206 protein-coding genes, 4 tRNA genes, 1 other RNA gene, 12 pseudogenes and 2 riboswitches (1 of these 225 cut by a window edge) are annotated in these 230,686 nt (G+C 52.2%); of the genes and pseudogenes, 109 read left to right on the top strand and 114 right to left on the bottom strand.

Annotated features, from left to right (window positions below; translation table 11 throughout):
* The first annotated feature begins 80 nt into the window (after positions 1 to 80).
* From ABNV41_RS02860 to hisI, 5 genes are all read left to right on the top strand, one after another.
* Positions 81 to 986, top strand: a complete 906-nt coding sequence (locus ABNV41_RS02860; protein ID WP_197687401.1) for a glycosyltransferase family 9 protein — start codon at positions 81 to 83, stop codon at positions 984 to 986.
* A complete protein-coding gene (locus ABNV41_RS02855) occupies positions 983 to 2,044 on the top strand; it encodes a glycosyltransferase (protein WP_087651939.1) in 1,062 nt (353 codons plus the stop codon). The genes ABNV41_RS02860 and ABNV41_RS02855 overlap by 4 nt, the downstream gene beginning before the upstream one ends.
* Complete coding sequence (gene asnB, locus ABNV41_RS02850) at positions 2,045 to 3,805, top strand: asparagine synthase (glutamine-hydrolyzing) (RefSeq protein WP_087651938.1); 1,761 nt, start codon at positions 2,045 to 2,047, stop codon at positions 3,803 to 3,805. It begins immediately after the preceding gene.
* An 84-nt stretch (positions 3,806 to 3,889) separates the two neighbouring features.
* Positions 3,890 to 4,765: a folate-binding protein gene (locus ABNV41_RS02845; protein WP_349934971.1), complete on the top strand. Its 876-nt coding sequence runs from the start codon at positions 3,890 to 3,892 to the stop codon at positions 4,763 to 4,765.
* Entirely contained in the window at positions 4,762 to 5,181 is a 420-nt protein-coding gene (gene hisI / locus ABNV41_RS02840) for a phosphoribosyl-AMP cyclohydrolase (protein WP_003623988.1), read from the top strand. The genes ABNV41_RS02845 and hisI overlap by 4 nt, the downstream gene beginning before the upstream one ends.
* A gap of 6 nt (positions 5,182 to 5,187) precedes the next feature.
* Here the strand turns inward: hisI and lpxB are convergent, their stop codons facing one another.
* Positions 5,188 to 6,375, bottom strand: a complete 1,188-nt coding sequence (gene lpxB / locus ABNV41_RS02835) for a lipid-A-disaccharide synthase (RefSeq protein WP_349934970.1) — start codon at positions 6,373 to 6,375, stop codon at positions 5,188 to 5,190.
* Between the two features lie 184 nt (positions 6,376 to 6,559).
* On the opposite strand from lpxB, the gene ABNV41_RS02830 reads away from it, so the two are divergent.
* Positions 6,560 to 8,017 carry a SulP family inorganic anion transporter gene (locus tag ABNV41_RS02830; RefSeq protein WP_349934969.1) on the top strand — a complete coding sequence of 486 codons (1,458 nt, stop codon included), beginning with the start codon at positions 6,560 to 6,562 and terminating at the stop codon, positions 8,015 to 8,017.
* 65 nt (positions 8,018 to 8,082) lie between these two features.
* Here ABNV41_RS02830 and ABNV41_RS02825 read toward each other — a convergent pair whose 3' ends face one another.
* Complete coding sequence (locus ABNV41_RS02825; protein WP_087651934.1) at positions 8,083 to 8,703, bottom strand: sulfite oxidase heme-binding subunit YedZ; 621 nt, start codon at positions 8,701 to 8,703, stop codon at positions 8,083 to 8,085.
* Positions 8,704 to 8,927: 224 nt separating this feature from the next.
* Here ABNV41_RS02825 and ABNV41_RS02820 point away from each other — a divergent pair, with 224 nt between their 5' ends.
* Positions 8,928 to 9,803 carry an NAD(P)-dependent oxidoreductase gene (locus ABNV41_RS02820; protein ID WP_050820139.1) on the top strand — a complete coding sequence of 292 codons (876 nt, stop codon included), beginning with the start codon at positions 8,928 to 8,930 and terminating at the stop codon, positions 9,801 to 9,803.
* On the opposite strand, the gene ABNV41_RS02815 is transcribed toward ABNV41_RS02820, so the two are convergent.
* Positions 9,752 to 10,543, bottom strand: a complete 792-nt coding sequence (locus tag ABNV41_RS02815) for a squalene/phytoene synthase family protein (protein WP_197687332.1) — start codon at positions 10,541 to 10,543, stop codon at positions 9,752 to 9,754. The genes ABNV41_RS02820 and ABNV41_RS02815 overlap by 52 nt on opposite strands.
* Positions 10,544 to 10,801: 258 nt before the next feature.
* Between ABNV41_RS02815 and ABNV41_RS02810 the strand changes: the two genes are divergently transcribed.
* From ABNV41_RS02810 to ABNV41_RS02795, 4 genes are all read left to right on the top strand, one after another.
* Positions 10,802 to 11,410 carry a superoxide dismutase gene (locus tag ABNV41_RS02810; RefSeq protein ID WP_003629595.1) on the top strand — a complete coding sequence of 203 codons (609 nt, stop codon included), beginning with the start codon at positions 10,802 to 10,804 and terminating at the stop codon, positions 11,408 to 11,410.
* A 255-nt stretch (positions 11,411 to 11,665) separates the two neighbouring features.
* Complete coding sequence (clpB, locus tag ABNV41_RS02805) at positions 11,666 to 14,281, top strand: ATP-dependent chaperone ClpB (RefSeq protein WP_050820141.1); 2,616 nt, start codon at positions 11,666 to 11,668, stop codon at positions 14,279 to 14,281.
* A gap of 89 nt (positions 14,282 to 14,370) precedes the next feature.
* Entirely contained in the window at positions 14,371 to 14,469 is a 99-nt protein-coding gene (locus tag ABNV41_RS02800; protein ID WP_349934968.1) for an NUDIX hydrolase N-terminal domain-containing protein, read from the top strand.
* A gap of 63 nt (positions 14,470 to 14,532) precedes the next feature.
* Positions 14,533 to 15,558, top strand: coding sequence for an IS481 family transposase (locus tag ABNV41_RS02795; RefSeq protein ID WP_349935086.1), 1,026 nt, complete (start codon positions 14,533 to 14,535; stop codon positions 15,556 to 15,558).
* Between the two features lie 85 nt (positions 15,559 to 15,643).
* Here ABNV41_RS02795 and ABNV41_RS02790 read toward each other — a convergent pair whose 3' ends face one another.
* Positions 15,644 to 16,894, bottom strand: coding sequence for an IS701-like element IS1452 family transposase (locus tag ABNV41_RS02790; RefSeq protein WP_349934967.1), 1,251 nt, complete (start codon positions 16,892 to 16,894; stop codon positions 15,644 to 15,646).
* 49 nt (positions 16,895 to 16,943) lie between these two features.
* On the opposite strand from ABNV41_RS02790, the gene ABNV41_RS02785 reads away from it, so the two are divergent.
* Positions 16,944 to 17,507, top strand: coding sequence for an NUDIX hydrolase N-terminal domain-containing protein (locus tag ABNV41_RS02785; RefSeq protein WP_349934966.1), 564 nt, complete (start codon positions 16,944 to 16,946; stop codon positions 17,505 to 17,507).
* A 59-nt stretch (positions 17,508 to 17,566) separates the two neighbouring features.
* On the opposite strand, the gene hflX is transcribed toward ABNV41_RS02785, so the two are convergent.
* From hflX to ABNV41_RS14060, 10 genes and pseudogenes are all read right to left on the bottom strand, one after another.
* Positions 17,567 to 18,913, bottom strand: a complete 1,347-nt coding sequence (gene hflX, locus ABNV41_RS02780) for a GTPase HflX (RefSeq protein ID WP_196332563.1) — start codon at positions 18,911 to 18,913, stop codon at positions 17,567 to 17,569.
* Entirely contained in the window at positions 18,867 to 19,151 is a 285-nt protein-coding gene (gene hfq, locus ABNV41_RS02775) for an RNA chaperone Hfq (protein WP_003624011.1), read from the bottom strand. Before hfq ends, hflX begins: the two co-directional genes overlap by 47 nt.
* A gap of 76 nt (positions 19,152 to 19,227) precedes the next feature.
* Positions 19,228 to 20,619: a sigma-54 dependent transcriptional regulator gene (locus ABNV41_RS02770; protein ID WP_349934965.1), complete on the bottom strand. Its 1,392-nt coding sequence runs from the start codon at positions 20,617 to 20,619 to the stop codon at positions 19,228 to 19,230.
* Positions 20,609 to 22,873 carry a PAS domain-containing sensor histidine kinase gene (locus ABNV41_RS02765; protein ID WP_087651931.1) on the bottom strand — a complete coding sequence of 755 codons (2,265 nt, stop codon included), beginning with the start codon at positions 22,871 to 22,873 and terminating at the stop codon, positions 20,609 to 20,611. The genes ABNV41_RS02770 and ABNV41_RS02765 overlap by 11 nt, the downstream gene beginning before the upstream one ends.
* A gap of 9 nt (positions 22,874 to 22,882) precedes the next feature.
* Positions 22,883 to 24,325 carry a nitrogen regulation protein NR(I) gene (gene ntrC / locus ABNV41_RS02760; RefSeq protein ID WP_003624017.1) on the bottom strand — a complete coding sequence of 481 codons (1,443 nt, stop codon included), beginning with the start codon at positions 24,323 to 24,325 and terminating at the stop codon, positions 22,883 to 22,885.
* Between the two features lie 56 nt (positions 24,326 to 24,381).
* The gene (locus tag ABNV41_RS02755; protein ID WP_339077090.1) at positions 24,382 to 25,491 is read right to left on the bottom strand and encodes a nitrogen regulation protein NR(II); all 1,110 of its coding nucleotides are present in this window, start codon (positions 25,489 to 25,491) and stop codon (positions 24,382 to 24,384) included.
* The gene (dusB, locus tag ABNV41_RS02750; RefSeq protein ID WP_349934964.1) at positions 25,488 to 26,558 is read right to left on the bottom strand and encodes a tRNA dihydrouridine synthase DusB; all 1,071 of its coding nucleotides are present in this window, start codon (positions 26,556 to 26,558) and stop codon (positions 25,488 to 25,490) included. Before dusB ends, ABNV41_RS02755 begins: the two co-directional genes overlap by 4 nt.
* 84 nt (positions 26,559 to 26,642) lie before the next feature.
* Positions 26,643 to 27,797 carry a 2-C-methyl-D-erythritol 2,4-cyclodiphosphate synthase gene (gene ispF, locus ABNV41_RS02745; RefSeq protein WP_349934963.1) on the bottom strand — a complete coding sequence of 385 codons (1,155 nt, stop codon included), beginning with the start codon at positions 27,795 to 27,797 and terminating at the stop codon, positions 26,643 to 26,645.
* A 61-nt stretch (positions 27,798 to 27,858) separates the two neighbouring features.
* A complete protein-coding gene (locus ABNV41_RS02740; protein WP_349934962.1) occupies positions 27,859 to 28,833 on the bottom strand; it encodes a glycosyltransferase family 2 protein in 975 nt (324 codons plus the stop codon).
* 321 nt (positions 28,834 to 29,154) lie between these two features.
* Positions 29,155 to 29,284: pseudogene (locus ABNV41_RS14060) on the bottom strand (IS5/IS1182 family transposase); the annotation flags it as partial.
* Positions 29,285 to 29,617: 333 nt separating this feature from the next.
* On the opposite strand from ABNV41_RS14060, the pseudogene ABNV41_RS02735 reads away from it, so the two are divergent.
* The 5 genes and pseudogenes from ABNV41_RS02735 to ABNV41_RS02715 all read left to right on the top strand — a co-directional run.
* A pseudogene (locus ABNV41_RS02735) lies at positions 29,618 to 29,764 on the top strand (transposase); the annotation flags it as partial.
* Positions 29,765 to 29,861: 97 nt separating this feature from the next.
* Positions 29,862 to 30,221, top strand: coding sequence for an IS66-like element accessory protein TnpA (gene tnpA / locus ABNV41_RS02730; protein ID WP_007400224.1), 360 nt, complete (start codon positions 29,862 to 29,864; stop codon positions 30,219 to 30,221).
* On the top strand, positions 30,218 to 30,565 hold the full coding sequence (gene tnpB / locus ABNV41_RS02725; protein WP_010510701.1) for an IS66 family insertion sequence element accessory protein TnpB: 348 nt from the start codon (positions 30,218 to 30,220) through the stop codon (positions 30,563 to 30,565). Before tnpA (ABNV41_RS02730) ends, tnpB (ABNV41_RS02725) begins: the two co-directional genes overlap by 4 nt.
* A 63-nt stretch (positions 30,566 to 30,628) precedes the next feature.
* Positions 30,629 to 32,239 carry an IS66 family transposase gene (tnpC, locus tag ABNV41_RS02720; protein WP_349934886.1) on the top strand — a complete coding sequence of 537 codons (1,611 nt, stop codon included), beginning with the start codon at positions 30,629 to 30,631 and terminating at the stop codon, positions 32,237 to 32,239.
* A gap of 26 nt (positions 32,240 to 32,265) precedes the next feature.
* Positions 32,266 to 32,882, top strand: a pseudogene (locus ABNV41_RS02715) (IS5 family transposase); the annotation flags it as partial.
* On the opposite strand, the gene ABNV41_RS02710 reads toward ABNV41_RS02715, so the two are convergent.
* The 3 genes from ABNV41_RS02710 to ABNV41_RS02700 form a co-directional block, all read right to left on the bottom strand.
* The gene (locus ABNV41_RS02710) at positions 32,875 to 34,302 is read right to left on the bottom strand and encodes a glucosyltransferase domain-containing protein (protein ID WP_349934961.1); all 1,428 of its coding nucleotides are present in this window, start codon (positions 34,300 to 34,302) and stop codon (positions 32,875 to 32,877) included. The pseudogene ABNV41_RS02715 and the gene ABNV41_RS02710 overlap by 8 nt on opposite strands.
* 51 nt (positions 34,303 to 34,353) lie before the next feature.
* The gene (gene glf / locus ABNV41_RS02705) at positions 34,354 to 35,505 is read right to left on the bottom strand and encodes a UDP-galactopyranose mutase (RefSeq protein WP_050820149.1); all 1,152 of its coding nucleotides are present in this window, start codon (positions 35,503 to 35,505) and stop codon (positions 34,354 to 34,356) included.
* 137 nt (positions 35,506 to 35,642) lie between these two features.
* The gene (locus ABNV41_RS02700) at positions 35,643 to 37,418 is read right to left on the bottom strand and encodes a glycosyltransferase family 2 protein (RefSeq protein ID WP_349935085.1); all 1,776 of its coding nucleotides are present in this window, start codon (positions 37,416 to 37,418) and stop codon (positions 35,643 to 35,645) included.
* 680 nt (positions 37,419 to 38,098) lie between these two features.
* On the opposite strand from ABNV41_RS02700, the gene ABNV41_RS02695 reads away from it, so the two are divergent.
* The gene (locus ABNV41_RS02695) at positions 38,099 to 38,590 is read left to right on the top strand and encodes a hypothetical protein (RefSeq protein ID WP_349934960.1); all 492 of its coding nucleotides are present in this window, start codon (positions 38,099 to 38,101) and stop codon (positions 38,588 to 38,590) included.
* Here ABNV41_RS02695 and ABNV41_RS02690 read toward each other — a convergent pair.
* Positions 38,583 to 39,337, bottom strand: a protein-coding gene (locus tag ABNV41_RS02690) for an IS5 family transposase (RefSeq protein WP_087651418.1) whose coding sequence is annotated in 2 segments (ribosomal slippage) — positions 38,583 to 38,998 and positions 38,998 to 39,337 — 756 coding nt in all. Because the reading frame shifts where the segments join, the coding sequence is not laid out codon by codon here. The two genes, ABNV41_RS02695 and ABNV41_RS02690, sit on opposite strands and share 8 nt — an antisense overlap.
* 232 nt (positions 39,338 to 39,569) lie before the next feature.
* Between ABNV41_RS02690 and ABNV41_RS02685 the strand changes: the two genes are divergently transcribed.
* Complete coding sequence (locus ABNV41_RS02685) at positions 39,570 to 41,006, top strand: phosphatase (RefSeq protein ID WP_349934959.1); 1,437 nt, start codon at positions 39,570 to 39,572, stop codon at positions 41,004 to 41,006.
* Positions 41,007 to 41,164: 158 nt separating this feature from the next.
* Here ABNV41_RS02685 and ABNV41_RS02680 read toward each other — a convergent pair.
* From ABNV41_RS02680 to ABNV41_RS02655, 6 genes are all read right to left on the bottom strand, one after another.
* Positions 41,165 to 41,919, bottom strand: a protein-coding gene (locus ABNV41_RS02680) for an IS5 family transposase (protein ID WP_087651418.1) whose coding sequence is annotated in 2 segments (ribosomal slippage) — positions 41,165 to 41,580 and positions 41,580 to 41,919 — 756 coding nt in all. Because the reading frame shifts where the segments join, the coding sequence is not laid out codon by codon here.
* Between the two features lie 998 nt (positions 41,920 to 42,917).
* A tRNA-Arg gene (locus ABNV41_RS02675) sits at positions 42,918 to 42,994 on the bottom strand.
* A gap of 36 nt (positions 42,995 to 43,030) precedes the next feature.
* Entirely contained in the window at positions 43,031 to 43,336 is a 306-nt protein-coding gene (locus tag ABNV41_RS02670; protein WP_035350573.1) for an ETC complex I subunit, read from the bottom strand.
* A 23-nt stretch (positions 43,337 to 43,359) separates the two neighbouring features.
* Positions 43,360 to 43,436, bottom strand: a tRNA-Pro gene (locus ABNV41_RS02665).
* Between the two features lie 58 nt (positions 43,437 to 43,494).
* The gene (gpt, locus tag ABNV41_RS02660) at positions 43,495 to 43,980 is read right to left on the bottom strand and encodes a xanthine phosphoribosyltransferase (RefSeq protein ID WP_003629580.1); all 486 of its coding nucleotides are present in this window, start codon (positions 43,978 to 43,980) and stop codon (positions 43,495 to 43,497) included.
* 58 nt (positions 43,981 to 44,038) lie between these two features.
* Positions 44,039 to 45,424 carry a glycosyltransferase family 1 protein gene (locus ABNV41_RS02655; RefSeq protein ID WP_349934957.1) on the bottom strand — a complete coding sequence of 462 codons (1,386 nt, stop codon included), beginning with the start codon at positions 45,422 to 45,424 and terminating at the stop codon, positions 44,039 to 44,041.
* 84 nt (positions 45,425 to 45,508) lie between these two features.
* Between ABNV41_RS02655 and upp the strand changes: the two genes are divergently transcribed.
* A complete protein-coding gene (upp, locus tag ABNV41_RS02650; RefSeq protein ID WP_080986824.1) occupies positions 45,509 to 46,177 on the top strand; it encodes a uracil phosphoribosyltransferase in 669 nt (222 codons plus the stop codon).
* A gap of 39 nt (positions 46,178 to 46,216) precedes the next feature.
* Positions 46,217 to 46,468 carry a hypothetical protein gene (locus tag ABNV41_RS02645; RefSeq protein WP_349934956.1) on the top strand — a complete coding sequence of 84 codons (252 nt, stop codon included), beginning with the start codon at positions 46,217 to 46,219 and terminating at the stop codon, positions 46,466 to 46,468.
* A 101-nt stretch (positions 46,469 to 46,569) separates the two neighbouring features.
* On the opposite strand, the gene ABNV41_RS02640 is transcribed toward ABNV41_RS02645, so the two are convergent.
* Complete coding sequence (locus tag ABNV41_RS02640) at positions 46,570 to 46,815, bottom strand: hypothetical protein (RefSeq protein ID WP_128105642.1); 246 nt, start codon at positions 46,813 to 46,815, stop codon at positions 46,570 to 46,572.
* 138 nt (positions 46,816 to 46,953) lie between these two features.
* On the bottom strand, positions 46,954 to 48,294 hold the full coding sequence (locus tag ABNV41_RS02635) for a UDP-glucose/GDP-mannose dehydrogenase family protein (protein ID WP_087651918.1): 1,341 nt from the start codon (positions 48,292 to 48,294) through the stop codon (positions 46,954 to 46,956).
* A 282-nt stretch (positions 48,295 to 48,576) separates the two neighbouring features.
* Here ABNV41_RS02635 and ABNV41_RS02630 point away from each other — a divergent pair, with 282 nt between their 5' ends.
* A complete protein-coding gene (locus tag ABNV41_RS02630; protein ID WP_050820156.1) occupies positions 48,577 to 48,915 on the top strand; it encodes a P-II family nitrogen regulator in 339 nt (112 codons plus the stop codon).
* Positions 48,916 to 48,998: 83 nt separating this feature from the next.
* Here the strand turns inward: ABNV41_RS02630 and cysE are convergent, their stop codons facing one another.
* Complete coding sequence (gene cysE / locus ABNV41_RS02625; RefSeq protein WP_087651917.1) at positions 48,999 to 49,868, bottom strand: serine O-acetyltransferase; 870 nt, start codon at positions 49,866 to 49,868, stop codon at positions 48,999 to 49,001.
* Positions 49,869 to 49,870: 2 nt separating this feature from the next.
* Positions 49,871 to 51,121 carry a UbiH/UbiF/VisC/COQ6 family ubiquinone biosynthesis hydroxylase gene (locus ABNV41_RS02620; protein ID WP_349934955.1) on the bottom strand — a complete coding sequence of 417 codons (1,251 nt, stop codon included), beginning with the start codon at positions 51,119 to 51,121 and terminating at the stop codon, positions 49,871 to 49,873.
* Positions 51,122 to 51,488: 367 nt separating this feature from the next.
* On the opposite strand from ABNV41_RS02620, the gene ABNV41_RS02615 reads away from it, so the two are divergent.
* The 4 genes from ABNV41_RS02615 (at position 51,489) to ABNV41_RS02600 (ending at position 54,736) form a co-directional block, all read left to right on the top strand.
* Positions 51,489 to 52,052, top strand: a complete 564-nt coding sequence (locus ABNV41_RS02615) for a DedA family protein (RefSeq protein ID WP_250698116.1) — start codon at positions 51,489 to 51,491, stop codon at positions 52,050 to 52,052.
* A 273-nt stretch (positions 52,053 to 52,325) separates the two neighbouring features.
* On the top strand, positions 52,326 to 52,679 hold the full coding sequence (locus tag ABNV41_RS02610; protein WP_349934954.1) for a hypothetical protein: 354 nt from the start codon (positions 52,326 to 52,328) through the stop codon (positions 52,677 to 52,679).
* Between the two features lie 190 nt (positions 52,680 to 52,869).
* Positions 52,870 to 53,430: a tyrosine phosphatase family protein gene (locus ABNV41_RS02605; RefSeq protein WP_250698114.1), complete on the top strand. Its 561-nt coding sequence runs from the start codon at positions 52,870 to 52,872 to the stop codon at positions 53,428 to 53,430.
* Between the two features lie 310 nt (positions 53,431 to 53,740).
* Complete coding sequence (locus ABNV41_RS02600) at positions 53,741 to 54,736, top strand: IS481 family transposase (protein WP_349935084.1); 996 nt, start codon at positions 53,741 to 53,743, stop codon at positions 54,734 to 54,736.
* A gap of 539 nt (positions 54,737 to 55,275) precedes the next feature.
* Here ABNV41_RS02600 and ABNV41_RS14055 read toward each other — a convergent pair.
* The 4 genes and pseudogenes from ABNV41_RS14055 to ABNV41_RS02580 form a co-directional block, all read right to left on the bottom strand.
* Positions 55,276 to 55,652: pseudogene (locus tag ABNV41_RS14055) on the bottom strand (transposase); the annotation flags it as partial.
* The gene (locus tag ABNV41_RS02590; protein ID WP_349935083.1) at positions 55,649 to 56,674 is read right to left on the bottom strand and encodes an IS481 family transposase; all 1,026 of its coding nucleotides are present in this window, start codon (positions 56,672 to 56,674) and stop codon (positions 55,649 to 55,651) included. The pseudogene ABNV41_RS14055 and the gene ABNV41_RS02590, both read right to left, overlap by 4 nt.
* A 162-nt stretch (positions 56,675 to 56,836) precedes the next feature.
* Positions 56,837 to 57,205, bottom strand: a complete 369-nt coding sequence (locus ABNV41_RS02585) for a transposase (protein ID WP_349935082.1) — start codon at positions 57,203 to 57,205, stop codon at positions 56,837 to 56,839.
* A gap of 1,229 nt (positions 57,206 to 58,434) precedes the next feature.
* Positions 58,435 to 58,638: a hypothetical protein gene (locus tag ABNV41_RS02580; protein WP_157668586.1), complete on the bottom strand. Its 204-nt coding sequence runs from the start codon at positions 58,636 to 58,638 to the stop codon at positions 58,435 to 58,437.
* A gap of 247 nt (positions 58,639 to 58,885) precedes the next feature.
* Between ABNV41_RS02580 and ABNV41_RS02575 the strand changes: the two genes are divergently transcribed.
* Together ABNV41_RS02575 and ABNV41_RS02570 are read left to right on the top strand one after the other, a co-directional pair.
* Entirely contained in the window at positions 58,886 to 59,083 is a 198-nt protein-coding gene (locus ABNV41_RS02575; protein WP_349934953.1) for a hypothetical protein, read from the top strand.
* 900 nt (positions 59,084 to 59,983) lie between these two features.
* Positions 59,984 to 60,691 carry a phosphoribosyltransferase gene (locus ABNV41_RS02570; RefSeq protein WP_349934952.1) on the top strand — a complete coding sequence of 236 codons (708 nt, stop codon included), beginning with the start codon at positions 59,984 to 59,986 and terminating at the stop codon, positions 60,689 to 60,691.
* 232 nt (positions 60,692 to 60,923) lie between these two features.
* Here ABNV41_RS02570 and ABNV41_RS02565 read toward each other — a convergent pair whose 3' ends face one another.
* The 32 genes from ABNV41_RS02565 to ABNV41_RS02410 all read right to left on the bottom strand — a co-directional run bounded on the left by ABNV41_RS02565 (position 60,924) and on the right by ABNV41_RS02410 (position 88,088).
* A complete protein-coding gene (locus ABNV41_RS02565) occupies positions 60,924 to 61,106 on the bottom strand; it encodes a hypothetical protein (RefSeq protein ID WP_230455060.1) in 183 nt (60 codons plus the stop codon).
* Positions 61,107 to 61,209: 103 nt separating this feature from the next.
* Positions 61,210 to 61,902 (bottom strand): hypothetical protein, encoded by a 693-nt coding sequence (locus tag ABNV41_RS02560; RefSeq protein WP_349934951.1) that lies wholly within the window; start codon positions 61,900 to 61,902, stop codon positions 61,210 to 61,212.
* Between the two features lie 64 nt (positions 61,903 to 61,966).
* Positions 61,967 to 62,125 carry a hypothetical protein gene (locus ABNV41_RS02555; RefSeq protein WP_349934950.1) on the bottom strand — a complete coding sequence of 53 codons (159 nt, stop codon included), beginning with the start codon at positions 62,123 to 62,125 and terminating at the stop codon, positions 61,967 to 61,969.
* 41 nt (positions 62,126 to 62,166) lie between these two features.
* Positions 62,167 to 62,625: a lysozyme gene (locus tag ABNV41_RS02550; protein ID WP_349934949.1), complete on the bottom strand. Its 459-nt coding sequence runs from the start codon at positions 62,623 to 62,625 to the stop codon at positions 62,167 to 62,169.
* 585 nt (positions 62,626 to 63,210) lie between these two features.
* Positions 63,211 to 63,423, bottom strand: a complete 213-nt coding sequence (locus ABNV41_RS02545; protein WP_349934948.1) for a hypothetical protein — start codon at positions 63,421 to 63,423, stop codon at positions 63,211 to 63,213.
* Between the two features lie 33 nt (positions 63,424 to 63,456).
* The gene (locus tag ABNV41_RS02540; protein WP_349934947.1) at positions 63,457 to 64,266 is read right to left on the bottom strand and encodes a hypothetical protein; all 810 of its coding nucleotides are present in this window, start codon (positions 64,264 to 64,266) and stop codon (positions 63,457 to 63,459) included.
* On the bottom strand, positions 64,266 to 65,858 hold the full coding sequence (locus tag ABNV41_RS02535) for a hypothetical protein (protein ID WP_349934946.1): 1,593 nt from the start codon (positions 65,856 to 65,858) through the stop codon (positions 64,266 to 64,268). Before ABNV41_RS02535 ends, ABNV41_RS02540 begins: the two co-directional genes overlap by 1 nt.
* Before the next feature lie 15 nt (positions 65,859 to 65,873).
* Positions 65,874 to 71,123: a phage tail protein gene (locus tag ABNV41_RS02530; RefSeq protein ID WP_349934945.1), complete on the bottom strand. Its 5,250-nt coding sequence runs from the start codon at positions 71,121 to 71,123 to the stop codon at positions 65,874 to 65,876.
* 9 nt (positions 71,124 to 71,132) lie between these two features.
* Complete coding sequence (locus ABNV41_RS02525; protein ID WP_349934944.1) at positions 71,133 to 71,849, bottom strand: hypothetical protein; 717 nt, start codon at positions 71,847 to 71,849, stop codon at positions 71,133 to 71,135.
* Positions 71,846 to 72,121 (bottom strand): hypothetical protein, encoded by a 276-nt coding sequence (locus tag ABNV41_RS02520; RefSeq protein WP_349934943.1) that lies wholly within the window; start codon positions 72,119 to 72,121, stop codon positions 71,846 to 71,848. Before ABNV41_RS02520 ends, ABNV41_RS02525 begins: the two co-directional genes overlap by 4 nt.
* 80 nt (positions 72,122 to 72,201) lie before the next feature.
* Complete coding sequence (locus tag ABNV41_RS02515) at positions 72,202 to 72,615, bottom strand: hypothetical protein (RefSeq protein WP_339077063.1); 414 nt, start codon at positions 72,613 to 72,615, stop codon at positions 72,202 to 72,204.
* A 76-nt stretch (positions 72,616 to 72,691) separates the two neighbouring features.
* Positions 72,692 to 73,960, bottom strand: coding sequence for a phage tail tube protein (locus ABNV41_RS02510; protein WP_349934942.1), 1,269 nt, complete (start codon positions 73,958 to 73,960; stop codon positions 72,692 to 72,694).
* A gap of 60 nt (positions 73,961 to 74,020) precedes the next feature.
* The gene (locus ABNV41_RS02505) at positions 74,021 to 74,500 is read right to left on the bottom strand and encodes a hypothetical protein (RefSeq protein WP_349934941.1); all 480 of its coding nucleotides are present in this window, start codon (positions 74,498 to 74,500) and stop codon (positions 74,021 to 74,023) included.
* Positions 74,497 to 74,907 (bottom strand): hypothetical protein, encoded by a 411-nt coding sequence (locus ABNV41_RS02500; RefSeq protein WP_349934940.1) that lies wholly within the window; start codon positions 74,905 to 74,907, stop codon positions 74,497 to 74,499. Before ABNV41_RS02500 ends, ABNV41_RS02505 begins: the two co-directional genes overlap by 4 nt.
* Positions 74,882 to 75,229 carry a hypothetical protein gene (locus tag ABNV41_RS02495; protein ID WP_349934939.1) on the bottom strand — a complete coding sequence of 116 codons (348 nt, stop codon included), beginning with the start codon at positions 75,227 to 75,229 and terminating at the stop codon, positions 74,882 to 74,884. The genes ABNV41_RS02500 and ABNV41_RS02495 overlap by 26 nt, the downstream gene beginning before the upstream one ends.
* The gene (locus tag ABNV41_RS02490) at positions 75,229 to 75,873 is read right to left on the bottom strand and encodes a hypothetical protein (protein WP_349934938.1); all 645 of its coding nucleotides are present in this window, start codon (positions 75,871 to 75,873) and stop codon (positions 75,229 to 75,231) included. Before ABNV41_RS02490 ends, ABNV41_RS02495 begins: the two co-directional genes overlap by 1 nt.
* 2 nt (positions 75,874 to 75,875) lie before the next feature.
* On the bottom strand, positions 75,876 to 77,126 hold the full coding sequence (locus tag ABNV41_RS02485) for a phage major capsid protein (RefSeq protein WP_349934937.1): 1,251 nt from the start codon (positions 77,124 to 77,126) through the stop codon (positions 75,876 to 75,878).
* A gap of 50 nt (positions 77,127 to 77,176) precedes the next feature.
* On the bottom strand, positions 77,177 to 77,920 hold the full coding sequence (locus ABNV41_RS02480; RefSeq protein ID WP_349934936.1) for a head maturation protease, ClpP-related: 744 nt from the start codon (positions 77,918 to 77,920) through the stop codon (positions 77,177 to 77,179).
* Between the two features lie 6 nt (positions 77,921 to 77,926).
* Positions 77,927 to 79,237, bottom strand: coding sequence for a phage portal protein (locus ABNV41_RS02475; RefSeq protein ID WP_349934935.1), 1,311 nt, complete (start codon positions 79,235 to 79,237; stop codon positions 77,927 to 77,929).
* Positions 79,225 to 81,015, bottom strand: coding sequence for a terminase large subunit (locus ABNV41_RS02470; RefSeq protein WP_349934934.1), 1,791 nt, complete (start codon positions 81,013 to 81,015; stop codon positions 79,225 to 79,227). The genes ABNV41_RS02475 and ABNV41_RS02470 overlap by 13 nt, the downstream gene beginning before the upstream one ends.
* On the bottom strand, positions 81,005 to 81,541 hold the full coding sequence (locus tag ABNV41_RS02465; RefSeq protein ID WP_349934933.1) for a terminase: 537 nt from the start codon (positions 81,539 to 81,541) through the stop codon (positions 81,005 to 81,007). The genes ABNV41_RS02470 and ABNV41_RS02465 overlap by 11 nt, the downstream gene beginning before the upstream one ends.
* A gap of 258 nt (positions 81,542 to 81,799) precedes the next feature.
* Positions 81,800 to 82,129 (bottom strand): HNH endonuclease signature motif containing protein, encoded by a 330-nt coding sequence (locus ABNV41_RS02460; protein WP_349934932.1) that lies wholly within the window; start codon positions 82,127 to 82,129, stop codon positions 81,800 to 81,802.
* Positions 82,126 to 82,758, bottom strand: coding sequence for a DUF3164 family protein (locus ABNV41_RS02455; protein WP_124306387.1), 633 nt, complete (start codon positions 82,756 to 82,758; stop codon positions 82,126 to 82,128). The genes ABNV41_RS02460 and ABNV41_RS02455 overlap by 4 nt, the downstream gene beginning before the upstream one ends.
* A gap of 37 nt (positions 82,759 to 82,795) precedes the next feature.
* On the bottom strand, positions 82,796 to 83,671 hold the full coding sequence (locus ABNV41_RS02450; RefSeq protein WP_349934931.1) for a tyrosine-type recombinase/integrase: 876 nt from the start codon (positions 83,669 to 83,671) through the stop codon (positions 82,796 to 82,798).
* A 149-nt stretch (positions 83,672 to 83,820) separates the two neighbouring features.
* Entirely contained in the window at positions 83,821 to 84,231 is a 411-nt protein-coding gene (locus ABNV41_RS02445) for a hypothetical protein (protein ID WP_349934930.1), read from the bottom strand.
* A gap of 99 nt (positions 84,232 to 84,330) precedes the next feature.
* Positions 84,331 to 84,822 carry a hypothetical protein gene (locus tag ABNV41_RS02440; protein ID WP_349934929.1) on the bottom strand — a complete coding sequence of 164 codons (492 nt, stop codon included), beginning with the start codon at positions 84,820 to 84,822 and terminating at the stop codon, positions 84,331 to 84,333.
* Positions 84,789 to 85,046 (bottom strand): hypothetical protein, encoded by a 258-nt coding sequence (locus ABNV41_RS02435; RefSeq protein WP_349934928.1) that lies wholly within the window; start codon positions 85,044 to 85,046, stop codon positions 84,789 to 84,791. Before ABNV41_RS02435 ends, ABNV41_RS02440 begins: the two co-directional genes overlap by 34 nt.
* Positions 85,043 to 86,200 (bottom strand): hypothetical protein, encoded by a 1,158-nt coding sequence (locus tag ABNV41_RS02430; RefSeq protein ID WP_349934927.1) that lies wholly within the window; start codon positions 86,198 to 86,200, stop codon positions 85,043 to 85,045. The genes ABNV41_RS02435 and ABNV41_RS02430 overlap by 4 nt, the downstream gene beginning before the upstream one ends.
* Positions 86,193 to 86,687, bottom strand: coding sequence for a hypothetical protein (locus ABNV41_RS02425; protein ID WP_349934926.1), 495 nt, complete (start codon positions 86,685 to 86,687; stop codon positions 86,193 to 86,195). The genes ABNV41_RS02430 and ABNV41_RS02425 overlap by 8 nt, the downstream gene beginning before the upstream one ends.
* Positions 86,684 to 87,157, bottom strand: coding sequence for a hypothetical protein (locus ABNV41_RS02420; RefSeq protein WP_349934925.1), 474 nt, complete (start codon positions 87,155 to 87,157; stop codon positions 86,684 to 86,686). The genes ABNV41_RS02425 and ABNV41_RS02420 overlap by 4 nt, the downstream gene beginning before the upstream one ends.
* On the bottom strand, positions 87,154 to 87,876 hold the full coding sequence (locus ABNV41_RS02415) for a hypothetical protein (protein ID WP_349934924.1): 723 nt from the start codon (positions 87,874 to 87,876) through the stop codon (positions 87,154 to 87,156). Before ABNV41_RS02415 ends, ABNV41_RS02420 begins: the two co-directional genes overlap by 4 nt.
* On the bottom strand, positions 87,873 to 88,088 hold the full coding sequence (locus tag ABNV41_RS02410) for a carph-isopro domain-containing protein (protein WP_349934923.1): 216 nt from the start codon (positions 88,086 to 88,088) through the stop codon (positions 87,873 to 87,875). Before ABNV41_RS02410 ends, ABNV41_RS02415 begins: the two co-directional genes overlap by 4 nt.
* An 84-nt stretch (positions 88,089 to 88,172) precedes the next feature.
* Here ABNV41_RS02410 and ABNV41_RS02405 point away from each other — a divergent pair, with 84 nt between their 5' ends.
* The 3 genes from ABNV41_RS02405 to ABNV41_RS02395 all read left to right on the top strand — a co-directional run bounded on the left by ABNV41_RS02405 (position 88,173) and on the right by ABNV41_RS02395 (position 90,303).
* Positions 88,173 to 88,922 (top strand): S24 family peptidase, encoded by a 750-nt coding sequence (locus tag ABNV41_RS02405; protein WP_349934922.1) that lies wholly within the window; start codon positions 88,173 to 88,175, stop codon positions 88,920 to 88,922.
* 87 nt (positions 88,923 to 89,009) lie between these two features.
* Entirely contained in the window at positions 89,010 to 89,753 is a 744-nt protein-coding gene (locus tag ABNV41_RS02400) for a 3'-5' exonuclease (protein WP_349934921.1), read from the top strand.
* Between the two features lie 130 nt (positions 89,754 to 89,883).
* A complete protein-coding gene (locus ABNV41_RS02395; RefSeq protein WP_349934920.1) occupies positions 89,884 to 90,303 on the top strand; it encodes a hypothetical protein in 420 nt (139 codons plus the stop codon).
* A 1-nt stretch (position 90,304) separates the two neighbouring features.
* On the opposite strand, the gene ABNV41_RS02390 is transcribed toward ABNV41_RS02395, so the two are convergent.
* Positions 90,305 to 90,559 carry a hypothetical protein gene (locus ABNV41_RS02390; RefSeq protein WP_349934919.1) on the bottom strand — a complete coding sequence of 85 codons (255 nt, stop codon included), beginning with the start codon at positions 90,557 to 90,559 and terminating at the stop codon, positions 90,305 to 90,307.
* Between the two features lie 90 nt (positions 90,560 to 90,649).
* Here ABNV41_RS02390 and ABNV41_RS02385 point away from each other — a divergent pair, with 90 nt between their 5' ends.
* The 8 genes from ABNV41_RS02385 to xerC all read left to right on the top strand — a co-directional run bounded on the left by ABNV41_RS02385 (position 90,650) and on the right by xerC (position 93,675).
* Positions 90,650 to 90,991 (top strand): hypothetical protein, encoded by a 342-nt coding sequence (locus ABNV41_RS02385; protein ID WP_339077036.1) that lies wholly within the window; start codon positions 90,650 to 90,652, stop codon positions 90,989 to 90,991.
* Positions 90,988 to 91,245, top strand: a complete 258-nt coding sequence (locus ABNV41_RS02380) for a hypothetical protein (RefSeq protein WP_349934918.1) — start codon at positions 90,988 to 90,990, stop codon at positions 91,243 to 91,245. The genes ABNV41_RS02385 and ABNV41_RS02380 overlap by 4 nt, the downstream gene beginning before the upstream one ends.
* A complete protein-coding gene (locus tag ABNV41_RS02375; RefSeq protein ID WP_339077035.1) occupies positions 91,242 to 91,472 on the top strand; it encodes a hypothetical protein in 231 nt (76 codons plus the stop codon). Before ABNV41_RS02380 ends, ABNV41_RS02375 begins: the two co-directional genes overlap by 4 nt.
* Complete coding sequence (locus ABNV41_RS02370; protein ID WP_349934917.1) at positions 91,472 to 91,813, top strand: hypothetical protein; 342 nt, start codon at positions 91,472 to 91,474, stop codon at positions 91,811 to 91,813. The genes ABNV41_RS02375 and ABNV41_RS02370 overlap by 1 nt, the downstream gene beginning before the upstream one ends.
* Positions 91,792 to 92,031, top strand: coding sequence for a hypothetical protein (locus ABNV41_RS02365; protein WP_349934916.1), 240 nt, complete (start codon positions 91,792 to 91,794; stop codon positions 92,029 to 92,031). The genes ABNV41_RS02370 and ABNV41_RS02365 overlap by 22 nt, the downstream gene beginning before the upstream one ends.
* A gap of 74 nt (positions 92,032 to 92,105) precedes the next feature.
* A complete protein-coding gene (locus ABNV41_RS02360) occupies positions 92,106 to 92,414 on the top strand; it encodes a helix-turn-helix transcriptional regulator (RefSeq protein WP_349934915.1) in 309 nt (102 codons plus the stop codon).
* 8 nt (positions 92,415 to 92,422) lie between these two features.
* Positions 92,423 to 92,650: a hypothetical protein gene (locus ABNV41_RS02355; RefSeq protein WP_349934914.1), complete on the top strand. Its 228-nt coding sequence runs from the start codon at positions 92,423 to 92,425 to the stop codon at positions 92,648 to 92,650.
* Positions 92,647 to 93,675 (top strand): tyrosine-type recombinase/integrase, encoded by a 1,029-nt coding sequence (gene xerC, locus ABNV41_RS02350; protein ID WP_349934913.1) that lies wholly within the window; start codon positions 92,647 to 92,649, stop codon positions 93,673 to 93,675. The genes ABNV41_RS02355 and xerC overlap by 4 nt, the downstream gene beginning before the upstream one ends.
* 72 nt (positions 93,676 to 93,747) lie before the next feature.
* Here the strand turns inward: xerC and ABNV41_RS02345 are convergent.
* Positions 93,748 to 93,837, bottom strand: a tRNA-Ser gene (locus ABNV41_RS02345).
* A gap of 159 nt (positions 93,838 to 93,996) precedes the next feature.
* Here ABNV41_RS02345 and efp point away from each other — a divergent pair.
* From efp to ABNV41_RS02330, 3 genes are all read left to right on the top strand, one after another.
* The gene (efp, locus tag ABNV41_RS02340) at positions 93,997 to 94,563 is read left to right on the top strand and encodes an elongation factor P (RefSeq protein WP_003625750.1); all 567 of its coding nucleotides are present in this window, start codon (positions 93,997 to 93,999) and stop codon (positions 94,561 to 94,563) included.
* A 45-nt stretch (positions 94,564 to 94,608) separates the two neighbouring features.
* Positions 94,609 to 95,439 (top strand): inositol monophosphatase family protein, encoded by an 831-nt coding sequence (locus tag ABNV41_RS02335; protein ID WP_349935081.1) that lies wholly within the window; start codon positions 94,609 to 94,611, stop codon positions 95,437 to 95,439.
* Between the two features lie 111 nt (positions 95,440 to 95,550).
* The gene (locus tag ABNV41_RS02330; protein WP_349934912.1) at positions 95,551 to 98,529 is read left to right on the top strand and encodes an ATP-dependent DNA helicase; all 2,979 of its coding nucleotides are present in this window, start codon (positions 95,551 to 95,553) and stop codon (positions 98,527 to 98,529) included.
* An 18-nt stretch (positions 98,530 to 98,547) separates the two neighbouring features.
* On the opposite strand, the gene ABNV41_RS02325 is transcribed toward ABNV41_RS02330, so the two are convergent.
* Together ABNV41_RS02325 and ABNV41_RS02320 are read right to left on the bottom strand one after the other, a co-directional pair.
* Positions 98,548 to 98,751, bottom strand: a complete 204-nt coding sequence (locus ABNV41_RS02325) for a cold-shock protein (RefSeq protein ID WP_003625755.1) — start codon at positions 98,749 to 98,751, stop codon at positions 98,548 to 98,550.
* A 143-nt stretch (positions 98,752 to 98,894) separates the two neighbouring features.
* On the bottom strand, positions 98,895 to 99,563 hold the full coding sequence (locus ABNV41_RS02320) for a dienelactone hydrolase family protein (RefSeq protein WP_349934911.1): 669 nt from the start codon (positions 99,561 to 99,563) through the stop codon (positions 98,895 to 98,897).
* 210 nt (positions 99,564 to 99,773) lie between these two features.
* On the opposite strand from ABNV41_RS02320, the gene groES reads away from it, so the two are divergent.
* The 3 genes from groES to ABNV41_RS02305 all read left to right on the top strand — a co-directional run bounded on the left by groES (position 99,774) and on the right by ABNV41_RS02305 (position 103,343).
* Complete coding sequence (gene groES, locus ABNV41_RS02315; protein ID WP_026019247.1) at positions 99,774 to 100,067, top strand: co-chaperone GroES; 294 nt, start codon at positions 99,774 to 99,776, stop codon at positions 100,065 to 100,067.
* 54 nt (positions 100,068 to 100,121) lie between these two features.
* On the top strand, positions 100,122 to 101,762 hold the full coding sequence (groL, locus tag ABNV41_RS02310) for a chaperonin GroEL (RefSeq protein ID WP_349934910.1): 1,641 nt from the start codon (positions 100,122 to 100,124) through the stop codon (positions 101,760 to 101,762).
* Positions 101,763 to 102,026: 264 nt separating this feature from the next.
* Positions 102,027 to 103,343, top strand: a complete 1,317-nt coding sequence (locus ABNV41_RS02305; RefSeq protein ID WP_349934909.1) for a discoidin domain-containing protein — start codon at positions 102,027 to 102,029, stop codon at positions 103,341 to 103,343.
* A gap of 119 nt (positions 103,344 to 103,462) precedes the next feature.
* On the opposite strand, the gene tnpC (ABNV41_RS02300) is transcribed toward ABNV41_RS02305, so the two are convergent.
* The 4 genes and pseudogenes from tnpC (ABNV41_RS02300) to ABNV41_RS14050 all read right to left on the bottom strand — a co-directional run.
* Positions 103,463 to 105,073, bottom strand: a complete 1,611-nt coding sequence (gene tnpC, locus ABNV41_RS02300) for an IS66 family transposase (protein ID WP_349934886.1) — start codon at positions 105,071 to 105,073, stop codon at positions 103,463 to 103,465.
* 63 nt (positions 105,074 to 105,136) lie between these two features.
* Positions 105,137 to 105,484 (bottom strand): IS66 family insertion sequence element accessory protein TnpB, encoded by a 348-nt coding sequence (gene tnpB, locus ABNV41_RS02295; protein WP_010510701.1) that lies wholly within the window; start codon positions 105,482 to 105,484, stop codon positions 105,137 to 105,139.
* The gene (gene tnpA, locus ABNV41_RS02290; RefSeq protein ID WP_007400224.1) at positions 105,481 to 105,840 is read right to left on the bottom strand and encodes an IS66-like element accessory protein TnpA; all 360 of its coding nucleotides are present in this window, start codon (positions 105,838 to 105,840) and stop codon (positions 105,481 to 105,483) included. Before tnpA (ABNV41_RS02290) ends, tnpB (ABNV41_RS02295) begins: the two co-directional genes overlap by 4 nt.
* A gap of 64 nt (positions 105,841 to 105,904) precedes the next feature.
* Positions 105,905 to 106,285, bottom strand: a pseudogene (locus ABNV41_RS14050) (hypothetical protein); the annotation flags it as partial.
* A gap of 938 nt (positions 106,286 to 107,223) precedes the next feature.
* Between ABNV41_RS14050 and ABNV41_RS02275 the strand changes: the two are divergent.
* A complete protein-coding gene (locus ABNV41_RS02275; protein WP_349934908.1) occupies positions 107,224 to 108,741 on the top strand; it encodes a hypothetical protein in 1,518 nt (505 codons plus the stop codon).
* Positions 108,742 to 109,117: 376 nt separating this feature from the next.
* On the opposite strand, the pseudogene ABNV41_RS14045 reads toward ABNV41_RS02275, so the two are convergent.
* Positions 109,118 to 109,513, bottom strand: a pseudogene (locus ABNV41_RS14045) (hypothetical protein); the annotation flags it as partial.
* A gap of 639 nt (positions 109,514 to 110,152) precedes the next feature.
* Here ABNV41_RS14045 and ABNV41_RS02265 point away from each other — a divergent pair.
* Together ABNV41_RS02265 and ABNV41_RS14040 are read left to right on the top strand one after the other, a co-directional pair.
* A pseudogene (locus ABNV41_RS02265) lies at positions 110,153 to 110,254 on the top strand (IS5/IS1182 family transposase); the annotation flags it as partial.
* Positions 110,251 to 110,354: pseudogene (locus ABNV41_RS14040) on the top strand (IS5/IS1182 family transposase); the annotation flags it as partial. The pseudogenes ABNV41_RS02265 and ABNV41_RS14040, both read left to right, overlap by 4 nt.
* A 105-nt stretch (positions 110,355 to 110,459) precedes the next feature.
* Here the strand turns inward: ABNV41_RS14040 and ABNV41_RS02260 are convergent.
* On the bottom strand, positions 110,460 to 110,912 hold the full coding sequence (locus ABNV41_RS02260) for a hypothetical protein (protein ID WP_349934907.1): 453 nt from the start codon (positions 110,910 to 110,912) through the stop codon (positions 110,460 to 110,462).
* Positions 110,913 to 110,979: 67 nt separating this feature from the next.
* Entirely contained in the window at positions 110,980 to 112,656 is a 1,677-nt protein-coding gene (locus ABNV41_RS02255) for an SGNH/GDSL hydrolase family protein (protein WP_349934906.1), read from the bottom strand.
* Positions 112,657 to 113,397: 741 nt separating this feature from the next.
* Between ABNV41_RS02255 and ABNV41_RS02250 the strand changes: the two genes are divergently transcribed.
* Positions 113,398 to 114,783 (top strand): IS1380-like element IS1380A family transposase, encoded by a 1,386-nt coding sequence (locus ABNV41_RS02250; protein ID WP_349934794.1) that lies wholly within the window; start codon positions 113,398 to 113,400, stop codon positions 114,781 to 114,783.
* A 480-nt stretch (positions 114,784 to 115,263) separates the two neighbouring features.
* Here ABNV41_RS02250 and ABNV41_RS02245 read toward each other — a convergent pair whose 3' ends face one another.
* The 3 genes from ABNV41_RS02245 to ABNV41_RS02235 all read right to left on the bottom strand — a co-directional run bounded on the left by ABNV41_RS02245 (position 115,264) and on the right by ABNV41_RS02235 (position 119,604).
* The gene (locus ABNV41_RS02245) at positions 115,264 to 116,286 is read right to left on the bottom strand and encodes an IS110 family transposase (protein WP_087652277.1); all 1,023 of its coding nucleotides are present in this window, start codon (positions 116,284 to 116,286) and stop codon (positions 115,264 to 115,266) included.
* Positions 116,287 to 116,547: 261 nt separating this feature from the next.
* The gene (locus tag ABNV41_RS02240) at positions 116,548 to 117,933 is read right to left on the bottom strand and encodes an IS1380-like element IS1380A family transposase (RefSeq protein ID WP_012812390.1); all 1,386 of its coding nucleotides are present in this window, start codon (positions 117,931 to 117,933) and stop codon (positions 116,548 to 116,550) included.
* A 486-nt stretch (positions 117,934 to 118,419) separates the two neighbouring features.
* Positions 118,420 to 119,604, bottom strand: a complete 1,185-nt coding sequence (locus ABNV41_RS02235; RefSeq protein ID WP_349934905.1) for a hypothetical protein — start codon at positions 119,602 to 119,604, stop codon at positions 118,420 to 118,422.
* A gap of 1,077 nt (positions 119,605 to 120,681) precedes the next feature.
* On the opposite strand from ABNV41_RS02235, the gene ABNV41_RS02230 reads away from it, so the two are divergent.
* Positions 120,682 to 121,650 carry a hypothetical protein gene (locus tag ABNV41_RS02230; protein WP_349934904.1) on the top strand — a complete coding sequence of 323 codons (969 nt, stop codon included), beginning with the start codon at positions 120,682 to 120,684 and terminating at the stop codon, positions 121,648 to 121,650.
* A gap of 1,420 nt (positions 121,651 to 123,070) precedes the next feature.
* On the opposite strand, the gene ABNV41_RS02220 is transcribed toward ABNV41_RS02230, so the two are convergent.
* The gene (locus ABNV41_RS02220) at positions 123,071 to 124,537 is read right to left on the bottom strand and encodes a discoidin domain-containing protein (RefSeq protein WP_349934903.1); all 1,467 of its coding nucleotides are present in this window, start codon (positions 124,535 to 124,537) and stop codon (positions 123,071 to 123,073) included.
* Between the two features lie 457 nt (positions 124,538 to 124,994).
* On the opposite strand from ABNV41_RS02220, the gene ABNV41_RS02215 reads away from it, so the two are divergent.
* Together ABNV41_RS02215 and ABNV41_RS02210 are read left to right on the top strand one after the other, a co-directional pair.
* A complete protein-coding gene (locus ABNV41_RS02215) occupies positions 124,995 to 126,350 on the top strand; it encodes an ammonium transporter (RefSeq protein WP_408871384.1) in 1,356 nt (451 codons plus the stop codon).
* A 195-nt stretch (positions 126,351 to 126,545) separates the two neighbouring features.
* Positions 126,546 to 127,010: a hypothetical protein gene (locus ABNV41_RS02210; protein WP_050820235.1), complete on the top strand. Its 465-nt coding sequence runs from the start codon at positions 126,546 to 126,548 to the stop codon at positions 127,008 to 127,010.
* A 54-nt stretch (positions 127,011 to 127,064) separates the two neighbouring features.
* On the opposite strand, the gene ABNV41_RS02205 is transcribed toward ABNV41_RS02210, so the two are convergent.
* The 3 genes from ABNV41_RS02205 to ABNV41_RS02195 are packed head-to-tail and all read right to left on the bottom strand — an operon-like array spanning position 127,065 to position 129,938.
* Positions 127,065 to 128,000, bottom strand: a complete 936-nt coding sequence (locus ABNV41_RS02205; RefSeq protein ID WP_349934901.1) for a retropepsin-like aspartic protease — start codon at positions 127,998 to 128,000, stop codon at positions 127,065 to 127,067.
* Complete coding sequence (pip, locus tag ABNV41_RS02200) at positions 127,997 to 128,983, bottom strand: prolyl aminopeptidase (RefSeq protein ID WP_026019237.1); 987 nt, start codon at positions 128,981 to 128,983, stop codon at positions 127,997 to 127,999. The genes ABNV41_RS02205 and pip overlap by 4 nt, the downstream gene beginning before the upstream one ends.
* Positions 128,984 to 128,990: 7 nt before the next feature.
* Positions 128,991 to 129,938, bottom strand: a complete 948-nt coding sequence (locus ABNV41_RS02195) for a tyrosine recombinase XerC (protein WP_087651900.1) — start codon at positions 129,936 to 129,938, stop codon at positions 128,991 to 128,993.
* Between the two features lie 83 nt (positions 129,939 to 130,021).
* On the opposite strand from ABNV41_RS02195, the gene ABNV41_RS02190 reads away from it, so the two are divergent.
* A complete protein-coding gene (locus ABNV41_RS02190) occupies positions 130,022 to 132,292 on the top strand; it encodes a primosomal protein N' (RefSeq protein ID WP_124297139.1) in 2,271 nt (756 codons plus the stop codon).
* A gap of 27 nt (positions 132,293 to 132,319) precedes the next feature.
* On the opposite strand, the gene yajC is transcribed toward ABNV41_RS02190, so the two are convergent.
* Positions 132,320 to 132,685 carry a preprotein translocase subunit YajC gene (gene yajC / locus ABNV41_RS02185; protein ID WP_014457073.1) on the bottom strand — a complete coding sequence of 122 codons (366 nt, stop codon included), beginning with the start codon at positions 132,683 to 132,685 and terminating at the stop codon, positions 132,320 to 132,322.
* 148 nt (positions 132,686 to 132,833) lie between these two features.
* Between yajC and ABNV41_RS02180 the strand changes: the two genes are divergently transcribed.
* Positions 132,834 to 133,703 (top strand): ATP-binding protein, encoded by an 870-nt coding sequence (locus ABNV41_RS02180; RefSeq protein WP_124306896.1) that lies wholly within the window; start codon positions 132,834 to 132,836, stop codon positions 133,701 to 133,703.
* Positions 133,704 to 133,757: 54 nt separating this feature from the next.
* On the opposite strand, the gene ABNV41_RS02175 is transcribed toward ABNV41_RS02180, so the two are convergent.
* The gene (locus ABNV41_RS02175) at positions 133,758 to 133,940 is read right to left on the bottom strand and encodes a zinc ribbon domain-containing protein (protein ID WP_349934900.1); all 183 of its coding nucleotides are present in this window, start codon (positions 133,938 to 133,940) and stop codon (positions 133,758 to 133,760) included.
* A complete protein-coding gene (locus ABNV41_RS02170) occupies positions 133,924 to 134,991 on the bottom strand; it encodes a transposase (protein WP_349934899.1) in 1,068 nt (355 codons plus the stop codon). Before ABNV41_RS02170 ends, ABNV41_RS02175 begins: the two co-directional genes overlap by 17 nt.
* A 22-nt stretch (positions 134,992 to 135,013) precedes the next feature.
* Between ABNV41_RS02170 and tnpA (ABNV41_RS02165) the strand changes: the two genes are divergently transcribed.
* The 3 genes from tnpA (ABNV41_RS02165) to mutT all read left to right on the top strand — a co-directional run bounded on the left by tnpA (ABNV41_RS02165) (position 135,014) and on the right by mutT (position 137,702).
* The gene (gene tnpA, locus ABNV41_RS02165; protein ID WP_339077018.1) at positions 135,014 to 135,409 is read left to right on the top strand and encodes an IS200/IS605 family transposase; all 396 of its coding nucleotides are present in this window, start codon (positions 135,014 to 135,016) and stop codon (positions 135,407 to 135,409) included.
* A 189-nt stretch (positions 135,410 to 135,598) separates the two neighbouring features.
* Positions 135,599 to 136,717 (top strand): aromatic ring-hydroxylating dioxygenase subunit alpha, encoded by a 1,119-nt coding sequence (locus ABNV41_RS02160; protein WP_087651897.1) that lies wholly within the window; start codon positions 135,599 to 135,601, stop codon positions 136,715 to 136,717.
* On the top strand, positions 136,710 to 137,702 hold the full coding sequence (gene mutT / locus ABNV41_RS02155; RefSeq protein ID WP_349934898.1) for an 8-oxo-dGTP diphosphatase MutT: 993 nt from the start codon (positions 136,710 to 136,712) through the stop codon (positions 137,700 to 137,702). The genes ABNV41_RS02160 and mutT overlap by 8 nt, the downstream gene beginning before the upstream one ends.
* 46 nt (positions 137,703 to 137,748) lie before the next feature.
* Here the strand turns inward: mutT and ABNV41_RS02150 are convergent, their stop codons facing one another.
* Positions 137,749 to 139,248, bottom strand: a complete 1,500-nt coding sequence (locus ABNV41_RS02150) for a mannose-1-phosphate guanylyltransferase/mannose-6-phosphate isomerase (RefSeq protein ID WP_339077016.1) — start codon at positions 139,246 to 139,248, stop codon at positions 137,749 to 137,751.
* Between the two features lie 94 nt (positions 139,249 to 139,342).
* A riboswitch (SAM riboswitch) is annotated at positions 139,343 to 139,422 on the top strand.
* A gap of 110 nt (positions 139,423 to 139,532) precedes the next feature.
* Here ABNV41_RS02150 and metZ point away from each other — a divergent pair.
* From metZ to folE, 3 genes are all read left to right on the top strand, one after another.
* A complete protein-coding gene (metZ, locus tag ABNV41_RS02145) occupies positions 139,533 to 140,741 on the top strand; it encodes an O-succinylhomoserine sulfhydrylase (RefSeq protein WP_339077015.1) in 1,209 nt (402 codons plus the stop codon).
* 120 nt (positions 140,742 to 140,861) lie between these two features.
* The gene (apaG, locus tag ABNV41_RS02140) at positions 140,862 to 141,332 is read left to right on the top strand and encodes a Co2+/Mg2+ efflux protein ApaG (protein ID WP_050818258.1); all 471 of its coding nucleotides are present in this window, start codon (positions 140,862 to 140,864) and stop codon (positions 141,330 to 141,332) included.
* 40 nt (positions 141,333 to 141,372) lie between these two features.
* The gene (folE, locus tag ABNV41_RS02135) at positions 141,373 to 141,984 is read left to right on the top strand and encodes a GTP cyclohydrolase I FolE (RefSeq protein ID WP_003624543.1); all 612 of its coding nucleotides are present in this window, start codon (positions 141,373 to 141,375) and stop codon (positions 141,982 to 141,984) included.
* A 53-nt stretch (positions 141,985 to 142,037) separates the two neighbouring features.
* Here the strand turns inward: folE and ABNV41_RS02130 are convergent, their stop codons facing one another.
* A complete protein-coding gene (locus ABNV41_RS02130) occupies positions 142,038 to 142,616 on the bottom strand; it encodes a DJ-1/PfpI family protein (protein WP_339077014.1) in 579 nt (192 codons plus the stop codon).
* Positions 142,609 to 143,247, bottom strand: coding sequence for a molybdenum cofactor biosynthesis protein B (gene moaB, locus ABNV41_RS02125; protein ID WP_196332569.1), 639 nt, complete (start codon positions 143,245 to 143,247; stop codon positions 142,609 to 142,611). Before moaB ends, ABNV41_RS02130 begins: the two co-directional genes overlap by 8 nt.
* A gap of 134 nt (positions 143,248 to 143,381) precedes the next feature.
* On the opposite strand from moaB, the gene ABNV41_RS02120 reads away from it, so the two are divergent.
* A complete protein-coding gene (locus tag ABNV41_RS02120) occupies positions 143,382 to 144,848 on the top strand; it encodes a carbohydrate porin (protein ID WP_339077013.1) in 1,467 nt (488 codons plus the stop codon).
* Here the strand turns inward: ABNV41_RS02120 and ABNV41_RS02115 are convergent.
* Together ABNV41_RS02115 and ABNV41_RS02110 are read right to left on the bottom strand one after the other, a co-directional pair.
* Entirely contained in the window at positions 144,832 to 147,537 is a 2,706-nt protein-coding gene (locus ABNV41_RS02115; protein WP_349934897.1) for a GTP-binding protein, read from the bottom strand. The genes ABNV41_RS02120 and ABNV41_RS02115 overlap by 17 nt on opposite strands.
* Complete coding sequence (locus tag ABNV41_RS02110) at positions 147,534 to 148,682, bottom strand: DNA repair exonuclease (RefSeq protein ID WP_339077011.1); 1,149 nt, start codon at positions 148,680 to 148,682, stop codon at positions 147,534 to 147,536. The genes ABNV41_RS02115 and ABNV41_RS02110 overlap by 4 nt, the downstream gene beginning before the upstream one ends.
* A gap of 318 nt (positions 148,683 to 149,000) precedes the next feature.
* Here ABNV41_RS02110 and ABNV41_RS02105 point away from each other — a divergent pair, with 318 nt between their 5' ends.
* From ABNV41_RS02105 to ABNV41_RS02090, 4 genes are read left to right on the top strand one after another with little or no spacing between them, the layout of a single operon-like run.
* Entirely contained in the window at positions 149,001 to 151,085 is a 2,085-nt protein-coding gene (locus ABNV41_RS02105) for an FUSC family protein (protein ID WP_349934896.1), read from the top strand.
* 1 nt (position 151,086) lies between these two features.
* Positions 151,087 to 151,287, top strand: a complete 201-nt coding sequence (locus ABNV41_RS02100; protein ID WP_003624554.1) for a DUF1656 domain-containing protein — start codon at positions 151,087 to 151,089, stop codon at positions 151,285 to 151,287.
* Positions 151,288 to 151,302: 15 nt separating this feature from the next.
* Positions 151,303 to 152,265 (top strand): HlyD family secretion protein, encoded by a 963-nt coding sequence (locus tag ABNV41_RS02095; protein WP_349934895.1) that lies wholly within the window; start codon positions 151,303 to 151,305, stop codon positions 152,263 to 152,265.
* A 42-nt stretch (positions 152,266 to 152,307) separates the two neighbouring features.
* Positions 152,308 to 153,072 (top strand): hypothetical protein, encoded by a 765-nt coding sequence (locus ABNV41_RS02090; protein ID WP_349934894.1) that lies wholly within the window; start codon positions 152,308 to 152,310, stop codon positions 153,070 to 153,072.
* A gap of 310 nt (positions 153,073 to 153,382) precedes the next feature.
* Here the strand turns inward: ABNV41_RS02090 and ABNV41_RS02085 are convergent, their stop codons facing one another.
* Together ABNV41_RS02085 and ABNV41_RS02080 are read right to left on the bottom strand one after the other, a co-directional pair.
* Positions 153,383 to 154,405, bottom strand: coding sequence for an IS110 family transposase (locus ABNV41_RS02085; RefSeq protein WP_087652277.1), 1,023 nt, complete (start codon positions 154,403 to 154,405; stop codon positions 153,383 to 153,385).
* Positions 154,406 to 154,666: 261 nt separating this feature from the next.
* Complete coding sequence (locus ABNV41_RS02080; RefSeq protein ID WP_349934689.1) at positions 154,667 to 156,052, bottom strand: IS1380-like element IS1380A family transposase; 1,386 nt, start codon at positions 156,050 to 156,052, stop codon at positions 154,667 to 154,669.
* Positions 156,053 to 156,221: 169 nt separating this feature from the next.
* Between ABNV41_RS02080 and ABNV41_RS02075 the strand changes: the two genes are divergently transcribed.
* Positions 156,222 to 156,458, top strand: coding sequence for a DUF3297 family protein (locus tag ABNV41_RS02075; RefSeq protein WP_050818267.1), 237 nt, complete (start codon positions 156,222 to 156,224; stop codon positions 156,456 to 156,458).
* Positions 156,459 to 156,559: 101 nt separating this feature from the next.
* Positions 156,560 to 157,819, top strand: coding sequence for an FAD/NAD(P)-binding oxidoreductase (locus ABNV41_RS02070; protein ID WP_050818268.1), 1,260 nt, complete (start codon positions 156,560 to 156,562; stop codon positions 157,817 to 157,819).
* Positions 157,820 to 157,922: 103 nt separating this feature from the next.
* Here the strand turns inward: ABNV41_RS02070 and ABNV41_RS02065 are convergent, their stop codons facing one another.
* From ABNV41_RS02065 to ribD, 6 genes are all read right to left on the bottom strand, one after another.
* Complete coding sequence (locus ABNV41_RS02065) at positions 157,923 to 160,517, bottom strand: MMPL family transporter (RefSeq protein ID WP_349934893.1); 2,595 nt, start codon at positions 160,515 to 160,517, stop codon at positions 157,923 to 157,925.
* A gap of 114 nt (positions 160,518 to 160,631) precedes the next feature.
* On the bottom strand, positions 160,632 to 161,642 hold the full coding sequence (locus ABNV41_RS02060) for a flippase-like domain-containing protein (protein ID WP_349934892.1): 1,011 nt from the start codon (positions 161,640 to 161,642) through the stop codon (positions 160,632 to 160,634).
* 70 nt (positions 161,643 to 161,712) lie between these two features.
* A complete protein-coding gene (ribH, locus tag ABNV41_RS02055; RefSeq protein ID WP_003630055.1) occupies positions 161,713 to 162,198 on the bottom strand; it encodes a 6,7-dimethyl-8-ribityllumazine synthase in 486 nt (161 codons plus the stop codon).
* Positions 162,199 to 162,234: 36 nt separating this feature from the next.
* On the bottom strand, positions 162,235 to 163,548 hold the full coding sequence (gene ribB, locus ABNV41_RS02050; RefSeq protein ID WP_080986832.1) for a 3,4-dihydroxy-2-butanone-4-phosphate synthase: 1,314 nt from the start codon (positions 163,546 to 163,548) through the stop codon (positions 162,235 to 162,237).
* 14 nt (positions 163,549 to 163,562) lie between these two features.
* Entirely contained in the window at positions 163,563 to 164,165 is a 603-nt protein-coding gene (locus ABNV41_RS02045) for a riboflavin synthase (protein ID WP_050818271.1), read from the bottom strand.
* The gene (gene ribD / locus ABNV41_RS02040) at positions 164,147 to 165,199 is read right to left on the bottom strand and encodes a bifunctional diaminohydroxyphosphoribosylaminopyrimidine deaminase/5-amino-6-(5-phosphoribosylamino)uracil reductase RibD (RefSeq protein ID WP_087651891.1); all 1,053 of its coding nucleotides are present in this window, start codon (positions 165,197 to 165,199) and stop codon (positions 164,147 to 164,149) included. The genes ABNV41_RS02045 and ribD overlap by 19 nt, the downstream gene beginning before the upstream one ends.
* Positions 165,200 to 165,298: 99 nt before the next feature.
* Positions 165,299 to 165,445, bottom strand: a riboswitch (FMN riboswitch).
* Between the two features lie 230 nt (positions 165,446 to 165,675).
* On the opposite strand from ribD, the gene ABNV41_RS02035 reads away from it, so the two are divergent.
* The 6 genes from ABNV41_RS02035 (at position 165,676) to ABNV41_RS02010 (ending at position 171,336) form a co-directional block, all read left to right on the top strand.
* Positions 165,676 to 167,094: a cytochrome b N-terminal domain-containing protein gene (locus ABNV41_RS02035; RefSeq protein ID WP_080986833.1), complete on the top strand. Its 1,419-nt coding sequence runs from the start codon at positions 165,676 to 165,678 to the stop codon at positions 167,092 to 167,094.
* Complete coding sequence (locus tag ABNV41_RS02030; protein ID WP_003624569.1) at positions 167,094 to 167,867, top strand: cytochrome c1; 774 nt, start codon at positions 167,094 to 167,096, stop codon at positions 167,865 to 167,867. The genes ABNV41_RS02035 and ABNV41_RS02030 overlap by 1 nt, the downstream gene beginning before the upstream one ends.
* Before the next feature lie 18 nt (positions 167,868 to 167,885).
* The gene (petA, locus tag ABNV41_RS02025; protein ID WP_003624571.1) at positions 167,886 to 168,524 is read left to right on the top strand and encodes a ubiquinol-cytochrome c reductase iron-sulfur subunit; all 639 of its coding nucleotides are present in this window, start codon (positions 167,886 to 167,888) and stop codon (positions 168,522 to 168,524) included.
* Between the two features lie 184 nt (positions 168,525 to 168,708).
* Positions 168,709 to 169,260, top strand: a complete 552-nt coding sequence (locus ABNV41_RS02020) for a flavodoxin family protein (protein WP_050818272.1) — start codon at positions 168,709 to 168,711, stop codon at positions 169,258 to 169,260.
* A gap of 42 nt (positions 169,261 to 169,302) precedes the next feature.
* Positions 169,303 to 169,890 (top strand): hypothetical protein, encoded by a 588-nt coding sequence (locus tag ABNV41_RS02015; protein WP_197687330.1) that lies wholly within the window; start codon positions 169,303 to 169,305, stop codon positions 169,888 to 169,890.
* A gap of 129 nt (positions 169,891 to 170,019) precedes the next feature.
* On the top strand, positions 170,020 to 171,336 hold the full coding sequence (locus tag ABNV41_RS02010) for an outer membrane beta-barrel protein (protein ID WP_349934891.1): 1,317 nt from the start codon (positions 170,020 to 170,022) through the stop codon (positions 171,334 to 171,336).
* A 47-nt stretch (positions 171,337 to 171,383) separates the two neighbouring features.
* Here the strand turns inward: ABNV41_RS02010 and ABNV41_RS02005 are convergent, their stop codons facing one another.
* Positions 171,384 to 172,742, bottom strand: coding sequence for an NCS2 family permease (locus ABNV41_RS02005; RefSeq protein WP_087651889.1), 1,359 nt, complete (start codon positions 172,740 to 172,742; stop codon positions 171,384 to 171,386).
* A gap of 225 nt (positions 172,743 to 172,967) precedes the next feature.
* On the opposite strand from ABNV41_RS02005, the gene ABNV41_RS02000 reads away from it, so the two are divergent.
* Both ABNV41_RS02000 and ABNV41_RS01995 read left to right on the top strand, forming a co-directional pair.
* Positions 172,968 to 173,210, top strand: a complete 243-nt coding sequence (locus ABNV41_RS02000) for a hypothetical protein (protein WP_050818276.1) — start codon at positions 172,968 to 172,970, stop codon at positions 173,208 to 173,210.
* Positions 173,211 to 173,311: 101 nt separating this feature from the next.
* Positions 173,312 to 174,016: a hypothetical protein gene (locus ABNV41_RS01995; RefSeq protein ID WP_050818277.1), complete on the top strand. Its 705-nt coding sequence runs from the start codon at positions 173,312 to 173,314 to the stop codon at positions 174,014 to 174,016.
* A 51-nt stretch (positions 174,017 to 174,067) separates the two neighbouring features.
* Here ABNV41_RS01995 and ABNV41_RS01990 read toward each other — a convergent pair whose 3' ends face one another.
* From ABNV41_RS01990 to ABNV41_RS01980, 3 genes and pseudogenes are all read right to left on the bottom strand, one after another.
* Positions 174,068 to 175,024 (bottom strand): alpha/beta hydrolase, encoded by a 957-nt coding sequence (locus ABNV41_RS01990; RefSeq protein WP_003624578.1) that lies wholly within the window; start codon positions 175,022 to 175,024, stop codon positions 174,068 to 174,070.
* A gap of 356 nt (positions 175,025 to 175,380) precedes the next feature.
* On the bottom strand, positions 175,381 to 178,122 hold the full coding sequence (locus tag ABNV41_RS01985; RefSeq protein ID WP_349934890.1) for a Hint domain-containing protein: 2,742 nt from the start codon (positions 178,120 to 178,122) through the stop codon (positions 175,381 to 175,383).
* Between the two features lie 123 nt (positions 178,123 to 178,245).
* Positions 178,246 to 178,485, bottom strand: a pseudogene (locus ABNV41_RS01980) (transposase); the annotation flags it as partial.
* Between the two features lie 91 nt (positions 178,486 to 178,576).
* On the opposite strand from ABNV41_RS01980, the gene ABNV41_RS01975 reads away from it, so the two are divergent.
* Both ABNV41_RS01975 and ABNV41_RS01970 read left to right on the top strand, forming a co-directional pair.
* A complete protein-coding gene (locus tag ABNV41_RS01975) occupies positions 178,577 to 179,962 on the top strand; it encodes an IS1380-like element IS1380A family transposase (protein ID WP_050818493.1) in 1,386 nt (461 codons plus the stop codon).
* A 261-nt stretch (positions 179,963 to 180,223) separates the two neighbouring features.
* A complete protein-coding gene (locus ABNV41_RS01970; RefSeq protein WP_087652277.1) occupies positions 180,224 to 181,246 on the top strand; it encodes an IS110 family transposase in 1,023 nt (340 codons plus the stop codon).
* A gap of 281 nt (positions 181,247 to 181,527) precedes the next feature.
* Here the strand turns inward: ABNV41_RS01970 and ABNV41_RS01965 are convergent.
* Positions 181,528 to 182,090: pseudogene (locus tag ABNV41_RS01965) on the bottom strand (IS5 family transposase); the annotation flags it as partial.
* A 21-nt stretch (positions 182,091 to 182,111) separates the two neighbouring features.
* A complete protein-coding gene (locus ABNV41_RS01960; protein ID WP_349934889.1) occupies positions 182,112 to 182,984 on the bottom strand; it encodes a hypothetical protein in 873 nt (290 codons plus the stop codon).
* A 660-nt stretch (positions 182,985 to 183,644) separates the two neighbouring features.
* On the opposite strand from ABNV41_RS01960, the gene pgm reads away from it, so the two are divergent.
* The gene (gene pgm, locus ABNV41_RS01955) at positions 183,645 to 185,303 is read left to right on the top strand and encodes a phosphoglucomutase (alpha-D-glucose-1,6-bisphosphate-dependent) (RefSeq protein ID WP_087651885.1); all 1,659 of its coding nucleotides are present in this window, start codon (positions 183,645 to 183,647) and stop codon (positions 185,301 to 185,303) included.
* Positions 185,304 to 185,662: 359 nt separating this feature from the next.
* Positions 185,663 to 186,877 (top strand): hypothetical protein, encoded by a 1,215-nt coding sequence (locus tag ABNV41_RS01950; protein WP_087651884.1) that lies wholly within the window; start codon positions 185,663 to 185,665, stop codon positions 186,875 to 186,877.
* Here ABNV41_RS01950 and ABNV41_RS01945 read toward each other — a convergent pair.
* Positions 186,872 to 188,359: a glycosyltransferase gene (locus ABNV41_RS01945; protein ID WP_349934888.1), complete on the bottom strand. Its 1,488-nt coding sequence runs from the start codon at positions 188,357 to 188,359 to the stop codon at positions 186,872 to 186,874. The two genes, ABNV41_RS01950 and ABNV41_RS01945, sit on opposite strands and share 6 nt — an antisense overlap.
* A gap of 3 nt (positions 188,360 to 188,362) precedes the next feature.
* The gene (locus tag ABNV41_RS01940) at positions 188,363 to 189,538 is read right to left on the bottom strand and encodes a glycosyltransferase family 2 protein (RefSeq protein ID WP_349934887.1); all 1,176 of its coding nucleotides are present in this window, start codon (positions 189,536 to 189,538) and stop codon (positions 188,363 to 188,365) included.
* A 187-nt stretch (positions 189,539 to 189,725) separates the two neighbouring features.
* Between ABNV41_RS01940 and ABNV41_RS01935 the strand changes: the two are divergent.
* Positions 189,726 to 190,279: pseudogene (locus tag ABNV41_RS01935) on the top strand (IS5 family transposase); the annotation flags it as partial.
* A 22-nt stretch (positions 190,280 to 190,301) separates the two neighbouring features.
* Here ABNV41_RS01935 and tnpC (ABNV41_RS01930) read toward each other — a convergent pair.
* The 3 genes from tnpC (ABNV41_RS01930) to tnpA (ABNV41_RS01920) form a co-directional block, all read right to left on the bottom strand.
* Positions 190,302 to 191,912 (bottom strand): IS66 family transposase, encoded by a 1,611-nt coding sequence (tnpC, locus tag ABNV41_RS01930; protein ID WP_349934886.1) that lies wholly within the window; start codon positions 191,910 to 191,912, stop codon positions 190,302 to 190,304.
* 63 nt (positions 191,913 to 191,975) lie between these two features.
* Complete coding sequence (gene tnpB / locus ABNV41_RS01925; RefSeq protein WP_010510701.1) at positions 191,976 to 192,323, bottom strand: IS66 family insertion sequence element accessory protein TnpB; 348 nt, start codon at positions 192,321 to 192,323, stop codon at positions 191,976 to 191,978.
* A complete protein-coding gene (tnpA, locus tag ABNV41_RS01920; protein WP_007400224.1) occupies positions 192,320 to 192,679 on the bottom strand; it encodes an IS66-like element accessory protein TnpA in 360 nt (119 codons plus the stop codon). Before tnpA (ABNV41_RS01920) ends, tnpB (ABNV41_RS01925) begins: the two co-directional genes overlap by 4 nt.
* Positions 192,680 to 192,780: 101 nt before the next feature.
* Between tnpA (ABNV41_RS01920) and ABNV41_RS01915 the strand changes: the two are divergent.
* Positions 192,781 to 192,990 (top strand): annotated as a pseudogene (locus ABNV41_RS01915) (transposase); the annotation flags it as partial.
* 360 nt (positions 192,991 to 193,350) lie between these two features.
* Here ABNV41_RS01915 and ABNV41_RS01910 read toward each other — a convergent pair.
* On the bottom strand, positions 193,351 to 194,601 hold the full coding sequence (locus tag ABNV41_RS01910; RefSeq protein WP_349934885.1) for an IS701-like element IS1452 family transposase: 1,251 nt from the start codon (positions 194,599 to 194,601) through the stop codon (positions 193,351 to 193,353).
* Positions 194,602 to 194,817: 216 nt separating this feature from the next.
* Here ABNV41_RS01910 and ABNV41_RS01905 point away from each other — a divergent pair, with 216 nt between their 5' ends.
* On the top strand, positions 194,818 to 196,578 hold the full coding sequence (locus tag ABNV41_RS01905; protein ID WP_087651880.1) for a glycosyltransferase family 2 protein: 1,761 nt from the start codon (positions 194,818 to 194,820) through the stop codon (positions 196,576 to 196,578).
* 722 nt (positions 196,579 to 197,300) lie between these two features.
* On the opposite strand, the gene ABNV41_RS01900 is transcribed toward ABNV41_RS01905, so the two are convergent.
* Positions 197,301 to 197,390, bottom strand: a tRNA-Ser gene (locus tag ABNV41_RS01900).
* A 219-nt stretch (positions 197,391 to 197,609) separates the two neighbouring features.
* On the opposite strand from ABNV41_RS01900, the gene rplU reads away from it, so the two are divergent.
* The 4 genes from rplU (at position 197,610) to proB (ending at position 200,550) form a co-directional block, all read left to right on the top strand.
* Positions 197,610 to 197,924, top strand: a complete 315-nt coding sequence (rplU, locus tag ABNV41_RS01895; protein ID WP_003623027.1) for a 50S ribosomal protein L21 — start codon at positions 197,610 to 197,612, stop codon at positions 197,922 to 197,924.
* Between the two features lie 46 nt (positions 197,925 to 197,970).
* Positions 197,971 to 198,240, top strand: a complete 270-nt coding sequence (gene rpmA, locus ABNV41_RS01890) for a 50S ribosomal protein L27 (RefSeq protein WP_050818283.1) — start codon at positions 197,971 to 197,973, stop codon at positions 198,238 to 198,240.
* 108 nt (positions 198,241 to 198,348) lie between these two features.
* Positions 198,349 to 199,368, top strand: a complete 1,020-nt coding sequence (gene obgE, locus ABNV41_RS01885) for a GTPase ObgE (RefSeq protein WP_349934884.1) — start codon at positions 198,349 to 198,351, stop codon at positions 199,366 to 199,368.
* A 54-nt stretch (positions 199,369 to 199,422) separates the two neighbouring features.
* A complete protein-coding gene (gene proB, locus ABNV41_RS01880; RefSeq protein ID WP_050818285.1) occupies positions 199,423 to 200,550 on the top strand; it encodes a glutamate 5-kinase in 1,128 nt (375 codons plus the stop codon).
* A 3-nt stretch (positions 200,551 to 200,553) separates the two neighbouring features.
* Here the strand turns inward: proB and ABNV41_RS01875 are convergent, their stop codons facing one another.
* Together ABNV41_RS01875 and ABNV41_RS01870 are read right to left on the bottom strand one after the other, a co-directional pair.
* Positions 200,554 to 201,207, bottom strand: a complete 654-nt coding sequence (locus ABNV41_RS01875; protein ID WP_050818286.1) for a hypothetical protein — start codon at positions 201,205 to 201,207, stop codon at positions 200,554 to 200,556.
* A 23-nt stretch (positions 201,208 to 201,230) separates the two neighbouring features.
* Complete coding sequence (locus ABNV41_RS01870; protein WP_003623048.1) at positions 201,231 to 201,503, bottom strand: DUF2312 domain-containing protein; 273 nt, start codon at positions 201,501 to 201,503, stop codon at positions 201,231 to 201,233.
* 95 nt (positions 201,504 to 201,598) lie between these two features.
* Here ABNV41_RS01870 and zwf point away from each other — a divergent pair, with 95 nt between their 5' ends.
* Positions 201,599 to 203,233 (top strand): glucose-6-phosphate dehydrogenase, encoded by a 1,635-nt coding sequence (zwf, locus tag ABNV41_RS01865; protein WP_080986695.1) that lies wholly within the window; start codon positions 201,599 to 201,601, stop codon positions 203,231 to 203,233.
* On the top strand, positions 203,230 to 203,676 hold the full coding sequence (locus ABNV41_RS01860) for a hypothetical protein (protein ID WP_050818287.1): 447 nt from the start codon (positions 203,230 to 203,232) through the stop codon (positions 203,674 to 203,676). Before zwf ends, ABNV41_RS01860 begins: the two co-directional genes overlap by 4 nt.
* 15 nt (positions 203,677 to 203,691) lie before the next feature.
* On the opposite strand, the gene ABNV41_RS01855 is transcribed toward ABNV41_RS01860, so the two are convergent.
* A complete protein-coding gene (locus tag ABNV41_RS01855; RefSeq protein ID WP_050818288.1) occupies positions 203,692 to 204,750 on the bottom strand; it encodes an alpha/beta hydrolase in 1,059 nt (352 codons plus the stop codon).
* Between the two features lie 60 nt (positions 204,751 to 204,810).
* On the opposite strand from ABNV41_RS01855, the gene rnpB reads away from it, so the two are divergent.
* The 21 genes from rnpB to ligA all read left to right on the top strand — a co-directional run.
* Positions 204,811 to 205,238, top strand: an RNA gene (rnpB, locus tag ABNV41_RS01850) — RNase P RNA component class A.
* Between the two features lie 288 nt (positions 205,239 to 205,526).
* Complete coding sequence (mraZ, locus tag ABNV41_RS01845) at positions 205,527 to 206,012, top strand: division/cell wall cluster transcriptional repressor MraZ (protein ID WP_035365556.1); 486 nt, start codon at positions 205,527 to 205,529, stop codon at positions 206,010 to 206,012.
* The gene (gene rsmH, locus ABNV41_RS01840; RefSeq protein WP_050818289.1) at positions 206,009 to 207,016 is read left to right on the top strand and encodes a 16S rRNA (cytosine(1402)-N(4))-methyltransferase RsmH; all 1,008 of its coding nucleotides are present in this window, start codon (positions 206,009 to 206,011) and stop codon (positions 207,014 to 207,016) included. Before mraZ ends, rsmH begins: the two co-directional genes overlap by 4 nt.
* A gap of 4 nt (positions 207,017 to 207,020) precedes the next feature.
* Entirely contained in the window at positions 207,021 to 207,974 is a 954-nt protein-coding gene (locus ABNV41_RS01835; protein WP_349934883.1) for a hypothetical protein, read from the top strand.
* Positions 207,975 to 208,006: 32 nt separating this feature from the next.
* Positions 208,007 to 210,025 (top strand): penicillin-binding protein 2, encoded by a 2,019-nt coding sequence (locus tag ABNV41_RS01830; RefSeq protein ID WP_349934882.1) that lies wholly within the window; start codon positions 208,007 to 208,009, stop codon positions 210,023 to 210,025.
* Positions 210,022 to 211,491: a UDP-N-acetylmuramoyl-L-alanyl-D-glutamate--2,6-diaminopimelate ligase gene (locus tag ABNV41_RS01825; RefSeq protein ID WP_050818292.1), complete on the top strand. Its 1,470-nt coding sequence runs from the start codon at positions 210,022 to 210,024 to the stop codon at positions 211,489 to 211,491. Before ABNV41_RS01830 ends, ABNV41_RS01825 begins: the two co-directional genes overlap by 4 nt.
* Complete coding sequence (murF, locus tag ABNV41_RS01820) at positions 211,488 to 212,873, top strand: UDP-N-acetylmuramoyl-tripeptide--D-alanyl-D-alanine ligase (RefSeq protein WP_050818293.1); 1,386 nt, start codon at positions 211,488 to 211,490, stop codon at positions 212,871 to 212,873. The genes ABNV41_RS01825 and murF overlap by 4 nt, the downstream gene beginning before the upstream one ends.
* The gene (gene mraY, locus ABNV41_RS01815) at positions 212,873 to 213,967 is read left to right on the top strand and encodes a phospho-N-acetylmuramoyl-pentapeptide-transferase (RefSeq protein ID WP_050818294.1); all 1,095 of its coding nucleotides are present in this window, start codon (positions 212,873 to 212,875) and stop codon (positions 213,965 to 213,967) included. Before murF ends, mraY begins: the two co-directional genes overlap by 1 nt.
* Positions 213,964 to 215,379 (top strand): UDP-N-acetylmuramoyl-L-alanine--D-glutamate ligase, encoded by a 1,416-nt coding sequence (gene murD / locus ABNV41_RS01810; RefSeq protein ID WP_050818295.1) that lies wholly within the window; start codon positions 213,964 to 213,966, stop codon positions 215,377 to 215,379. The genes mraY and murD overlap by 4 nt, the downstream gene beginning before the upstream one ends.
* Positions 215,380 to 215,386: 7 nt before the next feature.
* The gene (locus ABNV41_RS01805) at positions 215,387 to 216,550 is read left to right on the top strand and encodes an FtsW/RodA/SpoVE family cell cycle protein (protein ID WP_050818296.1); all 1,164 of its coding nucleotides are present in this window, start codon (positions 215,387 to 215,389) and stop codon (positions 216,548 to 216,550) included.
* Complete coding sequence (gene murG / locus ABNV41_RS01800; RefSeq protein ID WP_349934881.1) at positions 216,547 to 217,695, top strand: undecaprenyldiphospho-muramoylpentapeptide beta-N-acetylglucosaminyltransferase; 1,149 nt, start codon at positions 216,547 to 216,549, stop codon at positions 217,693 to 217,695. Before ABNV41_RS01805 ends, murG begins: the two co-directional genes overlap by 4 nt.
* Positions 217,692 to 219,125: a UDP-N-acetylmuramate--L-alanine ligase gene (gene murC / locus ABNV41_RS01795; protein ID WP_003623074.1), complete on the top strand. Its 1,434-nt coding sequence runs from the start codon at positions 217,692 to 217,694 to the stop codon at positions 219,123 to 219,125. The genes murG and murC overlap by 4 nt, the downstream gene beginning before the upstream one ends.
* On the top strand, positions 219,122 to 220,066 hold the full coding sequence (gene murB, locus ABNV41_RS01790) for a UDP-N-acetylmuramate dehydrogenase (protein WP_050818299.1): 945 nt from the start codon (positions 219,122 to 219,124) through the stop codon (positions 220,064 to 220,066). Before murC ends, murB begins: the two co-directional genes overlap by 4 nt.
* Positions 220,063 to 221,001 (top strand): D-alanine--D-alanine ligase, encoded by a 939-nt coding sequence (locus ABNV41_RS01785; protein WP_050818300.1) that lies wholly within the window; start codon positions 220,063 to 220,065, stop codon positions 220,999 to 221,001. Before murB ends, ABNV41_RS01785 begins: the two co-directional genes overlap by 4 nt.
* Positions 220,998 to 221,960, top strand: a complete 963-nt coding sequence (locus tag ABNV41_RS01780; RefSeq protein WP_050818301.1) for a cell division protein FtsQ/DivIB — start codon at positions 220,998 to 221,000, stop codon at positions 221,958 to 221,960. The genes ABNV41_RS01785 and ABNV41_RS01780 overlap by 4 nt, the downstream gene beginning before the upstream one ends.
* Positions 221,953 to 223,389: a cell division protein FtsA gene (ftsA, locus tag ABNV41_RS01775; protein WP_050818302.1), complete on the top strand. Its 1,437-nt coding sequence runs from the start codon at positions 221,953 to 221,955 to the stop codon at positions 223,387 to 223,389. The genes ABNV41_RS01780 and ftsA overlap by 8 nt, the downstream gene beginning before the upstream one ends.
* A gap of 86 nt (positions 223,390 to 223,475) precedes the next feature.
* A complete protein-coding gene (gene ftsZ, locus ABNV41_RS01770) occupies positions 223,476 to 224,990 on the top strand; it encodes a cell division protein FtsZ (protein ID WP_050818303.1) in 1,515 nt (504 codons plus the stop codon).
* 153 nt (positions 224,991 to 225,143) lie between these two features.
* Positions 225,144 to 226,124, top strand: a complete 981-nt coding sequence (gene lpxC, locus ABNV41_RS01765; RefSeq protein WP_050818304.1) for a UDP-3-O-acyl-N-acetylglucosamine deacetylase — start codon at positions 225,144 to 225,146, stop codon at positions 226,122 to 226,124.
* 96 nt (positions 226,125 to 226,220) lie between these two features.
* Positions 226,221 to 227,258 (top strand): outer membrane protein assembly factor BamD, encoded by a 1,038-nt coding sequence (locus ABNV41_RS01760; protein ID WP_349934880.1) that lies wholly within the window; start codon positions 226,221 to 226,223, stop codon positions 227,256 to 227,258.
* Between the two features lie 157 nt (positions 227,259 to 227,415).
* Positions 227,416 to 229,149 (top strand): DNA repair protein RecN, encoded by a 1,734-nt coding sequence (gene recN / locus ABNV41_RS01755; protein WP_050820243.1) that lies wholly within the window; start codon positions 227,416 to 227,418, stop codon positions 229,147 to 229,149.
* Positions 229,142 to 230,686 carry the 5' portion of an NAD-dependent DNA ligase LigA gene (gene ligA / locus ABNV41_RS01750; protein WP_050818306.1) on the top strand. 543 nt of this gene lie beyond the right edge of the window, so only the first 1,545 of its 2,088 coding nucleotides appear in the window; its start codon is at positions 229,142 to 229,144; its stop codon lies off the right edge, out of view. The genes recN and ligA overlap by 8 nt, the downstream gene beginning before the upstream one ends.

The following is a 230,686-nucleotide window of genomic DNA, read 5'->3' as shown; positions in this document are numbered from 1 at the left end:
TTCTTGCACAGGCAGCGCAAATGTCCACACCTGCGCGCACTGGGTTGGAAAAAAAACCGGAAGACAGTATAGGCGCGATAATGCGCATTCTTTTCATCACGGCCACACGTCTGGGCGATGCCGTGCTTTCTACGGGCCTGCTGGCATATCTGCACCAACGCTGGCCAGATGCGCGGTTCACCATAGCATGTGGGCCTGTTGCCGCCGGGCTATTTAGCGCCTTTCCCGGACTCGAGCGCACCATTGTGATGGAAAAGCGCCCCTATGATCTGCACTGGCTTGATCTGTGGAAAGCCTGCGTGCCTTTCAAATGGGATATCACGGTAGATCTGCGCGGCTCAGCCGTTACATTTCTTCTACGTTCGGGCCGCCGGTTTATTATGCGCGGCGGCCGGCGGGCTGGCGCACGTATTATGCATTTGGGAAATGTTCTGAACCTTTCTCCACCTCCGCTCCCAACTGTTTGGGTCAGCCCGGCTGATCGCGCAAAAGCACAGCAGATTATTCCTGACACCTCACCCATTATAGCCTTAGGTCCTACAGCCAACTGGACAGGCAAAATCTGGCCAACAGAACGGTACCTGCCCCTATGGCAACGCCTGTGTACGGCATACCCTCAGATTCGGCCCGCCATATTCTATGGTCCGGGAGAGCAGGAAGCCGCACTCGCCCGCCCTGTTCTGCAAGCTCTGCCCCACGCCATAAATGCAGGAGGCCATTTTTCCCTTACGGAAGTAGCCGCCATGCTGGCCCGCTGCCGCCTGTATATCGGCAATGATTCGGGGCTGATGCATCTGGCCGCCGCCGCAGGCACGCCCACTTTGGGGCTTTTTGGGCCATCTCGTGCATCGGAATACGCGCCTTCTGGCAAAAACGCGCGGTGGATTGCTGCCCCCGGCCCAGAAGGTGAAGCCCCCATAGCTGGGCTGGATGTTGCAGATGTTGCCACAGCAGCGCTCTCCCTTCTCAAGGAAACCGGCATATGATGGATGGCACTACCAACGGGCAGAACACACAGCCTTTGAAAGTTGCGCACATTATGGCCGGAGCCCCCACAGGTGGGGCTGAGCTGTTTTTTGAACGCCTATGTATTGCACAAGCTGCGGCAGGGCTTTCTGTTCTGCCAGTTATCCGCACCAACCCGGAGCGTGCCCAACGTTTACGTGCAGGCAACCTTGCACCCGTTGAGCTGCCTTTTGGCAACATGCTGGATATACGCACCCGCGTGGGCCTTCGTTCTGCTCTTAAAGAGTTCTCTCCCCGCGTTGCCGTTGCATGGATGAACCGTGCCGCACGCTTTGCCCCCCAAGGCAACTGGGTACTGGCTGGGCGGTTGGGGGGGTTTTATGATCTTTCCTATTATCGCCACTGCTCTCATCTCATTGGCAATACGCATGGCTTGGTGCGCTGGATGCGCGAGCAAGGCTGGCCTGCCAAGGCGGTGCATTACCTCCCCAACTTCGCCACAGATCTGGCAGCCACACCACCCGTATGGCCAGAGTTTTTGCCACATGGTGCCCCTTTTCTGCTGGCATTGGGGCGGCTGCATAAGAACAAGGCTTTTGATGTTCTTATCCGTGCCATGAAGCATGTGCCACACATCCCGCTTGTTATTGCCGGAGAAGGGCCAGAACGCGCAGCGCTGGAAGCACTTGTGCGGCAGGAAGGTGTGGCAGAGCGTGTATTCATGCCCGGATGGGCCCACCACCCCGGAGGCTTGCTCCGCGCCTGCTCTGCCATGATCTGCCCTTCTCGGCACGAGCCATTGGGCAATGTGGTGATTGAAGGGTTTTCGGCCTGCAAACCGGTGATTGCAGCCGCTTCTCAAGGGCCAAGTGAACTTATCCGAAATGGTGAAAACGGCCTGCTGGCTCCGGTAGAGGATGCCAATGCTCTGGCCGCGCAAATCTGCACTGCACTGGAAACACCAGACCTGGCAACCCGTATGGCGCAGGCAGGCCGCAGGGATTATGAAACAACCTATGCTGTCACACCCGTTCTGGATGCGTGGCATAAGTTCTTGTCCACGGTGGAGGCCGGGTAAATGTGTGGCATTGGAGGGCTGATTTATACGCCCGGCACGCAGCCATGTTCCGAATCGGTTCTGGAACGTATGGCGCAGGCCTTGGGCCATCGTGGCCCCAATGGTGTGCATATTGCCCGGTTGGGCCGCGCCGATATGGTGCATACACGCCTTGCCATTATTGATCTGGAAAGTGGAGACCAACCCTTAACCAGCGGCGATGGCACGCTTGTTGCCAATGGTGAAATCTATAACGACCCACAAATTCGCCGGCAGATCGGGCCAGAGCATTTCCAGACCGGAAGCGATTGCGAATCTCCCTTGCTTTTATGGGAGCGTAACGGCTGCACCTATACCCGCGGGCTGCGCGGCATGTATGCCATTGGGCTGTATGATAAAGCCCAGCAGGAACTCCTGCTCTCGCGCGATCCGTTTGGGATCAAACCGCTTTATTTTACCGAATTTTCGGGCGGCATTGCCTTTGCATCCGAGCCCGCACCTTTAATCGCCTCCGGCCTTGCCCCCCGCGCCATTGCACCTGCTGTGCGGGATGAACTGCTGCAACTTCAGTTCACCACAGGATGGGAAACAATCTTTCCCGGTATTCAGCGCGTCATGCCGGGGGAAACTCTGCGCATCAACCAAGGGCGTATTCTGGATAGGCAGCGCCAATCCCCCATTCCCGTCCACGCTCCCTTTTTTACTTCTGAAGCTGACGCCCTAAACCACCTTGATGCAGCGCTGATGGACAGCGTGCATGCGCATGAACGTTCTGATGTACCCTTTGGGCTGTTTCTTTCTGGCGGCATAGATAGTGCCTGCTTGTTAACAGCCATGAACCGCCTACCCCGCACCACGCCCTTGCGCACATGGACAGCCGTTTTTGATGCCCCGGGTGCCGCGGATGAAGCCGAAGCCGCCAATGCCTTGGCCCAACATGCCCGCGCCGAGCATGAAACCTTGCGCATTACGGCAGATATGGTGTGGCAACATCTGCCCGCCATTGTGGCCTGTATGGATGATCCGGTTGCAGATTACGCCATTATTCCCACATGGTTTTTGGCCCAGAAAGCAGCACAGGATGTTACCGTCATTCTCTCCGGCGAAGGGGGAGATGAACTGTTTTGTGGCTATGGACGTTATCGCTCGGCCAGCCGCCCGTGGTGGAAAGGCAAGCGGCGCATGTGGCGGCGCGGCATTTTTGATAACATGAATATTCTGCACCAGCACCCTGCCCATTGGCGGGATGGCATAGCCGCCGCAGAAATGGCCGCGGCAGATGCGGCAACCCCTCTCTCCCGCTTGCAAGCTGTAGATATTGCAGAATGGTTGCCGAATGATCTGCTTATCAAGCTGGACCGGTGCCTGATGGCGCATGGGTTAGAAGGCCGCACACCATTGCTAGACCCCGTTGTGGCCCAAACGGCATGGCGCCTGCCCGATTCCATGCGCCTGCGTGATGGCAAGGGAAAATGGCTTTTGCGCAAATGGTTGCAGCAACACAATTCTGCCGCACGCCCCTTTGCCCCCAAGCAAGGCTTTACCGTGCCTATTGGCACATGGATCAGGCAGCAAGGTGCTCATCTTGGTGAGTTGGTGGCGCGGCAGGAATGTATTGCAGAAATTGCCCGGCCAGACCGTGTAAAAGCCCTGTTTCGCGCAGCAGATAACCGCAGAACGGGTGCTGCCGCATGGACACTTCTGTTTTACGCTTTGTGGCATCGGACACATATTTGCAATCTTCCGCCAGAAGGCGATGTGTTTTCTGCCCTCAGCCAGTAAGGTTTTTGAACAGTTTCTGTTCCTGGCCCCAAAAGCCCTCTATCTTCCTGCGGGAAGCCTTTTTTCTTTTATGGGAGAATGTAAATGCCTTCCCCAACACATATGACCCGGCTTGAAAACCGCACGGTTCTCAAGCTTTCTGGCGCTGACCGCGTGCGTTTTCTGCAAGGTCTGGTCACGGCGGATATTGCTGCGCTGGAACCGGGAGACGCCACATGGAGCGCTTGCCTGACACCTCAGGGCCGCTGGCAGGCAGACTTTTTTGTGGTCTCAGACCCCGATGATACCTGCCTGCTGCTAGATTGCGCCGCAGAACAGGCTGAAAACCTAAAGACCACTCTCCAGCGTTTCCGCCTGCGCTCTGATGTGCAGCTAGAACTCACCGCCCTACCCGTGCATGTCGCATGGGGAAACCCACCGCCAGACAGTGTGCTGGAAAACGCCATCAGCTTTCGGGACCCTCGGTTAGAAGACGCCGGATGGCGGCTGATTGATGCCGCACCAGATACGCCCATAACCGCTACAGAGCAGGACTATAACCTGCACCGCCTGATGCTGGGCTTGCCAGATGGTGTGCAGGATTGCGAGGTTGGCCGCACTCTGGCTGCCGAAGCCAATCTGGATCTGCTCGGCGGCGTATCATGGAAAAAAGGCTGCTATATGGGGCAGGAAGTGACCGCCCGTATGCATTACCGCACTCTGGTAAAGCGCCGCCTGATGCCTGTTGCAGCCACATCTCCCCTGCCTGCGCCCGGAACCCCTGTGCTGTACGATGGTGTGGAAGTGGGCACGCTGCGTTCATCCCAAGATCATGTTGGGCTGGCATTACTGAAAACAGATGCCGCCAATAACCAACTGACCTGTGCCGCGCATCCGCTGGTGGTGCGGCTGCCTGCCTGGTTGGAAACAGCCCTTAAACCTCAAACACCTTCTGATTCTCATTCTACGGAAAAATCATGACTTACATTGCCCCACCAGCAGCAGAACTGGATGCTATGCTGGATGTTGTAAAATTTGATGCCTCTGGCCTAGTAGCTGCCATTGCCCAGCAGCACGATACCGGCGAAGTGCTGATGATTGCATGGATGACGCGTGAAGCCCTACGTGAAACGTTGGAAACCGGGCGCGTCTGCTATTACTCCCGCAGCCGCCAGAAGCTTTGGCGCAAGGGCGAAACATCTGGCCAGATCCAGCATCTTATTGAAGCCCGGCTGGATTGCGATGCCGATGCCGTGCTTGTGCTTGTGAACCAGATTGGCGTGGCATGCCACACGGGCCGCCGTAGCTGTTTTTACCGCGCCTTTACACCAGATGGCCTGAAAGAACTGACAAAGCCGGAAATTGACCCCAACCAGCTTTATCACAAACATAACTGAACACGTTTAGCCGAGTATCTTAGCCGTATTTTTACGGTTAAGAACCTCCAGAACAGCTTCTGCTGCGGCATCGGCTGGCAATTGGCCCTGTGGCCCTTCCAGCCCATGCAAAACCGTGGCAAAAGCCCGTTTCTGAGCCTGCGCCACATCTGTATTTTCAAACAGAATCTGCACTTCACGCGCCAGAACATCTGCGCGGCACTGTTCCTGCAAAAGTTCAGGCACAACAGCACGGCCTGCCAACAAATTCACCATAGCCACAAATGGCACTTTAATAAGCCGACGGGCAAAAAAGGCCGTTATGGGGTTAACCCGATATGTCACAGCCATTGGCACTCCAGCCAAAGCCAGTTCCAGCGTAGATGTGCCTGATTTGGTTAATGCTGCCCCAGCAGCAGCAAAGGCATCATGCTTGTCATGAATATCTGTGACAATAACCGGCTTTATGGGCCAATCCTGCGTGGCACGCTCCACAACATTTGCCACAACCGGAGAAACCGGCACCACGGGCACCACGTCTGGCATGGATGTTTTAAGCAAACGCAACATCTGGCCAAAAACTGGCAACAAGCGCGGCGCTTCTGAGCGGCGGCTACCGGGCATGAGCACAAGTATCTTGGCGCTATCTGGCAACCCATGCCGGTTGCGAAACCGAGCTGCATCTCCATCCTTAGCGCCAGATTGCAAAACCGGGTGCCCTACAAAACGGGTTTTTAGGCCGTGCTTGCCAAAAAACTTTTCCTCAAATGGCAAAAGGCACAGCAATTCTTCCCACAGGCCGGGAAATTCCTTCACCCTTTTCTGCCGCCATGCCCAAACCTGCGGCGCCACATAATGCACACGGGCAATGCCCAAACCGCTTATTTTTTTAAGAAGCCGGAGGGCAAAACCAGGGCTATCTATGGTAATCACCAAATCCGGCTTTTGGGTTGCAATATCCTGCGCGGCTTCATCCAACCGGGCAGAAAGCTGGCGCACGCGGGGCAGCACTTCCACTAGCCCCATAACGGCCAGATCCCGCATGGGAAACAGGCTGACCAGCCCTTCCTCCTGCATACGCACGCCCCCCACCCCGGCAAAGCGCATATCGGGCACACGGGCACGCAACGCATGCATAAGGCGTGCACCCAAGACATCGCCACTGGCCTCACCAGCCAGAATCCAGACAAGAGGAGAGGAAGAAGGAGAAACCATGCCTCACGCATAAAACGCTGCCACACAGAGCACAATCATCTTATCCGTGTAGCGTGGTAGGATATCCCCCATAAGGCATGTATATCTTGCAAATAATGCCTCAAAAGTCTTTCCTGCCCCGAAACGCTTTTGGTGCCCGATTAATGCGCCTTTTCACACTCAACCAAGGGACACCCGGTTTCTCGTGACAGTTAAAACCTATATTCATGAATGGACAGACCAGCCCGTCCGCAATGTTCTGGCCGGCATGGTGGGCACTTTTGCACTTATTCCAGAAGTTATCGCTTTTTCTTATGTGGCTGGGGTTGCGCCCTCTGTGGGGTTGTTTGCCTCATTTGTTATCAGCATTGCCATTGCCATTACGGGCGGCAGGCCGGGCATGATTTCCGGAGCTGCCGGATCTGTTGCTCTGGTTGCAGCTGAACTGGTGCATAGCCATGGCCTGCAATATCTGCTTCTGGCGACACTGCTGGCAGGTGCATTCCAGATTATTTTCGGTTTGCTGCGCCTGCAAAGCATGATGCGCTTTGTCTCGCGCGAGGTGGAAACCGGGTTTGTAAACGCGCTGGGTATTCTTATCTTTTCTGCGCAGGTGCCGCAGATGCTGCATGTTACGTGGCATACTTATGCGCTTATCGCGCTGGGGCTGGCTATTGTTTACCTTCTGCCGCGCGTTACCACGGCTGTGCCTTCCCCCTTAATCTGTATTCTTGTGCTTACAGGCATTACTTTTGCAGTGCCCATGCCTGTGCATGTGGTGTCTGATCTGGGAGACCTACCCTCCGGCCTGCCGCATCTAACGTTGCCAGATGTGCCTTTTTCAGCAGAAACTTTTAAAATTGTGCTGCCTTATGCATTTGCCATGGCCATGGTGGGGCTTCTGGAATCCCTCATGACAGCTACTGTGGTGGATGAATTAACAGACACACACAGCAACAAACGCATGGAATGCACCGGGCTTGGTTTTTCCAACATCATGGTGGGGCTGTTTGGCGGCATGGCCGGTTGCGGCATGATTGGGCAAACAGTTGGCAACCTGCGTTATGGCGGGCGTGGTCGGCTTTCCACCTTTACGGCTGGGGCATTTTTGCTGCTGTTGCTGGTTGTGTTGCACCGCTTTGTAGCCCAAGTGCCTGTTGCCGCTTTGGTGGCCATTATGATCATGGTGTCTGTCAGCACATTTTCATGGTCCTCCCTGCGTGATCTGGTAAAGCACCCTCGCCTTTCTTCCACCGTTATGTTGACCACGGTTTTGGTGGTGGTGCTAACGCATGATCTGGCAGCTGGTGTTGCCTGTGGCGTGCTGCTAAATGGGTTGTTCTTTTCTTTCCAGGTTATGAAACTTGTTCAGGTCAGCAGCACATTTTCAGAAAACAGCAACACCCGTACCTATTACGTGCATGGGCAACTGTTCTTTGCCTCTGCCAGTGTTCTTGCCGATGCAGTGGATTTTCAGGATACAGCTTCAAACATCGTGATTGATCTTGAAGACGCACATATCTGGGATATCAGCGCAGCAGACGCGCTGGAAAAAATTGCATCCCGCCTGAAGGCACGCGGAAAAACAGTTTCCATTATTCATGCAGATCAACGTGCAGAAAAACTTCTGGCCTCTCTAGGCCATGATACATTGCTGGCCTAAGCAATTCACAAACCACAATGGCATTAAAAAAGGAGGCATGAGAAAATTCATGCCTCCTTTTTATTTCAGGATTTTTTAAGCCCGGGCTTTGGCACAAACCGCAAACCCAGCACACATGCCGCTACGGCTGCATATACAAAAGGTTCAATGTACCACTGCTTGAATGCAATGGCGTAATGGATACACGCCAAAACCATGGCAACATAAACCAGACGATGCAAACGCGCCCATTTTTTACCCAGCCGTATAATGGATTTGCGCGTGGATGTTGCCGCTAGAACCACCAGAATAGAAAAAGCAATCAACCCGAATGTGAGGAATGGCCGCGTTAAAAAGTCTTTCCATATCCGCTGAATATCAAACCCACGTGCCCACCAGAAATAGAGTGTTACGTGCAAAGCCGCGTAACTGAAAGCCAGTAGACCAAGCGGGCGGCGATACACCATCAAATCAATTTTTAAAAATCGTTTGAGCGGCGAAATCATAAGCGAAACAAGCAGAAACCGAAACGCGTAACGTCCGAATTCATGCAAGCATGTCTTGAATGGGTTTGGCCCCAGATCACCCGAAAAAGCACCTGCCAGATAAGATACGGCTGGCAACATAAACAACACATACAGCAACACCTGCCGCGTAAGGGGAGAAAGGCGAAACCGCCGGTTTCGGTCTGGGGTGGGCGATGGCATGGGGTTTTGTGCTCTCCACTGTTTGAAGCACCTCAGCCATGTACGCTGAGTGCAGGATTACCCTTACAAAATCAGCCTTATTGCGCAAGAATACTATGCAACCGTAACAAACAACGTAACGCCCAGACACGCAAACGCGAACGATGCTTTCCCAACCTGGCCAAGACATATCTTATTATTCAGGTTTATAATTCTTCTAATACAAACAAGAAGGTTCATTCAGCATGACAACTCAGCAGACAATTGGTTTTATTGGGTTTGGTGCCATGGCCAGCCGCATGGCCGCGCACCTTGAAAAAGCCGGGTATGCCACCCTTGCCTATACCCCTTCTGGCAAAGGCGGTGATGGCGTAACCCATTTTCTGCCCACCCCTGCAGAAGTTGCCAGCAAGGCAGATATTGTTCTGGTTTGTGTGCCGGATGATGAGGCCCTTGCAGCAAGCATGTACGGCCCACAGGGTGTTCTGGCTGGCATAAAGGCCGATGGTTTACTGCTGAACACCAGCTCTGTTTCTCCAGAAGCCGCAGATGCCCTGCAAAAGGCCGGGCAGGAAAAAAATATCTGCGTTATAGATTGTCCGGTATCTGGCAGCACACCTGAGGCAGAATCCGCCAATCTGGTTATTCTGGCCGGTGGGGATGATGCCGCTATTGCACGGGCTCAACCTATTTTTGATAAAATTGGTCGTATCACCATTCATGCCGGACCATCTGGCAGCGGGGCACGCCTTAAGCTGGTTATCAATGGCATTATGGGGGCCGGTCTGGCCGCTGTGGCAGAAGGCATAGCTTACGGCCTGGCCGCTGGCTTGGACCGCTCCATGCTGTTTGATGCGCTGGATGAAATGGCTGTGATTTCCCCGCACCACAAGCGCAAAATCAAAATGGCCAAGGCTGGAGATTTCTCTCCCCAGTTTCCTGCCCGCCTGATGCAAAAAGACATGCGCCTACTGATGGATGCCGCAGCACGTCTGGCCGTGCCCGCACCCACTTTAGCTGCGGTAACACAACAGCTTTCTCTTGCCCGCCGCGCGGCAGAAAATGCTGATTATTCGGTTCTGATTGGCGTTATGGAAAAAATTGTCGCCAACGACGCCTGAATACCAGCGCGGCACACAGCAAGCCTGTCCCCTATTCCGCGGGGCAGGCCAGCTTGTTCACTTCCACGCGCCAGATCACGCTTTGCCAATACAGCTGGTAATGCAGCTTTACGGCACTGCGGCTCCAAAACCTCAAAATGACATTCTTGCAGAAACGTCTTTCCAACCTGCCTTAACTGTTCCTGCGTGCCGGGAAACAAAAAACGGCCACTGCCCGCAAGCAATGGCCAATGCCGCAACATGCTGCTCACCCCATAAGCTGCCCCTCCGGCGGCCAATCGTTGCAGTGTAACTGCATCTTGCACGCCTAACAGTTCTCCGATGGCTTGCTGGAAGGCACCGGCACCATCACGCATCATCTGCATCCAGCGCTCTACATCTTGCGTGGGTTCCAGTTCCATTTCCCGGGCAGCAATCATTTTCAGGCAAGTTTCGCGCTGCACTTGGCCAGATTGCACAAGCGCCATAAGCGCTGGCGCCAGAACGTGCTCTGGCTTGCGTTGCTCCTCCAGCACCTCTCGCCACCATTGCAAGCGAATATATCCGGCCATGGGCCCTGCTACAGCAGCAGAACGCGCCGGGGCTAAAGCGCGAATCAGCTCGTTATGGAAAGCCAAAAGAACATAAGCGGCATCACGCACAGATGAAGGCAAAAACCACAGGCACAACGCCCTATCCGGGTCTGCCTGCACAGCTTTTTGCACCTCCATTACAAGAGGCTGATGTTCCTGCTGCGCCATAAACCCCAGTATCTCCCTTACCCCTAACGTCGCTTGATGTGCGGGAAACCTGTGCATGGTTCATGCGTTTGAATGATCCCGCTTTCCTAACGGAAGGCCCTCATTATACGCCCTACTGGCAAGGCAAGTTTTCGTGAGTATGGCTGCGCAAGGCACTTGTCATGCGCCTTTCCCTTGACGCATCTGCCCCGCGCCCATAGCTCTGGAACTCAGGTGTGTTCCCTCACACGCCCCGCCTTTAGAATACGGAGTATTAAAATGGCTTTTGAACTGCCTGCCCTCCCCTTTGCTCCCACCGCACTGGCCCCACGTGGCATGTGCCCGGAAACGCTTGAATACCATCATGGCAAGCATCATCTGGCCTACGTCAACACCCTGAACAAGCTGCTGGAAGACAAGCCCGAATTTCAGGGTAAGTCTTTGGAAGAAATCATTCTGGCAGCTCATGGCAAAGCAGACCTTACGGGCCTGTTCAACAATGCCGGCCAGCATTGGAACCACTCCTTCTTCTGGAACTGCCTCTCCCCCAATGGCGGTGTGATGCCAGAAAAGCTGGCTGCAAAAATTGCCAGCGATTTCGGCAGCATTGACACCTTCAAGGAAGAATTCCGCAAGGCTGCTGTTTCTCAGTTTGGTTCTGGCTGGGCATGGCTGGTTCTGGGTAAGGATGGCAAGCTGGCCATCACCAAAACCCCTAACGGCACCAACCCGCTGGCCGAAGGCCAGGGCAAGGCCCTGCTGACCGTGGACGTGTGGGAACATTCCTACTACCTGGACTTCCGCAACCGTCGTCCGGACTACGTCACCAACTTCCTGGACAAGCTGGCGAATTATGAATTCGCTGAAGCCCAGCTGAACGCGGCATAAGTTTTTCCTTATCGGGAAAACACAGAGGCAGCACCTTAACGGGTGCTGCCTTTTTTATTGGAAACCCTGCCGTTTCAAGGGTGTTCTGCCCGCACCATCTACCACCCATGCACGAAAACGCATCACACCCCCTTGATTGTCTCTCTCAACATTCCAATCTCAATTTGTGAAGAATGAGACCACGCTGACATTGCCTGCATGGGATGCCAGCAGGGCCTTCAGTCGCCTGATGTAAAAGGGACAAGAGGGATTATAATGGATATTGCAAAATTTACAGATCGTTCACGCGGCTTTTTGCAGGCTGCGCAAACAATAGCTTTACGTGATTTTAACCAGCAGCTTACGCCAGAGCATCTGCTCAAGGCCATGCTGGATGATAATGAAGGTGCAGCTTCCTCACTTATTCGCAGTGCTGGTGGCAACCCGGAAGCCGTAAAAGCCGCAACCGAGCAAGCTTTGGCAAAACTGCCAAAAGTTCAGGGCAGCGGCGCAGGCCAACCCGCAGCAACACCGGAACTGGTGCGTATTCTGGATAATGCAGAACAAACCGCCCAGAAAGCCGGAGACAGCTTTGTTGCGCAGGATCGGCTGCTTGTGGCCATTGCTGCATCTGACACGCCAGCAGGCCGCGCGCTAAAAGAAAACGGTGCCTCGGTTGATGCACTTGAAAAAGCTATTACGACCATTCGTAAAGGACGCACAGTGACCAGCGAAAACGCTGAAGCCAATTTTGATGCACTTAAAAAATATGCCCGTGATGTCACGGAAGTTGCCCTTAAAGGCAAGCTAGACCCCGTTATTGGGCGTGATGAAGAAATCCGCCGTGCCATTCAGGTTCTGGCCCGCCGCAGCAAGAACAACCCGGTTCTGATTGGTGAACCCGGTGTAGGTAAAACCGCTATTGTGGAAGGCTTGGCCCAGCGCATTGTGAATGGTGATGTGCCTGAAGCGCTGAAAAACAAAAAGCTGCTTTCCCTAGATATGGGCGCGCTGGTTGCCGGTGCCAAATATCGCGGTGAATTTGAAGAACGCCTGAAAGCTGTTCTGAAAGAAATTGAATCCGCCGAAGGCCAGATCATCCTGTTTATTGATGAAATGCACACACTGGTTGGCGCTGGCCGTACCGATGGTGCAATGGATGCTTCCAACCTCATCAAGCCGGAACTGGCCCGCGGCACACTGCACTGCATTGGCGCCACCACGCTGGATGAATACCGCAAGTATATTGAAAAAGACGCAGCCCTTGCCCGCCGCTTCCAGCCGGTATTTGTGGGTGAGCCTTCTGTGGCAGATACAATCTCTATTCTGCGCGGTATTAAGGAAAAATACGAACTCCATCACGGTGTGCGTATTACCGATGGTGCACTGGTGGCAGCGGCAACGCTTTCCAACCGCTACATCACGGATCGCTTCCTGCCGGATAAAGCGATTGACCTGATTGATGAGGCCGCAAGCCGCCTGCGTATGCAGATTGACAGCAAGCCAGAAGAACTGGACGAGCTGGACCGCCGCATCATTCAGCTGAAGATCGAACGTGAAGCTCTGCGCAAAGAAGACGATACCGCCAGTAAGGATCGTCTGGAAGCCGTAGAAGCTGAACTGGCTGATCTGGAAGAAAAGTCCAACACGCTTAGCGCTGCGTGGCACGCAGAAAAGAACCGCGTGAACACCATTCAGAAACTACAGGAACAGCTTGATCAGGCGCGTTCTGATGTGGAAGTGGCGCAGCGCAAGGGTGATCTGGGGCGTGCATCTGAACTGATGTATGGTGTTATCCCCAACCTGCAGGCTCAGATTGCAGAAGCCCAGAAAACAGAAGAAGAAACCGCCAAAAAGGATGATCTGGTTTCCGAAGCTGTTACAGATCAGGGTGTTGCTTCTGTTGTGTCTCGCTGGACAGGTGTGCCGGTTGACCGGATGCTGGAAGGTGAACGCGCCAAGCTGCTGCGGATGGAAGACGAACTGCGTAAATCCGTGGTTGGTCAGGAACAGGCTCTTAAAGCTGTTTCTAACGCTGTGCGCCGTGCCCGTGCAGGCTTGCAGGACCCCAACCGCCCGATTGGTTCCTTCCTGTTCCTCGGCCCGACGGGTGTTGGTAAAACAGAGCTGACCAAAGCGCTGGCCCGCTTCCTGTTTGATGATGATAAAGCCCTGCTGCGTATTGACATGAGTGAGTTCATGGAAAAGCACGCAGTGGCCCGCCTGATTGGTGCCCCTCCGGGTTATGTGGGGTATGAAGAAGGTGGTGTGCTGACAGAAGCTGTGCGCCGTCGCCCCTATCAGGTCATTCTGTTTGATGAAGTGGAAAAAGCACATGAAGATGTGTTCAACATTCTACTTCAGGTGCTGGATGATGGCCGCCTGACCGATGGTCAGGGCCGCACGGTGGACTTCCGCAACACTCTTATCATTCTCACCAGTAACCTGGGTTCTGAATATCTGGCCAACCTGCCGGATGGTGAATCTCCCGATATGGTGCAGGCGCAGGTGATGAAGGTTGTGCGTGAGCACTTCCGTCCTGAATTCCTGAACCGTCTGGATGAAATCATCCTGTTCTCACGGTTGCAGAAAGCGGACATGACCAAGATTGTGGATATCCAGATTGCACGCCTGCAAAAGCTGCTGGAAGATCGCAAGATCACCCTGCATCTGGATAAGCTGGCCGAAGCTTGGCTGGCGAATGAAGGGTATGACCCCATTTACGGTGCGCGCCCGCTTAAAAGGGTTATTCAGCGCACGCTGCAGAACCCGCTGGCAGAGCAGCTGCTGGAAGGCAATATCCTTGATGGAGAAACAGTGAATATCTCCGCCAATGGTGATGGCCTGCTGATTAATGGTAAAACCGCAGCACAGACAGAAGCCGCCATGTAATTTCTGTCTTGGCAGAGTGTGTTACACAAAACGGGAAGGCCCAGTGCCTTCCCGTTTTTTATGAAACTTAATTATAGAAGGACTATAAAATGTCGGAACCTGTTTGGCTGGTATGGGCCAGAGAAATTCAGGCCATTGCCCAGACAGGGCTTACCTATCTGTCAGGTTGTGAGACGTCATTGGGATGATGTAGCGTGGGCGATACCGCGTTATGCTTCGTTGTTTTCTTCCGTTTGCAGGGAGACCGAATGATGCTTCAGATCCACCCACAGGCACGCACGACACCGGCTGTCCGGGCTGAGATAGCTCGTTCGTCAGAACCGACATCCGTGCTCGCCAGACGCTACGGGATCAGCGATGAAACAGTCCGCAAGTGGCGCAGGCGTGGTTCGGACGCCTGTCAGGACCGCAGCAGCCGTCCCTGGAGGCTGGCCTGGAAAGCCTCGGAGGAGGAGCGCGCCATTGTCTGTCAGCTTCGGCGTTCTACCGGTTTTGGTCTGGATGATCTGACCTTTGTCTTACGGCATTTCCTGCCGCATCTGAACCGGGACAATATCTGGCGGATACTGAAAGACGCCGGATTGAACAGGCTGCCTCCTGTTCCAAAGGCCGGACCAGTTCGGGGACAGGGAAAGTTCCGCGATTACGATCCCGGTTATGTCCATATCGATGTGAAACATCTGCCAAAATTACAGACAGCAGATGGGGACCGGCGGAAACGTTTTCTGTATGTCGCCATCGATCGCTGTTCCCGTTCAGTGCACCTGGCTGTTTATGACGCGGAAAATGCGGATAATTCCGTTGATTTCCTCAATGCCGTCAAATCGGCCTTTCCTTTCCGGATCACCCATATCCTGACCGATCGTGGCTCCTGCTTTACAGCGGACGCCTTCGAAAAAGCCTGTCATGACATGGGAATCGACCGACGCCGGACCAAGGCTTACTCCCCTCAGACCAATGGAATGGTGGAACGCTTCAATGGCCGTGTCGCTACAGAAGTACTGCAGGTCTGTGTCTCAAACCATGAAGATCTGGAAATTCTGCTCAGAGGCTTCTGTTTCGCCTACAATCATCGCCCGCAGCGTGTTCTGGGCGGCATCGCTCCCGCCCAATGCATCATCTCATGGCTTGAAAAACATCCCGCGTCACGTAATCAAGACTATATCAAACCGGCTGGTCGTGACATCATGAAACAGGTCGACGAAATCCTTGATTACGCCAATGACGTCTCACAACCTGACACCTATCACTACAGTTGCATTTTGTGTCGTGAGTGAGCGCGGATAGCACTGGCCTGATGCGTTCGTCGAAAGACGGACCATCTGAGGATGTGAGAGACGGGTAGTCTGCGTTGTGCAAGTTTTACGACGAGGCGCCTGATCTCCTGAATGGACCAGCGGACAAGGACTGTCGTGTTCTGAGTTGTGTTTTTTTCGGTTTCAGTGAGTTTGCCTGGTAACGGACACTGGCCATGACGGCATAGGCCAGCATGACCAGAGAGACATGCCGATGCCAACCATGCCAGGAGCGGGTCTCGTTATGATCAAGACCAAATTCGTTTTTGGCCGTCTCGAACCCTTCTTCGATCCTCCAGCGCGTCCCTTCAACGTTCACCAGTTCCTGCGTGGTTGTCCCTTTCGGGCTCCAGGTCGTAAAATAGGCAAGGTCCCCGTCAGCGATGTTTCGGCGGATCAACAGGCCACGTGTCCATGGTCCGGCTATAGGGCAGTCAAATTCTTCAGCATCCAGATCAGCAAGCGGAAGATACGCCCAGTCATAAAGTCGCTCACCTTTTGTGCCGTGCCCCGCTGACAGACGACGCCAGGCCTGGTCTGGCAGTCCTGCTGCAATATCTTTCGCCTCTCCGGCAATCAGCGGTTCCGTTGCCCATGATCCGAACCAGTGATTGCCCTTGACCCCAAGCACATATCCAATTCCTGCCCGGCGAAGCGTGCGTTCTACGTCGCCCACGCCATACACGCTGTCTGCTGCAACCCAGCGGAACGGCACACCGGCCTCAATACTTCGCTCAATCATCATCGAGGCTAACGCCGGTTTGGTTGCAAACACCACGTCATCGGGAACGTGGGCCCGCTTCAGACGCTCAGGCTTTGATGTCCAGTCTTTCGGGAGATACAGGGCGCGGTCAATAAAGGCATGCCCCCGTTCCGAAACATAAGCGCCAAACACACCAATCTGGCAGTTCGTGATCTTGCCGGCAGATCCCGTATACTGCCGCCCCACACCGCAGGACGCCTGACCCTTCTTCAGAAAACCGGTCTCATCAATGACCAGCACGCCCTCTTCAGTGCCCAGATGCTCAATCACATAATCCCTGACGACGTCACGAAGGGCATCGGCATCCCAGTGCCCGCGTCCCAGAAGCGCCTGCTGCCGCCATGGACCAGGATCTCCTGCGGCTTCCGCTCGCATCCATCCCGTCTTGCGTGGTTCATTGCCAATCAAAACATCAAGAAAAGCACAGACCGAATCTACGACACGTTTTTGCGTGAACAGCGGCGCCATCCGATCCTTGGCGGACCGAAGCGAGCGCGCCCATAATTCCAGCGTCTCTTCAACAGACGTACCGCCACTCATCATATCCTGAATCATGGTTACCCATAGATTCAGAACTCAACACAAAATGCAACTGTAGTGCTATGTGCAAGACCCGTTCGATAAAGAACGCTATGAAATGCTGCGTAATCTGGCTGCGCAGATGATGGCCGAAGGCAGCAATGTTGATGTGCAGAAAATAGAAAACCTGTTTAGCCAGCAATCCGGTTACGCCACACCCAAACTGGAAGTGCGTGTTGGTGTTTTTGATGCGCAGAACCGCCTGCTGATGGTGCGCGAAGTGCTGGACAGCAACCGCTGGACCGTACCCGGCGGCTGGACTGATGTGAACCTGACAGCATCTGAATGTGCGGCCAAAGAAGTGTGGGAAGAAACCGGCTATACAGTGCAGATTACCAAATTGGCCATGGCGCTGGATCGGGCCCGCCAAGGGCATATGCCGCCAGAACCTTTTTCTGTAACCAAGCTCTTTTTTCTGGGTGAAATAACGGGCGGCACGCCAACCACAAGTATTGAAACAAGCGAGGTCGGCTTTTTTGCGCAGGATAATATCCCGCAGGATATTTCAACCGGACGGATTACACCGCACGAAATAACCCGGCTTTTTGCACATCATGCAAATCCGGACCTGCCTACAGATTTTGACTGAATAAGAAATCTGACATCAGGATAAATATTCTCAAAACCCTGATGTCAGAACTTTTCTTTTTAAGCAATCATCGGTTGGATGTGGGAAAACTGGCGCTCAAACCGCGCACGATCTTCTGTTGAAAGACGAACAGTAATATCTGTCTGTTCATCCTTGTCTTCCCGCGCAACCACTTCACCGTGCTGGTAAAGCCAGGCCGAGGCTGCTCCGTCTGCCAACGGTAAACGGTAACGCACCGTTTCCATGCCTTCTGTAATACGCGCATCAATACGCGCCAGAAGCGTTTCCAGCCCATCCCCCGTAATGGCGGAAATGGCAATGGTATCTTCTGTTTGCGGAATGGCTTCTGGGCCGCCCAGCAGATCAACCTTGTTCAGCACTTCAATCATGCGTTCCGGCCAATCCTGCTCCAGCATGTCATCCTTTGCCATGCCTTCCAGCACGCCAAGCACATCTTTTTTCTGGGATGCGCTATCTGGATGCGCCACATCGCGCACATGCAGGATAATGTCTGCCTCTGCCACTTCTTCCAACGTGGCACGGAAGGCCGCAATCAGCTCCGTTGGCAGATCACTGATAAATCCTACCGTGTCAGACAGAATAACTCTGCGGCCAGAGGGCAGATCAATCGCGCGCATGGTTGGATCCAGCGTCGCAAAAAGCTGATCCTGCGCATATACGGTGGCACCGGTCAGTGCATTGAACAGTGTGGATTTACCGGCGTTGGTATAGCCCACCAAAGCCACCACCGGAAAAGGTACGCGTTTACGCGCCTGCCGGTGCAAGCCACGTGTGCGCCGCACCTGCTCCAGATCTTTTTTAAGCCGCACGATACGATCACCGATCATACGCCGGTCAGCTTCAATCTGGGTTTCACCGGGGCCGCCAAGAAAGCCAAAGCCACCGCGCTGGCGTTCAAGATGGGTCCACAACCGCACAAGGCGGGAACGCTGATATTCCAGATGCGCAAGTTCAACCTGCAAGGTGCCTTCCTTTGTGGCGGCACGGGCACCAAAAATATCCAGAATAAGGCCGGTACGATCTATAACCTTACAACCGCATTCTGTTTCCAGATTACGCTGCTGTGCGGGGCTTAGCTTTGCATCCACCACCACCACATCAACCTGATCTGCCTTAACGGCAATACGCAGGGAATCTACCTGCCCCTTGCCTAACAGGGTGGCGGAACGCCTGCTGCGCAGAAGTAATACATCCTTGCGCACAATAACCAGCCCGATTGAGGCTGTAAGCCCCACGGCTTCTTCCAACCGTGCTTCTGCGGCCCGCACATCCTGCCCGTGGGCAGAACGCTCCCACGGCAGAATAACTGCCGCGCGGGTTGCTACTTTCTTTTTCTTTTCAGAGAAACTCGTCGCCAAGAGAAAGGTCCCTGTCTGCCTGCGCATCGGCAGTGTTGGAATCGGAAATATTGACAGGAATGCTGGGCATTACCGTGCTGATGGCATGCTTGTAGATAAGCTGGGTTTGTTCATCACGCCGTAAAAGAACAACCTCATCATCAAACCATGTAATAAATCCCTGTAACTTAACGCCGTTCACCAAAAACACAGTAACAGCCGCGCGTGAGCGCCGGATCTGGTTCAGGAACGCATCCTGCACGTTATATGCACTCTCTTTTTCCACAGTGGAGGCCCTATTCCGTTCTCATTATTATATTTTAGCCGGACTGCCTGCCTAAAGCCTGCAACCTTGAAACATGTCAGCCCGCGCCTCGTTCCTCAGATGTTACACCAAGCTGCTTAAGTTTGCGATGCAAAGCGCTGCGCTCCATACCCACAAACAGCGCCGTGCGGCTGATATTTCCACCAAAACGCAAAAGCTGGGCTTGCAGATACTGGGTTTCAAACAGATCGCGGGCTTCTCGCAAAGGCAAGGCCATAACATCCGTTGAAGCATCAAACTTCAGCAACGCGGGCGCACTTTCACCCACAGTAGAGGGCAGCATATCTGCCCGAATGGATTCCTGGCTGCTACCGGGCTGCATAATCAGCACGCGTTCCATCAGGTTGCGCAGTTCACGCACATTGCCCGGCCAATCATAGGCCTGAAGGGCTGCAACAGCATCGGGCGAGAGTTCACGCGTGGGCAAGCCAGCCATTTCTGCAGCCCGGCGTAAAAACATTGCCGCAAGGCCGGGAATATCATCCCGCCTTTCCCGCAGCGCAGGCATACGCAGCGGCACAACAGCCAGCCTGTAATACAGATCTTCCCGGAAACGCCCGGCCATAATTTCAGCTTGCAGATCACGGTTGGTGGTTGCCAATACGCGCACATCCACTTTAACGCGGGCATCACCACCCAGACGTTCAAATGTCTGATCCTGCAAGGCTCTTACAATCTTGCCCTGCGTTTCCAGCGGCATGTCTGCCACTTCATCCAGCAAAAGCGTGCCACCATGTGCACGCTCCAGCACCCCGGTGCGGCGCCCCACACCTTCCGTGCCACCTTCAAGCCCGAACAGTTCTTCCTCAAACCGTCCCGGTGCAAGAGTGGCGCAGTTAAGCGCTACAAAAGGGCCATCCTCCCGCTTGGAGCGGGCATGAATCATACGGGCGGCCACTTCCTTGCCAGACCCCGGCCCTCCGCTGATCAACACGCGGGAACCTGTGGGCGCCACTTTTTCTATCTGGTTTCTCACAGCGGCAATCTGGGCGCTATTTCCATACAGCTCCGTATCCTGCCCGGCCTTTATGCGCAGCTCTTCGTTCTCACGCGCCAGCCGCGAGGCCTCCAGCGCACGCCGCACAATAACCAGCAGACGGTCTGCCTGAAATGGCTTTTCTATAAAATCGTAAGCACCATGCTGGAGCGCTGCCACGGCTGTTTCAATTGTGCCATGGCCAGAAATCATGACAACCGGAACCGAGGGTTCCTCGGCCTTCATGGCTTGCAGGATAGCCAAGCCATCCATATCCGAACCCTGTAGCCAGACATCCAGAATAACCAGTGATGGCCTACGCGCCCTAAAAGCAGCCAATGCCGTATCAGCACTGGCAGCTACGCGCGTATCATAACCTTCATCACTCAGAATGCCTTCAATCAGCATTCTGATATCGGGTTCATCATCAACAATCAGGATTTCATGCGCCATGGTTGTCTTTCACCGACAAAATCAGAGTAGCCACAGTTCCTCTTTCTCCCGCTTTGTCTTCCAGACGCACTGTTCCACCATGATCTTCCATGATCTTTTTCACAATAGCCAAACCTAAACCAGTACCCTTGGCTTTGTGCGTCACATAAGGTTCCGTCAGACGGTTTCTGTCATCCGATGGAAGCCCAACTCCGTTATCTGCCACTTCTATGGCGATATCTTCTGCCCCTTCTATAATCCGAACCGATACTTCACCCTTGTTCGCAGGTGCCTGATCTGTAGCTTCGCCTTGTCTGGCCGTCATGGCAATGGCATCCGCCGCATTCTGCAAAAGATTAATAAGTGCCTGACTTATCAGTCTTCTATCACATCGTGCTTTGGGGCCTCTGTCTGGAATATCCAGATGATAGGCAATTTCGGGGTGTGCGTTTCTTTGCAGAACCAGCACCTCACGCACAATACGCGAAATATCCTCATCTTTCATGACAGGCTGCGGCATACGTGCAAAGGCCGAAAACTCATCCACCATACGCCCGATATCCCCCACCTGCCGCACGATTGTATCTGCACATTGTGAAAACGTATCGGGATCGGAAGTAATTTCTTTTAGAAAACGCCGCTTTAGCCGTTCTGCAGCAAGCTGGATGGGCGTGAGCGGATTCTTGATTTCATGCGCAATACGCCGCGCCACATCGGCCCATGCGGCTTTACGTTGCGCCTGTTGCAGGGCCGTAATGTCATCAAATGTCATCACATACCCTTCAGTAATCGTACCGCGCAGTTCTGCCCCCAAACGCACCAGCAAGGTGCGCTGGCTGGCCTGCTGGCCGATCTGAATCTCTCGCGTAAGCACGGCATCTGGCGTTGCGCGCGCTTCCTGCAAGAACTCGGCAAACTCTGGCACACGTTGGGCCAGGGGTTCACCAATGGCATCCATCAGATCGGTTTGCAGCAAAACACAGGCGGCGCGGTTAGGCAGTTCGATGTTCTGCTTTACATCCAGCCCGATCACACCGGCTGAAACGCCAGAAAGCACAGCCTCCGTAAACCGCCGACGCTCATTGATCTGGCCATATGCAGCCATCAGTTCCGAACGCTGGCTGGCCAGTTCTTCTGTCATGCGGTTAAAGGCGCGGGAAAGGCTGGCGACTTCATCATCCCTGTCATTTTCAGGCACATGAACACCCAAATCCCCCTCACTCACCCGGCGTGCAGCTACGCTCAGCAAACCCAGCGGGCGGGCAATCTGGTTTGCCAATGCCAGCCCGATCAAGGCTGCGGCCGCAAGCACCAGCAACGCCACCAACGCAAAGATCATGACAAATGTCAGCTGGATCTTGGCGCGGTTGTTGCTCAGCCGCTTGTAATCCGACACCACCTTTTCCGTACGGTGCATGTGCTCCAGAATGGTTGGATCAACCAGCCGGGTAATCACCAGCATAAGCGCTGGCGTTTGGGAAAGTTCCACCACAGCGCGCACTGTGCGTTCATCTGGAGAATCCAGAATGGCCACATCGTTTGAGCGCGCCATAACCGTGGCTGCGGGTGGAGGCAGTTCCTGCAAATATCCGGTGCGGCTCATCAACCCGCCAGCCGCCACAACTTTGTTGGTGATGGGGTCATACACCAAGGCTTCTGTCAGCCCGCGCATGGTGGCCTGACTGTCCAGCATTTGCGCCAAGGCATCGTGATCCTGAAACAGATCCATACCGCTGGCAGCCAGTTCGTTCTGGGCGCTCATGATGTAATTGGCCATCGAGAACGCATCTGTGCGGATATTGGCGTTATGCTCCACCAGATAACCGCGAGAAGCCTGTAAGGCCTCGTTCAGGGCTGTATTAACCCGGTCTGAAAACCAGATCTGAATTCCGTAATGGAAAAATAGCGTTGCAAACGCGCCCACAACCAGTGTGGGGGCCACTGCCACAATACCAAACAGCGTAACCAGCCGCACATGCAGCCGCGCCCCTGCCAACCCTTTCCGATGCTCACGCACCATAGGGCCAATACGGATAGCCAAGGCCACCACAAGCAGGGCCAGCACCATACCGTTTAAAAACAGCAATAAAGGCTCAATCAGGGAATAATGCCCGAAGGACATCCCGCCCGAAAGCACCACAAATGTGGCAAACCCCAAACACAAAGCCAATGCGGCAAGTGTAATGGCAACGGTTTTACGTTCTAGAGAACGCAAAAGCCAATGCAGGCGTGTGCGAGAAAGAAGGTGCCTGAGGGAGAACAGAAACTGCTTCATGCCTGAACGTCAGACTACGCCACGAACGACAGGAATCTCAAGGTCTCGAATTTTTTTACGCAATGTATTTCGGTTTAGCCCCAGCATGGCCGCCGCCTTGATCTGGTTGCCACGTGTTTCGGCCAATGTCATCTGGATAAGCGGCCGTTCAACTTCCGCAATAATCCGGGCGTGCAGATCATGCAGCGGCACACCATCCCGCCCCGCTTCCAGATAACGTGCGATATGGCGGGAAACAGATTCAGACAAAGGCTCCGCTGCCATCACACTATTGGGAATCGGATCATGCGCCAAAGGCTCGGCCAGTTCCGCATCAATCACGTCACCTGTAATGGTTTCCTGAGAATACAGAGCCACAATACGGCGGATGAGATTTTCCAGTTCGCGCACATTGCCCGGCCAGCGCCAGGCCTGAAGCCGTGTAATGGCACTTTCGTCCAGTATTCTGTACGTTCCACCTTCATCCCGGCACTGGGAAAGAAAATGCCGCGCCAGCAGCGGAATATCTTCCAGCCTTTCCCGCAAGGGTGGCAAACGCAAGGGCACCACATTCAGGCGGTAATAGAGATCTTCACGGAAAGTACCGGCCTGAATGGCCTGCCGTAAATCTCTGTGCGTGGCGGCTATAATTCGCACATCTGCACGCAAGGGCGTGGTGCCCCCTACCGTGGTAAACTCACCTTCCTGCAAGACACGCAGCAAACGGGTTTGCGCTTCCTGCGGCATGTCTCCAATTTCATCTAAAAACAGCGTGCCGCCTGTGGCCTGTTCAAATCGCCCGGGCATACGGCCTTGCGTACCTCCGCGCTCATATCCAAACAGTTCACTTTCAATCTGTTTGCGCGGGATAGCCGCCATATTAACGGCCACAAAAGGCCCGCTCCGGCGCCGACCGTATTCATGCAACGCATGGGCGACCAGCTCCTTACCCGTACCGCTTTCCCCCGAAATCATGACCGTGAGGTCAGACGTAGTCAGGCGGGCAATGCTGCGATAGATCCCCTGCATGACAACAGACTGCCCAATTAAAGGCAGACGTTCTTCTGGTGGTTGATCTGCTGCGGGCTTTTCGGCTTCCTGCACTGGTGTTGTGAGCGCCCTTGCCACAACCGCCAGCAGTTCCTTCAAATCAAACGGTTTGGCCAGATATTCAAACGCACCCCGCTGCGTGGCTTTTACGGCTGTTGTCAGGGTTGATTGTGCGCTCATGACAATCACGCGCAGATCGGGCCGAAATTGGCGAATACGCGTTACCAGATCCAGCCCACTGCCATCTGGCATGATCACATCTGTAATTACCAGATCGCCCTCACCTTCTTGCACCCATTGCCAGAGCGTGTTGACGGAAGGCGTGGTTTGCACCTGATAGCCAGCCCGACCCAATGCCTGCCCCAGCACAGTACGAATAGAACGGTCATCATCAGCAACAAGAATGGTGGGCAGCGGTGTCATGACGTCTCAAACCAGATAAAAGCTGAAAAACAGAACTATTGAGCAAAAGGGGCGTATCACCCCGAATGGCTCATATGATCGACAATCGGCAGAAATAAGCTGATTTCCGTGCAGCCGGGGCGGCTTTCCACTTCGATAACGCCGCCGTGGTCATCCATCACCTTACCAACCAAGGCCAGCCCCAGCCCGCTCCCGTTTATCTTTGTAGATACAAACGGTTCGAACAAATGCGGGCGCACTGTTTCGGAAATACCTGGGCCCGTATCCCGCACAGTAACCACCAACGGAAGATGCCGCCATTGCGCCGTACCGGGCACAGCCACCCGAATACCGGGGCGATAGCTGGTAAGCAACGTTATCTCCCCTTCTTTATCCGTGTTGCGTATGGCCTCAGCCGCGTTTTTTACCAAGTTGAGCAACACCTGCACCAACCTGTCCCTATCCCCCCACACATGGGGCAAAGAGGGATCATAACGCTCGACTATCTTGATGCCCTTGGCAAACCCATTACTGGCCAGCAGGCGCACATGCTCCAGTATTCTATGAATATTGAGCGCCCGGAAATCGAGTTGCGCTTCACCAAACATGCCCATGCGGTCAACCAGTGCGTCAATCCGGTCAACTTCATCACAAATCAGGGTGGCCAGATCACGGTCTGCTTCCGTCACGGCCTGCTCGAGCAACTGCGCGGCCCCCTTAATGCCAGATAAGGGGTTACGCACTTCATGCGCCAACATGGCGGCCAGCCCGGAAACACTACGTGCCGCAGAACGGTATGCAAGCTGCTGGTCCAACATCCGGGCTGCGGCGGGCTCATGAAATGTCAGCAGAATGATGTCTGGATAATCTGGCACATCGGCAGCCTGAACACTCACACCCTCATGATGAAAGCGCGGGGAACTGAACAGCAGTTCATGCTCTGTCACACTCCCGCCACGGGTGCGCACATGTTCAAGCAGCAGATAAACCGGGTGATCCTGAGCAACCACTTCTGCCAAGCCGCCGTGCCGCAACTGATGGCGAGACATGCCAAAAAACTCTTCCGCCGCCATATTGGCCGCAAGAATTGTATTTTGTGGCCCTATTTCCAAAACTGGAACGGGCAGACTGTCCAGAACAAGCGCCGCATCGGGCTGAGCAACCCCATGCGCTGCTTTTGGCTTCACGCCGCCTGAACCTGATCTTGCTGTTGCGCCATAGCGTGGCGGGAAACACGTGGTTCTCGCACAGCACCAGCCGCAATTTGCTGATCATAAAAATCAGTAATCATGGCAATGGCTTCTTCTGGCGTTTCTACCCGGTTAAACGCGGCACGGAATGAGGCCGAGCCATGCAGCCCAGCCGAATACCAAGACACGTGCTTACGTGCCAGCCGCAGGCCGGGACGCTGGCCAAAGTGCTCCAGCATCATATTATAATGCTCCAGCACAATGGCTTTTTCTTCCGGCAATGCGGGATCTGGTATTTCCTGCCCCGTGCGCAAAGCGTGTGCCACCTGCGCCAAAAACCACGGGCGCCCGTAACAGCCACGCCCGATCATCACCCCATCTGCACCAGATTGGGCCAAGGCTTCCCGCGCATCTCCAACGGTAAGAATGTCACCATTCACGATAACGGGCAGATCTACCGCTTCCTTTACATTTTTCACAAAGGCCCAGTTGGCTGTGCCGTTGTAAAACTGCTGGCGCGTGCGGCCGTGCACTGTAATCATGCGGATACCGACATCCTGCGCAATCCGAGCCAACACCGGTGCGTTCAGATGCTCATGGTCCCACCCCATGCGCATTTTAAGGGTAACGGGCACTGGCACGGCCTTTACCACAGCCGCCAACAAACGCTCGGCAGCGCCTTCGTCCCGCATAAGGGCAGAACCGGCCATCTGGCCAACGGCCACTTTTTTAACCGGGCAGCCAAAGTTGATATCAATAAGATCTGCCCCACGGCCTACGGCAATACGTGCGGCCTCTGCCATGGCGTCTGGGTCGCACCCGGCAAGCTGCACGGCATTGGGGCCGCCAGCATCCGCCACTTCCGCCATACGCAGGGTGGTATCGTTTTCACGCACCATCGCCCAAGAGGCGATCATTTCAGAAACAACAAGACCAGCCCCCAACTTACGTGCCAGACGCCGGAACGGCAGGTCTGTTACGCCAGACATGGGGGCCAGAATGACGGGGGTATCCAAAACAATACCGCCCAGATTAATGGGACGCAGGGTGGGTTGCGTATGCACTGTTATTTCCGTTTGCCTATGATTTAGGCAGAAATACAGCCACCTTGCGCCTTACGCAACATAAGAAACTGTAATGGTGCCCGCTTATGGCACCAGAACAGAAACCGTGGCCGTGCAGGCAATACCTTCTTCACGCCCGGTAAAGCCCAGACGTTCGGATGTTGTGGCCTTCACGGAAATCCGATCTACATCCACTTCCAGCAAATCTGCCAGACGCTTGCGCATGGCTTCGGAATGCGGGCCAATTTTGGGGCGTTCGCAAATCAGGGTAAGATCAGCGTTCACCAGCATGCCGCCGCGTTCACGGATACGCTGGCCTGCGTACACCAGAAAGCGGGCGCTATCTGCGTTTTTCCACTCATTCTGGCTGGGCGGGAAGTGGCGGCCAATATCGCCTTCAGCCAACGCACCATAAATGGCATCGCACAGCGCATGAATGCCCACATCGGCATCGGAATGCCCTGCCAGCCCTTTGGTATGTGGCACGGTAATACCGCACAGGATGAGCGGACGCCCTTCCTCAAACGCATGCACATCGTAACCCAGCCCTACGCGCGGCAGAAGCGTGGGGCCGATCAGTCGTTCCAGACGCACCAGATCACCCTCATATGTCAGCTTGATATTGTCTTCATCGCCAGCCACCAGTGCTACGCTGAACCCTGCATCTTCCAGCAGCTTGGCATCATCCGTTGCACTTACGGATGCCGCACCACGGTGAAGATCTAAAAACAGACCAAAGCGAAAACCCTGTGGCGTTTGGGCGCGATAAAGATGATCCCGCGGCACAGTGCCATCAATCACACCATCTTTTTCCCGCTTGAGGGTATCCGCCACCGGCACCGCCGGAATAGCACCGGGATGCTGCTCCAGCGCAGAAACCACATTGCCGATCACCTGCGCGGTTACATATGGGCGGGCGCCATCATGCACCAGCACGATATCCGGCTTTTCGGCTTCTGGCAGTTTGTCCAGCGCTTCCAACCCTGCCCGCACGCTGGCCTGCCGGGTTTCACCCCCCGCGACTGGCGGCAGAATCTTCAACCCTTCCAGCGCCTCGTTCAAGGACGCAGGATCTCCGACCGGCTGAATAAAGGTGACATGAGGCAATAAGGCTTGCGCTGCATGACGGATTACGGGTTGTCCAGCCAGCAGCACATACTGCTTGGGAATGGAAGAACCCGTGGTGGCGGCATAACGACTGCCCGTACCGGCAGCCAAAAGAATGGCGGCTACTCGCATGCACGAAGCAATGCGGCGGGCAGCCTTGTCCGTCAAGCCTCAAAATAGGCAGGGCACAGCTTTATGCTTCAGGCGTGTGCTCTTTTTCCTGCGCGGGGCGATAAGCTTCCACCAAATATAGCGGGCGTTTTTTGGTTTCATTAAAAATACGACCGACATATTCACCTATCAGGCCGACTGTCATAAGTTGGATACCGCCTAAAAACAGGATAACAGCCATAAGGCTGGGATAACCTGCCACGCGATTGCCAAACAACAGGGTGCACCCAACAATCCAGATACCGTAACACACGGCGAGTATGGAAATACCAAGCCCCATATATGTGCTTAACTGAAGCGGCAGCACTGAAAACGAGGTAATGCCCTCTAGCGCAAAGTTCCATAAAGACCAGTAATTAAAACTGCTTTTTCCCGCAGAACGTGGGGCGCGATCATACAGAACGGCGCGGGATGGAAAGCCAACCCAGGCGAACAGCCCTTTCATGAACCTATGGCGTTCACGCAGCAGCAGCAGGTTATCTACCAGCCTGCGGCTCATCAGCCGAAAATCACCCGTATCTGGCGGAATAACCACCTTATTGCCCAGCCGCTTCATCACACGGTAGAACATCCATGCTGTCAGCCGTTTAGGAATACTCTCCCCTTCCCGCGTATTGCGGCGGGCGTAAACAGTATCAACATCATCTGTCCATGCGGCAATCAGATCTGCAATAACTTCAGGCGGGTCCTGCAAATCGGCATCAATCACAATAATGCCACGCGTACCCCGTGCATGATCCAACCCAGCTGTTAAGGCTATTTCCTTACCAAAATTGCGGGAGAGATTAACAACGCTCACTCCCCCATCCTGCTCTGCCAAAGCATACATACCCGCCAGCGTTTGGTCCCGCGAGCCATCGTTGACGTAAACAACCTCCCACGGTGCGCCAACACCTTCCATAACGGCAGATAACCGCTGATGAAAAGTCCGCAGAACTTCCTGCTCATTATAACAGGGCACAACCACGCTGAACGCTGGCGAAAAACCAGTTGGCAAAGTTTTTTCCTTTAATTCTGCACTCAACCAAAGGTTTCCATATCAAGCAATATATCTTGCTTACCGAAGCACCTTTAAGCATTCACTCTATATGAGATAGGTAAATACAAAAACATTAAATATAGTGATAACATGTTTTCTCACCCCCAATGTTGTCAAATACGCAACAGGAGGAAGTAAATCTGTAATACTCTCCGCTTCCAAGGCTTACATAGCTTTAGAAGAAAATTACAAAGAGTATGTTAATTTACTTTTAATATCTTCTCTTTCAGCGACAACATGACCTCAGGGCCTAGAGAGATCGAAAAGCCCTTGATTGAGTTTGAGGTGCGGCTTTTTCCTGTAAAACCTTTGAGATAAACCCCTGCTTTTCCATGAAATTTTCATTGGCTTTTGAGCGATAGGCCGTGCCCGCCCTTGTGCGACAGCTTTGCCGGTTTGTCTTGCTAAGCCCGATCTTCAACATCAAAGAAGTCGGGCTGCTTCATATCACTATTCCGCCCACCAGAACCGGAGAAACAGAATCACAGAGAGTTCTTCAAAACCAAAAGGTTTTTAGAACCCTCCACCTTTAAAGAGCCTCCTTATTATTTATCTATAAAATAACTATTTGCAGGCTGCTTTTGTAAAATCGACTATCGCCATTTTATCTTTGACGCGCAAAACAAAAAACTTGTTGCGGGTTACGGCGTGTCGTCAGTTAAGCCCTGAGAGTGGCACGTGAGGGTTGTACTTTGTGTCTGCGTGTGCTGACTGTTTTCCCATTTTTTGGGGAGACAGACAGATGCGGCGCTATAGTTTACGCGATGACCAGTGGGAGCGGATAAAGGATCTTCTTCCTGGTCGAGAAGGCTATGTCGGCGGCACTGCGGTGAATAACCGTCTGTTCGTGGAGGCGGTGCTGTATCGCTATCGCGCGGGTATTCCATGGGTAACCGGCCGTTTGAGGCCGCCTTATGATTGAGGATTGTGACTGGTAAGTTACCGTCGTTAACGACGTCGTTATTGACGTCATTTGAGAGGTAAGAATGACCCAGGAAATCCTGATTGGCGTTGAACGCCGCCGCCGCTGGTCGGATGAACGGAAGCTGGCGATACTGGCTGAAGTTGGTGTGGATGGAGCAAGTGTATCGGATGTGGCACGTCGACATGACCTGACCCGCCAACATCTTTACCAATGGCGGACGTCATTCCGTCAAAGACTATCTTCCCCAGATCAGTCTGTGGCGTTTGTTCCTGTTGCTTCAGTGACGACACCTGCTGTGGCATCTGGCGGTGATCCTGACGAACTGGCCATAGTGCTGCGCAATGGCCGTAGTATCAGGGTGACGGGACATCCTGCCGAAGATCTTCTGGCCCGGGTCATCCGGATTGCGGAGACGGCATGATTGGCGTGGGCAACGGCGTGCGTGTCTATCTGGCCTGCGGGGTGACCGATATGCGCAAGGGCATATCGGGTCTGGCAGCACTGGCACAGGACGTGCTGCGTCAGAACCCGACATCAGGGGCGCTCTTTGCCTTTCGTGGTCGCCGTGGGGACAGGATCAAGCTTCTGATGTGGGACGGTCAGGGGTTCTGTCTTTATTACAAGGTGCTTGAGAAGGGACGTTTTCCATGGCCGTCTCCGGCAGAGGGCGTTGCACGCCTGACGACAGCACAGATGGCCATGCTGTGGGAAGGCATGGAGTGGAGACGCCCTTCCTGGTCTGCACCACCGTCTCGCGTGGCCTGATTTTTATGGCGTGAGAGTGCAGAACATTTTGAATTTTCTTAGGTTTTCTGCTATTTTTTCATAATGACGTCTGCACCTGCGGTCCTGCCTGATGATCCGGATACCCTGAGGGAAATGATTGTTTCCCTGCAGACCGAAGTGGCTCGGCTTTCTGCGTCAGCCCGTGCGTATGAAGCTCTTGTCCAGTCTCTCAAAATCCGGATCGCACGTCTTCAGAAACAGAAATTCGGGGCCAGTTCAGAAAAGATAGACCGTGAGATTGAACAACTCGAACTGCTCCTTGAAGATGTAAAAATCGCCATCGCGGCAGCCGATCCTTCTCCTGATATCAGGGAGCATGATGTCAGCGATGATGCAGTCTCTCCCCCACGGCAGCGTGGCAAACCAAAGGTTTCTGACACGACACCACGGGAGCGTATTGTTCTCGACCCAGGTGAGGCCTGTCCTGCCTGTGGCGGTCCCCTGCGTCTTGTAGGCGAAGATGTCACCGAAATACTGGACTTTATTGCGGCAAAACTGAAAGTTGTCGAAACGGCACGGCTGAAGAAATCCTGCCGTCACTGCGAAACACTGGTGCAGCCTGAAGCACCGTCGCGCCCTGTCCCACGGGGGATGGCTGGCACCGGGCTTTTAGCCCATATCCTGGTCTCGAAATTCGATGACCACATTCCGCTTTATCGTCAGAATGAGATCTTTGCCCGTCAGGGTGTGGACATTCCCCGTTCAACCCTGATCGACTGGTGTGGTCAGGCCGTTGCCGTTCTGCGTCCTCTGACAGATCTGATCCGTCAGGATGTCGTAAAGGCAGACCTGCTACATGCTGATGATACACCCATCCAGGTTCTTGACCCCCGTCTGCGTCAGGCTGGCAAACCCCGGGGCGTGAAGGAAGGGCGGATCTGGAGCTATCTGCGCGATCCCCGCCCATGGGGAGGGAGTGATCCGCCCGCCGTGGCCTACTGGTTCTCTCCCGATCGCAAGGGGATCAATCCCCAGACCCATCTGGCACAGTTCCGGGGCATTCTGCAGGCTGACGCCTACGCCGGGTTCAGGGATCTGTATAAACCAGACGCAACAGGAACCGTGCACGTGCGCGAAGCAGCCTGCTGGGCTCATCTCCGCCGGGCCTTCCATGATGTCTGGAAGGGCAGTGATTCGACAATCGCAAGGGAAGCACTTGAACAGATCGGAGAGCTCTACGATATCGAGCGCCAGATCACCGGACACCCGGCCCCGTATCGTCTGGCTGTCCGACAGGAACAAAGCCGCCCCCGTGTCACAGCATTCCACGCATGGTGCGAAACACAGCTTGCCCGTATCCCAGGCAAGGGGGAACTGGCAAAAGCAATCCGTTATGCGCTCAACCGGTGGACGGCCTTTACCCTGTTCCTCGAAGATGGTCGTGTCGCCATCGACAACAATCCTGCCGAACGCGCCATACGGCCCGTATGCGTGGGGCGAAAAAATTATCTCTTTGCCGGATCCGACACCGGGGGCGACAACATCGCTGATGCCATGACGCTTATCGAAAGCGCAAAACTCTCCCGGCTTAATCCGCACGATTACCTCGCCGACGTCCTGGCCCGTATCAACGAGCACAAGATCAACCGGCTCCACGAACTGTTGCCATGGAACTGGAAACCCGTGAATACACTGCACAGGCAGGCCGCATAATCAAGGCGGCCCAGAGCGGCCGGTTACTTCCATGGCGCGACCTTCCTGCCCGTTTCGGTGACTGGAAAAACGTGCACCGGCGTCTGCGCCGCTGGTGTGAAAGCGGCGTCATCGAACGGATATTTCGTTATCTGGCCGCTGATTACGACAACGAATACATGATGATCGACAGCACAATTGTCCGAGCGCATCAGCATAGTGCCGGAGCTCTCAAAAAAGGGGCACGGATCAGGCCATCGGACGATCACGAGGCGGGCTAACTACAAAGATCCATGCCATCTGCGACGCTCTGGGCAATCCAGTGGAACTCGGCATCACACCGGGACAGGATGCCGATATCACCCAGGCAGAACCACTTCTGGAAAACATCGAACCGGATGCTTTCCTTGCTGACAAGGCGTATGACGCGGACAGGTTGATCGATCGGCTGATACAGCGCGGGATTACCCCGGTCATCCCGCCAAAACGCAACAGAACGACACGACGGAAAACCGATTTTTCTCTCTATCGCGAACGGAACCTTGTTGAGAGGTTCTTCAATAAACTCAAGCAGTTTCGCGCTATCGCAACCCGCTACGATAAACTGAAATCGACCTTCCTCGCAGCCGTGCAGTTCGCCTCAATCATCATCCTGCTTAACTGACGACACGCCGTAATACATTGTATGAACATTTTTCCGCCAGTATATCGTTACGCTCTGTCCCCTCAATAAAAACTTCATCAACAAACCCATACATACCAATTCTGCGTTCGCCCCAATACCAACCATCACGTATGTATTTATCAACCAATGTTCCTATGATTTTATAAATACTCCGAGAATACTCCACCTGAGGAGCATAAGGAATTTCACCGTCAATAACGACTTTTGTATGATCATTTGAAACCAGATAAGGGTTAGCTAACGCCAAAATCTGATTTGTAAATTCGTTTTGCTCTTTTAACGCTGAGGCATATGCAGCGCACAGACTAAAAGAATAGAGCGCAATACAGGCAACAGCTATATTAATGTATTCATAACGAACATATTTTTGGGCTACGAATATAAGAAGCAAAAAGACAAATGGGAAAGCTATCAATATCCGCAGCCACCATGGTGGATAAAATATGAAAACATTCAAACCCAAACCGCAAAGAAATATAGAGAAAACCAGAAAAAATATAGAGAAAACAGAAACGAGTTTTATTTTCTCTACTGAAATATATTTATATACAGAAAACAAAAATATGCAGGACAATGGAAGAACGGACATAAAAAATCTAAAATCAATATTATGCCTAATGAAAATTAAGCCATTTTTGATATTAAATAAGAAATTCTTAAAGACTTCAGGTTCTTGAAAAATGCTTACACTTCTTCCAAATGAAATCTGCACATGGAATAACTTTAAAATAATTTCATAGAAAAGCGTTGAGCCAACAAATGCAGCCATTCCATAAGCTAATATGGAAACTGATTTTATAAAATTTCTCTCAAGTACAAACTTCGTCGCAAAAATAGCGCATAAAGAAACATATCCAGCTACGGTAGACTGATATGTCATCCAAGCTAACATAAGAGAAATGACAGAAGTTAGAAAAAAAAGCTTTCTATCTTCAATAAAAATAAAAGGAAAAACCACCAAAAATACAGATACAGACATAATCAAAGAGTCATATCTATAAGTTAAATTTTCAAGCATAAAAGGTGAAATCATTACAAATAAAGGTGCGATAGAAAAACAATTTCTCCTTAATATTTTCATTGAATCACATATTAATATTCCTGAAAAAACAAGAATTAATGATGAAATTATTGTTGTGTAGGGAAATAAATCTACTTGTTTTACTTTAATCGATGCAAAATTCAGATTCAAAAGCCACATAATCGCATTTGCAAAAAAACGACCATCCTGTGACCAACCATATCCATAAATGACCCTATCATAGTCATCCATGTAATAGACATCACTTAACAAAATAGGGAATACATACAAAAAAGACAGTAAGTATAAAAATAAAACCCCCTTAACCCTAAAAGATGCTGAAAAGGCATCTTTTATATTTTCGACAAAAGAAGCCATGATTCACCTTTATGGAGTAGTTTAGGCCCGTAAAAACGGGCCTCTTATTTTTTAGGTAGGGTCAACAAAAAATGCTGGAAGCGAGAGCGCAGGTGCCTGTAATGCCGTATCAATGACATCGCATGCAGCCAGAGCTTCCTTGATGGTTACATCCATATCCAGATAACGATACGTGCCCAAACGGCCCATAAAGGACACACCTTTTTCTGCACGTGCGAGCTCGATATAGCTTTCGAGCATCTTCTTTTCGTTTACCAAGCGAATAGGATAGTAAGGAATATCGTTTTCACCTGCCAGACGGCTGTATTCACGGAAACAAACAGTTTTGGAGAACTTGTCCTGTTCCCACGGGGCAAAGTGTTTGTGCTCAGAAATACGCGTATAGGGCACTTCTTCATTACAGTAGTTGATAACTGCTGTACCCTGATGATCACCATCATCTACAAAGCGTTCAAAATCCAGCGTTCTATAACCCAAGCGGCCCAAACGGAAACCAAAATACCGATCAATCGGGCCTGTATAGAATACGTGCTGAAAATCTTCTTCTAGGCTTTCAAAAGAACAGCCCAACCGCACATCAATGCCTTCAACGTTCAGGATATTCTGCACAATGGCAGTATAACCTTCTTCCGGCATGCCCTGATACGGATGGTTGAAGTAGTTATCATCATAATTGAAGCGCAAAGGCAGGCGCTTGAGAATGGATGCGGGCAGCTGCGTAGGCTCTAACCCCCACTGCTTGCGCGTATATCCATAAAAAAATGCCCGATATAGTTCCGGGCCAATCATGCTCAGCGCCTGTTCTTCAAAGGACTGAGGGTTTGTAATGCTTTTATCTGCCTTGCTTTCAATAAAAGCACGCGCTTCCTTCGGCCCCATTGTTGTACCGAAGAACTGGTTAATGGTCAGCAGATTAACAGGCAGCGTGTAAACATGCTCATTAGAAATGGCCTTCACACGGTTTACATAAGGCTTGAACGTACCAAACTTCTGCACATAAGCCCATGTGCGCTCATCAGCGGTGTGGAAAATATGAGGCCCATATTTGTGCACCATAACACCGGTTTCAGCATCGCGCTCTGTATAACAGTTTCCGCCAATATGGGAACGTTCATCCACAACCACTACTTTATGGCCACGCTCTGCCAAATGACGGGCAATAACAGCACCACTAAATCCAGCGCCCACAACACAGAAGGTCATATGTTTACAGCCTTTTCCTCAGTCTTTTTACACGGTATAGTACTTAGCCTTGCCGTGCTTTAGTTTTATGATTCACTGATAAACAATTTACTGAACAGAAGCTATACTGCGGCACAGAAATAGAGATGAAAGAATAATTAATGACCTGAATCACTCTTGGGCTGAGCACGATAAATATTTTGCCAGAATGCTTTACTTGTTAGCATTGGCAGTTTTTTACGGTAGGAACGCCTAACAACAGAAGATCGTAAAATAAAAGCAAGGCTAGCTTTTACAAACGCCCCTAAAAGACTGAAAAATTGGAACCTGTTAAGTTGGGCCTCAAAAATATCCTGAGTTTCATATTTGCGATAAACAATATGCTGGTAGCTAAAAATCAACCCCAGCAAACCACGTGTATATTCTCCAACATATACGGGCGTTTTCCGTAAACACCATTGCGGCAACAGATGCCCATTCAGAGTTATAAGCCTGATATACTTCCGTATGCGTGTTTCTGGCTTGCCTTCATAACGGAAAGGCATTGATTGAAAATATGCTAGGTCTTTACGTTGCTGGGTTTCTTTTTGGATACGCTTGGCAATGGGCATAAAATCCAGATTTTGTTGCCAAAAATCCGGCCCTTTGCTGATATCCTGAAATGCCAGCAAAATAGCATGCGCACTCTGATATCTGCATGACAGCGCACACCATAAAAAAGCCAGCCCCATCATTTTCAAAGCTGGTAAAGTCCGCCCCTGCCCCGCCATAAGATAAATAGCCAAGGACGCACGCATACCCAGGTAGCGGGTAAAAGCACTTTCCTTGCTGAGAAAGTGCTCGGAAAAACAGGCAATACCATTTACCGTGACAATATTAAAATGGTTCATCAGGCCAAAGAGCGCATCATCCCCCCTTACAAAAAAGGGAAATGGGTAGGCTGATACGGCATCCAACCGAAACGCAAAAAACCACCAGCCACCATAAACGGGCTTGCCAATATCCTGCTCTAGCTTGAGCAGGTTTTCTACCGGCCTAACATCCGCACCTTCATGCAATGGACGGAAAACACCGCCAGAAAATTCGGCTCCTTTTTCCTGCACGCTCCATGGTTTGTGATCATCCAACAAAGTGCCTGCCAAACCTATGTGCTTATCCACACTATAGGCCAACATGGCGTAACAGCGCCGAATGGCTTCAACCTCGCAGGAAATATCATCATCCATAAAGAGGCAGTGGGTAAATGTGCCCTGCTCCTGCAGGTATAAAAGGCCACGCGCAAAACCACCGCTGCCGCCATAATTGTGGTTTTTGATAACCTTGGCCCCCGGCACCTCTGCCGGATCTAGGTTGGCTGAATTATCTATAACAATAAAATGGATCACATCCTGATAAACAGGATCTTGCAAGAGCGCCTTTTGCACGCGCTGGATGGAATTACGCACATATTGCTGCCGATTAAAATGCGTAATGACAACACCCAACTGCGGCACCTGCACCATAGGCGAATATGTTGCAAAATATGCTGTCTCTACCGTGCACTCTGCCTTGGCGGTTACACTAAAATATAGCAAACCTTCAGATAATGCAGGCCACGCCGATATTTCCTCCGAGCAGCGTATTTCGCCTTCAATTTCTTTGCTCCAAAGAGGAGTGACAACATCAGCAGTGGAACGATGAAAAAGTGTGACCTCACCTTGCCCGCGTATGTGCACGCTCAATGATAAGCGGCTTACACCACCCGTCTGCTTCCATTTTTTTACGGAAAACGCATTGTAAAATGTATCAAAGGTAAATGTCTGCCCGGCCTGTAGCCGAAAAGCTTGGGAAGATGTATTCGCCACACGCTCTGGCAGCGCAGGACGCGCATACATTGCATCGCATTGCTCCAGCCCTTCTGTTGGCAGGATAAGACGATGCAAAACCGTAAGCATGGCAGCACTTTCAAACAAAGCATAAAAAGACACATCCGGCTTTAGCGCACACAAACGCCTGCCGCACCTTGTATTTTAGGAAAAAATTGGCGCGCTCTTCTAGTTTCGAACCAGCGGCCCACAGCCTAGAAGGCTAAAACTCCACGATAGTGTGGAGTGTTCGCGTCTCATTTCCAATGAACAAAAAATAGCTTGGATACTTACTACCCATGATCAGAGAGACCCTCTAACAAATAAGCCACAGAAATATGCGTCATGTCTTATTCCTAGCCCCGATAATTGCGAGAGCTGCCGTAAAGACCACACGTCACATTGCTCACCATGAAAAGTCTCACGCTATGCGTAAAATGCATCATCCAGAAATTTTAAAGAAATCATAATATAATTGTTAAGATTAAATTCTGTTGTGCATTAGGTTCTAGCAGATGTGCCTTATTGCCACTCATTCCGGTAAGACCGCCCTGCCCTTCATGAGCTTCCGCAATTTCGCCGCTGCAAGCTGTTTGCCAACATACCCTACCCCCTACTAGACCTTGGATCATGGTAGGGTTTATTTCCTTCTTTCCTGCCTTTTGGGTAACGTCTATAGGTATTTAGTAGATACTGTTTGGAGATTATAGGCCAATGTTTGTTATCCCATCTATAAAAGATTTTTTTCTGAAAAAGATCTAATAGATTCCGTGTGGGAATGGCGTTATGCCGATGGAAGAGTTTGTTCAACTAATTTCCAATTTTCTGAGACTGGTACAATAGAAGGTTTTTACTCAGCAAATGAGAGCACTTGGAGCCTTTCAGACGATGGTCTGAAGATTTTCCGTAGTGATAAAACTTTGATGTGGAATTTTCAGGTTCTTGAAAAGCAAAATGGAAAGTTTTTCTTTCGTAGTTTTGCCAAGCATGAAGATTTCAAAGATCAATGCTTTTACCTTACTCAAATAAGCAAAAAACAAACAGAACAAGATGATTCCGAGAAAGAAGAAACTGTCCGTCTCGTTATTTGGGACTTAGATGATACTTTCTGGGAAGGAACATTGTCTGAAGGGGAAGTTAAACTTCGACTTGATACCCTTCATATGATCAGAGAGCTTAATAAGCGCGGTATTGTAAACGCAATATGTTCAAAAAATACATATAAAGATACGCGTGAAATGCTACGGCGTGTCGTCAGTTAAGCAGGATGATGATTGAGGCGAACTGCACGGCTGCGAGGAAGGTCGATTTCAGTTTATCGTAGCGGGTTGCGATAGCGCGAAACTGCTTGAGTTTATTGAAGAACCTCTCAACAAGGTTCCGTTCGCGATAGAGAGAAAAATCGGTTTTCCGTCGTGTCGTTCTGTTGCGTTTTGGCGGGATGACCGGGGTAATCCCGCGCTGTATCAGCCGATCGATCAACCTGTCCGCGTCATACGCCTTGTCAGCAAGGAAAGCATCCGGTTCGATGTTTTCCAGAAGTGGTTCTGCCTGGGTGATATCGGCATCCTGTCCCGGTGTGATGCCGAGTTCCACTGGATTGCCCAGAGCGTCGCAGATGGCATGGATCTTTGTAGTTAGCCCGCCTCGTGATCGTCCGATGGCCTGATCCGTGCCCCTTTTTTGAGAGCTCCGGCACTATGCTGATGCGCTCGGACAATTGTGCTGTCGATCATCATGTATTCGTTGTCGTAATCAGCGGCCAGATAACGAAATATCCGTTCGATGACGCCGCTTTCACACCAGCGGCGCAGACGCCGGTGCACGTTTTTCCAGTCACCGAAACGGGCAGGAAGGTCGCGCCATGGAATACCCGCGCGATAGCGATACAGCACCGCCTCCACGAACAGACGGTTGTTCACCGCAGTGCCGCCGACATAGCCTTCTCGACCAGGAAGAAGATCCTTTATCCGCTCCCACTGGTCATCGCGTAAACTATAGCGCCGCATCTGTCTGTCTCCCCAAAAAATGGGAAAACAGTCAGCACACGCAGACACAAAGTACAACCCTCACGTGCCACTCTCAGGGCTTAACTGACGACACGCCGTAGAACGTCTGGGGGTATGGGACGATTTTGTATTTGCAAGAATTTCTTGGAACCCCAAGGGCCCACAAGTTAAAGATATTGTAGAAAAAATTCAGCTTCGCCCAGAAAGCATTTTGTTCATTGATGATAATTTAATGAATCTCAATGAAGTTAAGGCCGCCATTCCTGGTATTAGAGTTGCTGAACCAGACATTATTAAAAATTGGCAAGAAAATCCAATTTTCCGCGGCAAGCCAGATCTAAAGCACAAACGACTGAAAGCTTATCGTATACTTGAATCTAAACAAAGCGATAAAGAAAAAATTGGCGGTGATAATGAAGAATTTTTAAGAAGTAGCAATATAAGAATCAGTTTTCATACAGATGTAGAAAAAGAATTTTCTCGTATTCATGAATTGGTAAACCGCACAAACCAATTAAACTTTACCAAAAACAGATGGCCTGAAGACGTTGAAGAAGCGCGTAAACTTTTTGAAAAAGAAGTTTCTGAAGAATTCTTTTCAGATTTTGGATATATAAAAGTCTCCGATAGTTATGGTGATTATGGTATTTGCGGTTTTTATTTCGCAAAGCCTGGATATATGCAGCATTTCCTATTTTCATGCCGCATTATGAATATGGGCGTTGAACAATACGTCTGGAATAAACTTGGCCGCAAACATATAGACATAAAGCCACCTACGGCATCTGATTTAAATAATCCTTCAAAAGTAGATTGGATTACCTTATGCGATGATGCAAACGCCCAAGATTCTCATAAAGACGATTCATCACTAAACTCTTTGCAGGTTTGCCTGCGTGGTGCTTGTGATCTTGCAATGACTTCTTTCTTCCTCAAGACAAAATTTGAGACGATTGAAGAATTTAATTATTCTGTGCACCCGTGGGAAGTACATACAAATGCCCGCAGTTTAGGTCTTTATAAAGATCAAGAAAGTGATTTGGATATCCGCACAATCCTAGAGAAAACTCCTGGGCCGGATTTCAATCGTTATAATAGCGATATTATACAAGAAAAATCAGATGTGTATGTTATCTCCTTCAGTCAAGAAGGCTTTATGAGTTCATACAGACATAAAGAAACAGGCCTGATTTTGAGCCTACGTTGCATGCATATGTTCCCTGGAACAGACGCATGTGATGCAGATTACACTTCTCTTGCTTATGATGATGTAAAAGACTTTTTAACGGATACAACTGAAGAAAAGTGGAATTATTTCAAAGAAAATTACGAATTCATCGGCGGTTTTAGAAATAGCGATATTGTTAAAGAGCAATTTCAAAACGATGTGATACACATTTTTACAAGATTAAAGCATGCTCAGAAAAAAGTTATTATTCTTGGCCTGAATGAAAAAATCGGCAATCTTCCTGGGCTTGTTGAATTGTGGAGTAGTATCAATTCTATCGTCAAGCCGCTGGCTGAGGCTTATGAATATGATTATATTGACATTAATGATTACGTAAAAACAGACGCAGATCTTACTGATGAGCTAGGAGGGGCACATTATAAAAGGTCTATATATAAAAAGTTCTCTGATGTAATCGCAGACTGCATTGCAAAAGTGTAAGCTCTATTCCAACAACTTTTATCAGTGGTTATTTGTGAAATTTTAATATTGTTTGTAACCACCAACCTATATTGATTGTAGTATTTCTGTCTGAATTTAATGCATTCAGACAGAAATACCATATAAATATTTTAAATCTGAAATACTACGGCGTGTCGTCAGTTAAGCAGGATGATGATTGAGGCGAACTGCACGGCTGCGAGGAAGGTCGATTTCAGTTTATCGTAGCGGGTTGCGATAGCGCGAAACTGCTTGAGTTTATTGAAGAACCTCTCAACAAGGTTCCGTTCGCGATAGAGAGAAAAATCGGTTTTCCGTCGTGTCGTTCTGTTGCGTTTTGGCGGGATGACCGGGGTAATCCCGCGCTGTATCAGCCGATCGATCAACCTGTCCGCGTCATACGCCTTGTCAGCAAGGAAAGCATCCGGTTCGATGTTTTCCAGAAGTGGTTCTGCCTGGGTGATATCGGCATCCTGTCCCGGTGTGATGCCGAGTTCCACTGGATTGCCCAGAGCGTCGCAGATGGCATGGATCTTTGTAGTTAGCCCGCCTCGTGATCGTCCGATGGCCTGATCCGTGCCCCTTTTTTGAGAGCTCCGGCACTATGCTGATGCGCTCGGACAATTGTGCTGTCGATCATCATGTATTCGTTGTCGTAATCAGCGGCCAGATAACGAAATATCCGTTCGATGACGCCGCTTTCACACCAGCGGCGCAGACGCCGGTGCACGTTTTTCCAGTCACCGAAACGGGCAGGAAGGTCGCGCCATGGAATACCCGCGCGATAGCGATACAGCACCGCCTCCACGAACAGACGGTTGTTCACCGCAGTGCCGCCGACATAGCCTTCTCGACCAGGAAGAAGATCCTTTATCCGCTCCCACTGGTCATCGCGTAAACTATAGCGCCGCATCTGTCTGTCTCCCCAAAAAATGGGAAAACAGTCAGCACACGCAGACACAAAGTACAACCCTCACGTGCCACTCTCAGGGCTTAACTGACGACACGCCGTAAAGAGGCAGGCAAGTTAGAACCCTCCAGCTAATAATATCCTGAAAAACAGATACCCCTACTTACTTATATAACCTGCCAGTAAGGGCTCTCTACGACATCCCCTTACAATCGAGCCGTCTCTTGTTTTTCGTTTGTCCTATTAAAGGAAGAGCGAGAGATATTTTTATTGTTCGACAACTCTAATAAGAGATGTCGATGGCGTAGCTGTAGAGGGCAATTCCTATAAGACGGCAACCTCGTAGCAGCATTAGGGCCCGCCTGTAACAAAATCCGTAAACGCATGATGCAACTGGGTTCTATCCTGACTGCTTCGGACGAAGTCATATCAGGCACGCAGATTACCACAGAAGCCACTTCCGAACTCATCAGCGACCCCAATGACATCATCGCCGTCATACAGTCTTGGGTGAGGACACGAGCGTCGCAAGACAATACCCATGCTATTTTTTGCAGAAGTAGACACTCGTCTAAATCTAGTCCCTGGCTCCGCGGCAAAATACATTAAGGCTGCTGCCGCAAAATGGGATTACATAGTCGAACGAAAAGACCTTAAAACGATACTATTCCGTAAGAACACCGGGAATAGGTATGATGTGTGCCCGTAATTCTGCTTTAGGCTCGCGTTTTAATCAGCCTGATATTTGCGAAGAGTGTTCTCAGACTGCAGCGGCGTTTGTTAGAAGAAGACAAAAAGTGCATATTGTCTTCCCGCCCCTGCCAGACATAACAAGATGCCTAATAGGTAGAATCTACAGAGCTTTCTGATTTTCCAGCTTTCCTGAGAAATCAATCGCAGCCACTATGGATAAAATCAAGACATCGACCGTTTAGTGCTGCACCAACCTAAAGGAAAGACTTTTGCCTTTCCCTAAAATCTATCCAAACCATTGAAAAGATTGGCGCGCCCTGCTGGATTCGAACCAGCGACCCACAGCTTAGAAGGCTGTTGCTCTATCCAACTGAGCTAAGGGCGCTTTACGCCCTACGCATAATAGAGAAAAGCGAGAAAATCAATGCGTCCAGTTTTGGATGCGATCATAACGGAAGTTATCTGCATACACTTTAGGGCGACGCATGCGCGGTGCAGTTTCTTCCACCACATATGCAATATGTTCGCGCTGTGCGTAAGCCTCTGCGGCTTCACGACTATCAAAATACAGATGTATTTGAGATTGTGGATCTGCACTACCGGTCCACCCCATAAGGGCGCTCTGCTTACGTGGAGCAGATTGACCGTATTCAAAAACCCACTCTCTGGTTCCGGCTAAACCGGACTGACCAGCAGGCTTTGACTGTCTATAAATACGCGCCGGCATGATGTTGCCTCCCGCTTTATTTATGGTCGGGGCGCCCGGACTCGAACCGGGGGCCTCGTGTACCCAAAACACGCGCGCTACCAGGCTGCGCCACGCCCCGAACTGAGCGCTTGTTTAAGCGTCTATTCGGAGTATGGCAACCCTCTGATTGTAAAAAATCAGTCAACCGTGCTTTTTTTGCTTTTTGCCAGCGGCGGCACAAACAACGGTGCCGTATCCCACGGGAACAAAACCCAGGTATCCTGCGGCACTTCTGTAATAAACAGATCTGTCAGTTCCTTACCCGCTGGTTTGGCATACAGGCAGGCAAAAAAGGCTTTGGGCAGTTTTTCACGCACCACACGGGCGGTTACGCCAGAATCAACCAGATCATCAATAATCAGGAAGCCCTCACCATCCCCTGCTGCAACGGGCTCCTTGATAATCTGGGGTTTGCCCATATTTTCTTCATCATACGTCACAACAGAAATGGTTTCTATCAGACGGCACCCCAGTTCACGCGCCGCAATGGCTGCGGGAATCAAACCTCCGCGTGTTACCGCCACAATGCCTTTAATGGGCATTTTAGGCATCAGTGCCTCTGCCAATGCACGCGCATCACGGTGTAACTGATCCCATGTTACCGTGGCATAATTCACAGCCATTCAAGCGTTCCCTTTTCCATCCATTCCGCAACAATGCTTCTGTCGTGCCGTCGGGCCATTACATGACTGCCTGCCACAAAGTCTCAGCCGCCCGGCTCCAGCTGATAGGCTGAAAATGTGCCTTTATCTGCTGCTCCATGGCTGCCAGACGCTGTGGCTGATCCAGAACGTTACGTACAAGCTCCAATGCCTGCGATGCGTTATCAGGGTCAAACATTTCTGTCAGCCCCATACCTGCTTCTGGCAGGGAAGACGCTGATGACGTCAGGCTGGGTTTTCCCCAATACAGGCTTTCTGTTACCGGCAGGCCCCAACCTTCATAAAATGAGGGGAAAATTGTAAACTGCGCCTGCTTATAAAGCTGCGTCATACAACTATCAGACGGCCGATCTATCCACACAACATGGCCATTCAGCCACGCGCTATTTTCAAGCTGCTGCAACAGGTCATCCACCAGCCACCCCTGCCCGCCGGCGATCACCAGCTTCGGCACAGTATTCGCAGGCCGCTCAAGCAATAACCGCCGCCAAACTCTGATTAAAAGTGCATGGTTTTTACGCACTTCCAGTGTGCCTGCACACAAAACATAAGGCCCGAGTTGTTTTATCTGCTCTTGAACAAAAGCAGATGCATTTGCTGAATCTGGTTTAGAAAACCCACACCCCATAGGCACAACAATAACAGGCACAGAAAGTGGCTTGCCGCTTTGTTGCGCATAAGCCAGCACATCTTTTTGGGTAGATTCGGAATTAGCAAAAATAACATCACATTCCGGCACAACATGCTCATACCAACGCCGAAATACTGCAGGCAAACCCGGCTGGCACCATTCCGGCCACAAAAGCGGCACCAGATCATGCACCAAAACCCCAATACGCATGCCATATTGCTGACGACACGGCCGCAACAGCTTCTGGTACATAGCATGAGACCATGATGCCCCCAGAGAAAGCAGGATATCTCCTTTTTGGGGAGAAAAAGTCTGCTCCTGTCCGCTAAAATCGTCTTTTTTACGCAAATTGTGAGAAACAAGCTCCCACAGGCCACACGCGAGTGCACCTCCGGCCTGCACTGCACTTTGGGTGTTGCGGATAAGCTTACCGGCCGGAACACGCACAGAAACGGGCACATGCTGCCCGCATTTTTGCAGCAAACTTTGATTTGCACTGTGTGAGGCTGAAAGACTGCGTATCTGCATACTTTCCGACTGCTCTGCGCCCTGCCCGCTCAGGGCCTGCCACACAGCCTGCACCTGCGCCCACGATACCACCACAAAGCCTGTGCCCTGGATGTTGTGCCGCACAAAACCAATGTGGGCAGACATATGCGGATCACCCATAAAAGCCGCGCAGATTTCCAGCACAACGCGTTGAATACCTGTTAGCCGAGCGCCGACTTGTGCAAAGGCAAACAGATCTTCCACATCCATCCAGATACGCTTCATGGTCGCCATCCTTTTTTTCTATCCGCACGATCTGGATAAAACATATTCTGCATCTGCAAGAAAACGTGGCAGACCCGCTTTTCCATGATTATAGAGGGTTGCATGACAAGTCATGCTGTTACTCCCCTCCCTCCCCTTGTGCTGGATCATCCGCTTATCAAGCACAAATTGACCCATTTGCGGCGCGCAGAAACCTCCACGGCCGGTTTTCGTCGCTTAGTGCGCGAACTTAGCCTGCTGATGTGCTACGAAGCCACCCGCGAGCTGCCATTAGAGCCAATAGAAATTCAGACACCTCTGGAACCCATGCAAGGTGAACAACTGGCTGGCCCAGATGTTTGCTTTATTTCCATCCTGCGGGCTGGCAATGGGCTTTTAGATGGCATGCTGGACTTGGTTCCCTTTGCACCAGTTGGCCATATTGGTTTGTACCGCGACCCTGAAACACTGGAAGCTGTAGAATATTACCTTAAGCTTCCTTCTCAGGTTTCTTCTCGCCGCTGCATTGTTGTTGATCCCATGCTGGCCACCGGGCACAGCGCGGCAGCCGCCATTACTCGGCTGAAGGAAAAAGGTGCGCGCAAGCTGCTGTTTACCTGCCTACTTTCCACCCCAGAAGGCATTGCCTGCCTACAAAAAGCGCATCCTGATGTGCAGATCATGACATGCTCTATTGATCGCGGCCTGGATGAACACAGCTATATCGTTCCCGGCTTGGGTGATGCTGGTGACCGCCTTTTTGGCACACGTTAAGCGCTTGCCATTTGGCACGCATTTTTGTGGATCCGTGATATGAAACTGAAATCCGCTACTGTTCTTGCCGGTCTTCTGCTTGCAATGACTGCATGCCATGAGCAGCCGGCATCAGACAGCGCTCCCCTGTTCCATGACAAGGCGCACCAGAAGGCTCCTCCGCCTATTATTGAGGATGAGGACGAAAACCCACATGGTGGGCCAGCCTTAGATGAAAATGATGGCTATCGCCCTACACCTTCCAAGGCAAGCGGGCCTTATATGGGAACAGGTGCTGGCGGCTCACCGTAATATCTCAACGCTTTACACTGCAATCCATCACACTTTTTATAATGCCCTATTCCTGCAGATTCTGCCGTTTGCAGGAATAGGGCATTTATTCAGTACGAGATTTATTCATCCATTTCAGGAACACAGCCAATGCGTTCCAGAAATTCCGGTTCTCCATAATCACCAGCTTCTTCATCTACCTGCATACGCACCACCAGCGCACCAGCCACAGAAAGAATACCCGCCCGCACTTTTTCTATCCGGCGATGCGCATCTTCGGGGTTACGGCAGAGAATGGCAGCCCCACCCTCCAACCTGGTGCCACGCCATACAAATGGCTGAAAAACAATACGTTCAGACAAAGACATGAAAACCTCCTCATCTCTTAACTGTTCTGTATTTGTTCCCTTTAAAAATGCAAGCGCAATCAAAAGAGATTCAATAAAAAAAAGCCGTGACCTCCACTAGGCCACGGCTTTCCGAGCATCATCCGACTTTAAGTAAAGTTATGGACGCCCGACAGAGAGATATGAAAAACCAGAATCGTGCATAGCTGCAGGATCAAAAATATTGCGCAAATCTACAATAATCTTGTTTTTCATACGCTGAGCCAAGGCATCTGGTGAAATGGAACGGAATTGCTCCCACTCCGTCAAAACCACCAAAACATCAGCATCCTGCGCGGCGTCTAGCGCGCTTTCACAATATGTCGTTTCTGGCGGCAAAAGTGGTTTGGCTGCAGCCATGCCAACCGGATCATAAGCCTGCAAACGTGCCCCGGCTTCGGCCAAACGATGTAAAATGGGGATAGAGGCAGATTCCCGCATATCATCTGTTTCTGGCTTAAAGGTGAGGCCCAGCACTGCCACGGTCTTATTATTTACCGAGCCACCACATGCCGCAATAATACGCCCAGCCATGGCTGCTTTACGGGCTTCGTTCACCTGCACCGTGGTTTCCACCAAACGGCAGCCACTTTGAGCTTCCTGCGCAATACGGGAAAGTGCAAGCGTATCTTTGGGGAAACAGGAACCACCATAACCGGGCCCGGGGTTCAAAAAGCGGCTGCCAATGCGGTCATCCAGCCCCATGCCGTAAGCCAGCTCCTGCACATTGGCCCCCAATTTTTCACACAGATCGGCCATTTCATTGATGAAGGAAATCTTCATGGCCAAAAAGGAGTTGGAAGCATATTTGGTCAGTTCTGCTGTTTCCAGACCGGTAAAGACCAAAGGGGCGTCAATCTTCTTCAGCGGCTCATAAACCCGCTGCATAACGACTTCTGCCCGGCGTGCACGTTCTGGCTGCTTTTGATCCAACCCGATAATTACCCGGTCTGGGCGCATACAATCATCAATCGCGCTGCCCTCGCGCAGGAACTCAGGATTAGACGCCACATCAAAATCCAGATCCGGGCGCGTGGCACGAATAATCTCTGCTATTCTGCGGCTGCTGCCTACTGGCACGGTAGATTTGGTAACAATAACGGCATAGCCAGTAAGAGCCTGCGCAATCTGACGGGCTGCAGCATGAACATATTGTAGATCTGCTGCACCATCTCCATTACGTGGCGGTGTACCTACGGCAATAAAAACAGCTTCTGCCCCAGCGACAGCCTGAGCAATGTCATCTCCAAAAGTCAGGCGTCCGGCGCGTGCATTGTTTGCAACCAATACATCCAAGCCTGGTTCATAAATGGGGATACGGCCCTCGCGCAAAGCTGAAAGGCGGTCTGGATTTGTTTCCACCACGGCCACATGCAGCCCGAATTCAGCAAAACATGCACCGGAAACCAGTCCAACATATCCGCCACCAATCATGGCTATACGCACGAGCAACTCTCCCATCCTGCCATAAGGTCATCACCTGCTTTATGTACAAACATCAGATGAACTCAACTGCGGCATCAATGCCCTGTGCAGACAACATACGCAATGTGAAAAGGTGAATATTGGTTTTGGCGTCTTATTTTGACCCGTTTTGCAGCCCTCAAAATTAAAAGAGAGCCCTTATCTGCAACGCTGAGCATTCACATTTTCGCTCATCGAATATTCGCCTAGCGCAAGTCAGTTTAATATGTCACTATCGAAACGGAATAGACGGACATTTATATTTGGAGTAAAAAGCGCATGAAACTGGTTACTGCGATTATCAAGCCTTTTAAACTTGATGACGTGCGCGAAGCTCTGGCTCCTTTAGGTATTCAGGGGTTAACAGTTTCTGAAGTAAAAGGCTTTGGCCGGCAACGTGGCCAGACCGAGATCTACCGTGGAGCAGAATATCGCATCAGTTTTCTGCCCAAGATCAAGGTTGAAATTGTTATCAAAGATGACATGGAAGACTTGGTTGTAGAAGCCATTGCTACAGCAGCGCACACTGGCAAAATTGGTGATGGCAAGATTTTTGTAAGTGATATTTCACGCGCTGTGCGTATCCGCACAAAAGAATCTGGCGAAAGCGCCCTATAAGCCAGTTTTCACGCGCTACATTACTTTAAGGAATATATTACTGAAGGAAACGTAACTTTCCTTCAGTAATTCCTTTTTGCTTTTTAGATAATATAGTCAATCGGAGGAAGAGTCTGATCCATATTTAGGGCAGGCATACGCCCGGTATGGCGCACACCCACCTTACGGGCTGGATTACCTACAACCGTTGTAAAGGGCGGCACAGGCTCCAACACAATGGAACCCGCGCCAATTTTAGCGCCCTCACCAATTTCGATATTTCCCAAAACCTTGGCGCCCGCACCAATCAAAACGCCGCGCCGTACCTTAGGGTGCCGGTCTCCAGAATGCTTGCCTGTGCCACCCAATGTGACGTTCTGCAAAATAGAAACATCATCCTCGATAATGCAGGTCTCCCCCACAACTATGCCTGTACCGTGGTCAAACAGAATACGCCGACCAAGGCGCGCAGATGGGTGAATATCCACAGCAAACAGTTCCGATGCACGGCTTTGCAGATGTAACGCCAGATGGCGCCGTCCCTCCGCCCATAGCCAATGGGCCACCCGGTAGGTCTGAACAGCCTGATAGCCTTTAAAGAACAGAAACGGCGTTACAAAGTCCGGGCATGCTGGGTCTCGTTCTCGAATCGCCAATAAATCAGCAGCGGCAGCGCATACAATATCCGGCTCTGCATCAAAGCCTTCTTTAACAAGCTCCGCCAAAGCATCGGACGCCACAGACCGATCCCCCAGCTTACGCCCGATCAACGCTGCCAGCGCAGATGAAAAATCTGAATGACTGCGCACACCTGTTGCCAGCAAACCTTTCACCAACGGATCATGGCAAACACAGGCCTGCTGCGTCATCTGGTGCCACAGAACGTTTAACTGAGGCGCGCAGATTGAACTATCTTCATCAAAATGGCTGGCTTTGACGGCATCCTGAGCGCCGTCATGCGTTGCTGCATCCATTTTCACAATCCCATAGCGTGCTTTACAAAGGCTTTACGCAAAGCGGGCAAGCGGTTCACGCCCGCAATACCCACATCACGCGCAAACCTTAAAACTGGGTTATTGTTACTGAACAGCCTATCCAGCACATCGGTTGCAGCAAGCATAAGCATATTGGCCGGACGGCATTCTGCCTGATAACGCGCCAGCAACTCAGGCGCTCCCAAATCCTTATCGCGTTGATGTGCCGCAATCAAAATCTTGCTGAGCGCAATAATATCGCGAAAACCCAAGTTAAGCCCCTGCCCGGCTATGGGGTGGATACCATGTGCGGCATCTCCAACCAAAACCATGCGGGTGTCTGTATAACGCTGGGCATATTGGGCAGACAGAGGATACGTCCAGCGCCGCCCCACAGGCTTCACCTGCCCCAAGCGATTATTACCCATACGGCGCTGAAGCTGCATAGCAAACACATCATCCGGCAAGGCAGCAAAACGCTCTGCCAGGCCATCGTGATCGCTCCATACAATGGCAGACATGTAAGGATGTTCTTCATTGCCCGGCAAAGGCAACTGCGCAAACGGCCCTGCGGGCAAGAAATGCTCAAGCGCGCTGTTGTCATGCGGAAATTCGTGCGCAATGGCGCAAACAATAGCTGTCTGACCATAAGACAAGCGTGTAAGCGGAATACCGGCCTGAGACCGCAAACGACTTTTGCGTCCATCAGCAGCAACAATCAGCTTTGCCTGAAAGCTGCGCCCATCATACAGGGTTACTGTTGCTCCTTCCTTACGACGCACAATGGTGGCTTCAGCCGGGGCCAGCAGCGTAATTTCCGGCGTAGTGTGCAGGCTGGCGTTTAACGCCACGCGCAAAGAACGTGCCTCAATCATCCACCCAAATGGCTGATTGGCATCTTCACGCGTGAACTCCAGAAACAATGGAGATGCAGGCTCACCCGGCCGGCCATCTGTTACAAGAATATCCTCAATCGGGCAGGATGGCAGCGGCAGAGCCTCCCACACACCGGCTTCTTCCAGATACGCTTTTGGGCCAGCAGCAATGGCATAAGCCCGGCCATCAAAGTCTGGATCCTCCATGGGTGGCAGATCTGCCTTATCCACCACAGCTACCTTGATACCTGCCTGCGCCAAATGGCACGCTAAGGTTCCCCCAACAGGCCCAGCACCAATAATGCAGACATCTACATCTGCAATGGGCACCTGCGCGTGTGCTGCCGCTGCGGGCTCGGCATGGGCTGTCTGATGCATAGGTTCGTTCCTTAGCTCATAAGCGCCGCACTTTTAGGGCGCATCTTCTCCAATTAAGGGCAGTCTATACACCAGCCCCTTACTCTTGTAATGAATTTGTATCAAACAACCAGAAAAGATATGAAATTACAGAGAGTTAGCTTCACCGAAAAATCTTTACCTCATCCAGAAAAGCCATAATAGCTGAAGGTGCAATCTTGCCATGCACGAAAGCCACTAGCCCGCTTTTTTGGATTCCATCATGGTTTGCCAACTTTTTTACTTTCATCACACACTCTAAGGATTATTCCCCCTGCTTGAGCATCTCGACTATCTGCTGCAGCATTATGGATATGGAATTGTCACCATCATTGTCATGATGGAAAGCATGGGTTTGCCCTTACCGGCGGAAACCTGCATTATCACGGCTGCCCTTTACAGCCTTAAAACCCACCATCTGGGTATTGAAGGCATTACTGCAGCCGCAGTTCTGGGTGCCATTATCGGAGATAATCTGGGCTATCTGATCGGGCGCCATGTTGGGCTGCCGCTTTTACAAAAACACGGCGCCAAAATTGGCCTAACGGCTGATCGCCTCCTGGTGGGGGAATATCTATTTCACCACCATGGCGATGCCATTGTTTTCTTTGGTCGCTTTATCTCTGTTGCGCGCGTGTTTGTGGCATTGCTGGCAGGCGCATGCCAGTTGCGTTGGCCGCGCTTTATGCTGTTCAACGCCCTTGGCGGCACTTGCTGGGCTGGTGGCTATGCTATCGGCACGTACATATTGGGTAATCAGATCACCAAATTGTCTGGAACAGTCGGAACATGTGTGGGTGTTATAGGGGTTATCTTTATTATTGGGAGCGCCGTCTTCCTTAAAAAGAATGAGAAGAAACTGATGCAGCGCGCCCTTGCCGAAGCAAAAACGGGACAGTTCCCGCCAGCCTGAACGGCATATGCTGGCGCTGACCTAGAAAATTATACATTTTTACCTTAAATGCCTTTGCCTCTGCTCGCTTTTTAAATTCCATTGGTAAACACGTAAGGTAAAGAAAGCATATAATATGAGATGGTTCAGATCCCGCCTGATATGCCGCCTTCTTGGCCACAAATGGTCACCTTGGCAGCGAGAAAATTCATGGGGCAACAAGACTGAATTTTTGCACCGCCACTGCCTGCGGCATGGATGTTTGGCTACTGAGAAAAAACGCAAATATCTCATATGACGATTACCTCACCAGACCGCCTCTCTAATCCTGAGGGTCGAGCATGGCTTCGCGCCGCTCTTAAAACAGTCAATGCTCCTTTACCTTCCGAGGCCACACCGGAAGATATGGTAAATTGCATCCTTATGGATCATCATGACATTTCTTCTGCGCTCCTTGTGGCTGCATTGATCGACGAAGTGCCAGGGAGAACGCTTGCAAATATCGTTAGTAAAAATGTTTTTAGTTATAACGAATTGAATATTGCAATGGAGCGTATCCGTTCTGTTGGCGTCGACGTAACGAAGACAGAGAATGGCAAATGGATCAACGAAATGGCAGGATTTGAGATGGAACGATCTATTGTCTAAAGCAATCAGTATTCTTGATGCTGTCGGGCATAGCTTGCGGACACACTAAAAACGTGGACATCAATACTACAAAAAATATCCTACGGCAGGCGGACAACACGCTGAAGCAGGAAGCATTGGGAGGGCTGCTTAACAACAGATACATCCCAGAACCATCGGCCTTCAGGCCCGGGAGCATGTCAGGAGGATCATGATGGGACTTCCATCTTTGACAGTCACGAATTTGAGCCGAGCGAAACGCCTTAAGCGGCGTGGATTTAACGCAGTGCTGACACTTGAAGATCCGGCTTGCTTACAACGGTACCGATTACGTTTTCATAAGAAACCTGCCCCCGAACATCTGATTCTGCGTTTTGAAGATATTGACGATGATGAGTATGATTATGCCTTGGCAACGGAAGATGATGTGAAGGCAATTATTAAGTTTGGGCGTAAGCATGTAGAACACAACTTGCTAGTTCACTGTTTTCATGGCGTGGGCAGATCCGGTGGTGCGGCATTGATAATTCTGACTGACAGACTTGGAAACGCGGAGACTGCGCTGGGGACTTTGCTCGCAATACGCCCTGAAGCAATCCCTAATTTACGTATCGTCCGATTGGCAGACGCGGTAATGAGGACGGATGGTGCTATGGTTGCAGCATTGAATGCCTGGACGTTAAGAACACCTTCTGTAGCAGAGTTCAGGCGTCAGAAACGAGTGTTTTTTGAAGAAAACCGTAACCTTTACGCTAAAGCTGCGGCTTTATAGAATTGTTACATATCATATAGCAGGCTGGAAACATGGCAAAAGAAATGGCTATATCTCCAGATGGCTTTGTTGCAGAAATACAAGGAAGGGGTTTCCTTGGTGAATCCAGTATGATAGCTGGTTGTCATTGAGCAAACCGCCCTGCCCTCAGTATTAGACGACGAACTGGTTCACGTATAATCCGGCGCTAAAGAAGCACGGTTCGCTGACGGCCTATCTGTCAGGTTGTGAGACGTCATTGGGATGATGTAGCGTGGGCGATACCGCGTTATGCTTCGTTGTTTTCTTCCGTTTGCAGGGAGACCGAATGATGCTTCAGATCCACCCACAGGCACGCACGACACCGGCTGTCCGGGCTGAGATAGCTCGTTCGTCAGAACCGACATCCGTGCTCGCCAGACGCTACGGGATCAGCGATGAAACAGTCCGCAAGTGGCGCAGGCGTGGTTCGGACGCCTGTCAGGACCGCAGCAGCCGTCCCTGGAGGCTGGCCTGGAAAGCCTCGGAGGAGGAGCGCGCCATTGTCTGTCAGCTTCGGCGTTCTACCGGTTTTGGTCTGGATGATCTGACCTTTGTCTTACGGCATTTCCTGCCGCATCTGAACCGGGACAATATCTGGCGGATACTGAAAGACGCCGGATTGAACAGGCTGCCTCCTGTTCCAAAGGCCGGACCAGTTCGGGGACAGGGAAAGTTCCGCGATTACGATCCCGGTTATGTCCATATCGATGTGAAACATCTGCCAAAATTACAGACAGCAGATGGGGACCGGCGGAAACGTTTTCTGTATGTCGCCATCGATCGCTGTTCCCGTTCAGTGCACCTGGCTGTTTATGACGCGGAAAATGCGGATAATTCCGTTGATTTCCTCAATGCCGTCAAATCGGCCTTTCCTTTCCGGATCACCCATATCCTGACCGATCGTGGCTCCTGCTTTACAGCGGACGCCTTCGAAAAAGCCTGTCATGACATGGGAATCGACCGACGCCGGACCAAGGCTTACTCCCCTCAGACCAATGGAATGGTGGAACGCTTCAATGGCCGTGTCGCTACAGAAGTACTGCAGGTCTGTGTCTCAAACCATGAAGATCTGGAAATTCTGCTCAGAGGCTTCTGTTTCGCCTACAATCATCGCCCGCAGCGTGTTCTGGGCGGCATCGCTCCCGCCCAATGCATCATCTCATGGCTTGAAAAACATCCCGCGTCACGTAATCAAGACTATATCAAACCGGCTGGTCGTGACATCATGAAACAGGTCGACGAAATCCTTGATTACGCCAATGACGTCTCACAACCTGACATCTAGCACTACAGGTACATTTTATGTCGTGCTATGAGCACGAATAGCGTTGGTCTAATGTGTTCGTTGAAAGACGGATCATCTGAGGCCGTGAGTGACGGGCAGTTTACGTTGGGCGAGTTTTACGATGCAGTACCTGATTTCCTGAATGGATCAGAGGAAGAGGGTTATCGCATCCTGAGGAATGTTTTTTCGTTTTCAGCGAATTTGCTTGATAAAGGACATCCGCCATGACGGCTAGGCGAGTATGGCCAGAGAGACATGCCGGTGCCAGCCATGTTAAGAACGGGTTTCGTTATGATCAAGATCGAATTCGTTTTGGTCGTCTCAAATTCCTCTTCAATTCTCTAACGTGTATCTTCGACGTTTACCAGTTTCTGCATGATCCCCAGCGGCGATGTTCCGGCGGATTGGCAGACCACGTGTTCATAGTCCGGGGCTGGAACAGTCAAATTCTTCAGGATTCAGGTCGGCCAGCGGAAGATATGCTCAGTCATAGGATCGCTCGCCCTTTGTGACGCTGCCCGCTGACAGACGATGCCATGCCCGATCTGGCAGTTCGTGATTTTGCTCGCAGACCCGATATACTGTCGCCCCACATCGTGGGATGTGTGACGTTTCTTCAGAAAACTGGTCTCATCGATGACCAGCACGTCACTTCAGTGCCCAGATGTTCAATCATATGATTCCTGACGACATCACTAAGGGCATCGGCATCCCATTGTTCACGACCAAGAGGCGCCTGTTGCCGCTACGGACCGGGATCGCCAGCAGCTTCCGCACGCCTCCATTCCGTTTTGTACGGTTCATTGCTGATCAGGACATCAAAGAAGGCACATGTAGAAGCCGCAACACGCTTCTACGTAAACAGCAGAATAATCCGCTCTTTGACCGCACGAAACCCAGATGCCCATAGATTCAGAAGTCACCATAAAATGCAACTGTAGTGCTGGTGTCAGGTTGTGAGACGTCATTGGCGTAATCAAGGATTTCGTCGACCTGTTTCATGATGTCACGACCAGCCGGTTTGATATAGTCTTGATTACGTGACGCGGGATGTTTTTCAAGCCATGAGATGATGCATTGGGCGGGAGCGATGCCGCCCAGAACACGCTGCGGGCGATGATTGTAGGCGAAACAGAAGCCTCTGAGCAGAATTTCCAGATCTTCATGGTTTGAGACACAGACCTGCAGTACTTCTGTAGCGACACGGCCATTGAAGCGTTCCACCATTCCATTGGTCTGAGGGGAGTAAGCCTTGGTCCGGCGTCGGTCGATTCCCATGTCATGACAGGCTTTTTCGAAGGCGTCCGCTGTAAAGCAGGAGCCACGATCGGTCAGGATATGGGTGATCCGGAAAGGAAAGGCCGATTTGACGGCATTGAGGAAATCAACGGAATTATCCGCATTTTCCGCGTCATAAACAGCCAGGTGCACTGAACGGGAACAGCGATCGATGGCGACATACAGAAAACGTTTCCGCCGGTCCCCATCTGCTGTCTGTAATTTTGGCAGATGTTTCACATCGATATGGACATAACCGGGATCGTAATCGCGGAACTTTCCCTGTCCCCGAACTGGTCCGGCCTTTGGAACAGGAGGCAGCCTGTTCAATCCGGCGTCTTTCAGTATCCGCCAGATATTGTCCCGGTTCAGATGCGGCAGGAAATGCCGTAAGACAAAGGTCAGATCATCCAGACCAAAACCGGTAGAACGCCGAAGCTGACAGACAATGGCGCGCTCCTCCTCCGAGGCTTTCCAGGCCAGCCTCCAGGGACGGCTGCTGCGGTCCTGACAGGCGTCCGAACCACGCCTGCGCCACTTGCGGACTGTTTCATCGCTGATCCCGTAGCGTCTGGCGAGCACGGATGTCGGTTCTGACGAACGAGCTATCTCAGCCCGGACAGCCGGTGTCGTGCGTGCCTGTGGGTGGATCTGAAGCATCATTCGGTCTCCCTGCAAACGGAAGAAAACAACGAAGCATAACGCGGTATCGCCCACGCTACATCATCCCAATGACGTCTCACAACCTGACAGCTAGGCCGTGTCGTCAGTTAAGCAGAATAACGATTGAAACGAACCGCACGGTCGCGCGGAAGGTTGATTTCAATTTATCGTAACATGTTGCGGTAATGAAAAACACATTGATTTTATTGGATAATATATCAACAAGGTTTCACTCCATGTAAATGGTAAAGTCGGTTTCCCTTGATGCGCCTTGTTACTTTTTGGCGGTATGACCGGCGGAATCCCGCGCTCTGTCAGCCGGTCGATTAAGTCTATCTGCATCATTGCTTTATCGGTCAGAAAGGCATCAGGATCGATGTCATCGAGCATCGGTTCCGCCCGACTGGTGTCCGCGTCCTGTCCCAATATGATATAGAACTTCACCGACTTCCCGAGTGCATCGCAGGTAGCCTGATCCTGATCCCCTTTTTTCAGCACGCCCACGCTGTGCTGGTGAGTCTGGACGATCGCTCTGTCAACATCATGTGTTCCTTGTCATGATCCGCAGCCAGATGGCGTAATATCCTTTCGATCACACCACTTTCGCACCAGCGGCGAAGACGTTGGTGCACGTTTTTACCAGTCCTCGAAACGGGCCAGAAGACCACGCCAGTCTGGCTCCACGGTATCGGATGATTATCCCAAACGTATCGTTTCTAGAAAACTGGATCGCGATACTTGGCGTGATATTCCGTTGAGAGGCTTCCGCCTCTCCCCGTCCCAATGGACTTGAAAGCACCAGCATGAACCGCTGCGAAAATTGCCACCTGTCATTCCTTCCTGCTATGCAAGAAGTAACATATTACCGATTACCCCCGACTCTTCCGACTACCCACCAGAAATCCGGCACAACATGATTTCCATTGAGTGCGCCGATGCACTATGCCGAGACTATGACGATCTGACTCGATAGGCACGGGAATCCAGTCGCTATTCCGACCCACCAGCAGAGATTGTGACCTCCCCGTCCCTGCCCTCAATCAATCACTGGCAAATTACCCGAGTTCGAACACCGGCCTAGTTCCGGCCGAATGGATGCAATTTCATCTAGTCCTTGGCCCATCCGACTGCCTATTCATCTCCACGCCGCTGGAACGCATCGACCCGACCGGAAAATGGACATGGTCAAAGAACCACCTGTCCTGTTGCTCCGACCGGCTGATCCACTGAAAGAAGCCGAACGATAGGCCAGGGCACTCAACAGTCCCCCGTGAAGCTACGTCCACCTCGGCTATCAGGTTAACTTTACCCACTCCATAACTTGAAAGATGATGTTTTTCCCTAAAAAAATTCGGCAACTGCGTAACCAAATTTTCGGAAGAGGCGTTACCAAACGTCGGAATCAACCCGTTACCAAATTTCGGAAGGTGCGTAACTATTTTTCGGAAGTTATGGGGGGGCACACTCAACCGAGGTTCGAAACAAAGATTTTTTCAAACCGAATTTGAAACGATTTCTACGCGATTTTTAGGTTCTCGATTTCTGCTTGAATGCAATTTAAGGCAGAATCCTAATGTATCGTACGGTACGATATTGTACGCTTTATACAAGTTCGTTTAAATACTCATCTGTATCCTTGACCGGATGCCGATTGAGGTAATCCGTTCTGACTGATTGGCAAACCAGATCCCGGCGTTGGAACATGCCGTGACAATGTCTTCGTATGTGTCCCATACAATACCTCTGGGCCTGTTCTGTCACAGATAGTTCCAGACGTTCTCTATGGTGTTGAGTTGCAGGCTATAGGGAGAGATCGTGAGCAGACGGATGTTACCAGGGACGGCCAGCATCGTGCTGGGCTGGTACCAGCTGGCCCCATCACGAATGAGGACGGCCACAGCTTCCGGCTCGACTTGGGCGCTGATTTCCTGGAGATGAAGACTCATCATCCCCGTGCTCACGCCAGACGGTACCCCTGCCCGGGCAGATGGTCTCAAAAAGCCACTTAGACTAACAACGGTTGTCCTGCATCATTTCCGGACGCAAGCCGACAGATGCCCAAAGGTGAGCGTGAGTTCCCTGCCCCCGGCCTTGCCCTGATACCGCATCTCTATTGCCCTGCCGTTGGTGTTGATTTTCACCGAGAGAACTGATGACGTAGACAACTCGCCATGGTTCTAAAAGGATACTAAAGAGTTGACTGCCCAGATGAGGGAAACCATGATGCATCACTTAGTCCGCATCGGCGTAGATACCTCGAAAAAAGTGTTCCAGATCCACGGCATGAATGCCGAAAAGCTGGGTGTGCTGAGCTGGAGACTGAGCCGACATCAGATGATCGGTTTTTTCGAGAAACTTCTACCGACAATGATTAGCATTGAAGCCTGTGGTGCTTCCCATCACTAGGCCAGAATCCTTGACGCACTCCGCCAAGATATGCGGGTGATGACGCCACAGCCTGTCAGATAGACTTGTAACGGTTTTGTGCCGGTCATCTGGGCGTTTTAAGTTCGTATCAGGAGACCGATGAGACCATGAAACATACGGAAGAATTTCGCAGTATCGGTCGACTAATCTAACAACGCCTAAAGCGCAGACGAACCTCGCTCGGGAGTATGAGCGCCTTCGTCTGGAAAACCGTGTCCTGCGGGAGGAGAAGGAAATATTAAAAACGATCTCGGGAGTATGCTCGCCTGTGCGGCATAGAAACAGGTCGTGCTATTGATCCAGAACAGGAAGGCATGCTCCAAAGCCTGAATCAGGTTCGCCAGTCAGTCAGAACAGATCACCTCAATCAGCACTCGGTCACAGGTACAGGTCAGTATTCAAACTAAACTAGTATAAGCACCTAGCGTTATTTTTATAAAGAGATGTAAGAGGGGCAAGAAATTTACCATACCTGAAAAAATGTCTATTTTCTGCGCTTTTTCAGAATAATTTGGCGGATGGGGTGGGATTGCGCAAAGATTTATAAATCAATGCGTTACAATGGAACACGCACAAAAAAAGCAAAGCAAGAATCAATAACTTAAACTGATTTTGGCACACGATTTCACGATCACGAAACTACTTTGTTATATTTTCTGCTTGGAAAATATATGGTAGCACTCAGGCATGGAGACTGCCAAACAAACCCTAGAAACAGACAAAGAAGTAGAGCCTGCGCCCCAAACTACTTTGTTAAGGGTAGATTGGCCCTCCTCCTTTCCAGAATGTTTTTTCCATGTTCCATGGAATGGTAACACAGACGTCCCGTGTTGCTTAGCTGCGCACGATCTATATCCTATCGCCAAGAAGCATATGCTTGTGGATGAACAAGAAGCTATTCGTGCGGCGCGACAAATCATTGATGAAATACACGATGAGAGAATATTTGATCTGATAGGCGAATATGTAAGATTTGGCAGAACCACAAAAGTCTTGGCACCTATTAAAATACCTGGTGTGAATACCAATGCTCTCAGCATGGTTTATGCTCAAGCTACAGCAAACATTTTTGGGTATGAGGTTGAAGACAGGGTTTTCCAGATTACATCTGAAAAGAGAGATAGAAAAATTGATCCAATGTTAAGGTTAGCTTTGCCACCTGTTTTTGCGGGAGAAATCGAGGCTGGAGCTGACTATATATTGATTGATGATGTCTTTACCACAGGAGGAACTCTTGCTGGTCTTCGTGGTTATGTCCATAGACACGGAGGAAATGTCATCGTATGCAGCACTCTCGCTGCTGGTACACGTGTAACACGTGAAGCTACCCGATACGACAAACGACAAATGGGAGTTGCGTTAGCTCCCACAAATGCTAGGGTACGTGATCTACGGAATGCATTGGGTGATGAATATCACGCAGTTGATTCTGTTTTTTGTGAAGGACTAAAGTATGGTTTGCAACAGCTTACAGAGCAAGAAGCACGCTTCGTCTCTAACCAAGCTCGCACCATCAGAACATGTGGCGAAAGCGTTTCTGACTGGTTCGCAGGGAAAATCCTTGCGGCAAGAAGTCCAGAAATTTAGAAAGCTGGTGGAAGAAGAAATGTCTGATTGGTCACCACGATCTCAACAAGATAACGGCACACGTTATCGACGTCGTGCTTAAACCTTTCCCTCTCCTCTTACCGCCCAGCTTTATAGCTGGGTTTTTTTTGTTATTTGGCTCGCTGTAAAACTACAGTTTTATGCATGCATGCCCCATAGGTTTGGAGCATGCACAACCAGATATGGGCTACCCGTAGGTAGCCCGGAATAATCAGCCAGCCTGCACAGCGGCATTAGCGGCATCGAGCTGCTTTTCAGCAAAATCCCATTCATCTGCTGTCGGTGCGCGGCCTTCCTTCAGCGGCTTCAGCAGTGCAGAAATATCTTCCACAATCACCGGGCCGTTTTCGACAAGAGCTTCAACCGCAGCAATGGCAATGCTTGCATAGTTCATGATGGTTTTTCCTTGGTTTTCCGCCATTTATGGCAGTTAACAAAAAAGGCCACTATCATTACTGCTGATAGTGGCGATCCGTTTTCCGTCTCGGCCGGAAATGTTACTTGCTGGCAGGTAGCAGCTTGCGGGCTGCGTCTAGGGCATCCTGTGCGGCCTCAACCGCAGCTTCAGGCAGCGGATCACCCTTCGCCGCGGCATCATCGAGCGGCTTGATCTGGTCATGCGCGGTCTGGAACGCCGGCTTCAGCTTTTCCACCACAGCCGGATCTGCGGCCGGGTTCTTTTCATAGTCAGCCGCCAGCTGGGCTGCTGCGGCGTAAGACAGGCTCAGGCCGTAAACAGACTGCTGGCGCTGCACCAGCTGATCAGATCCACACGCCATCAGGCTGGTGCCAACCAGACCAAGCAGCGTGACGCCGGCCACAGCAGAAGCCGCGCTGCTTTTCTTGGGGGCGGATTCTGCTGTGGAAGAAGCAATGGCAGATGTTGCGGCCGCCAGAATGGTGCTGGCCGGCACGGCATCGGCAATCACCTTTGCAGCCGTAGGGCCAATATCCTTATGGGCCGCCACAGCATTCAGCGCCTTTTCCAGATCCGCCTTGTTGGCCAGCAGTGCTGCAATAATGCCGCTGTTATCACTGCCCAGCAGAGGCAATGCTGCAATCAGCATGGCGGCAGAACCACCGGCCGGAATCACATTAAACCATGTGGCCACCAGATCCCCCAGAATAAGGGACAGGGCAAACAGCGTGGTGGGCTGGCGCAGATATGCGCTGATACGGGACAAGTTCATGGATCTACCTTTCGGGCACGCTGTGCATGCCCTGTATGTGTGAAAATCTGGGGTTTGTGGCTGTTCAGCCCTGTGCGCCGCGCAGGCTTACGGGCAGCGTGTTGATGTCCACGTCTTCCACCAGCAGGGCTTGACCATTGCGAGGTGCCGGAATGCACAGGCCGTGTTTTTCCAGCCGCTCTACAATCAGATCAGCCAGCCGGCTCAGTTCGCGTTCAGTCATGAACATGATGTCGCTTTCAGTAGGAATTTTCAGGAATCGGATCAGCTGGCCCACAGCTGCCATTCGGCACGCCGCCGCAGCGTCAAACCGGCTACGGTGATCAACTGGCCGTTGCGGTGCATGTGGTTCCACAGCAGCAGCTGATTGCGGGCGGCATTCCCCTGCCCTGCGTTCAACAGCTTCAGCAGTGTGGATCCCGCCAGCGCGGGCAATCCAAGGTTGTAGGTAAAGTCCAACAGCGCGGCCTTCTGGCCGGGTGTCAGCGGCACACGCACCAGCCGCAGGATCTGCGGTAACAGCTTGGCCAGCGTGCCTTGCAGCAAGGCGTTGGCGTATTCGGCCGTAATGGGTGCGGTGCTGGATGTTACGGCGGCCCCGTTGGCCAGAAACCGGCTGCCATAGCCGATTGTCCAATACCCGGCCGGGCACACATACGGGCACAGGCGCAGGCCTTCAGACCGGCGGCACAGATCTGCCGCCAGCAGGATTGGATCATTCATCAATTTTCCGGATACAAAAAAGGCCGCTCAATGGCGGCCGGAGTAGAAACAAAATGTGATTGACCAGACTCGGACGGTCACATTTGATGAGGCGCATGACGCCTACTGAGAAACTTGTTCATAATGAGCGGCTTAAGCTACGCGCTAATGCCCTCAATACTTTGGGAACATCCTACTTCACTATCGGTGCGTTAGCTCCATTAGTGAATTTATCGTTTGGAAGTCCTGCACATACACAGCCATGGTATATATATGTATTGTTCCTAGTCAGCTTTAGCGCTGGTGGAATAAGGTTACATAAACTTGGCCAACAAACGTTGAATGGATTGATAGGATGACAACAACAGGATGGATTGCATTTATCTGCTTCCCCCTCGTATCCGTAGTTCTTATTGAGATATGGAACCGCCTTACGGTCAAAAAGCTGTAAGGCATCCATATATCCGTTCAACATGGACGAGTTTACAGGTGATCTGGCCCGGATTAGTCCACCGGAGCACAAACCCGCAGAAAACAGCCCTTTGCAGTGGGCTTATACGTTGGCAGGTTTTCGTGGTCAGGTTTACAAAAGCCGGTTTTCGGTTGTCACGGGTGCATATGCTGCAACGCCTGGACAATCCCGCTGCCCAGGGCAGAGCCAAAAATAACCAGGCCGCCATTTACCCAGGTCTTGCGGTTGTTGATCCGCTGCAATTCCGTCCAGATATTGGCAATGCCAGTTTCCAGCGTGCTGAACTTGCCGTTCACGCTGGTTTCAAACGCAACAAATTCATCCTGCCGCACCACATCATCAGGCATGACACTCTTCCTTTCAGGCATAAAAAAAGCGGCTTAAAGCCGCTCGGTAATGGTGAAGCTGGTCTGCTGCCGCAGGGCAGCGCCATAAGGGTTGCTCAGATCTCCGCGCTGGATGCGGCCAAACAGGCTGCGCAGGTTCAGCGTGGGGGCATCGGCATCCGGATCAGGCACAAACAGCACATTGGTGCCAGATGCGCCCAGCAGCAGGATCTGCTCCAGCACCGGCACATCCGCCAGATCCAGAGATTCGTGATCCACCACAGCCTTGCGCCGCATCCATGCGGGCGTGACAAACTCGGCCCCGCTCATGCCGGTATTCACCGTCACGGAACTGTCCAGCCCGGTAGTGCTCTTGGTGCTCATGTTGCGCACCGGCTGCCACACCGGCCCGATATAGGCCAGAGACAGGGAAATATAGCTTTCCGATACACTGCCATTGCTGGTGACGGTGATCTTGACCGTATCGGCCTGAATGTCCTGCGGCGCCACATGCACCATCTGCACCGGGCCAACACCACCCAGCGTGGCAAAGTTTCCAGAGGCGGAATACACCGTATTGCCGCCAGAACTGGCCACAAGCTGCCATGTTGCGGCTTGGCCAAGGTTGGTGCGCCCTACAAAGAAGGCCCGCATGGTCTGGTTACTGCCCCATTGCGCCTGAAACCATGCCGTTTTGTTGCCATCCCCAACAGACCAGAACGCCGCCGTGGTGTTGCCCTGGTCTGTAGCCAGCTGATTGGGCGAGAAATCCTTGGCGGCCGAAACGCCTGCATAAAATGAAGCTGAGCCGCTAAGGCTGGCGGTCTTGACCAGATTATTCAGGCCGAAAGCACAATTCTGCATCAGACCAGCACCGTCAGCACGCACTGGCCTGCGCTGGAGCCACGCCAGCTTTCACCCACAACCAGACCGCCCAGGCCATCGCGCAGGCCGTCCACATTGGCAAACAGCACAATCTCGTCCCCCATTTCAAAATCAAACAGGCGCTCAAACGGCAGCGTGACGTAAAATACGCGCCGATCTGCCACCGTCCACAGGTTGTTGATGATATCCGCCACCACCTGCGCTCCGGCCTGCGTGCGCAAGCTGGTGAGCACTTCGGGCGGGCTGACCACTTCCACCGTTGGGCTATCCGTGCCCACAGTCACCGCGCTGCGCTGTGTGCGCAGGGTTGTCAGCTCTGCTTTCGGGCTGAGCGTGCTGGTGCTCATCACCGTATAATTGCGGCTGTAGGTGCAACGCCCGCAGGTGAGAGGCAGCGCCAGTTCGGACGGCAGATCTGTTTCCTTGATATCAATCACTTCATCAGGCAGCACCGCCAGCTTTTCCCACTGATGCGGCGCGAGTTGCAGAAAGCTGTCTGTAATGCCGATCAGCTTCAGCGTGCCGTCCCGCGCAACAGCCAGCTTGCGCATACTGCCCTGCAAGAGCGCGGTGATCATGTCATTCCCGGTATAGCTGTCAGAGCCATCCCAGAACGCACCGGCGGCACTATCCACCTTGCCGAACGGATCTGCCCATGTGCTGGAAATGGATGCCGCCGGTATGCCGATATCCTGCACCAGCACCTGCCGCACGATATCCGGCAGGCTGGAAACATACGTGCCATCAGGCATCGCGCCAGTGGCCCAGCAGGTAATGGTATAAACCGGCGTGCCACCCAGCCGGAAAAACGCGCCCCGGCTGGAACTTTCCACCACATAGGTGCCTGCGGCCGGATCTGCGGTCGTGATATCACTGACCATGCCGGCATATGACCAGCTGCCATCTGTGGATGTGGCAGACCAGCTGCCCAGCACACCGCCTTCCAGCACGGTCAGATCCGGCTGTGTGCCCTGCGTGCCCATCCAGAATGGCCCATCAGACACCTGATAGATCTGATTGACGCTATCCACACAGACCGGCGTGATATTGAAGGCATAACCGCGCAGGCGCGGCTTTACCCGGCCTGTCAGGTCTGATCCACCTTCCACGCCGCCAGTGCCAGCATAGGTTGCCAGTGGCAACTGGCGCGAGAGCACGGCAGGCCCCGAAAGCGTGAGAGTGCCTTGCGTGGCTCCGGTGCGCCATGCGGTGGCGGATCCGGTAAACAGAGGCTGGCACGCAGAGAGTGCAGGATCTGACCACCAGCCGCGTGCCATGTCATAGTTGCGCAGGCCGGTCAGGATGGACAGATCTCCGGTGTGGTTGCGCACGTTCATGCTATCGGCCACGCCATCGGACAGATTGACCGTAAGCTGCCCGAACGATTGCGTCATGCTGCTACCGGAAATTGAAATATCCAGTTCCCTGTCCACGTCAGGCAGGCTGGCTAGAATGGGCGGATATTTCGTGCCGGTGGCAACATCCACATACCCGCCAGAAGACAGGCATGTGGTCGTGCGGGAAGCCGCCGGCCCGAAGGCCAGCGTTCCCAGAAAACAGCGTTGCTGCATTATGGTGATATCCCGTTAGTCTGCAGCTTTGAGGTTCTGGAACCGTGTTTCCGCAAACAGGTTATTCGTGGCCTGCAGGATCTGCTGCAAAATGCTGGCCAGCGTGGTGGTGCTGTCCTGCATGATGTCCCGCATGGCGTCTGCTGTCAGGGCATCCGTGCTCATGCTGCCCAGAGATTTCAGCATGGTCAGCACCGCCTGATAGTCTTCCACATACGCGGCCCCTCCCCCGTTATATTTCTGGGACAAGGACAGATATGTCTGCATATCGGTCTGTAGGGATGCCAGAGCCGTGCTGTTGCCACCCATGGCCGCCTGGTAATCCGTATGCAGATTATCGTTAGCGGCCTTGTACTGATCCTCAACAGACAATGGCGAGGCATCAGACGTATTCAGCCCTTTTGCGTAGGACAGAAGATTGCTGAACACGCTGGAAACCTGCTCGGTGGCCTGATCCTGATATTCCTTTTGCTGCTCTAAAGCCTTTTCCTGATACTCGGTTTGTATCTGAAGGCGCTCGGCAGCCTGTGTTTTTTCAAGATCCGCCAGCTGCTGCTGGTAGGTCACATTGTCCGCATAGTTATCACCCAGAAAGCCCCGCCAGTTCTCCTGCAACTGCTGGATTTCCTGTGCGGCGGATACCTGCTGATTGAGCAGATCTGCGCCTTCCTGATCACCCGTGGCAGACAGATAACGCGCCTGCACGGACTGATCAGATTGCGAAAGCGTGGTCTGCTCATTGGCAATCATCATGGCCGCAATGGCATTGCCCTTATCCAGCAATGCCTGGGCATCCAGACCGTAGGATGCTGCCGTGTTGGCGGCGTCCTGGTATTTCTGCTTCAGGTCATCCACCTGCTGCATCAGGCTTTCGGAACCCGTGGCCGTGACATCCAGAAGCCCTGGCATTGTGGTGCCCACAAATTCCTCAATGGCCTGAAACTGGCTTTGCAGATCATCCGTGCTCAGCGTCTTTCCATCCAGAGTGGAAAGAGCCTTGGCCATATCCCCGGTGTAGCCGTTGAAATGATCAACGGTCACATGGGTGCTGTCATCAAACTTTGAAACAGACACTTTCATGCTGTCCAGCGCATCCGCCAGGGTTTTCAGGCTTTCCAGATCCTGCGTGAACGTGCCCACGCTATCGAAACTGGTCGGCATGAGCTGCTTCAGCTCCTGCTGCATGGTGGCGTCTGAACTGGTCAGATCCAGATCAGGCAGCAGATCTGTCAGGCTGTATGTTTTGGACTTCTTGCCTTTCTTAGACCAGCCAACCTTGCCAATGGTATCCGTGTTTGTGGCGGAAACCCCGGTATATCCAAACACATTGTTGATGTTGTCCAGATCACTCTGCAGGCCGGACGCCACGTTATCATTGCCGTGAATATGCTTGTACACATGGCCGCTGATATCCAGCATCCCATCGCTGCCTACGGAAACATACTGATAATCCTTCTTCCTTTTGGCAAAGAGCTGCGACAGAAGATTATAGGCCATATCACCAATGCCGAAGGCCGCACCTGCCATGCCCATGTAAGAGCCGATGGAAGAAACAGCACTGCCAACACTGCTGAATATCCCGCTGCCATCAGCCGCCTTGCCAGAAAACAGGTTTTCCAGACCTGAAAACATGCCGCCACTTTTTGCGGCCGATCCAGCTGGATTGCTGATCTGGTTTTTCACATTCAGGGCTTCCCATGGGGAATAGGCCCAGCCGGATGATGTGATGTCGTTCCCTTCACCATATCCGGACAGAATGTTGCTGGCACTGGAAGAGCTGCTTCCTGCGCCAACTTTACTAAACAGATTGCCCAGATCTGCCAGCGTGGTGCGTGTGCCGCCATCAATGCTGTTGAGTAGAGGATTGATCAGGGCAAAGCGTGCAATCACGCTGGCAACAGATGCTTCCACACCCTGCAACATGCTTTTGAAAGACATGCCTGCCGATGTGCCCTGCAAGAATCCTTGCACCACGCCATCAGAAAGCTGATCCGCCATATCGCTGATGGTGCCGGTGAAATCATCCATCACCTGCTGCTGGTGCTCATACTCGGTAGAAGCCTCAGCAATTTTGGTGCTCAGATCAACATAGTCCTGCGCTTCCTGTGGCAGAACAGTGCCGAACTTACGGTGCTCCTGAATTTCAGCCTGCATGCGGGCTAAAGCAACGGAACGCTCATCCGCATTCTGGCCGATACTGGCGGTCTGGGCCTGTATCATGCTCAGATTGTCCTGCAGGCCGCTATTCTGCTGTGCCTGTTCAAACCGGGCCTGTGCGTCTGTCTCGCTGTTCAGCGCGGCCGTGCGGGCTTTCACCGCTTCGGCAAACGCCTGCGATTTCGGGTCGAAATCCTCCAGTGCCTCATTATAGGCCTGCTGATAGTTTGTGGCATGCTGAATGGCCTGCTCGCTGGATCCTGCAACAGACAGCATGGCCGCCTGTGCCTGTGCCTGCCGCTGCACGGCCACCGTGCCATCGTCATACGCGGCAGCAAGCTGCTGCTGCTTTGCCGCCAGGGCTTCTGACAGAGCCGCCTGATCCACACCTGTGCCACGAGCTTCAGTGCCAAACTGCGCCACCACTTCCGCCATGCTGCGCCAGTAACCACTTTGAGCAGAAAGCCCTGCATTCTGGTCTTTCATGCCCTGGGTGATCTGTTCCTGCGGGCTCAGGGTATTGGCCAGCTGGATACGTGCCTGGGTGATGCGTTCGCTGATTTCCTGCCAGCCCTTGGATCCAGCCGTCTGCGTTTTCAGCAGATTTTGCTGTGACTCAATATAGGCGCTGATTTCCGCACGGCTTTGCGTATAGCTGGACGTGCTGAAGCCACCAGCTGCATCCGCTGCGCCACCCGTGAGAGACTTCTTATCATCAATCACGGCCGCAGAAGTGGCATGATCCACAGGCGCAACGCTGGTGGCCTTGCTCACCCTTTGATCATACTGATAACCGCCGCTTTCCTGCAGCGCGATCTTGCGCACCAGATTGGCAATACCATCAGTCAGATTAAAGCGGCCGCTTTCCTGCTTGATCAGCGCATCGGAATCAGATGGCAGCTTGCTCAGATCCTGCCCATACACGCTGGACGCATACTGGCGACCGCCAGCAGAACCCACCTTGAAGCCACCATACAACGCCAGAGCGTTATCCAGATTTCCGCCTGTCTGATGCAAGAAATTCTGGAAGCGCGTAATGCCCTCATCCACATTCCCCTTGGCGGTGCTGACATCATATTTTGGCGTAAAGGCGGTATTCACCTGCATCATCCCGACCATTTCGGGATGCTTGTCATTTCGCAGAACCGTGGTGCCCGCCAGACCGCCTGTGGTCTTTTCCGCAGGAATGGGCAGAGATAGAAGAGACGTGATGCTGTTGAGCAGCTTGGTGCCCATTGCCAGCGCCAGATCCTGAATGGCGTCCACAAGCGGTGATGTCTGCTGGCGCAGCTTTTCCACAGCTTGCTGGAATGGTGTCAGACCCTGCTCGGTTGCATCCTTGGTGCTGGCCGTTAGATGCTGCATGACAAGCGCATACGCCTTGCCTTGCTCACCTGCTGCCTGAAGCTCTTTCACCTGCTCCACAAGCTGGGCATCCACGCCCGGAAGGTGCTGCTGGTAAAGCGCCTGAATTTCGGCCGTGGGATCCACCATGGCAGTTTGCACCGCCTTCAGCCCATCTTCCAAAGAGCCAAAAACAGCACCGGCATCTTGTGCCACCTTGGCGAGTGCCTCAATGTCGGACGTGCCACCCGTGAAATTGTAGGTGCTGCCAATGGCTGTGGCTGCCTGCCGGGCCGTGGTTTTATCCCACCCCGGCATCTTCTCCAGACTATCGGCCGCAGAAGTGATGCTGTCAGCCATGTTATTGGCATCAGAACGGGTAGCCCGCAGCTGCTGGCTCAGTTTGGCCAGCTTGCTTTCTTCCTCTTCCGCATACGCGCCCATCTTATAGAACGCTATGCCCGCAGCACCTGCGGCAACAGCAATGCCGGCTGGGCCTGTCAGGGCATTTTTAAGCATGGACAGGCCTGCGCCATAACCACCGCCACCACCTGCGATTGCAAGGGCATTGGGTGCTTCATAGAACAGTGCCTGCAACGGATTGCCGCCTGCCAGCACCATATCAAGGAACTTATGGGCATCATCCATAATTTCCGTGATCTGATAGGCTTCCAGCTTGCCGGATTTGGTGGATTTCTGCTGCGCTTCATCAAGATCGGATTGCGCTTTAGCCGCTTCCAGCAAGGCATCCCTTTGCGCCTGTAACGCCTCAACCTTGTCCTTGGCATCCTGCACAACGCTCTGCTTGATCTGCGGATCCAGCTTGTCATCAGGAACGGCGGCAGCTTGCGCCATGACATCATCATACCGATCCTGTGCGGACATAAGCTGCAACATGACCTTGGCCAACTGGCTGGCCGCACGCCCTGTCCGTAAAAAGCTGGTTGCGCTCTTATCCAGGCCAACCTGCAAGCCTGCGTTTATTTCTTGCGACACATTGCCAATATCGGACAACTCACCCGCAACAAGGCCTGCATCGCTCTTGATGTCGTTCAGGCTTTCCCTGAGCTTGTCCTGCTCCTGTAGGGTTTCAGACAGATCCGGCGCCTGAATATCCACTGTGCCAGAAACATCAGCATGCACATCTGGAGCCGTCATACCGTCCAGAGCAGCCTGTCCAGCCTCAGCCGCACGCTTTGCCGATGTAGTCAGCTGGTCATAACCCTGTGCAGTTTTGCCAAGAGCCTGCGCCCGGCTGTTTTCAGCTTCGCAGATACCATTCAGCAGGGCATTTTCTTCACCAAGCTGACCATTCCATGCCTTCTGGCCTGTGGCCGCAGCCTGTAGATTGGTCTGAACCGTTTGCAGTTTCTCTCCAACACGACCAATCCAATTTTCTACCTGATTGAGATTTGTCTTAATCTCAGAGGTATCCAACCCTTCATCTGTTGCTTTCTGGAGATCTGCCCGCAGGCTATCACGCTGCGCACTCAGATCCGTCAGCGTCTTGGTCAGGGTTTTCAGGCGGGAAACAGACTGCGTGCCCAGCTTGTCAAAAGAGCCGGCTGCTGCATCAGCGCCTTCTGCCAGCGTATCAGTGGCAGTTTTTGATGCTTTCCCCACGTCGGACATGACATCGGTCAGTGTCACGCCCTTTTCGGCAACCGCATCCAGATGATCGCCAGCACTTTTTGTCGCACTCTCGGTCTGATCAACTGCCGTGATCTGAACCTCTAGCGATTCAACCAGATTTGTGTCTGCCATGGGAAACCGTCACTTTTCTGTCAGGATCAGCGTGGGGTAGAGCATTTGCTCACCTGCCTGCCGATCAGCACGCCTGCTCACGTAAGCCGCGTGCTTTTGTGTCCACTTTTTCTCTTTTTTGTCCCACGAAATACCTGAAGCGATCCCTGCACCACGCAGGATATAGGGAACAGGCTCACCACGGGCATCATGTCCACCCTGCTGGGGCTTGAAGGCCCGCAGCGCATGAATGCGCTTGAAGCGGTTCATCAGCGGCCTGCGCACGGCCTCCACAATCCCCGGTGGAACGCTGATGCGCTGCCCACCCACTTCAATCTTGCGGGCATAGGGCATGGTGTTCACAATCCACACTTCTGCACCCATGGGGATCTTGCCCGGTGCATCCGTCCAGGCCTTGCCGTCCACCAGAACAGCCCAGCTTTTACGGAACGCACCACTATGGGCTGGAGACCGCTTGCGCAGTTCTTCCAACGCCCAGACAGTGGCCGCGCCAATAGTGTTGAAAATGTAGGTGACATTCCCGCCATTGAGCTTGGCAGCTTCTTCCGGAAGGCCGAGCTTGCCATCCACACGCCGGACATATTGCGCCGATGCTGCGCCAGATTGAATGAGATCATCCCGCTCCTTGCGGATCCTGTCCCCTACAATCTTGTGCGCGGTCGCACTGGTCATGTTCCGGTTGATGGCAACCCGCATGGGTTTTTGCAGACGAGCAGCCCAACTCATTTTTTCATCCGCCTTTTCATGCGTTGCGCCCAGTCTTCAATGAACACCCGATCCATGGCGACAATGCAGCGATCTAAAAGCGCCATTTCGGCATGCGTGTAGCCATGATGCTGCGCCCAGGCCTGCACCACTTCCCACGGGATCATGCCGGGGCTGCTTTCAAAAACTGTGGCACCTAAAGCCACACTGAAACCTTGTGGAAAACGCTGGCGTGATGCGGAAAGCCGATGCCATGCCCGCCAGATCCACATGAACTCAGGCTGTGGATCCACGCGGGCATGTTCCTCTGGAAGGTCATTCCAGAGATCTTCGTCATAGCTTCCCCATTCAAGGTGCCATGCCAGCGCTCTGGTCAGTTTCCCTCAGCTTCCTCTGCATGCTCAGAGGCCTGCGTGGTCACAAGGGCGGCGGCTTCCCAGCAGGCAGACATCAGTTCCCGGTAATCCGGATTGCCAAGAAGTTCCTTGAACTCATCGACAGTAACAGGGTTTTTCTTTTCCCGGTCATGATGCAAGCCTTTGACATCCAGCACGAGGAAGTCCCGCAGTAAGTCTGCGTTGATCTGGCGGCGCACGGCGTTGGGAATGGCAGAAACATCACCACGGAAGCGTTCTGCCGCTTTGCGCAGGCGCTGTGCCTGGGCATCCACAAACTGATCGGTATAACCACGGCTTTTGATTTCAAGACCAGGGTATTTGTCGATTTTTACCCACTTTCCATCAGCAATGGCGGCGCTATCGGTTTTCAGGTCAGCAAGAGAAAGCATGGATCTACCTCAATAAAAAAGGCCGCACACTGGCGGCCTTGTTTGAAAAGAAAAGAGAACAGAAAAAACGGAGTGATCAGGAACTGACGCGTGTGATCGCAAACGTGCCACCGCCTGGAATGGGGTTTGCCGTGACGGAAACGGTTGCCACCACAGTGGAATTTTTCCCAGAAATCGGAGCCTTGGGATTACGGATAACGCCGTTCAGAACGGTGAACTGATACCCAACGCCATCCCTGCCCTGCACACCAACTGTCACAGGGCCTGTCTTGCCGTTTTTCCAGTCTGTAAACTGCTGATAATCCTTGAAGAAATAAGTGATTTCCATGGCAGCCTTGAAACTGCCAAATCTGATACCACACGCACCGACATGGCCCATGCCGGTATCCTGTCCGGAACTGTCACGCGAAAGGGTAATGGTGGCAGACTGAATACATCCCGCAGGTGCATTTCCGAAAATGCTGCAACCCATAAAGCCTTCTACCGTATCAATCAGCGGTGTGGCCGTACGTGGGGTGACAGATGAGGAAATATCGGATGTGGACACAGCCATGTCCGAACCCAGCAGATCAATGGTGACTGTAGCTGGCTGGCTTTTTTGCAGCGTGATCTGCACCTGATTGACCATGGTGCCAGAAAACAGCCGCCAGTTATTGGCAAGTTTTTGCCGGAACGTGAAAGCCTTCCCGAGCTTCCCATTCAGAATGCTGGGAATGAAATACGTGCTGTTCGCCCCAAGCTTTACCGAGCCAGTGCCCATCACTCCGTAGCACTGCTTCAAGAGCGGGGCTGCGGAATTCAACATGCCGTTGCCAAAAACAAAAACCGCTGAATTGGGGACAGAAACGGTATCAATTTTGGTATAAGGCACGTTTATTACAAAACCGCAGTCTGGATCAGAAATGATCAGATTTCCTGCAGCAGGAAATTTTTTGGCGCTGGTCACGTCTGCTGTTTGCAGACAATCTACGCCATCCATAAAGGAAGTGTCAGAGGCATGCAGAACATCACTGCCTGGATTGCCCATTGAAACGGCATTGGCAGACCAATCAGCCCCCATGATGCCCGCCAGCATATCTTCATACGTGACAACGGACATAATGCCTGAAAGACTGCCCTGTGTTGTGCGGCCTGTCAGGACAGACTCCGCCATTTCCGGAACATCATTGATTTCGTCAGGCTGTGCTTCAGTTTCGTTTACGTCCAGGGAAAAATCCGTATAACGCAGCGCCTGATATGCCCCGGTGGGTGGTGTGTTGTAAGTGGTCTCCAGCGCATAATCTAATGCGCTGGAATTACTTTCCGCACCGGCTGCATAGCCATTTGTGCCGCCTGTGTAGGCCATGATCACCTCAATAAAAAAGGCCGCTCACTGGCGGCCTGAATGCACGAAATATGGGAAATGTTAGCTGGCTGTCGTTGCCGTGCCACCGGAACTGACGACTGTGCCGCTGCTTACGGACACGGCACCAGAACTTGTGGAGGATGTGCTGCTGCCAGATGCTGCTGGCGCCACATCTGCCTTTTCACCCTGTGGTAGAAGCCCTAGACGGTAGCCGAAGAAGCGTTCCAGGGAGAGCACCATGCCTGCGGCATCCGTTGCCATGGATCCGAATACCTGCCCGCTGTCCTGAAATAGACCGGACGCGCCATCTGGCTGCGCCAGAACATCATACTGCTTGCCGCTTTCATCTGCTGTCGGCGGGACACTGGAAGGCAGACCAGACAAGGCCCGATAAGGGCAGACAGCCGTGCGGCATCCTGCTGGCGCATCCTTCTGGGCAATGGCGACAGCAGCAGAGGTGCTGTCTGCATCAATTTCAGTGGAAGCGAGTTCGAAAGTGCCCGCGTTAGGGCCGGTTTCATAAAGCGCGTAGAATTTCATGTCAGAATATCCTGATATTCGTAATCAATCCCCAGAGAAAACCGGACGCGGTTGCCGGCTTGGCTCAGATCTGGCGGATCAAACATATGGCCGCGATAGAGGATGCCCGTTGGCAGGTTTGTGGCCTGCCTGAAGGCCACGGACATGGCCTTGCGCAGTTCCAGAGCTTCCAGCGTTCCGGTGCCCTTGGGCACCATCAGATGCAGCCAGATGGTGCCGTTTTCCAGATCTACCGGCTCGCCTGCGCCTGCACGGTCTGCCAATCCGGATGCCGTTTCCATCACCCAATATGGGCCATCTGGCACGGTGATGTTCTGGCCTGCCGGATCCAGCAGTTTCAGCTTTTGGGCTTCAGCAACGGCCTGTGCGCGTGTCCAGGCATCAGAGAAGACTGCTGGCGTTGTCATGCGTCTCGCCTCCTGCGGCAATCAATGTCCAGCCGCAGACGGTTGGCCCATCATAAACGGGCTGCGCATCTGTCAGCGTGTATGTTTTGGGCCCGTCCTGCACCCGATCGTCCTGGGCAGGCATGCCGTAGTCGGAAAGCGCATCCGCCATGACCTGCGCCACGAATGGAGCCTGCGCCATGTCATTCGTGATCTGGGCAGACTGTGCAGGCGGTGCGTAGGCCATCAACGTGACGCTGGCCGTGCCATCTGCCCTGGACAGCACCATCTGGCGGCCTTTGGTGGAGATCTGGCGGCGGCGTGATTGCGTGATCCAGCCCATTACAGATGCGCTCCCCGATAGCTTGCAAGCATATCGGCCACCTGTTGCGGCAAACCGCCTGTGCCTGAAGCGATGTTCCAGCTGGTGGAACCCACACCTTGCACGCTTTCTGATTTCAGGTTGGGATCTCGCCCTGCCCCTTGCACCATGGCCGCAGCTGCCAGCACCGTGGCGCGTGAAATGGTCTGTGGCAGTGTGCCTTTGGTCACCGTGCCATCATCAGCAACCTGCGGTGGTGCGTATCCGGCCGTATAAACGGCATTATACACACCATGCTGCCACCTGCGCCGCGTTGGTGTGGGATGTGAGAGGATGCCTGCCCGCTTATCCAGAACGAGGTCTGAAAGCTGATCAGGCGTCCACTCCTGGCCGTTTCGGGAAATGGAGGAAATGGAAACCAGCGGCCGCACTGAAAGAACAATCTCTTTCAGCAGGTCGCCACCTTCAATGACAAATTCCTCTGTCCATTCTCCCGAAAGCAAGGGCCTGCCGATGTAATCCAGCACCATGCTGGAGGCATCCATCAGCTTGCCTGCCAGCATGGTATCTGTGGTGCCATCAATGATTCCCAGCTCCGCCTTCAGATCCGCCAGCAGGGCCAGCGGAACCACTGTTGACAGGCCTTCCAGCGAAAGCGTGTGCATGATTAGCCGCCTGCTTTAGGAGCTGCGGCGGCCTTCATGACCAGTTTCTTGATCGGCTGAGCCGCAGACGGCAGGCCACCACCAAACCGCGCATATCCGAAGAAGCCGGTCTGAAGGAAATCGGCATACCGTTCGTTCAGGCGCACGATGGATACCTGTTTGACGATGCGGAACTTGTAGTTCTTCATGTTGCCAAACAGGATCGGGGCATTGCCTGCGCCCACGTCCGCCATGCTTTCATTCACGGCAATCGGGAAGCCAGCCAGCACATCCGGGCAATCCACCTGCAAGGACGGGATCCAGAGCGGACGGCCTTCGTTATCCTTCAGCAACGCTAGAGACTTGACCGTGTTGTCATTCATCATGAACACGGCACCAGTGCGATACGCACGGTTTACGCTGTGCTTCAGCTCCATGATGTCCTCAAAGGCGATGGTATCCCCCACAGAGGTTGGGCCAGCAGCCGCGGCTGTTGCCACACCCATGGGCATACCGTTGCCTGTGCCATTGGTCAGATCATCTGCCAGCGTGCGCCCGAATGCCGTGCCCAGCGCGGTGGTGATGAAGGCATCCAGATCAATGAAGCTGTCTTCCATGAGTGTCCACGGGACAAGCACGGCATCCGTGGCATACAGAAATGCCTTCAGGACGGACTGGCTAAAGGTCATGGGGGACTGCCCGATCTGATTGTTTTCCCCAATGATCCGGGCACGGCGGCTGGTATCATCATTGGTGGGCCACGGCAGATCTGCGCCTGTTGCGGTGGCAACCTCATCAAACAGATCCAGAGCCGAGAAATAATCCTTCAGGGCAACCAGAAGTTGATCGGAAAAAGCAGGCGGCACCAGATAACCACCGGCAGGCCCTGTGCCTGTGCCATTGGCATCATTCTTGAACTGCGACTGAGCTGCCGACATGCGCTTAACAACATAATCCCGGTCTTCGCCTGTCAGGCTGTTGATGCCACCCAGCAACCACGAAGCAAACACACGCTTATGGCGGCGCTCTTCATCTTCCTGTTCATCCGGGCTGGTGCCGTTGTCATCTGCGCGGTTGGCAACGCCCTGCGCCAGTGTGCGCTCAGCATCTTCGGCACGTTCAATGCGATCAATCTGTGCCTTTATCTGGTCAGCTTCAGCCATCATGGCATCAAACTGAGCCGCTTGCTCGGCCGTCATGGTGTCGCCAGTAGTCAGAGCGCGTGCGTCTTCAATCAGCTTCGCCCGTTTGGCGCGCAGTTCCTTGGATTTCATATTCTCTTGTCTCCGGAAAAAATGGGGTGGCCGCTGTTCAGCAGCCGGTGTCAGTTTTCAGCTTCAGCCAGCTGAACGATGCGGCGGCGTGCTGCGATATCGGGCACTGACAGCGTATTCTGGGGCTTTTGCTGGGCCGTGGGCTGCTTGGGAAACATCCCTGCCCTCAGCGTCAGTTGCGCCTTGTTCTGGCTGGCATCCGTAATGCTATCAATAAAGCCAGCATCTTTGGCTTCCTGCGCCGTGAACCATGTTTCTGCGTTCATCATGTCGGCAATGGCTGGCACGGTCTGTCCGGTTTTCCCAGCATACAGGTTGGCAAGATTACCATCTATCTTGGCAAGAACTGCGGCTGTTTCCGTCATGTCGTTCTGATTGCCGACTACAACGCCCCAGGCATTATGGATCATCAGAAAGGCATTTGGGGCCATGCTGATGGTATCCCCTGCCAGAGCGATGAAGGATGCCGCAGAAGCCGCCAGACCATCCACCACAACAGAAACTGGGCCATCATGCGCTTCCAACGCATTATAAATGGTCAGACCGTCAAACACATCACCGCCGGGGCTGTTGATGTGCAATTCAATCGGCCCTGGGCCAGCACTGACAAGGATCTGCGTGAAATCCTGCGCGGTGACGCCCCAGAGGCCGATTTCATCATACAAGTAAATAACGGCAGGCTGATCAGCTGCGGCACGCGGCCGCATGTCCAATGTCTGGGGCAGACCAGCCTGCGCACATGTCAGCAACACACGGTTGGAAAACCGGGCTGCTGGTGAATTATGTCGGTACATGTTGCCTCATTCTTTAGCAGGCGTGGGTGGTGCAGGATCTTTGATCTGCTGTTCCAGCGGCACATATGCGCCATTGATGAACACCGTATCGCCACCAGAGACCGGCGGCCGATTATCCTTTGCCCTGCCTTCGTTGATTGTAAGCTGGCCGCTTTGCACCTGCGCTGCCGTGACCTGAGCCGCTTTCAGCGGATCCATGGAAAGCAGCCCTTCGCGGTCAAACTCCGCAAAGAAATTCGTGCCTAAAAACAGCTTGGCGTTCAGTTCACTCTCAATGCGTTTGAGATCCGCATCCAGCGTGAAAATCAGATAGGCCAGCGTGTTTTCTGCAAGGCCCGTGCCCCATGATGTGCTCTTGTCCGTGGCATTGAGCATATGAAGCGGCACCCCGAAAAATCGGGAAATATCCGCTACCTGATAGCCACGGGCCTGAATGGTTTGCAGATCCTGCGGGCTTAACTGGAATGGGGTGTATTTCGCACCATCATCCACAATGATGGTTTTGCCCCATTTCCCAACACCCGAATAATTCTGATCCAGCTGCGCCTTCATGCGCCTGAAGGAATCATCATTCATTCGGCTGGACACCTGCATCACCCCGCTGGGCAATGCAGCATTCTGATGCATCCGACCGGTGCGCTCTTCCATGGAATGCGCAAGGCCAATGGATCCACGCGCAAATGCCTGAATGCGCGATAGCCCCTTCACACCATCAAAACCGGGGCCGGGTATGTGGATCATATCCTCTTGCAGGACAGTTTCCACAGTGCCGTCCAGATGTGTGCAGACGTAGTAATTCACACCCGGTTTGGCTGGTAATCGCACCACCTGCACTTGCCATGGCATGAAGGTTTCAAACCCGATCACCCGTGCAGCGCCGTCATACCGTATGGCGCTGTAATGGTTGCCCCAGAGCAGCACATTCAGGCCCCACAGCTCACGCCAGACAAACGAGGTGAGGGAACGGCCCGGATATGGCACTGTATTGAGCAACGGAACCAGCTTGTGGTTCGGCTGCACTTCCCGCTGGCCGCCCGGATGCTGTTTCCAGATCTTCAGTGGCAGACCGGCAATTACACCGGCTTCCAGCGTCACGCACCGATACACGGCAGAACATGCCATGGCCGTGCGTTCCGTTACCCGTGGCGCCCAATCCATACTCCGGCCGCCAGGGTATCCCAGCCATTCCGACCAATCTGGAATATCGGTCAGCGGTGTGCTGGGATTTTCCGGGTTGCCAGAGGCAAAGAACGAGGGTTCCTTACGTTCCTGCGGCGTGTTCTGCTCGCCACCGAAAATGCTGTTCAGGATTCCCATAGTTCCTCACGATCATAAATACTCTGGATCGGTGGCTCCGGGTTCCGGCTCATGCAGGCCACGGCATCAAACAGCGCCATCAGTGGGTCGATCTTCTTGCCGCCTGCCATCTGTTTGGTGATTTCGATATTGTTGCCCTTGGCCTGCGCCTTCGCATTGCCAACCGCCCAGGCCATGATCGGACGCGCCCCATGGGAGAACGTGCCATCTGCCAGCTTGCGCTCCAGCGTCTTGATGGCCCCGGTCATTTTCCAGCCTTGGCTGATCCCGACAATCCGCTCCTGCTCAATGCCACGGGCATGCAAGGCAAACACGATTTCAGCCACACCCGCAGGATCCAGCCCAACCATGGCCAGCTTGCCGGACTGGTCGATCATTTCCACCACGTCCGCCAACTGCCGATTGTCGTCACGCATTTCATGGACAATGACGAGATCACCCTGCTTCTGAAAATCCAGATAGCGCGGCGCTTCCTCCTTGCGATGCTTCAGCACGTCCTGGAACACCCAACTGCGCTGCCAATGCAGCCAATCGCCACTTTCCTCATCCCGGCCAAGCACAGCCAGAGATAGAAAATCGTCCAGACCGCCCCCATCAATGCCGCAGACAATCACATCAGAGCATTCTAGGATCAGCTCAAGCGTGACCAGCGGATCACCCTGACATTCCCAATATTTGGCCCCGGCCCATGCCTTTTCGCGCAGGGACATGCCCATTTCCACGTTCAGGTGCTTGGCCATCCAGACGCGCAGCACGCCTTCCCCAGCCTCTTTGGCCTGGGCGTATCTGTCCCGCAGGAACTCATCCGATACCGATACCCCCAGATTGGGGTTGGTCATGTACCAGTTATCCGGATTGTGCTCGCCTTTCTTATCCAGAATTTTCTTGGGAAATTCGTAGATAACCGGCAGAAAACGGGGCGAATTGATCTTGCCGTCCCGCACGCCACGCGCATATTCCAGACGGCTCTTGAACACACCGGCAGGCTCTTCATCCGACTGCGTGCTCAGGTAAATGATGAAGCCTTCCGGACGAGAAGCGATGCCGCCAGTAGCTTCCATAAGCATGTTCTCAGCCGTGGGCTTCTTGCCGAACTCCCACAGCTCATCCACCAGAATGCCGGTGGCTTTCTTGCCCACAACAGAAGAGCCATCTGCCGCCACAACCTTGAGTGTCGCCCCGGTTTCACGGTGCGTCACGATGCGGGTGTAATCCTGCACATGGAACAGGGCATCCAGTTCAGGGTCTGCTTTGATCATGTCCCGCGCAGGCTTGAAGGCATTGTCTGCGGCTTCCTTGGTCGGTGCCAGGATCAGGAACTCGGCTGATTGCCGCCAGTTCAGGATCAGCACCGTCAACATCACGCCCGCCGCAATGGTGCTCTTGGTGTTCTTCTTGCTCACCAGCAGGAAAAACTCGGTGATCATGCGCTTTCCGGTTTCCGGGTCATATGAACCGAAAATGGCGGCGGCAAAGTCCTTCAGCCAATCACGACAGGATTCACCAATGGTCGGTTCACCCAGCACGTCCACGATCTTCAGGGCGTTGAAAACAGCCATCCCCTGCGCAGCGGCATCTGGAAAAAGCGGATCACATGGCACAAGGCTTTCGCCCGCAATGATGCGCTTTTCCCAATCCCGGCAGGCTGTGCTCCATGACAGGCCAGCCTTGGCCGCAGGCGCTGCCTTGCGCCGTATGGTGGCTGTGCTGGTCTTTCGTGCGGTGGTTGCCGCCTTGCGCTTGCGTGTTGCGGGCTTTTTCTCGGTTTCACTTGCCATTGTTCACAACCAGTTTGGGGGAAGACATGCGTGAGAACTTGCCGCTGGCTGCTTTCTCGGCAGCTTCCCGGCGCTCTTCCTTCACACCCTTCTTTTTTCCGGAACCCGTGACGCCCATCATCTGGATCTGCTTCAGCGTGCGCACGGTTTCCGCCCGCTCTTTCGTGCTGATGGCCTTCAACATCGCATCGCGCCGGCGCGATCCATTGTCGGTGGCTGTTTCCAGCTCAATCGCTTCGGAAATCTCGCCAAGATGCGCAGTCGTGTCCTCAACTTCGCCAAGCAGCCGCGACACCAGATTTTCGGTGCGTTCATCCAGGTTGTTGGCCGTTCCACGCCCGCTGGACAGCGGTTTCTCCCGTGGTGGAGCGGGGGTGCGCTGGGGCTTGTGCGCAGGTTGGTGCGCAGTTTTGGTGTTTTTGCGCACTTTTTGCGCAGAAGTGCGCACCCATCCACCGGACGCGATGCGCTTGCGCAACGTGCTTTCGGCTACGCCATGTTTTTTTGCAATTTGGCGGTTTGACAAGGCTCCTGCGCGAAAATCAGCCTCTATCGCGTGCCAATCCGTATCAGTTTTTTTGGGCATTCCCCACCATCCCGCGCAACAAAAGTGCGCACTTCAAAACGCTGGAACGAAAAATTTTTCACGCGTGCCACTGGCGCGGTTCAGGTGCCTTGGGTCGATTATACTTTTACCCCGCCCCCCACCCGCTGAACGCATGGCATCGCAGCCATGCATGACGCGGGCGCATGGCACCAAAAAATGGCAGAAAACCGCCGTTTTTCAGTATTCAACGGCGTTTCGTGCTGCCCGCACCCGTGCGGTCTTGGCCGTATGGCAAGATCCGCAGAGCAACTGGACGTTGTTCTCGTCCAGCGGTGCGCCGCCGTCCTTCAGCTCCTGAATATGATCCCCAAAGAGCCGCGTGCCGGTGCGGCCGCACTGTTCACAGCAATGCGGCCGCTTGCGCTTGATGGAAGCCATCAGGGCACGCCACTCAGGGCTTGTGTAAAAGCCGTCAGCGCGTTTGGGTGGCTCTTTGGCTATGCTGGTATCCAGAACGCCAACAAGCGGCCTCATGCACGTCAGAACGGCTTTCTTGCGGCTGCTCATGTGGTGGCCACGTCCAGCTTGGACAGGTCGAACGTCACCAGCTCCCACTTGGCATCTGGCGATGGCCGCCGGTGCAACCGCACGTAGTCCTTGGTCACATCCACGCGCACGCTGTCAGAAATCGCCTGCATACCGCGCTGCCATTCCTCATCGTCAATCTCCAGACGCCGGAGCGCGAGGATCTTGCCAACGTTCATGCTGCCCTGCTTGTCCACGTCAAACGCATCCAGCACCACGGCTTTCAGGTTGGCGTTGGCACCTTCAGACCAGCGGTTCAAGCAACCATGGATCAGCGTTTGCGCCGCCTGAATTTCAGGGCCAAACGAGATGACGTTGCCGACCGCCACAGTCACGCGCAGCGTGCCATCATAGCTGGTCAGGGTGACGTTCCCTTTGTCGCTGCCCAGCTTGGTGCTGTATTGCTCGGCCACCAGATCCAGAAAGGCATGAATTTCCGCAAAGCAGAGCCGCTTGAAATCCATCATGAACTGCCGCACCGGCTCGGCTTCACGGTGCAAACGGCGCACCAGCTCATCTTGCAGCTTGTCAGATGGCCGGACATTCGCTTCAGGAACCAAGCGCCCGCGACTGTCCTGCATGAAACCGTCAGGCACGGTTTGCATTGTCATTCTCCATCGTTGTCAGAAACGCCCGCGCCGGTTGGCGTCAGGCCAGAAGGTCAGCGCCCGCAGCGTCTGCGCTGGCATGGCTGTATCGTGTTGTCGTGGCCAGCGAACTGTGGCCGAGCTGGGCCTGCACCCAATGCACCGGCTGCCCCGCGTCCAACTGGTGTGACGCAAAAGCATGGCGCAGCCAGTGAGCAGAGACATCAGGCGGCAGGCCCGCTCGTTTTGCGGCCCGCTTCACAACGCGATCCACAGCGCGTTCATGAAGCAGGCCGCCATCGTGGCCGGGGATAACGGGCGCATCTGGCCCGACATCAGACCGCACAGCCGCGATCTCTTTCCACAACGATGGTGAAACCTGCACATGGCGGGTTTTGCCACCCTTGCCGAAAACCGTTGCAATGCCGCCCGATTGGCGGCGTGTCATATCGCGCCAGCGTAACGCGCAGGCTTCTGAAATCCGCAGGCCGGTGCCGTAAAGCAGCGCCAGCAACGCATGGCGGCGCGGATCCTTCTCACCTGCCAGCATGGCCAACACCTGCTGGCGCGAAAGAATGCGCTCGTTCAGATTGTCGCGGCCACGCTCCATGCGGAACGCAGCGCCTGCATCCTGCAGTAGAAAGCCCAGCTTGTGGCCGTAGGTCAGCAGCGATTTCACGGCGCTGATCTTGCGCCGCCGCGTGCTGTCCGCCGCATCGGCCATGCTGTCGTTCCATGCCTGAATGTCAGCCAAGGCAACATCTGCCATCGGCTTGGCAACAAAACGGGCGAACTCTGCAACGTTGGTGTGATAGGCCCGCACCGTGTTGCTGCTGCGGTTGTGCAGCCACGTTTTGACCAGCGGAAGATCCGCACGGTGAATGCCATCATCCGGCACTGCTGGCGCGGCCGATCTAGGCTGATCACCGCTAACCATTTGATTTCCCTATATTATCGGGTCATTTCCAACCCTCAAAATCCGTCAGATAACAGAGATTATCTGACGGGTTTGGGGGGTGTTCTGCGGGTTATCTGACACCTCGGCAGGTATGCCGTGTCAGATAATACCGCGTTATCATGACGCTTTTAACCGGATGGAGCGCCGCCAACCTTGCGGCCGCAATCACCCCATTTTGGCCCGCGCCATGTTGTTTCCATCACGCCGGGTGGAAACTCTTCCACCGTGCGGGAAGCATGTTCTTTACGTAGCGCGGCATCAATGCGCTGCATGTCGTGCTCAGCATACACCGCACCCGCTGGCAGTTCGCGCAGTGATTGCAGGTGGCCATATTTTTCGCATGCAAGGGCATCACACCGGGCAACCGTATTTTTCAGGCTACCAACGGCCCGCAAAATCACATCAGCCCGATGCCGTGGCAGACGATCTGGAACCATGCGCACGCAATGCGCCACATTTCCATCTGCCGAAACGACTAGAACAATCTTCTTCCCACGCAGCAGAACAGCACCACGGCAGATCTTCTGCCAGTGTTTCATGCGTTCAGCTTTTCAGAAGATACAAAAAAAGCCGTGGCCCAGATGGACACACGACTTCGACTATTTTGACAATTTAAACGCGAAAGCTGCCGCAAGCAACTATTTATTGAACCAGAGATCCCCTGGCATATCTGTATAAAGGTCAGCCAGCTGCTCCAGGCAGAAATCAATGGCACCGGCTATGCGTTCACGCCGCTTGCTGTGTTTTTCAGACATTTTCTGCACAGAAAGACCGTTCACCATTAAATCCGTTAAAAACTTCTCGCCTAGCGGCCCCATATGCTTCCGAATATATCGGCAGCGATCAGCTGCACGAATACGCGCAATCAAGGCGTTTTCAGGATCTGGCTTTCCACATTGCTTGGATGCGTCTGGATCCCGCGCACCTAAAAGGCCGGTTTCATAATCCAGCGCCCACTGTTCTGCTGCTGCAACTTGCGCATCTGACAACGTGCCAGACTTCTGCAACGCATAAACCGCGCCCGATGAACGCAGGCGCGGCAGATCTGATTTACTAACCGGATCTTCAATATAGACGCTGGTGATATCGCCTTTATCTAGGCGCTCCGGCGTGGGAGGTAATTCTTGCATGTTGCAGCCCCGCGTTTTTGTGCATATCTTCCTCTGGCATCGCGGGGACGGTCATTCTCGTAATCAAACAAGCGGCGTTGCAGAGTGGTGATTTCCAGTTCAGCCTCTGCACGCCGTTTTTGTTCCTGGGCTAACTTGGCCCGCAGATCTTCCATTGCATCAATCGGGTTCGGCTTGCCTTCGGCCTTCAACCGCAGGTTTCGCAGCAACACACGCAGGCTCATGCTGCCACCTGTGCGCTTTGCTGGTGCATGAAGTGCTGCTGATACGCGGCTTTCTCAAACGGCACGGGCGGCAGGCCATTTTCCTGCGCCAGTTCTAGCCAGCGACGCTTTACAGCCCCAAAATCTCGGCAATCAGTAAACGCATCCTTCCAAACCTTGGCGGCCTTGGCCCATGCCTGCTCAAATTTGGCATTTTCCTTGGCTGTCTGCAGTTTTTCGGGGGCTGTATCCTGCGCTTTCGGGCGCAAATGCTGCACCTCTATGCCGCGCAAAACTGCGGCTTCAAACACCTTTAGCCGCCGGGGCTCCTCACCATTCTTGCGCATGGCCTCGGTATGCTCCCGAATGGCAGAAATAATGGTATCCGGCTCTGCGCCCTGCCCCATCCAGCGCCGCACCAGCGAGACCGCATACGGTGCCTGATCGTTCATGCCGGTTGTGGCAATCACGCGGGCTACTGTCTGGGCCACCTGCTCCTGAGCCAGTGTTGGGTTTTCGGTTTCCCCAGAAATAGAACTAGAAGGAATATTAATATCTCTCTCTAATTCTAGATCTATGGAACCCACGGAACCCAAATTTTCAGAAACCAAAACCGAATTGGGTTTTTGGTTTGGGTTTTGGGTTTCGGTTTTTCCACCCTGAACAACCGATGCCAAAGGCATATGGCGTTGGTTATGGTCAGCAGCAGCCTTCTTACCGCTTCCTGGTGGGCGTCCACCCTTTTTCCCATTCTCACGTGCGGTAATCTGCTTACGTGTCAGTCCGGGTGGCACATCACAGCTTTCCTGCATCTGCTGCCAGCGGGCATCTGCTTCGGCCTTGGTGGCTTCACGCTCTTCCTTGCGCAACAGGCGATCATACAGGTGTGGGCTGAACAACGCGCCTTCATCATCCCGCGCTAGAAAGCCGCGCTGGATGAGCTGCGGTAGCACGCGGGACAGCACATCCTGATGCAGCCACGCCTGCACGGCAATTTCCGCATCGGTCAGCACATACTGGCCAGAACGAAACACGCAGGAACGTGCCTCTTTCAGCGCATCACGCAGGTTCTCGAACACGCCGCGATATTCGGAAGGCATGGAACGCACCATCTTGAGTGATGGCAGATCATCCCGCGCAAAGTCCTGAATATGTGGGCGGATCAGGTCAGCCATCAGCTTGGCCCTCCCCTTTTACAGAATACGGCTTGCCCATCTGCTGGATGGTATGAATACGGGCCAGAGCCCGCTCCAGCACATGCTTGGTTTTTGCCATTTTGGGTGCAATTTCGTTGGCTTCTTGGGGGTCAATCACACCGTCTTCCAGAATGCGGATAGCGGTGGAGACCATCTCTCCCGAAACCATGCTGTATTCGCTCATGTCTCGGCCAAAATCACCGGGGCCAACGTGCATGGGCAGCACAACATAACCCAGCGCGTGCGCCATTTCTGAAAGCAGAATGGGCTGCTCGGCACATCTGTCCAGATCTATGGCGATATCCAGCGGAATAACGGTTGGCTGATGTCTGCTGGCATAGGCCTCCAGTTGAGATTTCTGCACGCGCGTAAAGCCAGCTGCGGCCCGGAAATCTCCAACGGCTTCAACCGCACGTTTTGTGGCTGTTTTGATGGACGCCAGAAAGCGATGGGAAAACGGAATCATGCTGGATATCCAGCGGAGGAATCGGGCGACACGTTGTCATGCCGCCCGCCATCGTCCATTTTTTGCTTGTTCACACCAGAAAATGGAGACGATCTCTTATGAAGCCGACTACGGAAGAACTGGAACGCCGCATTTCCGAACTGGAGCGTACGCAGACCAAGATTTTGGAAGCCCTTAAAGGCGCCAACATCCTTATTCCCGGCCTCAACGCCCCGGCTGAAAAAGGAAGTATTTTGGCGAGAGACGAACTCTGGAAGAACTGAAGATCCAGTTTCCACAAACGCAATCAAGCGCGATGCCCCACGTTCTAAATCTGCCCATGATGAAGGCATGGGGTGCGGGCTGAGCAGAATTGTCTGCAAGGCCCATTTGCGCAGGGCTTGCTCATTGCTCAGGCCTGCGCTCCGGACACCATCCGCGTGACGGCTTCCGGCCTCTGCGGCATGGTTGGTTTCATGGGAATCAGTCATGCCACATCTCCAGCATTCATGTTTTGAGGGAAAACCGCAGAGCAGGAATCGGGTGGCACGTTGCCATGCCACCCGCCATCATCCATTGTCCGTTTGTCCAAAAACCGAACCAAGGATGAATTCATGGAAAACCTGCGTGGCCACCTTCTCGCTATTGAAATGATCATGGCCAGAATGATAGCAAATGCTGCCCATGCTACAGGCCGAAATGCTGAGTGGCTTGATGCAGAATTGGCGCTGGTGAAAGAGCAGCTTTCAAGCCTATCCAGTGAAACTTCAGAAGCTGATCTGCCGTCCGTTTCTGCTTCAGGAAAAGCCGTAGCTGAAACTGTCTTTTCATCAGCAAAGGCACAATTAGACGGATCAGGGACAATCTCTTTCAAAATCCCCTGAGACGTTAGCGGTTGCACTAAGGCATCCACGATAACTGTATGCCCCCCTGCTCCGGTTGGTGCCTGACTGGGCAAAAGCTGTAAAATTCTCTGTTTGTAAGGCGATACCCTGTTCAGTGTGTGTATGATCTGAAGGTCATACACAGCTGAAACATCACCAAAGCCTGCACCAAGAAATGCTTCCGTTCGTGCCATCAGCGCATTTACAATCTGAACACGCTCAGAAACAGGAAGACGCTTGAAGGCATCAAGATCCGCAAGCTGGACACCATCCGCATGACTATATGCGCCGTGATTGGTAGCTTCATTGTTATGGGAATCAGTCATGCCGCAACTCCAGTGCTTTCATGCTTAGCAAAGAGATCTGGACGTAGTTTCTCACGGCTAAATCCGCTTGCTACTTCCAATGGGATTACCCAATGAGCAGGCACACGCCCCTTAGCTTTCCAGCTTTGAACGGTGGAAGGTGGCAAATTGAGCGTTCTAGCCGCTTTTCTGGTGCCACCCATGGCAGTTATTGCATCACGAATAATCGACATAAGATTATTGTGCGTCTTTTACGCACAGACCGCAAGCGGAATTTACGCACTGACATGTGCGACACTATCGCACAAAATAGATAAATGAACGAGATACATGTCACCCAACGGTTGAAAACCCTTAGAAATCGCGCCGGATATACCGTCCGAGAATTTGCAGAAGCTTTGGGATATGAAGATAAATATTCCTCATATCGCACATACGAAACGACTTATAAGCGCGAATTTCTTCCTATACCCATGGTAAAAGCTATGGTGCCGCTTCTAGTTGATCGGGGAGAACCCCCTATCACTCCTAATGAAGTCTGGGGATTAGCTGGCGTGTCAGCCGGGGAAGATGGCCTCACGGCAACAGTAGAACGCGCAGAAGAAGCAAATTGTAGCAGAAAACCACAAAAAGGATCCGTCAGGATAAGAGAGTTCGATATATCTCCACAAGCAGGAGCAGGTGCATATATTGATGAGCATTGTGGACTTGCTGAAAGCCATGTTGTGTTAGGTGCTTGGGAAATACCTAAAAATTATATCGAAAGTTATTTACCAAACTCAGAAAGCCTAGCGATTGTTCGCGTGGTGGGAAACTCTATGGAACCCGAATTAAACGCTGGGGATAGAGTTTTGGTTGATACAGACCATAAAATACCAACACCAGATGGCATGTATGTTATCTGGAACGGATTAGGTATTGTTATCAAACAATTACAGGTTATTCCACGCTCTAATCCCCCCAGAGTAAGGATTATTAGCGTAAATCCAACTTACCCAGCTGATGAAGCTCTTTTGTCAGAAATCATCATAAATGGACGTGTAGTTGGGAAATGGACGTGGAAGTAAATTAAAATGGTTTATGTTATTATATGCGCATCTGTATTTTTATTTATTTTACTTAATTCTACAAAAAAGAAAACACAGAAACAGTCGATGAAACCACAAATGAAAAAAGAACAGTCAAGAAATATAGATACATTCCGTATGGAAAAAGAAAAATATACTGAACAAAAAAACGAACCTATACCTATCTACATAAAAGGAAAAAGAAAGCCATTATTCGTCGATGTTGAAACAACAGGATTACATGGAGATGATAAGATTGTAAGTATATGCATGATCTTATTAGATGCTCAAGAAAGCGAAGAAAAACAAAAACTAATTTTCAAGAGTCTGCATTATATATTCGATCCGTGTAAAAAAAGTCATCCTGTTGCAGAAAAAATACATGGATATAATGACTGGACATTAAGACACCAAAACTTATTTGAAGAAAAAATGCATAATATATTATATTTAATTAAAGAAAGTGATTTAATTGTTGCTCATAATGTTAAATTCGATATGAAATTTATACGAAATGCTTTCGCCGATGCAAAAATAGATATCGGTGAACTTGATACAATGTGCACTATGGAAATGCATGGAGGAAGCTTAGCCTCATGTGCAGGAAGGCTTGGTATCCGTAGAGAAACATCTATCCATGACGCTGCTGAAGATACCATGATGTGCATGTTTTTATATTTAAGAAAAATGAGTAATATTAATATTCTAGATGCATATAATAAAATCAATTCCCCTAAATTGCAGAATTTCATTACTCCGCCACCTGTTCCTGAGGGAAAACTTCCGCGTCGGAATAATGTGAAAAAACGCAAAGACATATTAGGAGAATAATTTTTTCAATATAAACAAATAGTTACATAACACTCATCGTCAATCCAAATCTTTGTGCGTTTTTTGCGCTTGATTGTTGTGCGATAAAAGCGCACAACAATCCCATCACAACCCGTGGTGGAGAAAATCCGTGTCGAATACACGATACAAAATTGAAGAAGCCGATGGCGGCTTTGTGCTGATAGAAGAACGCACAGGGCCATTCCCCACAGAAATCCGCGTGCCTTATTCCATCGCGCAGGAAGCAGAAAGCGGAACAGACGCCGCATCCCGTAATGGTGATGCGCTCAGGGATCAGCGCAAAGTGGAAGCGCTTAAGTTAGCGCGGTATACCGCATCATTTTTTATCGAAAAAGATCCAGATGCCCAACGCCTGCTCCGTATCCGTGACCGTGTAGAAGCACTGGTAACAGCTTCCATTGCTGAATTGCGCAAGAATGCAGCAATCCCTGACACACAGGGAGTAGCTACAGAAGAGGAAGAGCCCTCTAACAAGGAACTTCTGATCGCAATACGCAGACAAGAAGCCCTTATCAGAGGGAAAGCCTAAATTACTCTGCAGAAAAAGTTCCATCTCTGAACTTAGCACGCAGCCCCTCAAGAACTTCTTCAAGACTATTATGGCGGTTTCTTGCTTCTGCTGTGCGCTTTGCAAATTCTTGAGCTGGAATTTCCAGATTGCATGCAATTTCGGCAACCTCTTTTTCTACAGCCGTCATTGCCTTGTTCTTGTGGTAACTGCGCGTTAATGCACCCGCTGCCTGAATAAGAGCGCAATCTACTTCTTTAGAGATTTGTTTTGTCACCGTTTTTCCTTTCTTGGGTCTGTTGGCGCGCCAAGAATGGGAAAAGTTGGGGGAGTCTGGCAACAGGCTTCCCCTTCAAAGAGAAGCAAGATGGTTCATCAGCCTAATCGGACAGAACGGTATCAGTTCTCAGTAGATGAGAGCCGGAATATCGAACGCATCATCAAGCGCGTAATTGAAAGTTCCAAGCCTACCAGTCTGGCCTCCAAAAATAACATTTACGACAAAACAAGGCAGCTGCTGCGCGTATGTCATGCCCGTGTCTGCCCGCTGGATCTGGCTACCATGGTGCAAGCAGATATCCGGCTAGTGCTGGAAGATCTGGGCACGCTCAGGCGCAACCTGAATATAAAAACCGCGCACATGGATTACGGCACGCGGCTGCACTTTGCGCTTAACGTGGTGTACCGCCGCAGGGAGCAGGCAGCATGAACGCCATTCCCTGCCCTGCGCCTCTCAGCTCATTCAAAACAGCACAATCAATACATCGCCGCGCTGCGCTTATCCGCGTGCAGGCTGATGCCCTGATGTCTCATTCCATCGTGCTGGAAACCTATCACCGCGCATGTAGGGCCAGTGAAAACCATTACGGCGCGGAATCATGGCGCAAGCTTGCGCACCATGCCCGTGAAGAAGCCGAGCTTCTCTATACCCGCGCCAATATCCTTGAAAGCTACATCAAATGAACAATCACGCCTTTCAGGCTGCCCGCACGCAGCTGGAGCAGCTCATCCACCGTAATGTGGACAGCAAAGAAAAGCTGGCCATGCTTTCCCTGGTCAAAGACATGGCCGCCGCAATGGAGGCCGAGCAGGACATTGCAGATACCGCCCTGCGCATAGGCTACGCCAAGCGCCGAACCCCTATGGCACGGATTCAGGATTTCATTCTGGGTGAAGTGAGGGCTGCATAATGACCACCAAGAAAGAACAGGCGCTACTTGATCTTGACCGCACATATGCGGAGTTCAAGGAACTCATACAGTCTGCGCCAGAAGACGCCAGATTTAGTATGGCCGCAGTATTGGTCCAAATTGAAGATGATGGATGCCGTGCAGCCTTCTCTTTAATTGGAGATACGCCAATAGATATTGTTCTGGCTGCTTCAACTGTATTCGGTTTTTCTTCTGGTCTCTCAAAGAAATTCAAAAATCCGGAGTATTTCGTTGAGACTGTGAATGCAGGCATTCAATACGGCACCAGTGAATTCCCCAAAGCAAAAGAAGCAGAACCATGCTCAACCGCAGCGCATTAACCCGCAAACAGGCTGTGGCGCTTTCCATCTTGGCTGCTCAGCCGGATGGATACCTCACCCACAGCAAAACAGTAGCATCAGCATCTGCTCAACTCGCAGCCAGAAAACTGGTGCGGCACATCAGAATAGACGGATTTTGGTACTGTGCCCTTACAGAAACGGCACGGCAGGAATACCCAATTATCCGCCGTGAGGTCAGAAAATGTTTGGCAGCGTAGGAAACATCAATGCGCAACCCTGCACCGTCTCAGCGCCTCACCATGTTGTGGATTGTGCTGTCAGTTATCGGAATATGCGGAAACACGTTCCTACTTCTGCACAGATAGATCTGGAGCAGCTTCTAGGCACCTACGCACCACCACCACAGGTGGAAGCGCCAAAGCGTATCCGTAACGATAAACGCTTGGGTTTTCGCATCCGCCAGTGCCGCCACGAACTGCGCATGAGCCTAGAACAGCTAGGCCACGCCATAGGCTGCACCTACCAGCAGATGCAGAAGTATGAAACCGGCAAGAACGCCATAAAGGCCACGCTCTTGCCAACATTCGCCACCGCACTGGACGTGCCGCTGACATGGTTTTTTGAAGGATTGGAAGCATGATGAGAGGAATGATTGCAGCACCTACCCGCCGTATTCTCAACACGAAGGAAGCGGCTTCATACATGGGTATGTCTGTAACCACATTCAGGGAGCAAGTAGCGCCGCAAGTAAAAGGTGTAAGGGTGCTGCCGAAGCGCATTAGCTACGATGTAGAGGAATTAAACAGCTTTATTGATCGTATGTCAGGGAAATCAACGGATTCTCACGAACAGAATTTCTGGGATAAATTCAGGTGACAATCATACGCCTGAAATACGTTCACAAGTTCCCCGGCCGCAATGGGAAGACTCGTTATTATCTCAGAAAGCCGGGGCATAAGCAGGCTAAGCTGCCAGATCCATCCAGCCCAGATTTCTATGCCGAATATCTGCGTCTCCTGAATGGGGACGCCCCAAAGATAGAAGTGCAGAAGTCTAAAACGATTGAAGGCAGCTTGCTTGACCTTATCGTGCAGTGGAAAACATCCCACAAATATAAAACCATCAAACAGAGCACGAAACAGGTATATGATCGGCTTCTGAACAGAATAGCTGCAATGGATTGCGCTCAAGGCGCGGTCAAGCATATGGCTCCGCAAAATATTCGCTTCATCATGCGCCAATATGAAGAAGCAGGCCCCACAACAGCTAATCGCATATTAAGCATTCTCAGCATGATGCTGGACTATGCCATAGATATTGGCTGGCGTGATGATAACCCTGCCGTGGGTATTAAGCGCCTGCAAATAAGATCCAAGGGGCTGCATTCTTGGTCTGATGCAGAGATTGAGAAATATCAGTCGCATTGGCCTACAGGCACAAAGCAGCGTCTGGCATTTGCTTTATTATTATATACGGGCCAGCGCAGAAGTGATGTTGTGCGCATGCGCCCAGAGGATGTGTCTGGCGGAAGCATTAAGGTCACGCAGCAGAAAACTGGTGCAAAGCTGGACATCCCTATTCATCCGAAACTTCAGGCAGAACTGAATGCTTGGCAGGATGTAGGTGCAGGAACATTCCTTGCCACAGAGTATGGCAAGCCGTTTTCTGTGAACGGATTTTATAACAATTTTTCGGAATGGTGTCAGGAAGCCGGATTGCCCAAAGGATGCAGCCCTCACGGGTTACGCAAAGCAGCAGCTAGACTGCTTGCAGAAGCTGGCTGCACCACGCACCAGATCGCATCCATCACAGGGCATAAGACTCTATCAGAGGTGGAAAGATATACCCGTGCTGTGGAGCAGAAACGCCTAGCTCAAGAGGCCATGATCAAGATCGAATAATTGGCACACACAAAACACGGATTGGCACACATTGGATAAAGTGCCTTGTTTTTATGGGATAAAATAAAGTGCTGGCGGATGGGGTGGGATTCGAACCCACGGTACGGTTCCCCGTACGCTGGTTTTCAAGACCAGTTCCTTAAACCACTCGGACACCCATCCTCAATTCATCCATCTGAGGACCTGCCGCCTTATAAACAGGATATGGCCACCCTGTCCAGCGGGAGAAAACACGATATATCAAACGGAGTAAACTTGCTCTTCGGGCGTCAGGCTTGTACAAGCCCCATCCTTAATGGACATTCCTTTCAGGGACGAATTATGAAACAGCAGGCAAACCTGATCCGCGCCGGTCAGGTGATTGAGCATGATGGCCGCCGCTGGACGGTGCTGAAACAGCAGATCATCACCCCCGGCAAGGGCGGAGCATTCATTCAGGTTGAAATGCGCGACCTGAAAACCGGCAACAAAACCAACGAACGCTGGCGGACCGCTGATAGCGTTGAACGCCTGATGACGGAAGACAAGGAATACCTGTATTCCTACACCGATGGCGAACTGCTGGTTCTGATGGACCCGGAAACCTACGACCAGCTGACAGTTCCCGTGGATCTGCTGGGTGATCAGGCTCCGTTCATTCAGGATAACATGACCATCAACCTGCATCTGGTTGAAGGTGATCCGGTTGGTATTGATCTGCCGCCGCAGGTTACGCTGGAAGTTGTGGAAGCTGACCCGGTTGTAAAAGGCCAGACAGCCTCTTCCTCCTACAAGCCCGCAAAACTCTCCAATGGTGTCAAAACCATGGTGCCGCCCTTTATTGAATCGGGTGAACGTATTGTGGTTCGGACGGAAGACGGTTCCTACGTCGAACGCGCCAAAGACTGATCCCTTCCGTTTTTCTCTCCAGAGCAGGACAAAACTACAGTGGCCATGCGTCTCTCCCCCGTCATGATGGTGATGCAAACAGCAGCCCAGAAGGCGGCCAAGCGTCTCCTGCGCGATTTTAACGAAGTCGAGCAGCTTCAAGTCAGCATCAAAGGGCCGGGAGACTTTGTTTCCCAAGCTGATCTACGCGCAGAACAGATCCTGCGGGAAGAGCTGGAACGCGCCCGCCCCGGCTATGCCTTCTTCATGGAAGAATCCGGCAAATCCGGCAGCGATAACTGGACATGGCGTTGGGTGGTAGACCCGCTGGATGGCACCACCAACTTCCTGCACGGCATTCCGCATTGGGCTATTTCCATTGGCTTGCAGCGCCGCCTGCCAGATGGGCGTATCGAACTGGCCGCAGGGCTGGTTTATAACCCGGCAGCAGGTGAAATGTTCTGGGCAGAAAAAGGCACCGGTGCCTATCTGAACGAACGGCGTATCCGTGTTTCCGCACGGCGTGACATGCAGGAATCCCTGTTTGCCACAGGCATTCCGTTCGCCAAGGTGCCTGCACGTATGCGTCTGCCGTTTGCACGCGTGCTGGGTGCCCTTATGCCGCGTGTTGCTGGTGTGCGCCGCTTTGGTGCCGCAGCGCTTGATCTGGCATGGGTAGCTGCCGGACGTTACGAAGGGTATTGGGAATTCGGCATCAAACCGTGGGATTGCGCTGCCGGTGCCCTTATCGTGCGTGAAGCTGGCGGCCAGGCAACAGACCCCGCAGGCGTTGATCTGGATGATCTGCCTGATGATGTCATGATTGTTGCTGGCAATGGCAACCTGCACAGCAAACTTCTGGAAGTGGTGGCAGATAGCCTTAAAGACGGCAACTAACTCTTCTGCCCCATATTAGCTTTCAAAAAGCCTGCCTCATTAAAGTGAGGTGGGCTTTTTTGTTCTTCATATGTTGCTTTTTGATTTCTAGCTCTGGCATTCCGCGCTGGAATGGATCATCTAGTATTTATCATGCAGACATCCTTCCCCTCCGCTTACGATGCCCCAGCACTGGTTGCATATAAGGGAGCCTATTCCCTTCTTACGGAAGATGGAGAGGTTCTCCATTTGTCTGCGCAGGATGTTAGGCAAAACCTGCAAAACATGCCTAGCCCGCTTGTTATTCACGCGCCAGCATTGGCGCGGCGGTTAGATTTGCCGCCTCCGGGGCAACCTGCACCGTGGCTGGATCTGCTAGAACTGTTTGCCTTTGTGCACCCTGCCACACCTGTGGCCCCTACCCCACGCGGTTTGGCACTGGCCTTGGGCATGCAGGATGAGGACATAGGCGCGGCGGAGGCTGATCTTCTGCCTCGCCTTCTTTCTCTTCTCCTTACCAATCTGGCACGCCAGAACAACGGCGCAACAGCAGAACATCTTGCTGCTCTCACTGTAAGGTTGGGCCAAGCGGGATGGATTTGGAGCGGTACAGTTGCCGAAACCTTGGGGCTGCATGACAAACTCACCCCGCAAGGCAGATTACCCGAGACAATGCTTCAGCCAGGGGATGCTCTGCGTATCTGGCGTTTTTCGCCAAAATGGGAGGAGACACCTCTTCCCCCTCCGCCTGCGTCTCACCCCATTTCCCCCGTAGAGGCACGCGAGCAGCTTACCAAAATGCTGGGCGAGGATGCCGAAATCCGCGCCGGACAAGCCGACTTTGCATCAGTTGCTACAGGAGCGTTTGAGCCACGCAATGTGCGTGGAGACCCCGCCATTGTGCTGGCAGAGGCTGGCACAGGAACTGGCAAAACCTTAGGCTACATTGCTCCCGCCAGCCTTTGGGCAGAACGTAACAAGGGGGCGGTTTGGATCAGCACCTATACGCGCCATCTACAACGGCAAATTGAGCAGGAAACCCGTAGGCTCTACCCAGATCAGGCCACACACCGGCAACGCGTTGTGCTGCGCAAGGGGCGGGAAAATTATTTGTGCCTGCTGAACATGGAAGAAGCCGTTAACACTGCGGCCTCTCGCCCGGCTGGTATTACCATCGCCCTTATCATGCTGGCCCGCTGGGGCTTAGCCACTGCAGATGGAGATCTGTTTGGCGGAGACCTGCCCGGCTGGTTTGGTGATCTGTTCGGCCAAGGGAATCTGATAGGCGTGGCAGACAGGCGCGGTGAGTGTATTCACGGCGCGTGTGCCCATTATCAGAATTGCTTTGTTGAACATTCTATCCGCCGCGCGCGTGAAGCTGATCTGGTTATTGCCAACCATGCTCTTGTTATGGCGCAGGCTGCCTACGCACAGGCAGGTATGAGTGATGATGCAGATGAAACGGATGATCCCTCTGCTCCCTCCCGCTATGTATTTGATGAAGGCCATCATCTGGCCGATGCCGCAGATAGCGCCTTTTCTGCCGAACTTTCAGGGCTGGAGGCCGCCGAGCTACGGCGTTGGCTGCTGGGGGCAGAAGGTAGGCGTTCCCGCGCGCGCGGCTTAAAGCGCCGTTTGGATGATCTGGTTGTTGGCCATCCTAAACTGGAAACACCCTTGGAAGCGGCGCTTATGGCAGCAACCGCCCTTCCTGCTCCCGGATGGTCTTCACGATTAGGGCAAGAGCAGGCGGATGAACCACCGCCGCCAGAACCCCCAGAAGATATCGGGCTGTTTCCACTTGAACCAGAAGCTCCTCAGCCGGTTTTGGAAAATCCTACAGAAATTTTTCTACGGCTCCTGCGGCAGCAGGCTCTTGCCAGAACACAGGAAGGCGGAAAACAGCACGTTTATGCTGCCCTTGAATGTGATCTGCACCCTTTGGTGCCAGACTTGGCAGAAGCCGGGCATCTTTTGGCCCGCGCCTTAACACGTCTTGTTGAACCTTTGCGCACCTTGGCGGAGCGCCTGCACGCGCGCTTGGAAGAAGATGCCGAAACACTGGATTCTACAACTCGCGGGCGCATAGAGGCCATGACGCGCGCCTTACGCCGCAGGGCTATCTCTCGGCTGGATGCGTGGATTGCCATGCTGAGCGCACTGGACACACCCCCTGAGCCCGATACCACACCGTCCCACGTGCACTTCATCCGGGTTGAGCGGCGCGAAAAACAGCGCATGGGAGAGCAGGATGTGGGCCTTTATCGCCATTGGCTAGACCCCACCATTCCGTTTGCTGGCATCATGGCCATACCTGCACAGGGTATGTTGATTACATCTGCCACCTTGCGTGACCAACAAACGAACGAACCAGATAGCGATAACGCAGAACAGGCATGGGAAGCCGCCGAGGCACGCACCGGGGCTAATCACTTTCCCTCACCTCCTCTGCGTGCCAGTCTGGCCAGCCCGTTTGATTATGCCCGCCAGACGCGCGCCTATATTGTAACGGACATAGACAACAGCAGTATTGTTGATCTGGCAGCCGCATTCCGCACGCTTTTCTTAGCATCTGGCGGTGGGGGCTTGGGGCTGTTTACGGCCATTTCCCGCTTGCGCGGTGTGTACGATCGTATTGCGCCTACACTGGAAGAAAACGGTCTGCCGCTTTACGCCCAGCATGTAGATGCGATGGACAACAATACGCTGGTCGATATTTTTCGGACAGAAGAACACGCCTGCCTGCTAGGCACGGATGCCATGCGCGATGGCGTGGATGTACCCGGAAATGCGCTACGGTTGGTGGCATTTGAACGTGTGCCGTGGCCCCGGCCAGACATTCTGCATCGTGAACGCCGGATTCACCTTTCTGGAGGTGACCCGAAATCTTTTGATGAACGGATTGCACGCCTGCGGTTACGCCAAGCCTTTGGTCGGCTTATTCGCCGTCAGTCTGATCGCGGGGTCTTTGTCTTGTTAGACAGGCGCACCCCTACCCGCTTGCTCAGTGCTTTTCCCGAAGGGGTGGAAGTTCGCCGCCTTGGGTTAGCAGACACTGCACGAGAACTTGCAGCCTTTTTGGCAGATACAGAAAGGGCCGATCAAAACTGATCGGCCCTGCCTGAAAAATCAATCTACTTTCAGATTGGTTGCAGCCTGCTTGCCGCGTTCTTCAACCAGATCGAAAGAAACTTTCTGTCCGTCATTCAGGCCACGCAAACCCGCTGCCTGTACTGCGGTAATATGCACGAACACATCTTTACCGCCATCATCTGGGGCAATAAAGCCATAACCCTTGGTGGCGTTAAACCATTTTACTGTACCGGTCGGCATGAGCGGGATAGTCCTTGTTCTTCTCAACGTTTTGTCCTGCTGCACACCGTGTGCGGTTCAGGATATACCTCATCCCCCCATGACCAGCCGCAATTGTCAATCATAATTCGCTAACCGACCACAGCCGGGACAGGGAAATAGGCCTAGGGATTCATGTTGCTTTTCAGGAAATCAATGCTGCGTTCCTGCGCTTCCTGATAAGCTTTGGCATTAAAAGAGCTTCTTTCCGGACAACCAAATCCGTGCCCTGCATCATCGTACACGTAAAGTTCAACTTCCGGATGCGCCTGCCGAATAGCTGCAATATCGGTATGCGGGATACTTGCATCCTGTTCACCAAAATGGAGCTGTACCGGGCAGCACGGAGTCTCGTTCCGGCTGGCGGCAATACCACCCCCATACCAGCCAACAGCAGCCGCAAAATCATCTGTTCTACATGCGGCTTCCCAAGCCAGTGTACCACCCCAGCAATAACCGATAATGCCGACTTTACGAGGCTTGAGCACTGAGGCGGCGGCCTGAATATCCAGCAATGTTTTGGCAAGCGGGATCTGCGCCCGCAATGCCAGGCCCTCTTTCACACCTTCTGCGGAATAATCCAGTTCCACCCCACGCTGCACGCGGTCAAACAAGGCTGGCGCAATTACGTGGAATCCTGCCTTGGCAAAGTTTTCGCACACCTGCCGGATATGGTGGTTCACACCAAAAATTTCCTGAAGCACCACAAGTGTGTAAGGATGATGGCTGCCTTCGGTTTCCCATGCGGAAAACTCATGCCCGTCCTCAGCCTGAAGTGTTGTGATATGACCCATATGAGCACCTCCTATGCGCTCTCAGGTTACAGCAAAAAGAAACTTTATCCACATTCCTTGACTCTGCCTTTGGGCAGACCTATCTCCTTTTCTGGCACTCCCGGGGTGGGAGTGCTAACGTAACGCGGCGTTATGTTACGCGCGACAAAGCGGATGGGGCTGCTTTCTGTTAAGGGCGCCATCCCAAAAATGAATGTGGAGCGATCCATAATGACGAAGTTTCGTCCCTTACACGACCGGGTAGTTGTCCGTCGCCTTGAAGGCGAACAGAAGACCGCTGGCGGGATCATTATTCCTGACACAGCTCAGGAAAAGCCTATGGAAGGCGAAGTGGTTGCTGTTGGTCCGGGTGCGCGGAATGAACAGGGCCAGATTGTGGCGCTTGATGTTAAGGCCGGTGACCGCGTCCTGTTCGGCAAATGGTCCGGCACGGAAGTGAAGATCGACGGCGAAGAGCTGCTGATCATGAAGGAAAGCGACATCATGGGCGTGGTAACCGCCTGATTTTGCGCTGATCCGCATTTTTAATTTCAGAACGATCTTCACAGGAGAAATTCAATGGCTGCCAAGGACGTAAAGTTTGGTGCAGACGCACGCCAGCGTATGCTGCGCGGTGTGGATATTCTGGCTGACGCTGTAAAAGTGACGCTGGGCCCCAAAGGCCGCAACGTGGTGCTGGACAAGAGCTTTGGTGCCCCGCGCATCACCAAGGACGGTGTTTCCGTTGCCAAGGAAATCGAACTGGCTGACAAGTTCGAAAACATGGGCGCCCAGATGCTACGTGAAGTGGCATCCAAAACCAACGATGTGGCTGGTGACGGCACCACCACGGCTACGGTTCTGGCTCAGGCTATCGTGCGTGAAGGCCACAAGGCTGTTGCCGCCGGCATGAACCCGATGGATCTGAAGCGCGGGATCGACAAAGCTGTTAGCGTTGTTATCGAAGAGCTGAAGAAGAACGCTAAGAAAGTGACCACCCCGGCGGAAACCGCTCAGGTTGGTACGATTTCTGCAAACGGTGAATCTGAAATCGGTCAGATGATTTCCGAAGCCATGCAGAAAGTTGGCTCCGAAGGCGTGATCACGGTTGAAGAAGCCAAGCACTTCCAGACAGAACTGGATGTTGTTGAAGGCATGCAGTTTGACCGCGGCTACATCTCTCCGTACTTCGTGACGAACCCGGAAAAGATGACAGCGGATCTGGAAAATCCCTACATCCTGATCCATGAAAAGAAGCTGTCTTCCCTGCAGCCCATGCTGCCGCTGCTGGAATCCGTTGTTCAGTCCGGCCGTCCGCTGCTGATCATTGCAGAAGACGTTGACGGTGAAGCTCTGGCAACCCTAGTTGTCAACAAGCTGCGCGGTGGCCTGAAAATTGCTGCTGTCAAGGCCCCGGGTTTTGGTGATCGCCGCAAGGCCATGCTGGAAGACATTGCCATCCTTACGGGCGGTCAGGTCATCAGCGAAGATCTGGGCATCAAGCTAGAAACCGTTACCCTGAACATGCTTGGCACCGCCAAGAAAGTGCACATCGACAAGGAAAACACCACCATTGTTGATGGTGCTGGCAAAGCCGATGACATCAAGGGTCGCGTCAAGCAGATCCGTGCACAGATCGAAGAAACCTCTTCCGACTACGACCGCGAAAAGCTGCAGGAACGTCTGGCCAAACTGGCTGGCGGTATTGCCGTGATCCGCGTTGGTGGTTCCACCGAAGTGGAAGTGAAAGAACGCAAGGACCGCGTTGACGACGCCCTGCACGCAACCCGTGCTGCTGTTGAAGAAGGCATTGTTCCGGGTGGTGGCACGGCTCTGGCCCGCGCTACGCTGAAGCTGGAAGGCCTGCACTACCACAACGATGACCAGCGCGTTGGTGGTGACATCATCCGCCGCGCCCTGCAGGCTCCTCTGCGCCAGATCGCCCACAACGCTGGTGAAGACGGTGCCGTGATCGCGAACAAGGTGCTGGAAAACAACGACTACAACTACGGGTTCGACGCTCAGGCTGGCGAATACAAGAACCTTGTTGAAGCCGGCATTATCGATCCGGCCAAGGTTGTCCGCACGGCTCTGCAGGATGCAGCTTCTGTTGCTGGCCTGCTGATCACCACGGAAGCCATGGTTGCAGAACGCCCGGAAAAGAAAGCTGCTCCGGCTGGTGGCCCTGACATGGGTGGCATGGGCGGAATGGACTTCTAATTTTCCAGCAAAGATTATTTTTGGTATAAAAGAATAAGGGGAATAGCTTCGTGTTACTCCCCTTTCTTTTGAAATATTTCAATTGAATGCTCTCAAATTTCATTTAATTTATGGCTCATACATACAAAGTATTTTTCTTTAATTATCTATAAAACTTAGATATGAAACAAAATTTTGGAGACCCTTTTTGCATACACTCGAATTTTTGAATATATGTAACTAAATAGGTCAATCGTAAAATTATTTTCCACTGTGGAGAGTTACATGAAATATGCCGTTTTTTTTAAAACTCATAAATGGGATAGTATTATAGAAACACAATATGAGCGCATGAAAGAATCTGTTCAAAACGGGGATCTTTACATCCTTTATGATGAAACATTTTCCCGTGCCCCTACCCATTTATCTAATGTAATATCAATTACTCAATCAGACATTGAACGCGTTGGATTAGTGAACCATGGTGGATTTTGGTATAATGGAGATTACGGTGGCATCGTATCTTTTCTACTAAAACCTGATTACGATTTTTACGTATTTTCTGAATATGATGTCGGTGTATATCATAATCTTGACAATATTATCGCGACTATGAAAAATGAAAATATAGATGTGATCGGAAATGAAATAAAAGATTCCAACTGGATACATGCATCTAGTGCGCAACCATATTATAATGTGGAAATAGAAAAATCCCTTTTTTGTATTGGATTTTTTTCACGAAGAGCTATTGTAAATATTTATGCTCGACGCTTGCAGCAAGCTATTTTTCGAAAGAAACATAATTTAGAATTTTGGCCAATTGGAGAAGCTGTTATGGCCACAGAATGTAAATTAAGTAATTTAAATTATAGAAATTTATCCTATTTTTGTGGAAATCTTGATAACTATAACTGGAATGAACCAATTCTGGAAAATTATACTAAGTATATAGATCTAAAAGATACATTCATCCATCCCATTTGTGATTTTGATAAATTTGTTAAACTTACATTTGAAACACAATCAAAAATTGATAACAAATTGATGGATAAAATATCACATATTTCTGACAGTAATGTATACATAAAATCATATTACATGAGAGACAATACAGAATCAGATAAAATAAAAATCTATGAAAAATATGTAGAAAATATCGGCCCAAAAGTTTTTCCTTATATAAATGAAAATATCATCTCGTACGGATGCAAAGCATATCAAAGTTCATGTTCTGAATATTCATTTTCAGAATTTGAAGCAAATAGAGTTCTAAATTTACTTCCACGATACCATTTTTCTATGCATACAGATATGGAACTTAATCCATGGTGGCTATTAGATTTAGAAAGAGAACGTCATATATCTAATCTTTATATTTTTGACCGACCAGACTTAGGTGGTTTTAGAAGTATAAATTTAGATGTAAGTATAAGTTCTAACATGAATGACTGGACATCTCTTTACGTAAAAAAGGATGATTCTTTACTTTGGAATAAAAAGATAGTTATTGAATCTAACGCTAGATATATAAAAATATCTCTACTTTCTATAGGAATTCTGCATTTAGATACTATTGTAGTTACTAGCACAGAAAAATAATAACATTAGTATAATTATTTTCTTTTTAACCTTGATATATCTGAACCTGTTAGATCTTGAAATTCTTCTCATATTATAGGGATGGAAGAAGAGTAACCGGCCGCTCTGGGCCGCCTTGATTATGCGGCCTGCCTGTGCAGTGTATTCACGGGTTTCCAGTTCCATGGCAACAGTTCGTGGAGCCGGTTGATCTTGTGCTCGTTGATACGGGCCAGGACGTCGGCGAGGTAATCGTGCGGATTAAGCCGGGAGAGTTTTGCGCTTTCGATAAGCGTCATGGCATCAGCGATGTTGTCGCCCCCGGTGTCGGATCCGGCAAAGAGATAATTTTTTCGCCCCACGCATACGGGCCGTATGGCGCGTTCGGCAGGATTGTTGTCGATGGCGACACGACCATCTTCGAGGAACAGGGTAAAGGCCGTCCACCGGTTGAGCGCATAACGGATTGCTTTTGCCAGTTCCCCCTTGCCTGGGATACGGGCAAGCTGTGTTTCGCACCATGCGTGGAATGCTGTGACACGGGGGCGGCTTTGTTCCTGTCGGACAGCCAGACGATACGGGGCCGGGTGTCCGGTGATCTGGCGCTCGATATCGTAGAGCTCTCCGATCTGTTCAAGTGCTTCCCTTGCGATTGTCGAATCACTGCCCTTCCAGACATCATGGAAGGCCCGGCGGAGATGAGCCCAGCAGGCTGCTTCGCGCACGTGCACGGTTCCTGTTGCGTCTGGTTTATACAGATCCCTGAACCCGGCGTAGGCGTCAGCCTGCAGAATGCCCCGGAACTGTGCCAGATGGGTCTGGGGATTGATCCCCTTGCGATCGGGAGAGAACCAGTAGGCCACGGCGGGCGGATCACTCCCTCCCCATGGGCGGGGATCGCGCAGATAGCTCCAGATCCGCCCTTCCTTCACGCCCCGGGGTTTGCCAGCCTGACGCAGACGGGGGTCAAGAACCTGGATGGGTGTATCATCAGCATGTAGCAGGTCTGCCTTTACGACATCCTGACGGATCAGATCTGTCAGAGGACGCAGAACGGCAACGGCCTGACCACACCAGTCGATCAGGGTTGAACGGGGAATGTCCACACCCTGACGGGCAAAGATCTCATTCTGACGATAAAGCGGAATGTGGTCATCGAATTTCGAGACCAGGATATGGGCTAAAAGCCCGGTGCCAGCCATCCCCCGTGGGACAGGGCGCGACGGTGCTTCAGGCTGCACCAGTGTTTCGCAGTGACGGCAGGATTTCTTCAGCCGTGCCGTTTCGACAACTTTCAGTTTTGCCGCAATAAAGTCCAGTATTTCGGTGACATCTTCGCCTACAAGACGCAGGGGACCGCCACAGGCAGGACAGGCCTCACCTGGGTCGAGAACAATACGCTCCCGTGGTGTCGTGTCAGAAACCTTTGGTTTGCCACGCTGCCGTGGGGGAGAGACTGCATCATCGCTGACATCATGCTCCCTGATATCAGGAGAAGGATCGGCTGCCGCGATGGCGATTTTTACATCTTCAAGGAGCAGTTCGAGTTGTTCAATCTCACGGTCTATCTTTTCTGAACTGGCCCCGAATTTCTGTTTCTGAAGACGTGCGATCCGGATTTTGAGAGACTGGACAAGAGCTTCATACGCACGGGCTGACGCAGAAAGCCGAGCCACTTCGGTCTGCAGGGAAACAATCATTTCCCTCAGGGTATCCGGATCATCAGGCAGGACCGCAGGTGCAGACGTCATTATGAAAAAATAGCAGAAAACCTAAGAAAATTCAAAATGTTCTGCACTCTCACGCCATAAAAATCAGGCCACGCGAGACGGTGGTGCAGACCAGGAAGGGCGTCTCCACTCCATGCCTTCCCACAGCATGGCCATCTGTGCTGTCGTCAGGCGTGCAACGCCCTCTGCCGGAGACGGCCATGGAAAACGTCCCTTCTCAAGCACCTTGTAATAAAGACAGAACCCCTGACCGTCCCACATCAGAAGCTTGATCCTGTCCCCACGGCGACCACGAAAGGCAAAGAGCGCCCCTGATGTCGGGTTCTGACGCAGCACGTCCTGTGCCAGTGCTGCCAGACCCGATATGCCCTTGCGCATATCGGTCACCCCGCAGGCCAGATAGACACGCACGCCGTTGCCCACGCCAATCATGCCGTCTCCGCAATCCGGATGACCCGGGCCAGAAGATCTTCGGCAGGATGTCCCGTCACCCTGATACTACGGCCATTGCGCAGCACTATGGCCAGTTCGTCAGGATCACCGCCAGATGCCACAGCAGGTGTCGTCACTGAAGCAACAGGAACAAACGCCACAGACTGATCTGGGGAAGATAGTCTTTGACGGAATGACGTCCGCCATTGGTAAAGATGTTGGCGGGTCAGGTCATGTCGACGTGCCACATCCGATACACTTGCTCCATCCACACCAACTTCAGCCAGTATCGCCAGCTTCCGTTCATCCGACCAGCGGCGGCGGCGTTCAACGCCAATCAGGATTTCCTGGGTCATTCTTACCTCTCAAATGACGTCAATAACGACGTCGTTAACGACGGTAAATTACCAGTCACAATCCTCAATCATAAGGCGGCCTCAAACGGCCGGTTACCTTCCAGGCGATACGCGCTATCTTGTTTGCGAGGACGACAGCAACCAGCTTCGGCTTTTTGCGGTTAATCAAACCGAGAAGCACGGTGAGACATTCTTGGCTTTTGACTGCTGCACATGCTGAACTACCGCCGTATGCCACGTCTTCTGGTGCAAATCGATCCGTTTGATCTCTTCCCGGATCGGCGCATACTCTTCACTGTGTATTGCGAAATAGCTCCCTCGCCAGCGGTGGCAAAGTCTCATCTGATGTCATCCTGTCTAGGAGCGGTTCAATTCTGTACATACCTGTTGCTGCGGTGATGCCGAATTCTGCTGCAAAACCACGGATTGCATTGGCGATCTGGGAGCTTTACGGACGAGACAGGGGCGATCTGAAAACATCTGATTGAGGCGGTTCGCCCAAAGGGCAAGACTCCCCATGATCTGCGGCGCATGATAGCAGCGATTTTCATGGCGTCATGAGAATGGTGCGAAATGGCGGAGTATCCCCGCCGAACTGGTTCAGGAATACCACGGAGTAGCACTTGGTATGACTTTTCTGGACATTACGAACATCAGGAGCGGCGGGAACCCCAAAAAAGGGCCTCTTTCAAAGAGCGAGACAATCGTGAAGTACTTGGCCGCTCTCGCGGTGGCTACGGCACAACAGTCTATGTGATCGCTGTGGAAGATGGACAAGCCTTCAGTTTTGCGCTGAACTCCCGGCCAGGCTCATAAACTGCCTCTGCAGTCATGCTCGAGAGCCTTCCCGCCATTCCTACGAAACGATACGATGGGCCGGTCATCCGCCCAAAATGGGCCTATCGGTGCCAGTATCTCGTTGAGAATCTCTGAACTTATCCCAAGGAGTGGCGCGCTGTCACAACCAGATACGAAAAAACAGCAACGTCATTCCTTGCGGTCATCCACATCGCTGCCGCAGCAGACTGAAGCAAGCCTTAACAGGCCCTAGTTCAGCAGGAATATTCCGCCATTTTGCACCACTCTCATGACGCCATGAAAATCCCTGATATCATAAGTTACAAATTATGAGGGAGGCCTTGCCCTTTGGGCGAACCGCCTCAATCAGATGTTTCCAGATCGCCCATGTCTCGTCCCTGAAAATGCCTGTTTCACCTTCTTCTGCCACCTCTACAATATAAGAAAAATCTCACATGGCAACCAAGGCTAACCAAACAATCTACTCATGAAAACTCTAACTTAAAACCCGTCACAAATGCTTGACGTGTACTGGAAAAAATTAGATATTATAAAATTTAAAATAAAATAACAGGATAAAATATAATGAAAAAATTATCATTGTTTTTGATTGTTTTTATAATCCAGAAAGCATATGCCCAATCTCCTCGTGTCTCTAAATGTTTTATTGATATTCAAAATAATGGCGCTCAAATGAATGGGCAATATTCTGACGAACAACTTATGCGCTCTAGTGTATCTCAGAATAAAAATCAATTAACGCTTCATATTCCATCAGGGATATGGCCAGGAGCCAATAATTTTAGACTACCTGGCGCTCAATTTGGCAATTGGTTTGCTAATGTTGATGGTGGGATTCGAAATTGGCCGTTTTACGTATGGTCTCCCATGCGAGAAGGCATTCGGGTTCCTTACTATGCGAATGGCCTTACCTCTCTCAGCCATGATTCGTGGGATAGTAAAGGGTTTGTTATATCTCGAGTAGACACTGATCAGACTAATATCAATGCAAACAGAGTAATGGCTGAATTTAATCTTGTTGCTGATACACCCAATGAAGGCGGAACAAGCTATAGCTCAGGCATTCGAAATATAGATCACAATTTAATTTTAACTAATAATTTCTCCGGTTTTGCAAATAATGTTTCTGAATTTACTTTTGACAACTCCCAATCAGGCTTCGGATCACAGATTGTCGGGAATTTTAATAAATATAGAGCATACGGCAATAGTTGGGGATGGAATCAGATTGATGAAATGTTAGATTTTTCCAGTATCAATTTTGGACATCCTGACTTTTTAGCCGATGGTGTAAAACGTGGAACAAAAACTAATATTGAATATGATATGAGTGGTATAGGCCCAGAGCAACCCGAATCTACTTACAACCCCAATGTGCATGCTCGCGAAATTATGTGGATTGGTTTGAATGATTTTATAAAAGGTGACAAATGGCAGCCACATAAGCATTTTGCAATGCACCATATTATTACAGTTACTGACCACGACAATAAATTATGGATGTATGATTCTGACCGTAATGGGGGAGAAACTGGCGCAGCACAACCTGATTGGCCTTTTGATGGAAAATCACGCGTCCAAGATGGTAGCATTACTTGGAACTCTTTAGGGAAATACCACTTTGATGTTGGATCTGTAATCGGCGTAGGGGGACCTACAGATACAAGAGTTGGTACATTAATGTACGAAAGCGGCTCCCAAATCTATAATGCCGTTATCGACATGAGTCGTGCCTCTTTTGTGGATAATATCACACATGTTTTTGCACGTATGTCACCAGATATGTATATTGATATGAGTTCGGATGGAACTCTTTCGGGAAATAATCTACATCTTCTAGGTTATGACAGCAAAGAAAAATCCCTCTCTTATAAAGTGGATGGAATTACCGTATTAAAAATTAGAAACAATGGCATGATAATTTCTTCATCTCCTATTCAATTGCCACTTATGACACGAAAACAAATCAAATCATTTCCATCACCTCAAGAAGGTATGGAAATTTATAGTACTGATGATAAATCAGTAGCTTTATACACAAAACAGGGATGGAAATTACTATCTTCTATGAACCTTCCATAATTAATCCAACAAAGAATATTATTAAATTATAGATAATTATGAAAAATTAGTAAGATTTTGAAAATATTTAGGCAATAGAATTTAAGACCTGTTAGATCTTGAAATTCTTCTCATATTATAGGGATGAAAGAAGAGTAACCGGCCGTTTGAGGCTGCCGTTGATCATGCGGCCTTTTTGAGTGCAGCCAATGGCTGCTGGCCAAGATAGTTTCCGCAACGTAAATTCCTGACATGGCATCGGCTTCTGAGAGCCACTGAAACTGGCGAAGTATTTTGCGTCCTGGATCGCTCGTACCACCTGCTCGTATCTTACAAGATCACGCATCAGCTCAGCACGATAACATTGACGTTCTGCTCATCGTGTCTGGTCGATCTTCTAGCCCGCAGCCATGACGAATGCCCGCGTGCCATTTTTTCGATAACTTTTTCCGGTCGTTATGAGCTTCCAGGCGATACGCGCTATCTTGTTTGCGAGGACGACAGCAACCAGCTTCGGCTTTTTGCGGTTAATCAAACCGAGAAGCACGGTGAGACATTCTTGGCTTTTGACTGCTGCACATGCTGAACTACCGCCGTATGCCACGTCTTCTGGTGCAAATCGATCCGTTTGATCTCTTCCCGGATCGGCGCATACTCTTCACTGTGTATTGCGAAATAGCTCCCTCGCCAGCGGTGGCAAAGTCTCATCTGATGTCATCCTGTCTAGGAGCGGTTCAATTCTGTACATACCTGTTGCTGCGGTGATGCCGAATTCTGCTGCAAAACCACGGATTGCATTGGCGATCTGGGAGCTTTACGGACGAGACAGGGGCGATCTGAAAACATCTGATTGAGGCGGTTCGCCCAAAGGGCAAGACTCCCCATGATCTGCGGCGCATGATAGCAGCGATTTTCATGGCGTCATGAGAATGGTGCGAAATGGCGGAGTATCCCCGCCGAACTGGTTCAGGAATACCACGGAGTAGCACTTGGTATGACTTTTCTGGACATTACGAACATCAGGAGCGGCGGGAACCCCAAAAAAGGGCCTCTTTCAAAGAGCGAGACAATCGTGAAGTACTTGGCCGCTCTCGCGGTGGCTACGGCACAACAGTCTATGTGATCGCTGTGGAAGATGGACAAGCCTTCAGTTTTGCGCTGAACTCCCGGCCAGGCTCATAAACTGCCTCTGCAGTCATGCTCGAGAGCCTTCCCGCCATTCCTACGAAACGATACGATGGGCCGGTCATCCGCCCAAAATGGGCCTATCGGTGCCAGTATCTCGTTGAGAATCTCTGAACTTATCCCAAGGAGTGGCGCGCTGTCACAACCAGATACGAAAAAACAGCAACGTCATTCCTTGCGGTCATCCACATCGCTGCCGCAGCAGACTGAAGCAAGCCTTAATATCTTTTGACTAGACTTATAGCCAATTTTCTGGAAGAATCACTGTCAGCCACTCGCTAATGATCGCCGCGTGTTGAGCAGCAGCATCTTTGTTAACCGAAACAGCCTACGCTGGCTTGAGGCACCAAAGATAGCATAAATACGAAGCTTCACCCAGTTACTGATAAAAACGGGCAAGCGCTGAACTTTTCCTGACTGCAGGACAGGTCCGTGATTATACCGGTGCGGACATCCACATGCGCAAGAACCTTCTCTAGATCAGACCAGAATGTTCAAAAACCAGTGGGTCAGCCCTTCCTCCATCCGACATTTAAACAATTGAGCTTCTTAGCCTATTTATTTTCATCCATATTCACAATTCTTTCATACCTAATAATTTTTCCGCCGGATATTGTCTGTATATGATTAAAATTTTTAGAATGTGGTTGCACAACTTCTCTTGATTTTTGATTCTTCAGCAAATTTTCCAAATCAAAAAAACCATCAAATAACAATTTAATTTCTTTTCGCCCTTCCACATCATATAATAATATTTCTTTATCTTCATATACTTGTAAAGATCTATATTTAACATTACCTTCTTTATCTAAAATAATTAAATGATGATTCTCAATTCGCCATTGCTTTCCAACCCAAAGACTTCCATTTAATACTCGGCCAGAAGCCTCAAAAACAATCAATAATGGTTTTCCCCCTGCTAAAGTATCCATAATCAACCATCTTCTATCTAAAATATTAGGACTAATAACAATAGGTTGACCATTATATGCTTTTGTTTGAAACATAATCCTAAAGTCCTTATAAAACACTCAACCAATAAATGGTGCAAATCTATAATACAAAAATCTGACTTTATTTTCCTTCATCATACCACATCTGATTCCTAATAACTGGCACAAGAATATCTCTTACTCCGTAAGCATTCATGTGGTAATGTCCGGATCCACCAGCTGCTTGAGACACTTCATATAGTTCTGCATCTGTACGATCAGGACGATTTCGCCTTCCTCCTCCTTCTACAATACAAGCATTAGCTATACATAAGTTATACAAAATAATTTCAGTCTCTCCTTCTGTTTGAATAGAAGGATGAAATACACCGCCAAACCTAATAACAGTCTGATCACAAATATCAGTATATCCAACTCCCATACCAGACAAATCTTGAGGATCCCAATCAGTATCTTTAAAGGCTTGCCACACTGAATATACAACACGGCTACCTTTTAATAATATATTAAAACGAGCGGGAAAAGTAGGTATATCAATATTGGTTTTTATAGGTTCTAACAGAACCCCAGAACCATCACTCCAGCAATATGAAATTTTTCCGTCTTCATTGTTAAGACAAATAGCTAAACGATTAACATGGTCAAGTCTATCTTGCTCTTTGCTCAAATCAATAGAAATAAAAGATACTTTATTTTTGCATTCAAATGAAACAGAAAAATCCGTGCATTTGTTTGTACTTAACCCATTTTCCAATGAAATTATTGGGAAATAAAATTTTGAATATATATAATTATTTTTAAATAAAAGAATTTTTGGAAGTTTTTCTTTACCCTGAATATCCATTTTTGTTAGCACCACCTCACATGGGTCAAAACCATCACGCCTAATACTTTGCCAACGGTAGAAATCTAAATACCCCAACCCATAGTACTGCGCATATGAGCGTAACCATCTTGCAACACTATCTAAACCATCCAAATAAGACATTGTTGTGTAATTATTAACATCCGATGCCAATGAAGGTAAATGAGATATCCCTAATATAATAGATGGTTCTTTGGAAGAGTTTTTTAAATATGAAATAAAATCATACACTGCGTTTGGTTGAAAATTTCCTACATCATTGCCTGTGCTGTTAATAAGTACAAGGTCTGGTTCTAAATCACGAATAGCTTGTTTCCAAGATACACCTTTCTTGGGATTAATCCAAGGAGGTGGATTAGTAGTATTGCTAGCCATATCATTCCAATTACGAGCACCAAGCGCTGCATTAACAAAGCGTAGTTTCACTCCTGGATTTTGTTGCTGTAAAGTTTCTATCCATGCATAAGCAGCGTTTTCTGTAGGCGCCACCATATCGCTGGCTACCGCAAAAATACTATCTCCCACAACAACTACTGTTGCTTCTCCTTTACGGCATGCCTTGTGGAAACATCGTAAATGAAATGGTTTAATGGTAGAGGGAAACATTTCTGGACCAGAAAGATGATCTGGATGTACGGCACGACGAAATGCATTTCGAATTTTTCCATCACCAATGAGAATAATATGATTAGCGCGAGAAAGAGCAAATTCACCGTCATCTATAAGCTCACTTCCTGCAGAGACCCGAAGTGTTTTTCTATTATACTTTTGGAATATACTATCTGCTTTTTCTAATACCTGACGATCATTTTCCACTGATATTCCAGTAAAACCAAAATCTTGCACAGTTAAAAAATCATATATTCGTTCACGCAACATAGAATAATTGTCTTTTACAGTGATATCTTCACCTGATTCTTTTTTGGAAAACATATTTGCAATTTCCTTATTATATCGCAACAATACAAACATATATTTAGATTCAATATTAACGCAAACTCACTGAAACAAGAAATTTTTCTCTATGCTAATTTTTATTTTCCAAATGCTCAAAAAAAACACTACGATTTCGAATTACAGTTTAAATATATAAAAATTCATATTATATTTCAATATCCCTCTACTCCTTTATAAAAGTAAAGAAAAATAATATAATTCTCTCCGCTCAACATAAATATACAAAAATCTCGTGACAATTGGAGGCCTTTCAAAACCTCTTTTTTGTCGGCTGATTAAGTAGAATAGATGCAGGATGGCTACGATACTTAGGACCGTTGCTGATGAGATTAGGGAGTGTTAGGTATCTGCTATGCTAGACGAGCAACCCAGATCAGGCGATCGTCAATGTCGAAAAATTCCGGCCGCTTCATAGCCAATTCCCATCATCAGACATCAACAAATGGAATCATATACGCTCACTCAAACCAAAAGGCCTTTAAAGATGTCCAGACCATCGTGAAATGCTTAGCCGCCCTCGTAGCGGTTATGCACGACAATCTGCGTGGTTGCGAACGAGCATGAGAAAACCATCAATGTTGTTTTGGTACCAAGACAGGCTTACGAACTGTCATTGGCGTCGACGCGGAAATCTCACAGAAGGGTTGTACATCGGGTTAGGTTATGAAAAAGTCTGTTTTACGTAAAAGAAATTTTCGTAAGCTATAAGAAAACCCGATGCAGACAGAGTGTAGCGCAGGCGCGTATGAGTTTCCAGCCTCCTGTGGACGGCGTGTTGTGGCCCGTTTTGACGGGGGTCGCATGAGTTCGGATGGGGGCGTCATTCTGGTGAAGCAGGCTGATGACATTCTGGGTCTCAGTCGCCGCTTTGCTGCCTGTTTTCGCGATGAACGGCATCCCGGCTTTGTGGAATACCGGGTTGAAGACCTTGTCCGTCAGCGGATCATGGGCCTGGCACTGGGCTATGAAGATCTCAATGATCACGATGCCCTGCGGCATGACCTGATCTTTGGTCTGGCCTCGGGCCGTCTGTCAGGAGGCCGGGCAAACTGCGCAGCATTGGCTGGCAAATCTACACTGAACCGGTTGGAGCGCAGTGGGCACAAGGCAGATCGTTACTGCCGCATCATTGCTGATCATGAGGCCCTGGCTACCCTGTTCGTCACGCTCTTCCTTGACCAGCATGAGCACGCACCCGCCCGGATCGTTCTGGATGTGGATGCCACCGATGACCGTATCCATGGCCATCAGGAAGGCCGCGCCTTTCATGGATATTACGGCCATAACTGCTATCTTCCCCTGTATGTCTTCTGCGGGGACCATCTCCTCAGCGCTACCCTGCGCACGGCAGACAGGGACCCGGGGAAGGAAGCACTGGCAGACATCCGCCGGATCGTGGAGCAGATCAGGAGCCGTTGGCCCCGGGTGCGTATCCTGGTGCGTGGGGACAGCGGTTTCGCCCGGGATAGTCTGATGACATGGTGCGAAGACAACCACGTTGACTTCCTGTTCGGGCTTGCAGGCAACACCCGCCTGTATGACCGGATTGCCTCTTTGTCCGCTGAGGTGCGTGACGAAGCCGCCACGACAGGCAGAGCTGCGCGCGGTTTCGCCTCCTTTGACTGGATCACAAAGGACAGCTGGACGCGCCGCAGGCGGGTCGTGGCCAAGGCCGAATGGCGCCACGGCAACCGCTATCATCGCTTTATTGTCACCACGCTACCGCAGGGAATGTCCGACCCCCGCCATCTCTACGAACAGATTTACTGCGCACGCGGGGATATGGAAAACCGCATCAAGGAATGCCAGATGGATCTGTTCTCAGACAGGACCTCGTCCCACACCATCCGGGCCAACCAGCTCCGGCTGTGGTTCTCGGCCGCAGCCTATGTCCTGCTGACCGCTCTGCAAAGACTGGCCCTTGGCCAGACCAGCCTGGAGACGGCGACCTGTGGCACCATACGCGCACGACTGCTCAAAATCGCAACAGTCGTAAAGGTCAGCGTCCGTCGGATTGTCCTGTCCATGCCGGACATGTTCCCCTGTCAGCATGAATTCGCCCTCGCTCATGCACGATTGCGAAGGCTCCGGCAGGCCATCTGAAGAAACAGACAGTGCACAGACCACATAGCTTCCACCAACACTGCCTTCTCAGGCCGTGACACCCTCACTGCGTTCAGAACCCGCTGCCAGAAGCAGAATATCGTCAATATTCCAGATCGGGCTCCTGTGGGATGACTGAATTCTACAAAATAACCCGAAATTGCCTCAAGTGTGAGAAATCAGCGTCGAGACATGCTCGACGCGGATTTCTTCTGTGGTTACCGTCCGTTATGCAAGAGTTTTCTGACCAATATTGACGTGTGATCGTGTGCGGTCTTCTGTAAGGCCTGTTGATGTGGCCTTTCAGAAGCCACTGGCCGGTATGGTGATCAGCGGATCAGATCCAAATCTCACAGGCGTGCTTTAAAGCACAGAGAAATCCACTGGTTTTTCCGATCCGGATCAAACGATCATGCGCCCATTCAGGTCATCGCCCTCTCACACCCCTACCGGTTCCATCCGCGGGAGCCGAGCCATCGCTCAGGCTGCCAGGGACAGGGCCGGATCCCGATAATCCTCCTGTTTTGTTGCCATGGCCCAGATGGCTCGTGCCATCCTGTTGGCCAGCGCAATGGCTACCAGCATACGGGGCTTGCGGGCCAGCATCCGTGCCAGCCAGCTTCCCGGTGCAGGGGCCTTACGGCTGGCCCAGTTCACCTGGGTCATGGCGCCCATGATGAGAAGCCTGCGGATATCAGCCTGCCCGGCTTTTGATATCTTCCCCAGCCTTTCCTTTCCGCCAGATGAGAACTGACGGGGCACCAGCCCCAGCCACGCAGCAAAGTCGCGCCCGCGCCGGAAGCTCTGCAGGTCAGGCGCAAAAGCTTCAATCGCAAGAGCGGTCAGAGGACCCACTCCAGGCATGCTCTGCAATCTGCAGGTGTTTTCACTTTCCTGGGCAAGCATCCTGATCTTCTTTGTTCTGACATCAATCCGCACACTCTGCTCCGAAATCTGTCGCAGCAGATCAAGGCATTCCTGCTTCACAGCCTCTGGCAGAACCGCCTCATCCAGCATGGCTTCAATGTGTCTGATATGCGCAATCCCCTGTGGCACGACGAGACCGAATTCATACAGAACGGCACGCAGGGCATTCACCAGTTCCGTGCGCTGGTGCACCAGACGCTGCCGGGCCCGGAAAAGAACGCCACGCGCCTGCTGCGCTTCAGTGCGTGGTTCGACAAAGCGCATTTCCGGCTGCCGGGCCGCAATGACGATCGCTTCCGCATCAGCAGCATCGTTCTTCTGGCGCTTCACGAAAGGCTTCACATACTGCGGAGCGATCAGTCTGACCTCGTGACCAGCTCCTGCCAGTTCGCGAGCCCAGTAATGCGCGCTCCCGCACGCTTCAAGAACGACCAGAGCAGGCGGCTGCGTGGCCATGAACTGCATAAACTGCTGACGACGCAGCTTTTTGCGAAACATCACCTCGCCCGCACGCGAAGCTCCATGAACCTGGAAAATGTTCTTTGCCAGATCAACGCCTATCACTGTATCCTTCATCTGCCGTCCTTTCGCGCAGTCGTTTCTTCCAACGACCATTCTGGCACATTGCGATGCCGTGCGGGGAGGACGGCAACCACCCCATCTCACACTTGAGGCAATTTCGGGTCATTTTGTAGAATTCAGTCATCCCACAGGAGCCCGATCTGGAATATTGACGATATTCTGCTTCTGGCGGCGGGTTCTGAACGCAGTGAGGGTGTCACGGCCTGAGAAGGCAGTGTTGGTGGAAGCTATGTGGTCTGTGCACTGTCTGTTTCTTCAGATGGCCTGCCGGAGCCTTCGCAATCGTGCATGAGCGAGGGCGAATTCATGCTGACAGGGGAACATGTCCGGCATGGACAGGACAATCCGACGGACGCTGAGCGTTACACGTGTCGCGATTTTGAGCAGCCGTGCGCGTATGGTGCCACAGGTCGCCGTCTCCAGGCTGGTCTGGCCAAGGGCCAGTCTTTGCAGAGCGGTCAGCAGGACATAGGCTGCGGCCGAGAACCACAGCCGGAGCTGGTTGGCCCGGATGGTGTGGGACGAGGTCCTGTCTGAGAACAGATCCATCTGGCATTCCTTGATGCGGTTTTCCATATCCCCGCGTGCGCAGTAAATCTGTTCGTAGAGATGGCGGGGGTCGGACATTCCCTGCGGTAGGGTGGTGACAATGAAGCGATGATAGCGGTTGCCGTGGCGCCATTCGGCCTTGGCCACGACCCGCCTGCGGCGCGTCCAGCTGTCCTTTGTGATCCAGTCAAAGGAGGCGAAACCGCGCGCCGCTCTGCCTGTCGTGGCGGCTTCGTCACGAACCTCAGCGGACAAAGAGGCAATCCGGTCATACAGGCGGGTGTTGCCTGCAAGCCCGAACAGGAAGTCAACGTGGTTGTCTTCGCACCATGTCATCAGACTGTCCCGGGCGAAACCGCTGTCCCCACGCACCAGGATACGCACCCGAGGCCAACGGCTCCTGATCTGCTCCACGATCCGGCGGATGTCTGCCAGTGCTTCCTTCCCCGGGTCCCTGTCTGCCGTGCGCAGGGTAGCGCTGAGGAGATGGTCCCCGCAGAAGACATACAGGGGAAGATAGCAGTTATGGCCGTAATATCCATGAAAGGCGCGGCCTTCCTGATGGCCATGGATACGGTCATCGGTGGCATCCACATCCAGAACGATCCGGGCGGGTGCGTGCTCATGCTGGTCAAGGAAGAGCGTGACGAACAGGGTAGCCAGGGCCTCATGATCAGCAATGATCCGACAGTAACGATCTGCCTTGTGCCCACTGCGCTCCAACCGGTTCAGTGTAGATTTGCCAGCCAATGCTGCGCAGTTTGCCCGGCCTCCTGACAGACGACCCGAGGCCAGACCAAAGATCAGGTCATGCCGCAGGGCATCGTGATCATTGAGATCTTCATAGCCCAGTGCCAGGCCCATGATCCGCTGACGGACAAGGTCTTCAACCCGGTATTCCACAAAGCCGGGATGCCGCTTATCGCGAAAACAGGCAGCAAAGCGGCGGCTGAGCCCCAGAATGTCATCAGCCTGCTTCACCAGAATGACGCCCCCATCCGAACTCATGCGACCCCCGTCAAAACGGGCCACAACACGCCGTCCACAGGAGGCTGGAAACTCATACGCGCCTGCGCTACACTCTGTCTGCATCGGGTTTTCTTGATGATTATGGAAATTTCTTTTCTACAAAACAGACTTTTTCATAATCTAACCCGATGTACAACCCTTCTGTGAGATTTCCGCGTCGACGATCTTCCCGGAACTCCCCTTTGGATGGCCGCAGACAAGATTATGCGCCGAATGCTTTTCGAGAACGTATCTTGGGCACGGAATCAAGGCCCGCCATTCTTGCTAAACGACGCGATGTGCCTGTGACATGGCCAAGATGGGCCTATCGGTGTCGGCATCTCGTCGAGAACCTCTGAGCTCGTCTCAAGGAATGGCGTGTTGTCGCAACCCAATATGAGAAGACTGCAATATCTTTCTTTGCAGTCACCCATATTGCGGCTACAGCAGACTAGATCAAGTCCTAACTGAGTCTAATAATACAATAAATAACTCTTAACTAACATCAGTAATCTAATTTTTATGTTCTTAACAATGGAATTCTGTCAAGGACCCGACATTTTATAATACTTACAAACAACCTGCATGTGGTTTATACCCTTGGTATTGTCCTCGCAAAATATAATGTTCGACTTCATTCTCAAATATACCCTGACTAATTTCCAAAGCTGCTAAAGGATAATTTTGCGTATAAAAAGATCTATCTACATAACATGGAAAATCGCCTCTAAAAAACCCCGTCTCCAAGTAAAAATTAACCACCCCTTTATTTCCCCACGTGTTATAAATATTTCTGCATTCATGATAATGTGATATATAAAATTCTGGATCAAACGCTAATAAATAATCTTCAATATTACTACTGCGTCGTTTCATCATACCCCGCAACTGATCATGGCTCACGTGCTGCCAAGCATTCCTTACAGGATCAATATATTCTCTATATCGCTTTACAGGCAGTGCATCATATACTGGGAATAAGAAAAACTCGTACCGAGGATCGTCTAACGGCAACATATTACCATAAAAATGTTGAGCAGGATTCAAAGTGCCTGCAATTGGAAAATAGATTTTTTGAGCATTAGAAAACCACGCTGCAAACCATGAAAAAGTACTGATACACATAACTAAATGTTTAGATTTTCTTAAAAAATCAAAATCCATTTCCATTCCTCTTGATGCAATATATGTTGCATTTGGGAATGTGGATTTAAGTTCTTCCATATATGGAGAATCATCTAATTGACCATAAAATATAAGATGTTTTTTAGTTTTCTGCGCAAGAAATTTATAAAACTCTATTGGGATCATGGGGTAAAGAGTTGAAACCCCCTGCAAAACCTCTCCCCCTCGGATATTAATAACAAGATCATTTTCGCCACCGAATGAAGTATTTTTATCTGAAAAGGGGAAATGCTGATCATAATTAAATAAATATCTATCAGGAAAGTTTTTTATATTTTGACATAGCCCTTCCAAGCTAATAAATGCTGCATCAGTTTGCATCGCCCACTTTGCAAAACCTTTTACGGGAACAATACTATATCGTTTACCACTATTATGAAATCGATCATGAAGGCCTCCCATAGTAGATCCCAAATCAAAGTCTGGACAATGTATATTAAATAAAGGCAAATCAACGTGACTAATACTTGCTGAAGGCAGATATTCTTTTATTTTCAATGCAGTTAAATACATTGCCAATATATTCCCAGGATTTCCTGTTTCGAAAATACGAATTTTGATATCTGACATACATTGCCTCTCATCACTAAAAATTCAGAAATAACCACAAATGATTTATATTATAAACCTATCTTTATACCAACACCTGTTTACATTTTCATCGCTATGACCACCAAGCAGAAATAAGTGTTTTTAAAATTTAAAGTGACCACAAAACTCTATTCTATGAATGACATTTTTTAGGTCACATTGACTAAAGACCTGATTCAGAGTCTTGCAGCGGCGAGATTGAGAAAACTCATGAAAGACAAGGTGGTCTTGTCGTAGCGGATTGCGATATGATGCATCTACTCGAGTCTATTGAACATCCACTCGACGCGGTTGCAATCTTGGTAACGTCATTCATCTATTTTCTGCGGAACGCTGCGGCCTTTGCGTAATGAAATGACCCGCAGGATACCATGTAGCAACAGATCCTAACTGAAATTGTCGCTGTCATACCCCGATCAGTCTGCATGCCCTTGAGATTTGAAACCGGCAGCTCCATCAGAGAACATGTGGCTTTGTAGTCCAAGATATGACCTCATGTGGAAACAAAACCAAAGAGGGGTCCCACACGTACTGCTTAACTCAACAGTCAAACCGGACATACACAGAGTTCCTCTTGCCATTACACTTAATGCATATCTCACTAGAGACATCCAGTGCGCAGAACATGAAGCATGCCATTGCAGAAACATGCGGTTGTTTCTAGCAAATCGAGCCCAACGTTCGCGCTTGGGCTACAAAAGTGGACGAATTACCGCCCATTTTGATCCATCAGATCGCCTCGTGGCATGCCTAATCCATTACGCTGCCTTGCCAAAACAATTCAGTACAACATATCTTACTTTAGATCAATAAACCTTTTGTCAACGCGACAATAAGTAGGAAATCCCAAATAGCCACTTAAGTAGGATAATATCTTGTCTGAAACTTGGTAAACATCCTCTATCAATTAAAGTGCACGTTAATATTACGCTTAATTCAAATCATATTGGTCTCCCCTTTCTTTACTCGCCTTTACCGGGAAAAGGTATTCTACATGTTATGAAAATATGCTAGAAACATAAGAAATATTTTATGTATCTTTAGCGGAGAGTAAAAATGGCAGTTTACGATTGTTTTACATTTTTCAATGAGCTTGAAATCTTGGATATTAGATTTCAACAGCAATATGATTTTATTGATTATTTTGTAATCGTTGAATCTCCCATCACCTTTACAGGAAAAGAAAAGCCACTTTATTTTTATGAAAACAGAGAAAAATTTGCACCATATCTTGATAAGGTTATTCATTTAATTATTGAAGATTTTGAAGATACTTCTGATCCGTTTGTGCGAGAACATCATCAACGCAATGCTATTATTCGTGGTTTAGGTGAAGCCAAGCCTGATGATACAATTATAATTACAGATGTCGATGAGATATTAAGAAAAGAAGCAATAGAAGAAGCCTGCAAGTTTGATGGGTATGTAGAATTAAACATGCCTATGTTTCAATTTTATCTTAACTTAAGACAAGCAGAAAGTGGCTGGAGTGCTCCTTATTCGTTTCGCTTTAAATATTTGCAAGATATTACAAACTTTCAATCGTTATCTTTGGCAAGATGGTCTCGTCATGAAATTATTCCCTTTTTTGATGATGCTGGAAAGTTTTTGCGAATTTATAATTCGGGCTGGCATTTTACTCACTTGGGTGGAATTGAACGTCTGAAAGATAAATTTGCGGCATATTCTCATGCCAATGATCCGTGGCCGATGGCTATGCGAATTGAAGATAATTTAGAAAAGCACATTCTTGTAGGGGGAACAGTAGGAAACTGGTGTGAAAAATCGCAGTTTATACCGATTTCATACCCATATTTTCCTTTGTGTATTAATAACAATCAGATGTTTTACAGAGATATTGGGTTTATTAAAGATATTTATAAGCAAATAGAAGATCTACAAGAGTATATTTTAACAATTAAACGTAGCTATGCACAAGAGTGTGTAGAGAGAGGAAATAATGAATCTAATAGGCTTCTTTATCATTTAACACCATCTGATTATCTGAAACTTGTTGGAGGGTAATATTCCATAAATAGGAAACTCTAAATTGTCATAATTTGACTATTTAAAATTAATATAAATTTATGCAAGAAGGTGATTAGACGCGTTATATAATGCATGTAATCATCTTCTTTCGTTTATTTTAAAACTATATATTAAATACTTTTAAAGACGATATGTTATAGATTATATGTGCAATTTATACTAACAATGCGCAGAAGCCTTGCCATCTTGTCTTTGGGGAAAATTACGAGAAATAATGTTTGTTTTTTCAGGTTTCTGGCTATGTGATTCAAAGCTGTTCTTTACGGAGAACATGAATGTGCAACGATCCGACAGACAAAGAGTGGACGACTCTTGACAATCTGCTGCCACCTGCGGAGGAGAAGCGTCTGTTTCTCAAACGGAATACCTTATTTCCTGCATGTCGGTTGTCTGTGGCGTGATATGCATGAGTGCTACGGCATGTGGAACTTCGTCTATGCCTGGTTTCGCAGCTAGGCTGAACTAGGCATGTGAGATGCCCCGCTGCAAACCCGGGTAGACTTGGGTCGCCCGATAATTGGTAGCATACAGTCGACAGTATTGTGGTTCGTGCCCATTCACAGGCCACAGGTGCAAAAAAGGGGCTCATTCAGAGGTTTTTTCTTGATCACGCGGTTTTACGAGCAAGCCCGCATGCAATCTAGGGCCTGTTAGATCTTGAAATTCTTCTCATATTGTAGGGATAGAAGAAGGAGACAGAACAGGCACCTTTACGGACGAGACAGGGGCGATCTGAAAACATCTGATTGAGGCGGTTCGCCCAAAGGGCAAGACTCCCCATGATCTGCGGCGCATGATAGCAGCGATTTTCATGGCGTCATGAGAATGGTGCGAAATGGCGGAGTATCCCCGCCGAACTGGTTCAGGAATACCACGGAGTAGCACTTGGTATGACTTTTCTGGACATTACGAACATCAGGAGCGGCGGGAACCCCAAAAAAGGGCCTCTTTCAAAGAGCGAGACAATCGTGAAGTACTTGGCCGCTCTCGCGGTGGCTACGGCACAACAGTCTATGTGATCGCTGTGGAAGATGGACAAGCCTTCAGTTTTGCGCTGAACTCCCGGCCAGGCTCATAAACTGCCTCTGCAGTCATGCTCGAGAGCCTTCACGCCATTCCTACGAAACGATACGATGGGCCGGTCATCCGCCCAAAATGGGCCTATCGGTGCCAGTATCTCGTTGAGAATCTCTGAACTTATCCCAAGGAGTGGCGCGCTGTCACAACCAGATACGAAAAAACAGCAACGTCATTCCTTGCGGTCATCCACATCACTGCCGCAGCAGACTGAAGCAAGCCTTAATATCTTTAACCTCCAATTCTGAGAGAACATATTCCCTCAGAATTCCAAACTTATATTATATTAACTATCAATAATATATTTAATACAATAACACTACTTTTCTCCATATATATAAATCTTATCTAAATGGAAGAAATTCCTTCCTGATAATTGTAATTTAACATATCGGGCAAACTTCAAATTTTTAGGAACAAATATTAACGGCGAACCATTAATACCGCCTATTAAATCCTCAGACTGATGACTGTAAACACAATCATAATTCTCTCTATCATGAGAAAAATAAATTTGTAATCCTTGAGCTCGCCTTTGCAGGTCTTGCATGGCATCCAGCGGAAAAACTCTGTTAAAAATGCGAATTTCAGAAATATCCTGCTCTTTGCCTAAATCAACTTCCCACCATGGAGATTCATCATTATTCGTATGGAAACTGTAATTTCCATTTGGATACCCATGTAATGCTTGCATCGCATCTTCTTCTACCGTCTGACAATGTGACCAAGGACTAATAGAACTTTGAGTTGCATTACAGTCAGAACTGATCAATCTCCCTTTAGGAGTAGGACTATGCAGATATTCCAATTTTACGCTTGGTAAGCCGATATATTGCAAATATTCTAATGGCTTTAAATTTCCAAAGTCCTCAAAGGTTTTATCCGTATCCAAATTTGAGAAACAAAGACGCTTACGAATATCCATATATGCATGTTGTAAAGATTTATACGCTTCAAAAATATCCCGAATTAAACCTTTTTTGGTAAGTTCTTTCTGATTTTTTACAATATATTCAGGAAATCTGTTATCTACAGGTACGTAACTTACCAATTCATCAGGTGTCCAAATTTTAATTCCAATATCCAATACCTGCTGCAAACGTTTTTCATCTCGCATCATACTTGGCCAATAATCGTTAGCATGAGAATAAGAATTAATCTTTTCAAGAATAACTTTTATACCACCTATAAATGTAAAATGCCAACCGGATTTATCGATAATCTGATATGGAATATCAGCATCTCGTGTCATTGCCTCCATATGCCAACGAGCGTAATTCATCCCTCCGCCAATTTCAGGACTAACTGAGGTTAGTTTATTAATATATTTATATTGCACAATATATGGAGCGAGCCAATTATCTCCATAAAACATATTTATAAAATATTGATACATATCCATACGCAAATGAGAAACACCATCAAAACGCATGGCTCGTTCAATTGCTTCTTTTTTAGGAATCTCATCTACATCACCAAAAATAATAAGATCATCACTTTCAATAGACTTTAAACCAGTAAGAAGGAATTCTTTTTGATAAAATTCTTTCTTTTCATTTGGAACATTTTCTGGAAATTCATCAATCTCTAAGTAAATAACTTTATCCAAAAAATCATTAAAGAGATGTTTATTGTTTTTGAAAACTTTATCTTTTTTTTGTCCTGTAAATGTATAACCCGCCTCACATATGACAAAATAATCAATAATATTGTATAACTGATTAAACCTTACAGTCAATAAATCAATTTCATTTGAAAATAAGAAACAATCATAAATCTTGACCATTTAACACTCCCCCCTTGCAATAATTAAATATACCAACATATTTCAGTTAATTTTGATTAACTTACACTAAAATTCTTATATTACAAAATATGATTAAAGTCTTCTGAAAAATTTTACACAAGCACTTATTAGTATTTTTCGTTGTATACAACGAAAAATACTAAATTCACGTTTAAATATAAACCCTCCAAATGGACCTAAATAAATAACCTTTCCTCAATTAAAATAATTCATAAAAAATACTTAATTGTCATTTAAATAAAATTAATGTTTCCATAATGTGAATTTTTCATAATTATATCATATTATCATAAACGTGATTTTATTACACAAAGACATCATTTCGAATCAGATATAAATTGCGCAGCGCATATATTCCCATTATAATAAGCTATTAAGTTTTGGGTTTTTCGCTCCCCTTTCAGGAGAAGGCATCAGCATGATCATTCAGAAAATCATGTGCAACGCTAGATTAAGTGTTATCTACACGCTAATAATATCCGTAATTAGTAGTACCAAATGTTTTGCTGAAAATAGCGCTCCTGCAATCGATACCGGCGATACCGCATGGATGTTAACCAGCACAGCCCTTGTGCTGATGATGACAATTCCCGGTCTGGCGCTGTTTTATGCTGGCATGGTACGTAAAAAGAACGTGCTGGCAACACTTATGCAATCCTTTGCCCTGTGCTGCATTATCTCCATTGTCTGGATGGTTGCCGGGTATTCCCTGGCCTTCACCACAGGCTCTCCGTGGATTGGCGGATTGGGCCGTATGTTCCTGAACGGTATCGGTGCCAACATTCATAATGGTGCGGATATCGGCTTTACCCTCGGCGCAGATTCCCCCAACGCCACAACGATGACCATTCCTGAGAGCATCTTCATGATGTTCCAGATGACATTTGCCATCATCACTCCGGCCCTGATCTCGGGTGCCTATGCTGAACGCATGAAGTTCAGCGCCATGTGCGTATTCTCCATCATCTGGTCCCTGATCGTATATGCCCCTATCGCACATTGGGTCTGGAGCCCTATCGGTTGGCTGGGCGGCCTTGGCACAGCAGACTTTGCCGGTGGCACGGTTGTGCATATTAACGCTGGTGTTGCTGGCTTGGTGTGCGCTCTGGTGCTGGGGCGCCGTAAAGGTTACGGGCAGGATGATCTCTCTCCCTTCAACCTGACATATGCCGTTATTGGCGCTTCCCTGCTGTGGGTTGGCTGGTTTGGCTTTAACGCCGGTTCTGCCGTAGGTGCCAATGGGCGCGCAGGTATGGCCATGGCCGCTACCCAGATTGCCGCTGCTGGTGCTGGCGTATCCTGGATGCTGGTTGAATGGCTGCGCTCTGGCAAACCAACTGTGCTGGGTGTTATTTCTGGCGCTGTTGGTGGTCTGGTGGCTATCACACCTGCTGCTGGCTTTGTGCTGCCGGGCAGCGCACTGATTATCGGCCTGATTACAGGCGTTGTCTGCTACTGGGGTGCTACATCCCTGAAGCACATGATGGGCTATGATGACAGTTTGGATGCCTTTGGCGTGCATGGTGTAGGCGGTATTGTTGGTGCACTGCTAACCGGCCTGTTTGCGTATGGCCCGCTTTCTGCAACAGATTCAAACCCCTCCGGCATTACGGGGTCTGTGCATCAGCTTATCGTGCAGACAGAAGCCGTGCTGGTGACCATTGTATGGTGTGCTGTTGTATCCTTCATCATCCTGAAAGTGGTTGATCTGGTTATCGGTCTACGCGTTACACCCGATGAAGAACTGGAAGGTCTGGATATGTCCCTGCATGGGGAACGTATTAACGACTAACCCTTCTCAAACACGTCGGGTTCTACCAGTTATACAAAGCCCTCTCCCGTTTATTCGGGAGGGGGTTTTTGTTTTTCTCATAAAAATATCATCCCCCATTCATTTCGCTGCCACAGTTTGCGATACTATTTACGGGAGTAAAAAAACGGCATCGGGTCGTTTTTTGATTCGCCCCTTTGCATGAGGTTTTATTTTATGAACTTTTCTGCACGCACCGGCTTGGCTGCATTACTGCTTGGTTGCGCAACTGCTCTTGCCGCTCCTAGCGCCCATGCACTGACGGCCAAGGAATGCCACGCAAAATTCAAGGAAGCCAAAGCGGAAAACACGCTTAATGGCCAGACATTTAAAGCATTTAAAGCCGCCAACTGTGATGCCACCACGGCAGAGGCTGCTCCTGCCGCCACCAGCAAACCAGCAGAAACCACACCAGAAGCTGCCAAACCAGCTGCACCTGCTGCTGTAAGTGCTTCTGGCGCTACCTTCCCTTCTGCGGTCGATCCTCAGTATTCCAAGCTGAGTGCTGGTAAAGCCCGCATGAAAACCTGCCTGGATCAGTACCACACCAACAAATCCAGCAATGCCAATGGCAACATGAAATGGATTCAGAAAGGCGGCGGTTATTACAGCGAATGCAACAAGCGCCTAAAAGGCGAATAATCTAACGCTCAGAAGGCAGAAGAAATTATATTCTTCTGCCTTTTGTTTTTTATATTAACGGTGCGCCTGCGGTGCCGGCATGACATACAGCGTATGTGTGCGGTAAGATATCCAGACACGATGCGCAGCAAACCAATCTGATCCCAAAAGCATATCTACGGTATCATGCACGGGAGCAACCGTGAGAACCGGAGATTTTTCCTGTTCCTGCCCAATCTGGAACAGATGAAACTTGTGCCAGTGATAAATCTGCTGGTGCCCATCTACCCCGGTTGTCATTCCCCCCGGATCAGCCGCCAAGGCTTGGCGGGAAACACCAATACGCTCCGCCGCACCTATTGAGACAATGCGTGAGCGTGCCCCACTATCCACCAGCGCCTTAAGCTTTGTACCATCCAACGTAACTTCCGCCACCACCCGCTGGCCTTTTGCCTGCAACGGCACCGCACGATAAATGTAACGCCACCCTTCCGGCCCAGTGCAATCTGCTGAATTGGCAGACCAGAAAGACAGAGTGCCCCCTGCTACGTTAAACTCCACATCATAGCGGGAGAGCAGATCTCCCCCCATAAGGCCCTCCACTTCAGGCTCTGTTTGAGGCACTGCGGGCAATGTATCCACCGGAATGGAAACAGGGCCAAACTCGACATTCTGTGCGCGAAAGGATCTGACAATTGCATTGGGCACAATCCGCCCAATACCCCCGGTGCCCCGCACAACCGTGTGCACACTTTTATCCCGCTGGGCGGCAAAAAGTGAGGCAGCCTCAGGTGAGATAAGGCTCCCCTCCGAACCTGTATCCACAATCATGCTGACAGCATGGCCATTCACGCTAACAGGGATGTTCAGAAAGCCCTGATCATTCCGCAACGCCACGCGTGCTACCAGCTTATGGCATCCATCAGCAGCATAAGCTGCGGAAATACCACCAAGCGATACACTGGCTCCTCCACCCATTATGAGGGCGCACGCAAGTATCGGACGTTTCATGCCAGTTCCCGCGCAAAACGGTCTGTTGCATTCAGCAACGCCGTCAAAATACCGGGCTCAAACAAGGCATGACCTGCGGCATCAATTAAGTGGAAATCGGCTTCCGGCCATGCCTTGTGCAAATCCCACGCTGTGCGTACCGGCGTTGCCATATCGTAGCGCCCCTGCACAATCACTGTAGGAATATGGCGGATCCGCCCGACATCCCGAATAAGCTGACCTTCTTCCAGCCAGCCCCCATGCACAAAGTAATGGTTTTCAATACGGGAGAATGCGAGCGCATAATCAGCTTCATCATGCTGCACTTCCATTTCCGGGCATGGCAGCAAGGTTAATGTGCGCCCTTCCCACAAACTCCAGGCCCGAGCCGCTTCCAGACGAACAGCAAGATCATCAGATGTCAGGCGCTTGCGGTACGCAGCCATCATATCCCCACGCTCTGCGGGTGGAATCGGTGCCAGAAAATCCTCCCACTTATCAGGGAAAAGCCAGGAGGCACCTTCCTGATAGTACCACAGTAATTCGGCCCGCCGCAGGGTGAAGATGCCGCGGAGCATGAGCGCAGTTACACGGTCTGGATGTGTTTCGGCATAAGCCAATGCCAATGTAGAACCCCATGAGCCGCCAAATACGGCCCATTTCTCTACCCCGCACATTTCACGCAGGCGCTCAATATCTGCAACCAGATGCCATGTTGTGTTTGCTTCCAACGAAGCATGAGGCAGCGAACGGCCACACCCACGCTGGTCAAACAGCACAATGCGGTAACGCGCCGGATCAAACAGCCGCCGTTGGGAGGGTGAGCAGCCTCCACCCGGGCCACCGTGTAGGAACACAACCGGCACACCATCCGGGTTGCCGCACTGCTCCCAATAGATCTGATGCCCTTCCCCCGTATCCAGATAACCGTGGGCATAGGGTTCGATTTCGGGCCACGGTGCACGCAACGCCTGTATCATGCCGGTGTGTTCCTTATTTTGCATTCTGACCTCATTGTGCACGCGGATGCGCCCGCGTCCAGACATCCAGCAAGCGGGCCTCATCTGCCAGTGTGTAACGCTGTGTGGTGGAGAGGCTGGCATGGCCCAGCAACTCCTGAATAACACGCAAATCCGCCCCACCTTCCATCAGATGGGTTGCAAAGGAATGGCGTAGCGCGTGGGGTGTTACATAATCTGGCAAGCCAGAAAGATGCCGCCATTCCCGCATGGCTTTCTGGGCTATGGCTGGTTGGAGGCGCTTGCCCCTTATTCCTACAAACAAAGGGGCATCTGGGGTTGGGGCTGGATGGCGTGTGCGCCACGCTTCCAGCGCCTGCTGCACAACGGGCAGCACCGGCACAAGGCGTTCCTTGCCGCCTTTGCCCAATATACGCAGTACATTGCTGCTGCGCATAACATCCAGATCGGCAATATTCAGGTTCAAAGCTTCAGAAATACGCAAACCACACCCATATAAAAGCAGAAACAACGCGGCATTTCGCTGCTGTTCCATGGGTGTTTGCGCCAAATCAGAAATATCTTCCGGGGCTGCCAAAGCCTGATCTTTAGCCAAAGGGCGTGGTAGAGGCTTTTTGGTGCGCGGTGTGCTGAGTAATTGAATGGCCGGGTTTTCTACCCCCTGCCTGCGCGCCAGATATTTGAAGAAAGACCTTACGGCAGAAACACGGCGTGCACGTGTGCGGGTGGCCTGATCTGATGATGTTTTGCGTGCCGTGGGTTTGCTGGCCTCGGCCTGCTCATAAGCCAACCATGCACGAAAATCCCGTAGGCTTATCAAGCCCAAGCCGATCATATCCGGCAGGCCATCCAGATGCGTGGTCATAAACCCTAAAAAACGGGCTAGATCGCCTTGATAGGCCTCAATTGTCAGGGGAGATGCCTGTTTTTCTACAGCCATCCACTCCAGAAATTTCTGAACAGCTTCTTCAGCAGTCATGATCTTCCTCTGTCGGGCAGAAAGCTTGATGCGCTTTTTCTCCCCTGTTCTTTCCTTGTGGGCAGCATTACAACCAAATCCTGATGGCGCAGAAACCCTTCCCCAATATACCTATGCAGGATTCTGGCAACTTAACGGCCAGTGCTTGCAGCACCACACGCATTTCCGTGCTGTTGCCCATGCCTTTTGCCGGGCCTTTTGATTACCGCGCGCCCGCAGATATGAATTTGCAACCCGGTGATATCGTTGTCGCCCCACTGGGTAAGCGGCAGGAAACCGGCGTGGTATGGGATGCAACATCTTCACTTCCCGCCGATCTGGCCCCACCAGCCACAGAAAAAAAGGTGGATGCGGCACGCCTGCGCCCTGTGGTCTGCCGGCTTGATCTGCCGCCTTTATCAGCAGAACTGCGCCAGTTCATAGATTGGGTGGCCGCTTATACGCTTACCCCTCCGGGTATGGTGCTGGCCATGACCTTACGGTTGCATATGCGCGCAGCCCCTACCCCCACAATGGGTTGGGCCTTGGCAGAAAACCCTGATCTGAACGCTCTGCGCCTTACCCCTGCACGCCAAAAGGTGCTGGACCTTCTGGCAGATGGCAACCACCGCACCACCACAGATATTACCAATGCCACGGGCATAAGTGCTGGCGTGGTAAAGGGGCTTGCCAATGCCAGCGTGCTGCGCCCTGTTTCCCTTGGGCCAGAACGCCCATTTGGCCAGCCCGATGCCCACTACAACCCACCTGTGCTGGAAGGTGAGCAGCAAAGTGCCGCTGTGGGCTTACGCCAAACTGTTACGGAAAATCGTTTTTCCGTAACCTTGCTGGAAGGGGTTACCGGTTCTGGCAAAACAGAAATCTACCTGGAAGCCATTGCCGAATGTTTGGAACAGGGCAAACAAGCCCTTATCCTTCTGCCCGAAATTGCTCTTTCCGCCCAATGGATGGAACGTTTTTCCCGCCGTTTTGGCGTGCAACCTGCTGTATGGCACTCCGAAATCGGGCAGCGCGCGCGTAGGCTTACGTGGCTTGGGGCAGCAGATGGTTCTGCCTCTGTCATTGTGGGAGCCCGCTCTGCCCTGTTTCTGCCCTTCCATAATCTCGGCCTGATTATTGTGGATGAAGAGCATGAAGCCCTGTTCAAGCAGGAAGAAGGCGTCATCTACAATGCGCGAGATATGGCCGTAGTGCGTGGGCGGCTGGCGCGTTTTCCTGTGGTTGTGGTTTCCGCCACCCCTAGCTTGGAAACACTGGCAAACGTAGAGGCTGGACGGTATCGACACCTTGTTCTGCCCACCCGGCACGGAGGGGCAGAATTGCCAGAAACCCGCGTGCTGGATTTGCGTGATCATCCCCCGCCCAGAGGGCTTTTTCTCTCCCCCGAACTGGTGGAAGATATTGGCGCCACGCTGGAACGGCAGGAGCAGGTTATGCTGTTTCTCAACCGGCGCGGCTATGCCCCTCTGACACTGTGCCGATCCTGTGGGCACCGTATGGAGTGCCCGCATTGCACGGCATGGCTGGTGGAGCACCGCAACCGCAAGGTGCTTTCCTGCCATTATTGCGATCACACAGAACCCATGCCCCCTGCTTGCCCGCAATGTGGTTCTGACCACAGTTTGACCGCCATAGGCCCGGGCATTGAACGCATTACGGAAGAAGCTCGCCAACTGTTCCCTGATGCCCGTTTGCTGGTGATGTCTAGCGATACACTTGGCGGCCCAGCCGCCACAGCGGAAGCTGTTGCCAAAATCTCGCGCAGGGAAGTGGACCTGATTATCGGCACGCAGATTGTTGCCAAAGGGTGGCACTTTCCGCACCTTACTCTGGTTGGCGTGGTGGATGCAGACCTCGGGCTTGGCGGGGCAGACCTGCGGGCTGGAGAACGTACGATCCAGCTTTTACATCAGGTGGCAGGCCGTGCTGGCCGAGCGTCCTCCCCCGGGCGGGTTATTCTGCAAAGCTATGCCCCTGAACATCCGGTGATGCAGGCACTGCTTTCGGGGGATTTTGATGCCTTCATGCAGCAGGAGGCCGCACAGCGTAAACCGGGGTTCTGGCCCCCTTACGGGCGATTAGCTGCTTTAATTGTAAGTGCAGATACACCTGTTGCAGCAGATGAAGCCGCCGCCCAACTGGGCCGCACCGCACCTTATGGAGAGGGTATACAGGTGCTTGGCCCGGCCCCAGCGCCGCTGGCCGTATTGCGTGGGCGGCACCGCAGACGGCTATTGCTACGCACACATCGCAATATTGCGGTGCAACCTATCCTGCGCCGCTGGTTGGGTATGGTAAACCTGAACAGAAACGCCAAAGTGGACGTAGATATAGACCCCGTTTCCTTTCTCTGACGTTTCTGCACATTAAGCCAGAAAAGCTTACTTTTTTGCGGTTGCTGTATCGTTTGCGGGCTTGGCGGTGCTGGTCAGCACTGTGGAAATTGTGCCGCGCAGCACCATAACACGCACGTTTGGCGCGATTTCCACTTCTACTTCTTCCGAATCTTCCTTGGCGCGCTGAACAATACCCACAACGCCACCAGCCGTTACAATCCGGTCTCCACGGCGGAGGGCTTTGAGTTCTGCCTTAAGCTGCTTCTGCTGTTTTTGCTGCGGACGGATCAGCAAAAAATACATAATCGCAAAAACAGCCACAAACGGCAGGAAGGACATCAGGCTAGAGCCCCCACCGGCACCTCCAGCGCTTTGGGCATAGGCGGCGGGAATAAGGAAATTGGACATCAAGCAGACTTTCCTGAAAGGCGTGTTGCGAAAACAGAGAAAGTGACCATAATTTTCAATCCTCGTGCGTCAAGCACCTGCACGGATGAAAACGCCTTACGGCCCGTAATTTTATAACCAACGACCGGCGACAAACAGGATAGATACCCAGATGGATACACCGACACTCCCTGTTCTGGAACGCATTGCCTCTGCTCTGGAGCGGCTTTCTCCTCCACCAGCCACGCTGGAAGGGGTGGATACCGCCGATGCCTTTGTCTGGCTGCCAGAACGCGGGCGCCTTCTGCCTGTGCCTCATGTTGCACATGTGCCGGTTGATCTGCTGCGCGGGGTGGATCTGCAACGCAAGATCCTGATTGAAAACACAGAGCACTTTGCCCGTGGCCTGCCCGCCAACAACGCCATGCTCTGGGGCGCTCGTGGCATGGGTAAATCCTCATTGGTAAAAGGCGCACACGCCTTGGCCAATCAGGTTGATGGCAAACCATGCACCCCCGGTAAGGGCGCGATTGCCCTGATTGAAATTCAGCGCGAAGATCTGGCAACCCTGCCACTGCTGCTCAGCCTGCTGCGGGAAAACCCGCGCCGCTTTATTCTGTTCTGCGATGATCTGTCCTTTGAAAAGGAAGACCGGGATTACAAGGCGCTGAAATCCGTTCTGGATGGCGGCATTGCCGGGCGGCCAGAAAATGTTCTGTTCTACGCCACATCCAACCGTCGCCATTTGATGCCGCGGGACATGATTGAAAATGAACGCGCAACCGCCATCAATCCCTCCGAAGCCACAGAAGAAAAAGTCTCGCTTTCAGACCGGTTTGGCATCTGGCTTGGTTTTTATGCTTGTGAACAGGATACGTTTGCAGACATGGTGCAGAGCTATGCGCGTGAACGTAACCTGCCCATTGCCGACGCGGACCTGATGGCCCGCGCCAATGAGTGGGCAATTACACGCGGAAGCCGCTCCGGACGTGTGGCTTTCCAGTTTATTGAGGACCTGACGGCAGAGCTGGCAGAACATTAATTTCTCTGACATGCTCACCGGCCTGAAGGCCGATGGTTCCGGTATGGGCATGCATTAAGCTGCCCTCCTGGTGCTTCCTGCTTCATTGGGCCGCCTGATGCGGTGTCCCTCCACAGGCTTCAACGGGCAGTCCGCCCGCCGTAGGATGTTCTTTGCGGCGTTGATGTCCGCGTTTTCAGTGTGTCCGCAGGCGGTGCAGACGAAACGTGCCTGACTGGCCCTATTTGCCGGGTCCACACGTCCACAGACTGAGCAGGTCTGGCTGGTATAGGCGGCTGGTATAGGCGGCTGGCACTTCAACCAGTTTCCCGCCTCTATCTGCCAGCTTGTATCCCAACAGGGTGCGGAACATCCGCCATCCCTGATCGAGGATACTGCGGTTGAGCCCGGCTTTCTGCCGGACATTGCGACCCGGTTCTTCGACCGAGCCTCTGGCTGATGCGGACATGCTCCGCACCTGCAATGCCTCCACAACGACCGTGCCGTGGTTCTTGGCGATGGTCGTGCTGAGTTTGTGGAGGAAATCCTTGCGGGCATTGGCCACGCGGGCATGCAGGGTCTGCACGCGCCGCACGGCCTTGCGCCGGTTGGCGCTGCCCTTCTTTTTGCGAGAGACGGCGCGTTGCGCCTTGCGGAGCGCACGCATGGCCTTCTTCCCGAAGTCGCCCGGCGCGACGGTCTCGCCATTACTCATGGCGGCGAACACGGCCACGCCCATGTCGATCCCGACCGCAGGCAAGCTAGACGGGACAGACCCTTCTACTTCGCGCTCCCACTGGACAGACGCGAACCACTGCCCAGCCCGCCGGGACAGGGTGATGTTGCGGATCATACCGGGCAGAGCGTACCAGCCCCGGAAAGCAACCCATCCGAGTTTGGGGAGCTTGATGCGCCCGGTCTTCTTTCCGGTCCGCTCTACACGCAGCGAGGCCGGATCGGGAAAACGGAAACTGTCGTGCAGGCCCTTTCGACGGGGCGATGGATAGCCAGACCGCCCGGAGAAGAAGCTCTGATAGGCGCGGTCGAGATCGCGCAAGGCTTGTTGTAGCGGGTGGATCGGCGCTTCGCGCAACCAGTCCACATCGCGGCGCAGATCGGTGAGTTCACGACATTGACCGGCAAACGAAATTGATTTGCCGGTTCTATCCTTATGGCGCTGCCACCAATCCCGCCTCTGTTCCAGCGCGAGATTATAGACCGCGCGACATGCTCCGGCGATCCGGGCCAGCGCAAGCCTCTGCTCCGCGTCCGGGTAGAGCCGGTAGATGTTGGCCTTGCGCTGGATCATCTTTAAAAGATAACATCAGTCTATGGATGATGACAACGACTATAGGCGTGGAAGACACTGTGTTTTTACGCTTCATGCCCATTTGGTCTTCGTGACAAAATATCGCCGCCGTGTCTTCACCGCCGCGATACTGAAAGATATGCAAACGGTTTTCGAAAAGGTCTGCACAGACTTCGAAACCCATCTGGTTGAATTCGACGGAGAGGACGATCATGTGCATCTTCTCGTGCACTATCCGCCCAAGGTGGCTTTGTCGGTTCTCGTGAACAGCCTCAAAGGGGTCTCAAGCCGCAGGTTACGGCAGATGCATCCAGCGCTTACCCGCCGCTATTGGCGCGGGGTCCTCTGGTCGCCCAGCTATTTTGCAGCGTCTTGTGGCGGTGCCCCGCTCTCTATCATCCGACAGTATATCGAATAGCAGAGAACCCCTGACTAAATGGTCGGAACGGCCCTATCTCCGGCCTGAACGCCGGAGCTTGCGGGCCTACACAAATGGGTCAGCCATGCGCTCCTGTCTTGCTTCTTGCGTCACGATGAGTTGAGATAGCATTCGCAACAGCGGCATCAAAACGGCGCCGCACAGGTATTCTTTGTGATTTGAGGCGAAATGGATCAGACCGCTCAGACCGATTCCTCCACCCAAGAACTGGCTGTTGAAGCCAGAAAGGGTAAAATAGATCTGCGGCGCGTCAGATCCAACCCGGACTACTGGTACCCTGTTGCGTGGTCTCGGGAGCTTAAGCCCGGCAAAACCATTGGCACGCGCTATGCTGGCACACCTATTGCTTTGGTGCGCCCGGATGCAGGCCCCGTGTTTGCATTGGAAGACCGCTGCGCCCACCGGCAGGTGCCTCTCAGCAAAGGCACGGTAGAAGGCGCCTCTGTTAAATGCTGCTATCACGGCTGGGCCTATGGCCGGTCTGGCCGATGCATTGATGTGCCCTATCTGGGCAAGGGCAAACTACCTAACGGCGTACGCACCTTCCCCTGCCGGGAACAGGACGGCATGATCTTTGTTTTTCCCGGTGACCCGGAAAAAGCAGACACCGTACCCCTGCCCGCGCATCTGGCCCGTGCCAGCAACCCGGCCTACAAAACCCGTTACTTTGGCACTACCATTGGCTGCCATTACAGCTTCATGCATGAAAACCTGATGGATATGAATCATCAGTTCATGCACTCCAAACAAATGGGGCAGATGAAGCCTCGCTTTTTGGGCCAGAAGCGTGAGCCAAAGCTGGTGGAAGCCCGCTATAGCTTTGCCCGTACTGGCGGCAAACAGCCTTTTGGTGAAGCCCTGATTTTTGGTGAACGCCGCGATTCTTCGGAAAAGTTCCAGCATCGCGATGTCATGACCATTCGTACGGAATATCCGTATCAAACCCTGCGCATCCAGACCGGAGATGAAGATCCGGTGATGGATTTGTGGATTGTTTATGTGCCGCAAAGCGCAGATGAACTTACCAACCGCACCTTTGGCCTGCTTTCCGTCAAGCGGCCCAAAATTGGTAGTTTGCTGGATATTGCGTGGCCTTTCCTTGTAGCCTTTACCAACCGCATTTTTGCCGAAGACCGCGAAATTGTGGAACTGGAGCAGAACGCGTGGCGCGAACTGGGTGGTGACCACAACGTAGAGGTTTTCCCCGTTATCAACGCCCTGCGTGAACTTCTGACCGAATGCGGCATTCCCCCAGAACCAGCGCAAACGCCTAAACCCAATGCCTGATACTGCCCCGACCGAACTGGAAGCCCCACCCTATCACCTGCGTCCGCTTTGTGCGCAGGATGCCCCTGCCCTTCACCATCTGGTGAATGACTGGGAAGTGGTGCGGATGCTCAGCCGTCTGCCTTTTCCATACCCGCGAGAACTGGCAGATAGCTGGATAGCTTCCACTCAGCAGATGCAGCAAAAAGGAGAAGGGTATCATTTTGCCATTCTGGATAAGGATGGCACTTTTATTGGCTGTATTGGCTTGGGTATTCAAGCCCCAGCCAATTCTGCACGTATTGGCATGTTAGGGTATTGGATTGGCCGCCCCTACTGGGGGCAAGGCATTGCCACCCGCGCTGCCGAACGCGTTACCAGTTGGGCGCTGGCGCATCTGGAAATTTCCAGTATCCGCGCACATGTGGCCGTAGATAATGTTGCCTCTGCCCGTGTGCTGGAACATGTGAGTTTTCAGCAAATCGGAACAGACAAACAGGTTTTTGCCTCCCGCGGGAGCGAACAGCCCATGCTGGTTTTTGAAACCACGCGCCACATGCAGGATGCACGCCGCGCCTCAGCATCAACTCCCGCATCATCTGCCCCCAAAAAGCTGGTTCTGGTTTCCGCCGCAGCTCTTATTGATGCACAAGGCCGCATTTTGCTCGCCCGCCGTCCGGAAGGGAAAAGCATGGCAGGCCTATGGGAGTTTCCAGGTGGCAAAATAGAAGCCGGGGAAACGCCAGAAGCCGCCTTGGTGCGCGAACTACATGAAGAACTGGGGCTTGATATGTCCCGCGCCTGTTTGGCGCCGTTTACCTTTGCCTCCCATTCTTACCCGACATTTAACCTGCTGATGCCGCTTTATGTCTGTCGGCGCTGGCAAGGCACGCCCATCCCCAAGGAAGGGCAGAAACTGGCATGGGTTGCTCCGCAGGATCTGCGCAAATACCCCATGCCCGAAGCCGACCTGCCGTTTATTCCGCTGCTTCAGGCATTGCTTTAAAAATTATCAGGAACAGATTTGGCCTTCTGCAGGCCTCCTGTCATGCCTATTCCCGGCTATACAAATCCTGCACACGCACAATATCGTCTTCCCCCAGATAGGGGCCAGACTGCACTTCAATAAGCGTAAGCGGGATACGGCCAGGGTTTTCCAGCCGGTGCAGCATACCAACCGGCAGGTAAACGCTTTCATTCTCCCGCACGAGAATTTCCTCATCTCCACGGGTTACAAGCGCTGTACCTTCCACCACCACCCAGTGTTCTGACCGATGAAAATGCTTTTGCAAAGAAAGCTTCTGCGCCGGGTTCACCACAATGCGCTTAACCTGAAAGCGGTCTCCCTGCGTAAGGCCCTCATAAAACCCCCACGGCCGATATATGCGGGCATGATCTGTTGCTTCTGTACGGCCTTCTGCCTTCAGGCGCTGGACAATATTTTTAACATCCTGCGCACGATCCTTATGCGCAACCATTACGGCATCCTGTGTCACCACAATGGTCAGATTTTCAACACCCAGTGCTACGGTCAACGTGCCATCTGTGCGAATGTAAGAATTGTGCACATCCTCCAGCATCACGTTGCCATAAACCGCGTTGGCGTTTTCGTCCTTCGCGCTGAGTTCCCATAAGGAATCCCAGCTTCCGATATCGGACCACCCAAAATCAGCAGGCACCACAGCGGCTTTGTCCGTGCGCTCTGCTACCGCGTAATCAACTGAAATATCAGGAGATTTTTTAAAACTCTCCACATCCAGACGTTCAAAATCCATGTCTGTCTGGCGTTTTTCTACAGCTTGACGCACGCATTCATATAATTCGGGTTCGTATTTTTGGAGTTCATGTAAAAACGTACCGGCACGCGTAACAAACATGCCCGAGTTCCACAAATACTTGCCACTTTCCAAAAACTGATGCGCTGTTTGCACATCCGGTTTTTCAACAAACCGCGCTACACGGCATACGCCAGAAAGATCGGGCAGTGGTGCCCCTTCCTCTATGTATCCGTACCCCGTTTCAGGGCGGGAGGGCTTCATACCAAATGTCACAACGTATCCAGCTTGGGCGGCCTGAACAGCACTTTCCAATGCCTTATATAACCGCTGCGTATCCGTTATGGCAGCATCTGCAGCCATAACCCACAATACGGCATCGGGATCTTTTTCTGCTGTCAAAAAAGCTGCGGCGGCAATAGCCGGAGCTGAATTGCGGCCCACAGGTTCCAGCACAATGCGGGCGTCCTGCACGCCTACATCCCTCAGTTGTTCCGCTATAATAAAACGATGTTCAGCATTGCAGATCACCACTGGGCTGCACAGCTTGGCTGCCACACCACGCAGAGCCGTTTCCTGCAACAGGGTTTTTTCTGTCAGCAACGGCCAGAACTGCTTGGGATAGCTCCCGCGAGAAACCGGCCACAAGCGGCTACCAGAACCGCCAGAAAGAATAACAGGCACAACCTCCTGCGCATTGTCTACATAAACAGAAGTGACTGATTCTTTCTTGCCGGACATGCATAAATCCATCAGATTTTTGAAATATTCATCCAAGTTAAATCACCGCAAGCCTGTTTTGTGAAGGCTGCTTGCACAGAACTTGACGATAGCCAATATCCGGGCTTACCCTGCCTGCCAGCAAGGTGTTGCGCCCTGCCCTCGTGATTTGTAAGGCCGGCTTGCGGCGAGGTAAAAGAAACGCGCTAAAGAGGCTCTGACACGGCATTTGGCCGGCTGTCATGGTTTCCACGGTCAATTTAAGAGATTGAGCTGCTCTGGCAGGCACATGGGCCTGTCTGCTGCTTGGTCTGACACGCCAGAACCGGATACAAAGACCCATGAGTGACAACAAGATTGCATTTTCTGAAGCGTGGCGCCCCGCAACCCGTCAGCTCCATGCTGGTGTGGAACGCACGGAATATGGTGAAACCAGCGAAGCCGTGTTTCTGACCTCCGGCTTTGTTTATGACAACGCTGAACAAGCTGCCCGCACCTTTCGTGGTGAAGAAGAGCACTATCAGTATAGCCGCTTTGGCAACCCCACAGTTGCTGCGCTAGAACGCCGGTTGGCTGATCTGGAAGGCGCAGAGGCTTGTGTGGCAACGGCTACGGGCATGGGTGCAGTTTCCTCCGCCCTGCTCAGCCACGTTAAAGCAGGAAATCGGGTTGTTGCCTCCCGCGCGCTGTTTGGCTCCTGCCACTGGATTGTTGCCAACCTTCTGCCCCGTTATGGCGTAGAAACCGTTTTTGTAGATGGCTGTAACCCGGACGAATGGGCAAAAGCACTTTCCAAACCCACAGCCGCCGTGCTGCTGGAAAGCCCATCCAACCCCATGCTTGATATCCTGGATATCAAGGCCATTTCAGACCTCGCCCACAAGGCAGGTGCAATTGTGGTGGTGGATAACGTATTTGCCTCCCCTGTATTCCAGAAGCCTCTTCAGTTGGGTGCGGATGTTGTTGTCTATTCCTGCACCAAGCACATTGATGGCCAAGGCCGCGTGCTGGGTGGAGCTGTGCTGGGCCGCAAAGACTGGATTACGGAAACACTTCAGCCTTTCACCCGCAATACGGGCAATGCGCTTTCACCTTTCAACGCATGGGTGATGCTTAAAGGGTTGGAAACACTTTCCCTGCGCGTTAACGCCATGGCAGCCAATGCTGCGGCTGTGGCCGATTATCTGGCATCTGCCCCCGGCATTGTAAGTGTGCGCTACCCGGGCCGGGCCGATCATCCGCAGTATGAACTGGCCAAACGCCAGATGAGCGGCAGCGGAAGCCTGATTGCCTTTGAGGTAAAGGGGGGCCAGAAAGGGGCATTCGCCTTTATGGATGCACTGAAGCTGATTGCCATTTCCAATAACCTTGGGGATGCACGGTCTTTGGTGACGCACCCGGCCACAACCACGCATTCCAAGGTGAGCGCAGAAGACCGCGCCGTACTCGGCATTACAGATGGCGCCATCCGCTTTTCCGTCGGGCTGGAAGACAGCGCAGATCTGATTGACGATCTGGCCCGTGGTGTTGCGGCCCTTCAGGCTATCTAAATAAAACCCTCATTGCCTCTCCCGAGCCACCTTTAAGGTATCGGGAGGGACAATGCTTGGCATAACAGATGGGTTCGTGATAGGTGCAAGCACCATCCCGTACCACAAACAGGATATTCCATGCCCGACTGGGCCACTTCTCCCCTTTTGCAAGATCCAGAAGAAGCCATGAACGAGCTCTTTTCCTCACTACCTGTCTATGAGGCAGTTACGGAGAATGTGCGCGTGCAGGTACAGGTATTCTGGCTGCCAGACCAATCCGAACCAGATGAGCATTCCTATTGCTGGGCCTATCGTATCCGCATTGGTAACGATGGCACACAGCCTGTGCAGCTTCTGGAACGTACGTGGCACATTACAGATACCGCCGGGCATACAGAATATGTGCACGGTTCTGGCGTAGTGGGAGAACTGCCGGTTATTCAGCCCGGTGCGCTGTATGAATATACCTCCGGAGCATCTCTTGCCACGCCGGGCGGATTTATGAGCGGGCATTATCTTATGCAGGACAAAAGCAGCGGCAGACGGTTTGATGTCAGCATTCCTGCTTTCAGTCTGGACAGCCCCTTTCTGCTCCGCCAGATCCACTAATCCGCCCCATCATATCCCTATACTTTTTCTGGAGTGTGGCATGAGCGTGCCTCCGTCTGATACATCCAAGCGCCCAACACAAGCCGAAGCAGAACAGGCCGTACGCACCCTGCTGCGCTGGGCTGGCGACAACCCGGACCGTGAAGGCCTGCACGATACCCCTGCCCGTGTTGCCCGCGCTTACACCGAATTTTTCTGTGGGTATGAGATTGACCCCGCAGCCCTGTTGCGCCGCACCTTTTCCGAAGTGGAAGGGTATGATGAAATTGTGCTGCTGCGTGATATCCGCTTTGAAAGCCATTGCGAACACCACTTGGCCCCCATTATTGGGCGGGCGCATGTTGCTTATCTGCCGCGCCAGCGCGTTGTAGGCATTTCCAAACTTGCACGTGTGGTGGATGCCTATGCCAAGCGCCTGCAAATTCAGGAGCGGCTGACAGCCCAGATTGCCAACACCATCAATGATGAACTGGAACCGCACGGGGTTGCCGTTATTATTGAATCTTCCCACGAATGCATGACAACACGCGGCGTGCACAAACCCGGTGTTTCCATGGTCACCAGCACCATGCTTGGCGTTTTTCGGGAAAACTCAGACACGCGGCGTGAACTGATGGCGATGCTGAACCGCCCTGCCGCCTGCGAATTCTAAAAGAAGAATCTCTCCCATCCAGTTTATGATGGGAGAGAAAAAGCCTTTGGGCCTTAGATGCTCACATTTGCACCCAGCACCTTAAGGAACTGAGCCAGCCACGCTGGGTGTGCAGGCCATGCTGGGGCCGTTACCAGTTCCCCATCCGTTACGGCTTCAGTAACCGGAATATCAGCGTAAGTGCCGCCAGCCAGTTCCACATCCGGGCGGCAGGCTGGGTAAGCCGAGACTTCACGCCCCTTAATGATACTTGCAGCAGCCAGAAGCTGTGCCCCGTGGCAAATGGCGGCAATTGGCCTATCGGCAAATGCTTTTACAATTTCCAACACCCGCGCATTCAGGCGCAGATATTCAGGCGCACGCCCACCGGGAATAATCAGCCCCAGATACTCATCCGTATCAATGGCATCAAAATCTGCATTCAGCACAAAAGCATGGCCGGGCTTTTCGCTGTATGTCTGCGCGCCTTCAAAATCATGAATTGCCGTCAGCACCTTATCGCCCGCTTTTTTACCGGGGCAGATCACGTCCACCTTATACCCCACCATAAGCAGAGCCTGATAAGGCACCATGATTTCATAGTCTTCTACGTAATCACCTGCCAGCATCAGCAGTTTGACATCATCAGTCATGATGACCGTTTCCTTTCAAGCCTTCGCGCAAACGCGGCATCAACTCCACAAAGTTACAGGGCCGGTGGCGGCTATCAAGCTGGAAAACCAGAATATCATCCCAACCATCCTTCACCGCACCAGTAGAACCCGGCAGCGCAAACAGATACGTGCCACCAGCCACACCTGCCAACGCACGAGACTGAATGGTGGATGTGCCAATCTTGCGGTAAGACAGCATGCGGAACAGCTCACCAAACCCTTCAATGCGTTTTTCCAGCACGCTTTCAAACGCTTCGGGCGTTACGTCACGGCCGGTTACGCCTGTGCCGCCATTTGTAATAACAACATCCACCTGCGGGTCAGCAATCCACTTGCGCAGTTGTGCGGAAATCTTGTCTGCATCGTCTGAGATAATGGCCCGATCAGCCAGAACATGGCCCGCACCTTCCAGCCGCGCAACAAGCGCTGCGCCGGAGGTATCTGTTTCCAGCGTGCGCGAATCCGAAACGGTAAGCACTGCAATACGAACAGGAAGAAACGGCAGGTTGGTATCGATTTTAGACATTGAGAGAATCTTATCTCCATAATTCTGATGCAGAACTGCACCATATGGCCGTAATAATGGCCTATTTTTATATAAAAAATCCATTAAACTGCACAACAGCGACTACAATCGCATAAAAAATGCTTTAGAAAACGGGAACCGCAGTATCCCGAAACCCAAGGCCACACTTTTTTCTGCTGAAATATGAGGTGGCCGAAAGAAATAAAAATTAAGGGAACATGATTAAACGCCTTCACCTCCATTTTCCTTTTCGCGCCTTATGGCCGACCTGCCTGCTTGTTCTATCTCTTTTCGTTGTTTTACCTGCGCAGGCACAGCTGCTGACAGGTGGAAACAGCGCCGTAGGCCTCTGGCCCAGCTTGCAGGTGGATAATGAAGCCGATCAGGTTGAAGATCCTGGCCCCTTTTTTTCTGCACCGTATGGCAAGGATCATTTCTTTGGAAACTGGTGGGGCGCACAGCCTTGGCTGCTAAGCCACGGCATCCATATCCTGGCAGACGTGCATGAAGAACTTGCAGGCAACTTTCGTGGTGGCCGCAGGAAAGGCGTGGATAATGCCGGACAGGTGGGTGTTGAACTGGATGTGGACTGGGGCAAGCTGACCAATGCCGACATCATGAAAGGGTTCTGGACCCACATGATGGTGGTGAACGGGCATGGCCGTAACCTGAGCACAGATTACATTGGGGATTCACTAGGCGGCGTGCAGCAAATTTATGGCGCACGTGGTAACGTGGTGGCCCATCTTGTTTACCTGTATGGTGAACACGCTTTTCTGCACAATCATGTAGATATCAGCGCTGGTTGGATTCCGGTTGGCAGCTTTTTTGCCGCTTCACCACTGTTTTGTATGTACATGAACGTTGCCATGTGCGGGAACCCGGCCCCTACCAAATACACAGAAGGCGCCCGAGACTGGCCATCCGGTAACCTCGGTTTTGTTGCCCGTGTTATGCCCACAAAACAAACCTATATTATGGCTGGCCTGTTTGCTGTTTCCCCGCACGCTTATAACGGTGGTATTTCTGGCTGGGCTTGGGCGCAGGATGGCTTGGGCAAGTTCTCATCCCCGGTGGAAATTGGCTGGCTTCCTTCCTTTGGGCGCAACCATCTGGTAGGCCACTACAAGGCTGGGTTTGGCTACGACAACTCCAAATACAAAAACCTACTGAACGACGTAAACGGCAATGCATGGGTGCAGACAGGCGCACAGCCGCAATACGAGGCAGGCCGTGCAAGCGCGTGGTTTATGGCTGACCAGATGCTGATGCGGAATGGTGATGGCCCCACCAATGGCCTGATCGCTCTGGCGGGTTGGATGTGGTCTGATGGCAAAACCACCGCCATGTCTCACCACGTATGGGCCGGCATGACAGAAACCGGTGCCGCATGGGGCCGCCCGAATGATAGCGTTGGCGCCATGTTCCAGTGGATGACCATGAGCCGCGCCTCTGTTCTGCAGCAGGAAGCTGCATTAGCTGCTGGCGTGCCCTTCCCCGATAACCAGTGGGGCAAGGTATGGGGCATTCAGACCCACGAAAACATCTACGAAGTGTTTTACAACGCACATGTTGCCAATGGCATGTCTTTGCAGCCGGACTTCCAGTATATCAACCGTCCGGGCGGTTCCACCGTGTTCCATGATGCCGCCGTGATGGCGCTTCAGTTTAATGTGGTGATGTAAAACTTTCTTGCGGGCGCAGGCTTAACATCCTGCCCCGCAATGGCGCGAACAGTTGCGCATGGCACGTAAAAATAAGAATCTGAAAGCGCGTTGCAGCTTCTGCCAGCACATCAAACAAACGTTCCAGCCGCATTGGGTCTGCAAAAGTGAGTGCATCATCCAGCACCAGAATGGCCGGCACACCGCGCCCATGCAGCATTTCAGCAAAGCCCAGACGCACCAGAACAGCTATCTGCTCGCGCGTACCATCAGAAAGATCTACCACATCTTCGCGCTGATTGCGTGAAAGAGCAGCCACCCCGAAATCTGCATCCATTTCCAGTTCAGCACCGGGAAACAGTGCTGAAAATGCGGGCTGCATGGTTTTTACCAGTGGCCCCATATAGCGTGCTGTTTGCTCTTGCTCTGCCTTGCTTAAAACCTGATCGAGCAAAACAAGGGCAGACCTATCCCGCGTGCAGGCAGCCACTTCCATATTCAGGCGCTGCTGAAGCCGATCTGCCTCCGCTATACGTTCATCCAGCCCTTCACCTTCTGCGCCACGCACACGGGTTTCGCGCTCACGTATATCTTCACGCAGGCGGGCTATGGTTTCTCCATCTGTTTTCTGGGCCTGTTCGCGCCGCTGAATGCCGCTTTCCACCACAGCTAAAGGCCGTTCTTTTTGGCGTGCGTGCTCACAATGCTCTACGGCTGCCTGTGCGGCTTCCTGCTCCTGCTGGCATAGCCGCTTACGTTGGGCCAGTGCCGCATCTGACTCACGCTCCCGCCAAAGTGCCAGTTCTCGCTGCACACGGGCCAGCCCGGCTTCCTGCTGCTGTTGGGCTGCATTGGCTTTATCCAATGCAGCTTTGGCCGTTATAAACACCTGTTGCGTATCGCGCTCTTTTTCTCTGGCGCGCTCTACTGCTAATGCCGCTTCTTGCTCTTGCTGTACGGCTTCCTCTGGCAGACAGTTGAGGTCACACTCATCAACACTTCCAATCTGGCTGGCCAGATTTTGCGTCAGCGTCTGTCTTTTCTGCGCGTAAGCGGCTTCCTCCTTCGCCAGAACATGCCGCAATTCCAGCAAAACCTGATCCGGGTTTACGCCCTTTTTATTGGGCACCGTGGCGGCAAAAACGGCTTTAGCTTCCTTAAGCTGACGTTCTGCCAAACAGCGCTTTTCATACTGTTGTTCGGCATCTTCTACATTCAGGCATCCAGCCTGTTGCAAAAGATCGGTTAATGCAGCTTGAGCTGTCTGTAACGCCTGCTGCAATTCAACCGTATCCCCGCCAACGGAAGGGGTAATAATAAACCGGCCGATGCCTTCTATCTGAAGTTCTGCAGGAGCATGTAACAGGCTTTTACCCGATGCGCAGGCTTTGCCATTCAACACAACACGCTGCTGCGCTTGTGGCAGCAAATCCATTTCCAACACAGTTGCCTGCGCTTGCAACTGTTGCTCCAACGTTGCCACTTTTTGGGCTGCCTTACGCAGGCGCTGAATTTTGGCCTCATCCATAGGCAACGCATCAAACGCTGCCTGTGCCTGCTCTATTTGGGCAAAGCTTTCCTGCACATGCTTTAAATTTTCACGCTGGCGTAAAAGCGCTGCTTCCATGTGCTGCACTTCGCGCTGCTTCATGACATGGTGCAAAACAGCACGCCGCACCTGATGCTGCTGCACGGCCTTCTGGCATTCAGCCTGTGCAGCCTGATACCGCAGATTGGCAGCTTTTTCGTGCTCTGCCAGTTCTGCCAGCTCTTGCGTGCTGGCTGCAATCAACTGCTCCAGCCGGGCACATTCGGCCCGGTATTCTTTTCGTCGTTCCTCTTCATCCCGAATATTCTGGAACTGCTGCACCGCTGCGGCTTTTCTGGCTTCAGCAGCTTTTTCTTCTGCATCCAAATTGCGCAGGCGGTCACGCTCTTCACGCAGCTTATGCAGTTCCTGCTCTTCCTGCTTTTGCCGTTCTGGGTTTTCCTGCTCACGCAACATGCGGCGGGTTTGCTCAAGCAGAACCAGATCTTCTTCCAACGCAGTGCGTTTGGCGTGAAGATGTTTCAGATTTTCCGCAGCTTGGGCCTGATCATCCAGAAGTTGCTTATAACGCCCTGTCGGTCTGCCAGTCGCGGCTGTTTGCAACTGCCCCAACCGCGCCTTTACACGTTCCAGCAACGCCCCCGCAGCGGCAATACCTGTTACTTCCTGAACACCTTGCTCCAGACAATTCTGAATACTCGAACGGCCGGCATTGTTTAAAACTGGAGCAACAAAACTCTCTCCCTGGCGCACCAAAAGGGCATTCCACAAACCTGTTGCTTCGGTTCTGCCGTTTTTCTCCAGTTCTAACAGCGCGTTCAGACGTTCTTCTGCTGTGTCTCCATCAAAACGCTCCTGCCCCAAATCAAGGCGCGCAAAAGCACCTTTCATGAAGCGTTTTTCCAACCAGCAAGACTTACCGCTCCATTCAAACCCCACACCAATATGGGGCGCACCTCCGCCATAAGGCTGCATCTCTTTAACAGGCTGAGCTTTGGAACCATGACGCAGGGTTAGAGCAGCGCGCAGGGCCATCAGCAAAGTGGATTTACCGGCTTCATTCGGGGCGGCCAGCACATTCAGCCCTTTGCCCAAACCTTCCAGACGCACTGGAGAGGTAAACCGACGCACACATTCAAGCTGGATATCTGTCAGAATCACGCTGCGCCACCTTCTACTTCATGCCAAAATAGGAACAGCCTTTGCAGGGCCTCCCTTGCCACTGCACCTTCCTCGCCCCCTTGCTCCACCATCTGCAACAGTTCCTGTGCTGCCACTTTTACAGTTGCTGAGGCATCAAGCCGCTCCAGATCCTGCGCTCCTGCGGCCAGTTGAGGTGCGCCGGTGATGCGCAAACACGCCACGGCACTTTGTAAGCGCGTAAGAATAACGCTTTCGTATTTACGCAAATCATCCACACCCAGCAGGCCAGAAACTTCCAGCCATGCCATAACAACGCTGGGGTTATCGGGGTTTATACCTCTTACACGGGCTTCCAAGGCTTCAATATCTTCACCATTGGTCAGCACAATGTCTTCCAGCTTGCGCCAGATATATTTACCCGTGCGGTGCCGGGAGATAACGGGCTGCGCACATGGGCCATCCACTGTTACTACCAGTGTTTCCCCACCACCTGCACCACCTGTTACAAAGCGATCTGTTTCTGGAGTGCCCGAATAGCAGGTGCGGGCATCAATCTGGCAAAAGCCGTGCCAGTCCCCTAACCCCAGATAGGCAAGCCCGGCCTGCTTGGCCCGATCCAGCGCAATAGGATTGTGCTCGGCCTCTTGCCCATTGCTAAACCCCACAACAGACCCATGCGCCAACCCAATGCGCAAGGCATCTGGCGGCGTTACCTCATCATTCATGTAATCTGTGAGATCAGAAAGCGTATGGCGGCGCTTGAGCACGGCAGGCAACAACCACGCATTATGGGCTTTATCTATCTCTACCGCCTGCGGGCATGTGTGCAGATGCACATTATCCGGCACCGCATCTTCTCGCCTCAAACGTGCCCACACACCTTCTGGCGTATCTGCATCATGGTTGCCGGGAATAAGATGCCACTGCACATCGGGGAACTGCCGCATCCGCTCCATAGGCTGGTGCAATGTGCGCCTTTCTGGCGTTTCGTGCTCATAAATATCACCTGCTACCAATACGCAGGTTGCACCTTCCTGCCGGGCCAAAGCGCCAATATTGCGCACAACATCTACACGCGCAGCCTGTAGCGCGCCCAAGGTATCATCATCTGCAAAACTGAATGTCTTGCCGATCTGCCAGTCTGATGTGTGGATAAATTTCATGAACTCTGACGCACTCCATCACGCAACTGGCAGAAAAATTTCACTTTTCCATGACATACCCAGATCGTGAGCTGCCATCCCTTAACCTCACTTCATCTTATCTTATCTTATCATTAGGTTAGATATAATTCACACCCTCCCCATCTGGCCTGCCCCGCGTTAAGCGCAACCCCCCTCGTCACTCGTGGCATCACGCCAAATATTATATTTTATTTTAAGAAGCATGCTGATACTGCGAGATTCGCTTAAACCTGCCTTGTCTGGCTGGAAATGGCATGTTCCCTGATGTGAAGCAAAGAGGTTAAAGACAGCACAGACATGACAACAGAAACACCGGCAGCATTCCGTATGGGATCTTGGAAGACATTGTTTCTTCCCCTGCCACGCAGCATCTTCGCACATGGCTGGTTTCTGTTTTGTCTGCGCACATGGCTGTCTGCTGTTCTAGCACTTTCTACCGCTTTCTGGCTCCAGCTTTCCTCCCCCGGTTCTGCTGCCGTTACGGTGATGATTCTGGCGCAGCCCACACGTGGGCAAGTGCTCTCCAAAGCGCTTTACCGGCTGGCTGGCACAATTATTGGCGCGTTTGTCGCGCTTTTTCTGACCGCCTGCTTTAATCAGGAACGAGGGGTTTTTCTGGGTGGTGTGGCGCTATGGCTCACCCTATGCACCATTATGGGCACATTGGAGCGAGACTTCCGTGCCTATGCGGCCATGCTTTCTGGCTACACCGTAGCCATTGTGGGCATTAGCTGCATTGATAACCCGGCTTCCATCTTTGATGTTACCGTTAACCGTGTGTCCGCCATTGTGGTGGGCATTGCGGCCACGGCAGCCATTAACGATGTGTTTGGCTCCCCCACCGCGTTTGAAAAACTGGCAGCCAACCTGCGCCGCACAGGTGAAATGGTGCAACGCATTGCGCGTGATGCCGTAGCTGGCCACGGCGTGCCGGATGACATGACATGCGCTGGCCTTGCGGGCGAAATTATTGCCCTGACATCTCAGGTCTCATTCGCCAAAACCGAGCTTGCTGATGCCAAGCTGCGCCTTGCCGGTGCACGTTCTGCCATGGTGGCGCTACTGGAAATGCTAACCTGTAGCCGTGCCATTGCCAACGTGCTGCGCCGCGGCAACATCTCCGGCCCCATACTCAAACACATCCGCACATCGTTTGGGGATGGTACACCAGTAGAATCCCCACTTCAGGCCGTGCATGATCTGGAAGATCTGGCCAAGGAAGCCCATGCAGAGGAAGCCTCTCTTGGGCCAACGCTGGATGAAGCGTGGCTGATTGAGCGCTCCATGGCGCTTCTGTCTGACGCGCGATGGGCGGCAGATGGTATAGATGCGCTTCAGCATGGGCAGCGGGCCCGCACACAAGCGCCAGAACTCAAAATCGATCAGCATCATGATGTTATTGCAGCCCTACTTAATGGCCTGCGCACCCTGATTGGGTTTTCCGTTGCCGCCGGGCTTTGCATTATCTCTGATATTCCTGCCACCTACAGCGCGCTTTCTCAGGTGGCCATTATTCTCACTTTGGCGGCCACCACTTATAATGCGCGCGGTTTTGGCATGGGGGCCCTTATCGGCACACCTTTGGCTATTGCCGTGGCTGCAGTGCTGAACTTTGGCGTATTGCCCCACGGCGCAGACATGCCTTTTCTGGCAATGGCCATTCTCCCTATAATCTTTGGGGGCTGCCTGCTGTTAATGAACCCCAAAACAGCCACGATCGGGTTTAACGCGGGCGTTTTCTTCTTTGTTATTCTGGGTGTTGCCAACCAGCAAAACTACGAACCCTCAGCCTTTATAGACCGCAACGTGCTGTATCTGTTTGCAGCTATTATCATCTTTATTTCACTGGTGCTGCTGCTGCCACCTTCTGCAACGGGCAGGCGCTTTAGGGTTGGCATTACCATTGGGCACGATCTGCTGCTTCAGTTTGAAGGACATGGCGAACAAGCCGGTTCTGCCCTGATCAGCCGTCATTATGATCGGCTGTGCCGCATTCTGGAATGGAACCGCTACCTCCCCAACAACAAGGCAAAACAGCGCGTTTTCTCCCGCCTTGCCAGCTTGGATGAGTTGAACGTGGAACTGGCACGCGCGCGCCGCCACCTGCAACGTGCCGCCACCATTCCTGCCATTCGGCTGGATGCAGAATCTGCCTACCGCGCCACCATTATCTACAACGTGGATTCAGCGCTTTACCGCATGAAGCGCAAGGCACGCGTTTTGCTGGATCATTCCATCAACCTGCCTCATGGCCAGATGGCAACGGCCCTTGCCGCTGTATCTGCCATGGTTGGCGCCATACATCTGCTGGAACACAACCGTTCCGCTTTGCATCTGTACGATCTTGTCCCTGTGCCAGATCAGCAATGGAAGGCCCGCTAACATGGAATTACGCCCTGTTCTGGACATAGGCGGGCTGCTTGTTTCGTCCTTTGTTGTCCATGCCGGATTGGCTATTGCCACCCTGCTGGCTCTTAACCCGGTTCTATCCAAAGTACGTGCCCGCCGCGTGGTATGGAACCTGCCTCTGGCTGAATTTGGCATTCTTATATGCCTTATCGGCCTTTACACTATTTTGTTGTGAAAGGGCTTTCCGACCGTGTTTGAGCGCGCCCGCCGCGTCCTGCAGTTTATCACAACGGGGACCATTCTTGCCATTGCAGCCGTTGTTTGCTTCGTACTGTGGGATTACTACACAGCCGCCCCCTGGACCCGAAACGGACAAGTACGTGTACAGGTTGCAGATATTGCCCCACGTGTTTCAGGCCAGATTATTGCTGTGCGCGTGCGGGATAACCAGTTCGTTCACGCTGGGGATATTCTGTACGAAATTGATCCGTTTGACTTCAAGGTAGCGCTGGCAACGGCAACAGCCGCAGTCAACCAGCGCAAGGCGGATATGGCGCTGAAAGACACACAGGAATTTAGGCGTGACAAGCTGACAGATGCTGCGGCCTCCCGCGAAGAAAAGCAGGTTTATCAAGCCACGGCAGACATAGCCAAAGCCGCCTATGCACAGGCATTGGCAAATCTTTCCCAAGCCAAAATCAACCTTGATCGTACGTATGTGCGCAGCACGGTAACGGGGTATGTCAACAACCTCATCATGCGTGTGGGTGATTACGCAACGGCTGGTAAATCCAATATTGAAGTGATTGATGCCTCATCCTACTGGGTGGATGGATATTTTGAGGAAACCAAAATCCGCTCCATCCATGTTGGAGACCGCGTGCGGCTAGACCTTATGGGATATCGTGAACCCATGTGGGGGCATGTCGTGAGCCTGACGCGTGGCATTGCAACGGCCAACGCAGCCACTGCGACACAGGGTCTGCCATCGGTTGATCCTGTTTATACATGGGTGCGTCTGGCACAGCGTATTCCCGTACGTGTGCAGATAGACAGCATCCCCCCGGGCACTCAGTTGGCCGCAGGCATGACCAGCACGGTGACTGTTGTGGGCAGCAAGGGCAAACGCGCGCATGATACACTTACTGAGGCATTGGACCGTATGCACGATGCACTTATGGGTGGCACAGGTGGCAGTGGGCTACGCCATTAAAACAGGATAGACGCACCCCTCAGGCACTGGCAGAAAGAAAGCATGCTGTATTCTTTTTTTCGTTCAGAAGTTTGCGCTGCAACGGCTCTTTGCCTAGCTATTTTTCTGCCCTCCGTTGCCTGTGGGGCAGAAAAAACTCAAAGCCCAACGCTTGATATTGCAGCACCTTGCCTGAACAACCTGCATATCCGGGCCCAAAAAGGCGTAACGCGGCCTGAACCAGAAAATGGCCAATGGCCTGCGGGCATTCAACTAACTGCCAACCCAGATGGCAGCCTATCCCTTACTGGGCAAAACTGTCGGGCAGATACCAATCTTACACTCACCACCGCACCAAATATGCCGCTGGTTATTACCAGCACAGGCAAAACATCCATTCAGATGGATGACCGTAAAGGCCCTGTTTTTCTTCAGGCTGGCAGCGGAGCCGTAACACTAGGACGTGCTGCTGAACTGAATGTTGTATCTGATTCCACAGGAACCATTACCATTCCTGTATTGGCAGACTCTGCACGTTTGCGTTCCACGCTTTCTGCTCCATTCAACCTCGGAAAAGTGCAAGCCCCGGCTCTGGCCGTTTATCTTGGTGGATCTGCCGCCTTTACGGCCCAGCAAGGCACACTGGAAGCGCTGGAAATTACATCCAACAGTACCGCAGATGCTGTATTTCATGGTGAAACTTCCGTGGCGGCCCTGCATGTTGAAAATGCAGGCAATATTTTAGTGGATAAAGCCACCGGCACCTTGGCCACAGAGCGTGATGGCAAAGGGAAAATTGTTGTGACCTCAACCCAAGGCAACCATTAGCCCGCATTCTGCGCTGTAAATGCGGATCGACGCGGATTTCTTCTGTGGTTACCGTCCGTTATGCAAGAGTTTTCTGACCAATATTGACGTGTGATCGTGTGCGGTCTTCTGTAAGGCCTGTTGATGTGGCCTTTCAGAAGCCACTGGCCGGTATGGTGATCAGCGGATCAGATCCAAAGCTCACAGGCGTGCTTTAAAGCACAGAGAAATCCACTGGTTTTTCCGATCCGGATCAAACGATCATGCGCCCATTCAGGTCATCGCCCTCTCACACCCCTACCGGTTCCATCCGCGGGAGCCGAGCCATCGCTCAGGCTGCCAGGGACAGGGCCGGATCCCGATAATCCTCCTGTTTTGTTGCCATGGCCCAGATGGCTCGTGCCATCCTGTTGGCCAGCGCAATGGCTACCAGCATACGGGGCTTGCGGGCCAGCATCCGTGCCAGCCAGCTTCCCGGTGCAGGGGCCTTACGGCTGGCCCAGTTCACCTGGGTCATGGCGCCCATGATGAGAAGCCTGCGGATATCAGCCTGCCCGGCTTTTGATATCTTCCCCAGCCTTTCCTTTCCGCCAGATGAGAACTGACGGGGCACCAGCCCCAGCCACGCAGCAAAGTCGCGCCCGCGCCGGAAGCTCTGCAGGTCAGGCGCAAAAGCTTCAATCGCAAGAGCGGTCAGAGGACCCACTCCAGGCATGCTCTGCAATCTGCAGGTGTTTTCACTTTCCTGGGCAAGCATCCTGATCTTCTTTGTTCTGACATCAATCCGCACACTCTGCTCCGAAATCTGTCGCAGCAGATCAAGGCATTCCTGCTTCACAGCCTCTGGCAGAACCGCCTCATCCAACATGGCTTCAATGTGTCTGATATGCGCAATCCCCTGTGGCACGACGAGACCGAATTCATACAGAACGGCACGCAGGGCATTCACCAGTTCCGTGCGCTGGTGCACCAGACGCTGCCGGGCCCGGAAAAGAACGCCACGCGCCTGCTGCGCTTCAGTGCGTGGTTCGACAAAGCGCATTTCCGGCTGCCGGGCCGCAATGACGATCGCTTCCGCATCAGCAGCATCGTTCTTCTGGCGCTTCACGAAAGGCTTCACATACTGCGGAGCGATCAGTCTGACCTCGTGACCAGCTCCTGCCAGTTCGCGAGCCCAGTAATGCGCGCTCCCGCACGCTTCAAGAACGACCAGAGCAGGCGGCTGCGTGGCCATGAACTGCATAAACTGCTGACGACGCAGCTTTTTGCGAAACATCACCTCGCCCGCACGCGAAGCTCCATGAACCTGGAAAATGTTCTTTGCCAGATCAACGCCTATCACTGTATCCTTCATCTGCCGTCCTTTCGCGCAGTCGTTTCTTCCAACGACCATTCTGGCACATTGCGATGCCGTGCGGGGAGGACGGCAACCACCCCATCTCACACTTGAGGCAATTTCGGGTCATTTTGTAGAATTCAGTCATCCCACAGGAGCCCGATCTGGAATATTGACGATATTCTGCTTCTGGCGGCGGGTTCTGAACGCAGTGAGGGTGTCACGGCCTGAGAAGGCAGTGTTGGTGGAAGCTATGTGGTCTGTGCACTGTCTGTTTCTTCAGATGGCCTGCCGGAGCCTTCGCAATCGTGCATGAGCGAGGGCGAATTCATGCTGACAGGGGAACATGTCCGGCATGGACAGGACAATCCGACGGACGCTGAGCGTTACACGTGTCGCGATTTTGAGCAGTCGTGCGCGCATGGTGCCACAGGTCGCCGTCTCCAGGCTGGTCTGGCCAAGGGCCAGTCTTTGCAGAGCGGTCAGCAGGACATAGGCTGCGGCCGAGAACCACAGCCGGAGCTGGTTGGCCCGGATGGTGTGGGACGAGGTCCTGTCTGAGAACAGATCCATCTGGCATTCCTTGATGCGGTTTTCCATATCCCCGCGTGCGCAGTAAATCTGTTCGTAGAGATGGCGGGGGTCGGACATTCCCTGCGGTAGCGTGGTGACAATGTAGCGATGATAGCGGTTGCCGTGGCGCCATTCGGCCTTGGCCACGACCCGCCTGCGGCGCGTCCAGCTGTCCTTTGTGATCCAGTCAAAGGAGGCAAAGCCGCGCGCAGCTCTGCCTGTCGTGGCGGCTTCGTCACGAACCTCAGCGGACAAAGAGGCAATCCGGTCATACAGGCGGGTGTTGCCTGCAAGCCCGAACAGGAAGTCAACGTGGTTGTCTTCGCACCATGTCATCAGACTGTCCCGGGCGAAACCGCTGTCCCCACGCACCAGGATACGCACCCGAGGCCAACGGCTCCTGATCTGCTCCACGATCCGGCGGATGTCTGCCAGTGCTTCCTTCCCCGGGTCCCTGTCTGCCGTGCGCAGGGTGGCGCTCAGGAGATGGTCTCCGCAGAAGATGTATAACGGCAGATAGCAGTTATGGCCGTAATACCCATGAAAGGCCCGGCCTTCCTGATGGCCATGGATACGGTCATCGGTGGCATCCACATCCAGAACGATCCGGGCGGGTGCGCGCTCATGCTGGTCCATGAAGAGCGTCACGAACAGGGTAGCCAGGGCCTCATGATCAGCAATGATGCGGCAGTAACGATCTGCCTTGTGGCCACTGCGCTCCAGCCGGTTCAGCGTGGATTTTCCTGCCAGTGCTGCGCAGTTTGCCCGGCCTCCTGACAGACGGCCCGAGGCCAGACCAAAGATCAGGTCATGCCGCAGGGCATCGTGATCATTGAGATCTTCATAGCCCAGTGCCAGGCCCATGATCCGCTGACGGACAAGGTCTTCAACCCGGTATTCCACAAAGCCGGGATGCCGCTTATCGCGAAAACAGGCAGCAAAGCGGCGGCTGAGACCCAGAATGTCATCAGCCTGCTTCACCAGAATGACGCCCCCATCCGAACTCATGCGACCCCCGTCAAAACGGGCCACAACACGCCGTCCACAGGAGGCTGGAAATTCATACGCGCCTGCGCTACACTCTGTCTGCATCGGGTTTTCTTATAGCTTACGAAAATTTCTTTTACACAAAATAGACTTTTTCATAATCTAACCCGATGTACAACCCTTCTGTGAGATTTCCGCGTCGAGCATGGTCTTTCAATATGAAAGCTCTTAAAACATCGAGGCACTTTTAACCGATATTTTAAGGACTCTCTAAATGTCTGATACCCTGCCCGACCGCCTTTCCGTAAACCCGGAAAGCCCTTTTTATAATGAAGACCTGCTGGCCCGGGGCATTGGCGTGCGCTTTAAGGGCGTGGAAAAAACAAACGTTGAAGAATATTGCATCAGCGAAGGCTGGGTGCGCGTGGCTGTAGGCAAAACGGTAGACCGGCGCGGCAACCCGCTTACCATGAAGCTGAGTGGCCCGGTTGAAGTCTGGATCAAGGACTGACCTGCCCTCCACACATATCCCAAATACAATTAAATACTTTATTAAATTGTAGATGTTTGGGATAGTGCATCCACGTCAACGTGAGATTCAGGGAGACTTCCATGACTCAAACAGAAAACTCCACAACACCAGATCTACGCTACACTGTTGTTGTCGTGGGTGGTGGATCGGCCGGTATTGCCGTAGCAGCCCGCCTGCTGCGTGAACGGCCTACGCTGGATATTGCCATTATCGACCCCGCAACCACTCACGCCTATCAACCGGGCTGGACACTGGTTGGCGCAGGCGTCATGAAACTGCGGAGCACGCTGGATCAGGAAGGCGGCGTTATTCCCAAAGGCTGCACGTGGCTGCGCGCTGCTGCGGCTTCCTTCCAGCCAGATGACAACATGGTTACGCTGGAAGATGGCCGCACCGTTGCTTACAATCGCTTGATTGTCTGCCCCGGCCTCCAGCTCGATTGGAACAAGATTGAAGGCCTGACAGATACGCTGGGCCGCAACGGCGTGTGCAGTAATTATTCCAAAGACACCGTAGAATATACATGGACATGCATTCAGTCCCTTTCCGGTGGTACAGCATTATTTACCCAGCCGCCCATGCCTATCAAATGCGCAGGCGCACCGCAAAAAATTGCCTATCTGGCATCTGATTACTGGCGCAAGCAGGGCACGCTAAACCGCACCAATGTAGACTTCTGCATGACGGGTGATGCGCTGTTTGGCGTTGGTTACTATCGCCCCGGTTTGCAGGAAGCTGTGGACTATTACGGCATTAACGTGCTGTACAAACATACGCTGATTGCCGTGAACGGGCCGGAACACAAGGCAACCTTTGCCGTTACCGGGCCAGATGGCAAAGTTACAAATGTGGTGAAAGAGTTTGACATGCTGCATGTCACCCCGCCACAGAGTGCTCCAGACTTTATCAAGAAAAGCCCCTTGGCAAATGAAGGTGGCTGGCTGGATGTAGACCCCAGCACGCTCCAGCACACCAAGTATCCATCTATCTTTGGTATGGGCGATGTTATTGGCACATCCAACGCCAAAACCATGGCTGCTGCCCGTGCGCAAACCCCGGTAGTAACAGCAAACGTTCTGGCATCTTTGGATGGCAAACCGCTGACAGGCAGCTACGATGGATACGGCGCCTGCCCGCTAACCGTTGCCTATGGCAAGGTTATTCTGGCGGAGTTCCTGTACGGCGGCAAACCTGCCCCCAGCTTCCCTTACGATCAGCGCAAGCCTAGCCGCTTTGCCTGGTTCCTGAAGACAACCGTATTCCCCCGTGTTTACTGGGATATGATGTTGAAGGGGCGTGATATTGAAATGCCGCATCATCCTGAATGGGTGAAGAAGTAAGCACCTGCCTTTCTGATTTTTCTTTCAGAAAGCCGATATAAAAAAAGCCTCCCGATATTTTCGGGAGGCTTTTTTGTTACCCAGTTCTTGGGGCCTGTTTTTATCAGGCCTCGTCTATGGGCCGCTTGGGCAACAGTGCTGGCACAAACACAAGCGTGGCCAACAGCGTGCAGCCCAGAGAAAGCAGCAACAACCGCCCCATGCTCGCCGTGCCCGGATGGTGCGAAAGCGCCAGAGAGCCAAAGGCCGTGCCTGTTGTAAGGGCGGAGAACAACACGGCGCGCGCAGTGGGAGAAGCTAGCGGATACTTCACGCCATCCCGCCAGTTCATGACGAAATAGATGTTGAAGGAAACCCCAACCCCCAGCAGCAGAGGCAGTGCGATAATATTGGCAAAGTTCAGGGTTTCGGGCAGCAGCACAATCAGAATAACCGTCATCAAGGCTGAAAGCAGCAGCGGTGCCAGCACCAACGCCATATCCTTAACACGGCGCAGAGCCAGCATGAGAATAACGGCAATCATCACAATAGCTGCGCCTGCTGCCTGCTCAAACGCCTTCACAATGGAACGTGCGCTTTCCACAATATCAACCGCTGTGCCAGCCATTTGCGGCTCTACTTTTTGCAAAGAGGCCACGAACTTACGCAGCGCGCCAGAATTGGACATCACCCCCTTAGGGTGTACTTCCACCAAGGCGCGACCATCTGGCAGCAGGTAATCATCTGCAATTTCAGCAGGCACGTCTTTAATGCTTACAGGTGTTGCCTGAAGCATGGTGCGCAGCTGATCGAGCTCTGTCGGCAGGAAGCGAACCAATGCGGTATTAGCCCCCTGCACTGTGGCATCTGGTGCTTCAGCCAGCTTGGCCAGAGTAGCCTGAATACGGCGCAGCGGATCCTGCGCGGGCAATTTATCTAGCACCCCGGCCAAAGCAACAGACGTATCATGCGCTGATTTACGCAGATCATCCGCTGTAGGAGCAGCCTTGGGCTGTGGCACAATAAGCGTTGGCAACAGAATGGAAGCAGCATCCTGAATAAGAGCCAGTTTCTGCTGCTGTTGGGTTGGCACAAAGGAACCCAGCCACATCACATCATTTACATCTGGCAGACCAGAAAGGCGCGTGGTTTCTTTTTCTGCATCAGCAAGAGAATGCACCAGCAGTTCTGCGCTGTAAGGAGATGTCTGCGGGTTATTGATCAACAGTTTAAGGGCGCGCATCCCTTCCGAGTTCGGATTTTTGGTATGCAGCGGGTCACCATCAAACTGTAGGCTGGGTACCAAAGCCAAACCCACCAGAGCCACCAGCGTAAAAAAGCCCAGAAGCAGCTTGCGCATATGGCGGATTTTAATATCCACCGGCTTCATGAACGCATAACCCATGCTAGGGCAGTTCAGCGGCGGGTGGCAGATTTTCAGCAACGCAGGCAAAAGCGTGGTGGTGCAGATAAAGGCCACCAGCATGCCAATACCGGCAATAAGACCAAGCTGCGCAACGCCCAGAAAAGCTGTGGGGGTAAAGGCCAGAAACCCAGCAGACGTTGCCAAAGCAGCCACAAGAATCTGATGCCCGGTTTCTTCACCCGTCAGGCGCAGGGCTTCAAAAACGCCTTCTTCACCCGGCTGCGTAGGTGTTTGGGCACGAAAGCGGACAGAAAACTGGATGGCAAAATCCACCGCAATGCCAACAAACAGAATAGCAAATGCCACGGAAATCAGGTTTAGCGTACCAACGGCCACAGCAGCAAAACCGGTTGTCAGCAACAGGCCCACAACAAGCGTGACTACAATAGGCAGCACCACACGCCATGTTCTGACAGCAAGCGTAAGCCACAAAGTAACAAGTGCCAGAGAGCCCAGAAGCCCTGCCACCATGCCTTCTGCCACGGTTGCAAATTCTTCGTCATCCAACTGCACCTGCCCGGTCAGATAAACCTTGGCGTGCCCGTTTTTAACAAATTCCAAAGAATTAACAGCCTGCCGCATGGCATCTGCCGCAGCCCCACCTGGCTGGAAGGATCCGTAATCCAAGATCGGCTTGGTGATAACAAACTGATAGTTACCTGCCAGATCAGAAAGCTTGCCGCCCAAAAGCTGCTGCCAGGACATGGCCTCGGCATGCCCTGCCACAGCTTGTTCCAGCGTATTGGCAAAACCAGACAAAGGTGCCTGAAAGCCAGACAGATTGGCCTGATCCTGTTTTACGCCTTCCGCCATAAGGGAGAGCGCGCCAAACAAGCCGCGTGCTGAAGGATCCTGCGCCAGCGCCGCCAAGAATGGCTGCGCCGCAATGGTATCATTCAACACCTGAGAAAGCGGCTGTGGCTCCAGAAACATCAAGCCATTGCGCAGCAGATACGGATTGGCATCTGGCCTATGCGCAAAAGAAAAATGTGTATGATCGGCACTTATTTTGGCGGCCAGTTCCCGCGCTGTTTCCTGCCCTTCTTCCGGCATTTTGGCCTGAATGACAGCTACCAGAAGGTTTTCCTTCTGGGGGAACAAACGCCCCATTTCATCGGAACGCTGCTTCCACTCCAAACGGGGGGAAAGCATTTTGCTGGTATCTGTCGTTACTCCCAGACGGGTCATGCCAGCGTAAACGCCTGCCCCCGAAAGCACGAGAAACAACGCCACAACAGCCCAGGCATGGCGGGCGCAGAACGTAATGAAACGACCTATGGGTGCAAACAGCATGATGAACGACAGGATCCCAAAATAATCACAGCCCAAGCAGACAGGGCTGTCATGGTTTGCCCAACCCCCCAGCCAGAAGCAAGTGATGATGTAAGCAGGGCTCTGTTTTCCTTTTTACAGACCCGTGCGGGAAAAGGGCATTTTACGCAGGCGCTCGGCATAAGGGCGCCACGAATGCTCAAGCCATTGCCACAGTATAAGAGAGGGCAAGCCCCAAGCAATTTCACGCAAACGTTTGATGAGAGAAAGCGCAATGGCAACAGCAGGCGGCATACCAAAAAGGCTACCAACCATAATGTAGCCCCCTTCTGATACGCCAAGGGCACCGGGCACGGCAAACCCGGCTGATTTAGCTGCTTCCCCCACACCTTCGATCACAAATCCGGTAGCAAGAGAGCACCCATGCCCCATGAAGTGCAGAATCAGCCACACCTTCACAGCCCCTAAAGCCCATGCACAAAACTGCAATATCAGGCCTGTAACCGCGTTGCGGCCTGATTTATACAGCGCGAGCACTTCCTTATTAAGGCCGCGAATACCATCAACACCGCTCCACCCTAAATGAGCGGCAATGCGGATCAGCAATTTTTCTATAAAAGCCACGGCCCCAAGCCACTGGCTGATAAATACGCCACCACCTATGGCCAAAAGCACCAATGCACTTTCCAGAAGGCGGTCTGTCACGGCGGAGCGTTTGACCAGAAACAGCAGCATAACCAAGCCGCTGAGGGTAAATACTACCTGACTGAGCAACTCGATTGTCAGATCGCAAATTGTTGCAGCAGCCGCATGCTTCAGGCCCAAACCACGACGGGCCAACAGGCGGGAGGACATAACCTCCCCGCCAACCTGTGCTACGGGGAGCAGATTATTTATGCCCTCTCGCACACAGCGGAGCATAAAATAGGCCCTTAGCGGCAGAACCGGGCCAAAAGTGCGGCCTGCAATAGTGCGCCAAGCGGAAGCAGAAAGAAAAACCTGCACGCTATGAAAAGCAATGGCAGCCAAAATGCCCCAACCGCCTGTCATAACCAGAGAAAAAATGGAAGACACCCCAAACTGGGCCAGCATCCATAGGGTCAACCCCAAACCGAAAATCCCGGCAATGAGAGTGACCCGCTTCATGCTTCCTCCATCCTTTTTCTGGCTTGGCTTTTACACTTTCGGTTGGTGCAGCCTAACACAACCCATTTTTTCAGCCTTTGATCTGGCGCAGTAAGGCCAAGGATTCCACACACGCAGCAGCGGCTTCGCGCCCTTTGTTGTGGATATCATCAGCAGAGCGTACCTGCGCCTGCTCTTCTGTATAAGTTGTCAACACACCAAAGGCGATAGGCGTTTCTGTGGCCAAAGAGGCCTGAAGAATGCCCATTGTGGCGCCCAGGCTGATAAATTCAAAATGCGCTGTATCCCCTTTTACAACGCAACCAAGGCAGATAACGCCTTCATAGTTGCCTGTTTTGGCAAGTGTCTGTGCCAGAAGTGGCATTTCAAAGGCACCGGGAGCCGCAAAAACATCACCATCTTTCACAGTAATGTTATGTTCAGCCAGCCACGCAATAGCACCATCGCGCAGGCCACCCGTTACAACTTCGTTAAACCGGCTGACAATAATGGCCAGACGCGGCGCAGGAGAAAGTGCCTTGAGATCCGGCAAAGAAACAGGGGAACGTGTACCCATCAGTCAAACACCTTTAATCATTCGCTTATTTAAAAATCAGACAACCACATCCGGTTCGGCATCAGCAGCAACAAACTGCCCAAGATGGTGCCCCATACGCCGGCGCTTGGCTTCCAGATAGGCGCGATTATGCACTGTGGGTGGAATTTCCAGCCCAATCCGGCGGCGCACCATAAACCCGCGAGCTTCCAGCGCGCGCACTTTATCGGGGTTATTCGTCAGCAAATCCAGTTCGCCCACACCAAGGCTGCGCAATATGCCCGAAGCTGCGCGCCAATCTCGGGCATCTGTTGCAAAACCCAGCCGATGGTTGGCATCCACCGTATCCAGCCCGGCATCCTGTAGTTCGTAAGCACGGATTTTATTGACCAGCCCGATGCCGCGCCCTTCATGCCCACGCACATAAACCAGCACGCCACATTCCGCCTTCCCTATGGCCCGCAGTGCCGCATGTAGTTGTGAACCGCAATCGCACCGCAGGGAACCAAGGGCATCGCCCGTCACACATTCAGAATGCAGGCGCACCAGCGGCACAGCGCCTTTGCGGTGCACATCACCTTTTACCAAGGCTACATGCTCTACGCCGTTTTCATCCTGATACGCATGAATCACCAGATCATCCCCACCGTAAGCACTGGGTAAGGATGCCTGCGCCAGATCCGGCACGGCTGGTTCTGGTGCAACTTCGGGATTTGCTTCAGCGGCCTGCGTCGCCAAGGATGACAAGCCGTGTGCTTTAATCCACGTAACCAACTCTGCAATAGAAACAATCGGCAGATCATGCTGGCGAGCAAAGATTTCCAACTGAGGACGGCGCGCCATGGTGCCATCTTCATTCAGAATCTCGCAGATAACAGCGGCTGGCTTTAACCCGGCCAGACGCAGCAGATCTATCGAACCCTCCGTATGGCCAATACGCTCCAGCACCCCACCGGGGGCGGCGCGCAGCGGAAAGATATGGCCCGGCGTGGCAATATCCGCAGGTGTTGCGTTTTCTGATGCCGCTACACGCACAGTATGTGACCGATCTGGCGCAGAAATACCGGTGCTTACGCCCTCTTTGGCCTCGATAGATACCGTAAACGCCGTACCGTACTGGGCTGTATTATCGCTTTGCCGCACCATCATGGGCAGACCGAGACGATCCACCTGTTGAGGCGTAAGTGGCAGACACACAAGGCCACGGGCATGGGTGATCATGAAGTTCATGGCTTCAGGCGTCATGAACTCCGCGGCCATAACCAGATCGCCTTCGTTTTCACGATCTTCATCATCCACCATAACGACCATACGGCCAGCACGCACGGCTTCTACCGCCTGCAAAAGCCTTGCCGATGCCTTAGCTGCCACAGGGGCTGCTGTATTTACTTGGTCCGGCATTGTGCCTCCACATATTTGGCAATGATATCCACTTCCACATTCACGGCATCACCGACTTTAAGCGTGCCGAGCGTGGTGTGCTCCCATGTGTGCGGGATAATCATCAGTTCGATGGGAAAGGTCTCGCCGTTTGGCTCACCCACTTCATTCAGCGTCAGGCTAATGCCCGCAAGTGCCACAGAGCCTTTGGGCACCATGTAGCGCCGCAATTGGGCTGGCACTTCAAACACCACGCGCCGCGCATCACCAAACTGGGTACATTCTGTAAACCGTGCCACGGCATCCACATGGCCTTGCACAATATGGCCAGAAAGACGCGTGGCAGGCGTAACGGCCCGTTCCAGATTAACCCGGCCCCCAGCCTCAAGCACGCCCAATGTGGTGCAGTCCAGTGTCTCACTGCTTACAAAAAAGCGGACAAGGCCGGTTGTTGAAGGCTCTACAGCAGTTAGGCACACACCGTTTACGGCTATGCTTTCCCCCTCCGCCACATCGTGCAGCCCTGTTTCCACTTCCAGCATAAGAGACTGGGGGCTGCGCTCCACCTTAGCCACATGACCGAGAGATTCTATGATACCGGAAAACATACCTGCTCCTGCGCACACCGCACCCACTCGGGAAAAAGAGAAAGAGGTGTGACATCATGTTGGGTTGAAACAGCAAGATGATCCTGCCCTGAAGCATCCTGACGAATGGTCAGCCAATCATCCCACAAATTATGGGTTTTAAGGGCCTCAAGCAGAGTTGGCCCGGCTTCTACCAGCACCCACAGCGCATCGCTTTGCGCCAGAATATCTGGCAGTTGCGCAATATCGGGGCAGAAGCGCACATCAAACGTGGCGGAAACGCTGGCTAGCCACTCAGTCGGCGCATGTTGTTCCTGCCCACACACCACCAACAGGCGGCGGCGTTCAGGATGATCTTCAACATGCCTCACGGTTAGTGTGGGCCGGTCAGCCAATACAGTGCCTGTAGCTGTCACAATGCCATCTGTGACACGCCGCAAAGTATGCGCCAGACGGAGGGATGCCGGAGTTGTAAAGGTTTTTTGCCCTTTTGGGGGCACCATGGAGCCTTTGCTATCCAGTGCCTGTTTAACGGTTACCCAAGGCCGCCCGTGTGTCATGCGCATGGCAAATGGGGCCAATAACGCACGGCAGCGCGCATATGTGGCCGCAGCATTCATGCACTGCCACAAACGGTTAACCGTAATACCTTCATGTTCCAGCCGGGCAGCGCCCCCGCCCTGCACATGCGGGTTAGGGTCTGCACAGCCAATCCAGACAGTTTTTACAGGGGTAGAAAGCAGTGCTTCCGTACATGGGGGGGTGCGACCGGTATGATTGCAGGGCTCCAGCGTAACAACAGCGGTATCAATCCGCTCCACCAACCCAAGAGCACGCGCCTGCTCTACGGCCAGTCTTTCTGCATGTGCGGTGCCTGCCTGATGATGTGCGGCCACAACCAGCACATCTCCTTGCGCATCCAGCAGCACACACCCTACCGGCGGGTTGGGGGCTGTACGCCCTACAAAGCTCCACGCCTCAGCCACGGCAAGGTTAAACGCCGCGCCAATGCGTTCTGGCATGATCTGTCGGGAAATCTGTGAAAAGCTGTTCACCCTGTTTCTGCCCGCGTTCTCATAAACCAGACGGACTCAGGGCATAAGATAGCCTTGCACGCACGTAATTCTAAACGAATCACGACCACGCACCAGTCTTTCTGTTCTCTTCCATCCGGACTGTAACCGTCGGCCCCGGAATTGCACCGGATCTGCTGACCCCGCCAGAAGCGGGCGCTCGCGGGCTTACAACGCTGTAGGCTGCTTACCGCCGGTAGGGATTTTCACCCTGCCCTGAGAACATCACACCCACAACATGCGAGTGATAACAAGTATGATGGCCCTGCATTTTGCCTTATGCAAGAGCAAATGCCTTCACAGTTTGTTAAAAACTGCACCCACCTTGCCCAAATGTTTCGGCAAAGTTATGATGCCGCCGCATCTATCTGGATCAGGTAAAAGGAACTTATTGCTCCTTAATCTTGGTTATTCTGATAGCAATCTATGGCAGGTTTTTATGGCACAACACCAAGCACGTGCGTTTTGCATCATACGCAGGCAGACGAAACGACTTTAACCTGTATGCCCTTCATATCTCATCTGAGCCATGGATTCCGCATATCGCTTTTGGGTATGCGTTGCCTTCCCTTACAGCCACAGCGGAACACGGAGCACTGCCTGCCCCTGTTTCTGCCAGCCAACATGGATTTACCATGAGCATACCCGACCAGAAGCAAACATCTGCTTCTTCCACACCACCTTATTCTGGCCTGGCTGGCTGGATTAACAGACGCCTTCCGGTCATTTCCGCCTTTCGGGCTGAATATGTTGATTTCCGTGTGCCGCGCAATCTGAATGGCTGGTGGAATTTTGGGGCTATTCTTACGCTTGTTCTGGGGCTGATGCTGGCAAGCGGCATTTTTCTTGCCATGAACTATACCCCCACAGACGCAGGGGCTTTTCTTTCTGTTGAAGCCATAGAACGCCAGCTTTCTGGCGGGTGGCTTTTACGTGCCATGCATATGACAGGTGCCAACCTGTTTTTGGCCGCTCTGTATCTGCATCTGTTTCGTGGGCTTTATTACGGGTCTTACAAAGCCCCGCGTGAACTGCTGTGGCTAACCGGCCTTGTGCTGATGCTAATGGTTATGGCCACTGCGTTTGCAGGCTATCTGCTGCCATGGGGCCAGATGTCTTACTGGGGCGCGGATGTAATTACCAAAGCCGTAGGTGCCATACCGGGTATTGGCCCAACGCTGGAACACATCATGACAGGCAGTGACCATCTGGGAGACATCTTCCTCCACCGCTTTTTTGTGCTGCACTTTGTTCTGGCATTTCTGATTGTGGGTGTTGTGGGCATGCACGTAGCAGCCGTGCACGTTTCAGGCTCCAACAACCCCACTGGTGTTGAACCACGCACACCCAAAGATACGGTGCCTTTCTATCCTTACTATGTCAGCAAGGATCTGGTTGGGCTTATTCTGTTTGCCATGGTGTTTGCAGCCCTGATGTTCTTTTGGCCCAACATGCTGATTGAGCCAGACAACTACACCCCGGCAGACCCCATGCACACCCCGGCAGACATTGAGCCAGAATGGTATTTCCTGCCGTTTTATGGGCTTCTGCAATCCGTGCCATCCAAGTTTGGTGGGCTGGTTGCCGCCGCAGGCTCTTTGCTGGTTCTGTTTGCTTTGCCGTGGCTTGATCGCTCCCCCGTGCGCTCCATGCGTTTCCGCCCCCTGTGCCGCATTGGGCTTTTAGGCGTTGTGTGTGCATTTATTGTGCTGGCAGATGCAGGTAAGCATCACGCACAAGGTGGCTGGCTGATTGCCGCCCGTTTGGCCGGGCTTTATTATTTTGGGTATTTCCTTGTGTTCCTTCCCCTTGTTTCCCGCACGGAAAAAACGCGCCCTCTCCCTTCCTCCATTGCTGCCTCACAGGGAGATGCCTGATGCGTAAGCATGTTTTTGCAGGCTCCTTGCTGGCTGCGTTTACCCTTGCAATGCCCGCACTGGCCAACACGCCAGATAAAGCCCCGCCGCATCAGAAATGGAGCTTTGAAGGCGCAACCGGCACATATGATAAAGCCAGCCTGCAGCGCGGCTTTTTGGTGTATGATCATGTATGCGCCAGCTGCCACGGCATGCGTAGCCTGACATATCGGGATCTGGAAGGAATTGGGCTAAGTGATCAGGCGATTACAGACCTTGCCCATAGCAAGCAGATTCCCGGCCCGGTTGGCATCTCCGGCATGCCCACAATGCGGCCCGGTTTGCCGGATGATCACTTCCGCTCCCCCTTCCCCAATGATGCCGCAGCGGCTGCGGTTATGGGTGGGGTTGCACCGCCAGATCAATCTCGCTTGGCGGCTGTGCACCCCGGTGGGGCAGATTGGCTTTACGCCTTTCTAACAGGTTACCGCATGCCCCCGCCGGCGGATGCCCCTATTGTGCCGGGCAAGTTCTATAATGATTGGGCAGAAGGCCATATGATTGGCATGCCCCCGCCGTTAATGAACGGTGCCATTCAATACCCAGATGGCACACCGGCAACTGTGGAGCAGCAGGCCAAGGATATTACCACCTTCCTGGTCTGGGCTGCAGATCCACACCGTAATGAGCGCCACCATATTGGCAAAGGGGTTCTGGCTTATCTGGCTGTTCTGCTTGTTCTGGCTATCGCATGGAAGCGGAAAATCTGGAAAAACCTGAAATCGCACGGATAAACGGAAAGCACGAACAGCATGACACGCGAAACCGAAGAAACCGCAGCAACAGAACAAGCCCCCGGACGCCGTGACTTTTTGGGAATTGTAACCACGGCTGGCACAGTTACAGGCTTGGCAGCCTGTGCTGTTCCGTTTGTGCAAAGCCTGAAGCCGCAAGACAGTGCATCCGCCCATCTGCCAGTGGATGTTGATATTTCCAAGCTCACTCCCGGCCAGCAGATGACGGTTGTTTGGCAGGGCAAGCCTGTCTTTATCATGCGCCGCACGCCGGAAGAAATTGCTCTGCTGCAAGACCACGCTCTGGCCGAAAAACTGCGGGATGCAGAATCCACGGCAAACCAGCAGCCCGCTTATGCCCGCAACTGGCATCGCTCTCTTGTGCCGGAATATGGCGTTTACGTGGGTATTTGCACGCATTTGGGCTGCGTGCCGGGCCTTAACCAACCTACAGGCAACACGGCCGATACATGTGGTGGCTATGGCTGCCCGTGCCACGGATCAAAGTTTGATCTGGCAGGCCGCGTTTATAAAGGCGCACCGGCTCCATATAATTTGCCTGTCCCGCCTTATTCCATGCCCTCGCCCACCAGCATCAGGCTAGGAGAAAACCCCAAAGGGGAAAACTTCGATTTCTCAACAATCGAACAGATTTAATCTTCTCTACAAACGCCGCATTCACCCTGCGGCGTTTTTTATATCTGCATAACAGACACTCTTATCTCACTCTGAGAGTGTGAGATGAATTGTCAAAATTCACTCTTATCGAGGGAATGGAAAACCGCCAATCTGTGTTGTGGTTGCTTTTTCTAACCAGCTTGATTGCAAGGGTGTAAAATAGATGTCTGATATTGTGGTGGTTTATCATTCTGGGTTTGGTCATACCCGCCGGGTTGCAGAATACGTTGCCAAAGGTGCCAACGCCACACTGCTGGAAATTGATCAAAATGGTGATCTGCCAGAAAGCAGTTGGGAAGCTTTAGACAAAGCCAAAACCATTGTGTTTGGTACCCCCACCTATATGGGTAATGCCAGTTGGCAGTTTAAAAAGTTTGCAGATGCCACATCCCGCATCTGGTTTAATCGTGGGTGGCAGAACAAGCTGTTTGCCGGCTTTACAAACAGCGCCAGCCCGGTGGGGGATAAAGGCTGCACCATGGCATGGCTTCAGGTTCTGGCGGCTCAGCACGGTGGAATCTGGATCAGTCTTGACCTGCTACCTTCCAACACCAAAGCAGCTACAAAAGCAGATCTCAACGTGCTGGGTGGTGCCGCTGGCCTGTTGGTACAAAGCCCATCTGATGCCAGCGTAGATGAAATTCCCAGCGGGGATCTGGATACAGCAACAGCTTACGGCGCACGTATTGCAGAAGTAACTTCTCGCTTTAAATAACAGACACTTAGCCAGCATGTTTCCTGCCGCGGAATAGCAGACATGCTGGCTATACCTTTTTCAGCCAGCCCCTCAAACGCTAAAACACCCCTAGTATCTACCACAAACGGGGACGTAATGGCTGTTTCTTGGGGGGATTTTCAGGCTATCATCCAGCTTTCCGCTGGCTTGAATGTTGCTATTCTCAGCTTTGTGGATATCAGCATCCCCGCCATTAAGGAACGCCGCCGTGTGTTTTCCAAGGCACGGCAGGAGCTGGAAATCTACCGCAAGAACCCACACAAAGTGACAACAGAAGATAAAGCCGCCCATGCTGGCGCGGTAGGGGAAATAGACCGCCAGCTTTTTGACCTATGGCGTGAAACATCAGAGTTTGAAACCGTGGAAGATTCCATGATTAAAACAACTGGTGTTTTCGGCTTTATTGGTGCAATCGTGAGCATAAGTCTGTTGTGGTATTCTGGTTTGCATTACGATGACCCAATCAGAACATCAGGAGAGTTACTGACATTACTTTCGTTCCTCTCCTTGGCAGCGGCATTTTTCATTAACTTTATTACTGCGTTTAAGGCAGCACATTATACAAAGCGCTGTAACGACCTACGGCAACAAATGCGGCAAAAACTATAACCCATAAAATCACTCTATCAGCGGATAACATATATCATTTCTTTGTTATTTCTTTTTCGGAATGTTTTTATCTACACTTCCCAGTGATCTGGCCATACAACCTGCCGCGCTGAAGGGGAAATACCCTCCATGACGACGCTTCCCAAACAAACAAAACTTTTCTTGCTGTTTTCTGCATCTTCACTGTTGCTTCCTGTCATGCACAAAACAGCACACGCGCAGGTTCTGCCCTTTACAAGCCTGAAGACAAGCAGTTCCAGCTTGGGCCGCTGGCTGGCTGATATTACCCTTACGGGGCAGATTGAAGGCGGTATCATGGCCAACCCGGCACGCCCCAACCCCGGCTATAACTACGGGGACTTTCTGGCTGATCATGCTAACCAGGTGCAGCTCAACCAAGCTGAATTCACCATCTCCAAAGCCATTGATTCCAGCCTGAACGACTATCAAATCGGCTTCACGCTGGAGGGGCTGTATGGTTCCGATGCCAGATACTACCATGTGCTGGGTATTTCAGATCAGGAATGGAAGGCGCGTTACCAGCTTATTCCCGCCCAAGCACATGTAGATGTCCATCTGCCTTGGCTGACAAAAGGTGGGCTGGATATGCAGGTTGGTATTCTGCAGGCCCCAATGGGCGTTGAAGGATTAGACCCGACATCCCGCGCCTTTTATACGCTTGCCTATACATCTGAATATTCTGTGCCGTTTGAGCACATTGGCGCCATGTTTAACTGGCACGTAACACCCATGGTAGATGTAACGTTCGGGATTGATACCGGCAACCAGACATCCTTTGGCAATTCTGATAACAACCACATGCCTGCAGCCTATTTTGGCTTTAACCTTAACAATCTGGCACATGGCAAACTACGTATTGTAGAGCTCAGCCGCGTTGGGCCAGAAAACTCATGGCGCAGTGTCGGACATTATGAAGCAGACCATGCGCAGCGCTTCTGGAACGATATCAACGCTACCTATACTATCAACGACAAGCTTTCTGTTACTGCAGAATTCAACTATCTGCATGATGAAGGCGTGCGCGGCATTGGGGCGCGTGGGCAGTTTGCTGGTGCTGATGCAGAAAGTTTTGTCAGCTTCCTCAGCTACAAGATCAACAAGGAGTTCACCTTCAATTACCGTGGGGAAATCTACCGCGATAATAACAACATGATGGTGGCTACCTTCCGCGGCAACAATTCCTATATGGAAGCCTTGGCTGGCACGGGTGGAGAAACCGTTGCTGGCCCATCTGGCCATGGCACCACGTATGGAGATCTGTCTTTAAACGTCGTATATCATCCGGATTTGGGGCACCACGTGCGCGTCTTCCAGTTGCGGCCGGAAATACGGTTTGATCGTTCCCTTAACGGCACCACGCCTTTTAACGGTGGCCGAAACAACGGCATGTTCACCTTTGGTGGCGATGCCGTTATCGGGTTCTGATACACTCAAGCACAGGCTGTCATGTCCGTGGCAGCCTGCTTTGTTTTTTAGTTACCCAATCTGGATGAGAGCACCAGATACAAAATAAATACACAGTCTAGCCCGCAGAGCATCAGGGTAAGTTCCGCCCATTTGCGGGTTGTCAGCACAAAGGCTGTGTGCAGCAGCAAACCAAATGCCAGACTGACCATAAAATCACCCGTCAGCACGGTAACAAGCAGCATAAACAGCGGAATAACCCGCTCCTGCACAGCCAAAGATTTCAGATCTGGCAGGCTGCCCAACATACCCAATCCCACCAGAATAAGGGCCGATGCCGTTGCCACAGCAGGCACACAAATGATGAGCGGCCACAAGATGGAGGACACAGCAAACAGGCAGGCCACCACCAGTGCTGTCAGACCCGTGCGTCCACCCTCTTCTACCCCCACCAGAGATTCCAAATATGCGGAAACCGTAGACGTGCCTAAAGCAGACCCAATAACACTGGCTGTTGCATCTGCCACAAAAGCCGATTTTGCCAGCAAAGGCTGCCCCTGCTTATCCTTCAGGCCAGAACGCTGCATCACGGCCATCATGGTGCCCGTGGCATCAAAAAAATCACCCAAAAAGAAATAAAGCGTTATGGGTAAAACCAGAAACAGATTGGCAAACAGGCCATGAAAATCATACGGGAATAACATGAACCACGGGTAGGAAGGCCAATCCACCCAATGCGCTGGCAGTTGTGTAACCCTGCTGCCATCTGGATGCGCAACCCACAGCCCGGCAATGGTTACTGCAATAACAGATAGTAAAATGGCCGCAGGTATACGCGCCCATTTTAACATCATGGCCAGAAAAACCCCGGCCAAGGCCAACAACACAACGGGGTTGGACAGTTGCCCGAATACCAACCCTTCCCCGCCCTTGGTTACCAAACCACCATTTACAATGCCGATATGAGCCACAAAGGCCCCAATAGCAAAATGAATACCCTGTTTGACTGAAAGCGGGAATGTTTCAACAATTCTACGCCGCCACGGCGTGAGGGAGAGGAACAGAAACCCAAGCCCACCCAACAACACCATGGTAAAGGCCTGAGCCGGTGGCACCCCCATACGCACAACAACAATCTGGGCAAATACCACGTTGCTGCTCATAACTGGTGCCAGCGCGATAGGCAGATTAGCCCCCACGGCCATAATGAAAGACCCCACAACAGCAGAAGCTATTGTGGTGATAACCATGGCATGCTGGTCTAACCCGGCAGAGGCCAGAATATTGGGGTTAACCGCCATAATATAGGCCATAGCCCCAAAGGTGGTGATACCTGCCACAACCTCCTTGGGGATACTGGACCCTCGGCCAGAAATATCAAAAGCACGATCCAGACATGCACGCATGCCTGACCATAAATATCTCATCCATTCCTCGGCAGTGCTGCTAGGGCCAGTTTCTGCTGTATCTTACGGATGTACGAACAAAAATAACACCAGCGGAATAAAAGTTTTCCTGCGCTAACGAATGTAATCTGCGCAGCACATAGCAGCTATCCGGCCTGCCCCCGTAGCCGAATACTGGAGGCATCCCCATTTCGTAGAATGAACAAGTGCTTAGGTTTAAGCATCAAGACAAAAAGGATATTTTCTATGACTGATAAAGCACCGCACGAAACCAGCTCCCTTTTCCATCTGGCAGAACGCGCCCTTAAGCAGCCCAAGCTGGCAACCAAGGAAGAAGTGCGCGAACTTGCAAACTATGTGCTAAAAGGCGGCGTAAAGGCTGGTGAAGCCGAACGCGAAGTAGCCAAAAAAGCAGAGCGCAACCCAGAGGGCGTAGAAGCCTCTGATATTGAATCTCTGGCAAAAACCGTTATTGCCGCACATTCCTGAAAATTGCGCAGGCAGGTGGCCCAAAACCACCTGCCACCAAAATGTAGACCGGGGCTCCCTCTTCTTCTCTCCGAAGATATAATTGCGGACAAAGAAGGGAGATGAATTTGAAAAAGTTACTTCTGGTTGCCATGCTGATATGGGCAACACCAGTTATGGCCTCTTCTGCGCCGCAGACTGTTGATGATGCCTATCCTTATGTAGATGCCGCATCCATTTTACTGACCAATGATATCAAAACATTTCTAAGCGGCGGCAAAAGCCTTATAAATTGGGCTCCTGTTTTTCCGCGCCCAACACCCGTAACGGCTCAAGCCTATTGGGCACACTGGAAGTCTCATTCCTCTACGGCGGCCACAGATTTTCCTATGGACAAGCCCATCTATATTACCGGGCAGGTTCTTTCTGTTTCTCAAACAGGGGAAGATTTTTATGTTGATTATGCCTCATCCCCATCAGGTATAGATGATGTGCAAGCCTATCTCTCCAATAATGGAGTCAATGCAGCCTCATCTTATTCAGCCGGAAAAAAGATCTCTCTGCTTTGTTTTCGCGCAAAAAACATGTTCCAACCGACAGATTTAGGCGGCTGTGAGGATATTGGCAGTGTTGCACAAAATATTTTTGTAGATGCGTATAAGGATCTTGCTCTTATTGCAGCAGGCAAAAGCGGCGGCAGATTGCCCTTTTCTGCTAGCGCACAAAGAATGATTATTTCTGCGCAAAGTTGTGCCTTGCAGCTTCGCAAGGCTGCATCGGAAGCCGTTTCCATCAGAGAAATGGCTTCATGCAGAGGTGGTGGGTAAAGCTAACACCACAGCCTGACAGGCTAAACAACCTGTCAGACACTGTTGGTATTACAGATTCAATGTGCGTTTAAGTGCTGCACAGTAGGCATCCATAAACCTACGGGAAAGTTCGGCATCTGGCACATACATATCAAACACATGATACGCCCCCGGCACCACCATAACTTCCGTTGGCACGGCCGCTGCCATCAGGCGGGTTGCGTAATCAAGGTCTTCTTTCAAAAACAGATCCATTGATCCCACACCAATAAAGGTGGGAGGCAAACCTGCCAGATCAGTTGCACGGCCAGCTGCTGCATATGGTGGCGTTTGCGGGCCACCCGCTTTATCACCCAGATAAGCCTGCCATGCGTATTTGTTGGCAGAACGTGTCCAGACAAATTCGCCAAAATTGGCGCCCGGATCACTGTTTATTGCCGTGCGATCATCCAGCATGGGGTAAATAAGCAACTGAAAAGCCAGTTTGTATTCTTTTTTGTCACGCGCCATCAGGCTCAGCGCTGCACTTAAGCCACCACCTGCACTTTCACCCGCAACAACAACCTTATCACGCGAAATACCAAGTTTGCTGGCGTTTTCATGCACCCATTTCAGCACTGCGTAACAGTCTTCAATCGCACCGGGATATTTGACCTCAGGCGCCAGCCGATAATCTACCGAGAAAATCTGAAATCCCAGATCACTAGCCAGCTTTTGGCATTTGGGGTCATCCACTTCTGGATGGCCAGAAACAAGACCGCCACCATGAATATAAACCATGGCAGGCGCATTGGGCTGCACTTCACGCGGCGTATAAACAACCACACGCACATCTGGGGCATTGTTCAACCCCGGTACGTATTCTTCCCGCGTGATAACATCTGGCAGAGGCCGACCTTCTATAAGGCGCACAGATGTTAGAAAAACTTCTCGCACTTCTGGCAGTGAAAGCGACGAAAGACCATCAAAAGATGGCATTTTCTCAAGAATGGGAAGGAATTCGGGATTAACTACTGATTTTGGCATAGTAACTCGCCTCCTATTTTGCGGCTGGCATCACAGACCATGCCGCAAGACAAGTGTATATACCTATGAACCTTAGAGTTTATTGATTGGTATCAATATAAAAATACAATACTCAGATATTTTATATATGGTTTTCACATAACATATTATGTTTATACGCATTATAATTTTATTTTATTAAAAGAAATACCATTTAAACGTAATTGAAATTCATAATATATTCTATGTTTTCTGTATGAATATAAACGACACCAAGCAAAAACAGGTGTTCTAAAAATACCAGCTAACCTATTACCCAGATAGATTCATGGCCAGCCTGATTGACACCAGACTGACCATGAAAACACTTTCTTTAATTAAGCAAATCTCTTTTTGCTATCAGCTTGTTTCTCAGTGTTTGCAATGTAAGGCCCTGCAGCGCGAATTGTTATGGAAAGCAGTGCTATTTCATGGCCGATCAGATGATCTTCCAAGGGCAACAAGGCATTGCCATCTGTCCATGCGCAATCTGTCCAATCCGTTTCATGCCAGCCTTCGGGCTTGTCCTGCTTGAGATGTGCGATGATGTCATGCTGCTTTCCGGCTGCGGCAAGATGCACATCCGCTACAGCTACGCCCATAACCCGACGGTCATCCACAAAAGGCCCGATGACATCGGCAGGCCGTGCAGCGCGGGAAACAACGCGTACAAAGCGTGTACCTGCACGCAGCATAAAGCTATACCGCTGGCCGTTACGCCGCACGGCACGCACAATGGCACCTTTATCGGTTACCAAGTGCAAGTCTGGCTCCTCAGTAAGAACCTGCGGTGCTTCAGCCACCAGATGCCCTGCAATACCTGTTGAGCGGTCTGCCAATTTGCGGAACAACGGCTCCACAAAAGCACGATCCACACACAAATCTACTACAGCATCTTCTTGCCAGCTTTTGACTTTTCCGCCCATGCTCATGACAGAGCCAGCCTGACGGAACGCCCGGCGGTTACCGGTATCCAGATAGCTTTCTGTCAGCATACCATCTGCTGTAATCACAGAATGTTCTTCTATTTCCACATGATAGTAATCGTAAGAGGTGATGGATTTATCATAAAAGATGGAAGATCCGTTCACCAACATGCGCACAGGCACAAACTTGCCTTCAAAAAACAGGCAATGTTCAGATGTAATCAGCATATCCTTGTAAGGTACGCCATCTGCAATGGCATCCTTAAGGATACGCACTGGGTATCCTGCCTCATCATCTGGCAGACCAGCCCGCACATTGGCATGCGCTTTACCAGCCCATGTCACTTTACGAACACTGCTTTGACCATCTGCAAATGTGAGAACTTCATCCCCCAACTGCAAAGTTTCAACTGCAACATCACCAGACGGTGTGCGGATCATGGAGCCTGCAAGAAAACAGACTTCATAAACGGCATTGCCATCCGCATCAGAAGAAAGTTCGTACCCATACTTGCTGACATCATCAATATGCAGCGTAACAGATCCGCCCTCGTTAAAGGACAAGGTAACGTAATTACCATCTGCTGAATAACTGGTGGAGGTAATATCGGCTGCCTTAACCCCGGCAAGCACAATACCGTCCGAGTTTCCGGCAGAATTGCCGTCAAAACCAGTCACTTCTGTCGTAACAGTTGTGGCGGAAGAAGTATCAATACCATCCAAGGTCAGCCCGGTATTGGTGCTACCTTCCAGATCAACAACACCATCAGCTGCGGCCCATATGGTGGCTTTGCCACCATTTTGCAAAGCTTCTGTACCGCTCAGCACACCACCGCTTTGCACATTCAGCCTGCCGCCACTGGCAACATTTACATCTGCAGCAGACCCACCAGAGTTAACATCCACCGTGCCACCAAACACATTAGCACTCTGCAAGGAACCCTGAGAATAAACGTCGAGCGTGCCACCGCTTTCTACGGTTTCGCCTTTTGCTATTCCGCCTGTATCAACATCTTCAAGGCCACCTTTGTTGACTGTTGTAGATGTAGCAACGCCACCATTCTGCACAAACTCTATGCCGCCAGAATTCACAACAGCACTCACAGCAGAACCGCTGATATAGCCAAAGCCGGTAACATTATACGTGGTGTGATAAGCGATACCACCAGCACTCACAACTTCATGCCCGTGGCTGGTGACAATCATATCACTATCCTGCCCGCCGGACATCACACGTTCTTCAGCCAGATTAGAGATTGTGCCTGAAACAGCACTGCCCCAATCATACTGGCGGGCATGGTTGATTTCAAAACCACTGACCAGACCACCAGAGGCTACGGTCTGGATACCGTTATCTACAATACTGATATTTGTGGCCGTGCCTTTTGAATCAACTTCGGAATATCCGCCTGCTGTAATTGTTACGCCGCTTTCGTAACCTCCAGACAGCGCAGAAACTTTTGCTCCAGCACTTAAAACGCCACCGCTCAATGCACCGCCGCTCAGCACGGTTATGCCACCAATAATACCGGCGGATGCAATTGTTAGCGTGCCATGAGCGTTTACCGTCTGATCAACAGCACTGCCGCCAGCGTTTACGTATTCGCTCCCGCTTCCATTAATTGTTGTGTGAGACGTTAGGCCACCCGATGAAACATTGATCCAGCCACCAGAATTTACCGTGGCATTATCCAGTGTGCCTGCAATAAAGCCAAAACCCGTATCATTAAAAATTGTGTTTACGGCAGTACCACCCGCGCTCACCACTTCATGCCCGTGGCCGGTAACTGTCATGTCGGCATCATAACCGCCAGACTGAACGCGCTCTTCACCCAAATTCTCAATCAGGCCACTTACGGCACTGCCGGCGTTATTCTGCCGCCCCATATCAATGGTGAAATTGCTGACAACACCACCCTGAGCAACATTCTCTACGCCATAGCGATGAACCAGAGTATTGGAGGCGCTGCCATCAGACTGAATATCTACGGTGCCGCTGGCATTTACAGTCTGGTTAATAGCTGTGCCACCCGAGCTCACAACTTCAAGGCCACCGGCATTCACTGTTGTGCCAGATGCAATACCACCAGCACTTACCTGAAGCTGCCCGCCATCCAGTATTGTTCCAGAAGTAACCCCTTTTGTTTTCGCCAACTGAAGGCCGCCGGAAGAAACGATTGCGGATTCACTTAAACCATTCAGAACAGCATCTTCACCACCATTGTTGATAGTGGTGTTGTATGCTGAACCATTTGTATATTCTATAATTAGGGCCTGTTAGGGCTTGATCCAGTCTGCTGCGGCAGCGATGTGGATGACCGCGAGGAACGACGTTGCTGTTTTTTCATATCTGGTTGCGACAGCGCGCCACTCCTTGAGGCGAGCCCAGAGGTTCTCAACGAGATGCCGACACCGATAGGCCCATTTGGGGCAGGCGACCGGGCCATCGCGTCGTTTCGCGGGAATGGCTGGCCGTGCTCCCATGTCCCATATCCGTTCACGCATGGCGTTCGACGCGGAAATCTCACAGAAGGGTTGTACATCGGGTTAGATTATGAAAAAGTCTATTTTGTGTAAAAGAAATTTTCGTAAGCTATAAGAAAACCCGATGCAGACAGAGTGTAGCGCAGGCGCGTATGAATTTCCAGCCTCCTGTGGACGGCGTGTTGTGGCCCGTTTTGACGGGGGTCGCATGAGTTCGGATGGGGGCGTCATTCTGGTGAAGCAGGCTGATGACATTCTGGGTCTCAGCCGCCGCTTTGCTGCCTGTTTTCGCGATAAGCGGCATCCCGGCTTTGTGGAATACCGGGTTGAAGACCTTGTCCGTCAGCGGATCATGGGCCTGGCACTGGGCTATGAAGATCTCAATGATCACGATGCCCTGCGGCATGACCTGATCTTTGGTCTGGCCTCGGGCCGTCTGTCAGGAGGCCGGGCAAACTGCGCAGCACTGGCAGGAAAATCCACGCTGAACCGGCTGGAGCGCAGTGGCCACAAGGCAGATCGTTACTGCCGCATCATTGCTGATCATGAGGCCCTGGCTACCCTGTTCGTGACGCTCTTCATGGACCAGCATGAGCGCGCACCCGCCCGGATCGTTCTGGATGTGGATGCCACCGATGACCGTATCCATGGCCATCAGGAAGGCCGGGCCTTTCATGGGTATTACGGCCATAACTGCTATCTGCCGTTATACATCTTCTGCGGAGACCATCTCCTGAGCGCCACCCTGCGCACGGCAGACAGGGACCCGGGGAAGGAAGCACTGGCAGACATCCGCCGGATCGTCGAGCAGATCAGGAGCCGTTGGCCCCGGGTGCGTATCCTGGTGCGTGGGGACAGCGGTTTCGCCCGGGACAGTCTGATGACATGGTGCGAAGACAACCACGTTGACTTCCTGTTCGGGCTTGCAGGCAACACCCGCCTGTATGACCGGATTGCCTCTTTGTCCGCTGAGGTTCGTGACGAAGCCGCCACGACAGGCAGAGCTGCGCGCGGTTTCGCCTCCTTTGACTGGATCACAAAGGACAGCTGGACGCGCCGCAGGCGGGTCGTGGCCAAGGCCGAATGGCGCCACGGCAACCGCTATCATCGCTTCATTGTCACCACCCTACCGCAGGGAATGTCCGACCCCCGCCATCTCTACGAACAGATTTACTGCGCACGCGGGGATATGGAAAACCGTATCAAGGAATGCCAGATGGATCTGTTCTCAGACAGGACCTCGTCCCACACCATCCGGGCCAACCAGCTCCGGCTGTGGTTCTCGGCCGCAGCCTATGTCCTGCTGACCGCTCTGCAAAGACTGGCCCTTGGCCAGACCAGCCTGGAGACGGCGACCTGTGGCACCATACGCGCACGGCTGCTCAAAATCGCGACACGTGTAACGCTCAGCGTCCGTCGGATTGTCCTGTCCATGCCGGACATGTTCCCCTGTCAGCATGAATTCGCCCTCGCTCATGCACGATTGCGAAGGCTCCGGCAGGCCATCTGAAGAAACAGACAGTGCACAGACCACATAGCTTCCACCAACACTGCCTTCTCAGGCCGTGACACCCTCACTGCGTTCAGAACCCGCCGCCAGAAGCAGAATATCGTCAATATTCCAGATCGGGCTCCTGTGGGATGACTGAATTCTACAAAATGACCCGAAATTGCCTCAAGTGTGAGATGGGGTGGTTGCCGTCCTCCCCGCACGGCATCGCAATGTGCCAGAATGGTCGTTGAAAGAAACGACTGCGCGAAAGGACGGCAGATGAAGGATACAGTGATAGGCGTTGATCTGGCAAAGAACATTTTCCAGGTTCATGGAGCTTCGCGTGCGGGCGAGGTGATGTTTCGCAAAAAGCTGCGTCGTCAGCAGTTTATGCAGTTCATGGCCACGCAGCCGCCTGCTCTGGTCGTTCTTGAAGCGTGCGGGAGCGCGCATTACTGGGCTCGCGAACTGGCAGGAGCTGGTCACGAGGTCAGACTGATCGCTCCGCAGTATGTGAAGCCTTTCGTGAAGCGCCAGAAGAACGATGCTGCTGATGCGGAAGCGATCGTCATTGCGGCCCGGCAGCCGGAAATGCGCTTTGTCGAACCACGCACTGAAGCGCAGCAGGCGCGTGGCGTTCTTTTCCGGGCCCGGCAGCGTCTGGTGCACCAGCGCACGGAACTGGTGAATGCCCTGCGTGCCGTTCTGTATGAATTCGGTCTCGTCGTGCCACAGGGGATTGCGCATATCAGACACATTGAAGCCATGTTGGATGAGGCGGTTCTGCCAGAGGCTGTGAAGCAGGAATGCCTTGATCTGCTGCGACAGATTTCGGAGCAGAGTGTGCGGATTGATGTCAGAACAAAGAAGATCAGGATGCTTGCCCAGGAAAGTGAAAACACCTGCAGATTGCAGAGCATGCCTGGAGTGGGTCCTCTGACCGCTCTTGCGATTGAAGCTTTTGCGCCTGACCTGCAGAGCTTCCGGCGCGGGCGCGACTTTGCTGCGTGGCTGGGGCTGGTGCCCCGTCAGTTCTCATCTGGCGGAAAGGAAAGGCTGGGGAAGATATCAAAAGCCGGGCAGGCTGATATCCGCAGGCTTCTCATCATGGGCGCCATGACCCAGGTGAACTGGGCCAGCCGTAAGGCCCCTGCACCGGGAAGCTGGCTGGCACGGATGCTGGCCCGCAAGCCCCGTATGCTGGTAGCCATTGCGCTGGCCAACAGGATGGCACGAGCCATCTGGGCCATGGCAACAAAACAGGAGGATTATCGGGATCCGGCCCTGTCCCTGGCAGCCTGAGCGATGGCTCGGCTCCCGCGGATGGAACCGGTAGGGGTGTGAGAGGGCGATGACCTGAATGGGCGCATGATCGTTTGATCCGGATCGGAAAAACCAGTGGATTTCTCTGTGCTTTAAAGCACGCCTGTGAGATTTGGATCTGATCCGCTGATCACCATACCGGCCAGTGGCTTCTGAAAGGCCACATCAACAGGCCTTACAGAAGACCGCACACGATCACACGTCAATATTGGTCAGAAAACTCTTGCATAACGGACGGTAACCACAGAAGAAATCCGCGTCGACGCGTAGCCCTTGTCCGCTACTACCCACAGGGGAGTGGCGGGAAGGCTGTCGAGCATGGCTGGTGCCAGAGGCAGTTCATGAGCCTGTCCAGGGGCCAGCGCAAAACCGAAGGCTTTTCCATGTCCATCAGCGATCACGCAGACTTTTGTGCCATAGCCGCCGCGAGAGCGGCCAAGTGCTTCACGATGGTCTCGCTCTTCGAAAGAGGCCCCTTTTTTTGGGCTCCCGCCGCTTTGTGGTGAGCCCTGATGTTCGTGCCATCCAGAAAAGTCATTCCGAATGCCACTCCCTGTTGTTCCTGAACCAGTGCGAGCAGCCGCTCCCATACGCCGAGCTTCGCCCAGCGGATGAAAAGCTGCGCAGCCCGCCACCACGGACCCAGTTCAGCGGGGATACTCCGCCATTTCGCGCCATTCTCATGACGTCAGAAAATCGCTGCTATCGTCCGCCGCAGATCATGTGGCGGCGTCTTGCCCCTCGGGCGAACCTCCTCAATCAGAGGTTCCCAGATCGCCCATGTCTCGTCCGTAAAGGTGCCTGTTCTGTCTCCTTCTTCCATCCCTACAATATGGGAAGAAATTCAAGATCTAACAGGCCCTAAACCATTATTATTTACGATCGCATCATACGATACGCCGCCATCAATAAATGCGCCATTTGCGTAGTTCGAGCCTTGGCTCGTTACGGTCACAGCAGAAACAACACCATTGCTCTGTACGGTAATGCCAGCATTATTCAGGGTGACACCGGATGCCAGGCCACCATCATTCACCACCATATGGTCATGATAAACTGTTACATCATCGGCAACACCGCCTGAGTTCACAATAACATCGTGAATTTCGGATGCAGTACTGGTTTGCGGCGTATTCCCTGAAACATTTACGCCAGAAACATAACCCTTATCACCAACAACGAGAGTATTTTCGGCATCCCCTGTAATCGTAACATCCGTTGCAGAAGCACCATCTGAAACTTCCAGGCTTCCGCCCGCTGTCATTGTTACAGTTGTAAGGCTGGCAGATTGTTCCGCCCCTACAGATCCGCCTGAATCAACTGTAACCGAGCTTCCTGCCCCTCCCATAAAATCAACATCGGCTCCACTTTGCACCGACAAAGATGAAATACTGCCGTATCTATTTTCAAATATTGCGCCAGACTGGGCAGAAACATTATTGGCTTTACCGTAATTATAGAATCCACCACTGCCTTGCACAGTCACACTTGTAACGGTGGCTGTATTCTGAAAGCTGCCGCCACTTTCAACAACAGCATTTTGTGCCGAACCAAAATTCTCAAACGAACCTTGATCCGTTACATTTAACACCGTAGCAAGGTTGGTAAAGGAACCACCATTTTGAACAGTTAAACCTACAATAGTTCCGTTCATAAATGTGCTTGTTTCACCACTTCCAACAACAACATTTGACAAAACATTACTATCTGCCACCACGACCACTCCTTATTCGAATACTTCTTCATAATCAGATATCGTTAATTATGTTTTAAAATGGCGAACAGAATCTGATTATGTTTTGTTATGTTAATCGTGGAAGAACATTCATCACATTTGTTGAAATTTTTCCAGAACTCTCTGAACATATCAGATCACTTATCCGAAAAATGAGATGTATTATTTTACATTCTCACTATGTATTCAATTCATTTGTAAATCATGAAAATTATATTGTTATCAATAATTTAAAATATATAAACCATAAAATCATTACATAAATTAATAGAATTTGTTTTATATTTTTTGTAATTTTTATTAAGATAATGAATAAAAAGATACTCATGCAAAACACAAACCGGGTGAAAAATATTGCACACATAACGGCACACTATATTTAAGAATTTGATTTTAATATTGAAATTATATCACCCTGATGATGTTTTGTTTGTTTTTATGTAATAACAATCAATAAACCCTCATATATTCCAATATCTCTGCCATACTTCGGACACAAATATTCCAGCCTGAGACCTTCCTTTTCTCCGCGTAATCTGGCTCTGCCATGCAGGAATAGTTTGCGGGTGGACGCTGCCTGTATCCACCTGTAAGAATTTATAGAATATATACTTTATTCGTATCGTATTTTGGGAGCACTCAATGCCCAGCATAAGCCCATTTGCCGGCAAGCCGGTCGATCCAGCCCGCCTAGTTAATATAGATACCCTGCTGGATGCCTATTATACCCGCAAGCCCGATCCTGCCATTGCAACGCAGCGCGTGGCATTTGGCACATCGGGGCATCGTGGATCCTCGCTGAGCACCAGCTTTAACGAAAACCACATTTTGTCGATCAGTCAGGCAATTGCCGACTACCGCAAAAATGCAGGTATTACCGGGCCGCTGTTCATCGGCATTGATACTCATGCCCTCTCTCGTCCTGCGCTGAAATCTGCGCTGGAAGTATTTGCGGCCAATGGTGTGGAAGTTCGCATTGATGCGCAGGACGGCTACACTCCCACGCCTGTCATCTCACACGCAATCCTGACCTATAACCGCAACCGTAGCAGCGATCTGGCCGATGGCGTAGTGATTACACCATCGCACAACCCCCCTGAAGATGGCGGCTATAAGTACAATCCTCCCCATGGTGGCCCAGCGGATACCGATATTACCAAGGTAGTAGAAGCCGCAGCCAACGCCTACATGGCCAAGAACATGGAAGGCGTAAAGCGCGTCAGCCTTGAAGATGCGTTAAAGGCACCTACCACAAAGCGCCATGACTATATTACGCCATATGTGGATGATCTGGCATCTGTAGTGGATATGGATGTTATCCGTGAATCCGGCATCTCTATCGGCATTGACCCGCTAGGGGGCGCCGCAGTGGATTATTGGCAGCCGATTATTGATAAATACGGTATCAACGCCACGATCGTCAGCAAGGAAGTAGACCCGACTTTCCGTTTCATGACCGCTGACTGGGATGGAAAAATCCGCATGGATTGCTCCTCCCCCTACGCCATGGCGCGTCTGGTTGAAATGAAGGACAAGTTCGACATCGCCTTTGCGAATGACACGGATGCAGACCGCCACGGTATTGTATCAGGCAAATACGGGCTCATGAACCCCAACCACTATCTGGCTGTCGCGATTGAATACCTGTTCAGCAACCGCGAAAACTGGAACGCCAATGCAGGCGTGGGCAAGACGGTGGTAAGCAGCAGCATGATTGACCGTGTGGCCAAGGAAATTGACCGCAAACTGGTAGAAGTTCCTGTTGGGTTCAAATGGTTTGTGGATGGTCTGTACCACGGCACGCTAGGCTTTGGTGGAGAAGAAAGTGCAGGCGCATCCTTCCTGCGCCGCGATGGCACAGTATGGAGCACAGACAAGGACGGCATCATCCTCGGCCTATTGGCAACCGAAATGACAGCCCGCACCAAGCGCAACCCCGGTGCTGCATATGAGGATATGACCAAACGCCTCGGCACACCATATTACGCGCGTATTGATGCGCCAGCCGATCCTGAGCAGAAGGCTATCCTGAAAAACCTGTCTCCTGAGCAAATTGGCATGACCGAACTGGCGGGTGAACCAATCATCAGCACTCTAACGAACGCTCCCGGCAATGGGGCGGCTATTGGCGGCCTAAAAGTTTCGACCAAGGATGGCTGGTTTGCTGCCCGTCCATCAGGCACTGAAAACGTCTATAAAATCTACGCAGAAAGCTTCAAGAGCGAAGCACACCTCAAAACCATTCAGACCGAAGCGCAAAATGCAATTTCGGCTCTGTTTACTACGGCTGCTAAAAAGTAGACTGACTGAGTTTAGAGGCCGTCCTCAAATCATCAGTTTGCCAGAAAGATTATTCAGGAGCGTGGACCACCGCGCCCCTGAATGCCCTACCCTACGAACGAGGCGGCGGCATATCTGGCTCATAGAACTGGCACTACGCCAGATCTTATGGACACGGGCGTTGCAGATCAGGCCAGAAGGTTCTGACATCCTTGCCACGCATAACGCCTTCAATCCCATCCGGCACATCAGCCGCTCCCTGTGCAGCGGGTAACATTCCTGCCTTCACGTAAGCAAAAACTTACAGAAACCTTTAAGTACGACACACGTTTTTGGATAATTTAGACACTTTTGAAACAGCCTGTTAGAAGATGAAAAGAATGTTTGCAAAAACCAAAGGCGAAAACGTGGATACTGAGAGATATCTCATTGGAGCTATTGGTGGCCCCAATTTTGGGGACGAAGCTATCCTGAAGATATGGACACTTTATTATCGGACACAGTTTGAAGGCCGTTTGATCTGCGATGGTTTCAGAAACCCTTGCCTGACCTTTGATCTGGGTAGCGATGTTCAGTCCGCCCCTCTGCATCTGAGTATCTGGCAGGCTTTGACTGACCTAAAAACCATCTACTCCAACAAAGGAAGCATAACCTTTGAGGATATTGATCTGGTTCTAAAGCCTTTTGAAGAAACCAATATAGAATCCATACATTTTGTTGGTGGAGGGTATATTAATGCTCTCTGGCCCATAAATTATGCACTTTTGGGACTGGCCCGTTTTGCCGGTTGGAAACTGAAAGTTCCCGTTATTGCAACAGGCCAAGGGCTGCTTCCCGCCTTACAAACTGAACACAATGAGCTTAGGACACTATTCGGAAGTCTCGAAAAAATAGATACAAGAGAGCCGTATTCGGAAGAAGTATCAGGATCTCCCACCTGTACCGGAGACGATGCTATTCTCTATTTTGCGGGCGATGAATCTGTTTATAGCTTTCATTACAGCCAGCCATTTATCGGTTTATCCTTACAGAATCATCTTTTTTCAGGATTAAGTGTCATTGGTGGTTTTTTTACCGATGAAGCACTAACGGCCATGAAAAAAGCCGGTTTTGGAAAAATTCTCATATTTGAAGCAGCTCCAGAAGACATTCACCAGTTAGATCGCAGCTTTCTGGAAAAATCTTACCGATATGGAATATATGTAGAATTTGTCTCCACATTTTCCATGTTGGAAAAAGGGTTGCCATATCACCCTGATAGTTTTGTTTTCACATCAAGATATCATGTCCACTTTTTCTATGCGATGATGGGAATTGGTGGCGTAGCTCTGTATGAGAATGATTACTATAAGATCAAACATGCGGGTATTACGGCAATGGGCAGCCTATGGCCTGTCATGAAAGCTGATGATCTGAATATTCCACAAGCTATCAAAGAGATTTCCAAAGGCAGCATTGCTGTCATTCCAGAAAAGAAGTCTGCATTTATAGAAAGAAAAAAAGGGCTTTGCACAAATATGGAAAACATTCGTGCAAAGCCCCCTGAAAACCAGGAAACTATCCTGAAAATAATGAATTACGTTCTTGGGTTATGACTCAATAGCCTCTTTATTCTCTGCTGCTTTCTGGAGATGGGCTTTCCAGTTAAACCCAACATCGTAACCATTATATCGTTTCTCAATGCCTGCTAGTGCAGTTTGCAGATACTCAAGACGCAAAGGCTGATCCAGACGGCTCAATATCCATGCATGAGTGCCGATTTCAACCCGTTTCATCTGCTCCATGATTCTGGCGGACGCCCACGGACGAACCTGACTGTAGAGCCAAGAGAAAATCTCGAAATGAATGAACATCCGTCTATCGGTCGCAGAAACATCCTGCCCCGGACGGTTGAGGCGATAAGCATAATAACAGTCGGGAATTACGCTGATGCGTCTTGCTCTGGAAATGGTCAGGAAAGCGAATGGCAGATCATCATGCCGACGAATATGCGCAGGAAATTGGATACCATACTGTTTGAGATATGATCTTTTATATATCCGCCGCCAGATTGAAGGCATCAGGGTCAGATAATCCTGCGGATCAATCACCAGGCCGGTCGTGCCATTTGGACCATCTGCACCATAGGCGGTCGGGTGCAGTATTTTTTTATCTTTCCTGTAGAACTCATAAAAACCGCACTGTCCGATCTCTGCGTTACGCAAGGCTGCCGCACGATAAAGATCTTCATACATGGGTGGTTCAACCCAGTCATCTCCATCCACAAAGGCAACATATTCACCTCTGGCGGCCAAAAGCCCCGCATTACGCGCAGATGCGCAGCCACCATTCTCCTTGTGTATAACTCTTACGTTTTGAGGAAAACGCTTCTGCCATTCATCTGCCAGAATACCTGTGCGATCTTTCGAGCCATCATCAACGATAATGATCTCAAGGTTTTTCATGGTCTGTGAAACGAGGGACTGAATACATTCGTCCAGGTAAGCTTCCACCCCATACGCCGCCACCACAACAGAGACTTCGGGAATGCTGGGATCCATGCGCCTGCCCGCAGTGCCATATCGCCCGTTGAACATATATAAATAAAAACTGTCCACATGGCTCTGACAAAACCGATATAGCGCCAGAGGATCCTGCTGGTCTTCATTCATTTCACAGCAGATGTGCTGGACATCTGTGTTTTCCAGAACGGCAGTTACCTCATCGGCGTCGAAATAGGCGACATCCACCCGCACGCCGCTGAGTTTTATGCCTTTCTTACTAGCCAGAAACTCGTGAACACTGGCAAAACAATGCACTCTGTCAGGGAACAGGCTCTCAATAGTTTCTCTATGAGATGCGCAGCTTTCAACAACATAAACATGCACAGCCGTATTGGCCCACAACGCAAGCGCAATTTCCAGACCAGATCGGGCACCAATAAGCAAAATATCCGGTTGCGGCGCATAAGGGCGCCAGTCTGAGCCGAAAAAAGCATTTTCCAGACGCCAGATATCATCGTTCAGCATTTCTACGTCAATCAGACGGGAAGTTCTGATCTGATTGACAATCTTGCTTAGGGAAGGAACTTTAATCATGACTTAATTACCTGATCTGGTTTTTAGAGATTGGGTAATATTCTTTATGCGTCGATTAGCTTTTTTAAAAATAGAGTGCATTTTTTTGTTATCCAATATTGCACCAATTAATGATGCATCCTCATTTTTATTAAAATCAGTTTTGTCTTCAGGAACATTTTCTGCAATCTTGGCCAGCTTTCCATAGTCGCATGATGTTATTGCGGCGCAGAGTTCCCGCTCCCAGTCATCGTATGCATAATCGCTGGCGTAGAGTGGTATCCACATTTTGGGAAAGGCATTCAGCCTTTTCACTGCATCTAGGATAAAAGTTGGTCTGTCATCATAGGCACAGAACTCGCTGCACCACACAACCATTCTAACGAGCAGACCAATCAGGTTGGCCCCAATGCTGTCGGGCACGTCATTCTGCTCAACGTCCTCTCTGATAATATCAAGGATACGCAGCATATTAAAACGCTTCTTACCGAAAGAACCCGTTGTCTGCCCTTCCCTGCCAACCCGATAGAACAGCAGGGTTTCACCCAAGAGAGCAACCCGCCTTGCACGAAGCATACAGGCGGCATGAAAGGCTGCATCTTCGAAAAACAATTTTTCAGGGAATGTCAGCTGATTGCTGATCAGAAACTCACGCTTAAAAATACGCAATACCGAACTGGATTCCAGACGGGCAATTCTGGGTTCCTGCATCAGCGTAGAGATATGGATTGTACGCCCCTGCAGAATGCTGTCCCATACGTATGAATCTGGGAAGCCGCTAACTGCCTGTGTGTTGTTATCAAAGGAAACACCTCTGGCAATAACGAAATCAATCGGGTTCCTGTCCAGAACATGAAGCATTTTTCTGTACGTCGCGGCGACGCAGATATCATCACTATCAAAGAACGTGATATATTTTCCACGCGCAAGCCTTATCCCTTCATTGCGGGATGCAGAAGGCCCCTGATTTTTATGAGACAGAACTTTCCCTGCCTGTTTGCGCTGCTGGAACCAGTTTACCGCAATCTGCAAAGAATTATCTTCGCTCCCATCATCCACAACGATGATTTCCAGATTCTGGAAATCCGATGACACAAGGGAGTTCAATGTTTCGCAAATATATTTTTCGGTGTTGTACATTGGAACAATAATGGAAAGATCGACGCTTTCGGCGCCGTCTTCTTCAAAAATAATGCTCACTCGTTTTCTCCTCGAACATGTTGAGCATTATAAAGCAAACTCTGACCGCGAAGAATACAGATGAAAAAAAAGAAACTGCCAGTCCACTACGGCGTGTCGTCAGTTAAGCCCTGAGAGTGGCACGTGAGGGTTGTACTTTGTGTCTGCGTGTGCTGACTGTTTTCCCATTTTTTGGGGAGACAGACAGATGCGGCGCTATAGTTTACGCGATGACCAGTGGGAGCGGATAAAGGATCTTCTTCCTGGTCGAGAAGGCTATGTCGGCGGCACTGCGGTGAATAACCGTCTGTTCGTGGAGGCGGTGCTGTATCGCTATCGCGCGGGTATTCCATGGCGCGACCTTCCTGCCCGTTTCGGTGACTGGAAAAACGTGCACCGGCGTCTGCGCCGCTGGTGTGAAAGCGGCGTCATCGAACGGATATTTCGTTATCTGGCCGCTGATTACGACAACGAATACATGATGATCGACAGCACAATTGTCCGAGCGCATCAGCATAGTGCCGGAGCTCTCAAAAAAGGGGCACGGATCAGGCCATCGGACGATCACGAGGCGGGCTAACTACAAAGATCCATGCCATCTGCGACGCTCTGGGCAATCCAGTGGAACTCGGCATCACACCGGGACAGGATGCCGATATCACCCAGGCAGAACCACTTCTGGAAAACATCGAACCGGATGCTTTCCTTGCTGACAAGGCGTATGACGCGGACAGGTTGATCGATCGGCTGATACAGCGTAACCGGCCGCTCTGGGCCGCCTTGATTATGCGGCCTGCCTGTGCAGTGTATTCACGGGTTTCCAGTTCCATGGCAACAGTTCGTGGAGCCGGTTGATCTTGTGCTCGTTGATACGGGCCAGGACGTCGGCGAGGTAATCGTGCGGATTAAGCCGGGAGAGTTTTGCGCTTTCGATAAGCGTCATGGCATCAGCGATGTTGTCGCCCCCGGTGTCGGATCCGGCAAAGAGATAATTTTTTCGCCCCACGCATACGGGCCGTATGGCGCGTTCGGCAGGATTGTTGTCGATGGCGACACGACCATCTTCGAGGAACAGGGTAAAGGCCGTCCACCGGTTGAGCGCATAACGGATTGCTTTTGCCAGTTCCCCCTTGCCTGGGATACGGGCAAGCTGTGTTTCGCACCATGCGTGGAATGCTGTGACACGGGGGCGGCTTTGTTCCTGTCGGACAGCCAGACGATACGGGGCCGGGTGTCCGGTGATCTGGCGCTCGATATCGTAGAGCTCTCCGATCTGTTCAAGTGCTTCCCTTGCGATTGTCGAATCACTGCCCTTCCAGACATCATGGAAGGCCCGGCGGAGATGAGCCCAGCAGGCTGCTTCGCGCACGTGCACGGTTCCTGTTGCGTCTGGTTTATACAGATCCCTGAACCCGGCGTAGGCGTCAGCCTGCAGAATGCCCCGGAACTGTGCCAGATGGGTCTGGGGATTGATCCCCTTGCGATCGGGAGAGAACCAGTAGGCCACGGCGGGCGGATCACTCCCTCCCCATGGGCGGGGATCGCGCAGATAGCTCCAGATCCGCCCTTCCTTCACGCCCCGGGGTTTGCCAGCCTGACGCAGACGGGGGTCAAGAACCTGGATGGGTGTATCATCAGCATGTAGCAGGTCTGCCTTTACGACATCCTGACGGATCAGATCTGTCAGAGGACGCAGAACGGCAACGGCCTGACCACACCAGTCGATCAGGGTTGAACGGGGAATGTCCACACCCTGACGGGCAAAGATCTCATTCTGACGATAAAGCGGAATGTGGTCATCGAATTTCGAGACCAGGATATGGGCTAAAAGCCCGGTGCCAGCCATCCCCCGTGGGACAGGGCGCGACGGTGCTTCAGGCTGCACCAGTGTTTCGCAGTGACGGCAGGATTTCTTCAGCCGTGCCGTTTCGACAACTTTCAGTTTTGCCGCAATAAAGTCCAGTATTTCGGTGACATCTTCGCCTACAAGACGCAGGGGACCGCCACAGGCAGGACAGGCCTCACCTGGGTCGAGAACAATACGCTCCCGTGGTGTCGTGTCAGAAACCTTTGGTTTGCCACGCTGCCGTGGGGGAGAGACTGCATCATCGCTGACATCATGCTCCCTGATATCAGGAGAAGGATCGGCTGCCGCGATGGCGATTTTTACATCTTCAAGGAGCAGTTCGAGTTGTTCAATCTCACGGTCTATCTTTTCTGAACTGGCCCCGAATTTCTGTTTCTGAAGACGTGCGATCCGGATTTTGAGAGACTGGACAAGAGCTTCATACGCACGGGCTGACGCAGAAAGCCGAGCCACTTCGGTCTGCAGGGAAACAATCATTTCCCTCAGGGTATCCGGATCATCAGGCAGGACCGCAGGTGCAGACGTCATTATGAAAAAATAGCAGAAAACCTAAGAAAATTCAAAATGTTCTGCACTCTCACGCCATAAAAATCAGGCCACGCGAGACGGTGGTGCAGACCAGGAAGGGCGTCTCCACTCCATGCCTTCCCACAGCATGGCCATCTGTGCTGTCGTCAGGCGTGCAACGCCCTCTGCCGGAGACGGCCATGGAAAACGTCCCTTCTCAAGCACCTTGTAATAAAGACAGAACCCCTGACCGTCCCACATCAGAAGCTTGATCCTGTCCCCACGGCGACCACGAAAGGCAAAGAGCGCCCCTGATGTCGGGTTCTGACGCAGCACGTCCTGTGCCAGTGCTGCCAGACCCGATATGCCCTTGCGCATATCGGTCACCCCGCAGGCCAGATAGACACGCACGCCGTTGCCCACGCCAATCATGCCGTCTCCGCAATCCGGATGACCCGGGCCAGAAGATCTTCGGCAGGATGTCCCGTCACCCTGATACTACGGCCATTGCGCAGCACTATGGCCAGTTCGTCAGGATCACCGCCAGATGCCACAGCAGGTGTCGTCACTGAAGCAACAGGAACAAACGCCACAGACTGATCTGGGGAAGATAGTCTTTGACGGAATGACGTCCGCCATTGGTAAAGATGTTGGCGGGTCAGGTCATGTCGACGTGCCACATCCGATACACTTGCTCCATCCACACCAACTTCAGCCAGTATCGCCAGCTTCCGTTCATCCGACCAGCGGCGGCGGCGTTCAACGCCAATCAGGATTTCCTGGGTCATTCTTACCTCTCAAATGACGTCAATAACGACGTCGTTAACGACGGTAACTTACCAGGCACAATCCTCAATCATAAGGCGGCCTCAAACGGCCGGTTACGATACAGCGCGGGATTACCCCGGTCATCCCGCCAAAACGCAACAGAACGACACGACGGAAAACCGATTTTTCTCTCTATCGCGAACGGAACCTTGTTGAGAGGTTCTTCAATAAACTCAAGCAGTTTCGCGCTATCGCAACCCGCTACGATAAACTGAAATCGACCTTCCTCGCAGCCGTGCAGTTCGCCTCAATCATCATCCTGCTTAACTGACGACACGCCGTAACATGGCTGCGCCACCTTCAATGGCCGCACAACCTGGAACACTAGATGAGTAGACGGGGCTATTGTCACGATAACACTGAACTTACAAAACACGTCAGAAGACCATAAAGAACGTAAAATCTTGCGAGCAGATTACTCTTATAGATCTCATTTTTATAATAATTAAGAAATATACGGGGAGATATGTTACGTTATTATATTCACTCCACCCCGAAACCCGGAAGCTGTTTTAGCACTACAGTTGCATTTTGTGTCGTGAGTGAGCGCGGATAGCACTGGCCTGATGCGTTCGTCGAAAGACGGACCATCTGAGGATGTGAGAGACGGGGAGTCTGCGTTGTGCAAGTTTTACGACGAGGCGCCTGATCTCCTGAATGGACCAGCGGACAAGGACTGTCGTGTTCTGAGTTGTGTTTTTTTCGGTTTCAGTGAGTTTGCCTGGTAACGGACACTGGCCATGACGGCATAGGCCAGCATGACCAGAGAGACATGCCGATGCCAACCATGCCAGGAGCGGGTCTCGTTATGATCAAGACCAAATTCGTTTTTGGCCGTCTCGAACCCTTCTTCGATCCTCCAGCGCGTCCCTTCAACGTTCACCAGTTCCTGCGTGGTTGTCCCTTTCGGGCTCCAGGTCGTAAAATAGGCAAGGTCCCCGTCAGCGATGTTTCGGCGGATCAACAGGCCACGTGTCCATGGTCCGGCTATAGGGCAGTCAAATTCTTCAGCATCCAGATCAGCAAGCGGAAGATACGCCCAGTCATAAAGTCGCTCACCTTTTGTGCCGTGCCCCGCTGACAGACGACGCCAGGCCTGGTCTGGCAGTCCTGCTGCAATATCTTTCGCCTCTCCGGCAATCAGCGGTTCCGTTGCCCATGATCCGAACCAGTGATTGCCCTTGACCCCAAGCACATATCCAATTCCTGCCCGGCGAAGCGTGCGTTCTACGTCGCCCACGCCATACACGCTGTCTGCTGCAACCCAGCGGAACGGCACACCGGCCTCAATACTTCGCTCAATCATCATCGAGGCTAACGCCGGTTTGGTTGCAAACACCACGTCATCGGGAACGTGGGCCCGCTTCAGACGCTCAGGCTTTGATGTCCAGTCTTTCGGGAGATACAGGGCGCGGTCAATAAAGGCATGCCCCCGTTCCGAAACATAAGCGCCAAACACACCAATCTGGCAGTTCGTGATCTTGCCGGCAGATCCCGTATACTGCCGCCCCACACCGCAGGACGCCTGACCCTTCTTCAGAAAACCGGTCTCATCAATGACCAGCACGCCCTCTTCAGTGCCCAGATGCTCAATCACATAATCCCTGACGACGTCACGAAGGGCATCGGCATCCCAGTGCCCGCGTCCCAGAAGCGCCTGCTGCCGCCATGGACCAGGATCTCCTGCGGCTTCCGCTCGCATCCATCCCGTCTTGCGTGGTTCATTGCCAATCAAAACATCAAGAAAAGCACAGGCCGAATCTACGACACGTTTTTGCGTGAACAGCGGCGCCATCCGATCCTTGGCGGACCGAAGCGAGTGCGCCCATAATTCTAGCGTCTCTTCAACAGACGCACCGCCACTCATCATATCCTGGATCATGGTTACCCATAAATTCAGAACTCAATGCAAAATGCAACTGTAGTGTTAGCGCAGATTTTTTAGACTAAGAAAACATGCAATCTATACTAAAACAGTTCATTGCCTAATTTAATAGAAAAAGCTAAACAACATTGGTTTTTTATCTTAAATAATATTTGTATCCTTGCTGATTGCGTTGTATGTGAAAAAAATCTTTTCTTTACTTACATATAGGGTATGATGTACAAAATTCAGCAAATCGTGTTCCCTAGCATCGATATAGTATGCCCTGAAAATATGTATTTTCGAGGGAACGAAGAAAAAGTCTATGCCTCACTCAATAAGAAATCTATAGAGCTAGTCAGGCACGGGATAGCTATTTTTGATACGTTTTTCAACTCCCTATCTATACGTCCGTGGAAAGAAAATTGCCAAATTGATGATCTCGGCCTTTCTCTAACAGGACGGGGAAAAGTACGCATTCGTCTTGGTTTGCATGTTTTAGACAGAGCAGACCAATGGTTATATGAAAACGATATAGAACTCTCTGATACGCCATATGAAATGGATCTGCCATTTTGGAACCGTGTTCATGATGGTATGCTATATCTAGAAGTGCGTGCACTTACGGATGCAGAAATTACTGGTGGCTATTTTTTCACCCGAACAAAACCTCGCAACAAAGTGCGGCTAGGTATTGTTATTACTCATTACAATCGAAAACATTATGTTCTGCCGGCTATTCATCGCATTTCAACCGAACTTTTAAATGATCCTTATTATAAAGATCATATTGAACTTATTGTCGTAGATAATTCGCAAAATATTGAAGATTCAGAAAAAGAAAACGCTATTTTACTTCCCAGTAAAAATTTGGGTGGCTCCGGCGGCTTTACACGTGGATTACTCTATCTAAAAGACGAAAACTTTACGCATTGTCTTTTTATGGATGATGATGCCTCGTGTGAGATGGAATCTATACGCCGCACGCTGCATATCCTGGAATACGGAAAGGTAGATAATCTCGCCGTTGCAGGTTCTATGCTACGAGAAGCGGAGCCTTTTCGACTTCATGAAAAAGGGGCACGTATTGCAGGCACAGGTGTCGTCAATCTGAAGCATGGCTTAGATATGCGCCACGTGCACGATCTTCTTGTTGCTGAAACTCCTGAACCCGTAACATACGGAGGCTGGTGGCATTTTGCTTTCCGCATAAAAGACGTTACCCACCTGTCCTTCCCATTTTTCGTGCGTGGGGATGATATGTTATTTGGTCTTACAAACCATTTTAATATCATGACACTCAACGGAATTGGCGGCTGGGCTGATGACTTTGGCATCAAAGAAAGCCCTATCAATCGTTACCTTAGTTTACGTGCACATTTAATGTGCCTGATAATAGGTACGAATACCAGTAAATGGAAAATGTTACGCACATCGTTCGGGTGCGTGATAACTTCAGACATGTCCTACAATTACAGCGGCGCACAAGCTTTCATTGAAGCGGTTCGAGATGTACTTAAAGGGCCATCTTTCTGGGAAAACAATGTCGATATGGCAAATGTGCGCAAGCATTTGTCTCAGATTGCACCAGGCGAGAAATGTGAACCTATACACATTCCCAAAGATGCCGAATATGGACGGGGTTTGCACGAAAGTAGAAAACGCCGTTTTTGCAGAATACTCACATTAAACGGGTTCTTTCTTCCAAATTTCTTAATGAAAAACAAAACACTAGTGGAGTCTAAGAACTTCCATGCTGTATTCCGTCGTGTTTTTCGATATAAGCGCATTTTATATATAACGCCTGATCACACAGGCTATATTGCTGAATATAATAAGAAAAAGTTTTTCAAAAATTTACGCGATTGGGGAAAAGTTTCTTTTGCTTTTTGTCGCAAATTTCAGTCAACCAAAACTGAATATCAGAAATCATTAACGCATTTAACAAGTGAAGGCTTTTGGAGAAAGGTTTTTACTTCAAATCAAAATAAATAGTCCGTTAAATTAATTTTTTATTATCCCTTTCTTGCAATATTATCATTAAATAATTGCAAAGAAAGGGATAATTTCAATCATATTTCCTAAATGATCTCTATTATTGGTGAGCAATAGATTATTTGCGTGCTTATAGCGCCATATTTGTGATGCTTCTTCATTAATTGGCTGATTTTTGACACTTTAACAGATGATTTCGGTTTCTATGTGAGGCATTTTAATCATGCGCTGGAGCAGCAGCGGGCAGTTCCCTACTCTGAAGGGCCATGCGATAGCGCTGATCTGCTCCAAGAGCAGAAAGCAGCACATATTGTAGAGATATTGGCGCACCCAATTCTCATGTAGCCTGCGAGATACCAACCGTGCGGATGAACACTTCCATTTGTAATTTCTGATCGGCATAGACAACTTTAATGCAGAATCAGATAACGAACTTGAGTTCGGACACGAGGCAGTGCGTTTAGCTTTGAGCAGCGGTCTGTCGCGTGAGCGTATTGCTCAGGATCTGGGTATTGGATCTTCGGCGTTGAAACGGACCATTATCCTGCGTCAGCCACTAAGCGGGTGTATGTGATGTTTTGTCGGTAGAAATGCTCCGACCTGGCTTGAAGACAGACTCTCAACGCAGCAAAAGACCAGATATCATTAAGGTAGAACGGATAATGGACGCATCTAAATACTACGCCACAAAATACTAATTTATTTGGTGATTTTTAATTTACTGGCGGAGAGAGAGGGATTCGAACCCTCGGTACGCTTGCGCGCACAACGGTTTTCGAGACCGCCCCGTTCGACCGCTCCGGCATCTCTCCTATATCGCGGGCTTATAGACACGCTTTTATAGCCCATGCAAGGCATGAACCCTATATTTCTATTGACGAGCCCTACCCTCACCGCTTAAAAAGCCGCCCTAATCCACACAGATGGAACCATGCTGCGCGCATTGTGCAGCCAAAGAAGAAAAAGCGACCAGAATTTTCGCCTGTATCTAAATGGTGCCGCGAGAATCCAGAGATCGGAAGAGACAGTTTATGTACGCAGTTATCCGCACCGGCGGCAAGCAGTACCGGGTTGAGCCCAACATGGTGCTGAAGGTTGAAAAGCTGGAAGTTGAAGCCGGCGCAACCGTTACATTTGATGAAGTTCTGGCCGTTGGCGGCGAAGGCAGCACCCAGATTGGCGCCCCCACCGTGGCTGGCGCAAAGGTAACGGCAACCGTTATCGCTCAGGACCGCCTCAAGAAGGTCATCATCTTCAAGAAGCGCCGTCGGCAGAACAGCCGCCGTAAAAATGGTCACCGCCAGCCGGTTACCGTTCTGCGCATTCAGGAAATCAACGCAGCCTGAACCCATTAGGGATTCAGACTGGTTAAGACCACGGAGGACTTAGGTCATGGCACAAAAAAAAGCTGGCGGTTCATCCCGTAACGGGCGCGATAGCGCCGGACGCCGCCTTGGCGTCAAGAAATTTGGTGGCGAGCAGGTTGTTGCTGGCAACATCATCGTGCGCCAGCGTGGCACGAAGGTGAAAGCCGGCGTAAACGTTGGTGTTGGCAAAGACCACACTCTGTTTGCACTGATTAACGGCAATGTTCGCTTCGAACGCCGTGCAGAAGGCCGCGTACACGTTTCTGTGGATGCGCTGCCTGCCGCTGCTGAATAAGCAGTTCGGTTTTTCCACCGCACGTTTTCCCGTGTGGCCGGAGCAGAAACAGGGGCCGGTCCTCAGGATCGGCCCTTTTTCGCGTTCTGGACTTGAGTAAGGTATGTCATGAAGTTTCTGGATCAGGCAAAAATCTACGTCCGCTCAGGAGATGGCGGAGATGGCGTGACAGCCTTCCGGCGGGAAAAGTATATTGAATTCGGCGGCCCCGATGGCGGGAATGGTGGGCGCGGCGGCGATATTATTTTTGAAGCCGTACCCAACCTGAACACCCTTATCGATTTTCGCTATACGCAGCATTTCCGTGCGCGCAAAGGCGGCAACGGTGCCGGGTCTGACCGCACAGGGGCTGCGGCCTCTCCTGTTATCATCAAGGTGCCCATTGGCACCCAGATTATGGATGATGACCGCGTAACCCTGCTGGCGGATTTGGACGAAGCCGGTAAACGCATCACCCTTTGCCGTGGTGGCGATGGCGGTTACGGCAATGCGCATTTCAAAAGCAGCACCAACCGCGCTCCCCGTCGGTCTGATAAAGGCTGGCCGGGTGAAGAGCGCTGGGTTTGGCTGCGCCTCAAGCTGATTGCAGATGTCGGCCTTGTGGGCTTGCCAAATGCTGGTAAATCCACATTCCTTTCTGTTGTTTCCGCTGCAAAACCCAAAATTGCGGATTATCCCTTTACAACACTGCATCCTCAGCTTGGCGTGGTGCGCCTTTCCATGACGGAAGAATTTGTTGTGGCGGATATTCCCGGCCTTATTGAAGGTGCGCACGAAGGCACCGGGCTTGGAGACCGCTTTCTGGGCCATGTTGAACGCTGCGCCGTATTGCTGCACCTGATTGATGGTGCCGCAGGCAGCGTTGTAGATGCATGGCGCACCATTCGGCATGAACTTGCCGCATATGATGGCGGGCTGGCAGAAAAGCCAGAAATCATCGCACTCAATAAAATGGATGCCATGACTCCGCGAGAAGCTTCTTCCCGCCGGGCTGCGCTGGAAAACGCCAGCGGTGCCCCCGTGGTATTAATTTCTGCAGCCACCCATCAGGGCGTGCCAGAGCTTCTGCGCATGCTCCAGAATCAGGTTACCGAAAACCGCAAGAATGCGGATAAAAACCCCGCCTGAACACTGAACTGCCCGCAGGTCCCTCAAGCCCCTTTCCTTTTACGGAACTGATCCATGACCGGATACACCAGCCCCTCCCTTACCAATGCCAAACGGCTTGTTGTTAAAATAGGTAGCGCGCTGGTGGTGGACCCAGAAAAACAGGCTCCGCGTCAGGAATGGCTGGCCAGTGTGGCGGCGGATATTGCGTATCTGCGCAAACAGGGCACGGCTGTTACTGTTGTTTCTTCTGGCGCTATTGCACTTGCCCGGCACACATTGGGGCTGGCAGGTGGCGCGCTCCGTTTGGCAGAAAAACAGGCTGCTGCTGCCGTAGGACAGATCAGTCTGGCACAGGCATGGAGCCATGCTCTTTCTGCCCACGGCCTTATTGCCGCCCAGCTTCTACTTACCCCCGAAGATACAGAAGACCGCAAACGCTACCTGAACGCACGCGCAACGCTGAACACTCTACTGGAAATGGGGTGCGTTCCCGTTATTAACGAGAACGATACCGTTGCCACAGCCGAAATCCGTTTTGGCGATAATGACAGACTTGCAGCCCGCGTTGCGCAAATGACGGATTCGGATCAGCTTGTGCTGCTGTCTGATATTGATGGCCTTTATACAGCGGACCCACGCACAAACCCGGATGCACAGCATCTGCCTGTGATTGAAACCCTTACCCCGGAAATTGAAGCTATGGGGGGTGAACCACCTCCGGGTTATTCTTCTGGGGGTATGCGCACCAAGCTGTTGGCTGCAGGCATTGCTACGCGCTCAGGCTGTGCCATGGCTATTGCCTTGGGCAAAACGCCCCATCCGCTCCGCTCTTTGCTGGAAGGCGGGCGTTGCTCATGGTTTCTGCCGCAAGATTGTGCCCATACAGCCCGCAAACAATGGATTGCAGGCAGCCTGACACCAGCGGGTGAAATTATGGTGGATGATGGTGCCGTAACCGCATTGCAGCAGGGCAAATCCCTTTTGCCCGCAGGTGTGCTTGGGGTGAAGGGTGATTTCTCTCAGGGTGATCTGGTAGAAATTATCAATACAGATGGCATCGTGCTGGCACATGGGCTTGCCGCCTATGATGCAGATGATGCCCGGCGTATTGCGGGCCACCGCTCCACCGAGCTTACAGATATTCTGGGCTGGCATGGACGGGACGAGATCATCCATCGTGATGACCTCGTCATGATCTAAAACTTAATCGTTTGCCGGATTTTTTCTGGGCCAGTTCAGCACAGGTTCTGCTCGGCCCGTATGCTCATCAATACGCGGTATCCGCACAGATGGATGAGGCTGCGGAGCCTCATGAGAAAAATCAGGCCGATACGGTGGCTGATTGGCATCTGGCGCACGCTGCCGGCGGAGTATTTCTGCGCCAGTTTCTGCGCGTGGCGCTTCTGGTTCGTGCCATGGCATGCGGCGCACTACCGGCTTTGCCGGGTCTGGCGCAAGATGCGGTGTTGGCGGGGCTTCCTCTCGCGCTTCATACGCATCAGAAACCTTAGGGGTTCGCAGTTCAGGAAAAACGGGCACAGCGCGAGGTGCCGCAGGAGGTTTTTCAACCTCCGGCGGACGCACCTCTTCCACCACCACGCCGGATGATGTGCTGCTGCTTCGCTCTGCCATGCCAGACAAGGTAGGCTCCTGATACGCAGGAGCACCCCGCACGGCCTGCGCACGCAGTTCGGCCTGAATTTCCTCCAACTGGAGAGAAATCTCACCCAATCGCCCTTTTACCCCAAACACGGCAAAAGGCATCATCATGAAAGCAAGCCCGAACAACACGCCAAAAGCCAGAACCAGAAGCTGGCCCCAGACAGGCATCCAATCAGGAAAAGACAGAGACATCATGGGAAATAGACCCGACTAGCCTTTTACATACCCAATGCGCGGCGGTAGATATCCAGCAGTGTTTCCTGCTCTTCCACTTCTGCCGGTTCCTGCTTCCGCAGGCGGATAATCTGGCGGATCACCTTTACATCAAACCCGGCAGACTTTGCTTCTGTAAAGATATCCTTGATATCTCCGGCCAGAGCCTTGCGCTCTTCTTCCAGGCGTTCAACACGCTCAATAATGCTTCTCAGCCGATCTGCGGCAATACCGCCAACAGCTGCATCTTCATCCCCGGAAATGCGTTCGCCATCCATGCTTCGGCCTCCTCATTTATATACAAACACCCAACACTGCGCAGGCAGAACCTGCTAACATTGCCAGATAGTGAAGCGCGGGCTTATCGCGCCACGTGTATGCGGTCAATGATGCAGCACATCAGAACCCCTTGCAAACACGCGGGCGGCCTTCCATAAGCACTGCACCCTGTTCCTGTTCCGGGCCTTTTGCCCGCAAACCACGACTTTTTTACGGCGGGCATCCCCCTCCGGCTGACCAGCGAGACCCCTGCATCATGGCTCTTGTGAACCGCACGGAACCTTTTGACTTTGTCATCTTTGGCGCGACAGGTGATCTGACACGCCGAAAACTGCTGCCTGCTTTTTTGCGCCGCTTTCATGCCCGCGAATTTGATCAGGAAGCACGAATTATCTGCACAGCACGGTCTGAGTTAAATACCGAGCAGTTTCGGAACCTGTGTAGCGCCACCCTGCACGAGTTTGCCCCTGACATTGCCAAAGACACAGAAACACTCAACCAGTTTCTGGGCCTTCTGACCTATGTCTATCTTGATGCCACGGAAGAAGGCCCTCACTGGCAGGAACTCAGCGCCACCCTCCCCGATGCGGAGCGCACAAGAGTTTTCTATTTTGCCACGGCACCCGCATTGTATTCCGCCATTTGTGCTGGAGTTTCCGAGCATAACCTGATCACCCAGCACACGCGGGTGGTGCTGGAAAAACCCATTGGCACAGACCTGCAATCCGCCAATGAGATCAATGAAGGTGTGGGCCGCTACTTCTCTGAAGATGCCATCTACCGGATTGACCACTATCTGGGTAAGGAAGGCGTGCAGAACATTCTGGCCTTACGCTTTGCCAACCCCGCGTTGGAACAGCTGTGGTCTTCCGAAGCGATTGCCCATGTGCAGATTACCGCCGCAGAAACAGTAGGCGTGGGTGATCGCGGCTCCTACTATGATAAATCTGGCGCATTACGCGATATGGTGCAGAACCACCTTTTACAGGTGCTATGCATGGTGGCCATGGATGCACCAGCCTCTCTCCGTGCTGATGATTTACGGAACGAAAAACTGAAAGTACTCAACGCCCTGCGCCCCATGACACCGGATATGGTGCGTAAAAACGTTATCCGTGGGCAATACACCGCAGGCCGCGTAAAAGGGGAAGATGTTCCGGGTTATGTAGAAGACCTGAAAACGGGCCGCCCGAGTGATACCGAAACATTTGTGGCCATTCGCACAAAAATTCGTACGGCGCGCTGGGGCAACACACCTTTTTACCTGCGCACAGGCAAACGGTTAGCCACCAAAACTACAGAAATTGTTATCCAGTTCCGCCCGCAGGTCTGGCCTATTTTCACCAATATGCCTTCTCCCGGCCGGTTGGTCATCCGCATTGCCCCGCATGAAGAACTCTCACTTGTGCTGGCAGCGCGAGACCCCGGTGCTGGCGGGTTCAGAGTGCGCAACGCTACGCTGCATATGTCTTACGAAAACGAATTTGCCGTGCAGTATCAGGATTCCTACGAACGCTTGCTGCTAGACGCTGTGCGCGGAGACCCTGCCCTTTTCATCCGGCGAGATGAAGTGGAGGCATCATGGAAATGGGTCGAACCTATTCTGGATTCATGGCGCTACGCGCTTACCCCGCTGGAACCCTACCCTGCTGGCAGTTGGGGCCCTGCAACCACCCGTGCGCTTCTGGCGCGTGATGGTGCCCTTTGGCACGAAGATATGCTAACATGAACACACCCTCACCCAAAATGACTGGCCGTGGGCCATTTGCAAAACGCACTCTGCGCCAACATATCCTGCGGCGGCTGGCAATCGTTCTGCCTCTTTCCCTTATGATGATCCTGCTGGCCAAAACTGGCACGCTCGATCGGCTGGTGGATTCCTATACCTTCAAACCCGCAAGCTGGTTTGATGATACGGCCTTGGTGCGCCACCTGCGCCTGAAGGTCACCCATAACGGCATGACGCATGATCGGCCGGATTGCCTGCTGTTTGTGGTAAACGGAAACGATGCCCCCACCGCATCACGCATTGATGTTATGGAAAAGCATTCCGGCACCTGCCCCGGCCCAAAAGATGATTTGCCTAAACTGTTCACTTTGCGCGTGGATAGGCTGAACCGGCTTGTATATTCAGATCAGGGCTCACCGGGCGTGTTTCATCCTATTCCGTAATGGGCTTGGCCGGTTTTACCCGGCAAAGGCTTTCTTCAATGCCTTGCCACCCAACCGCAAAGCCGCCTTGCCATGCGGCATAAAGGCGTAAAAGTTCAGGAATGCATGCAGGGCACCGGGGTAACAGCGATATATCACCTTAACCCCTGCCTTTTCCAACGCCTGCGCATAGGCTGCGCCTTCATCACGCATCGGGTCACATTCCGCTGTAATAATAACGGCTGGTGGCAAACCTTGCAGATCCGGGTTTAAGCCCGGCACAAAGCGTGGATGCTTCCAGTGTTCAGGCTTTTGAATATACTGATCTCCATACCACTCCATTGACCGGCGAGAGAGGAAATAGCCTTTCTCATACGTTCGATGAGATGGAAAAAGCTTCTCTCCATAGAGCGATGGATAATACAGCACCTGCATAACAGGTTGGGGCCCCAGCCCGGCGCGCCCATCCTGCGCCAGAACAGCGGCTAAATTTCCGCCAGCACTATCCCCTGCCACAGCAACCTTACCGCCCCAATACCGGGCAGACGCACCAGCCAGCCATTGCAGGGCAGCCTGACTGTCATCAATAGCAGCGGGGAATGGATGTTCTGGAGCCAAGCGATAATCGGGCAATAACACAGCCGCACCAGAGGCTCGCGCCAAACGGCAGCATATCCCGTAATGGGAATTAAGCCCGCAGTGCACAAACCCGCCCCCATGCAAATACAATAAAGCGCCCCTTACCCGCCCATAGGGAATAAAAAGCCGTGCCCGCATAGACCCCGCAGCACCGGGAATGGATAAAGTGACGACCCGTCTTATCGGCACAGATGAAAGGCGGAGTGGAAAGGAGGGCGTATCCATCGCTTTGCGCAACCGCACAAGAAACGCAGAGATTTCCTGCGCTGCGTTCTGGGGCCCGTCTGCTTCAGGCGCATCTTTTTCCGCACGCTTGCGCGTGAGCTGCTCTTGCCATCTGATACAGCGCAGCAAAAGCCGAGATGGAAGGTTGGGCCGTGCGGGCATAGAGTTTTGAGGCACATCAGAAAAATCAGACATAGCTACCTGATTAGCGGCAATTTTCTGCATCGTCATGCCTTCATAACATCAGTTGCGGCTTGACCTGAACGCAAGCCCGACGCAGGGTGCGCTCCGTCAGGTGGTTGGGCGGTCGCTGTCCTGCTCTTTAACGAGTGGGAGAGAGGAAAGTCCGGGCTCCACGGAAGAACGGTGCCGGCTAACGGCCGGCGAGGGTAACCTTAGGGAAAGTGCCACAGAAAACAGACCGCCTTCCGGGTCTGACTTTGTAAAATCCTTATGGGATTTTATGGGACAGGCTGAAGGTAAGGGTGAAACGGTGCGGTAAGAGCGCACCGCTCCGCTGGTAACAGAGGAGGCACGGTAAACCCCACCGGGAGCAAAACCGAATAGGAACGGCAGAAGCCCTTGTGGTTTCGGGGGTTCTTCCGCCCTGCCGTTCGGGTTGGTTGCGAGAGGCATGTTGCAAAACATGCCCTAGACGAATGACCGTCCAGCCTCTTTACAGAGGTGGACAGAACCCGGCTTACAGACCACCTGACACTCTCGTTCTGACCAATCCACTGTGTTTTCACACCAAAAATAGAACATAAAAAGAACAGAAAACGGCAATCTTTTGTTTGCCGCCACAAAATCAATACATTCGCGCCAGAAATCTTTTCTGCATGAATACTTAAATAATGGCGGTTTTCTGCTGTTTTTTCTGTCATTTTAATTTGCGTCCCATAACATCCCATGCTATCCCATACCAGACCACAAGTGTGGTGAAGGCGGTTCTGTTCCCCGCTGAATTGCGAACGGAAAGGCTGTTTCTGCAAAGGCTTCTGACGTACGTGGGCGTATTTCTCGGCACGCATGAAAATCGATTCGACGCCAAGGGGCGTATTTCGATTCCTGCCGGGTTCCGTTCAGTGCTCAAAACGCAGCAGACGGAAGGTGACGCGCTGATGATTCTCCGCCCCTCCCATACCCTGCCATGTGTTGAGGCATGGCCTGCCGTTGCTTTTGCACGCCTGACCGAACCGCTTGATCGGCTGGACATGTTTTCTGATGAGCATGATGATCTGGCTGCCGCTCTGTATGCCGATGCCTACCCCATAGATCCCGACCGTGAAGGCCGCATTATTTTACCTGATTTTTTACGTGAACATGCCGGGCTAACAGAAAGCCCAACGGCTGCCTTTATGGGTGTTGGCCGTATCTTTCAGATCTGGGAGCCTCAGGCCGCGCAGCAGCGCCGGGCAGAAGCGCGCCAGCGTTCACGCCGCGTGAGCATTCCGGCTGCAAATGGTGCAGAGCCAAAAGGGCGTAATGCATGAACGCTCTTTCTTCCTTCACACACCCTGAAACGGCTCAGGGCCACATTCCGGTTATGTTGGCAGAGGTTCTGGAATATCTTCACCCCGCAGATGGTGAGCGTATTCTGGATTGCACGTTTGGCGGTGGTGGCTACAGTTCCGCTATTCTAAAAAGTGCTGATTGCAACGTATGGGGCATTGACCGTGACCCGGACGCCATTGCGCGTGGGCAGGTATTAAGCCGCGCATTTCCCACAGCAGATGGCGGATCTCGCCTTCACCTGCTGCAAGGTAGCTTTGGCAATATGCAGGCACTTGCAAGTGCTGCAGGTATCTGCACCTTTGATGGTATTGTGCTGGATCTGGGTGTGTCCTCCTTCCAGTTGGATGAAGCCGACCGTGGCTTTTCCTTCCGTATGGAAGGCCCGCTGGATATGCGCATGGAAAAATCCGGGCCCTCAGCAGCAGATATCGTCAATAAGGCACCAGAAGCAGAGCTGGCAGATATTTTCCATTTCTATGGGGAAGAACGCCACGCGCGCCGCCTTGCGCGCGCCGTTGTGAATGCCCGTTCGGAAGCGCCTTTCCAGACTACAACGCAACTGGCTGAGCTCGTGCGGTCTGTGATCCCCAAAGATCGCTCCGGCATAGATTCCGCTACACGCGCCTTTCAGGGCCTGCGTATCGCCGTAAATGATGAACTGGGCGAAATTGAACGCGGGCTTGAACAGGCGCTGGATATGCTGGCGCCGGGTGGGCGGCTGGTTGTTGTTTCCTTCCATTCACTGGAAGATCGTATCGCCAAGCGTATGGTCCAACATGCCACGGGCAAGGATAAAAGCTTTTCGCGCTATGACCCCCGTGCCGCCGGAACACCAGCGCCGCAGACGGACTTTGTAGCCCTTACGCACAAAGCCCGGCGGCCCAGCGATGCTGAATGTAGCCATAATCCTCGCGCCAGAAGTGCACGGCTGCGCGCTGTCATGAAACGTGCATCAACCCCTGCTTCCGTAAAAAAGGGCTAAGTCCATGATCCCCCGTCCATTTACATGCTGCTGTGCGGTTCTGGCGATTGCATCTGGCTTTTTCCTTTATACAAAGAAGCATCAGACCACCCTTCTCGATCAGCAGATTTCTCAGATCGTGAAGGAAACGGAGCACGTTCGCACACAAACATCCATTCTGCGCACGGAATGGGCTTTGGAAAACCAGCCTGAACGCCTTGCCCAGCTTGTGGCCCGGCATGAATCTGGTTTGCAGACCATGAATCCAACGCAGTTTGTGCGTATGGCTGATTTGGAAAGCCACCTTCCTGCCGTTGCAAAAGATGCTCTGCCTCAAGCCCCGGCATTGGTTGCTGATAAATCAACCAACATTGCGCCACCACCGGTTATGGCACCTCCTGCACATACACCGGCTCCGGCTGTTGTGGCCGAGGCGCGCCCTGTGGCTGCTCCTACTGTTGTGGCGGATGTGCCGCATGTTGCAGCGGAACCCACCCCGCACCCACGCGCAACATCGGTGGCCGATGCAGCATCTGTTTTGCATGTACCAGTGGCACATCATGATCACCCACGTGCTGCGCCGGAACCTGTAGCTGCACCGGTACGTGTTGCGCAGGTTGCTGACCCCACTACACCTGCCCGCCCTGCACACCATATGGCATTTGAAACACCACGCCCACAGGTTGTTGCTTCCGCCAATGCGGATGATGATGCGCCTGTAGCTCCGGTTCGCCATAGCCTTACGCGGGCAGCATCTCCGGCTATTCGGCACGTAGCGCAGGCTTCGGATGATGATGCAACGCCAATTCGGCATCCGCTCCCGGTTGCGGCAGCCAGTTGGCACGCCACGCGCCCTCATCGTGCATCTTCTGCACCTTCCAGCTATATGGAAGCACGCGCTACTTCCGGCTATAGCAGCGGCTCTCTGCTGAGCCGTGGTGGTGATGCGCTGCCGGCTCCGGTTCCGGTTGCCAACTGATTTTTTGTGGTTAAAGGCCTTTCTGACCTGACATGTCTGTCTCCCCCAATGACCCCGACCCAACGCGCACAGTAGGTGTTACGGGGGACGATCTGCGCGCCCGCGCACATCGGGACCAAATGCATGTAAGGCTTTTGGGTGTTGCTGGCGGTTTTTGCCTGATTTTTGCTGTTGTCGCTATCAAGCTGAGTATCGCAACAGTTATTCACCCCATGGCGCCGGAAAAGCGGCAGATTGCACCGCAGGTTCCTGAAATTCCTGAAATTGACCCCAGGGGCAGCCTTGCTGGCGATTTCTCGCTACCCCAGGTGCATCGCGCTTCTATCGTAGATCGCAATGGGCAGACCTTGGCGCTCTCCCTGCCTGTTGCGCAGGTGTATGCCAACCCGCAAGAGTTGATTGACCCCAAGGATGTTGCACACAAACTCAAATCCATCCTGAAGGATCTGGATGAGCAGGAAACCGCTGATCGCCTTTCCCGCCCCAAACAGTTTGTGTACATTGCACGCAACATTTCGCCCCAGCAGGAACTGGCCATCAATAACCTTGGCATTCCGGGTATTTATTTTGAACCGGGCGAAAGACGGCATTATCCGCTAGGCCGTATGGCCGCCCAGATTATGGGTACTGTTGATATTGATGATCACGGCGTGGCCGGGATTGAAAAATACTTCGATAAGCGCCTGCTTTCTGATCGTCGCCCCCTTCATCTGTCTTTGGATATTCGTGTTCAGTCTGCTGTGCGTGAAGAAGTGGCAAATGCCATGCAGACCTTTCAGGCCATTGGGGCCTGCGGCATTGTGATGGATGTGCGTACAGGTGAAATTATTGCCATGGTCAGCCTGCCTGACTTTGATGCCAATAATTTTGCCCATGCCACCAATGATGAGCGCTTTAACCGTGCCGTAACCGGTTTGTATGAGCCCGGTTCCACCTTTAAGCTACAAACAACCGCCATGGGGCTGGAAACGGGCACTATCCATATTTGGGACCGGTTTTCATCCGTACCATTGCATATCGGGCGCTTTACCATCCGCGATATGAAGAGTGACCATTTTTCTCCGTGGCTGACACTGCCCGAAGTGATGGCTTATTCTTCCAACCCGGCTGCGGCACATATTGCGTTGGATGTTGGCGGTAAAAAGCAGTCCGAATGGCTGCGTTCGATGGGTTTTTTCTCCCCCGTCCCGGTTGAACTGCCAGAAGCTGCACGCCCCTTGGTGCCTCATCAGTGGGGCATTGCCACGGTCATGACAGTCGGGTTCGGTCATGGTGTGGCTGAACCTCCATTGGCCATTGTGCGTGGCACTGCGGCCACGGTTAATGGTGGCATTCTGGTAACGCCTACCTTGCTGGACAAGGAAGACCCAGCCAATGCTACAACCAGCGCGCCGGGCATAAGCCCGCAATTTGCCAGCGGCATCCAGAACGCAGCGCTTGAGCAAAGCGTGGAAGATGACACCCCAAGTAGCGCAGTGGATGCTCCTGTCACGCCTGCTGGCCCACGCATTCTTTCTGAAAAAGTATCCAGCCTTCTACGCCGCCTTCTGCGGTTGGATGTTACCCACGGCACAGGGCGTACTGCAGAATCTCCGGGGTATTTTGTGGGCGGTAAAACCGGCACGGCAGAAAAGATTGGCCCACATGGTGGCTACCTGAAGCACGTGAACATTTCGGCTTTTACAGGCATCTTCCCCATGAACGCACCGCATTATGCCGTGTATGTCATGCTGGATAGCCCCAAACCCACTCCGCAAACCCATGGCTGGACAACAGCAGGCTGGAACGCTGCGCCTACTGTTTCCAAAATTGTTTCACGCATTGGACCCATGCTCCAGATTTTCCCCGATACAGAGCATGCTGAGCAGATTGATGCGCAAATGGCTCTGCCCATGCATCCTGCGGTGCCACGTGGCGTAAGGCCACTTGGTCCGGGGAATGATCCGGGAGACCCACGCAAAGCCGAAGCTGAACATAAGGCTGAAAAAGAAGCACTTAAACGCGCCATGGCTGAACGCAAAAAAGCGGCTGCGGAGGTTATGGACGAATGAGCCTTCCCCTCTCCTCCCTTCTTGCGGCTGCAGGGCTTCCAGCCTTACCTGAAAACCCTGAGATTTCTGCCATTACAGCGGATAGCCGACAGGTAAAACCGGGCACAATTTTTGCCGCTTTGCCGGGCGTTAAAACCGATGGCCGAACCTTTATTGCCACAGCCGTGCAAAATGGTGCGGCAGCAATTTTGGCACCTGCAGATACACAGTGGCCCACAGGTGTACCTGCCTGCCCGCTTATTCTGGCGCCCAACCCGCGCCATGCACTGGCACTTATGGCCGCTGCTCTGGCAGGGTCTCAACCACAGCATCTGGTGGCCATTACCGGCACAAATGGCAAAACCAGCACTGCAGATTTTATTCGCCAGATCTGGGCACTACAGGGGTTTAAAGCTGCTGCCATTGGTACACTTGGCCTGACCGGGGCGGAAAATACTTCCATTTCATTTCCCGCGCTTACAACGCCAGACCCGGTTGCCCTTGCCAATGGGCTGGCAGCACTTACCCAAGCCGGGTTTAACCATGTTGCGCTGGAAGCCTCATCCCACGGGTTGGAACAGGGGCGGTTAGATGGCCTCCGGCTTGCTGCGGCTGGCTTTACCAATCTTACGCGGGACCATCTGGATTATCATCTGACCATAGAAGCCTATCGCACAGCCAAACTGAAGCTGTTTGATACCCTTCTGCCAGAACATGCCATTGCCGCTGCCAATGCCGATATGGATGCACAAACGCTGCAGGCCATACGTGCCATTGCAGACCGCCGGAACCTGCGACTGAGACTGGTTGGTGAACAGGGCACAACATTACGCCTTGTGGCACACAATGCTCTTCCTGCCGGGCAGGAACTGACCATTGAGCACAATGGCCATACCAGCACGGTTCTCCTCCCTATTCCGGGGCGCTTTCAGGCAGATAACGTATTGCTGGCTGTAGCTCTTGCTGCGCAGGATGATGCCGAGATTGCACATATTCTGCCCCTTTTGCCGCAGCTTAAAGGGGTTCGGGGGCGGCTGGAACGTGCAACCGTTCTGCCCAATGGAGCCTGCGCGTATGTAGATTACGCCCACACTCCAGATGCGCTGGCACGGCTGCTGGCATCTTTGCGCCCCCACGCACGCGGCAAGTTGGTTGTTGTTCTGGGTGCCGGAGGTGATCGTGATAGTGGCAAGCGCCCTCTTATGGGTCAGGAAGCCATTAAAGGTGCAGATATTGCCATTATTACGGATGACAACCCACGCACAGAAAATCCCGCATCTATTCGTGCAGAAATAAAAGCCGGTGCCCCGCAGGCGCTGGAAATTGCAGATAGAAAACAAGCAATAGCAGAAGCTCTTTCCATGCTTAAAGCAGACGATGTACTGGTTGTGGCCGGCAAAGGCCATGAACAGGGACAGATTATAGGCAATACCATTTTACCGTTTGATGATGCCGCCGTGTTGCGCACACTGGCGGGCCATCCATGAGCCTATTGTGGACGCGGGAAGAACTGGAAACCGCAACGGGTGGAACGTTTTTAGGGCATACCTCTGTTTCTGTTACCGGTATTTCCATTGATACGCGCACCCTTGCCCCCGGAGACCTGTTTATTGCCCTAAAAGGCGATAACAGTGATGGGCACGCACATATTGCCACAGCGCTTGAAAAAGGTGCGGCAGCCGTTTTGGCGCATTCCGCCGAAGGGTTCACAGACCCGCGTATCCTGCTGGTGGCAGATACCATGCAGGGCCTTCAAAAGCTGGCGCAGGCCGCACGGGCACGTTTTAAGGGTAAGGTTGTTGCCGTAACCGGCAGTGTGGGTAAAACCACCACCAAGGAAATGCTGCGCCTTTGCTTGGCACCTTCTGGCCTGACACATGCGGCAGAGGCTTCCTACAACAACCATTGGGGTGTGCCACTCACGCTTGCACGCCTACCGCGAGAAGCTGCTTTCTGTATCAGTGAAATTGGCATGAACCATCCGGGGGAAATTCTTCCGCTTGCCAAAATGGTGCAGCCTGATGTGGCCGTTATTACCACTATTGGTTCAGCACATTTGGGCCATATGGGCAGCTTGGACGCTATTGCAAAAGAAAAAGCTTCCATCATTACAGCTCTGCCCAAAGGCGGCATTGCCATTGTGCCGGACGATGCTTACGGCACGCAGTTTTTTACTGCGGCGGCAGAAAAAGCGCAGGCTGTTTTGTGGCCTTGTGGTGTAAACCCTCATAGCACGGCACATCTGGCCCATTTGCATACTGGTGCTGACGGCTCGCGCTTTGATGTTTCCATTCAAGGCAAAACGTTCAACGTCCATCTTCCAGCACCCGGCACACATTTGGCACGCAATGCCGTTGCTGCATTGGCAGTCTGTGCTGCGCTTGGCGCAGATGTTGCCAAGGCTGCGGATGCACTGGCAGATTTCCGTCCCGGTAAGGGCCGTGGTGCCCTCATCCAAATTGCCGGTGGGGCCATTACACTGCTGGATGAAAGCTATAATGCCTCGGCGGCTTCCATCCGGGCTGCATTGGATGTTCTGCGCCATATCCCCGCCACGCGCCGCATTGCCGTTCTGGGCGATATGCGTGAGTTGGGTGAATTTTCCATTTCCGAACATCAGGCACTTGCTGCTCCTGCTGCCAGTGCTGCTGACCTCGTTTTTTGCTGCGGATCCTACATGAAAACCCTTTTTGATGCCCTTCCGCCCTCCAAACAGGGCGCATGGGCAGAAAGTGCTGCCTTACTTGCTCCTCATGTCTGCGCGGCTTTGCGCAAGGGGGACGCCGTATTGGTAAAGGGTAGTTTAGGAAGCCGCATGCGGGACGTTATTGCTGCACTCAACGCACTTCCGGCAGTGGAGTGTGCCTGATGCTGTATATGCTGATTTCTCACGCCGCGCATGATGGGCACATCACAATCCTGAACCTGCTGCGTTACATCACGTTTCGCGCGGGCTGTGCATGTATGACAGCCTTGGGCATCAGCCTGCTTCTGGGCCGCCCGCTTATCAGAACGCTGCGCCGTATCCAGCGGGAAGGCCAGCCTATTCGCGCCGTTGGCCCCGAACGCCATATTCTGGAAAAAACCGGCACACCAACAATGGGCGGTGTGTTGATCTTGATTTCTCTGGTGATCTCCATGTTGATTTGGGGAGATCTGGAAAACGGCTTTGTGTGGGCTGTTATGCTCACTACTCTGGGTTTTGGCGCCATTGGGTTTGCAGATGATTACCGCAAACTGGCACGCCGCAACACGGATGGCCTTTCCAAACGTGCCAGACTTGGTGGCGAGTTTGGTATTTCACTTCTGTGCGGGTGGTGGCTGCAATCTCTCATGCCGCCAGAACTCGCAAACCATCTGGCTTTTCCGTTTGTAAAAGACCTTCTGCTGCCACTGGGTATTCTGTACCCCGTATTTGCCATGATCGTGATTACCGGCTTTGGCAATGCAGTTAACTTTACAGATGGGCTAGATGGTCTGGCTATCGGGCCTGTTATTGTGGCTTCTTTGGTGTTTGCCATTCTTTCCTATCTGGTTGGCAACCACGTTTTTGCTGATTACCTGCAAATCCACGCCGTGCCCGGCACAGGGGAACTCGCCGTATTTTGCGCTGCCCTTGTTGGCGCTGGCCTTGGATTTTTGTGGTTTAACGCCCCTCCGGCCTCGGTATTTATGGGGGATACGGGCTCTCTCTCCCTTGGTGGTGCGCTGGGTTCTCTGGCCGTTGCCATCAAGCATGAACTGGTGCTGTGCATTGTAGGCGGCCTGTTTGTGGCAGAAACACTTTCTGTGGTTATTCAGGTGTTCTGGTATAAACGCACTGGCCGGCGTGTGTTTCTTATGGCCCCGTTCCACCACCATTTTGAGAAAAAAGGGTGGGCAGAACCCAAGATTGTCATCCGGTTCTGGATTGTTTCCATTGTTCTGGGGCTGTGTGGTCTGGCCACGCTGAAACTAAGATGAACGGCTTTTCACCCTCCCTGTTTTCCGGGCAGCGCTTTGCTGTTTTCGGCCTTGGCAAAAATGGCCTGCCAGCCGTGCTTATGCTGGCGAGCACAGGTGCCACCGTACAGGTATGGGATGATGGTGAGGGCGGACGCAAAGGGCTGGCAGATGCACTTTCCACCCTTGCCCCTGATGTTGCCGCACGTATTGCGTGCAAGCCGTTTGAAAGCCTGAATGGGTTTGAAGCGCTTATTCTTTCCCCCGGTATTCCGCACGTTTTACCCAAGCCGCACCCTATAGCCCTTATGGCCAAGGCTGCGGGCATTCCCATTCTTTCCGATGCGGAGGTGCTTTATCGGGCTGTGCGTCAATCTGGCAGCAAGGCCCGTTTTGTTGGTATTACAGGCACCAACGGCAAATCCACCACCACCACTTTGCTGGCCCATATTCTGGCAGAAGCCAAACTGCCGGTAGCTGCTGGTGGCAACCTTGGGCCAGCCGCTCTGGCGCTGCCTTTGCTGCCAGATAACGGCGTATATGTGCTGGAAATGTCATCCTACATGCTGGAACGGCTGGATACCCTACGCTTTGATGCCACATGTTTGCTGAACCTGACACCAGATCATCTGGACCGTCATGCAGGGATGGATGGCTACGCCCAAGCTAAAAAACGTGTGTTCACCGGCCAAACAGACACGGATCTGGCCGTTATTGGCGTGGATGATAAGTGGTGCCGCGCCATTGCCGCAGAACTGGAACACGGCCCTGCCAAATGTGAAACCATTTCCGGCACCAACCCTGCCTGTTCTTACTACGGCAAAGATGGTGCCATATGGCACCACAGCACACGCATAGCGCAAACCGGGCCTAGCCTTCCCGGCACCCACAATGCGGAAAATACTGCCGCCGCTATTGCTATCGCGCGTTTTCTGGCTGTGCCAGATGCAACCATTGCACAGGCTGTGGCCTCCTTTCCCGGTCTGCCGCATCGGCAAAAGCTTGTGGCCTCCTGCAACGGGGTGGATTTTGTAGATGACAGCAAAGCCACAAATGCAGATGCAGCCTCTCGCGCTTTGGGATGTTATGAAAAACTGGTGTGGATTGCAGGCGGCACGGCAAAAGAAGGCGGCATTGCCTCTCTTGCGCCCTATTTCCAGCATATTGCACATACATTCCTGATTGGGCGGGATGCGCCGCTGCTTGCCCAAACACTAAAAGAACACAACGTGCCTTTTACAATGGCAGAAACACTGGAAAACGCCGTGCCTGCGGCTTATACGGAAGCACACCGTACGCATACGCCTGTTGTGCTGCTTTCACCCGCCTGCGCCAGCTTTGATCAGTTTTCTGGGTTTGAGGCACGTGGCCTGCGCTTTCAGGAACTGGCGGATGAGGTTTGCGCCCGGCATGCGGGCATGACAGAGCAGTGAGAGACTGATGGCCGGTTCTTCCCGCACCGATGATTCCCCGTTTGGCCGCTGGTGGCGGAATGTAGACCGGACAACTCTGATCTGCACTTTTATCCTTATTGGTTTTGGCTACATCCTTATGCTGGCCGCCAGCCCTGCTGTGGCTGTGCGTATTGGCGCATCGCGCAATATGTTCATTTTCAAACAGGTGCTGTTTCTGGGCATTGCGGGTGTTATTGTGGTGGGCATTTCCATGCTTTCCCGCAAGGCTGTTCTACGCCTTTCCATGATAGGCGGGGTGCTGATGCTGGGGGCTACAGCGCTTACCCTTGTGCATGGCATAGAAATCAAAGGGGCACGGCGCTGGATTGCCCTGCCCATGATGTCTCTCCAGCCATCTGAGTTTTTGAAGCCCTGCTTTGCCGTTGTTACTGGCTGGTTGCTGACACAGCGCCGCGTTTCACGCTACTTCCCCGGTATGCTGATTGCCTTTGCCCTGTATGGGCTGATTGTGCTTTTGCTGAAATCTCAGCCTGACATTGGCATGCTTACGGTTATTACCGCCGTGTTTCTGGTGCAGCTCTTTGTAGATGGCCTTAATCTTATACTGGTTGCATTGGGCTTTGGCGGCATGATTGCCGCGGGTATTGCCGCGTTCTTTATCTTCCCGCATGTGCGTTCCCGCGTTGAACGCTTTATGCACCCCGGCGTGGGGGACCATTACCAGATTGATACCGCCCTGCGTGCCTTTGGTAATGGCGGCTTACTGGGGCGCGGCCCCGGTGAAGGCCGCGTGAAAGATCTGCTGCCAGACGCACATGCAGACTTTGTATTTGCCGTGGCGGGAGAAGAATATGGGATGGTGGTGTGCATGCTCATCATCTGCGTATTTGGCGTCATTGTGGTGCGCACCCTGCTCCGCCTGATCCGTGAAGATGATCCGTTTGTTGTTATTGCCACATCTGGCTTGGTTACAGGCTTTGGCCTGCAAGCATTTGTGAACATGGCTTCTTCCTTGCATCTTATCCCCACCAAGGGCATGACACTGCCATTCATTTCCTATGGTGGGTCTTCTGCCATGTCAGTCGCATTGGCTATTGGCATGGTGCTTGCTCTTACACGGCAACAGCAGGGGCGCCCCCTCGCTGGCAATGGTTTTGTAACCACACTCAGACAATGGCGGTCAGCATGAGTTCACGTACTATCGTCATTGCCGCAGGCGGCACTGGCGGACACTTCTTCCCGGCCGAAGCTCTGGCAGACACCTTGGCAGAACGTGGCCATCACCTTGTGCTCATGACAGATGGGCGCGCTGGCAAGCGTGAAAGCGGCGTATTTGCCCGTGGCCCGCAATATGTTCTCAGCGGGGCCGGTGTAGCCGGGCGTGGGCCAATACGTGCCATTCGTGCAGGCATCACCCTATTGGCAAGCGCATGGAAAGCACGCTCCATTCTCCAGCAGATCAAACCTGATGTTGTTGTAGGGTTTGGGGGTTATCCTTCCGTACCGCCTTTGCTAGGTGCGCGGCTAATCGGCCGTAAGCATCCTGCCCTGATTATTCATGAGGGCAATGCCGTATTGGGCAAAGCCAACGCGGTGCTTTCCCGCTTTGCGGATGTTATTGCCACGTCTTTCCCCTCTGTTGCCAAACTGCCCATTGGTGCGCGTACCGTGTTTACGGGTATGCCCGTGCGCCCCGCTATTGCCGCCCTTGCGGGTGAAGGATGGGTGCCACCAGCTGATCATATCAATCTGCTGGTATGGGGTGGGTCTCTGGGGGCGCGCATTTTCTCTCAGGTTGTGCCTGCGGCTATAGCCAAACTGCCAGAGAGCTTGCGCCAGCGTATCCGTATTACGCAACAGGCGCGGCAGGATGATCTGGATGCCGTGCGTACTGCCTATGCTGAAATGGGTGTGCAGGCACGCGTTGAATCCTTCCTGCAGGATGTGCCCGAACTTCTGGCTTCCGCCCACTTGGTTATTGGCCGTGCTGGCGGATCTTCCGTGGCAGAAATTACAACGGCGGGCCGTCCGTCCATTCTGGTGCCTTTGCCCATTGCCGCCAGCGATGAGCAGACAGAAAACGCCCGCGCCATTACAAATGCTGGAGCAGGCTGGATGATCCGCCAGCCAGACTTCACCTCTGCGGCTCTTGCCAGCCGCCTGAATGATCTTTTCACCGCGCCGGATGAACTGGCACAGGCAGCCCAAGCCGCTGCCACGCTTGCCCGCCCGGATGCAGCCCTCCGCCTGGCCGATATAGTAGAAGAATGCTTCACTCCTTCCCCTGCACCCGCCCATCCGACGACCTCCAGCGAGACGGAGACACGCGCATGAGAGCCCTCCCCCTTTCCATCGGAACCATCCATTTTGTCGGCATTGGCGGCATTGGCATGTCCGGCATTGCGGAGGTGCTGTGCCTGTTGGGCTATTCTGTTCAAGGGTCGGATATTGCAGAAAATGCCAATGTAAAACGCCTGCGGGCTGCGGGTATTCCCGTAACCATTGGCCATAAGGCAGAAAATCTGGGTGATGCACAGGTAGTGGTCATTTCCACCGCCGTGAAGCGCGACAACCCGGAAGTTGTAGCCGCACGCGCCAAACTGATTCCGGTTGTGCGCCGTGCAGAAATGCTGGCCGAACTCATGCGCCTGCGTTGGTCTGTTGCTGTGGGCGGCACGCATGGCAAAACCACCACCACCAGCCTTGTGGCTGCGGTGCTGGAAGCCGCCAAGCTGGACCCAACCGTGATTAACGGCGGTATTATTGAAGCCTACGGCACCAATACCCGCATGGGTAAAGGGGATTGGATGGTGGTTGAAGCAGATGAGAGCGATGGCTCCTTTCTGCGCCTGCCTTCCGTGATTTCTGTTGTCACCAACATGGACCCGGAACATCTGGACCACTGGGGCTCCCCCGAAGCTATGGAAGCTGCTTACGACCAGTTTGTTTCCAACGTGCCATTTTACGGGTTTGCCGTGCTGTGTATTGATCACCCAGCCGTGCAGCAGATGATCCCACGCCTGTCTGACCACCGGATTGTCACCTATGGGTTCTCCCCACAGGCCGACGTGCGCGCAGAAAAACTGATTACCGACAAGCTGGGCGCCACGTTTGAAGTCACGCTGACAGACCGTGTGAGCCGCCGCACCCGCAAGGCCGGGCCTTTCCGCCTGCCCATGCTGGGTTCTCACAACGTGCAGAACGCGCTGGCTGCCATTGCCGTAGCAACGGAAATGGACATCAGCGATGATGTTATTCGTTCCGGTCTGGCCAGCTTCCGTGGTGTCAAACGCCGCTTTACCCGCACGGGGGAAGCCGGTGGCATTACGGTGATTGATGATTACGGCCACCATCCCGTTGAAATTGCTGCTGTGCTCAAAGCAGCCCGACAAGCCGGGGCGAACCACGTTATTGCCGTTATGCAGCCGCACCGTTATTCGCGCCTGAAAATCCTGTTCTCAGATTTCTGCGCCTGCATGAATGATGCAGATACCGTGATTGTGTCTGATGTGTATGCCGCGGGTGAAGACCCATTGCCCGATGCCAGCCGTGACAAGCTGATTGAAGGCCTGCGTGAACGTGGCCACCGCTCTGTTGTGCCACTTTCCAGCCCGGACCATCTGGCAGAAATGATCAACGCCATTGCCAAGCCGGGTGATTACGTTGTGTGCCTTGGTGCAGGCACCATTACCAACTGGGCACAGGCTCTGCCTGCACAGCTTGCCGCCCTGCAGGCTGAAGATAAGGGTGGCAACGCGGCATGAACAATCCGGCCTCCATGCAGGATATGGTCAAGCACGCCTTTGCCAATATGCGCGGAAGGCTGACACCACAGGCACCTCTTGGCCCGCGCACATGGTTTCGGGTTGGGGGGGCAGCGGAATGGCTGTTTCAACCTGCTGATGCCGAAGATCTGGCGGGTATTCTGCAACGCCTCTCCCCCGAATTGCCCATAACGGCTTTGGGGGCTTGCTCTAACGTCATCATCCGTGATGGTGGATTGGAAGGCGTTGTTGTCCGTATGGCCCGTGGCTTTGCAGACATTACGGTAGAAGCTGATGGCATTATAGCGGGCAGTGCGTGCCTGGATGCCACAGTGGCCGAGCATGCTGCACAGGCCGGGCTTTCCGGGCTGGAATTTCTGGCTGGCATTCCCGGCTCTATCGGCGGTGCCGTGCGCATGAACGCAGGTGCTTATGGATCAGACATTGCCAATGTTCTGGACTGGGCTGAAATTATTACCCGTGATGGCAGCCTAATCCGGCTGGATAATGCTGCGTTACGGTTTGGATATCGTCGTTCCGGCCTGCCGGAAGGTGCCTTTGTTATTCGTGCGCGTTTGCGTGGCACACCTGCAAACCCACAGGATGTTGCCAACCGTATTGCAGAAGTACGCGCTGCGCGTGAGCTTTCTCAACCCGTACGCGCACGCACGGGTGGCTCCACTTTCCGCAACCCGGATGCAGAAACATCTTCGCGCAAAGCGTGGGAACTAATTGACGCCGCAGGGTGCCGCGGGCTGCGCCGCGGAGATGCACAGGTAAGCGAAAAACACTGCAATTTCCTTATCAATCTGGGCAATGCCACTGCGACTGATCTGGAAGGTTTGGGGGAAGACGTGCGCACACGCGTTGCCCAGAACTCCGGCGTTTCCCTGCATTGGGAAATCAAGCGACTAGGTAAAACGGAGGCATCTTCCCAATGAATGCACCAAAACGCGTAACCGTGCTGATGGGTGGCATGTCTTCCGAACGGGTGGTCAGCCTTTCATCCGGCCAAGGTGTAGCAGAAGCTCTGCGCAGCAAAGGGTATGATGTTTGCACACTAGATGCCCAAGTAGATTTGGCCGCATTGGTTGAAACACTGAACACCCAAAAACCGGATGTGGTGTTTAATGCCCTGCATGGTCGTTTTGGTGAGGATGGCTGCATTCAAGGCATTCTGGACTGGATGGGTATTCCCTACACCCATTCGGGCATTCGGGCCTCTGCTACGGCTATGGATAAAGCCGCTGCCCGTGCCATTTTCCAAACAGCCGGGCTGCCCGTGGCAGAAGGCATGGTGGTGGATATTGCCACCCTTGCCAATGCTGACCCCCTGCCCACACCTTATGTGGTGAAGCCGCTTAATGAAGGTTCATCCGTTGGGGTTTCCATTGTACGTGCTGGCTCCAACACGCGTGCTGATATTGTTAAAAACTGGACTTACGGCCCGCAGGCTCTTGTAGAAGCCTTTATTCCCGGCCGGGAAATTACCGTAGGGGTAATGGGCGATCGTGCCCTTACCATTACGGATATCACCCCTACCGGCACTGGGCATGATTTTTACGACTATGATTCCAAATATCAGGTCGGCGGTTCCGCCCATGTTCTGCCTGCACAAATTGATGCCGCCAGTGCTAAGCTGGCATTGGAAGTTGCCGTAAAAGCGCATCAGGCTTTGGGTTGTTCTGGCGCATCACGCTCTGATTTCCGGTTGGATGACACCAACCCGGACCAGCCGCATCTTGTTCTGCTAGAGGTCAACACGCAGCCGGGTATGACAGCCACATCCCTGTTGCCCGAACAGGCCGCCTATTGTGGTATCAGCTATCCAGAACTTTGCGCGTGGCTGGTTGAGCAGGCTACCTGCCGACAATGAGAGCACCTCCATCTCCTGCTAACAGGCCCTCCCGCATCGGGCTTTTTCTCAGGCGACAAAAACGCCTGCTGCGCCCCATAGCCGGGCTGCTGTTTCTTGCAGCGCTAGGTGGGGCCGGATATGTCAGCCTGAAAATCCCTGCCGTGCAGGAGCAGTTGGCTCCTTTGCGGGATAAGTTGCTGGGCACCTCTACCCTGCGCGTCACCAGCATTCATATTGATGGCGCACAGCTCACAAGTGAGCAAAGCGTTCGTGATGCGTTGGGTGTGGAAGTTGGAGACCCCGTGCTGGACTTTAGTGTTTCCGATGCACGCCAAAAGCTGGATACCCTGCCGTTTGTTGACCACGTCACCATAGAACGCCACCTCTCTGGCGAAATTGACGTACATATTACAGAGCGCCTGCCTTATGCTGTGTGGCAGCATCAAGGGCATTTTGAACTGATAGACAAGCAAGGCAACCGCGTGCCAGACCAAGGCATGACGGGTAAGGATGCTGAAGCCTTTACCAAACTGCCATTGGTGGTAGGTGATGGCGCAAACACATCGGCAGCCAGCCTGATTGATATTCTAGCCCAAGAGCCAGACGTTAAAGCCCATGTTACGGCTGCTGTGCGTGTAAGCGACAGACGCTGGAATCTGACATTACGCGATGGCGCGACCGTACTGCTGCCTGAAGGCGAGGAAGCACCGGCCATTCACAGGCTGGCAAAAATCAACGCCACAACACGGCTGCTGGATCGGCCTGTGCTGCTGATAGATATGCGTCTGCCAGACCGATTGACCATCAAGGAAAAACCGCCTGCAGTTCCACCTCCATCGGATGCAGGAAATACCACACAAGATGCTTCAGCCCCTGCTCCGCACAAGGCTGACACGCCCAAACCGGCCTCGCATCCTGTGCATCCTGCGTCTAAAGAAGCAAAAAAAGATAACCCGGAGGAAAACCCAGATGAGTGACCCCACGCGTTCACCCGCTTCCTCTGGCTTCAGTCTTTCTGATCGGCTGCATAAAAAGCGCACAACAGCAGCAAGCGGCTCTTCCTTGCTGATGAGTGGCGGGGAAAGTTCCCTCCCCTTGCCACCTAGTGAGAAAAACAAGCGGCCACATACATGGCGCAATGGCTACACGGCTGTTCTGGATATTGGTTCTACCAAAATTACCTGCCTGATTGGCAAAGGTGAGCCTAACGGCAATTTGCGTGTGGTGGGTTACGGATGGCGGCGTTCTGCCGGTGTGCGCAATGGCGCCATTACGGAATTACAGGAAGCAGAAGCAGCTATTCGGACCACCGTTGCGCAAGCCGAAACCATGGCTGAACGCTCCATTGACAAGGTGGTGGTAAACCTTTCATGCGGGCACCCGGCCAGCCGCCTGTTTAACGTGCGCTGGCCGATTGGTGGCCGCGTGGTTACGGAAGCTGATATCCGGCGCGTAGTCACGGAAGGTCGTATCCAGGCCACCGTTCAGGGGCGTGAAGTGATTCATACCCTGCCCATAGATTTTACCGTGGATGACACAGAAGGTGTTTCAGACCCGCGGGGGCATCTGTGCGAAACACTGAAGGCACGCCTACATATTATAGATGCGGCCACAACAGCCCTAATGAATCTGGAAACCGTACTCAGCCGTGCGGAACTGAAGATGGAAGCCTTGGTTTCCTCCCCTCTTGCATCTGGCCTTTCCGTGCTGGATGCAGATGAGCGAGACCTCGGCACCACCGTAGTGGATATGGGCGGTGGCACGACATCTCTGGCTGTGTTTGGTGAAGGGCAAATCCTGCATACCGCGCAAATTGGTGTGGGCGGGCTGCATGTTACGCGTGATATTGCACGTGGGCTCAGCACCTCTTTGGAAAATGCCGAACGCTTAAAAACCTTTTACGGCAGTGCCGATCTGGCATCCGATGTAGAAGACGAAGTTCTCACCGTTGAACTTCTGGGCAACGATGTGCCGCACTTTGAGCAGGTTTCTCGCGCACAGCTTGGCCATATCATTCGCCCACGTGTGGAAGAAACGCTGGAACTGGTGCGCGAAAAACTGGATGGCGCCGGCCTTGGCACTGCAGCCAGTGGGCGCATTGTTTTAACGGGTGGTGCATCCCTGCTAGATGGCATTCGTCCTATGGCAGAGCGCATACTTGGCATGCCGGTAAGTTCTGGACGCCCTTCTGGGGCTGGTTTTACGCGCTCTGTACGCCTCGGCCGGCCCAAGCATATTGTTGGTTTGCCTGAAAATACTGCCGCTGCCGCAGGCTTTGCAACTGCTGCCGGGTTGCTGTGTTGGGCAGCCAGCGCAGAACGTCCTTTTGGAGACGTAGAGTTTCGGGAAGCAGCCCCTACCGGTTTTTTACAAAAACTCGTCGCTTTTATTCGAGAGAGGGTTTGATTTAGCTAACAAATTCTTGGTAATCTGAACGTAATCTTATTTCTCTAAGCATATACCGGTAAGCTGCAGCCGTTCGGGAGACACACATGACACTCAACCTGACCGTTCCACCCCAAACACATGCTGATTTTTCCCCAAAAATCACAGTCATTGGTGTTGGCGGTGGGGGAACGAACGCAGTTGACAACATGATTGCGTCCAACCTGCAGGGTGTTGATTTTGTTGTTGCCAACACAGATGCCCAGAGCCTTGAAAAAAGTCTGGCAGATAGCCGAATCCAGCTTGGCCCACATCTCACCCATGGCTTGGGTGCCGGTGCAAAGCCAGAAGTAGGCCGCGCGGCGGCAGAAGAAGCTGCAGATGAAATTGCCCGGTATCTGGATGGTGCTCACATGGTTTTTATCACCACCGGCATGGGTGGTGGCACGGGCACAGGGGCAGCCCCTGTTATTGCCCGCATGGCGCGTGAGCGGAATATTCTGACCATTGGCGTTGTCAGTAAGCCTTTCGCTTACGAAGGCAAACGCCGCGGGCGCGTTGCTGATGAAGGTATCAAGGAACTTCAGCAGTATGTTGATACGCTGATTGTTATTCCCAACCAGAACCTTTTCCGTATTGCCAACGAACGCACCACCCTGCGCGAAGCCTATCAACTGGCTGACCAGGTGCTCAACATGGGCGTGCGCGGCGTAACTGACCTGATGATGGACCGCGGTTACGTTAACTTGGATTTTGCCGATATTCGCAGCGTTATGGCTGAAATGGGCAAAGCCATGATGGGCACGGGTGAAGGCGAAGGTGAAAACCGCGCCGTAGAAGCTGCCGAAGCTGCTATTTCCAACCCGCTGCTGGAAGACACCTGCATGTCTACCGCAAAGGGCCTGCTGGTGAACGTAACCGGTGGTGAAGACATGACCTTCTTTGAAGCCGAAGAAGCGTTTAACCGGGTTTGCCGCGAAGTGCCTGAAGATGCGAACATGATCTTCGGTACTGTTATTGATGAAAAGATGAGCGGCCGTATCCGGGTATCCGTGGTTGCCACGGGCATTGATATGCCTTCCGATTCGGCAGATCGCCCGCATCTGGTTGCTGTTGAAGGTGAAGCTCAGGCAGAACAGCCGCAAGCTGCTGTTGGTGGTGCCGCTGCACCCGCGCAGGCAGCTGCTCCTGTTCCGCCCACAACCACGCAGGCTGCGCCTACCGCGCAGGCTACGGCCGCACCGCAACATGCTCAGGTTTTTCAGCCTGCTGGTGCCAATAATGTTTCTGCACCACCTGCACATACGGTGCCGGTGCAGGCTGCTCCGGCTGCCGCCCCTAGCCAGCCCCAGCAACTGCGCCCGGCTGTATCCCCCCGCGCCGGCTTGTTTACAGAAACACCACGCCAGCCTTCCGCAGCACCTCAGCAGCAGGAAGCCCCCGCTCATCGTAGCCTGTTTGGCCGCGTAACTGGCGCGTTCCGTCGCAATGCGGCTGATGCAGCACGGCAGGAACCAAACGCTCAGCCTCGCCCGACCATCAGCCAAGCTGATCAGGGTTCTGGCCTGCGTTCTGGTGAAGGAGATTCAGGTCTGGAAATTCCGACCTTCCTGCGCCGTTAATTTTTTACACTTTACTCTATAAATGCGTCGCCTTTCACGAGGCGGCGCATTTTTTATGTAATAGATGGCAATAATCGTTGACTGGCTTCAACCAGAAACAAGCTTTAGCGTTGTTTTAACTTTCTATCTACGCAAGCATAGGATGCCCAGATAATGGACGGTCTGCTAAGGGAGCCACTCCTGTATTCCGATATTGTAGAAAGCCCAGCATCTTTTATGCGTTCTGTTAGGAAAGCCCCGTCTGCTTTGCAGCATACGCTGCGTCATGCCATTTCGTGCACCGGCACTGGGTTGCATACAGGGCAATCCATCCGCATGAGCTTACATCCTGCACTTGCCGGACATGGGATTGTATTCCAGCGCACAGATCTCCCCAATGCGGCCCCTATTGCAGCACGATATGACAATGTTTTGGAAACACGCCTGAGCACCGTTTTGGGTGAAGCTCAACACCCAGAAAACCGGGTGGCTACGGTTGAACATCTTATGGCAGCCCTGAATGGCTGCGGCGTAGATAATGCACTCATTCTAATTGACGGCCCAGAAACACCTGTTTTTGATGGGTCCGCCGCTGATTTTGTATTTCTGCTGGATTGTGCCGGGCGGAAAGCACAGGATGCCCCGCGTCGTTTTATTGAAGTCTGCAAACCCATTCGCATTTGCCACAATGATTCATGGGCCGAACTGCACCCTACCGCAGGCCACCATCTCCATCTTTCCCTGAGCATTGATTTTCCGGCAAAAGCCATTGGCCAGCAAAGCTATAGTGCAGAACTTACACCGTGGTCTTTCCGGCACGAGCTGGCAAACAGCCGCACCTTTACCCTTAAAGCAGAAATTGAAGCCCTTCACCGTGCCGGGCTGGCGCGCGGTGGCTCACTCAACAATGCCATTGTGGTAGATGATGACCATATTCTAAATCCCTCAGGCCTTCGCAAACCGGACGAGTTTATCCGCCATAAGGTTATGGATGCAGTGGGAGATCTTTACCTTGCTGGCGGTGTGTTGTTGGGAGAGTTCCGCGGCCACAGATCTGGCCATGCCTTGAACAATCAGGTGCTGCGCGCTCTTTTTGCAGACCAGAATGCATGGCGTGATATCACCACATCCCTACCCGCAGCGTCTGCCGCCTGATGCCTTTTTGGCGCAATAACGAATCAATAGCTGTTTCATTGCTTTTCTTGCGCAGTGGGCATGCTATAAGATGCCGTCTCTAAATGAAGAGCCGGTATGTCTGATATTTGCATTAAACCACAGTTGCTTCGCCACGTTCTGCCCCGCGTGCTTTCAGTTGCCCTGCTGACAAGCTTGGCAGGCTGTGGCTTGTTTAATGAAAACAAGAAGCTTCCGCCGGCTCCCAAAATTGCTGCGCCTGAAACGCTTTACAATAACGGCATTGATGCCCTGCGTACCAGGCGCTATGCCCTTGCGGCTTCAGAGTTTGAAACGCTGCAGCAGAATTACCCATACTCTGGTTACATTGCGAATGCCCAGCTTATGGAAGGCTATGCGTATTACCTGAAAGGGAAATACCCTGAAGCCGTGCAGCAGCTTAACCGCTTTATTAGCCTACACCCCACCAGCTCAGATTCAGCTTACGCTTATTACCTGCGCGCATTGTGCTTTTATGAGCAGATTGCAGACGTCCAGCGCGATCAGCAGGGCACCGCTGAATCCATGGATGCGCTGGAAGAAGTGGTTACACGCTTTCCACAATCCAAATACGCACGTGATGCGCAGCTAAAAATTGATCTTTGCCGAGACCATCTGGCCGGTAAGGAAATGCTAGTTGGCCGCTATTATCAGCGCGAGAAAAACTACGAAGGCGCCATCAACCGCTACCAACGTGTGGTGCAGGATTTCCAGACCACCAACCATGTGCCCGAAGCTTTGGAACGTATGGTGGAAGTGTATCTGGATCTGGGCCTAACAGATCAGGCGCGTAAATCTGCCATTGTGCTGGGGTACAACTATCCCGGTAGCAAATGGTATCGGTATGCCTACGATAACCTGCACCGTTATCATTTGCTGACAGATAAGTTCCCTATTCCCGGTAAAGTTGTTTCCGCATCCGACATGCCAAAAGATGCAGAACCCGGAACGGCTGGCGCCAAAAAAGGTACGGCCATGAAACCAGATGCTCTGGCAACAGATACGCGGAATGAAAACACGCAGCCGCAGGCCATGCCTATCAAGGCAGCACCTGTTACGCCTGTAAAAACCGAACCTACAGCGCCGGCGGATTCTGCAGGCTCACCTCCAAAATAAAGAACACATAGAGAACATTTTTCTGGCGACTTGTGCCTGAAATGAGTATTGTGCGTTTGCCGCCCCATGCGGGCGGGGCAAGCAGGAAGCTATTTGCTTTTGTGTTTTGCCGTCTTTCCTGTCATTTGGGCGCAAGCCCGGAAAACCGGATGCCATTATGCTAACAAGCCTTTCCATCAGGGACGTAGTTCTGATTGAAACGCTCGATCTCTCACTCCATGCAGGGTTTACTGCACTTACGGGGGAAACCGGGGCGGGCAAATCCATTCTGCTAGACAGTTTGGGCCTTGCTATGGGTGATCGCGCCAGTGCCGGCCTAGTGCGTGCTGGTGCGCCAGAAGCGCGCGTAACCGCCAGTTTTGATGTTTCTGCTTCACACGAGGCATTCGGAATCCTGCAAGAGCAGGACATTCCCGCAGAAGTGCAAGAGCCTTTGGTCCTCCGCCGCGTCATCTCCAAGGAAGGCCGCTCCCGTGCATGGATCAATGATCAGCCTGTTGGCATCACACTTTTGCGGCGCGTGGCGGCCACCCTTATTGAAATTCAAGGCCAGCATGAGCAAATGGGGCTGGCCGATTCCAGCACGCATCGTGGCCTGCTTGATGCATACGGCGTTAAACCTTCCCTTTTAAATAGTGTTGCCGGTGCATTTGACCGCTGGCAAACCCTGCGTTCAGAGCTTGCCAATGCGCATCGCGCATTAGAGGAAGCCGCACGAGAAGAAGAATGGCTGCGCCACACGGTTGATGAACTCACTGCCCTTGCCCCACAACCGGGTGAAGAAGAAGAACTGGCCCAGCAGCGCCACGCTTTACAGCAAGCTGAACGGCGCGGAGAGGCTGTAGCCGCAGCCCTTTCTGAACTCACCCCCAGAGACAGAAGATCCCCCGGCCCTGCCGCCGCTTTACGTGGGGCAACCCGCGCCCTGCTGCGCCTTGTGCCAACAAATGCTTCTGCTGCTCCCCCATCATCGGCAGAAGCAGAGCCTCTGGAAGCCCGCACGACAGAGGCCCTCACGGCTTTGGAAAATGCCGAAAATGCCTTGGCAGAAGCCGAAAACCTGCTCTCCCGCCTGGCAGCAGATACAGAAGCCAACCCTCGGCTGCTGGAAGATACAGAAGAGCGCCTGTTTGCCCTGCGCACCGTGGCACGCAAACATTCCATTGCTGTAGATGATCTGGCAGATCTGCTTACCCGCCTTTCTGGCCGCCTGACGGCGCTGGAAAACGGCACCGCAGCGCTGGAATCTCTTAAAGTGGCCACTGAAGAAGCGCGCGTAACATATATTCAAAAAGCCGAAGCCCTGCACGAAGCCCGCACCAAGGCTGCCCGCAAAATGGAGCAGGCTGTTACAGCGGAATTAAAGCCTATCAAACTGGAAAAAGCACGCTTTCTGGTGGATATCAAAGTGCTTCCTGCTGAACAGTGGAGCCGACAGGGTATGGAGCAGGTGATCTTTCTGATCGCAGCCAACCCCGGCCAACCCGCAGGACCTTTGGCGAAGGTTGCTTCTGGCGGTGAGCTCTCCCGCCTTATGCTGGCACTTAAACTGGTGCTGGCAGGGCAGTCTGGTATCGGCACGCTGATTTTTGATGAAATTGACGCAGGCGTTGGTGGCGCAACAGCCGCCGCCATTGGTGAACGTTTGCATCGGCTTGCGCAAAATGTGCAGGTTCTGGCTGTTACCCATAGTCCACAAGTGGCCGCCAGCGCAGATGCGCACCTGCGTATTGGCAAACTTACCCGCAACGGCCAGACCGTAACACACGCCACCCCGCTCACAGACACAGAGCGTAATGAGGAAATTGCGCGTATGCTGGCAGGTGATACAGTAACCGATGCCGCCCGCGCCGCCGCCGCCAGCCTGCTTGGACATGAGAATAATGCCTGAAACTGCCCTTCTTCCCGCCGACATGACACCCCAACAAGCACGGGAAGAACTGGAACGCCTTGCTGCCGAAATTGCCTACCACAATGCGGCCTATTATCGGAACGATGCTCCAGAAATCAGTGATGCAGAATATGATGCCCTGCGCCGACGGTATGATGCCATTGTAGCCCATTACCCAGAGGCCGAACCAGAAAACAGCGCAGCCCAAGCTGTAGGCGCCGCACCGGATACAGCGTTTGGCAAGCACATCCACCTTGTGCCCATGCTCTCTCTGGACAACGTGTTTGACCGGGAAGATTTTGAAGGCTTTATCAGCCGCGCCACCCGCTTTTTGGGGCTGGATCAAAAAGCAACAGAACAACTGATCTTTGTAGGTGAACCCAAAATTGATGGTCTTTCCATCAGCCTGACCTACGAAAAAGGTCGTTTTGTGCGTGGCACCACCCGTGGCGATGGCACTGAGGGAGAAGACGTTACCGCCAATTTACGTACGCTGAAGGATTTGCCGTTACGTCTTTCCGGCTCCTATCCCGATCTGATCGAAATTCGTGGTGAGGTTTTCCTTTCCAAAAAACACTTTCTGGAACTCAACGCCGCGCAGGAAGCAGCAAACAAGCGGTTGTTTGCCAACCCGCGCAACGCAGCTGCAGGCTCCCTGCGGCAGCTAGACCCCAAAATTACGGCGCAACGCCCGCTATCCTTGTTTGCCTATGCGCTTGGCTTTTGCTCAGAAAAAATCAGCCGCAGCCATTGGGCATATCTGGAACAACTCAAAGCATGGGGTTTTCCGGTTAATCCGCTTTCCCGCCAGATTAAAGGCGTGGAAGATGCCGAGGCCTTTTTTGCGGAAGTCAGCCAGAGCCGGGCTGAACTTGCCTACGATATTGATGGCGTTGTTTACAAAATTGATGATCTGGCCCTGCAGGAACGCTTGGGTTTTGCAGGCCGTGCCCCACGCTGGGCCATTGCATGGAAGTTTCCGGCAGAACAGGCCATCACACGCCTGAAAGAGATAGAAATTCAGGTTGGCCGCACAGGTGCCCTCACCCCCGTTGCGCATTTAGAACCCGTAAATGTTGGCGGCGTGCTGGTTATGCGCGCCACCTTACATAACGAAGATGAAATTGCCCGCAAGGATGTCCGCCCCGGTGATATGGTTTTCATCCAGCGTGCGGGGGATGTTATCCCGCAAGTGTTGGGTGTTGCACCTTCTTCAGATGCCACGCCTCGGCAGGCACCGTATCACTTCCCCGATCACTGCCCTGTTTGTGGGGCGGCGGCTGTTCGGCCAGAAGGAGAAGCTGTGCGCCGTTGCACGGGGGGGCTCACCTGCCCTGCGCAAGTTGTAGAACGGCTTATCCACTTTGTTTCCCGCCAAGCGTTTGACATTGAAGGCTTGGGAGACCGCAGCATTCGTGAATTTCATGATATCGGCCTGATTTTAACCCCGGGCGATATTTTCCGTCTGCATGAACACGCGGCAGACATAGAAAAGCGCGATGGATGGGGCGAGCAATCGGTTCAAAAGCTGCTGCAA

This window comes from Acetobacter sp. A11-2, assembly GCF_040208445.1.
GTDB classification, from domain to species: Bacteria; Pseudomonadota; Alphaproteobacteria; order Acetobacterales; family Acetobacteraceae; genus Acetobacter; species Acetobacter oryzoeni.
Note: the sequence above shows the minus strand (reverse complement) of the source record. Positions and strands in the feature narration are given on the sequence as shown.

Coding starts and splice junctions, on each gene's coding strand:
- ABNV41_RS02170 (WP_349934899.1), bottom strand. CDS start 134,991: ATGATCCAGCGCAAGGCCAACATCTACCGGCTCTACCCGGACGCGGAG.
- mraY (WP_050818294.1), top strand. CDS start 212,873: ATGCTGTATATGCTGATTTCTCACGCCGCGCATGATGGGCACATCACA.
- hisI (WP_003623988.1), top strand. CDS start 4,762: ATGACTTACATTGCCCCACCAGCAGCAGAACTGGATGCTATGCTGGAT.
- ABNV41_RS02160 (WP_087651897.1), top strand. CDS start 135,599: ATGGATCAGACCGCTCAGACCGATTCCTCCACCCAAGAACTGGCTGTT.
- rpmA (WP_050818283.1), top strand. CDS start 197,971: ATGGCACAAAAAAAAGCTGGCGGTTCATCCCGTAACGGGCGCGATAGC.
- ABNV41_RS02110 (WP_339077011.1), bottom strand. CDS start 148,682: ATGAAATTTATCCACACATCAGACTGGCAGATCGGCAAGACATTCAGT.
- ABNV41_RS01950 (WP_087651884.1), top strand. CDS start 185,663: ATGTTTGCAAAAACCAAAGGCGAAAACGTGGATACTGAGAGATATCTC.
- ABNV41_RS02765 (WP_087651931.1), bottom strand. CDS start 22,873: ATGAAGCAGTTTCTGTTCTCCCTCAGGCACCTTCTTTCTCGCACACGC.
- ABNV41_RS01905 (WP_087651880.1), top strand. CDS start 194,818: ATGATGTACAAAATTCAGCAAATCGTGTTCCCTAGCATCGATATAGTA.
- ABNV41_RS02590 (WP_349935083.1), bottom strand. CDS start 56,674: ATGCTTCAGATCCACCCACAGGCACGCACGACACCGGCTGTCCGGGCT.
- ABNV41_RS02560 (WP_349934951.1), bottom strand. CDS start 61,902: ATGAACTTGTCCCGTATCAGCGCATATCTGCGCCAGCCCACCACGCTG.
- ABNV41_RS02365 (WP_349934916.1), top strand. CDS start 91,792: ATGCTCAACCGCAGCGCATTAACCCGCAAACAGGCTGTGGCGCTTTCC.
- tnpC (WP_349934886.1), top strand. CDS start 30,629: ATGACGTCTGCACCTGCGGTCCTGCCTGATGATCCGGATACCCTGAGG.
- ABNV41_RS02335 (WP_349935081.1), top strand. CDS start 94,609: ATGCGTCTCTCCCCCGTCATGATGGTGATGCAAACAGCAGCCCAGAAG.
- ABNV41_RS02275 (WP_349934908.1), top strand. CDS start 107,224: ATGAAAAAATTATCATTGTTTTTGATTGTTTTTATAATCCAGAAAGCA.
- ABNV41_RS02085 (WP_087652277.1), bottom strand. CDS start 154,405: ATGAAGGATACAGTGATAGGCGTTGATCTGGCAAAGAACATTTTCCAG.
- asnB (WP_087651938.1), top strand. CDS start 2,045: ATGTGTGGCATTGGAGGGCTGATTTATACGCCCGGCACGCAGCCATGT.
- ABNV41_RS02575 (WP_349934953.1), top strand. CDS start 58,886: ATGAGGGAAACCATGATGCATCACTTAGTCCGCATCGGCGTAGATACC.
- pip (WP_026019237.1), bottom strand. CDS start 128,983: ATGCAAAATAAGGAACACACCGGCATGATACAGGCGTTGCGTGCACCG.
- ABNV41_RS01875 (WP_050818286.1), bottom strand. CDS start 201,207: ATGATGTCTCTGTCTTTTCCTGATTGGATGCCTGTCTGGGGCCAGCTT.
- ABNV41_RS02120 (WP_339077013.1), top strand. CDS start 143,382: ATGATTAAACGCCTTCACCTCCATTTTCCTTTTCGCGCCTTATGGCCG.
- ABNV41_RS01855 (WP_050818288.1), bottom strand. CDS start 204,750: ATGACGATGCAGAAAATTGCCGCTAATCAGGTAGCTATGTCTGATTTT.
- ABNV41_RS02640 (WP_128105642.1), bottom strand. CDS start 46,815: ATGTCTTTGTCTGAACGTATTGTTTTTCAGCCATTTGTATGGCGTGGC.
- rsmH (WP_050818289.1), top strand. CDS start 206,009: ATGAACGCTCTTTCTTCCTTCACACACCCTGAAACGGCTCAGGGCCAC.
- apaG (WP_050818258.1), top strand. CDS start 140,862: ATGCCCGACTGGGCCACTTCTCCCCTTTTGCAAGATCCAGAAGAAGCC.
- ABNV41_RS01860 (WP_050818287.1), top strand. CDS start 203,230: ATGAACACACCCTCACCCAAAATGACTGGCCGTGGGCCATTTGCAAAA.
- ispF (WP_349934963.1), bottom strand. CDS start 27,797: ATGCGAGTAGCCGCCATTCTTTTGGCTGCCGGTACGGGCAGTCGTTAT.
- upp (WP_080986824.1), top strand. CDS start 45,509: ATGATTATAGAGGGTTGCATGACAAGTCATGCTGTTACTCCCCTCCCT.
- ABNV41_RS02815 (WP_197687332.1), bottom strand. CDS start 10,543: ATGGCGCAGCAGGAACATCAGCCTCTTGTAATGGAGGTGCAAAAAGCT.
- ABNV41_RS02455 (WP_124306387.1), bottom strand. CDS start 82,758: ATGACAATGCAAACCGTGCCTGACGGTTTCATGCAGGACAGTCGCGGG.
- ABNV41_RS02380 (WP_349934918.1), top strand. CDS start 90,988: ATGAACGCCATTCCCTGCCCTGCGCCTCTCAGCTCATTCAAAACAGCA.
- lpxB (WP_349934970.1), bottom strand. CDS start 6,375: ATGGTTTCTCCTTCTTCCTCTCCTCTTGTCTGGATTCTGGCTGGTGAG.
- ABNV41_RS02235 (WP_349934905.1), bottom strand. CDS start 119,604: ATGTCAGATATCAAAATTCGTATTTTCGAAACAGGAAATCCTGGGAAT.
- ABNV41_RS01995 (WP_050818277.1), top strand. CDS start 173,312: ATGAATTTGAAAAAGTTACTTCTGGTTGCCATGCTGATATGGGCAACA.
- ABNV41_RS02010 (WP_349934891.1), top strand. CDS start 170,020: ATGACGACGCTTCCCAAACAAACAAAACTTTTCTTGCTGTTTTCTGCA.
- tnpC (WP_349934886.1), bottom strand. CDS start 191,912: ATGACGTCTGCACCTGCGGTCCTGCCTGATGATCCGGATACCCTGAGG.
- ABNV41_RS02195 (WP_087651900.1), bottom strand. CDS start 129,938: ATGACTGCTGAAGAAGCTGTTCAGAAATTTCTGGAGTGGATGGCTGTA.
- ABNV41_RS01785 (WP_050818300.1), top strand. CDS start 220,063: ATGAATGCACCAAAACGCGTAACCGTGCTGATGGGTGGCATGTCTTCC.
- ABNV41_RS01910 (WP_349934885.1), bottom strand. CDS start 194,601: ATGATCCAGGATATGATGAGTGGCGGTGCGTCTGTTGAAGAGACGCTA.
- cysE (WP_087651917.1), bottom strand. CDS start 49,868: ATGGATGCAGCAACGCATGACGGCGCTCAGGATGCCGTCAAAGCCAGC.
- ABNV41_RS02460 (WP_349934932.1), bottom strand. CDS start 82,129: ATGAGCAGCCGCAAGAAAGCCGTTCTGACGTGCATGAGGCCGCTTGTT.
- ABNV41_RS01970 (WP_087652277.1), top strand. CDS start 180,224: ATGAAGGATACAGTGATAGGCGTTGATCTGGCAAAGAACATTTTCCAG.
- ABNV41_RS02015 (WP_197687330.1), top strand. CDS start 169,303: ATGCTGGCTATACCTTTTTCAGCCAGCCCCTCAAACGCTAAAACACCC.
- ftsA (WP_050818302.1), top strand. CDS start 221,953: ATGAGTGACCCCACGCGTTCACCCGCTTCCTCTGGCTTCAGTCTTTCT.
- ribH (WP_003630055.1), bottom strand. CDS start 162,198: ATGGGTACACGTTCCCCTGTTTCTTTGCCGGATCTCAAGGCACTTTCT.
- ABNV41_RS02255 (WP_349934906.1), bottom strand. CDS start 112,656: ATGTTTTCCAAAAAAGAATCAGGTGAAGATATCACTGTAAAAGACAAT.
- ABNV41_RS02370 (WP_349934917.1), top strand. CDS start 91,472: ATGACCACCAAGAAAGAACAGGCGCTACTTGATCTTGACCGCACATAT.
- obgE (WP_349934884.1), top strand. CDS start 198,349: ATGAAGTTTCTGGATCAGGCAAAAATCTACGTCCGCTCAGGAGATGGC.
- ABNV41_RS02800 (WP_349934968.1), top strand. CDS start 14,371: ATGTCGGAACCTGTTTGGCTGGTATGGGCCAGAGAAATTCAGGCCATT.
- ABNV41_RS02385 (WP_339077036.1), top strand. CDS start 90,650: ATGGTTCATCAGCCTAATCGGACAGAACGGTATCAGTTCTCAGTAGAT.
- ABNV41_RS02000 (WP_050818276.1), top strand. CDS start 172,968: ATGACTGATAAAGCACCGCACGAAACCAGCTCCCTTTTCCATCTGGCA.
- tnpA (WP_339077018.1), top strand. CDS start 135,014: ATGGATGATGACAACGACTATAGGCGTGGAAGACACTGTGTTTTTACG.
- recN (WP_050820243.1), top strand. CDS start 227,416: ATGCTAACAAGCCTTTCCATCAGGGACGTAGTTCTGATTGAAACGCTC.
- groL (WP_349934910.1), top strand. CDS start 100,122: ATGGCTGCCAAGGACGTAAAGTTTGGTGCAGACGCACGCCAGCGTATG.
- tnpB (WP_010510701.1), bottom strand. CDS start 105,484: ATGATTGGCGTGGGCAACGGCGTGCGTGTCTATCTGGCCTGCGGGGTG.
- tnpA (WP_007400224.1), bottom strand. CDS start 105,840: ATGACCCAGGAAATCCTGATTGGCGTTGAACGCCGCCGCCGCTGGTCG.
- ABNV41_RS02490 (WP_349934938.1), bottom strand. CDS start 75,873: ATGCACACGCTTTCGCTGGAAGGCCTGTCAACAGTGGTTCCGCTGGCC.
- glf (WP_050820149.1), bottom strand. CDS start 35,505: ATGACCTTCTGTGTTGTGGGCGCTGGATTTAGTGGTGCTGTTATTGCC.
- murC (WP_003623074.1), top strand. CDS start 217,692: ATGAGAGCCCTCCCCCTTTCCATCGGAACCATCCATTTTGTCGGCATT.
- ABNV41_RS01975 (WP_050818493.1), top strand. CDS start 178,577: ATGCAGACAGAGTGTAGCGCAGGCGCGTATGAATTTCCAGCCTCCTGT.
- ABNV41_RS02045 (WP_050818271.1), bottom strand. CDS start 164,165: ATGTTTTCCGGTATCATAGAATCTCTCGGTCATGTGGCTAAGGTGGAG.
- ABNV41_RS02535 (WP_349934946.1), bottom strand. CDS start 65,858: ATGCAGCAACGCTGTTTTCTGGGAACGCTGGCCTTCGGGCCGGCGGCT.
- tnpA (WP_007400224.1), top strand. CDS start 29,862: ATGACCCAGGAAATCCTGATTGGCGTTGAACGCCGCCGCCGCTGGTCG.
- ABNV41_RS01830 (WP_349934882.1), top strand. CDS start 208,007: ATGTCTGTCTCCCCCAATGACCCCGACCCAACGCGCACAGTAGGTGTT.
- folE (WP_003624543.1), top strand. CDS start 141,373: ATGAGCGTGCCTCCGTCTGATACATCCAAGCGCCCAACACAAGCCGAA.
- ABNV41_RS02630 (WP_050820156.1), top strand. CDS start 48,577: ATGAAACTGGTTACTGCGATTATCAAGCCTTTTAAACTTGATGACGTG.
- ABNV41_RS02770 (WP_349934965.1), bottom strand. CDS start 20,619: ATGGCGCATGAAATCCTGATTGTTGATGATGAACCCGATATCAGAATG.
- ABNV41_RS02670 (WP_035350573.1), bottom strand. CDS start 43,336: ATGCCGGCGCGTATTTATAGACAGTCAAAGCCTGCTGGTCAGTCCGGT.
- ABNV41_RS02100 (WP_003624554.1), top strand. CDS start 151,087: ATGGAATTACGCCCTGTTCTGGACATAGGCGGGCTGCTTGTTTCGTCC.
- ABNV41_RS02515 (WP_339077063.1), bottom strand. CDS start 72,615: ATGCTTTCTCTTGCTGACCTGAAAACCGATAGCGCCGCCATTGCTGAT.
- ABNV41_RS02355 (WP_349934914.1), top strand. CDS start 92,423: ATGATTGCAGCACCTACCCGCCGTATTCTCAACACGAAGGAAGCGGCT.
- ABNV41_RS02230 (WP_349934904.1), top strand. CDS start 120,682: ATGGCAGTTTACGATTGTTTTACATTTTTCAATGAGCTTGAAATCTTG.
- ABNV41_RS02075 (WP_050818267.1), top strand. CDS start 156,222: ATGTCTGATACCCTGCCCGACCGCCTTTCCGTAAACCCGGAAAGCCCT.
- ABNV41_RS02610 (WP_349934954.1), top strand. CDS start 52,326: ATGACGATTACCTCACCAGACCGCCTCTCTAATCCTGAGGGTCGAGCA.
- ABNV41_RS02635 (WP_087651918.1), bottom strand. CDS start 48,294: ATGGGAGAGTTGCTCGTGCGTATAGCCATGATTGGTGGCGGATATGTT.
- ABNV41_RS02820 (WP_050820139.1), top strand. CDS start 8,928: ATGACAACTCAGCAGACAATTGGTTTTATTGGGTTTGGTGCCATGGCC.
- ABNV41_RS02205 (WP_349934901.1), bottom strand. CDS start 128,000: ATGAAACGTCCGATACTTGCGTGCGCCCTCATAATGGGTGGAGGAGCC.
- ABNV41_RS01780 (WP_050818301.1), top strand. CDS start 220,998: ATGAGAGCACCTCCATCTCCTGCTAACAGGCCCTCCCGCATCGGGCTT.
- ABNV41_RS02540 (WP_349934947.1), bottom strand. CDS start 64,266: ATGCAGAATTGTGCTTTCGGCCTGAATAATCTGGTCAAGACCGCCAGC.
- ABNV41_RS02510 (WP_349934942.1), bottom strand. CDS start 73,960: ATGGCCTACACAGGCGGCACAAATGGCTATGCAGCCGGTGCGGAAAGT.
- ABNV41_RS02450 (WP_349934931.1), bottom strand. CDS start 83,671: ATGGTTAGCGGTGATCAGCCTAGATCGGCCGCGCCAGCAGTGCCGGAT.
- metZ (WP_339077015.1), top strand. CDS start 139,533: ATGAGTGACAACAAGATTGCATTTTCTGAAGCGTGGCGCCCCGCAACC.
- groES (WP_026019247.1), top strand. CDS start 99,774: ATGACGAAGTTTCGTCCCTTACACGACCGGGTAGTTGTCCGTCGCCTT.
- ABNV41_RS02360 (WP_349934915.1), top strand. CDS start 92,106: ATGCGGAAACACGTTCCTACTTCTGCACAGATAGATCTGGAGCAGCTT.
- ABNV41_RS01805 (WP_050818296.1), top strand. CDS start 215,387: ATGGCCGGTTCTTCCCGCACCGATGATTCCCCGTTTGGCCGCTGGTGG.
- murB (WP_050818299.1), top strand. CDS start 219,122: ATGAACAATCCGGCCTCCATGCAGGATATGGTCAAGCACGCCTTTGCC.
- ABNV41_RS02825 (WP_087651934.1), bottom strand. CDS start 8,703: ATGCCATCGCCCACCCCAGACCGAAACCGGCGGTTTCGCCTTTCTCCC.
- ABNV41_RS02090 (WP_349934894.1), top strand. CDS start 152,308: ATGCTGTATTCTTTTTTTCGTTCAGAAGTTTGCGCTGCAACGGCTCTT.
- ABNV41_RS02215 (WP_408871384.1), top strand. CDS start 124,995: ATGTGCAACGCTAGATTAAGTGTTATCTACACGCTAATAATATCCGTA.
- ABNV41_RS02440 (WP_349934929.1), bottom strand. CDS start 84,822: ATGCAAGAATTACCTCCCACGCCGGAGCGCCTAGATAAAGGCGATATC.
- ABNV41_RS02375 (WP_339077035.1), top strand. CDS start 91,242: ATGAACAATCACGCCTTTCAGGCTGCCCGCACGCAGCTGGAGCAGCTC.
- ABNV41_RS02620 (WP_349934955.1), bottom strand. CDS start 51,121: ATGCATCAGACAGCCCATGCCGAGCCCGCAGCGGCAGCACACGCGCAG.
- ABNV41_RS02710 (WP_349934961.1), bottom strand. CDS start 34,302: ATGGCTTCTTTTGTCGAAAATATAAAAGATGCCTTTTCAGCATCTTTT.
- ABNV41_RS02615 (WP_250698116.1), top strand. CDS start 51,489: ATGGGTTTGCCCTTACCGGCGGAAACCTGCATTATCACGGCTGCCCTT.
- petA (WP_003624571.1), top strand. CDS start 167,886: ATGACACGCGAAACCGAAGAAACCGCAGCAACAGAACAAGCCCCCGGA.
- ABNV41_RS01825 (WP_050818292.1), top strand. CDS start 210,022: ATGAGCCTTCCCCTCTCCTCCCTTCTTGCGGCTGCAGGGCTTCCAGCC.
- ABNV41_RS02845 (WP_349934971.1), top strand. CDS start 3,890: ATGCCTTCCCCAACACATATGACCCGGCTTGAAAACCGCACGGTTCTC.
- ABNV41_RS02105 (WP_349934896.1), top strand. CDS start 149,001: ATGACAACAGAAACACCGGCAGCATTCCGTATGGGATCTTGGAAGACA.
- ABNV41_RS02005 (WP_087651889.1), bottom strand. CDS start 172,742: ATGAGATATTTATGGTCAGGCATGCGTGCATGTCTGGATCGTGCTTTT.
- tnpA (WP_007400224.1), bottom strand. CDS start 192,679: ATGACCCAGGAAATCCTGATTGGCGTTGAACGCCGCCGCCGCTGGTCG.
- rplU (WP_003623027.1), top strand. CDS start 197,610: ATGTACGCAGTTATCCGCACCGGCGGCAAGCAGTACCGGGTTGAGCCC.
- ABNV41_RS02790 (WP_349934967.1), bottom strand. CDS start 16,894: ATGATTCAGGATATGATGAGTGGCGGTACGTCTGTTGAAGAGACGCTG.
- ABNV41_RS02470 (WP_349934934.1), bottom strand. CDS start 81,015: ATGGCAAGTGAAACCGAGAAAAAGCCCGCAACACGCAAGCGCAAGGCG.
- ABNV41_RS02180 (WP_124306896.1), top strand. CDS start 132,834: ATGGATACACCGACACTCCCTGTTCTGGAACGCATTGCCTCTGCTCTG.
- ABNV41_RS02305 (WP_349934909.1), top strand. CDS start 102,027: ATGAAATATGCCGTTTTTTTTAAAACTCATAAATGGGATAGTATTATA.
- ABNV41_RS01835 (WP_349934883.1), top strand. CDS start 207,021: ATGATCCCCCGTCCATTTACATGCTGCTGTGCGGTTCTGGCGATTGCA.
- ABNV41_RS02020 (WP_050818272.1), top strand. CDS start 168,709: ATGTCTGATATTGTGGTGGTTTATCATTCTGGGTTTGGTCATACCCGC.
- ntrC (WP_003624017.1), bottom strand. CDS start 24,325: ATGACACCGCTGCCCACCATTCTTGTTGCTGATGATGACCGTTCTATT.
- lpxC (WP_050818304.1), top strand. CDS start 225,144: ATGGACGGTCTGCTAAGGGAGCCACTCCTGTATTCCGATATTGTAGAA.
- ABNV41_RS02415 (WP_349934924.1), bottom strand. CDS start 87,876: ATGACTGATTCCCATAACAATGAAGCTACCAATCACGGCGCATATAGT.
- ABNV41_RS02405 (WP_349934922.1), top strand. CDS start 88,173: ATGAACGAGATACATGTCACCCAACGGTTGAAAACCCTTAGAAATCGC.
- ABNV41_RS01760 (WP_349934880.1), top strand. CDS start 226,221: ATGTCTGATATTTGCATTAAACCACAGTTGCTTCGCCACGTTCTGCCC.
- ABNV41_RS01945 (WP_349934888.1), bottom strand. CDS start 188,359: ATGATTAAAGTTCCTTCCCTAAGCAAGATTGTCAATCAGATCAGAACT.
- ABNV41_RS02605 (WP_250698114.1), top strand. CDS start 52,870: ATGATGGGACTTCCATCTTTGACAGTCACGAATTTGAGCCGAGCGAAA.
- ABNV41_RS02325 (WP_003625755.1), bottom strand. CDS start 98,751: ATGCCGACCGGTACAGTAAAATGGTTTAACGCCACCAAGGGTTATGGC.
- ABNV41_RS02240 (WP_012812390.1), bottom strand. CDS start 117,933: ATGCAGACAGAGTGTAGCGCAGGCGCGTATGAGTTTCCAGCCTCCTGT.
- ABNV41_RS02550 (WP_349934949.1), bottom strand. CDS start 62,625: ATGAATGATCCAATCCTGCTGGCGGCAGATCTGTGCCGCCGGTCTGAA.
- ABNV41_RS02855 (WP_087651939.1), top strand. CDS start 983: ATGATGGATGGCACTACCAACGGGCAGAACACACAGCCTTTGAAAGTT.
- tnpB (WP_010510701.1), top strand. CDS start 30,218: ATGATTGGCGTGGGCAACGGCGTGCGTGTCTATCTGGCCTGCGGGGTG.
- ABNV41_RS02220 (WP_349934903.1), bottom strand. CDS start 124,537: ATGGTCAAGATTTATGATTGTTTCTTATTTTCAAATGAAATTGATTTA.
- ABNV41_RS02445 (WP_349934930.1), bottom strand. CDS start 84,231: ATGAAACACTGGCAGAAGATCTGCCGTGGTGCTGTTCTGCTGCGTGGG.
- ABNV41_RS02420 (WP_349934925.1), bottom strand. CDS start 87,157: ATGACTGATTCCCATGAAACCAACCATGCCGCAGAGGCCGGAAGCCGT.
- ABNV41_RS02810 (WP_003629595.1), top strand. CDS start 10,802: ATGGCTTTTGAACTGCCTGCCCTCCCCTTTGCTCCCACCGCACTGGCC.
- ABNV41_RS02565 (WP_230455060.1), bottom strand. CDS start 61,106: ATGAACTATGCAAGCATTGCCATTGCTGCGGTTGAAGCTCTTGTCGAA.
- proB (WP_050818285.1), top strand. CDS start 199,423: ATGACCGGATACACCAGCCCCTCCCTTACCAATGCCAAACGGCTTGTT.
- ABNV41_RS02060 (WP_349934892.1), bottom strand. CDS start 161,642: ATGAAGCGGGTCACTCTCATTGCCGGGATTTTCGGTTTGGGGTTGACC.
- ABNV41_RS02425 (WP_349934926.1), bottom strand. CDS start 86,687: ATGATTCCGTTTTCCCATCGCTTTCTGGCGTCCATCAAAACAGCCACA.
- efp (WP_003625750.1), top strand. CDS start 93,997: ATGAAACAGCAGGCAAACCTGATCCGCGCCGGTCAGGTGATTGAGCAT.
- ABNV41_RS02475 (WP_349934935.1), bottom strand. CDS start 79,237: ATGGGAATCCTGAACAGCATTTTCGGTGGCGAGCAGAACACGCCGCAG.
- ABNV41_RS02070 (WP_050818268.1), top strand. CDS start 156,560: ATGACTCAAACAGAAAACTCCACAACACCAGATCTACGCTACACTGTT.
- ABNV41_RS01990 (WP_003624578.1), bottom strand. CDS start 175,024: ATGCCAAAATCAGTAGTTAATCCCGAATTCCTTCCCATTCTTGAGAAA.
- ABNV41_RS02260 (WP_349934907.1), bottom strand. CDS start 110,912: ATGTTTCAAACAAAAGCATATAATGGTCAACCTATTGTTATTAGTCCT.
- ABNV41_RS02435 (WP_349934928.1), bottom strand. CDS start 85,046: ATGAGCCTGCGTGTGTTGCTGCGAAACCTGCGGTTGAAGGCCGAAGGC.
- ABNV41_RS02685 (WP_349934959.1), top strand. CDS start 39,570: ATGAATCTCAATGAAGTTAAGGCCGCCATTCCTGGTATTAGAGTTGCT.
- ABNV41_RS02500 (WP_349934940.1), bottom strand. CDS start 74,907: ATGACAACGCCAGCAGTCTTCTCTGATGCCTGGACACGCGCACAGGCC.
- murD (WP_050818295.1), top strand. CDS start 213,964: ATGAACGGCTTTTCACCCTCCCTGTTTTCCGGGCAGCGCTTTGCTGTT.
- ABNV41_RS02130 (WP_339077014.1), bottom strand. CDS start 142,616: ATGACTGATGATGTCAAACTGCTGATGCTGGCAGGTGATTACGTAGAA.
- ABNV41_RS02860 (WP_197687401.1), top strand. CDS start 81: ATGCGCATTCTTTTCATCACGGCCACACGTCTGGGCGATGCCGTGCTT.
- ABNV41_RS02495 (WP_349934939.1), bottom strand. CDS start 75,229: ATGGGCTGGATCACGCAATCACGCCGCCGCCAGATCTCCACCAAAGGC.
- ABNV41_RS02485 (WP_349934937.1), bottom strand. CDS start 77,126: ATGAAATCCAAGGAACTGCGCGCCAAACGGGCGAAGCTGATTGAAGAC.
- ABNV41_RS02555 (WP_349934950.1), bottom strand. CDS start 62,125: ATGACTGAACGCGAACTGAGCCGGCTGGCTGATCTGATTGTAGAGCGG.
- ABNV41_RS02795 (WP_349935086.1), top strand. CDS start 14,533: ATGCTTCAGATCCACCCACAGGCACGCACGACACCGGCTGTCCGGGCT.
- ABNV41_RS02700 (WP_349935085.1), bottom strand. CDS start 37,418: ATGCTTACGGTTTTGCATCGTCTTATCCTGCCAACAGAAGGGCTGGAG.
- mutT (WP_349934898.1), top strand. CDS start 136,710: ATGCCTGATACTGCCCCGACCGAACTGGAAGCCCCACCCTATCACCTG.
- hflX (WP_196332563.1), bottom strand. CDS start 18,913: ATGCGCAGGCAGACAGGGACCTTTCTCTTGGCGACGAGTTTCTCTGAA.
- ABNV41_RS01870 (WP_003623048.1), bottom strand. CDS start 201,503: ATGGATGGCGAACGCATTTCCGGGGATGAAGATGCAGCTGTTGGCGGT.
- ABNV41_RS02320 (WP_349934911.1), bottom strand. CDS start 99,563: ATGGGTCATATCACAACACTTCAGGCTGAGGACGGGCATGAGTTTTCC.
- ABNV41_RS02600 (WP_349935084.1), top strand. CDS start 53,741: ATGCTTCAGATCCACCCACAGGCACGCACGACACCGGCTGTCCGGGCT.
- ABNV41_RS02655 (WP_349934957.1), bottom strand. CDS start 45,424: ATGAAGCGTATCTGGATGGATGTGGAAGATCTGTTTGCCTTTGCACAA.
- ABNV41_RS02505 (WP_349934941.1), bottom strand. CDS start 74,500: ATGAAATTCTACGCGCTTTATGAAACCGGCCCTAACGCGGGCACTTTC.
- ABNV41_RS02545 (WP_349934948.1), bottom strand. CDS start 63,423: ATGCCTGATGATGTGGTGCGGCAGGATGAATTTGTTGCGTTTGAAACC.
- ABNV41_RS02400 (WP_349934921.1), top strand. CDS start 89,010: ATGAAACCACAAATGAAAAAAGAACAGTCAAGAAATATAGATACATTC.
- ABNV41_RS02410 (WP_349934923.1), bottom strand. CDS start 88,088: ATGTCGATTATTCGTGATGCAATAACTGCCATGGGTGGCACCAGAAAA.
- tnpC (WP_349934886.1), bottom strand. CDS start 105,073: ATGACGTCTGCACCTGCGGTCCTGCCTGATGATCCGGATACCCTGAGG.
- ABNV41_RS02030 (WP_003624569.1), top strand. CDS start 167,094: ATGCGTAAGCATGTTTTTGCAGGCTCCTTGCTGGCTGCGTTTACCCTT.
- tnpB (WP_010510701.1), bottom strand. CDS start 192,323: ATGATTGGCGTGGGCAACGGCGTGCGTGTCTATCTGGCCTGCGGGGTG.
- pgm (WP_087651885.1), top strand. CDS start 183,645: ATGCCCAGCATAAGCCCATTTGCCGGCAAGCCGGTCGATCCAGCCCGC.
- ABNV41_RS02245 (WP_087652277.1), bottom strand. CDS start 116,286: ATGAAGGATACAGTGATAGGCGTTGATCTGGCAAAGAACATTTTCCAG.
- ABNV41_RS02080 (WP_349934689.1), bottom strand. CDS start 156,052: ATGCAGACAGAGTGTAGCGCAGGCGCGTATGAATTTCCAGCCTCCTGT.
- murF (WP_050818293.1), top strand. CDS start 211,488: ATGAGCCTATTGTGGACGCGGGAAGAACTGGAAACCGCAACGGGTGGA.
- ABNV41_RS02210 (WP_050820235.1), top strand. CDS start 126,546: ATGAACTTTTCTGCACGCACCGGCTTGGCTGCATTACTGCTTGGTTGC.
- ABNV41_RS02430 (WP_349934927.1), bottom strand. CDS start 86,200: ATGGCTGACCTGATCCGCCCACATATTCAGGACTTTGCGCGGGATGAT.
- ABNV41_RS02525 (WP_349934944.1), bottom strand. CDS start 71,849: ATGAGTTGGGCTGCTCGTCTGCAAAAACCCATGCGGGTTGCCATCAAC.
- ABNV41_RS02190 (WP_124297139.1), top strand. CDS start 130,022: ATGGCGCAGAAACCCTTCCCCAATATACCTATGCAGGATTCTGGCAAC.
- ABNV41_RS02480 (WP_349934936.1), bottom strand. CDS start 77,920: ATGTACCGACATAATTCACCAGCAGCCCGGTTTTCCAACCGTGTGTTG.
- ABNV41_RS02065 (WP_349934893.1), bottom strand. CDS start 160,517: ATGCTGTTTGCACCCATAGGTCGTTTCATTACGTTCTGCGCCCGCCAT.
- ABNV41_RS02645 (WP_349934956.1), top strand. CDS start 46,217: ATGAAACTGAAATCCGCTACTGTTCTTGCCGGTCTTCTGCTTGCAATG.
- ABNV41_RS02330 (WP_349934912.1), top strand. CDS start 95,551: ATGGATCATCTAGTATTTATCATGCAGACATCCTTCCCCTCCGCTTAC.
- gpt (WP_003629580.1), bottom strand. CDS start 43,980: ATGGCTGTGAATTATGCCACGGTAACATGGGATCAGTTACACCGTGAT.
- ABNV41_RS02530 (WP_349934945.1), bottom strand. CDS start 71,123: ATGGCAGACACAAATCTGGTTGAATCGCTAGAGGTTCAGATCACGGCA.
- ftsZ (WP_050818303.1), top strand. CDS start 223,476: ATGACACTCAACCTGACCGTTCCACCCCAAACACATGCTGATTTTTCC.
- murG (WP_349934881.1), top strand. CDS start 216,547: ATGAGTTCACGTACTATCGTCATTGCCGCAGGCGGCACTGGCGGACAC.
- clpB (WP_050820141.1), top strand. CDS start 11,666: ATGGATATTGCAAAATTTACAGATCGTTCACGCGGCTTTTTGCAGGCT.
- moaB (WP_196332569.1), bottom strand. CDS start 143,247: ATGGATTTTTTATATAAAAATAGGCCATTATTACGGCCATATGGTGCA.
- ABNV41_RS02250 (WP_349934794.1), top strand. CDS start 113,398: ATGCAGACAGAGTGTAGCGCAGGCGCGTATGAGTTTCCAGCCTCCTGT.